The 175,418-nt window shown below is 65.2% G+C and carries 154 protein-coding genes, 2 tRNA genes, 4 pseudogenes and 1 riboswitch; of the genes and pseudogenes, 95 read left to right on the top strand and 65 right to left on the bottom strand.

Annotated elements, in window-relative coordinates; genetic code table 11:
- Positions 1–53: 53 nt before the first annotated feature.
- Together QZM67_RS26940 and QZM67_RS26935 are read right to left on the bottom strand one after the other, a co-directional pair.
- Positions 54–494: a hypothetical protein gene (locus QZM67_RS26940; RefSeq protein ID WP_301808052.1), complete on the bottom strand. Its 441-nt coding sequence runs from the start codon at positions 492–494 to the stop codon at positions 54–56.
- Between the two features lie 68 nt (positions 495–562).
- The gene (locus QZM67_RS26935) at positions 563–745 is read right to left on the bottom strand and encodes a hypothetical protein (protein WP_301808050.1); all 183 of its coding nucleotides are present in this window, start codon (positions 743–745) and stop codon (positions 563–565) included.
- 1,108 nt (positions 746–1,853) lie between these two features.
- On the opposite strand from QZM67_RS26935, the gene QZM67_RS26930 reads away from it, so the two are divergent.
- The 7 genes from QZM67_RS26930 to QZM67_RS26905 all read left to right on the top strand — a co-directional run bounded on the left by QZM67_RS26930 (position 1,854) and on the right by QZM67_RS26905 (position 12,518).
- The gene (locus tag QZM67_RS26930; RefSeq protein WP_301808046.1) at positions 1,854–2,201 is read left to right on the top strand and encodes a hypothetical protein; all 348 of its coding nucleotides are present in this window, start codon (positions 1,854–1,856) and stop codon (positions 2,199–2,201) included.
- Positions 2,202–2,662: 461 nt separating this feature from the next.
- On the top strand, positions 2,663–3,541 hold the full coding sequence (locus tag QZM67_RS26925) for a hypothetical protein (protein ID WP_301808044.1): 879 nt from the start codon (positions 2,663–2,665) through the stop codon (positions 3,539–3,541).
- Between the two features lie 211 nt (positions 3,542–3,752).
- Positions 3,753–4,571 carry a heteromeric transposase endonuclease subunit TnsA gene (locus QZM67_RS26920; RefSeq protein ID WP_042974418.1) on the top strand — a complete coding sequence of 273 codons (819 nt, stop codon included), beginning with the start codon at positions 3,753–3,755 and terminating at the stop codon, positions 4,569–4,571.
- Between the two features lie 53 nt (positions 4,572–4,624).
- Positions 4,625–7,096, top strand: a complete 2,472-nt coding sequence (locus QZM67_RS26915; RefSeq protein WP_021158885.1) for a DDE-type integrase/transposase/recombinase — start codon at positions 4,625–4,627, stop codon at positions 7,094–7,096.
- A 235-nt stretch (positions 7,097–7,331) separates the two neighbouring features.
- Complete coding sequence (locus QZM67_RS26910) at positions 7,332–8,876, top strand: ATP-binding protein (protein ID WP_021158884.1); 1,545 nt, start codon at positions 7,332–7,334, stop codon at positions 8,874–8,876.
- Positions 8,877–8,954: 78 nt separating this feature from the next.
- Positions 8,955–10,649, top strand: coding sequence for a TnsD family Tn7-like transposition protein (locus tag QZM67_RS39955; RefSeq protein ID WP_021158883.1), 1,695 nt, complete (start codon positions 8,955–8,957; stop codon positions 10,647–10,649).
- A 66-nt stretch (positions 10,650–10,715) separates the two neighbouring features.
- Complete coding sequence (locus tag QZM67_RS26905) at positions 10,716–12,518, top strand: TniQ family protein (protein WP_301808037.1); 1,803 nt, start codon at positions 10,716–10,718, stop codon at positions 12,516–12,518.
- Positions 12,519–12,603: 85 nt separating this feature from the next.
- On the opposite strand, the pseudogene QZM67_RS26900 reads toward QZM67_RS26905, so the two are convergent.
- The 4 genes and pseudogenes from QZM67_RS26900 to QZM67_RS26885 all read right to left on the bottom strand — a co-directional run.
- Positions 12,604–12,793 (bottom strand): annotated as a pseudogene (locus QZM67_RS26900) (AbiEi antitoxin N-terminal domain-containing protein); the annotation flags it as partial.
- Between the two features lie 798 nt (positions 12,794–13,591).
- Positions 13,592–15,556: a PhoX family phosphatase gene (locus tag QZM67_RS26895; RefSeq protein ID WP_301808034.1), complete on the bottom strand. Its 1,965-nt coding sequence runs from the start codon at positions 15,554–15,556 to the stop codon at positions 13,592–13,594.
- A 159-nt stretch (positions 15,557–15,715) separates the two neighbouring features.
- Positions 15,716–16,909 carry an ammonium transporter gene (locus QZM67_RS26890; protein WP_301808032.1) on the bottom strand — a complete coding sequence of 398 codons (1,194 nt, stop codon included), beginning with the start codon at positions 16,907–16,909 and terminating at the stop codon, positions 15,716–15,718.
- A gap of 264 nt (positions 16,910–17,173) precedes the next feature.
- Positions 17,174–17,509, bottom strand: a complete 336-nt coding sequence (locus QZM67_RS26885; RefSeq protein ID WP_301808029.1) for a hypothetical protein — start codon at positions 17,507–17,509, stop codon at positions 17,174–17,176.
- 191 nt (positions 17,510–17,700) lie between these two features.
- Between QZM67_RS26885 and QZM67_RS26880 the strand changes: the two genes are divergently transcribed.
- The 4 genes from QZM67_RS26880 (at position 17,701) to QZM67_RS26865 (ending at position 20,164) form a co-directional block, all read left to right on the top strand.
- Positions 17,701–18,129 carry a hypothetical protein gene (locus QZM67_RS26880; RefSeq protein ID WP_301808027.1) on the top strand — a complete coding sequence of 143 codons (429 nt, stop codon included), beginning with the start codon at positions 17,701–17,703 and terminating at the stop codon, positions 18,127–18,129.
- Between the two features lie 90 nt (positions 18,130–18,219).
- Positions 18,220–18,675: an Rrf2 family transcriptional regulator gene (locus QZM67_RS26875; protein WP_043182110.1), complete on the top strand. Its 456-nt coding sequence runs from the start codon at positions 18,220–18,222 to the stop codon at positions 18,673–18,675.
- Between the two features lie 129 nt (positions 18,676–18,804).
- Complete coding sequence (locus QZM67_RS26870) at positions 18,805–19,446, top strand: NAD(P)-dependent oxidoreductase (protein ID WP_301808024.1); 642 nt, start codon at positions 18,805–18,807, stop codon at positions 19,444–19,446.
- Between the two features lie 247 nt (positions 19,447–19,693).
- Positions 19,694–20,164, top strand: coding sequence for an Lrp/AsnC family transcriptional regulator (locus tag QZM67_RS26865; protein ID WP_011351482.1), 471 nt, complete (start codon positions 19,694–19,696; stop codon positions 20,162–20,164).
- A 55-nt stretch (positions 20,165–20,219) separates the two neighbouring features.
- On the opposite strand, the gene QZM67_RS26860 is transcribed toward QZM67_RS26865, so the two are convergent.
- The 3 genes from QZM67_RS26860 to QZM67_RS26850 are packed head-to-tail and all read right to left on the bottom strand — an operon-like array spanning position 20,220 to position 23,719.
- Complete coding sequence (locus QZM67_RS26860; RefSeq protein ID WP_301808020.1) at positions 20,220–20,993, bottom strand: ABC transporter ATP-binding protein; 774 nt, start codon at positions 20,991–20,993, stop codon at positions 20,220–20,222.
- Between the two features lie 4 nt (positions 20,994–20,997).
- Complete coding sequence (locus QZM67_RS26855) at positions 20,998–22,632, bottom strand: iron ABC transporter permease (RefSeq protein WP_301808060.1); 1,635 nt, start codon at positions 22,630–22,632, stop codon at positions 20,998–21,000.
- A 43-nt stretch (positions 22,633–22,675) separates the two neighbouring features.
- On the bottom strand, positions 22,676–23,719 hold the full coding sequence (locus tag QZM67_RS26850; protein WP_301808018.1) for a Fe(3+) ABC transporter substrate-binding protein: 1,044 nt from the start codon (positions 23,717–23,719) through the stop codon (positions 22,676–22,678).
- Positions 23,720–23,961: 242 nt separating this feature from the next.
- On the opposite strand from QZM67_RS26850, the gene QZM67_RS26845 reads away from it, so the two are divergent.
- Positions 23,962–24,237, top strand: coding sequence for a hypothetical protein (locus QZM67_RS26845; RefSeq protein WP_301808063.1), 276 nt, complete (start codon positions 23,962–23,964; stop codon positions 24,235–24,237).
- A 33-nt stretch (positions 24,238–24,270) separates the two neighbouring features.
- Here the strand turns inward: QZM67_RS26845 and QZM67_RS26840 are convergent, their stop codons facing one another.
- Positions 24,271–25,638: an amino acid permease gene (locus QZM67_RS26840; RefSeq protein ID WP_175024389.1), complete on the bottom strand. Its 1,368-nt coding sequence runs from the start codon at positions 25,636–25,638 to the stop codon at positions 24,271–24,273.
- A gap of 291 nt (positions 25,639–25,929) precedes the next feature.
- Positions 25,930–28,221 carry an FUSC family membrane protein gene (locus QZM67_RS26835; protein WP_175024388.1) on the bottom strand — a complete coding sequence of 764 codons (2,292 nt, stop codon included), beginning with the start codon at positions 28,219–28,221 and terminating at the stop codon, positions 25,930–25,932.
- A 182-nt stretch (positions 28,222–28,403) separates the two neighbouring features.
- Here QZM67_RS26835 and recC point away from each other — a divergent pair, with 182 nt between their 5' ends.
- The 4 genes from recC to arfB are packed head-to-tail and all read left to right on the top strand — an operon-like array spanning position 28,404 to position 38,141.
- A complete protein-coding gene (gene recC, locus QZM67_RS26830; RefSeq protein ID WP_301808011.1) occupies positions 28,404–31,742 on the top strand; it encodes an exodeoxyribonuclease V subunit gamma in 3,339 nt (1,112 codons plus the stop codon).
- Positions 31,739–35,449, top strand: coding sequence for an exodeoxyribonuclease V subunit beta (gene recB, locus QZM67_RS26825; protein WP_301808009.1), 3,711 nt, complete (start codon positions 31,739–31,741; stop codon positions 35,447–35,449). Before recC ends, recB begins: the two co-directional genes overlap by 4 nt.
- Positions 35,446–37,740, top strand: coding sequence for an AAA family ATPase (locus QZM67_RS26820; protein WP_301808007.1), 2,295 nt, complete (start codon positions 35,446–35,448; stop codon positions 37,738–37,740). The genes recB and QZM67_RS26820 overlap by 4 nt, the downstream gene beginning before the upstream one ends.
- Positions 37,737–38,141: an alternative ribosome rescue aminoacyl-tRNA hydrolase ArfB gene (gene arfB, locus QZM67_RS26815; protein WP_043182134.1), complete on the top strand. Its 405-nt coding sequence runs from the start codon at positions 37,737–37,739 to the stop codon at positions 38,139–38,141. The genes QZM67_RS26820 and arfB overlap by 4 nt, the downstream gene beginning before the upstream one ends.
- A 58-nt stretch (positions 38,142–38,199) precedes the next feature.
- Here the strand turns inward: arfB and QZM67_RS26810 are convergent, their stop codons facing one another.
- From QZM67_RS26810 to thiC, 5 genes are all read right to left on the bottom strand, one after another.
- Positions 38,200–39,480 carry an EAL domain-containing protein gene (locus QZM67_RS26810; protein ID WP_301808003.1) on the bottom strand — a complete coding sequence of 427 codons (1,281 nt, stop codon included), beginning with the start codon at positions 39,478–39,480 and terminating at the stop codon, positions 38,200–38,202.
- Positions 39,481–39,909: 429 nt separating this feature from the next.
- Positions 39,910–40,836 carry a DMT family transporter gene (locus tag QZM67_RS26805; protein WP_301808000.1) on the bottom strand — a complete coding sequence of 309 codons (927 nt, stop codon included), beginning with the start codon at positions 40,834–40,836 and terminating at the stop codon, positions 39,910–39,912.
- 143 nt (positions 40,837–40,979) lie between these two features.
- Positions 40,980–41,228: a hypothetical protein gene (locus tag QZM67_RS26800; RefSeq protein WP_043182136.1), complete on the bottom strand. Its 249-nt coding sequence runs from the start codon at positions 41,226–41,228 to the stop codon at positions 40,980–40,982.
- A 191-nt stretch (positions 41,229–41,419) separates the two neighbouring features.
- Entirely contained in the window at positions 41,420–41,632 is a 213-nt protein-coding gene (locus tag QZM67_RS26795; protein WP_043182137.1) for a glycine zipper 2TM domain-containing protein, read from the bottom strand.
- Positions 41,633–41,890: 258 nt separating this feature from the next.
- Complete coding sequence (gene thiC / locus QZM67_RS26790) at positions 41,891–43,822, bottom strand: phosphomethylpyrimidine synthase ThiC (RefSeq protein ID WP_301807997.1); 1,932 nt, start codon at positions 43,820–43,822, stop codon at positions 41,891–41,893.
- A 124-nt stretch (positions 43,823–43,946) separates the two neighbouring features.
- Positions 43,947–44,063, bottom strand: a riboswitch (TPP riboswitch).
- A 98-nt stretch (positions 44,064–44,161) separates the two neighbouring features.
- On the opposite strand from thiC, the gene QZM67_RS26785 reads away from it, so the two are divergent.
- From QZM67_RS26785 to QZM67_RS26770, 4 genes are all read left to right on the top strand, one after another.
- Positions 44,162–44,308, top strand: a complete 147-nt coding sequence (locus QZM67_RS26785) for a hypothetical protein (RefSeq protein WP_301807994.1) — start codon at positions 44,162–44,164, stop codon at positions 44,306–44,308.
- Between the two features lie 22 nt (positions 44,309–44,330).
- Entirely contained in the window at positions 44,331–44,606 is a 276-nt protein-coding gene (locus QZM67_RS26780) for a pentapeptide MXKDX repeat protein (RefSeq protein WP_301807991.1), read from the top strand.
- A gap of 91 nt (positions 44,607–44,697) precedes the next feature.
- Positions 44,698–45,330, top strand: a complete 633-nt coding sequence (locus QZM67_RS26775; RefSeq protein WP_175024382.1) for a cytochrome b/b6 domain-containing protein — start codon at positions 44,698–44,700, stop codon at positions 45,328–45,330.
- Positions 45,331–45,359: 29 nt separating this feature from the next.
- A complete protein-coding gene (locus QZM67_RS26770; protein WP_301807987.1) occupies positions 45,360–46,148 on the top strand; it encodes a molybdopterin-dependent oxidoreductase in 789 nt (262 codons plus the stop codon).
- A gap of 67 nt (positions 46,149–46,215) precedes the next feature.
- On the opposite strand, the gene QZM67_RS26765 is transcribed toward QZM67_RS26770, so the two are convergent.
- Complete coding sequence (locus tag QZM67_RS26765) at positions 46,216–46,497, bottom strand: helix-turn-helix domain-containing protein (protein WP_043182145.1); 282 nt, start codon at positions 46,495–46,497, stop codon at positions 46,216–46,218.
- A complete protein-coding gene (locus tag QZM67_RS26760; protein WP_226216034.1) occupies positions 46,494–46,847 on the bottom strand; it encodes a type II toxin-antitoxin system RelE/ParE family toxin in 354 nt (117 codons plus the stop codon). The genes QZM67_RS26765 and QZM67_RS26760 overlap by 4 nt, the downstream gene beginning before the upstream one ends.
- Before the next feature lie 503 nt (positions 46,848–47,350).
- Here QZM67_RS26760 and QZM67_RS26755 point away from each other — a divergent pair.
- Entirely contained in the window at positions 47,351–48,532 is a 1,182-nt protein-coding gene (locus QZM67_RS26755; RefSeq protein WP_175024381.1) for an EamA family transporter, read from the top strand.
- 21 nt (positions 48,533–48,553) lie between these two features.
- Here the strand turns inward: QZM67_RS26755 and QZM67_RS26750 are convergent, their stop codons facing one another.
- The 8 genes from QZM67_RS26750 to QZM67_RS26715 form a co-directional block, all read right to left on the bottom strand.
- Positions 48,554–49,753 (bottom strand): MFS transporter, encoded by a 1,200-nt coding sequence (locus QZM67_RS26750; protein ID WP_301807984.1) that lies wholly within the window; start codon positions 49,751–49,753, stop codon positions 48,554–48,556.
- Positions 49,754–49,945: 192 nt separating this feature from the next.
- Positions 49,946–50,770, bottom strand: a complete 825-nt coding sequence (locus QZM67_RS26745; protein ID WP_301807982.1) for a phosphodiesterase — start codon at positions 50,768–50,770, stop codon at positions 49,946–49,948.
- Between the two features lie 87 nt (positions 50,771–50,857).
- Complete coding sequence (locus QZM67_RS26740; protein WP_301807979.1) at positions 50,858–51,889, bottom strand: ABC transporter ATP-binding protein; 1,032 nt, start codon at positions 51,887–51,889, stop codon at positions 50,858–50,860.
- 13 nt (positions 51,890–51,902) lie between these two features.
- On the bottom strand, positions 51,903–52,805 hold the full coding sequence (locus QZM67_RS26735) for an ABC transporter permease (protein ID WP_043182157.1): 903 nt from the start codon (positions 52,803–52,805) through the stop codon (positions 51,903–51,905).
- A gap of 10 nt (positions 52,806–52,815) precedes the next feature.
- Complete coding sequence (locus QZM67_RS26730) at positions 52,816–53,640, bottom strand: ABC transporter permease (protein ID WP_089445290.1); 825 nt, start codon at positions 53,638–53,640, stop codon at positions 52,816–52,818.
- Between the two features lie 17 nt (positions 53,641–53,657).
- The gene (locus tag QZM67_RS26725) at positions 53,658–54,686 is read right to left on the bottom strand and encodes an ABC transporter substrate-binding protein (protein ID WP_043182161.1); all 1,029 of its coding nucleotides are present in this window, start codon (positions 54,684–54,686) and stop codon (positions 53,658–53,660) included.
- A 67-nt stretch (positions 54,687–54,753) separates the two neighbouring features.
- Positions 54,754–55,779 (bottom strand): substrate-binding domain-containing protein, encoded by a 1,026-nt coding sequence (locus tag QZM67_RS26720; protein ID WP_175024375.1) that lies wholly within the window; start codon positions 55,777–55,779, stop codon positions 54,754–54,756.
- A 322-nt stretch (positions 55,780–56,101) separates the two neighbouring features.
- Positions 56,102–57,214 carry a hypothetical protein gene (locus QZM67_RS26715; protein ID WP_301807975.1) on the bottom strand — a complete coding sequence of 371 codons (1,113 nt, stop codon included), beginning with the start codon at positions 57,212–57,214 and terminating at the stop codon, positions 56,102–56,104.
- 1,402 nt (positions 57,215–58,616) lie between these two features.
- On the opposite strand from QZM67_RS26715, the gene QZM67_RS26710 reads away from it, so the two are divergent.
- Complete coding sequence (locus QZM67_RS26710; RefSeq protein WP_260865376.1) at positions 58,617–58,748, top strand: hypothetical protein; 132 nt, start codon at positions 58,617–58,619, stop codon at positions 58,746–58,748.
- A 41-nt stretch (positions 58,749–58,789) separates the two neighbouring features.
- Here the strand turns inward: QZM67_RS26710 and QZM67_RS26705 are convergent, their stop codons facing one another.
- Entirely contained in the window at positions 58,790–60,262 is a 1,473-nt protein-coding gene (locus QZM67_RS26705) for an HD domain-containing phosphohydrolase (protein WP_301807971.1), read from the bottom strand.
- A gap of 247 nt (positions 60,263–60,509) precedes the next feature.
- Here QZM67_RS26705 and QZM67_RS26700 point away from each other — a divergent pair, with 247 nt between their 5' ends.
- Entirely contained in the window at positions 60,510–61,004 is a 495-nt protein-coding gene (locus QZM67_RS26700) for a hypothetical protein (protein ID WP_301807969.1), read from the top strand.
- A 28-nt stretch (positions 61,005–61,032) separates the two neighbouring features.
- Here QZM67_RS26700 and QZM67_RS26695 read toward each other — a convergent pair whose 3' ends face one another.
- Positions 61,033–61,986 (bottom strand): LysR family transcriptional regulator, encoded by a 954-nt coding sequence (locus QZM67_RS26695; RefSeq protein ID WP_175024371.1) that lies wholly within the window; start codon positions 61,984–61,986, stop codon positions 61,033–61,035.
- A gap of 84 nt (positions 61,987–62,070) precedes the next feature.
- On the opposite strand from QZM67_RS26695, the gene QZM67_RS26690 reads away from it, so the two are divergent.
- From QZM67_RS26690 to lpdA, 5 genes are all read left to right on the top strand, one after another.
- Entirely contained in the window at positions 62,071–63,102 is a 1,032-nt protein-coding gene (locus tag QZM67_RS26690; RefSeq protein ID WP_301807965.1) for an alcohol dehydrogenase catalytic domain-containing protein, read from the top strand.
- Positions 63,103–63,597: 495 nt separating this feature from the next.
- On the top strand, positions 63,598–64,830 hold the full coding sequence (locus QZM67_RS26685) for a 3-methyl-2-oxobutanoate dehydrogenase (2-methylpropanoyl-transferring) subunit alpha (protein ID WP_043182179.1): 1,233 nt from the start codon (positions 63,598–63,600) through the stop codon (positions 64,828–64,830).
- Positions 64,831–64,832: 2 nt separating this feature from the next.
- On the top strand, positions 64,833–65,873 hold the full coding sequence (locus QZM67_RS26680) for an alpha-ketoacid dehydrogenase subunit beta (RefSeq protein WP_043182180.1): 1,041 nt from the start codon (positions 64,833–64,835) through the stop codon (positions 65,871–65,873).
- Between the two features lies 1 nt (position 65,874).
- Entirely contained in the window at positions 65,875–67,203 is a 1,329-nt protein-coding gene (locus QZM67_RS26675) for a dihydrolipoamide acetyltransferase family protein (protein WP_175024369.1), read from the top strand.
- Positions 67,204–67,210: 7 nt separating this feature from the next.
- Positions 67,211–68,602 (top strand): dihydrolipoyl dehydrogenase, encoded by a 1,392-nt coding sequence (gene lpdA / locus QZM67_RS26670; RefSeq protein WP_301807961.1) that lies wholly within the window; start codon positions 67,211–67,213, stop codon positions 68,600–68,602.
- A 99-nt stretch (positions 68,603–68,701) separates the two neighbouring features.
- On the opposite strand, the gene QZM67_RS26665 is transcribed toward lpdA, so the two are convergent.
- Positions 68,702–69,676 carry an alpha/beta fold hydrolase gene (locus QZM67_RS26665; protein WP_301807959.1) on the bottom strand — a complete coding sequence of 325 codons (975 nt, stop codon included), beginning with the start codon at positions 69,674–69,676 and terminating at the stop codon, positions 68,702–68,704.
- A gap of 246 nt (positions 69,677–69,922) precedes the next feature.
- On the opposite strand from QZM67_RS26665, the gene QZM67_RS26660 reads away from it, so the two are divergent.
- Positions 69,923–70,942, top strand: coding sequence for an AraC family transcriptional regulator (locus QZM67_RS26660; RefSeq protein ID WP_301807957.1), 1,020 nt, complete (start codon positions 69,923–69,925; stop codon positions 70,940–70,942).
- 146 nt (positions 70,943–71,088) lie between these two features.
- Entirely contained in the window at positions 71,089–71,718 is a 630-nt protein-coding gene (locus tag QZM67_RS26655; protein ID WP_175024365.1) for an NAD(P)H-binding protein, read from the top strand.
- 24 nt (positions 71,719–71,742) lie between these two features.
- Here QZM67_RS26655 and QZM67_RS26650 read toward each other — a convergent pair whose 3' ends face one another.
- Positions 71,743–72,660, bottom strand: a complete 918-nt coding sequence (locus tag QZM67_RS26650) for a LysR family transcriptional regulator (RefSeq protein ID WP_301807955.1) — start codon at positions 72,658–72,660, stop codon at positions 71,743–71,745.
- 127 nt (positions 72,661–72,787) lie between these two features.
- Here QZM67_RS26650 and speB point away from each other — a divergent pair, with 127 nt between their 5' ends.
- The 5 genes from speB (at position 72,788) to QZM67_RS26625 (ending at position 77,985) form a co-directional block, all read left to right on the top strand.
- On the top strand, positions 72,788–73,756 hold the full coding sequence (gene speB / locus QZM67_RS26645; RefSeq protein ID WP_301807953.1) for an agmatinase: 969 nt from the start codon (positions 72,788–72,790) through the stop codon (positions 73,754–73,756).
- Positions 73,749–74,213, top strand: coding sequence for a GNAT family N-acetyltransferase (locus QZM67_RS26640; protein ID WP_301807951.1), 465 nt, complete (start codon positions 73,749–73,751; stop codon positions 74,211–74,213). The genes speB and QZM67_RS26640 overlap by 8 nt, the downstream gene beginning before the upstream one ends.
- A gap of 129 nt (positions 74,214–74,342) precedes the next feature.
- The gene (locus QZM67_RS26635) at positions 74,343–75,020 is read left to right on the top strand and encodes an SOS response-associated peptidase family protein (protein WP_301807948.1); all 678 of its coding nucleotides are present in this window, start codon (positions 74,343–74,345) and stop codon (positions 75,018–75,020) included.
- A 303-nt stretch (positions 75,021–75,323) separates the two neighbouring features.
- Complete coding sequence (locus tag QZM67_RS26630; RefSeq protein ID WP_301807945.1) at positions 75,324–76,754, top strand: cytosine permease; 1,431 nt, start codon at positions 75,324–75,326, stop codon at positions 76,752–76,754.
- Between the two features lie 160 nt (positions 76,755–76,914).
- Entirely contained in the window at positions 76,915–77,985 is a 1,071-nt protein-coding gene (locus QZM67_RS26625) for a porin (protein WP_301807943.1), read from the top strand.
- 58 nt (positions 77,986–78,043) lie between these two features.
- Here the strand turns inward: QZM67_RS26625 and QZM67_RS26620 are convergent, their stop codons facing one another.
- Positions 78,044–79,000: a LysR family transcriptional regulator gene (locus QZM67_RS26620; protein WP_301807941.1), complete on the bottom strand. Its 957-nt coding sequence runs from the start codon at positions 78,998–79,000 to the stop codon at positions 78,044–78,046.
- A 191-nt stretch (positions 79,001–79,191) separates the two neighbouring features.
- On the opposite strand from QZM67_RS26620, the gene QZM67_RS26615 reads away from it, so the two are divergent.
- Genes QZM67_RS26615 through QZM67_RS26605 form a run of 3 tightly spaced genes read left to right on the top strand, consistent with a single transcriptional unit; the run spans position 79,192 to position 82,877 of the window.
- The gene (locus QZM67_RS26615) at positions 79,192–80,502 is read left to right on the top strand and encodes an MFS transporter (RefSeq protein ID WP_089450222.1); all 1,311 of its coding nucleotides are present in this window, start codon (positions 79,192–79,194) and stop codon (positions 80,500–80,502) included.
- Between the two features lie 31 nt (positions 80,503–80,533).
- Positions 80,534–81,805 (top strand): Zn-dependent hydrolase, encoded by a 1,272-nt coding sequence (locus QZM67_RS26610; RefSeq protein ID WP_301807935.1) that lies wholly within the window; start codon positions 80,534–80,536, stop codon positions 81,803–81,805.
- Positions 81,806–81,854: 49 nt separating this feature from the next.
- Positions 81,855–82,877 carry a histone deacetylase family protein gene (locus QZM67_RS26605; RefSeq protein ID WP_301807931.1) on the top strand — a complete coding sequence of 341 codons (1,023 nt, stop codon included), beginning with the start codon at positions 81,855–81,857 and terminating at the stop codon, positions 82,875–82,877.
- A gap of 563 nt (positions 82,878–83,440) precedes the next feature.
- Here QZM67_RS26605 and QZM67_RS26600 read toward each other — a convergent pair.
- Both QZM67_RS26600 and QZM67_RS26595 read right to left on the bottom strand, forming a co-directional pair.
- Complete coding sequence (locus QZM67_RS26600) at positions 83,441–84,646, bottom strand: MFS transporter (protein WP_301807929.1); 1,206 nt, start codon at positions 84,644–84,646, stop codon at positions 83,441–83,443.
- Positions 84,647–85,373: 727 nt separating this feature from the next.
- On the bottom strand, positions 85,374–86,285 hold the full coding sequence (locus QZM67_RS26595; protein WP_175024354.1) for a LysR family transcriptional regulator: 912 nt from the start codon (positions 86,283–86,285) through the stop codon (positions 85,374–85,376).
- A 156-nt stretch (positions 86,286–86,441) separates the two neighbouring features.
- On the opposite strand from QZM67_RS26595, the gene QZM67_RS26590 reads away from it, so the two are divergent.
- Both QZM67_RS26590 and QZM67_RS26585 read left to right on the top strand, forming a co-directional pair.
- Positions 86,442–87,362 (top strand): pyridoxal-phosphate dependent enzyme, encoded by a 921-nt coding sequence (locus tag QZM67_RS26590; protein ID WP_301807926.1) that lies wholly within the window; start codon positions 86,442–86,444, stop codon positions 87,360–87,362.
- Between the two features lie 50 nt (positions 87,363–87,412).
- Positions 87,413–87,583 (top strand): hypothetical protein, encoded by a 171-nt coding sequence (locus QZM67_RS26585; protein WP_301807922.1) that lies wholly within the window; start codon positions 87,413–87,415, stop codon positions 87,581–87,583.
- 101 nt (positions 87,584–87,684) lie between these two features.
- Here QZM67_RS26585 and QZM67_RS26580 read toward each other — a convergent pair whose 3' ends face one another.
- Positions 87,685–88,821 carry a DUF2242 domain-containing protein gene (locus QZM67_RS26580; protein ID WP_301807919.1) on the bottom strand — a complete coding sequence of 379 codons (1,137 nt, stop codon included), beginning with the start codon at positions 88,819–88,821 and terminating at the stop codon, positions 87,685–87,687.
- A 115-nt stretch (positions 88,822–88,936) separates the two neighbouring features.
- A complete protein-coding gene (locus QZM67_RS26575) occupies positions 88,937–89,830 on the bottom strand; it encodes a LysR family transcriptional regulator (RefSeq protein ID WP_301807916.1) in 894 nt (297 codons plus the stop codon).
- A 108-nt stretch (positions 89,831–89,938) separates the two neighbouring features.
- Between QZM67_RS26575 and QZM67_RS26570 the strand changes: the two genes are divergently transcribed.
- Complete coding sequence (locus tag QZM67_RS26570) at positions 89,939–90,694, top strand: TerC family protein (protein WP_301807912.1); 756 nt, start codon at positions 89,939–89,941, stop codon at positions 90,692–90,694.
- A 91-nt stretch (positions 90,695–90,785) separates the two neighbouring features.
- Positions 90,786–91,121: a zf-TFIIB domain-containing protein gene (locus QZM67_RS26565; RefSeq protein ID WP_175024349.1), complete on the top strand. Its 336-nt coding sequence runs from the start codon at positions 90,786–90,788 to the stop codon at positions 91,119–91,121.
- A gap of 86 nt (positions 91,122–91,207) precedes the next feature.
- Here QZM67_RS26565 and QZM67_RS26560 read toward each other — a convergent pair whose 3' ends face one another.
- Both QZM67_RS26560 and QZM67_RS26555 read right to left on the bottom strand, forming a co-directional pair.
- Positions 91,208–91,618, bottom strand: a complete 411-nt coding sequence (locus tag QZM67_RS26560; RefSeq protein WP_043182225.1) for an Hsp20/alpha crystallin family protein — start codon at positions 91,616–91,618, stop codon at positions 91,208–91,210.
- 16 nt (positions 91,619–91,634) lie between these two features.
- Complete coding sequence (locus QZM67_RS26555) at positions 91,635–92,075, bottom strand: Hsp20/alpha crystallin family protein (RefSeq protein WP_301807906.1); 441 nt, start codon at positions 92,073–92,075, stop codon at positions 91,635–91,637.
- Positions 92,076–92,322: 247 nt separating this feature from the next.
- Here QZM67_RS26555 and QZM67_RS26550 point away from each other — a divergent pair, with 247 nt between their 5' ends.
- A complete protein-coding gene (locus QZM67_RS26550) occupies positions 92,323–93,240 on the top strand; it encodes a 3-hydroxyacyl-CoA dehydrogenase NAD-binding domain-containing protein (protein ID WP_043182228.1) in 918 nt (305 codons plus the stop codon).
- A gap of 34 nt (positions 93,241–93,274) precedes the next feature.
- Here QZM67_RS26550 and QZM67_RS26545 read toward each other — a convergent pair whose 3' ends face one another.
- Together QZM67_RS26545 and QZM67_RS26540 are read right to left on the bottom strand one after the other, a co-directional pair.
- Entirely contained in the window at positions 93,275–93,556 is a 282-nt protein-coding gene (locus tag QZM67_RS26545; protein WP_175024346.1) for a DUF4148 domain-containing protein, read from the bottom strand.
- Positions 93,557–93,736: 180 nt separating this feature from the next.
- Entirely contained in the window at positions 93,737–94,585 is an 849-nt protein-coding gene (locus QZM67_RS26540) for a LysR substrate-binding domain-containing protein (protein WP_043182232.1), read from the bottom strand.
- 327 nt (positions 94,586–94,912) lie between these two features.
- Between QZM67_RS26540 and madL the strand changes: the two genes are divergently transcribed.
- The 11 genes from madL (at position 94,913) to QZM67_RS26485 (ending at position 103,684) form a co-directional block, all read left to right on the top strand.
- Positions 94,913–95,308, top strand: coding sequence for a malonate transporter subunit MadL (madL, locus tag QZM67_RS26535; RefSeq protein ID WP_034186756.1), 396 nt, complete (start codon positions 94,913–94,915; stop codon positions 95,306–95,308).
- 11 nt (positions 95,309–95,319) lie between these two features.
- On the top strand, positions 95,320–96,087 hold the full coding sequence (madM, locus tag QZM67_RS26530; RefSeq protein ID WP_175024344.1) for a malonate transporter subunit MadM: 768 nt from the start codon (positions 95,320–95,322) through the stop codon (positions 96,085–96,087).
- A gap of 134 nt (positions 96,088–96,221) precedes the next feature.
- Positions 96,222–97,868: a malonate decarboxylase subunit alpha gene (gene mdcA / locus QZM67_RS26525; protein WP_043182239.1), complete on the top strand. Its 1,647-nt coding sequence runs from the start codon at positions 96,222–96,224 to the stop codon at positions 97,866–97,868.
- Between the two features lie 10 nt (positions 97,869–97,878).
- Positions 97,879–98,193, top strand: coding sequence for a malonate decarboxylase acyl carrier protein (mdcC, locus tag QZM67_RS26520; protein ID WP_301807899.1), 315 nt, complete (start codon positions 97,879–97,881; stop codon positions 98,191–98,193).
- Positions 98,190–99,134, top strand: coding sequence for a biotin-independent malonate decarboxylase subunit beta (locus QZM67_RS26515; RefSeq protein WP_301807897.1), 945 nt, complete (start codon positions 98,190–98,192; stop codon positions 99,132–99,134). The genes mdcC and QZM67_RS26515 overlap by 4 nt, the downstream gene beginning before the upstream one ends.
- Positions 99,121–99,828, top strand: coding sequence for a biotin-independent malonate decarboxylase subunit gamma (gene mdcE / locus QZM67_RS26510; protein WP_301807893.1), 708 nt, complete (start codon positions 99,121–99,123; stop codon positions 99,826–99,828). The genes QZM67_RS26515 and mdcE overlap by 14 nt, the downstream gene beginning before the upstream one ends.
- On the top strand, positions 99,815–100,483 hold the full coding sequence (mdcG, locus tag QZM67_RS26505) for a malonate decarboxylase holo-[acyl-carrier-protein] synthase (protein ID WP_301807891.1): 669 nt from the start codon (positions 99,815–99,817) through the stop codon (positions 100,481–100,483). The genes mdcE and mdcG overlap by 14 nt, the downstream gene beginning before the upstream one ends.
- Entirely contained in the window at positions 100,480–101,346 is an 867-nt protein-coding gene (gene mdcB, locus QZM67_RS26500) for a triphosphoribosyl-dephospho-CoA synthase MdcB (RefSeq protein ID WP_301807888.1), read from the top strand. The genes mdcG and mdcB overlap by 4 nt, the downstream gene beginning before the upstream one ends.
- Positions 101,343–102,275, top strand: coding sequence for a malonate decarboxylase subunit epsilon (mdcH, locus tag QZM67_RS26495; RefSeq protein WP_301807885.1), 933 nt, complete (start codon positions 101,343–101,345; stop codon positions 102,273–102,275). The genes mdcB and mdcH overlap by 4 nt, the downstream gene beginning before the upstream one ends.
- 117 nt (positions 102,276–102,392) lie before the next feature.
- On the top strand, positions 102,393–102,914 hold the full coding sequence (locus QZM67_RS26490) for a phospholipase D-like domain-containing protein (RefSeq protein WP_043182250.1): 522 nt from the start codon (positions 102,393–102,395) through the stop codon (positions 102,912–102,914).
- Between the two features lie 125 nt (positions 102,915–103,039).
- On the top strand, positions 103,040–103,684 hold the full coding sequence (locus QZM67_RS26485; protein WP_301807882.1) for a phosphoribosyltransferase: 645 nt from the start codon (positions 103,040–103,042) through the stop codon (positions 103,682–103,684).
- 7 nt (positions 103,685–103,691) lie between these two features.
- Here QZM67_RS26485 and QZM67_RS26480 read toward each other — a convergent pair whose 3' ends face one another.
- The gene (locus QZM67_RS26480; RefSeq protein ID WP_301807879.1) at positions 103,692–104,909 is read right to left on the bottom strand and encodes a polyhydroxyalkanoate depolymerase; all 1,218 of its coding nucleotides are present in this window, start codon (positions 104,907–104,909) and stop codon (positions 103,692–103,694) included.
- A gap of 172 nt (positions 104,910–105,081) precedes the next feature.
- Here QZM67_RS26480 and QZM67_RS26475 point away from each other — a divergent pair, with 172 nt between their 5' ends.
- Entirely contained in the window at positions 105,082–105,711 is a 630-nt protein-coding gene (locus QZM67_RS26475) for a glutathione S-transferase family protein (protein WP_301807874.1), read from the top strand.
- A gap of 173 nt (positions 105,712–105,884) precedes the next feature.
- Positions 105,885–106,091 carry a hypothetical protein gene (locus QZM67_RS26470; RefSeq protein ID WP_174957200.1) on the top strand — a complete coding sequence of 69 codons (207 nt, stop codon included), beginning with the start codon at positions 105,885–105,887 and terminating at the stop codon, positions 106,089–106,091.
- A gap of 109 nt (positions 106,092–106,200) precedes the next feature.
- On the opposite strand, the gene proP is transcribed toward QZM67_RS26470, so the two are convergent.
- Positions 106,201–107,688, bottom strand: coding sequence for a glycine betaine/L-proline transporter ProP (gene proP / locus QZM67_RS26465; protein ID WP_301807868.1), 1,488 nt, complete (start codon positions 107,686–107,688; stop codon positions 106,201–106,203).
- A gap of 539 nt (positions 107,689–108,227) precedes the next feature.
- On the opposite strand from proP, the gene QZM67_RS26460 reads away from it, so the two are divergent.
- Positions 108,228–108,560, top strand: coding sequence for a YnfA family protein (locus QZM67_RS26460; protein ID WP_301807865.1), 333 nt, complete (start codon positions 108,228–108,230; stop codon positions 108,558–108,560).
- 34 nt (positions 108,561–108,594) lie between these two features.
- Here the strand turns inward: QZM67_RS26460 and dnaQ are convergent, their stop codons facing one another.
- The 3 genes from dnaQ to QZM67_RS26445 are packed head-to-tail and all read right to left on the bottom strand — an operon-like array spanning position 108,595 to position 110,619.
- A complete protein-coding gene (gene dnaQ, locus QZM67_RS26455; protein WP_301807862.1) occupies positions 108,595–109,329 on the bottom strand; it encodes a DNA polymerase III subunit epsilon in 735 nt (244 codons plus the stop codon).
- 37 nt (positions 109,330–109,366) lie between these two features.
- On the bottom strand, positions 109,367–109,810 hold the full coding sequence (gene rnhA / locus QZM67_RS26450) for a ribonuclease HI (protein ID WP_039347704.1): 444 nt from the start codon (positions 109,808–109,810) through the stop codon (positions 109,367–109,369).
- Positions 109,807–110,619 carry a class I SAM-dependent methyltransferase gene (locus tag QZM67_RS26445; protein WP_186248481.1) on the bottom strand — a complete coding sequence of 271 codons (813 nt, stop codon included), beginning with the start codon at positions 110,617–110,619 and terminating at the stop codon, positions 109,807–109,809. The genes rnhA and QZM67_RS26445 overlap by 4 nt, the downstream gene beginning before the upstream one ends.
- A gap of 18 nt (positions 110,620–110,637) precedes the next feature.
- Between QZM67_RS26445 and gloB the strand changes: the two genes are divergently transcribed.
- From gloB to QZM67_RS26405, 8 genes are all read left to right on the top strand, one after another.
- A complete protein-coding gene (gloB, locus tag QZM67_RS26440) occupies positions 110,638–111,444 on the top strand; it encodes a hydroxyacylglutathione hydrolase (RefSeq protein ID WP_089450242.1) in 807 nt (268 codons plus the stop codon).
- A gap of 151 nt (positions 111,445–111,595) precedes the next feature.
- The gene (locus QZM67_RS26435) at positions 111,596–113,155 is read left to right on the top strand and encodes a transglycosylase SLT domain-containing protein (RefSeq protein ID WP_301807856.1); all 1,560 of its coding nucleotides are present in this window, start codon (positions 111,596–111,598) and stop codon (positions 113,153–113,155) included.
- A gap of 159 nt (positions 113,156–113,314) precedes the next feature.
- Positions 113,315–114,532 carry a nitrate/nitrite transporter gene (locus QZM67_RS26430; RefSeq protein ID WP_301807854.1) on the top strand — a complete coding sequence of 406 codons (1,218 nt, stop codon included), beginning with the start codon at positions 113,315–113,317 and terminating at the stop codon, positions 114,530–114,532.
- A 365-nt stretch (positions 114,533–114,897) separates the two neighbouring features.
- Entirely contained in the window at positions 114,898–116,043 is a 1,146-nt protein-coding gene (carA, locus tag QZM67_RS26425) for a glutamine-hydrolyzing carbamoyl-phosphate synthase small subunit (protein ID WP_043182271.1), read from the top strand.
- Between the two features lie 37 nt (positions 116,044–116,080).
- A complete protein-coding gene (leuE, locus tag QZM67_RS26420) occupies positions 116,081–116,740 on the top strand; it encodes a leucine efflux protein LeuE (RefSeq protein WP_089450244.1) in 660 nt (219 codons plus the stop codon).
- Between the two features lie 49 nt (positions 116,741–116,789).
- On the top strand, positions 116,790–120,044 hold the full coding sequence (gene carB / locus QZM67_RS26415; RefSeq protein ID WP_301807850.1) for a carbamoyl-phosphate synthase large subunit: 3,255 nt from the start codon (positions 116,790–116,792) through the stop codon (positions 120,042–120,044).
- A 118-nt stretch (positions 120,045–120,162) separates the two neighbouring features.
- Positions 120,163–120,639: a transcription elongation factor GreA gene (gene greA / locus QZM67_RS26410; RefSeq protein WP_043182276.1), complete on the top strand. Its 477-nt coding sequence runs from the start codon at positions 120,163–120,165 to the stop codon at positions 120,637–120,639.
- A 14-nt stretch (positions 120,640–120,653) separates the two neighbouring features.
- Positions 120,654–121,112, top strand: a complete 459-nt coding sequence (locus QZM67_RS26405; RefSeq protein WP_021163361.1) for a DUF4149 domain-containing protein — start codon at positions 120,654–120,656, stop codon at positions 121,110–121,112.
- Positions 121,113–121,190: 78 nt separating this feature from the next.
- On the opposite strand, the gene QZM67_RS26400 is transcribed toward QZM67_RS26405, so the two are convergent.
- Entirely contained in the window at positions 121,191–121,718 is a 528-nt protein-coding gene (locus QZM67_RS26400) for a YhbY family RNA-binding protein (RefSeq protein WP_043182278.1), read from the bottom strand.
- A 193-nt stretch (positions 121,719–121,911) separates the two neighbouring features.
- Between QZM67_RS26400 and QZM67_RS26395 the strand changes: the two genes are divergently transcribed.
- From QZM67_RS26395 to phoR, 11 genes are all read left to right on the top strand, one after another.
- On the top strand, positions 121,912–122,574 hold the full coding sequence (locus tag QZM67_RS26395) for an RlmE family RNA methyltransferase (protein WP_043182280.1): 663 nt from the start codon (positions 121,912–121,914) through the stop codon (positions 122,572–122,574).
- Between the two features lie 166 nt (positions 122,575–122,740).
- A complete protein-coding gene (gene ftsH / locus QZM67_RS26390; RefSeq protein ID WP_069247647.1) occupies positions 122,741–124,639 on the top strand; it encodes an ATP-dependent zinc metalloprotease FtsH in 1,899 nt (632 codons plus the stop codon).
- 36 nt (positions 124,640–124,675) lie between these two features.
- Positions 124,676–125,617 carry a dihydropteroate synthase gene (gene folP / locus QZM67_RS26385; protein WP_301807846.1) on the top strand — a complete coding sequence of 314 codons (942 nt, stop codon included), beginning with the start codon at positions 124,676–124,678 and terminating at the stop codon, positions 125,615–125,617.
- Positions 125,618–125,644: 27 nt separating this feature from the next.
- The gene (gene glmM, locus QZM67_RS26380; RefSeq protein ID WP_301807843.1) at positions 125,645–127,000 is read left to right on the top strand and encodes a phosphoglucosamine mutase; all 1,356 of its coding nucleotides are present in this window, start codon (positions 125,645–125,647) and stop codon (positions 126,998–127,000) included.
- Positions 127,001–127,454: 454 nt separating this feature from the next.
- Entirely contained in the window at positions 127,455–128,489 is a 1,035-nt protein-coding gene (gene pstS / locus QZM67_RS26375) for a phosphate ABC transporter substrate-binding protein PstS (protein WP_043182286.1), read from the top strand.
- Between the two features lie 94 nt (positions 128,490–128,583).
- Complete coding sequence (gene pstC, locus QZM67_RS26370) at positions 128,584–129,570, top strand: phosphate ABC transporter permease PstC (protein ID WP_301807838.1); 987 nt, start codon at positions 128,584–128,586, stop codon at positions 129,568–129,570.
- Positions 129,567–130,460, top strand: coding sequence for a phosphate ABC transporter permease PstA (pstA, locus tag QZM67_RS26365; RefSeq protein ID WP_175024002.1), 894 nt, complete (start codon positions 129,567–129,569; stop codon positions 130,458–130,460). Before pstC ends, pstA begins: the two co-directional genes overlap by 4 nt.
- 15 nt (positions 130,461–130,475) lie before the next feature.
- Positions 130,476–131,324: a phosphate ABC transporter ATP-binding protein PstB gene (gene pstB, locus QZM67_RS26360; protein ID WP_043182291.1), complete on the top strand. Its 849-nt coding sequence runs from the start codon at positions 130,476–130,478 to the stop codon at positions 131,322–131,324.
- Positions 131,325–131,342: 18 nt separating this feature from the next.
- Positions 131,343–132,047 (top strand): phosphate signaling complex protein PhoU, encoded by a 705-nt coding sequence (gene phoU, locus QZM67_RS26355; protein ID WP_175024001.1) that lies wholly within the window; start codon positions 131,343–131,345, stop codon positions 132,045–132,047.
- Positions 132,048–132,079: 32 nt separating this feature from the next.
- The gene (gene phoB / locus QZM67_RS26350; protein WP_043182296.1) at positions 132,080–132,781 is read left to right on the top strand and encodes a phosphate regulon transcriptional regulator PhoB; all 702 of its coding nucleotides are present in this window, start codon (positions 132,080–132,082) and stop codon (positions 132,779–132,781) included.
- A 57-nt stretch (positions 132,782–132,838) separates the two neighbouring features.
- A complete protein-coding gene (gene phoR / locus QZM67_RS26345) occupies positions 132,839–134,158 on the top strand; it encodes a phosphate regulon sensor histidine kinase PhoR (protein WP_175024000.1) in 1,320 nt (439 codons plus the stop codon).
- 131 nt (positions 134,159–134,289) lie between these two features.
- Here phoR and ppk1 read toward each other — a convergent pair whose 3' ends face one another.
- Positions 134,290–136,353, bottom strand: a complete 2,064-nt coding sequence (gene ppk1 / locus QZM67_RS26340) for a polyphosphate kinase 1 (RefSeq protein WP_301807832.1) — start codon at positions 136,351–136,353, stop codon at positions 134,290–134,292.
- A 279-nt stretch (positions 136,354–136,632) separates the two neighbouring features.
- Between ppk1 and ppx the strand changes: the two genes are divergently transcribed.
- The gene (ppx, locus tag QZM67_RS26335; RefSeq protein ID WP_043182302.1) at positions 136,633–138,147 is read left to right on the top strand and encodes an exopolyphosphatase; all 1,515 of its coding nucleotides are present in this window, start codon (positions 136,633–136,635) and stop codon (positions 138,145–138,147) included.
- A 60-nt stretch (positions 138,148–138,207) separates the two neighbouring features.
- On the opposite strand, the gene QZM67_RS26330 is transcribed toward ppx, so the two are convergent.
- Positions 138,208–138,642: a hypothetical protein gene (locus QZM67_RS26330; RefSeq protein ID WP_043183119.1), complete on the bottom strand. Its 435-nt coding sequence runs from the start codon at positions 138,640–138,642 to the stop codon at positions 138,208–138,210.
- Positions 138,643–138,832: 190 nt separating this feature from the next.
- Between QZM67_RS26330 and QZM67_RS26325 the strand changes: the two genes are divergently transcribed.
- Complete coding sequence (locus QZM67_RS26325; protein WP_301807829.1) at positions 138,833–139,255, top strand: hypothetical protein; 423 nt, start codon at positions 138,833–138,835, stop codon at positions 139,253–139,255.
- 155 nt (positions 139,256–139,410) lie between these two features.
- Here the strand turns inward: QZM67_RS26325 and QZM67_RS26320 are convergent.
- Positions 139,411–139,487, bottom strand: a tRNA-Pro gene (locus QZM67_RS26320).
- A gap of 160 nt (positions 139,488–139,647) precedes the next feature.
- Here QZM67_RS26320 and sixA point away from each other — a divergent pair.
- Positions 139,648–140,109, top strand: a complete 462-nt coding sequence (gene sixA / locus QZM67_RS26315; RefSeq protein WP_301807828.1) for a phosphohistidine phosphatase SixA — start codon at positions 139,648–139,650, stop codon at positions 140,107–140,109.
- 170 nt (positions 140,110–140,279) lie between these two features.
- Complete coding sequence (locus tag QZM67_RS26310) at positions 140,280–141,086, top strand: GNAT family N-acetyltransferase (RefSeq protein ID WP_011351620.1); 807 nt, start codon at positions 140,280–140,282, stop codon at positions 141,084–141,086.
- Positions 141,087–141,286: 200 nt separating this feature from the next.
- On the opposite strand, the gene QZM67_RS26305 is transcribed toward QZM67_RS26310, so the two are convergent.
- Positions 141,287–141,457, bottom strand: a complete 171-nt coding sequence (locus QZM67_RS26305) for a hypothetical protein (RefSeq protein ID WP_175023996.1) — start codon at positions 141,455–141,457, stop codon at positions 141,287–141,289.
- A 136-nt stretch (positions 141,458–141,593) separates the two neighbouring features.
- Between QZM67_RS26305 and QZM67_RS26300 the strand changes: the two genes are divergently transcribed.
- The gene (locus tag QZM67_RS26300; RefSeq protein ID WP_175023995.1) at positions 141,594–141,770 is read left to right on the top strand and encodes a hypothetical protein; all 177 of its coding nucleotides are present in this window, start codon (positions 141,594–141,596) and stop codon (positions 141,768–141,770) included.
- Between the two features lie 19 nt (positions 141,771–141,789).
- On the opposite strand, the gene QZM67_RS26295 is transcribed toward QZM67_RS26300, so the two are convergent.
- From QZM67_RS26295 to QZM67_RS26285, 3 genes are all read right to left on the bottom strand, one after another.
- The gene (locus QZM67_RS26295; RefSeq protein WP_301807824.1) at positions 141,790–143,160 is read right to left on the bottom strand and encodes an MATE family efflux transporter; all 1,371 of its coding nucleotides are present in this window, start codon (positions 143,158–143,160) and stop codon (positions 141,790–141,792) included.
- A gap of 10 nt (positions 143,161–143,170) precedes the next feature.
- Entirely contained in the window at positions 143,171–143,494 is a 324-nt protein-coding gene (locus QZM67_RS26290) for a DUF2288 domain-containing protein (RefSeq protein ID WP_043182308.1), read from the bottom strand.
- Between the two features lie 76 nt (positions 143,495–143,570).
- On the bottom strand, positions 143,571–145,190 hold the full coding sequence (locus QZM67_RS26285; protein ID WP_301807821.1) for an acyl-CoA synthetase: 1,620 nt from the start codon (positions 145,188–145,190) through the stop codon (positions 143,571–143,573).
- A 141-nt stretch (positions 145,191–145,331) separates the two neighbouring features.
- Here QZM67_RS26285 and QZM67_RS26280 point away from each other — a divergent pair, with 141 nt between their 5' ends.
- Positions 145,332–145,487 carry a hypothetical protein gene (locus QZM67_RS26280; protein WP_155291875.1) on the top strand — a complete coding sequence of 52 codons (156 nt, stop codon included), beginning with the start codon at positions 145,332–145,334 and terminating at the stop codon, positions 145,485–145,487.
- Positions 145,488–145,558: 71 nt separating this feature from the next.
- On the opposite strand, the gene QZM67_RS26275 is transcribed toward QZM67_RS26280, so the two are convergent.
- On the bottom strand, positions 145,559–146,260 hold the full coding sequence (locus tag QZM67_RS26275; protein ID WP_301807818.1) for a peptidoglycan DD-metalloendopeptidase family protein: 702 nt from the start codon (positions 146,258–146,260) through the stop codon (positions 145,559–145,561).
- 152 nt (positions 146,261–146,412) lie between these two features.
- Positions 146,413–147,324, bottom strand: a complete 912-nt coding sequence (locus QZM67_RS26270; RefSeq protein WP_301807815.1) for an aldose epimerase — start codon at positions 147,322–147,324, stop codon at positions 146,413–146,415.
- Between the two features lie 478 nt (positions 147,325–147,802).
- On the opposite strand from QZM67_RS26270, the gene QZM67_RS26265 reads away from it, so the two are divergent.
- Both QZM67_RS26265 and QZM67_RS26260 read left to right on the top strand, forming a co-directional pair.
- Positions 147,803–148,633 carry an undecaprenyl-diphosphate phosphatase gene (locus QZM67_RS26265; RefSeq protein WP_043182315.1) on the top strand — a complete coding sequence of 277 codons (831 nt, stop codon included), beginning with the start codon at positions 147,803–147,805 and terminating at the stop codon, positions 148,631–148,633.
- A gap of 168 nt (positions 148,634–148,801) precedes the next feature.
- A tRNA-Arg gene (locus QZM67_RS26260) sits at positions 148,802–148,878 on the top strand.
- Positions 148,879–149,561: 683 nt separating this feature from the next.
- Here QZM67_RS26260 and QZM67_RS26255 read toward each other — a convergent pair.
- From QZM67_RS26255 to QZM67_RS26245, 3 genes are read right to left on the bottom strand one after another with little or no spacing between them, the layout of a single operon-like run.
- On the bottom strand, positions 149,562–151,412 hold the full coding sequence (locus QZM67_RS26255; RefSeq protein WP_301807810.1) for a DUF3732 domain-containing protein: 1,851 nt from the start codon (positions 151,410–151,412) through the stop codon (positions 149,562–149,564).
- Complete coding sequence (locus tag QZM67_RS26250; protein WP_124674258.1) at positions 151,409–151,864, bottom strand: three component ABC system middle component; 456 nt, start codon at positions 151,862–151,864, stop codon at positions 151,409–151,411. Before QZM67_RS26250 ends, QZM67_RS26255 begins: the two co-directional genes overlap by 4 nt.
- On the bottom strand, positions 151,861–153,057 hold the full coding sequence (locus tag QZM67_RS26245) for a hypothetical protein (RefSeq protein ID WP_301807805.1): 1,197 nt from the start codon (positions 153,055–153,057) through the stop codon (positions 151,861–151,863). The genes QZM67_RS26250 and QZM67_RS26245 overlap by 4 nt, the downstream gene beginning before the upstream one ends.
- A 461-nt stretch (positions 153,058–153,518) precedes the next feature.
- Between QZM67_RS26245 and QZM67_RS26240 the strand changes: the two genes are divergently transcribed.
- A complete protein-coding gene (locus tag QZM67_RS26240) occupies positions 153,519–155,138 on the top strand; it encodes a methyl-accepting chemotaxis protein (protein WP_301807802.1) in 1,620 nt (539 codons plus the stop codon).
- A 268-nt stretch (positions 155,139–155,406) separates the two neighbouring features.
- Here the strand turns inward: QZM67_RS26240 and QZM67_RS26235 are convergent, their stop codons facing one another.
- The 3 genes from QZM67_RS26235 to QZM67_RS26225 form a co-directional block, all read right to left on the bottom strand.
- Positions 155,407–157,137 (bottom strand): P-loop NTPase fold protein, encoded by a 1,731-nt coding sequence (locus QZM67_RS26235; RefSeq protein WP_301807799.1) that lies wholly within the window; start codon positions 157,135–157,137, stop codon positions 155,407–155,409.
- A 595-nt stretch (positions 157,138–157,732) separates the two neighbouring features.
- The gene (locus tag QZM67_RS26230; protein WP_301807797.1) at positions 157,733–158,197 is read right to left on the bottom strand and encodes a hypothetical protein; all 465 of its coding nucleotides are present in this window, start codon (positions 158,195–158,197) and stop codon (positions 157,733–157,735) included.
- 68 nt (positions 158,198–158,265) lie between these two features.
- Positions 158,266–158,661 (bottom strand): hypothetical protein, encoded by a 396-nt coding sequence (locus tag QZM67_RS26225; RefSeq protein WP_301807795.1) that lies wholly within the window; start codon positions 158,659–158,661, stop codon positions 158,266–158,268.
- Between the two features lie 138 nt (positions 158,662–158,799).
- Between QZM67_RS26225 and QZM67_RS26220 the strand changes: the two genes are divergently transcribed.
- From QZM67_RS26220 to QZM67_RS26205, 4 genes are all read left to right on the top strand, one after another.
- Positions 158,800–159,120, top strand: a complete 321-nt coding sequence (locus tag QZM67_RS26220) for a helix-turn-helix domain-containing protein (protein ID WP_124674252.1) — start codon at positions 158,800–158,802, stop codon at positions 159,118–159,120.
- 1,054 nt (positions 159,121–160,174) lie between these two features.
- Positions 160,175–160,636: a hypothetical protein gene (locus tag QZM67_RS26215; RefSeq protein WP_301807789.1), complete on the top strand. Its 462-nt coding sequence runs from the start codon at positions 160,175–160,177 to the stop codon at positions 160,634–160,636.
- 9 nt (positions 160,637–160,645) lie between these two features.
- On the top strand, positions 160,646–161,353 hold the full coding sequence (locus tag QZM67_RS26210) for a protein mobD (RefSeq protein ID WP_301807786.1): 708 nt from the start codon (positions 160,646–160,648) through the stop codon (positions 161,351–161,353).
- Positions 161,343–162,074 (top strand): hypothetical protein, encoded by a 732-nt coding sequence (locus tag QZM67_RS26205; protein WP_301807785.1) that lies wholly within the window; start codon positions 161,343–161,345, stop codon positions 162,072–162,074. The genes QZM67_RS26210 and QZM67_RS26205 overlap by 11 nt, the downstream gene beginning before the upstream one ends.
- A gap of 45 nt (positions 162,075–162,119) precedes the next feature.
- Here QZM67_RS26205 and QZM67_RS26200 read toward each other — a convergent pair whose 3' ends face one another.
- Positions 162,120–164,309 (bottom strand): ParB/Srx family N-terminal domain-containing protein, encoded by a 2,190-nt coding sequence (locus QZM67_RS26200; protein WP_301807781.1) that lies wholly within the window; start codon positions 164,307–164,309, stop codon positions 162,120–162,122.
- 129 nt (positions 164,310–164,438) lie between these two features.
- Entirely contained in the window at positions 164,439–165,272 is an 834-nt protein-coding gene (locus QZM67_RS26195) for a DUF932 domain-containing protein (protein ID WP_301807779.1), read from the bottom strand.
- A 511-nt stretch (positions 165,273–165,783) separates the two neighbouring features.
- Between QZM67_RS26195 and QZM67_RS26190 the strand changes: the two are divergent.
- Positions 165,784–166,534: pseudogene (locus QZM67_RS26190) on the top strand (IS5 family transposase).
- Between the two features lie 185 nt (positions 166,535–166,719).
- Here the strand turns inward: QZM67_RS26190 and QZM67_RS26185 are convergent.
- Together QZM67_RS26185 and QZM67_RS26180 are read right to left on the bottom strand one after the other, a co-directional pair.
- On the bottom strand, positions 166,720–167,448 hold the full coding sequence (locus QZM67_RS26185; protein ID WP_301807776.1) for an OmpW family protein: 729 nt from the start codon (positions 167,446–167,448) through the stop codon (positions 166,720–166,722).
- A gap of 1,710 nt (positions 167,449–169,158) precedes the next feature.
- A complete protein-coding gene (locus QZM67_RS26180; RefSeq protein ID WP_301807773.1) occupies positions 169,159–169,818 on the bottom strand; it encodes a winged helix-turn-helix transcriptional regulator in 660 nt (219 codons plus the stop codon).
- A 793-nt stretch (positions 169,819–170,611) separates the two neighbouring features.
- Here QZM67_RS26180 and QZM67_RS26175 point away from each other — a divergent pair.
- From QZM67_RS26175 to QZM67_RS26160, 4 genes and pseudogenes are all read left to right on the top strand, one after another.
- Positions 170,612–172,264 carry a GMC family oxidoreductase gene (locus QZM67_RS26175; protein WP_301807770.1) on the top strand — a complete coding sequence of 551 codons (1,653 nt, stop codon included), beginning with the start codon at positions 170,612–170,614 and terminating at the stop codon, positions 172,262–172,264.
- Positions 172,242–172,417 (top strand): annotated as a pseudogene (locus QZM67_RS26170) (NADH oxidase); the annotation flags it as partial. The gene QZM67_RS26175 and the pseudogene QZM67_RS26170, both read left to right, overlap by 23 nt.
- Positions 172,418–172,482: 65 nt before the next feature.
- Positions 172,483–173,472: an alpha/beta fold hydrolase gene (locus tag QZM67_RS26165; RefSeq protein ID WP_301807767.1), complete on the top strand. Its 990-nt coding sequence runs from the start codon at positions 172,483–172,485 to the stop codon at positions 173,470–173,472.
- A 161-nt stretch (positions 173,473–173,633) separates the two neighbouring features.
- Positions 173,634–173,810 carry a hypothetical protein gene (locus QZM67_RS26160; RefSeq protein WP_301807764.1) on the top strand — a complete coding sequence of 59 codons (177 nt, stop codon included), beginning with the start codon at positions 173,634–173,636 and terminating at the stop codon, positions 173,808–173,810.
- A gap of 85 nt (positions 173,811–173,895) precedes the next feature.
- On the opposite strand, the gene QZM67_RS26155 is transcribed toward QZM67_RS26160, so the two are convergent.
- Positions 173,896–174,525, bottom strand: a complete 630-nt coding sequence (locus QZM67_RS26155; protein ID WP_124597593.1) for a TetR/AcrR family transcriptional regulator — start codon at positions 174,523–174,525, stop codon at positions 173,896–173,898.
- A gap of 132 nt (positions 174,526–174,657) precedes the next feature.
- Between QZM67_RS26155 and QZM67_RS26150 the strand changes: the two are divergent.
- Positions 174,658–175,293, top strand: a pseudogene (locus tag QZM67_RS26150) (alkene reductase); the annotation flags it as partial.
- Positions 175,294–175,418: the final 125 nt, after the last annotated feature.

The raw sequence follows: 175,418 nt of genomic DNA, 5'->3' as shown, positions 1-175,418 counted from the left end.
TCGTCATTCGTCGCTCGGCTTTGTTTCTCCGGAGCAGTTCCTTCGGGACTGGATCAAAGCTCAGCAGACCAAGGATGCGGCTGCATAACTCGGGACCGTTGGAAGGCGAAAAACCGAGGGAAGCTCAGGTCATCCCGGTCATCCAACACGTGCTTTGCCAGCAAGTCGCGAACACGCTTCATGATCCAGGCGATCTCGGCCGAGGAAATATCCCACTGTCCCGAAGAGACCTTCTTGGTCATGTCGGTTTCGACGTGGGAAAGCGAATCGGACAGTGACTGCAACGGGTCCTTGGTGAGTTTCCTGCGGGTGTAGGTCGCGAGCTGTCTGGCGAGATCTTCACAAGCATCGTATCGCGTGAATAGTTCTTCGTCAGTCGGCCGTGAGATAAGCTGGCCGCCGGCACGCCGGAGTAAGAGTTTCGGTCGATACCCGCCAATGGCACCTTGGGGGGACTCCCGAGGAAAGTCTTCAGGAATGGTTGGGTAGCTCATCGTTGTGATCCTCTCGACGGCGCTTCGGATTATTCATGTAAGTACACGGAGGTGCGATTTGGTAGGGATCAGATTCGATGCCGGTAGCGCCGGTGGCACCACCAATCGGTAGCAATCTGCTTTATCAGAACAATGAACTGCCACGCGAACACCACCGCGAATATCAAAATCGAGGCGAGTCCGATGGAGCGCGGCAGGACCCACGGCGTGACGAAATCTGCAATTGCCGCGGCAATGCAGGCGATAAACACGTCTACGTCGGACCAGCTTCTCTCGTTTGTGCTGGTCGATTGTCTGGGTGTCGCTTGCTAATACGAGGCCATCGGAGCCTTGGGTTATTGCTTTGTCACCCCCACCAGTTCCGATCGGGTGTGTTCCCGGGTAGGTGGGGAAAGCTCGCCCTTCCGGTCGATCGCAATGTATTAGGCGCCCGACAATCTGACGATGACGTTCTTGCACAGGGAACAAGCGGTTCGGACGGATGCCCGGATGTTTCGGCCTAGATTTTATTTGCTGCCGGTCCTTCTCATCTCGCCATCATGGAATCGCTCCACCGTGAGGTGCTGTGACCCCTGGAATGTCTTCCGTGCCGGCCTCGCTGCGATGTAGAACAACTGAAGTCATCCCGGTGTGGGGCGACCTCGGGGAGGTAGCGTATTTTGTAGTTACTTAAAAATATGGTGTGGAGCAAAAATTCCATCTTGAGGGGTTTTTGCAGTGCAGCAACGCGAAAGTACGATTCTCCCCGGCGATTGATATTCGATTCTGGAGTACGCATCATATGGTCATCGTTTGCCTTGATGCGAAGCCTAGGCGAGACCCCGCGCGATCATGAAATGATCGCGACGGGGAGGCCTTCATCATAGTTCTATGAATATTGATGCGCATGCATATCCGCGACATCGCTGTCGCCGCCTTCGGCGCCAGTTTTATACTTTGAGGCATCGACTGCATTTCACGGTGGTTTGCCGATCACGTCGTACCGAAACCAAGACGATGAAAGAGAATTTCAAGGAATTGGTGGTGGCGGGAAAAATAAAATTCGGCCCCGTGTAATCCGGGTAGCGTAACGTGGCATTAAACCCGGTGAAGCGATCTCTGTAAAATTTTGAATTTTACTGGGTGGGTGGCCGAGAAAATCATGATGTGCCGCATAAATAAAAATATGGTTTTATAATTGGCTGGATATTTTAAAGATTTTATGCTGAATGCTTCTTAATAAGAAGTAAAAATGGTTACACACCGGAAGTACAGGAGTGTATTCGGGCGCTTAAACGATGCCCTCATCGCATCGATCAGAGTACCCGGCGGGCACACAGTGATTCCAGCCAAGAAGTGGCTAAGGAAGGGAGCTTGCAAGTGGCGCGGAAGCTGCCTGGTGCGCAGCTATGGCGTGCGCCGAATTTTGGCGGCGGTATGGTCGACTGCTTGATTCACACGCTCAAAAAACAATGCGCGCATTGTCCTCACATTGGAAATGCCATTGCATGCAAATTGCGCAATCACGCACGCAATCAGTTCCATCGCATTCACGTTTCAATGGGCGAGAACGCCGGCCGACGCATTGCTTTGGGCAACAGGACCTATGCGTTTCTTGGCGGGCTGACACGTTCCAGCTATGGTCAGCAGTTGGTGCGCGTAGCGATGCATTGGCGCAATTGTGTAGGGAAGCTTTATGAAGTGAATTTCGAACTGGACCGTAGTTAAATGCCATGCACGGCGGCCTAAACATCATCCGAAGAAGCCAGCTGCATTCTCAAATAATGAGTTCTCTAGTCGGTCGGACTGAACAAGCTCTTTGAATTAAGGTGCGCATCACCCGTCAACATCTCTCACGCCGGTGCAGCAACTTTTTCGCCTTGAAATGCGGATAGATGTACATAGACTCCGACCGGTGGAAAAGGTATACGGTCCACGTCTGGAGTCTCACGGTCGCATCTCGACCAGCTGTTTTTTGCTGCTGATCCAGCAGAGGAGGCACCAACTATGAGTCAGGGCCGTGAGAAACGGCTGCGAAAATTGATTGCTTGAAACTAAACGGGCTCCCGGTCTGCAAACCGGGAGCCCGTTCGTCTCGGCCTGATCGGCGGAGCACGTGAACTCACTTCCTATGAGTCATGCTCTGCCTAATCGGCCCGGTTGTCAAGAGCCAAAGAGTGGAGGCAGGTATGAACACGTCTATGCATTCTGTGAGCGATGAAGTATCGGCGACACGCCAAACGATCTGCGCCAAGTTCGGCGGGTATGTCCGCGCGGAAGTGGTGTCAGATGTCACGCGATCGTCGATCATGCGGCTACCAAGTCCCGTAAGCACTCCATTTCCGAAAGCGCCAAAGCAGGTGTTGCCCGATGACGGCGCACCTGACGATCAAGGCCTTCCGCCCACGGGAACGCACGTGGCGTGCAGCGACTCTGAGCCGCGATTTGTTCGATTCATCACGGGACCCGACTTGCCTATACGACGGGAACGGCTCCAACTTCGCTTGGCCGAACTTGCAACCGGATGTCGTCACACGCTTCTGATGCTCCGCAAGCCGGACGACCTGGGCGCCCAGCTTCGCGCCGCGATCTGGACCGCAACGCTGCGCGCTCAGTTTCCAGAGCGATCGATCTTTATCGGTATTGACGGAATCGACCAGCGACTCACATCACCGCATTCCGTTGCGGCTCAACTGGCAACGTTAGTGAATATCGGAGCGACAATCATCTGCGCCGTCGATGGTCGATATAGCGATGCTCAATTGCTGACGTTTCATCTCCGCATCCTTGGTATCACAGTGGTTCGGGAAGGGCAGTGCTCCTCTTCCGTAAAGGAAATTGGTGCAACTCCGCGGCGGTTTCCCACTGTCCACACGCCGGCGCTGACCACATACGCGTATCGAAAGCACATCGAATCATTTACGCAGATCGACGTCGCCGACGGCACAGTGCCTGACAAGAGGCCGAAATCGAAGCGATGCCGGCTCGATGAATGTGCGGCGCGTTTCGCTGCGGCCTACCGCAATCCCTTTGCGATCAGCCGCCTTCTTGCAGAGAGGAAGTGGTAGTTGGGTCTGCCCGTTACGGCACGGAATGTGACGGGCTGCTTGCGCAGCCGTGACAAATTGCAGTCCCACGATCCACGGTTTCAACGTTGAGCTCATTCGGCGCGAGGACGAAACAAGTCGATTGCGTGAAGGTCGACGGCACGGCCCGCTGCTGTCGGGCCGCGGCTAATGGAAGTCTGGCCGTCGCCGAATGATATGAAGGAGGCTGGTCATGACTAGCAGAACCGTTCGCATGCGTCGGACCACGATGGAGCGCAAATTGAAGGAGCAGGAGACTGCGAAGAGGGAGGGGAGGCACGAGCGCTGGATTGGGACGCGGGATATGCCGGGCGTCGGTATGAAAACGCGATTGACTTCTTCGAAAACCGGCCTGCGAGCAATTCATCTGCTATCGGATGGAGAGAAGGCTTGTTTCCTTGAGCTCTGGTGGGATCGACGCATATTGACCGTATACGATCAGGTAATGCTTGAGCCAGAAAAGACATTGCGGGCAGCTGCGCGTGCCGGCGTGGATCATCCGCGGTATCCGGATACGGGCGATCCAGTTGTACTCAGCACGGACCTTGTAGCGATAGGTGAACGGAACGGTCGGCTCTACAAGCGTGCTATTTCGGTCAAATCCTCAGAGAGGTTCGGTACGACTGACAAGACGCCCAAGCAAAAAATAGAAGAGCAATATTGGCTAGGTGAGGGGGCGCGGTTTGAGATCTTCAAAGCCCATGGGATGCATGCAGCACGACACAAGAATCTCGGCTGGTTACTGAAAGCCGAGAATGACATGCTGGGGCGGGAACTGTCGGAAACCGAAGAGACCGCGCAACGGGAGCTATTGCGACGTCTGCGAAAGTGTATAGACGCTCGTGTTGTCGACGCCTGCGAGGCGGTAGAACGCCAGTTTTCACTGCAGAGCGGTGCCTGTGCGCAAGCGTTTCGTCAACTGGCGGCAAAGAGAATTGTCAGTTTTGACCTTGAATCGAAAAATCCCGTGCTCGTCATTGTTAAAGATTTGCGTGTGAACGTTCGATTGTAAATGTGCAGTAATCCAAAGTAATGCGGAATAGATAGATTGAAAAGGAGGTTGCTATGCTGAAAAAGGCGACCTGTCCGTCGTCCATTGCAATGGGAGATGTACTGAAGGAGCGCAATGGAGACACGATTTATATCGTCTTGAAAACGGGCGATGGACAGAGATGGACGCACCTGATTGATATCGAGCATGGGAAGCCGGAAAGTAGGCATCGTGCTAGCCCATTCAAACTGAAAACCGACGAGGTGCTCAGACGACTGTCGTTCAACGTCGAAGACGACGATGCACTTGACATCATTTCGAAGTTGCCAGTGAGCGTTGCGGAGCGGCGTCGAGCCGCGACATACGTCCCGAACCGGCGGTCGAAGGAAAGCCTCGAATGCGTCGAGGAACCTGAGAGGTATCGGGGGTGGGTACTCATCCGACGGTTGCTTACGTTCGACAGACATACCGACGGCGAGCTGCCACCAGAGCCGTCGCTCCATGGTGATGAGTATGAGGCGTTGCTTGAGCGGTCGACTCGCGCGAAGCGGATTCACCGTTTTATCGCGATGTATCAATATTCTGAGGCTACGGTACGACGCGTGTTGCGGCGCTTCTGGCAGCGCGGTATGACGCCTGCCGCCGCCGGGGACGACTATGACCGATGTGGAGGGAAGGGACAAGTAAAGAACTTCGAATCGAAACCCGGCCGGAAGTCACGCGACAAAAGCTTGAGCGGTCCCCCACGTAATGTGGAGACTCGAAAGATACTGGCAATAGCAGCCGACTACCATTTTACTGCTGAGTACAGGAGGGGGCCTCGAGCGTCTAAGACGATGGCGGCGTCAGTCCGTTGGGTCATGACCTTGTTTGCGCGTCGAAAAGTCTTTGATGCAGACGGCAGGCTGGTGGACATGGAGTTTGTCGAAGGGGCCTGCATAACGCCAAGGCAACTGCAGTACTACATTGCGCAAAATTATTCGTACAAGGACCGTCGGGTGCGCAAGGTGGGAATCCGACGCTATCTGCTGCATGAGCGGCCGCTGACTGGTCGACTCTCGGACACGCGGGGACCCGGTCAACGATTCCATATTGATGCGACGATCATCGACGTATATCCCGTTTCTCGCATCATGCGCAGCATCGCGCTTCGCAGGCCGACGTTGTATCTGGTTGTCGACGACTATTCCCGCATGATTGTGGGCGTGCATCTGACGTTTGACCCTCCGTGCTGGAACGGGGCAATGATGGCTCTCGTCAACGCTATTAGTTCCAAGGTCGAGTTCTGTAAAAGGCTCGGACTCGACATCACAGAAGGCCAGTGGCCTTCGGAGATCCTCTGCGAGGAACTGTATGGTGACCAGGGTGAGATCAGTAGCGTGCACAAGGCGCAGCCACTCCATCGAGACTATCGGGTGGAGATATTGAATCCGGCTGCGTATCGACCCGACCTGCGTGGTGTCATGGAAGTGCGATTTCACGTTCTGCCGGCGACGTGGATGTCTTTGGTTCCGGGCGCAGTCGAAAAAGACTCGTTTGAAAGAGGCCGGGTACACCCGGCTCTCGACGCGGCGCTGGACATCAGGCAACTGCTTCTGATTGTGGTGATGGCGATACTTAGTTACAACAGCCGAGCGGTGACAGGCTATCCGACTCCGCCCGAGATGGTCGAAGCGGGCGAAGCGGCGACCCCACTGAACCTCTGGAAATACGGTATTAAAGTCAACGGGCGTGGGCGTAAGGTCGATGTCGCGGAGTTCCGCTCGAAGGTCATAGCCCCCGAGAAGGCGGTCATCGTAGCCAACGGCATTAAGTTCAAGCGCGTCATGTACGCGTGCCCCCTGTCCTTGATAGAGAGGCAGGCCATGTTTCGCGCGGAGGGGAAGGAAACGGTCGTTGACGTCACTCCCGATTCCTCCGACGTCAGCAATATCCACCTGCTCGGTCTTGGGGAGCCGATCGCATGCTCTCTGCAAGAATCTGAGCCAGACTGGGTGGCAGGATTAACTTACCACGAACTTGAAGTCTATCGATCTGTCAATGCAGCGAACATTGGGTGCCACGAAGCCGAAGTGCAGAAGAGTCTCGCGATAACCGAATACAACATCGCAGCTACAGCCAAACAGTCGGTGAAGCAGACGAAAGCGGCATTGGAAGCCGCCGGCCTCAGGCATCCAGATATAAATAATCTGGATAACGAAACGTTACGTGAACGCGCGGATGAGCGAACTGAACGTGAGATGGGCGAACGTAGCGGAGCACAGGACCCTGCATTAGGCGCGGTGGGCATTCGACAAGCAGATGCCGTCATGAGTGGCAAGGATCGTAATAGCTCAATAGTCGAAAAGCGTAGCAAGCCATTCCGGCGTGTGACTGGGGGCCTTACCCGTTCGGCGCGCCCTCAGGCGGAGGATCATCGTGGCATTGATCCTCAGAGTGCAGGCGCCGACACCACTGACTCGTCGGAAGGTAGAGATAGCTCGGATTTCGGGGCTATTTCAGAGCAGATTGAGGCTGGCATGCGCGACCTGTTCGATAAGGTTTGACTCGTAGACGAAGTGCTTGAAGTTGCAGCCGAAATGGACGTTGCTGTTTGGAGCGATGCATGAGCGAGCGCGGCGCGTCCTGGCTTGATTCGAAATAATCGCGCTGTATGCATTCGCTATGTCGTTGAGAAGATGTCCGATTTTATTAAAGGAGGGGCGGCCGGTAGTCTCTGAATATTTTTGATTGGACGGTTTATGGCGATGTCGCATCAACATGCCTTTAACGGAGGTTGCCATGGTAAAGCGTACCGAAGCAAACGTGAACGAGGTTCAGGTGAAGCCTCAGCCGGTAAAGCAATGTATCGAAGCAGTCGAGGCTCAATACTATGAGGGTGATCTACTTCCTGAGCATGCGAGCAACCCCTTGATCTCTGCGCTAGGGCCATACTGGCGCATCGAAGATATCGTCCGCGAGTTGAGCGTTCCAATACCATTCTCTGAGGAGGAGAGGTGCAGGTCAAAAGAGTACCGGACAAATGCGGTTGCGCGGTTGGGAAATTTGATCGTGGGGTTGCCGTCTCAGGTTGAAGTGGTTTCAACGGTGCATTTACTCATCAGGCAGCACTACTCTCAGCAGTCTATTCATAATAATGGAATTGACGGGATCAAGGAACGTTATGGAGTCTCGGCGGACGGCCAACTGACGGCAGTCTATCCCCACGAGAGAAGCCATGCGTACTGCGCAGGGCTCTTTGGTATATCCGGCTCAGGAAAAACTACCGTTCTGCATTCTGCGCTCAGGCTTCTGCCGAAGGTTATTCACCACTCGAGATACGGCATCACGCAGGTCGTCCGTATCAAGATTGACTGTCCAAGAAGCGCCAGCCTGAAGGACACGCTCCGGCTTCTGCTCGCAACCTACGATGACCTTCTCGGAACGCACTATGAGAAAGAAGTTGGCAGTCGCGCAACGGTTGCCGATTTCGCCAACAAGGTCCATCGCGTTGCGCGAAGACATTTTACGGGACTGATCGTACTCGACGAAATCCAGAACGCACTCTATGCAGTGGCATCGCACGACCCGCTCTTCGATTTCTTCGTCAACTTCACAAACGTTGTTCAGGTTCCGGTCCTTGTCGCAGGGACACCCCGCGCGGAGCGTCTTTTCCGTCGGACACTACGATTGGCGCGGCGAGCAAGCAGCGGGGGGGTAATCAATTGGAAGGGGATTACCAATGAGCGGGATTGGGATCGGTTCTGTAAGGAGCTGTCGAAATATCAATGGCTATCTAAAGCGGCGCCGCTATCCGCAGCCGAGCGAAAATGCCTGTGGGGACTGACTCAGGGGCTCGCGGGATTGGCAGTTCCGCTGTTCCAGCTTGCGCAATATGCAGCCATTGCGTCCGGCGAGGAACGCCTCTCGGCACGCATGTTTGTGCGGGTGTTTGACGAGAAAATGTCTTCCCTGAAACCGATCATACGCGCCATTCGCTCGGGCAAGAAAGTGGCAATGATGAAATATGACGATGTGTTGGGCGATACGTTGAAAGATGTCGTTGCCGAGATGAAGACAGAAATGCAGCATAACCTGTTCTACGATGAGTCAATTCGACATGACAGGTTGGAGACTAGCCTCGATGCAGTTTCGTCCCTGATGCTTATCGGCATTCCCAGGGAGACGGCATCGTCGATGACTGCGCTTGTGCAAAAACACCACCCGAATGCATCTCGCGAACAATTAATCCACGAAGTTTGCGTCAAGTACTACGGCACGAAGTCTTCAACGTTGTCACGCAAGTCGTCCAGCACGTCGGATGAGGAATCATCGGTTATTGGCTGAGGGTGGTGGGGGGACGGACGTCGGGAGCAGTGTTTATCTACCTGATCTCAGTACCCCTTGTCGATCGGAGAGGCGGCTATGGCTATCGCATTGAGAAGGCCACGAGAAGATGAGCTTCTCGTCAGTGTCTTTGCGGAGTATGTCAGCGACGAACGCGTTGCGCACCGGGACGCCTTTTTGCGTCGTGTGCTGGGCTATTGTGCCACTTCCCTGTTCGATATGGCTGGCGGACTGGACAGGCTTGCGGAGGAGACCGCCGACTATTGGCGACTGAGCTCCGACGAGATTACGCGCTGCCACACAAACTATCCCTATCACACGGCAAGTTGCTCGGCGAAGGTGGCGGAAGAGGTGCGCTCAGCGATGAAAAGCCGGGTCGCAGGGGTGAGGAACAGAAGAGGTCTGGGCTTCGGGAGGTTCAACCGGCTGGACGCTTTCCGGTACTGCCGTAAGTGTGCATCGGATGATGTGGCGGCGGGCTATCGTCCATTTTTTCGAAGGTCACAACAACTGCCCGGTGTCGCATATTGCGCCCGTCATCAGGTCCCCCTGTTGATATCTCGAGTCGCGGCGAGTTCGCCCTTCGACGAAGCGAAACATTTCAATGACTATTTCGAGGGAGGGCGGTCGATCGATATTGATGTGCCTGACGTCGAGACGATGAGGCGCCTCGTTCGAGTCGCCGAGTTTTCGGAGGAGATATTGCGCGGACGCGTCGGTGAGGCTGGTTTTTTTCAAAGACAGGATATGTACAGGGAGCGGCTCAGGGCGCTGGGCTATTCGTGGAGAGGTGCATCTGTACATATCAACCGGCTCTCTCAAGATTTGGTCGAGTTTTATGGAGCCAGCTACCTCGGGTGGGTCGGGCTGTTTCGCGAGGGGCAAAAAACGCGCGATTGGGTAGTTCCACTGGTGTGTGCGGGGCAAGCCGTTCCGCCTACAGTTGCTCATGTGCTCCTGGAGGTATTCCTTCAGTCCGCGGAGCGGACAGAACGCAGTGCATTGAACAGTGTAGTCGTGCGATGCCCGGCTAGGTTCGGCAAGCATGCGGATTCTAGCTTCGAAGGGCGCGTTCAATTCGACGCAGACCTCAGAACGGGACGGGCTGTGTGTGTCTGCGGAACGAAATTTACGTTTGACGTACGAGATCGGCACGCGGCCGTGCGTCGCATTTCTAGCTATGGGGAGTCATATCGCAGCGAAGCCAGAGCGCTACTCGAACTGGGCGAATCTCATCGGACAGTCGCAGAGCGACTAGGTGTCAGCATCATGACCGCAAGGCGTTTGACGTCGCACACTCCGGCCGGGGAAGACTGCGCTTCATATGACGATATTCGAGCGTGGCGGACTGAATGGATGATTGCCCTCGCCGGCACGCCAGGCTCTGTTGCCGCGGTGTGCAGGAAGCGGCATCGACCACTTTACCGACGACTTCTGCAACATGACCGAAAGTGGGTGCAGCAGAGTTGCCTGAATCAGTGCACGACCAGATCGAGACGTATCAACTGGTCAGCTCGTGATGCTGCGTATGTGATTTCAATGAGGAAAGCATGGGAGACGCTCAGAGCAACAGAGCCTCCGAGATGGGTAAGCAAAATCAGTATCTTGATGCTATCCGGTGTTCCTCAAGGCACGAGAAATCAGCTTTTCAAGCTGCCGACCTGCAGCAGCTTCCTCAAGGCTCATACGGAGTGTCGCGGAGACTATTTGCGTCGTCTAGGTCAATGGAGCACCGGGCATCATTATGGAGATCGTGCAAATACTCGCACCTAAACACTACACGGATCGGGGGCGAGGGAAACCTGGCAAGCTATGTTGAAAATTTGAAGATTGTCGCTCGTGTCCGAGAAGGAGGATGTCATGGCGGTGGCTTTGAAGCCTTTTCTTGAGGGCGAGACAATTTTTAGCAATATTAGTCGGTACGCAGACGAAGTGGGATTGCGAGCGTTAAATACTATCTTGCCCATTCTGTTCGGTTCGCCTTGCAGAGCGATTAAAATTCTTCCCGTAGGGCTTCAATATTTTTCAGAGGAGACGTCAGAATACATAGGTCTGGATGGGGAGAAGATTGCTCGCCAACATACTCCTTATAACTATCTCATGGCGTTGGCAAACGAAGATGCGCGTGAGGCGACTATGAAAAAGATGCTGTCGCGGTACGTTGGCACGCCGACGGGGATTCGCGGGCCCGAGATGACGAGAAAGGAAATAAAGGGGCTGCGATATTGCGATGAATGTGTGGCCGAGTGTCGTGAGACCGCAGTCGAACTGTACTATCGCGTTGATCAACAATTGCCGGGTGTATATGTTTGCCCGAAGCATACCCGGCTGCTGCGTGTGGTAGTCGGTACGGAAACGATGGATTTTTCTCATTCAGGTAGCCTGGCAACATTGGCGTCCCGGAATGATGGGACAACGCTTGAAGGACTGAAGCCGCTTGAATTGCAAGCGATGGCCGACGTCGCTAGGCGCAGTGCGCACGTGCTTGTCGCGGCTGATTTAAACCTCGGGAGATTCCCATATCGAGAGATGCTGAAAGAGGCTGGTTTTCTTTCGAAAGGAGGTGATGTTCGGCACAATGCTTTAAGCGAGGCACGTGCCAGTTACTTTGGCACTCAGTTTTGTTGGATAACTGGTTTTGACGACGATGACATGGTCCGGATATTACTTCCGTCGTTTCAATGCGCATCGATTCGTCACCCGTTCAAATCCATAGCTTTCCAGTCCATGCTGGCGTATCTAGCGTCTGGTGAAGGAACTTTCCGTCCGCGGGTCGAAGCGCACTCGGCTACATTGAATGAACATCTGATTTGCTCGGGAAAGCTGCACCGTGACGCAGACAAATTCAGCGAGTTGCGGTTTGTAAAGGCGAGCGGGCGATACGTTACAGATTGCACGTGCGGTGTGTCGGTAAGCTTGAGAGTTGACGGCGACGGGAACGTTATCGATCGGCAGACGGTTGGATATGGGCGTCGGTATAAAGCGGCTTTTAGAGAGCTCGTTAGCGGAGGGATGAATGCGCCAGCGGCCGGACGAGAAATCGGAATCAAGAAAGACATTGCGTGGTTCTGGAAGCAGGAAGTTTTACCGGGAGCATCCCAGCTTTCCAAGTCCTGCCGAGCCTCCCTTCGGGCGAAATGGCGTGCTTGTGTCGAATCAGCGCCGACAGAGCGCAGATTGACCGTTGCTCGCAAGCTTGAACCCAACCTGTGGCTAAAGTTGCAAACTTACGACAGGCAATGGTTCTTGCTTTTCAATTCTCGACATAGGGATTCGAGGCGGCGTGGCGATGGGCACCTCTTGGAAATCTTCGCGAGACTTGATGACGCTCGCAAACTTATTGCGGGCAGACTTCCACCAGAGCATGTCACGCGAAAAGCGCTAGTTGCTGTTGCGCGTGCCGAACTGAACGGTCGATTGCCAGGATGCCATGATGTTGCGATAAAGCGACACCTGTCGACATTGGCTGAGGGGAGGATTGTATTCATTGACCGCCTGATTGACTACTGGCTTGAACGATTGGCCGAAGAGCGAGTTGTCTCAGTGGCGCAGTTTTCCGAGCTGGGCGGGTTTTCTCGCAAGAGACTGACTGCGGCACAGAAGGCTCGCATCGCAAACTGGCTTTCAGATGACTCCCGATAAGGGAAGCCCGCATGTCGGTTCGAAAGACACTGGGCACCAGGATCGCTAGGCGGTGGACCTTACAGATGCCGCGGATGATCACCGTGATCGTGCCGTCTCTGGATGGCGTGTCGCCGGTCAAAAGGTAGACCCCCTGCGAGAGCCGCTGCAGCCAGCCAGACTTGACCATATGCGCCAGCGCGGCGCTTACCCCCCATGTCCCCGAGCATATCGGAGTCAATAGGGTGGCCACGCCGGCTTTCCCGCAGGAGCCGCTGGACTTTCTTGTTGCTCATCTGGGAAAGAATGTCTGCGTTGTCTGGATGCAGAATATGCAGATAATGTTTGATTAACTGCAATTAATTAACGCGTCGCCCCCAATCGGGCCTGGCATGACTTTCCTGTGCGAGGCAGTTTTCTCGCTGGGTCGTATCGCTATTCGAATTTGCCCTACGTCTCCGAACACCGCCTCACACTTGAGTTGATGAATCGGTCCTGCGCCTGAACTCCCGTTGCGAGCGGTACTTCAGCGCGCTATGAGTGTGCTGCCGGTTGTAATGCTAGAACGCGACGGCGAGATTGTGCGCTGCGCCGAGTTCATGATTCGACGCTTTTATTCTGTGCTGCTGGAATGCCCGCCTGCGCCGGAGGCCGCAGACTTTGTGTACGGGAAATCTGACGCTTAGCGTGGCTCGCGAGAAATTCCAGCGGACTTTGTTTTTTCCGCGGCGCTGATTGTGGCGGTGGACGTTACATCGCAGCCGTTATTTCCCGCACACTTTGATGTTCGCCAATACCCGTCTTTCCGCGCGTCCGCCCGGACGCGTCAGGCCCGTATTATCCCCCGATCGCCGAAAACCCCCGTTCGAACCCGTGCGGCGTCTGCTTGCGCCTGTTTGCGCGTACGCTTCGCGCGATGCGCGTGCGCAAAAAAAAGCGCGATGCCCGCATGGGGTATCGCGCATCAAACGGCGTGGAGCGCCGACGAATGATCGGTGATGAAGAAAGGGGCGCCCGGCTAAGGGGCGCGCGGCCAGGGACGCCCGGTTAGGCGCGCTCCTGGCGAGCGGGCCGGCCCGCCTCGCGTGGTCCGGTCAGGCCTTCGCGAGCTTGATGCTGGTCGGCTCGGCGGTCAGGTAGCCGACGCTGGCGCCGAAGCGGTCCTTGAAGTTCGCGCGCACGAGCGGATCGAGCGTCGGCTTGACCTTGTCGTGCAGCGGCGATTCCCAGTCGCCCGCGTGCTGGAAGTTGCTCATGATGTACGTCCAGCCGTTGATCTCGTCGACCGCGTGCAGGCCCGTCGATTCGGCGCCGGCCGGGCACGACAGCACGCGCACGAGCGACTTCGTGTCGACGTTGTAGGCCCACAGGAAGTTGTTCACGTGCATGCCCGAATCTTCGCCGATGAAGAGCGTGCGCAACTTTTCGGAGAACTTCAGGTTGTCCGGGTTCGCGATCTTGTCCGGGTTCGCGAGGTTGCCGAGTCCGTCGGCCGCGGCGAGATCCTCGCCGACGAGCGCGGCCGGCGCGCCCATGTCGACCGGCACCCATTCGCTGTCGATCGCACTGCCCGTCGTGTCGCGCTGGCTGCCCTTCAGGTTCAGCGCATAGACGGCGCCCGCGGCGATCTTCTTGTCGACCGCGACGTCGCGCGACACCGCATTGCCCTTGACCATCGACGTTTCGATCCGCGACATCGCCGTGTAGACGATCTTGTCCTTCGCGTTCACGGTCGTGCCTTCGAGTTTCGTGAAGGCCATGCTGCCGCCGAGCAGTGCCGCGTAACGGTGCGTCTCGAGGAACGCGGCTGCCTTTTCCATCCCCGGCTTCACGCGCATCCAGTTGAACTTGCCGCCGAAGTGGATCTTCGCGTAGCTCGGATCGTTCGGGTCGGTGGTCGTCAGGTCCATGATGTCCGACGCCTTCAGCGTGTTCGCGAGCGCTTCGATCTCGCTGCTGGTCGCGTGGCCGATCTTGATCCACGTGAGCGTCGCCGTGCCCGCGCCGGCGGACGACGTCTGCGTCCACTTCGCGACGTACAGCGTGCCGGCCGACAGGTCGGCCGCCTTGTCGGCGACGAACATGAACAGGCCGCCGTTGGTGGCGTCGTCACCCATCATCACGGTGCGCTGGTCCGGCATCACCTGGATCAGCTCGTGCGAGATGCGGCCGAGGCAGTAGTGCTTCTTCACGGTGCCCGTGCCGTCCGGATTCACGGTGATCTCGGGAAGGTGGCCGTAGTGGTAGGGATTCGCCTTCGTCTCGTCGCCGAACGTGTTCTTGCTGAACGCCTTGAACTGCGCGTCGGTCGCGATCTTCGTCGCGTCCGGCTCGTACTCTTCGCTCGACAGGTGCGTGCCCCACGGCGACAGGCTCGCGCCGCACGTGATCCACAGGCCGTGCGCCTTCGACGTGTCGACGTTGTGGTACTTGACGACCTTCAGCGCGCCATTGGCCGGATCCTGGTCGAGCGTCACCACCGCGATCGGCGACGGCAACTGGCCGTACTGCGATGCGCTGGCCTGGTCGCGCGTCGTGTATTCGAACTGCACGACGGCGAACACCGTGTTGCCCTTCACGCCGGGCACGCTCGCGTTCTTCAGCGTCAGCAACGAGCTGCCGTCCGGGCAGTCGGAATAGAACTGGCGCTCCTTGCCGGCCACCGAGCGGTCGATGATCGGCTGGTTGTTGATGTCGTAGTAGCCGCCCGCGAGCGTCGTGCCGCCTTTGCCGTCCGGCACCATGTCGCCCGTCACGAAGAACGGCCGGTACGCCAGCTTGAAGTTGCGCGCCGAGCCGTCCGAGAACGACACCGACAGCGTCGAGCCGACCGTCGTCGTGGACATCGCGGCCGCGTTGTCGAGCGAGGGCGCGGCCATTGCCGAGAACGTGGCCGACGTGTACGCGGCAGCGACTGGGGCCGGCGTCGATGCCGGATTGTCGTCGCCGCCGCAACCCGTCAGCAGGGCCGGCAGCGCGAGGCCGGAAAGGGGCAGCATCGGCGCGCCGGCGAGGATCTTCAGGGCCTGACGACGGGAAGTATTGGGCAACGCGGGCATGTGGAGTCCAGTTTCAGTTGTTGGAAGAATGGCCTTCGCGAAGCAGGCGGTCGGCAAGCTTGGCGAAGGCAAATTGAAAACTGGACGGAAGTGTAAGGATGCTCGATGAAAGTTTTTTGAATTGAAAACGTAATGATGTGTCGGGCGTTCGTCAGGCGCTCAATCGCGTTCGGGCGTCGCCGAGATGCGGTGGATCGACAGGTCCGCGCCGTCGAACTCGGCTTCGCGGTCGAGGCGCAGCCCGACGGTCGCTTTCAGTGCGCCGTAGACGAGTGTGCCGCCCGCGGTCGCGATCGCGATGCCACCGAACGTGCCGATCAGCTGCGACATGAACGACACGCCGCCGAGCCCGCCGAGCGCGGGCAGGCCGAACACGCCGGCCGCGAGGCCGCCGAGCGCGCCGCACATGCCGTGCAGCGGCCACACGCCGAGCACGTCGTCGATGCGCCACTTGTTCTGTACGCAGGTGAACATCGCGACGAACAGCGCGCCTGCGACGGCGCCGGTGACGAGCGCGCCGATCGGATGCATCACGTCGGAGCCCGCGCACACCGCGACGAGGCCGGCGAGCGGCCCGTTGTAGGTGAAGCCCGGGTCGTTGCGGCCGGCCATCCACGCGGCGAGCGTGCCGCCGACCATCGCCATCAGCGAGTTCACGGCGACGAGGCCGCTGATCTTGTCGAGCGTCTGCGCGCTCATCACGTTGAAGCCGAACCAGCCGACCGCGAGCACCCACGCGCCGAGCGCGAGGAACGGGATGTTCGACGGCGGGTGCGCGGCGATCCGGCCGTCCTTCGCGTAGCGGCCGTGGCGCGCGCCGAGCAGCAGCACGGCCGGCAGCGCGACCCAGCCGCCGAATGCGTGCACGACGACGGAGCCCGCGAAATCGTGGAACGGCGCACCGAACGCGTGCGTGAGCCAGGCCTGCACGCCGAAACGTTCGTTCCATGCGATCCCTTCGAAGAACGGATAGATGAAGCCGACGATGATCAGTGTCGCGACGAGCTGCGGATTGAACTTCGCGCGCTCGGCGATGCCGCCGGACACGATCGCGGGGATCGCCGCCGCGAAGGTCAGCAGGAAGAAGAAGCGCACGAGCGCGTAGCCGCTGTGCTGCGACAGCGTGCCAATGTCGTCGAAGAACTCGACGCCGTACGCGATCGTGTAGCCGATGAAGAAATACGCGAGCGTCGACACCGAGAAATCGACCAGGATCTTTACGAGCGCGTTGACCTGGTTTTTCTTGCGGACCGTGCCGAGTTCGAGAAATGCAAAGCCCGCGTGCATCGCGAGCACCATGACGGCGCCGATCAACAGGAACAGTGTGTCGACGCCGGATTTCAGACCATCCATGCCGTGGCTTCCTTGCGCAAAAAACGGGCAAGGAACGCAAGTATCGAGCCAACTTGGTGAACGGCTGCGTGGAGTTGGTGCTCGAACACCGTGTGGTGCGGCATTCCGGTGAATCATGCACGGGAAGGGGGCGCGGCCGGCACGGGACCGGTGTGATGCCGGGTGCACGCGTGTGGTGCGGCGGGTGCGGAACTGGTGCGTGTGACGTGCCGATTGGTGCGGCGTGGTGCGCGATGGTGCGTCGCTGCGCACCGTTCCGGCGCGTCAGCGGCGCGTGAACAGCGTGGGCGGCCGGCGCAGCCGCAGCGCGCACACCGACCAGTAGGCGGCGACGGTTGTGAGTCCGAGCGCGGCAAACGCGAGCGCCGCGAAGCCCGCAAGCGACTGGCCGTCGCCGTCGGGGCCGAGGATGCCTCGCACGACGATCAGCGCGGCCGTCCAGAAGCCGATCACGGCCTGCGTGAGCAGGCGCGCGGACGCGACGCGGCGCGGGCGCCCGGAATCGGCAAGACGGCGCGCCGACCACGGGCGCAAGCACAGGAACAGGGTGGCGGCGAGCAGTACGGCCAGGGCGATGAGCCAGTCGACGAGAAAATCCATGAAAAAGGGGGCACTTCCGTAGCAGGTTGAGGCCTGCCCACTTTAGTGTTCTCGCGTGTGCGATTGAATCAGACGAGTCCTAAATTGAAAGCTATTTTTAATGGCGGGGCGTGATTGGCCGTGTTCCACAGGCGGTATCATCGACGTCGGTCCAACCATGAGGCCGCGCGACGCGCGGCCGGAGATTGCAGATGAACATGAAGACATCGCGGGCGCGTGGCGTGCCCGGGTCCGTCCTGGCGGCCGTGGCCGCCGGTGCGCTGTTGTTGCTCGCGGGCTGCGAGAAGTCCGGTGCGCCGGTCACGCAACCCGATACAGCCGCGAGCGCGGCCGCCGATGCCGCGAACAATGCGGCCAAGGCGCTCGACCAGGTGGCGAGCACGGTCAACCAGCAGATCAATGCCGCGAAGGCCGGCATCGCGTCCGCGGCGTCGGCCGTGCCGCCGCTGTCCGCGAGCGGTCTCGCTTCCGCTGCGCAGGCGCAGATCGATGCGGCCGCTTCCGCGGTCGTCGCGCATGCGGCTTCCGAAGCCGGCGCGCAGATCGCGCAAGCCGGCAAGAAGCTCCAGCAGTGGAGCCAGCAGAACGCGTCGGGCGCCAAGCCTGCGAGCGGAGAGTGACGCGGGCTTGCATGATCCGCAAAATGTAATTATGATGGTTACACATGTCGCCGGCTGCGGGATGGGCCGGCGTCGTCAAGTGAGTGAGGAATGAATACCAGCAGCCGGTTCGCGTTTGCCGTCCACGTGCTTGCCTTGCTGTCGATGCAGGAAGGCGCGCCGCTGTCGTCCGACATCATCGCGGGCAGCGTGAACACGAATCCGGCGTTGATTCGCCGGTTGCTGTCGATGCTGGCGGCCGCCGGGCTGACCACGTCGCAACTGGGCGCGGGCGGCGGTGCGCTGCTGGCGCGCGAGCCCGGCGCGATCACGCTGCTCGACGTGTATCGGGCGGTCGACGATGCGCAACTGTTCGCGCTGCACCGCGAGGCGCCGAATCCCGCGTGTCTCGTCGGGCGGCACATCCAGGGCGCGCTGATCGACTACATCGGCGACGCGCAGCGGGCGATGGAAGCATCGCTTGGCACGCGCACGCTGGCCGACGTCACGGCCGACGTGCTGGATCTGGAGCAGCGCACGCAACAGGCGGCGCGTGCCGGCGGGTGACCGGCGGCAGGGCAGGAAGCCGGGCGGCGCGACAGGCGCGGCGGCCGGTGCAACGGGGGCTATGCCCCGTTTTTTTCGGTCTTATCTGTAATTAACTGTGTTACATATTTTTCTGACTGGAGAATCGATATGACGCAACGTACTTTGAATATCGCGCTGTTTGGCGCCACTGGCACGATCGGCTCGCGCATCGCTGCAGAAGCCGCACGACGCGGCCATCGCGTGACCGCGCTGTCGCGCCATCCCGGTGCGGCCGGCGACGGCATCACCGCGAAGGCGGCCGACCTGTTCGACGCCGCCAGCATCGCGGCCGCGCTGCCGGGCCATGACGTCGTCGCGAGCGCGTACGGTCCGAAGCAGGACGATGCGGCGAAGGTCGTCGCGGCCGCGAAGGCGCTGGTCGCCGGCACGCGGCAGGCGGGGCTGAAGCGGCTCGTGGTGGTGGGCGGCGCCGGTTCGCTCGAAGTCGCGCCCGGCAAGCAGCTCGTCGACAGCGAAGGTTTCCCGGAAGCGTACAAGGCGGTCGCGCTCGCGCACCGCGATGCATTCGACTACCTGCAGACGGTCGGCGATCTCGACTGGACGTTCTTCGCGCCCGCTGCGCTGATCGCCCCGGGTGAGCGGACGGGTACGTTCCGCACGGGTGCCGGCAAGCTGATCGCGGACGCGCAAGGCAACAGCAAGATCTCGGCGGAAGACTATGCGGTCGCGTTCGTCGACGCGCTCGAGCAAGGCAGCTTCGTGCGCGAGATCGCGACGGTCGCGTATTGAGCGGCGTGCCGGCCGGCGGCGCGTGCGCGCCGGGCCGGCCGTGACAGGCAGGAACGCCAGGCGATTCCACCCTGATGGGCGGGATCGCCTGTTTCATTTGGCGCGTGCCGCGTGCCGGCGGATCCGTTCATGCGATGCGCGTACCGGATCGGTATTTATACCGGTCGACGCGGCGCAGCGGTTTTCATATTGTTCCCCGTTGGGCAGGATGCATAGAATAAATTTCTATCTACGAGGGACTGGAGAAATGGACGCCATCGATCGCAAGCTGCTGGAGCTCTTGCAGGCGGATGCCACGCTACCGATCGCGGAACTGGCGCAGCGCGTGAACTTGTCGCAGACGCCGTGCTGGAAGCGCGTGCAGCGGCTCAAGGAAACCGGCGCGATTCGCGCGCAGGTTGCGCTATGCGATCCGCGCAAGCTCGGGGTCGGCACGACCGTGTTCGTCGCGATCCGCACGAACCAGCACACCGAGGAATGGGCGCAGCGTTTCACGCAGGCCGTGCGCGACATGCCGGAAGTGGTCGAGGTGTACCGGATGAGCGGCGAGACCGACTATCTGCTGCGCGTCGTGGTGGCCGGCATCGACGATTACGACCGCGTCTACAAGCAGCTGATTCGCGCTGTGCCGCTGTTCGACGTCAGCTCGTCGTTCGCGATGGAGCAGATCAAGTATTCGACCGCGCTGCCCGTGCGTGATCTTGCCGAGCCGGCATAACGCGGCAAGGAAACGCGGCAATGAAGCGACGCGGGCGCACATCGCACCCGCGGGTTCAGCGGCCGCGCGCCAGTGCGCGCGCGCGTTCGTCGGCCAGTGCGTCGCGGCGCACGAAATCCGCGACGAACGGGCTGGCCGGATGGTGATGCAGTGCGTACGGCGTATCCCATTGCGCGAGCTGGCCGTCCTTCATCACGCCGATCCGGTCGGCGATCGCAAACGCTTCGGCCTGGTTGTGCGTGACGAGGATCGCGGTGTGGCCCGTGCGTTTCAGGATGTCGCGCAGCTCGAACGCAAGCCGCTCGCGCGTATCGACATCGAGATTCGAGAACGGCTCGTCGAGCAGCAGCAGTTCCGGCGACGGCGCGAGCGCTCGCGCGAGTGCGACGCGCTGTTGCTGGCCGCCCGACAGTTCGTGCGGATACGCGCCGCCGGAATCGGCGAGGCCGACGAGTTCGAGCATTTCCGCGACGCGCATGCGACGTTCGGCCTTCGGCATGCGCCGCAGGCCGAACGCGACGTTGTCCGCCGCGCTCAGGTGCGGGAACAGCGCGTAGTCCTGGAACATCATGCCGATGCGGCGCCGCTCGGGCGGCACGTCGAGCGACGGCGCCGCGACGGGCGTGCCGTCCAGCACGATGCGTCCCATGCGCACCGGTTCGAAGCCGGCGATCGCGCGCAGCACGGTGGTCTTGCCGCAGCCCGACGCGCCGAGCAGGCAGCCGATGTCGCCGCGCGGCAGCGCGAGGCTCAGCCCGTCGACCACGGTGCGGCGACCGTGCGGCGTGTCGTAGGCGAGGCAGAGGTCATCGAGTTCGAGCAGGTTCACGGTGTCAGGCTCCGATCTTGTGGCGGGTGCGGGCGAGCAGGATCACGGGCACGAGCCCGGCCAGTACGATCGCGAGCGCGGCGACCGCGCCTTCCTCATAGGTGCCGCGCGCGGCTTCCGCATACAGCCAGGTCGCGAGCGTGTCGAAGTTCAGCGGACGCAGCAGCAGCGTCGCCGGCAATTCCTTCATCGCGTCGACGAACACCAGCAGCGCGCTCGTCGTGAGCGCGGGCCGCAGCAGCGGCAGGTGCACGCGGCGCAGCGTGCCGCCGGCCGTCTCGCCGAGCGAGCGCGCCGCCTGTTCGAGCGACGGCGGGATCCGCGCGAGGCCGGCCTCGATGCTGCCCGCCGGGATCGCGAGAAAGCGCACGGTATAGGCGATCACGAGCGCGGCCGCCGAGCCCATCAGCAACAGCCCGTCACGGCCGAGCGCCGCGCCGAACAGCCGGTCGGCCGCCGCGAACGGGATCAGCAGGCCGATCGCGAGCACAGTGCCCGGCACCGCATAGCCGAGGCTCGCGATGCTTGCGCACACGCGGGCCGGGCCGGCGCGGGCGCTGTCGCGTTGCGCGCGTGCGGCCCACGCGACGATGAGCCCGCACGCGACAGTCGCGACGGTGGCGGCGGTGGCGATCGCCAGCGTGTTCGCGAGCCCCGTCATCAGTTGCGCGGACACGCCGCCGACGAGGTGCAGCCGCTTGGCCGTCTCGACCGCGAGATACGCGGCCGGCGCGCCGAAGCCGAGCAGCACGGGCAGCCAGCCCAGCACGGCGGCGCCGAATGCAGCCGCGCCCGTCAGGCGGCGCGGCGCGATCGGCCGCATGCGCCGGCCATGCGCGTAGCGCTGGCGGCGCCGCCCGTAGCGTTCGAGCACGATCATGCCGACGACGATCGCGAGCATCGCGAGCGCGATCTGGGCGGCGCCGGCAAGATCGGAGCGCGTGATCCAGGTCGTATAGACGGACACGGTCAGCGTTTGCACGCCGAGGAATTCCGATGCGCCGATATCGTTCAGCGTTTCGAGCAGCGCGAGGCTCACGCCGACCGCGATCGCGGGCCGCGCGAGCGGCACGACGACGCGCCAGAACGTGGCGATCCGTCCCGCGCCGAGCGTGCGCGCGGCTTCGAGCAGGCTCGCGGACTGCGTGACGAACATCGCGCGCGTACTCAAGTAAACATAGGGATACAGCACGAAGCCGAGCACGAAGATCGCGCCGGGCAGCGAGCGCAGGTCGGGCAGGCGGAACTGGCGCGGGCTGTCGAAGCCGAGCAGCCAGCGGATCGCGCCTTGTACCGGGCCGATCGGGTGCAGCAGGTCGAGATACGCGAACGCGACGATATAGGTGGGCACCGCGAGCGGCAGCAGCAGTGCCCACGTCAGCATCCGGCGGCCGGGAAAGTCGTACGCGGTGACGAGCCACGCGCAGCCGGTGCCGATGATCGACACGATCGCGCCGACCCCGGCGAGCAGCAGCAGCGTATTGACGAGCGCCTGCGGCAGCACGAATTCGGCGAGATGCCGCCAGTGTGCGAGATCGGCGTCGAACGCAGCCGCCACGAGCACCGCAAGCGGCGCCGCGACCGCCGCGGCGATCGCCAGCGCCGCGCTCAGCCACCGGCTGCCCGCGCGCGGCAGCAGGCGCGGCTGGCGTGACGCGCGGCGCGCGCCGGCGGTCGTGGTGTCAGTTGTCAAAACCGACCTTGTCGACGAGCTGGCTCGCCTGCTTGCGATGCTTCGCGATGTCCGCCAGCGGCAGCGGGTCGATTTTCAGCGTGCCGAAGCTGGCGATCACCGGGTCCAGCTTCACGTTCGCGCGCACCGGGTATTCGTAGTTCGCCTGAGCATACAGCGCCTGCGCTTCCGGCGACACGAGGTATTCGAGCAGCTTCACCGCGTTGGCCTTGTGCGGCGCGTGCTTCGCGACCGTCGCGCCGCTGATGTTGACGTGCGTGCCGCCGCTCTTCGCGTTCGCGAACGTCGGCCGCACGACCTTGATCGCGTCGCCCCACTTGCGCGCGTCGCTGCCGGGCTCCGCGTTCTTCATGTGACCGACGTAGTACGCGTTCGCGAGGCCGACGTCGCAGATGCCGCCGAGGATGTCGCGTGCGACGTCGCGGTCGCCGCCCGTCGCCTTGCGCGCGAGGTTCGCCTTCACGCCGCGCAGCCACTTCTCGGTCGCCGCTTCGCCGTCGTGCGCGATCATCGCCGCGACGAGCGCCGTGTTGTACGGATGCTGGCCCGAACGGATGCAGACCTTGCCCTTCCATTTCGGATCGGCGAGATCCTCGTAGCGGAACGTATCGACCTTCAGGTCCTTCTCGACGTACAGCACGCGGTCGCGCAGCGACAGCGCGTACCAGTCGCCGTTCGCGCCGCGCAGGTTCGCGGGAATCGCGTCGTCGAGCGCCTTCGAGCGCACCGGCTGCGTGAGCCCGCCGTCGACGAGATCGAGCAGGTTGCCGACGTCGACCGTCATCAGCACGTCGGCCGGCGACTGCACGCCTTCCGCCTTCACGCGCTCGAGCAGGCCGTCCTTCACGAACACCGTGTTGACCTTGACGCCGCTCTGCTTCGTGAACGCGTCGATGAGCGGCTGGATCAGCTTCGGTTCGCGGGTGGTGTACAGGCTCACTTCCTCGGCGGCCTGGGCCAGCGGCGCGAAAGCGGCGGCGGCAAGGGCGAGGGCGCCGGCAAGCGGCAGCAGGCGGGTGCGCGGATTCGACATGGAGACTCCGGAGGGGCAGGTGGACGAAGGGAGCGTTCCGGGGCGCGCCTGCCGCCCGAGCGACCCGAAACATTACAAAGTGAAAGACTCGGAATTCTAGATCGAAATGGGAACGATTATCAAATGAAAGCTTGCGGCAGGCGGGGAGAGGCGGGGGATGGGGATAGGCAACGGCGCGTCGCAGCGGGCGCGCAAGCGCGTAGAATGCCCGCTTCGATGAATTTGACGGAGTCGCCCCGACCATGAACGATCAGCGCAAGAAGAACCCTGTCCGCAACGTGAGCATCCTGATCGTCGTGGCCGTGCTGCTCGTGATCGGGACGATCCTGTACAACGCGATTTCGCAGAAGCACGCGTACGACGAGGCCCATCCGGCCGAGGCCGGCGAGCGCGGCGTCGCACTGACGTGCCGATGTGCGGCCCGCGGGCCGCGCACGTGTGGGGATGTGAAGGGGATGAATCCCCGGCTGTTGCGGCGGCGGATGCCGCGCGGAGCCGGGGAAGAAGCGGGCGCCTGAATGGGCGCACCGCGTATGCAGGTCAGTCGTGCGTCAGCGTGACGCAGGTGCGAATTTCGGGCGGATCCGTGCGTAGAACACGACCGCGAGCAGCACGAGCCAGGCCGCGCCGACATACAGCGCGACGCGCGTGTCTTCGAACCAGCCGAGCATCACGATCACGAAGCCCATGAACGCGATCGTCAGGGCCGGCGCGACCGGCCACAAGGGCACCTTGAACTTCAGCGCCGCGACTTCGGCGTTCGACAGCCGGCGGCGCATCGCGACCTGCGACAGCAGGATCATCAGCCACACCCACACGGTGGCGAACGTCGCGATCGCCGCGACCATCAGGAACACGTCCTTCGGCATCAGGTAGTTGAGCAGCACGCCGACGAGCAGCGCGGCTGCCATCACGACCACCGTGACCCAGGGCACGCCTTGCCGCGACGTCGTCATCAGCACGCGCGGCGCCTGGCCCTGGCGCGCCATCCCGAACATCATCCGGCCCGCGCCGAAGATGTCGCTGTTGATCGCGGAGATCGCCGCGCTGATCACGACGAGGTTGAGGATCGTTGCAGCCGACTTCACGCCGAGCGCCGAGAAGATCTGCACGAACGGGCTGCCGTCGCCGCCGACACCCGTCCACGGGCTGATCGACATCAGCACGACCATCGTCAGCACGTAGAACAGCAGGATGCGCGCGGGCACCGCGTTGATCGCGCGCGGAATCACGCGTTCCGGATCCTTCGCCTCGCCGGCGCTCATCCCGATCACCTCGATCCCGCCGTACGCGAAGATCACGACCGACAGCGACGCGATCAGCCCGCCGACGCCGTTCGGCAGGAAGCCGCCGTGGTTCCACAGGTTCGCGAACGTCGGCACGTCGGCCGAGTGGCCGAAGTGCATGCCGGTCAGCAGGATCGCGACGCCGCCGCCGATCATCGCGACGATCGCACCGACCTTGATGATCGACAGCCAGAACTCGAGTTCGCCGAACACCTTCACGTGGCACAGGTTCAGCCCGCAGATGATCGTGACGACGCCGAGCACCCAGATCCATTGCGGGACACCGGGAAACCAGAAGCCCATGTAGATGCCGAACGCGGTGATGTCGGCGATCGCGACGATCACCATTTCGAGCGTGTAGGTCCAGCCGGTGACGAATCCGGCGAACGGGCCGAGGTTCTCGGTCGCGTAGTGGCCGAACGAGCCGGCGACGGGTTCGCGCACGGCCATCTCGCCGAGCGCGCGCATCACCATGTAGACGGCCGCGCCGCCCAGGATGTACGCCAGGATCACGGCCGGGCCCGCGAGCTGGATCGCGGACGCCGAACCGTAGAACAGGCCCGTGCCGATCGCCGAACCCAGCGCGAGAAAGCGGATATGCCGCGCGCTCAGGTGGCGCTGCAAGTTTTTCATCGAGTCTCCGATATCGTTATGCGACGGACCGGGCAAGCGGGGCCGATCCGATTGGCTCAAGTTGTCTATACAACTTGAATGTGAACGAATGATAACAAGCCGGGCCGGGTGACCGGAATCGGGTATTCCCTGACTGGCGCGACGGGCGCAATAGGGGGCTGGGCGGTCGCGCAGCGAGGGCGCAGGCCGCGTGGAGCGGGCGGGTCATGCTTTCGGGGATCGCTGAATCGGGGAGCGCCGGGGCCGATCCGCGGCGTGCGCGGGTCGGCCACCGGCGGGGTAACGCCGCGGTCAGGCGGGCAGGCGGATCACGCTCGCATCCTTGCGGATCAGCAGCGAAGATGCAAGCATCTGCTTGCATTGGTGCGCGAGCACCTTCAGGTCGTGCGTGAGCTCGGCACCCACCGCATCGGATTTCTCCGCGGACACGACCATCGCATCGAGGTCGCGCGTGATCTGCTTCGACGCGTCGAGCTGATCGGCGGGCGGCGGCTCGCCGGCCTCGGCCTTCTCGAGATTGTCGAGCACCGCGGCGAGGCCGCGATGCAGCGCATCGTCGTGGAGGATGCTGCCGTCGGCTGCGCAGGCCGTGCGGATCAGCGGCGCGGCGGCCGTGATCTGCGCGCCGAGCACGTGGGTCTGCACGAGCAGGTCGTTCAGTTCGGGCACGAAGCGCTGGTGCGCCTTCGGCTCGATCATCATCCGCTGGAATGCCTGCCCGAGATTCGCGAACGCGATGTGCACATCCTTGCGCGCGAGGCGGTAGCGGTAGTCGTCGTCGAGCGTCGTGGCGGGTGTCTCGATGGCCGCGGCGACGACCGGCACCACGGCCGCGCCGTCGGCGGCCGGCACCGGCGGCGGCGACATGCCGCGCCCGGCGCGCCACACGGCTTCGAAATACTTGCGGGTGGCGGTGAGCATGTCGGCGACCTGCTTGCCCATCAGCCGGTATTCCCAGTACGGGAACAGCCGGCTCGCGGCGATCGCGATCATGCAGCCGACCACGGTGTCGATCGCGCGCTCGCCGATGATCCGCATGCTGCCCGGCGCGAGCAGGTGGAACATCAACAGCACGTACGACGACGTGAACACGACGCTCGCCGCGTAGTTGAACAGCAGCAGGCTGTAGCTCATCACCATCGACCCGAACATGATCGCGATCAGCAGGTGCGGCTCCTTCACCGTGTAGATCAGCGCGATGCTCGCCGCGCAGCCGATCAGCGTGCCGATGATCCGCTGCGCGTTGCGCTGCTTGGTGAGCGAGTAGCCGGGCTTCAGGATGATGATGGTCGTCATCACGATCCAGTACGCGTTCGTGAGCGGCAGCAGGCGGCCGAGCCAGAACCCGACCGCCACCGCGATCGTCACGCGCAGTGCGTGGCGAAAGCTCGGCGAGCGCATGTTCAGGTTCGAGAAGATCAGCAGCGGCGACATCCGGCGGCGTTGCAGGAAGCGCGTGAGCGCCTTGTCGATCTTCAGTTCGGTTTGCTGCGGATCGGCGTGGCCCGACAGGTTGCGGCGCATCCGGTCGATCAGGCGCGTCGCGCTCCAGATGCGCCGAAACGTGGCGAGCACGGCCGCATACGCCTCCGCGTTGGTGGCCGCGAAGTTCTTCTTGCGCATCAGCTCGATCTCGTACTCGATCGCGCGCAGTTCGGCCTTCACGCTGATCCGCGAATGCGGCGCGCGGTTCTCGAGCACCGCGAGGCCGATCTCCTCGAGATCGGCGGCTGCCTTGCAGATCAGGTCGCGGTAGAAAATGATCAGGTCGGACCCGCCGAACGTATTGCGCACCAGCGGGTAGTCGGTGTGCGCACCGACGAACAGCTCGTGCAGGTCGACGCTGTTGATGAACAGGTTGTACATCGTCGTGCGGCCGGGGTCGAGCTTGCCGCGCCGCAGTTTCGGCAGGTTGCGCAGCACGATGTCGCGCGCGGTTTCCTGCGTTTCGACCGCGGTGATCTGCCGGGCGACGAGATTGCGGTAGCACTCGTCGAGATCGGCATCGAGATCGTAGAACTGCGCGCGCGCGAGCAGGTAGTCCGCGCAGGCGAACAGGCTCTCGGCGAGTGCCTGCTGCTCGATCCGGCGCGCCTGCCATTGCGACACGAGCGTGGCCCAGTACGTGTACCAGAGGCCGCCGGCGAGAATCCAGCCGGCGTTGATGAACGCCTGCAGCGGCGTGAACTTCTCCTCGAGCGTCATCACCATCATGAACAGCGTCGCGAAGCTGATCTGCGGCCAGCGGTTGCCGTACACGACGATCAGCGACAGCACGAAGGTGAGCGGCACGATGGTGAGCCACAGCACGAAGATGTTCGGTGTCGCGAGGCCGGTCGCGAGCGCGGCCAGAAAACCGATCACGCTGCAAGCGAGCATTTCGTTGTGCTTGTACTTGAGCGGGCCCGGCATGTCGACGACGCAGGCGCCGAGCGCGCCCGTCGAGATCGTGAAGCCGAGCTCCCGGTTGTGAAACACGATCAGGCACAGCACGGCCGGCAGCGAGACGCCGACCGCGATCCGCAGGCCGCCGAAAAAGTACTGACTGTAGAAAAACTTTCTGATTTCGACCGAATAGCGCATCGATGGGCTGAATGGCAGACGAAGACGCCCGGGGGCGGCATCTTGACTGGCGACGAGTCTATCGTATTTCGCGGTCCGCAAAACCTGGCTTTCCGGACGAGGTCCGCTGCGACGGTCCATTTGCTATCCTTGGTGATCCTGTTCGCCCGGCTGGCCCGGCGCGACGTACCGACTCCCGCTTCATGCTCCATCTCTTCTATTCGAACCGTCACGAAACGCTGGCTGACGCGCTGCTCGAGGATCTGGCCGCGTTCCCGGCCAGCAATGGCCCGTGGGCGCAGCAACAGGTCATCGTGCCGAGCGCGGCGCTGCGCCGCCGTCTCGAGCTCGATATCGCCGCGCGCAACGGCGTGTGCGCGAACGTCGAGTTCACGTATCTCGCGCAATGGCTGTGGGCACAGATCGGCCGCGTGCTGACGGTGCCCGCGCGTTCGCCGTTCGCACCCGACCGCCTCGTATGGCGCTGCTACCGGCTGTTTGCGCAGGCGTCCGACGGTGCGCCGTGGCTCGCGTCGCCGCGGCTGGCCGCATATTTGTCCGCGTCCGACGATGCGATGCGTTACGAGCTTGCGCACCGCGTCGCGGCCGTGCTCGATCATTACCTGACCTATCGCCCCGAATGGCTGGCTGCGTGGCAGGCCGGCGAATCCGTGCTCGCGGGCGACGGTGCGCCGCGCGGCGTCAGCGACGCCGCACGCGACGACGAGCGCTGGCAGGCCGCGCTGTGGCGCGCGCTGCTCGCCGAGCTGAGCGACAGCGGCACGCCGCCCGCGCACCGCTTCCTCGTCGAAGCGCGCCATCTCGATGCCGACGCGGTTGCGCGCGCCGACTGGCCCGAATCGGTCAGCGTGTTCGCGCTGCCGACGATGCCGCCGCTGCATGTCGCGCTGCTGCGCGAGCTGTCGCGCTGGATCGACGTGCGCGTCTATGCGTTGAACCCGTGCCGCGAATTCTGGTTCGACATCGTGACCGCCGCGCATGCCGAGGCGCTCGATGCGGCCGGGCGGCTCGACTACCAGGAAGTCGGCCATCCGCTGCTCGCGGAATGGGGCAGGCAGACCCAGGCGCAGCTGCACATGCTGCACGAACTGACTGAAAGCGCCGCGTCGGGCGACGCGTCGCGATTCGTCGAGAATCCCGCGCCAACATGGCTCGCGCGCGTGCAGAACGCGATCCTCGACCTGCAGCCGGAGGCCGAAGCCGGCGATGCACCGGCCGAGCGCGGGATCGAGGTGCACGTGTGCCACAGCCTTGCTCGCCAGCTCGAGGTGCTGCACGACCGGCTGCTCGCGTGGTTCGACGCCGACGCGAGCCTGCAGCCGTCCGACGTGCTCGTCGCGGTGGCCGATCTCGCGGCGGCCGGGCCGTTGATCGACGCCGTGTTCGGCACGGCCGGCGCCGGCGGCGCGCGTGTGCCTTACCGGATTACCGGCCTGCCGCCGTCGCAGGCGAACCCGGTCGCGCGTGTGCTGCTCGACTGGCTCGCGTTGCCGGAGCGGCAGGTCGGCGCGCCCGAACTGGTCGAATGGCTGCGCGTCGACGCGGTGGCGGCACGCTATGGCATCGATGCGGCGGCGCTGGAGACGGTGCAGACCTGGCTCGCGGCCGCCGGCGCGCGGCGTGGGCTGTCGCCGCTCGCGAGCGACGACGCGGCCGTGCCGTCGCCGCGCCATACGTTCTCCGATGCGCTCGCGCGGCTCTTTCTCGGTTATGCGATGCCGGAAGGCGCGGCGCCGGTCGGCGCGTGGCTGCCGATCGAGGCGGCCACCGGCAGCGAGGCCGAACTGCTCGGCCGGCTCGCGCGCTTCACCGACGATCTCGACGGCTTCGCGCGGCGGCTGGCCGAGTCGCATACGCCGCAAGGATGGAGCGAACTGTTCGCCGACACGCTCGCACGTTTCTTCGATTCGGGCGCCGCGTATGCGGACGCGCTCGCGGGCGTGCGCGATGCGCTCGACGCGATGCTGGCCGCGATGACGGAGGGGGCGCCCGACGAAGCGTTGCCGGCGGCCGTCGTCCGGGCCGGGCTGGCCGCCGCGCTCGACGATCCGGCGCGCGGCGGGGTGCCGTGGGGCGGCGTCACGTTCTCGTCGCTGACGAGCCTGCGCGGCTTGCCGTATCGCGTCGTCTGCCTGCTCGGGATGGACGATGGCGTGCTGCCGAGTCTCGCGCGCGCGGACGAATTCGACCTGATGGCCGTGTTGCCGAAGCTCGGCGACCGCCAGCGCCGCGACGACGAGCGCAACCTGTTTCTCGACCTGCTGCTCGCCGCGCGCGACCGGTTGCTGGTTGCCTATACGGGCCGCAGCATTCGCGACAACGCACCGTTGCCGCCTGCGGCACTCGTCGACGAACTGCTCGACCATCTCGCGCTCGTCACGGCCGGGCCCGACGCCGCACCGGACGCGGTCGAGGCCGCGCGGCGTGCATTCGTCGTCGAGCATCCGCTGCAACCGTTCGCGGCTGCGTATTTCCAGCCCGGCAGCGAACTCGTTTCCTATGACGCCGAGCGTGCGACGCTCGCGACGCTGCTGGCCGCCGAGGCGTCGCGCGACGGGCCGCGCGAGCGGCCGTTCTTTGCGCAGCCGCTGCCGGCCGAACCGGTCGAGCCGGTTGCATTCACCGAATTCGAACGTTTCTGGCGGCATCCCGCGCGTGCGCTGCTGCGCGCGCGGCTCGGCATCGTGCTCGCCGACGCGCAGGCCGAACTGCTCGACACCGAGCCGTTCGCGCTCGACTTCGCCGGCAGCGATGCGCTCGCCGAGCGCGTGCTGCCGCTGCTGATCGAATCGGACGAGGGCGGCGTGCACGATCATGCGCTGCGCATTGCGGACGCGAGCCCCGAACTGCCGGGCGGCGCGACGGGCGCCGTGTGGCGCGACCAGGCGCTCGGCTCGATGACGCAGCTTGCGTCGAACGTGCGCCGCGCGCTGGCCGACGGGATGGAGCGGCGGCCGTTCTCGCTCACCGTGGTGCCCGCCTGGCCCGACACGGAGCAGGCGCTGTTCGGCGCCGACGACGCGCTGTTGTCGGGCGACGCGGTGAGTGCGCCGCTCGAACTGCACGGCACGCTGAACCGGCTCACGCCAGCCGGGCAGATCATCTACCGCTATGCGCGGCCGAGCGCGCGCGACTACCTGTCCGCGTGGCTCGCGCACCTCGTCTACTGCGCGATCGAGCCGGGCGGCCCGCGCCGCACGCTGTGGTTCGGTAGCGGCGGCGCATTCGAGCTGACGCCCGTCGCGGCGCCGCTGGAGCGGCTCGCGCCGCTTGCCGCGCTGTTTCGCGCGGGGCGGCGCATGCCGCTGCGGTTTTTCCCGCGCAGCGCGTGGGCGAGGGTGTCCGACGGCGAAGCCAAGGCCGCGAGCGTGTGGATCAACGAGCGCGTCGTGAGCGAGGCCGACGATCCGGCCATCGCGATCGCGTGGCGCGGTGCGCATGCGTCGCTCGACGAGCCGTTCGGCACGCTCGCGCGGCTCGTGTTCGATCCGCTCGTCGAACATCTGAAGGAGGTCGCATGAGCGCCGTATCTCAGCCGAAGCAGGCGCTCGAACTCGACGTGTTCGCGTGTCCGCTCGACGGCGTCAACCAGATCGAGGCGTCGGCCGGCACCGGCAAGACGTGGAACATCTGCGCGCTGTACGTGCGCCTGCTGCTCGAAAAGGATCTCGGCGCGGACGAAATCCTCGTCGTGACCTTCACGAAAGCGGCGACCGCCGAGTTGCACGAGCGCATTCGCGGCCGGCTCGCGCAGCTCGCGCATGCGCTCGACACGGGTGACAGCGGTGGCGATCCGTTCATCGAACGCCTGCTCGAAACCACCCTCGGCGAAGGCGGCACGCTCGAGCCGGAAACGGCCGCGAAGCGGATCCGGCGCGCACTGCGCGCGTTCGACCAGGCCGCGATTCATACGATCCACGCGTTCTGCCAGCGTGCGCTGCAGGAAGCGCCGTTTGCGGCCGCGATGCCGTTCGCGTTCGACATGGAGGCCGACGACGCATCGCTGCGCTTCGAACTGGCCGCGGATTTCTGGCGCACGCGCGTCGAGCCGGCGGCCGCGCGCTGGCCGGGCTTCGCGACCTGGCTCGTCGAATCGGGCGCCGGCCCGGCCGCGCTCGATGCGCAGCTCGCGCGCCGGCTGAAGAAGCCGCTCGCCGCGCTGCGCTGGGACGGCGTGACCGAGCCGGACGAATCGGCCGAGGCCGCCGCGGTCGAATGCTTCGCCGAGGCCGCGCGGATGTGGGCCGCCGAGCGCGAAGCGATCGATGCGTTGCTGCGCGTCGCGCAGCCTGCGCTCAACCAGCGCTCGCACAAACCCGAGGCGGTAGCCGATGCGCTGGCTGCATGGGCCGCGCATTTCGCGCAGGGCGACGCGACGGCCGCGCTGCCGAAGGCCGCGCTGAAGCTCACGCGCACCGCGCTCGTGAAGGCCACGAAAAAAGGCGGCGTGACACCCGAACATGCATTCTTCGACGTGGCCGACGCGCTCGAAGCGGCCGTGGCGGCGGCCGAGGCCGCGCAGCGCGCGCGCTGGCTCGCGCTGATCGCCGAATGGCTCGACATGGCGCCGGGCGAGCTGGCCGAGCGCAAGCGCACGCGGCGCGTCGTCTCGTTCGACGATCTGCTCGCGAACCTGTACCACGCACTGCATGCGCATCCGTGGCTGGCCGAGACGTTGCGCGCGCGCTATCCCGCCGCGCTGATCGACGAGTTCCAGGATACCGACCCGCTGCAGTTCGCGATCTTCGACCGGATCTTCGCGCCGGGCGGCCCGCTGTTTCTCGTCGGCGATCCGAAGCAGGCGATCTACAGCTTTCGCGCGGCCGATCTGCATACCTATCTTGCCGCGCGCGCACGGGCGAGCGCGTGCTACACGCTCGCGGTCAACCAGCGCTCGACGCCCGCGATCGTCGATGCGTGCAACCGCTTCTTCATGTCGAATCCGCGCGCATTCGTGCTCGACGGGCTCAACTACTACGCGGTGCGTGCCGGCACGCGCGTGCGTGCGCCGTTCGTCGACGCAACCGATCCGGGCCCGGCCGGCGATTTCCGGGTGTGGGCGTTGCCGGGCGGAGAAGGCACGCTGCTCAAGCGCGACGCTCAGGCGCAGGCTGCCCAGGCCTGCGCGGCCGAGATCGCGCGGCTGATGCGCGGCGCGCGCGAAGGGCGCGTGCGGCTCGGCGAGACGCCGCTGTCGCCAGGCGACATCGCGGTGCTCGTGCAGACGCACCGGCAGGGCAGTCTCGTGAAGCGCGTGCTGGCCACGTGGGGTATCGGCAGCGTCGAATTGGCACAGGCCTCGGTGTTCTCGACCGGCGACGCCGAGCAGCTCGAACGCGTGCTGGCGGCGATCGACGCGCCGGGCGACCTGCGGCGTCTGCGTGCGGCACTCGCATCCGACTGGTTCGGCCTCGACGCCGGCGCGCTGTGGCGGATGGAGCAAGGCGACGGCGATGCGCAACGTGAAGCATCAGCGGCCGACAGCACCGACGCGATGAGCTGGGTCGAGCGCTTCTCGCGGTACCGGCTGTTGTGGCGCGAACGCGGCTTCGCGGTGATGTGGCGCACGTTCACGCGCGAGCTGCGGATTGCCGAGCGGCTGATGGCCGGTGCGGACGGCGAGCGTCGCGTGACCGACATCAACCATCTGGCCGAACTGACGCAGGCACGCGCGTCCGCACAGCCGGGCATCGCACCGACGCTGCGCTGGCTCGCCGCGCAACGGCTCGACGGTGGCGGCGAGGAAGCGCAGCTGCGGCTCGAATCCGACCGCAACCTCGTGCAGATCGTCACCGTGCACAAGTCGAAAGGCCTCGAATACGCGATCGTGTTCTGTCCGTTCCTGAACGACGGCGGATTGCGCGAGCCACCCGCGTCCGCGCTGCCCGATGCGCGCGAATATCACGACGACGCGGGCGACGCGGTGCTGCATTACGGGTGCGACGACGAGGCGGCCGCGCACGCGGCGCGGCAGGCGTTGCGCGAGCAGGCCGCGGAACGCGCGCGGCTCGTCTACGTGGCGCTGACGCGCGCGGTCTATCGCTGCTACGTCGTCGCCGGGCCGTATCTGTCGTCGCGCTCGACGCGCGAAGCGCGGCGCAGCGTGCTCAACTGGCTCGTCGCGGGCGCCAGCCAGTCGTTCGATGCCTGGCTCGACGAGCCGCCCGACGAAGCCGCGCTCGATACGGCGTGGCACGCGTTGGCGGGCGGCCCCGTGAGCGTCGCGCCGCTGCCGGCGCCGGCACGACCCGAGCGTCTCGCGGCCGGGCACGACGCGTCGCAGACGCTCGCGGCGCGCCATGCGACGCGCGTGCTGCGCGATGCGTGGCGGATGGCCAGCTTCAGCTCGCTGACCGCGTCGATGGCGCGCGAGGAGGCGGGCGTCGCGGCCGTGCCCGACGACGAACTGCGGCCCGATCACGATGCGCTCGCCGCGGTGGCGCCGGATGGCGAGTGGCTATTGGCCGATACGTTCGCACCCGAACCGCCCGACGACGACATCCTCGTGTTCCCGCGCGGCGCGGCGGCCGGCGAGTGCCTGCACCGCCTGTTCGAACTCAGCCGCTTCACGGAGCCCGAGTCGTGGCCCAGGGCCGCGCTCGGCGCGCTGCACGACCGGCCGGTCGAGGCCGAGCCCGAACTCGCGACGCGCCTGCCGGCGATGATGGTGCAGCTGGTCGACGATGTCGTCAGCACCGAGCTCGTGCCGGGCATGCGGCTCGCCGATCTCGATCCGGCGAAGCGGCTCGACGAAATGGGTTTCCTGTTCCCGGCGCCGTCGCTCGACCTGATGGCGCTGCGTCGCCTGCTGGTCGCGCACGGCTACCCGGACGTTGCACTGGAGGCGGGCCTGCTCGCCGGTTTCATCAAGGGTTTCATCGACATGATCGTCGAACACGACGGCCGCTTCTGGATCGTCGACTGGAAGTCGAACCATCTCGGCACGACGCCGGACGCCTACGGCCCGCGCGCGCTCGACGTCGCGATGGCCGATCACGCGTATCACCTGCAGGCGCTGCTCTATACGGTCGCACTGCATCGCTATTTGCGCGGGCGGTTGCCCGATTACGACTACGACACGCATATCGCGGGCTACCTGTACCTGTTCGTGCGCGGCGTGCGGCCCGGTTGGCGCAGCAGCGGCGAGCCGGCCGGCGTGCATGCGCGGCGGCCCGCGCGTGCGCTCGTCGACGCACTCGACCGGATGATGGAAGGGGGCCGCTCATGAACGCATCCGACGATACGCTCGAATTTACCGGCGGCCTCGTCGCGCGGCTGCCCGAACCCGCCGATTTCGGCATCGCGCTCGCGGAAGGCTTTGCGCGCCGTATCGGCGACCTTTCCCGCCGTGCCGGTGCGCCGGCCGTGGCCGCGCGCTGGGCGGCGCGCGCCGCGTTCGCGACGAGCCGTGCTACCGCGGGCGGCCACGTGTGCGTCGCGCTCGGCGCGCTCGCGCAGCGCTACGAAGCGCCGCTCGACGAAGTCCGCGCGGCGCTTGCTGCGAGCGGCGTGGTCGCGTTCGGCACGCTCGCGCGCGGCGACGAGCGGCCGCTGATCGTCGACCGCCACGACCACCTGTACCTGTCGCGCTATTTCGACTACGAACGGCGGCTTGCCGATGCGCTCGTCGCGCAGGCCGGTGTGGCGGCGCCGGACGAAGGTCTTGCGCCTGACCGGTTGCGCGACAGCCTCGCGCGTTATTTCGGGCCGGCAACCGGCGAAGTCGACTGGCAGCGGGTCGCGGCGATCGTCGCGCTGACGGGCCGCGTGACGATCGTCAGCGGCGGCCCGGGCACCGGCAAGACGACGACGGTCGTCGGCGTGCTGGCCTGTCTGCTCGATGCGCACCCGGGGCTGCGCGTCGCGCTGGCCGCGCCGACCGGCAAGGCCGCGCAGCGGATGCAGGAAGCGCTGCATGCACGGGCCGGCGACTTGCCGCCGGAACTTGCGGCGCGCCTGCCGGATACGTCGTACACGCTGCACCGGCTGTTGGGTGGCGGTGGGGCGGCCGGTTTCCGGCATCATCGCGACAACCCGCTGCCGTACGACCTGATCGTCGTCGACGAGGCGTCGATGATCGACGTCGCGCTCGCCGCGCATCTGCTCGACGCGCTCGCGCCGGGCGCACGGCTCGTGCTGCTCGGTGACAAGGACCAACTGGCCGCGGTCGAGGCGGGCGCCGTGTTCGCAGAGTTGAGCGCGCGGCCGGCATTTACCGCTGCGGCGCGCACCCGCATCGCGCGGGCGCTCGGCATCGACGAGGCAGCATTCGTCGCGGCGTTGCCGGTGCCGGACGAAGTCGCGACCGCAGCCGTTCCCGCCGCGCATCCGGTTTCCGCCGCGGCACGAGCCCCGGCGCCGCCATCGGCGCCTGCGGCTGCTGCGATACGCAAACCCGCGTCGCGACGGAAAGCCGATGAACGACAGGCATCGCTCTTCGACGACGAACCGCAGGCTGACGAAGTTGCGCCGACCAACGTCGCGCCGCCGCCGGCCGCAGCGCCGGTGCTGACCGAAACCGGTGAAGCGGGCGAAGCAGGCGAGGCCTCCGCGTGGATCGAGGTCGACGAACTCGCGTGGCTCGACGCCGTCGAATTGCCGCCGTTCGACGCAGGCGACGCCGCGCTTGCGTCGGTCACGTCGATACCGCCGGGCGAAACCGCCGCCGCGCTCGCACCGGCACCGCTCGCCGACTGCGTGGTCTGGCTCGAACGCAATTACCGCTTCGGCCTCGATTCGCCGATCGGGCGGCTGTCGCTCGCGATCCGCAGCGGCGACGTGCAGGCCGCGCTCGACGCGCTGCCCGCCGACGATTCGGCCGCCGCGTCGTTCCACGATGATGCGGGCGAGTCGCTCGCGTCGTCGACGGTCGAGCGGCTCGCGCGGCGCTTCGGTGCTTACCTCGACGCATTGTGCGACGCGCTGGCGGCGCCGGTACCCGATCCGCTGCCGCTGTTCGACGCGCTCAACCGGTTCCGGATCCTGTGCGCGACCCGCAGCGGCTTGCGCGGCGCGGAGCACGTCAATGCGCTCGTGGCCGCGCACGTGCGCCACGCGGCGCGCGTGCCGCTCGCGGTCGGCGCGCACTGGTTCACGGGGCGGCCGATCATGGTGACGCGCAACGACTATGCGCTCGGGTTGTTCAACGGCGATATCGGCATTGCGCTGCCCGACGCGCACGGCGTGCTGCGCGTGTGGTTCAGGCGCGCGGACGGCACCGCGCGGGCGGTGTCGCCGGCCGCACTGCCGCCGCACGAAACGGCGTTCGCGCTGACGGTCCACAAATCGCAGGGCTCGGAATTCGACGAGGCGGCGCTCGTGCTGCCGGCATCGTTCGGCCGCGTGCTCACGCGCGAACTCGTCTATACGGCCGTCACGCGTGCGCGCACGCGCGTGCAGGTGATCGGGCCGCGGCGCGTGCTGGCGCAGGCGGTCGCGACGCGCACGCAGCGCGATTCGGGGCTCGCGGCACGCGTCGACGAGGCGCTTGCACGGCGCAGCAGGGAGACTTCGCGATGATGATCCGCTATACGCTCGATCCGGCCGAAGTCGAATGGACGGCCATGCGCGCGCAGGGCGCGGGCGGGCAGAACGTGAACAAGGTGTCGAGCGCGATCCACCTGCGCTTCGATATCCGGGCGTCGTCGTTGCCGCCCGTCATCAAGGAGCGGCTGCTCGCGCTGTCCGACCAGCGCATCACGCGCGACGGCATCGTCGTGATCAAGTCGCAGGAATACCGTACCCAGGAGAAGAACCGCGAGGCCGCGCTGGCGCGCCTCGATGCGTTGATCGGTGGCGTCGCGTACACGCCGCGCGCACGGGTCGCCACGCGGCCGACGCGTGCGTCGAAGGAGCGGCGGCTCGAGCACAAGTCGCGCCGCAGCGTGGTGAAGTCGGGAAGAGGGAAGGTGATCGACTGACGAATCGATGAGCGAACGAACGATGCGTGCGACAGCCGATCGCCCGCCGTCGCGCCCGTTATCGCATGACGGTTCCTGCGCTGTCGAGCACGAAATCGACGCAGAACACGACGAGCCGGCTCTGCGCGCGGATCGCGACGGCGGCCGTATAGCAGTCGCGGCCTTCCGTCAGCGAGAAGTGCGGGCCCATCAGCGCGACGCGTCCGGGTGCGGCGATCGCACGCTGGAAATACGGGCGCCGCGACCAGTTGCTGTGCGTTTCCGGGAAGAGCGGTGCGAGGCGGGTGGCGCCCGCCTGGCCGTCGTCGGTGCGCGCGCCGATCGACGGCAGGAACTGCTCGCCGGTCTCGTCGGTGACGAACACGCGGCGCGCGGCCGGCACCGCGAACACGCGTTGCGCGGCGTCCTGCAGGTTGCCGCTCGCGGAAAACGCGGCCGCGCCCGTGAGCACGAGCCGTTCGATCGCGTCGAAGCCCGGCTGCTCGGCGACGACCGGCGTATGCCGGCGGGCGATGAAGCGCTGCCACGCGGCGTCGAGCATGGCGGGTGCCGCCGCGCTGGCATGTGCGATCGATGCATCGGGCTGGCCGAACTGGAAACCCTGTACGAAATCGATGTCGGCGTCCATCAGCGCCTGCAGCGAGTCGTCGTTCTCGACGCCCTCGGCAAGCACCATCGCGCCGGCCTGGTGCAGCATCGACACGAGGTGATGCAGGATGCGGCGATCATCGGCCGATCCGGTCGAGCGCACGATGAGCGAGCGATCGAGCTTGACGATGTCGGGGCGCGCGCGCCACACGCGGTCGAAGTTCGAGAATCCTGTGCCGAAATCGTCGATCGCGATCAGGAAGTCGCGATGCTGGATCATGTCGATCGTGCGGGCGAGCGCGGCTTCGTCACGCGCGGGCTGTTCGACGACTTCCAGCACGATGCGGTTCGGCGGCAGCGCGAAATGCCGGCACAGCGCCTCGACGAATTCGCGCTGCACGAGGCCCGTGTCGAGCACGCGCGGCGTGACGTTCAGGAACAGCCAGCCGTCGCCGATGCCCTGCGCGACGAAGTTGGCCGTGTGCAGGCAGCGCGCGAGCCGGTCGAGCAGCAGCGCGTCGGCGTCGGCGCGCGTCTTGTCAAACAGCGCGGTGGGCGAGATCAGCGCGCCGTTCGCGTCGACGACGCGCAGCAGCGCCTCGTAACCGACGACCCGCTTGTGCGTGATCGACAGCACGGGCTGGAACACGCTGCGCAGCGTCGTGGTGCGATAGGTGGCGAGCCAGCCGCCGGGCGTCGGCGTGAGGCGTTCGAGCAGGGAGTCGAGCGAGAGATCGCGGGCGGGCTTCATGTCAACGGTGCCCGGGGTCGAGCGGAGGAGCGGCAGCGCGCCGCCATGCTGAAGCAGTCGCACGCGCGGGCGGACGCGAAAGGACGTGGGACATCGAGGCCGCCTTCTGCGGGTAAGTGTTTGGAGTGTAACGGGAATGGGGCCGCTCGCGTATCAGGGAAACTCCAGACGCACACGGGTATGCGGCTGGCGCCGCTCGCATGCGCGCGACGCGTGACCACCGCGAAGTGAAAGAGGGCATCGCCGCCGCACATGGCAATCCAGCGGCATGGGGTGCGCGGTGACGTGCGAACGTGGCGAGCGAATGTCGCCGTCAGAGGAATACCGGCCGCGCCGCGGCACCATTCGCAGCGTGGCGGAAAACGGTTGGCGCCCGGTCGTCAGGCATCGCGGCCCGACCGACGGCGGTGCGTGCGCCCGAATGAATCGTCAGGTCGCTTCGCCGCTGCGCGGCCGGATCCCGGGAATCCGCTTGATCGCGCCGGTCGCGAGCGCGGTGCCGACGAGCACGATCGCGCAGCCCTCGATCATCACGGCCGTCACGTGTTCGCCGAGGAACAGCGCACCCCACAACAGGCCGAACACGGGGATCACGAACGTCACGGTAATCGCGCGGGCGGGGCCGACATGCGCGATCAGGTAGAAGTAGATGAAATACGCGATGCCCGTGCAGGCCACGCCGAGGGCGAGCACCGAGCCCCATGCGTGTGCGCCGACCGGTGCGGCCGGCCAGGTGGCGATCGCGAACGGCAGCAGCAGGATGGTTGAGCCGATCATGCTGCCGGTCGCGTTGACGAGCGGATCGACGCCGGTCAACTTGCGCTTCGCGTAATTGGCTGCGATGCCGTACAGCAGCGTCGCACCGAGCGCCGCGGCGGCGGCGAGCGCGGTCGCGGTCGCGCCCGTTTCGCCGTGCGCACTCGCGATCTGGTTCCACACGAGCGTGAGCACGCCGGCGAAACCGATCACGAGGCCAAGCACGCGCGGCAGCGACAGCTTGTCCTTCAACCACAGATAGGCCACGAGCGCGCCCCACAGCGGCGTCGTCGCGTTGATCACCGACGTCACGCCGGCCGACAGCGTCAATTCGGCGAACGCGAACAGGCAGAACGGGATGCCCGAGTTCAGCGCACCGACGACGAACAACGGCCATGCGTGACGGCGCAGCCGGGTGCCGAGATCGGCGGGCTTGAAGCGCGTCAGCGCGAAGCCCGCGAGAAACAGCGCGCCGATACCCACGCGCAACGCCATCAACGGCGCGACGCCCAGATCGACGACGCCGATCCGGATAAACAGGAACGACGCACCCCACAGGGCAGCGAGCACGGTCAGCAGAAGGGCGTTCTTGGGGGACATCGATCGTGAAGCGCGGGGAACGGATGCGGAGAATCTTACACCCCGTTACCACCCCGTCGTTTCACGATTCGATGAAATGGCAAGAAACGGGAGTGTCGCCGGTTGCCGGCGCGGGGCGGCCGCCAGCCGGCGGTCGCGCCCGTTCAATGATGGCGCCAGCCGCCGCGTCCGCCGAAGCCGAAATTGAGCGACAGCGCCGGGCCCCAATAGCCGCCCCACGCAGGTGCATAGGCCGGTGCCGGATAGTAATAGGCGGGGCCCGGATCGACGTAGACGGGGGCCGGCTGCACCGGTGCAGCCGTGTAATAGCCGCCAGGATAATAGCCGTACGGGTAGTAGCAGCCGGCGAGCGTCACGCAGGCGAGCGCCGCGGCGACGAGGGTCCTGTTCATGATGTCTCTCCGGCGGAGCCGGCAATCGGCAGATGCTTAAGCTTAGGCCGCGCGCCGATGACACGGTGTGCAAAACGGTAACGGATCATTTCCGTGCAGGCTGCCGGTCACGTTGCGGCGCCGCATGCGAAAACGGCGCTTCCGCACCGCGAAAACGCCGTCTGGTTGACTGTCGCGGCGCGCGTCGCCGCTTACTTGCCGACCTGGTTGCCGATGATGCCGCCGGCCGCCGCGCCGCCCAGCGTCGACAGCGCGCTGCCGCCGATCGCCGCGCCGGCGACGCCGCCGACACCTGCACCGATTGCCGTGTCGCGCTGGCGTCTCGTCATCGAGTCACAGGCCGACAGGCTGGCCACGGTCGCGACGAGCAGCGCGCATACCCCAATACGCCGTATCGAATTCATGATCGTTGTCCTTGCGGTTGTGAACGGAGGACACGCGACCGGCCGGCGGCCGCGCATGAACCCAATCTACGCGCCGCCCCCCGACGCTGCTGTAAGGACTTGTTAAGGCTCGCGCGGTTTCGTAATGAATTGTTTCCGGTGGTTTCCCGGTGCGCAGGCAGGCTTGCGACATGCGCAAAAAAGCCCGCTCGAAAGCGGGCTTCGTACATCGCGAATCGCGAGATGATCCGGCGAGGATCGCCGGATCACCGCGTGCGCTTACTGACGGTGATAGATTTCGGCGCCGGTCTTCACGAACTCGACTGCCTTCACTTCCATCCCTTTCTTCAGCGCTTCGGTTTCCGACACACCCTGCTGCGCCGCGAACTCGCGCACGTCCTGCGTGATCTTCATCGAGCAGAAGTGCGGGCCGCACATCGAGCAGAAGTGTGCAACCTTCGCCGAATCCTTCGGCAGCGTTTCGTCGTGGAATTCGCGCGCCTTGTCCGGATCGAGGCCGATGTTGAACTGGTCTTCCCAGCGGAACTCGAAGCGCGCCTTCGACAGCGCGTTGTCACGCACCTGCGCGCCCGGGTGGCCCTTCGCGAGATCGGCGGCGTGCGCGGCGAGCTTGTACGTGATGATGCCTTCCTTCACGTCGTCCTTGTTCGGCAGGCCGAGGTGTTCCTTCGGCGTCACGTAGCACAGCATCGCAGTGCCGAACCAGCCGATCATCGCGGCGCCGATGCCGGACGTGATGTGGTCGTAGCCCGGCGCGATGTCGGTGGTCAGCGGCCCGAGCGTGTAGAACGGCGCTTCCTTGCACCAGTCGAGCTGGAGATCCATGTTCTCCTTGATCAGCTGCATCGGCACGTGGCCGGGGCCTTCGATCATCACCTGCACGTCGTGCTTCCATGCGATCTGCGTGAGTTCGCCGAGCGTCTTCAGCTCGCCGAGCTGCGCTTCGTCGTTCGCGTCGTAGATCGAGCCGGGACGCAGGCCGTCGCCGAGCGAGAAGCTCACGTCGTACGCCCTCATGATCTCGCAGATCTCTTCGAAGTGTTCGTACAGGAAGCTTTCCTTGTGATGCGCGAGGCACCACTTCGCCATGATCGAGCCGCCGCGCGACACGATGCCGGTCATCCGGTTCGCGGTGAGCGGCACGTACTGCAGGCGCACGCCCGCATGGATCGTGAAGTAGTCGACGCCTTGCTCGGCCTGTTCGATCAGCGTGTCGCGGAAGATTTCCCAGGTCAGATCTTCAGCTTTGCCGTTGACCTTTTCGAGCGCCTGGTAGATCGGCACCGTGCCGATCGGCACCGGGCTGTTGCGGATGATCCACTCGCGCGTTTCATGGATGTGCTTGCCGGTCGACAGGTCCATCACCGTGTCGCCGCCCCAGCGGATCGCCCACGTCATCTTGTCGACTTCCTCGCCGATCGACGACGTGACGGCCGAGTTGCCGATGTTCGCGTTGATCTTCACGAGGAAGTTGCGGCCGATGATCATCGGCTCGGATTCCGGGTGGTTGATGTTCGCGGGGATGATCGCGCGGCCGCACGCCACTTCCGAGCGCACGAATTCCGGCGTGATCTCGGCCGGTGCGTTCGCGCCGAAGGCCGCTGCGCCGAACGCCTGGCCCGGGTGCTGGCGACCCATCATCGCGGCGAGCTTCGCGCCGTTCGGGCCGCTTGCCTTCAGGCTCTCGAGGTACTCGGCGCGGCGCTGGTTCTCGCGGATCGCGATGTATTCCATTTCCGGCGTGATGATGCCCTGGCGCGCATAGTGCATCTGCGTGACGTTCTTGCCGGCCTGGGCGCGGCGCGGGTTGCGGTGCAGGCCCGGGAACCGCAGGTCGGCGGTGGCCGGATCGGCCGCGCGCTCGAGGCCGTACTGGCTCGACAGGCCGCCTAGCACTTCGGTGTCGCCGCGTGCCTCGATCCAGCCCTGACGCAGCGCGGCCAGGCCTGCGCGGATGTCGATCTTCGCGTCCGGATCGGTGTAGGGGCCCGACGTGTCGTACACGTAGATCGGCGGATTCTTTTCGCCGCCGAAACCGGTCGGCGTGTCGGCCTGCGTGATTTCACGCATCGGCACGCGGATGTCGGGCTGCGAGCCGGTGACATAAACCTTGCGGGAATTCGGCAGCGGGGCGACGGCCGCGGCATCGACATGAGCGTCGGCGGACAGAAACTTCGGATTGGCGTTCATGCAATCTCCTGTGTGAGCGCCGGACAGGCGCTTCGGCGCTTGCCCGGAGCCCTTGACGTATGTGGGGCTCGAGCTAAGCAGGAGACGAGGCTTGGTGAGGCGGCGGATTTCGTCAGAAGGATGGCGGCGAAATCCGTACGCTTCCCTGCGCTGGCATTATCCAGATCAGGTTCAAAGGGTATTTCTCACCCGCAATGCCGGTTGTTTGACCGAACGCATTGCAGGACCCCCGCGTTAGCAGGGCACACGATACACTGGCTTGGCGGCGGTTTCAACCGGGAGAGGATCGGCTGCCCCGGTGCGGCCGCAGCATGGCGGGCGGTACGATGGCCCGTCGAAATGGCAGCGCGCGTCGCCGCCGCATGGCCTCCCGGCCTGGCCGGCAACGGCGAAGCGGTGCAGCATGACGCGCTTTCGCGCAACCTTAAAAAAATTTCGCAGCGGCTGTCATTTCCCGCGACGTCGTCCGTCTATTCGGCTCCTTAAACCCATGTTTTGGAGAGATGTCATGAAAAAAGGTCTGATTGCCGCTTGCGTCGCCGCTTTCGCCACGATCACCACGGGCGCGTATGCGCAAAACGACGCGATGTCGCAGCCGGGCTCGTCGATGTCGAAGGACGCGATGGGCCACGACGCGATGGCCAAGGATGCAATGGGCCACGACGCGATGAAGAAGGACGGCATGAAGAAGCATGCGATGAAGAAAGACGCGATGAAGAAGGGCGCGATGTCGCACGACGAGATGGGCAAGCCGTCGGGCGACAAGATGGCGCCGTCGAACTGACGGAGGCGGACGCGGCGCGGCCGGCGCGTGCGTCGCACGGCGGCCGCCCGCCCGCATCGTGTTTCGTCGACCCATTCCGGGAGACTTCATCATGCAAACCGTTCCTGCCACCGGCCGTGCGGCCGCCACGCCGCCTGCGCGCCCGATCCATCCGCTGTGGGTGCGCGCGAGCCACTGGCTCAACGCGCTCGCGGCGATCCTGATGGTGCTGTCCGGCTGGCGCATCTACGACGCGTCGCCGATCTATCCGCCGTTCACGTTTCCGCATGGCATCACGCTGGGCGGCTGGCTCGGCGGTGCGCTGCAATGGCATTTCGCGGCGATGTGGCTGCTCGTCTTCAACGGGCTGTTCTACCTGACGATGTCGATCGCGACGGGGCGCCTCGCGCGCAAGATGCTGCCCGTCACGCCGGCGTCGATCTGGCGCGACATCCGTGCCGCGCTGGGCGGGCGGCTGTCGCACGACGACCTGAGCGTCTACAACGCGGTGCAGCGTGCCGCCTACCTGACCGCGATCGTCGATCTCGTCGTGCTGGTGCTGTCCGGACTCACGATCTGGAAATCCGTGCAATTTCCGCTGCTGCGCGAATTGTTCGGCGGCTACGACAACGCGCGTGTCGTGCACTTCTGGGCGATGTCGCTGCTCGTCGCATTCTTTGTCGTTCACGTCGCGATGGCACTGCTGGTGCCGCGCTCGCTGCTCGCGATGCTGCGCGGGCGCTGACCCGTCAACTTCGGGTGAAGGAAATCATCATGTCGGAATCCGAATACAAGCGCGACGGTTCGCGCTGGACGCTCGACCGGAAGTCGCTCGAACTCGACGTGCGCCGCGAGCTCGAGATGCCGTCGCGGCGGCTGTTCAACCGTCGCGTGCTGACGATCGGCGGCCTGACGATGCTGACCGGCTGCACGCTGAAGGACGACGCGTCGGTCAACACGTTCCTCGAGAAGGTGTCGCGCATGAACGACCGCGTGCAGGCGTGGCTGTTCAGCGGCGAGCGGCTCGCGCCGACCTACACCGAAGCCGATATCACGCGACCGTTCCCGTTCAACGCGTACTACGGAATCGACGACGTGCCGCACGTCGATGCGTCGACCTATCGGCTCGTGCTGTCCGGACGCGTGACGGGCAAGCGCGTGTGGACGCTCGACGAACTGTATGCGCTGCCGCATGCGGAACAGATCACGCGGCATATCTGCGTGGAAGGGTGGAGCGCGATCGGCCGCTGGGGCGGCACGCCGTTCGGCGCGTTTCTCGCGCGCGCCGGTGCCGATACGCGGGCGAAGTACGTCGGCTTCAAGTGTGCGGACGATTACTACGAGAGCATCGACATGCCAACCGCGCTGCATCCGCAGACGCTGCTCGCGTTCGACTACGACGGCCATCGGTTGCCGCCGGAATTCGGCTTCCCGATGAAGCTGCGGATGCCGACCAAGCTTGGCTACAAGAACCCGAAGCACATCGTGGAGATCTTCGTGACCGATACGTTTCCGGGCGGCTACTGGGTCGACCAGGGGTACAACTGGTTCGGCGGATCGTGAGCGGTGCGTGGCACGCGGTGGCGGCGCATGCGCGTGCCGAGATGCATCGGGCATCGCATGTGACGCGTCACGCGGATTCGCGTACCTGGAGGTCGACGCGCAGGCCGACAGCCGCCGCCATGTTCACGAGCGCGTCGAGCCCGAACAGGTTGATCTTGCCGCGCATCAGGTCGGAGACGCGCGGCTGCGTGACACCCAGCTGTTTCGCGGCCTGGGCCTGACTGAGCTCGAGCTGCGCGATGCGCTGCTTGAGCGCGATCATCAGTTCGGATCGCAGCTTCATGTTCTCGGCTTCGGCCGGCTGGCCCTCGATTGCGTCCCAGACGCTTGAATAACGTTCGTTGGTCATCGTTTCCTCTCCATCGTCAGCGCGCGGTAGCGCCGGGCGGCCAGTTCGATATCGGCCCGGGTCGTGCGCGCCGATTGCTTCCGGAAGCAGTGCAGCACGTAGACGGTGTCGGCGAATGTCGCGACGTAAATGATCCGGAACGCACCGCTCGCATCGCGCAGGCGAATTTCCCGCACGCCGACGCCGACGGTGCGCATCGGCTTCCAGTCGTCGGGGGCCAGCCCGCGTTGCACCTGGTCGATCTGGTGGCCGGCTTCGCGTCGCGCGGGCAGCGGAAAGCCGCGAAGATCGGCTAGCGCGCTGCCGACGAAAACGACAGGCTTCGGCGGAAGAATGGTTGGATTATACAAAATTTTGTATGGGTCGTGCGGGTTTCGAAGGAAGGCCGCGCAGGGCGGGAGGCGCGTGGGTCGACCGTCACGATAAGGGGGAAGCGCTGGCCGGCGTGCAGGACTGGCCGTTCGGCCGATGCCTGGCTCGATCGCGACGAACTGCCCTGGATGGCGGGGCGAAGCGGAATCGGCAACGCATGCGCGACGCGTATCCGGCCCCGATTTCACCGGTCCGCCGGCCGGAAAATGTCGCGCGGAAACATCATTCGTGATCCTTTCAGACAGGTCCGACGATGCTTTCGAATCCTTGATGCCATAATGCCGAGCGTGCGCAGCCGAAGCGGTTGCGCGCGTTTTTTTTGTCCCTCTGCCGCCGCTTGCCGGTTCTTTTTCGTCGCCGTTCGCACTGTCATGTCGTTCCGCACGTTCGCTCTGCCTTCCCGGTCCCGCCAGGGCCGTTTGCCGGCATCGCCGGCGTCTTTCAGCGGAGCACGCGGCGTGACGTGCGGGCAGGCCGCACGATGACGCCGCTCGACCGTCTCCTCGATTTCTTCGCCCGCTTCTCGTTCCGGATCCGCCTGCCGCAAAGCCGCGGCGGCCGCGTGGCGCTGGCGCTCGTCTTCATCTATTTCGTCTGGGGTTCGACCTACAGCGGCCTGCATTTCGCGCTGCAGTCGTTCCCGCCGCTGCTGCTGTCTGGGCTACGCAACCTGCTCGGCGGGATCGGCCTGTTCATCTTCGCGCTGCGGCGCAAGCCCGAATGGCCGACGCTGCTCGAAATCCGCAACGCAGGGATCGTCGGCACGATGCTCGTCGCGCTGTCGTCCGGCACGATCGCGCTCGGGATCAGTCTGGTCAGCAGCGGCTCGGCCGCGGTGATGGTGGCCACGGTGCCGCTGTTCGCGACCGTGATCGCGGCGGTTGCCGGGCGGCCGGTCACGAAAGGCGAATGGTCGGCCGTCGCGCTCGGGATGGTCGGCATCGTCGTGCTGAATTCGGGCGGTGCCGCCGCGCAGAATTCAGCGCTCGGCACGATCTGCGTGCTGGCCGGCGCACTGTTCTGGGCCGGCGGCGCGCATCTCGCGACGCGGCTCAAGCTGCCGTCCGACCTGTTTTTGTCGACGTCGCTGCAGATCGGCCTTGGCGGCATGATCTCGACGCTCGTCGCGTGGCTGGTCGGCGAGCGTATCGAGCACCTGATGGTGGGGCCGGTGTTCGCGTTCCTGTACCTGATGGTGTTCTGCACGATGGCCGCGTACGTCGCGTACGGCTACCTGATCCGCCACACGAGCCCGATCATCGCGAGCAGCTGCATGTACGTGAACCCGATCGTCGCGGTTGCGCTCGGTGCGCTGCTGCTCGGCGAACCCGTGACGATGGCGACGGTGGTCGCGACCGTCGCGATCCTCGGCAGTGTCGGATTGTCGTTCGTGTTCGATCCGGCGCGCCGGCCCGCGGCGGCCGCCGCGGCTGTGAGTTCGTCGGCAGCGGCTACCGAGCCGGCGGCGACGGCGGGTGCGTCGTCCGCCGCACCCGAGCAGATCGCAATGCCGGAGGCGGCGCCCATTCTCGCGCCCTCCGCCGTTCCGCTGGCCGTGCCGGCACCGGGCGCCGTGGTGGATCCCGCTGCCGTGATCGACCCGCCACCGGCGTTCGCGCAGCCGCAGGTCGACGAACCGGCCGCGCCCCGCGCCGACGCGTGACCTTGCCGTGGCCGGCGGCGCTCAGTCGCGCTGGCCGCCGCGGTAGTGGAACCAGCCGGCGAGCGCGGTGAACAGCAGCCCGACCGCGCACGTACCGAGCCAGCCGAACCCGCGCCACGCGGCGACGCCGGCCGACGAGCCGAGCGCGCCGCCGATGAAATAGCACACCATGTACACCGTGTTCACGCGGCTGCGTGCCTCGGGCTTCAGCGCGTAGATGCGCGACTGGTTCGAGATCTGCGCGGCCTGCACGCCGACGTCGAGCACGATCACGCCGATCACGAGCCCGACGAGGCTCGTGCCCGACAACGCGAAGATCACGTAAGACAGCGCGAGCAGCGTGATCGCGAGCGAGATGATCGTGCGCGGGCCGCGCTTGTCCGCGAAGCGGCCCGCGTACGGTGCCGCGAGCGCACCCGCCGCACCGACGATCCCGAACAGGCCGGCTGCCTGCGGGCCGAGATGGAACGGCGCGCTGGCGAGCAGCAGCGTCAGTACCGGCCAGAACGCGCTGAACGCCGCGAACAGCGCGGCGCCCGTCAGCGACGCCTCGCGCAATCCGCGCAGTTCGACCGCCAGATGCCACATCGAGCCGAGCAGCTTGCCGTACGGCAGCGTCGACGTCGGCGAGCTGCGCGGCAGCCGCAGCACGATCACGGCGGCGAGCGCGACGAGCGCCGCGACCGATGCGGCGAACACCGCGCGCCAGCCGAAATACTCGGCGACGAAGCCGGCGGCCGTCCGCGCGAGCAGGATGCCGAGCAGCAAGCCGCTCATCACGGTGCCGACCGCATGCCCGCGCTGGGCGGGCGGCGCGATCTCGGCGGCGAACGGCACGGCCTGTTGCGCGATCGTCGCGAGCACGCCGATCGCGAGGCTCGCGATGGCGAGCACGGCCAGCGACGGCGCGGTGGCCGCGACGATCAGCGCGATCGACAGGCCGGCGATCTGCATCAGGATCAGCCCGCGGCGGTCGAAGCGGTCGCCGAGCGGCGCGAGCAGGAACATGCCGGCCGCATAGCCGAGCTGCGTCGCGGTGGGTATCACGCCGATCCAGGACGCGCCGTCGGGAAACGCCGAGCGGAAGCTGTCGAGCAGCGGCTGGTTGTAATAGATGTTCGCGACGGACACACCCGCGATCGTCGCGAGCAGCAACAGCAGGCTGCGCGAATAGTGGGGCGAGGCGGCGTCGGTCGGACGGTCGGTGGAGGCGGTGGACATGGCTGCGCGGACAGAGTGGGACGGCGCAGCGCGCGGCGCACGCGTCGGGTGCGCAGGCGGGCAGGGCGCCGGTCAAGGCTGCCGATCATACCGGAGCGACGTGAATCCTGCCGGACGGGGGCAAATCGGCCAGGCCGGCCCAACCAGCGCACCCGGCCGGCCGCCGCCCGTCATCGTGCGCGCTTCATCGCGTCAGTCGACCAGCTCCCCCGTCGGTTCGTAAAACGGATAAGGCCCGGCGCCTTCATCGACGTACACGTGATGCGACGTCATCCCCGTATCGGGCGCATGGCAATGGATCGCGAACGCCGGCGGTTCGAGCCGGAATGCGGATGGCGCATCGGTTCGCAGGTCGAATGCGACCTGATGCGCCGGCGACGGCACCGCGGACGCGAGCGTGCCGCCGAAGCGCGTGAACATCGTGCGATGCACGTGGCCGCACAGCACGCGCTCGACGTTCGGATGACCGCGCAGCAGCGCGTCGAGTTTCGCAGAAGCGGCGGGCGCGAGGCGCAGCTTGTCCATGTGGCCGATCCCCGACACGAACGGCGGGTGATGCAGCGCGACGATCACCGGCCGGTCGCGCGCGGCGTCGAGCTGTGTGGCGAGCCAGGCGAGCCGTGCGTCGCACAGGTCGCCGTAGCTGGCGCCGGGAACCTGCGAATCGAGCGCGAGCACGCGCACCGCGCCGACGTCGAGCGCGTACTGCACGAATTCACCGCCCTGCAGTTCGGCGCGATCGGCAAACGCGCGGCGCAACCCGGCGCGGTCGTCGTGATTGCCGATCATCAGGTAGTACGGAATCTCGAGCGTCGCGAGCAGCCCGCGCAGGTTGCCGTACTCTTCATCGTGACCGAAGTCGGTCAGGTCGCCGGTGACGAGCACGGCGTCGGGGCGCGGCACGAGCGCGTTCAGCCTGGCGATGCAGCGCGCGAGCGCGGCCGCCGTGTCGACGCGCCGGTATGCGAGCTGGCCCGGACGCTTGATGTGGAGATCGCTGATTTGAGCAAGCAGCATCGTCGTTCCTCGGAATCGTCTGATTGTTGTCGCGGCGGCGTCGCGCGCCGCGGTGGGGTGCTGCATGAATGATGCCCGAATGACGGGTTACGCACCGAGTGCGATCAGCCCTTCCGGTGCGATCGTGAGGCCGACAGCCGTACCGCGTGCGAGTGCGATGCGGCCCGGCACGTCGATCACGAGCGCGTCGGGTGCCGCGTGCTCGATCGTGAGCCGCGTGCGCTCGCCGAGGAACGCGCACGCACTGACCGCGCCGCGCAGCGGCGCATGCGCGGGATCGGCGAGCTGCGCATCCTCGGGGCGGAAGAACCACTCGTCGGCGGCGTGCGGCGTCGCGATCGCGCCGCCCGCGGTCACCAGCGTGCCGTCGCGCCATTGCCCGGCAAGCCGGTTCAGCGTGCCGATGAATTGCGCGACCGTGCGATTAGCCGGGTGGTAGTAAATGTCGCGCGGCGTGCCGATCTGCTCGATGCGGCCCGCGCCCATCACGACGATCCGGTCGCCGAGCTCCATCGCCTCGGCCTGGTCGTGCGTCACGTAGACCGTCGTCACGCCGAGTTCGCGCAGCAGCGCATTCATTTCGCGCCGCAGCGTGTCGCGCAGCTTTGCGTCGAGCGCGGTCAGCGGTTCGTCGAGCAGCAGCACGCGCGGCCGTACCGCCAGCGCGCGGGCCAGCGCGACGCGCTGGCGCTGGCCGCCCGACAGCTGGTCGATCGGCTTGTCCGCATGCGCGTCGAGCCGCATCATCGCGAGCAGCTCGTCGACGCGCTCGCGCAGCGCGCGCGGCTCGGTCTTGCGGATCTTCAGCCCGTAGCCGACGTTGCCGCGCACCGTCAGGTTCGGAAACAGCGCGTAGTTCTGGAACACCATGCCGACCTGCCGGCGCTCGATCGGCAGCGGCGTCACGTCGTCATTGCCGAACGCGATCGTGCCGCCGGCGTCCGGCGTGTCGAGGCCCGCGATCAGGCGCAGCGTCGTCGTCTTGCCGCAGCCGGACGGCCCGAGCAGCACGAGCGTTTCGCCCGCGCCGATCGACAGGTCGAGCGGTTCGAGCACGCGTGTGCCGCGGAACGTCTTCGCGCAGCGGGTCAGGGTGATGGGAGTGGAATCGAGTTTCATGTCTGCGGAAAAATCAGCGCGGGCGCTTCTTGAGCGCGCGCGTGCCGGACGGATCGACGCCGAGCCACTGCATCGCGACGAGCAGCGGCAGCGTCATCAGCAGGAACAGGATCGTGTACGCGCTGCCGACTTCGAGGCGCAGCGACGCATACGTATCGGCGAGCCCGACGGGCAGTGTCTTGGTGTCGGGCGTATGCAGCATCCACGTGAGGTTGAATTCGCCGATCGACAGCGTGAGCACCGCGAGCGCACCCGCGACGATGCCGGGGCGCAGGTTCGGCAGCACGATCGTGACGAAGCGCGTGACGAACGACGCACCGAGGCTCGCCGCACCTTCCTCGAGCGTGCGCAGGTCGGCACCGGCTGCGACTGCCGCGACCGCGCGCACCATGAACGGCAGCGTGAACACGACGTGGCCGACGACGATGAACCACAGGCTCATCCGGAACGCGGTGAAGCCGCCGTACACGACCAGCAGCGCGAGCGCCGACGCGAGGCCGGGCAACGCGACCGGCAGCACGAGCGCTTCCTCGATCGCGCGCGCGACGCGGCTCTTGCTGCGCGCGAGCGCATAGCCGGCCGGCACGCCGACGACGAGCACGATCGCGAGCGTCGCGAACGCGACGTAAAGCGACAGCGCGACCGAGCCGTGATATTGCTGCCACACCTGTTCGAGCCAGCGCAGCGTGAGGCCGCTCGACAGGCCTCGGAAGTAGTTGACGGTGAGGCCCGCGAGCACCGACATCACGACAGGCACGATCAGGAACGCGCACAGCAGCAGGGTGACGCCCCATTGCAGCGCGGCGATCGCGCGCGCGCCCGTGACGCGCGGCGCGCGGCGCGCGACGCCGTTCGCCTGGGCGGGAGCGGGTGCCGGTGAAGGCGACGGCGCGGAAGAGCCGGAAAGCGATTGCATGCGGGAATCCTCAGGCCGCGGCGGCGGCGGTGTGGCCGGTGAAGCGGCGCGCGAGCGCGAGCACGGCCCAGGTGACGATGCCGAGCACGATCGACAGGCCGGCCGCCGTCGCGATGTTCGCGTTCAGCGTGAACTCGGTATAGATCGTCATCGGCAGCACGTTCAGGTCGGTGGCGAGCGTGAACGCGGTGCCGAACGCACCCATCGCGGTCGCGAAGCAGATCGCGCCGGCCGCGATCAGGCCCGGTGCGAGCGCGGGCAGCACGATGTCGACGAAGATGCGCCACGGCGATGCGCCGAGCGAGCGCGCGGCTTCCTCGAGCGACGCGTCGAGCTTCGACGCGGCCGCGATCACGGTGACGATCACGCGCGGAATCGAAAAGTACAGGTAGCCGATGAACAGGCCCGCGACCGAGTACGCGAATACCCACTTGTCACCGGTCAGCTTCGCGGACAGCATGCCGATCAGTCCCTGCCGGCCGGCGAGCATGATGACCATGAAGCCGACGACGACACCCGGGAACGCAAGCGGAAACGTCAGCAGCGCGAGCAGCACGCGCTTGCCCGCGAATTCGCGGCGCGCGAGCAGGAGGCCCGAGATCGTCGACAGCACGAGCGTCGCGAGCGTGACGCCCGCGGACAGTGCGACGGTCTCGCCGAGGCTCTTCATGTAGCGCGCATTGCCGAGCAGCGCCGCGTAGTGCGAGAAGAACGCGCCGTCGGCGGACACCTGCACGAGCGCCGCCATCGGCAGCAGCCAGAACGCGGCGAACACCGCGAGCGCCGGCGCGACGAGCGCGACGCGCCAGCGCAGCGGGAAAGTCAGGTCGAGCATCGGTTGCGTCCTGCCGCTTACTGCATCACCTGCAGGTACTGCTGGCCGAATGCCTGCTGGCCGGCCGCCATCTTGCCGAAGTCGACCGATTTCGCGCGGGCATATTCGCTCGCCGGCAGGAATTTCGACGCGATGTCGGCGCCGAGCGTCTGTGCGCGTACCGGACGCAGGTATGCGTTGGCCCACAGCTTCTGGCCTTCGTCGGACAGCACGAAGTCGAGCACCTTCTTGCCGTTCGCGTCGTGCGGCGCGCCCTTCACGAGACTCATCACGTACGGCACCGCGATCGTGCCTTCCTTCGGAATCACGAATTCGACGTTGGCGTTGTCCTTGTACTTCGCGCGATACGCGTCGAAGTCATAGTCGAGCAGGATCGGAATCTCGCCCGACAGTACGCGCGCATACGCGGTCTGCTTCGGCACGATCGGCGCGTTCGCTTTCAGCTTCCTGAACCAGTCGAGCGCCGGCTTGAAGTTGTCGAGGCTGCCGCCGAGAGCCTGGTTCACGGCGACCGCGCCCGCATAGCCGACGAACGCGCTCGACGGATCGAGATAACCGACCATGCCCTTGTATTCAGGCTTCAGCAGATCGGCCCACGAGCGCGGCACCGGCTTGCCGTCGAGCGCGTCCTTGTTCACGAAGAAGCCCAGCGTGCCCGAGTGGATCGCGAACCAGTAACCTTGCGGGTCCTTCAGGTTCGCGGGAATGTCGTTCCAGTGCGCGGGCTTGTACGGCGCGATCACGCCCTTGTCCTTCGCCTGGAAGGCCGACGATACGCCGAGATAGACGACGTCGGCGACCGGGCTCTTCTGCTCGGCGATCAGCTGCGCGATCGACTGGCCCGAGTTCTTGTTGTCGAACGGCACGCGGATGCCGGTCTTCTGCTTGATCGCCGCGATCTGCGCGGCCCAGTCGGCCCATTCGGGCGGGCAGTTGTAGCAGATCGCCGTTTCGTCGGCATGGGCGGCGGGCGCGCCGGCGATGAGCGCGGCGCAGGCGAGCGGCGCGGCAAGCGCACGCAGCAGCGAGGTCAGGCGAAAGGACACGGTTGGTCTCCGGGCGAGGGTGAGGCGCTGGGGTGGTGGTGTGTACGGGGCGGTGAGGCGCCCGGGTTCAGGCCTGGCGCAATTGCAGGTCGGTGGCCGGCGGGGCGACCGTCGCGCCGTCGCGCACCACGTGCGGCAGGATCAGCGACGTGCGTTCGATGGCTGCGCCGCCGATGCATTCGACGAGACGCTGCCACGCGTGGCGGCCGATGTCGCGGTTCGGCGTCGCGACGCTCGCGAGCGGCGGCGCGAGCAGTTCGCCGATCGCGATGCCGTCGAAGCCGAGCACCGACAGGTCGTCCGGGATCGAGAAACCCGCGCGGCGCAGGCCGCGCATCACGACCATCGCGAGCAGGTCGTTGCTGCAGAAGAGGGCGGTCGGACGCGTCGCGTGCGCGGTGAGATGCGCAAGCACCGCGTCGGGCAATTCGGGCGCGTTGAAGTCGACTTCGACCGGCGGCAGCGTGGCGACGCCGCTTTCCTCGAGCGCCTGCGCATAACCGAGATGACGCTGGCGCGCCCGATCCGACGCGGCGAGCGAGCCGGCCAGCATCAGCACGCGACGATGACCGCGCGCGGTCAGCAGCCGCACGCCGTCGTAGGCGGCGCTGCGGTTGTCGACCGATACCGACGGGCGGCGCTGCGTGTCGTTGTGCATCAGCACGTAGTGCGGGCCGTCGCGGTCGAGCATGTCAAGCAGCGGGTGCGTGTCCGCGTCGGCGACGGTGAGGATCAGCCCTTCGACGCGCTGCTCGCGCAGCGTCTCGATCGCATGACGCTCGCGTGCCGCATCGTATTCGGTCGTCATCAGGATCAGCTTGAAGCCGGCCGCGGTCGCGAGTTCGTCGATGCCTTGCAGGCAGTCGGCGAACACGGGGTTCGACAACGTCGGCACGACGACGCCGACGAGCCGCGTGCGTTCGCCGCGCAGTTGCCGGCCGAGCGGGCTCGGGCGAAATTGCAGCGTGTCGATCGCGGTGCGGATCGTTTGCAGCGTGGCGGGACTGACGGTATGCGGCGCGTTGATCGCACGCGAAACGGTGGCGATCGAGAAGCCCGCGAGGGCAGCGACGTCCTTGATGGTCGAGGTCATGTGGTAGCGCGATGTAAACGTTTTCGGCCGGAAAATTATCGAAAACGTTTGTGACCTGCCGATGACGCGTGAAGGGGGCACATCGGACAGCGCGCGCGGGCTCGTATGACGAAAGCGCTCGCGAAACCAAGCGTGGATTGTAGCGGCGGAACGGCGGGTCGTGGGGGCGTGTGAGGCGGTTTGTGGCGAAGGATCGATGCAGGCGTGTCTGTCGGCGCGATAGCGGGGTGGGCGCGCGCGAAGAACGGCGACGCCCGAATCGCGTGGCCCGCGTACCGTCCGTCGACCCGGGCGGCGGACGGTACGCAAGGACCGACGGACGTTACAGCGCGACGAACAGCATGCCGTGCGGATCCTGAAGCGCCGACGCGTTGCCGACGCTCGTTGCGATCGGCGTCAGGTGACCGGTCTTCGGATCGAGCTTCATCACCTGGCCCTGGCCGGCGCTGTATGCGTCGCCCTGGCTGAATGCGGCATCGACGCGGTACGTGGTGTTGTTTGCGTCGGTGAACAACATGAAGGTCTTGTTTTGCGGCCCGGGTGCCGGCACCCAGCGGGTATCGTCGACCGGATACACGGGGCCGTCCTTGTCGTTGAAGAGCGTGAGCGTCAGCACGCTGACACTCTGGCTTGCGCCCGGATTGTGGATGAACACCAGCTTGCCGTCGGCCTGGCTGTCGAGGACGAGGTTGCCGGCCGTATCGATCGCTTCGGAATCCGGGTCCGTCAGGGCCAGCGTGACCGGCTGGTTGTAGGTCGGATTCGGCGAACCGCAGACCGACGGCGTCAGGTCGGTCGCCTGCGCGTTGCCGGCCAGTACGGGGGCGACGTCGAACGTCGTGCCGTTGGCGTTCAGCGTGAGCTGGACGACCGTCGGCGCGGCGCCCGGCGTCGCCGGGTTCGACGCGCTCACGTAGACGTTGCCGTTGAGCAGTTGCATGTCGTCGTAGCCGCCGCCGTGCGCGGTCGGATTGACGGTCGGCGCGTAGGTCTTCTGCGTGCCGGCCTTGAGGTCGATGATCGTCAGCTCGGGATTGCCGTCTTCGTTGGCCATCGCCCAGAGCGTGTTGGTATCGGCGCGCGCCATCAGGCCGTCGACGTGCCCCGGCACCGAGTAAGTCTTGAGCGCGTTGCCGCCCAGGTCGTACTGCACGACATCGTTGGTCAGCCCCGGGACCGAGCCGTCCTTGACGTCCCCGGCCTTCTGGTAGCCGATGAAGACGGTGTCGTTGAACTGGACGATCGAGTCGGGCTTGTCGGTGGAGACCGGCGCTTTCGCGAACACGGACAGCGCGTAGCCGGACGCGGTGGCCGTGTTCGGCACGGCCGCCGTGTTGGCCGGTGCGATACCGGGGGTCGAGGTTGCATCGTCTCCACCGCATGCCGCAAGAAAGACCGATGCCGACATCGCAATGAACAGAGGCTTTCTAAACATTTCGTTTTCCTGAACGAATGATTCGTGCCGACCGAATCGGGTTGATCTATTACCGCTGGTTACATGGGCGCGGGTCAGGCTAAGGCGCACATATTTCGTTTCGGTGAAAAAATCACGAACGTGCGGCGTGCCGTTCGCAACGCCGGAATCGGCTATCACGGCGTTGCTTAAGGCGGGCTTAACGCAATGTGGCGAATCGCCTGCGTCTCGAAATTCCGTCGGAAATCGGAGCATCGGCTGCGTCGGTCGCGCATGCGTCTGTCAGGCGAAATCGAAGCCTTTCATTTTCCGGATGTAAGGCGTATGCGATCGAACGCGCGGCCGATCGTGCCGGCAGGCATCGGTACCGTTGCGTGGGGCGATGATTCACCGGACCGGATCGGTCTCGGGACGTTGCCGTGGCAGCGCGTCGCCGGTCGGGCAATCAACGACGGAACAAATGAAGAAGGGGGGCGCGAGCAATGGTAGAATCGCGTCCGCCCTCTTGCCGGGGTGATGAAATTGGTAAACATAGCGGACTTAAACGATTGAGTGCCCGGTCGGAAACGGTCGGTGCAGAACCCTTCAAATTCGGTGAAACCCCTGATGCGCGCATCGAGGCAACGCCGAGCCAAGCCTCGCGGTATCCGCGAGGAAGGTGTAGAGACTAGACGGGGGGCGCCTAAGGCGCACGGGCAGCAGTTATGCCCGCGCGTGACGGTGAAGGCATAGTCCAGCGCACGAACGGCATCGCGCACGCGACGCCGGCTTTGAAAGAAGCAGTGTGACGAAAATCCGCCGCCTTAACTGGCTTGCCGGTTCGAGTCCGGTCCCCGGCACCACGATCGCTTTCACGGCGATGCGACGAAAGGTCGAAAGCCCGCGAGAAGCCTAGCGCTCGCGGGTTTTTTGTTTTTTGTGGCGTTGAGTCGGATGCGATTGCCAATCGAAGCATGCATCTTCCACATGCGCTGCGTGCTCGATACTTGTAACGATGGTCTTCAGGCGGGTCGGTCATTCGACCGATGTCGTCGAGGCCCGTTGCAGGCCACGATCATCACTCAACGAGCGGCGCTGAAGTCCTGGCAACTGAATTCAGGCTCACACCGACGCACGGGAACTCCTGGGGGATGATTGCAATGTCGGCTCGTCAATGCATCATCGTTGCGATTGCGGGCTGGCTGCCCCGAGCATTGGGAATCTTCCATTCTGTCGGGAGCCATTCGGTTCGGTCATGCCATTCGCCGCGGGAAGGCGGGCGGTGCGCGATGGGGAACGCTCTCCAGCGCCGCACGATCCGCCCTGGTGGGGGCGTTGCTTTCCAGCGAGGCGATGGGCGCCGTCTACTTTCTGATGACGGGATGGTGGTGGTTCGCCTGCGAGTCGAAGGGCAACCCGCAGTCGATCTGCACGGGAGAATAGGATGGACAACAGGGAGATTCCGCTTGCCAATGACCCGGTGCAGTACAGGACTCTGCTGCACGACGAGATCTGCACGGTATTGCAAACGACGATTCAGTCGGGCGGCGTACCGGACATCGTGCCGGGCGAATAGTTTCGTCGAGGTAAACCGCGGGCCGGCGCAACCACGTTTCTTCAGATCAGGCCCATTGCCGATGCCTTGAGCGTCGCTGCCGCGCGCGTCGAACAGCCAAGCTTGCGAAACACACTTTCGATGTGCGTGCGCACCGTGCTCGGACTGATGGTCAATTCCCGCGCGGCCTCCTTGTTGCTCGCGCCGCGCGAAATGACGCGCAGCACGTCGATCTCTCGCGCGGACAGGCCGGCACCGGACGGTGCACTTCTGGATGCGCGTCTGGCGACGGGGATGCCTGCCGACGTCAGCACACCGACCGCTTCGCCGCATAGCCGGCCGTGCGAGGCCTCGTCCCTCAGCAGACGGGCGGCCGCGTCGTCGGTCAGCGCGGCGCGCCAGGGGCGTGGCGATCGCAATGCGACCCACGCGACGGATGCTGCCAGCACGCGAGCCTCCAGTGACAGCGCAGACGTGTGTGCGCCGCGAAAATACCCCGAACCGTCCAGCCGTTCGTAAGCGTGCGATGCAAGGAGGGCGGCGTGGCACAGCGCGCCGGACTGTTTGCCGGCGCGTTCCGTCCAGTACGGTACCAGCCGCACCTTCTCCCACGCGCTTGCCGGCAACGCCGTGGGCAGGTTCCATACGTCGTTGGGTACGGCTGCCTTGCCGATACCGTGAATCAGTCCGGCCTGGTAGACCAGCGAACGCCCGGCGTCATCCGGTTTGAGCCGCGCATGACACCCGGCCGCCGTCACGGCGACCGCACGCGAAAAGCCCGTCATCCACGGCAATTTCAGGTCGACGATGTCGGCGATCAGTTCAGCGGATGTCATCCGTTGCATATCGGAGGTCGCCAGTGCGATGTCGAACTCGGCCGGCGACGTGCGTTCCAGTTCCGTCAGCCAGGCTTGCGCGTGACGTATCGTCGTCGCGACGAGGTGCGACGGATACCGCGAGTCGGCACGCTGCCCGATGAGTCCCAGTGCCCGCTCGACGCCATACGTGCGACTCAGTACTTCCAGATCGCCGGCAAGCGCGACGACCGGCACGGCTGCAGGTACGTGTTCGCGTGCGAGCTGTGCAGGGAACCCGCTGCCGTCCCAGGCCTCGAAAATGTGACGCAGCGCCGTTTCGGTCGCCATTGAAAGCCCGAGTATTCGCGCGACCTCGCCAGCTACTTCGCAGTGAATCTGCGCGAGTTGGGTCATCGATGCAGCGGCGTTTCCGATTGCCTCGGCCATGCCGGGCCTGTTCTCGAGCATCGCCGTGCGGATCGCGATGTCGTCACCGAACACGTGCGCGAAACCTGCTGCGTTCGCCGTACAACCCGACCAGCGAAGCAGCGACACCTCGCGAACCGTATCGCACGCCGATGCGCCCAGTCCGGCCGCGTCTGCGAGTCGTATACCCAGCCACGCGGTGCGAAGCGAATGGTCGGTCGGCTGTCCCATGCTCAGATCGCCGATGAAGGCGATGGCCCTCACGGAATCGAATATGCGCAGTGCGGCGTGGCTGGCTTCGGCGTCGAACATCAGGCTCGGCTCGGAAAATCGCAGGGACGAGCGAACGATCATACGCGACGCGGGCGCGTGCGCCCCGTTGCGTGACGCTGTCCGGGGTCGGTCATTTGACCGATCCCGGACGGTTCGAACGATCGGGACAATCTGGCTGCACGCGGGGCAAGCGAAATGCAACGCCGCATGAATGCTTCCTTGCGCCGTCGGTGTCGCCGGAGTGGCGGCGACCGGGGCCAACATTGTCAGAAGGAGTCGTCGTCTTATGCCTCATCCCATTTCCGCTTTGGGTGCCGGTCACACCCTCGTCAGCCTGGTGACGATTGCCGCCGGCCTCTACAGCTTCGCCCGGTATCGGAAGATCGACAACGCGACCCGGTCCGCCAGGATTTACGTCACAGGCATGGCGATATCCGTGCTCACGTCGTTCGGCTTGTCCAGTACCGGCGGCTTCAATGCCGGGCATGCACTCGGCATCCTGGCGCTGATCGCGATATCGGGCGGGCTCCTCGTTCCGCGCATCGAAGCGCTGGGGCGTGCACGGCCGTACCTGGCCCAGTTCGCATTCTCGTTCAGCTTCTTTCTGTTGCTGGTTCCCGGGATCAACGAGACGCTGACGCGGCTGCCGATCGGTCACCCGCTTGCGAATGGCCCGGCATCCCCGGTCGTGCGCGGATCGCTCGCCGCGTGGCTGGGCATCTTCGTGCTTGGATCGGTGTTGCAGCTTGTGCGGCTTCGGTCGTACCGCAGCCGCATCTGAACGTGCGGAAAGCGGGCGCCGTGTCGCATCATCGCTCGGCGTGCCCGGCCGTGCCGCTTTCCGGGGCGGCATCTGCCGGCCGAACCCGCACCATGTCGATCAGCGCACGCAACCCGCCCGAAACATGGCGATGACCGGAGTAATACAGGCACAGCCCCGGCATGACCGGACACCAGTCGGCCAACACGCGTTCGAGACGCCCGTCGGCCAGCGCATTGCAGACGAGATGGTCGGGCACGAATGCGATCCCGATTCCGTCGATCGCGGCGTCGACCATCAATGGCTGGTCGGTCAGCGTGAGCGGGCCGCGGACGTTCACCGTTTCGACGACACCGCGGCGCTCGAACTCCCAGCGGTAGATCGCACCGCTATCGAAGCGGAAGCGGATGCAGTCATGCCGGTCCAGATCCTGCGGCACGTCGGGGCGGCCGCGCGCGGCGAAATAGGCCGGCGACGCGACGGCGGCGAATCGCACCGGATCGGACACGCGCACCGCGATCATGTCTTGCGGCACGGCTTCGGCCAACCGGATCCCCGCGTCGAATCCGCCGGCGACGATGTCGCCGAGCTTGCCGTCCGTCACGATGTCGAGGTGGACCTGCGGGTAGTCGCGCAGGAAGCGTGCGAGCACCGGTTTCAGCACGAGGCGGATCGCCCCTTCGCTGGCGTTGATGCGCACGGTGCCGCTGGGTGTGTCGCGCATCTCGTCGACTGCGAGCATCGCCTCCGCAACCGACGAGATCGCCGGGCGGAGCTTGTCGACGAGCCGCTCGCCGGCGTCTGTCAGCGACACGCTGCGCGTGGTGCGATTGAACAGGCGTACCCCCAGGCGCTGCTCGAGGCTCTTGATCGAATGACTGATCGCCGACGGCGTGACGTCGAGCTCGACCGATGCCGTGCGGAAGCTGAGGTGAGTCGCCGCGGCGAGGAACACATTGAGCGAGAAGAGATCGCCGCTTTTCAATTGATGAGCTGATTTCATCGTGACATAAAGATTGGCGAGATTGTCATGATAATGCGCCTTTTCTAGACTAGGCCCTGCGTTCGGTTGAACAAGGAGCGGGCAATGAAGATGAAGGCGATCGTGATGACGGGGGCCAACCGGCCCTGGGAAGTGCAGGAAGTGCCGGCGCCGGAAGCCGGTCCCGGGCAGGTGCTGGTGAAGGTGCATGCGTCCGGGATGTGCTACACGGACGTGTGGGCAACGCAGGGCTACGGCGGGGACATCTACCCGCAGACACCGGGCCACGAGGTGGTCGGCGAAATCGTCGAAGTGGGCGCGGGCGTGCATGCGCGCCGGGTGGGCGACCGGATCGGCACGACGTGGGTGCAATCCGCATGCGGGCGCTGCCCGTACTGTCGCGAACATCGCCCGCTTTCCGGCCGGACGGCCGTGAATTGTGATGCGCCGCGGACCACCGGGTTCGCATCGCAGGGCGGACATGCGGAGTACATCGCCGTGGCGGCCGAGGGCACGGTGCTGTTGCCCGACGGGCTGGCCTATGTCGATGCCGCGCCGATGATGTGCGCGGGCTACACGACATGGAGCGGCTTGCGCGATGCGGCGCCGCAACCGCACGAGAAGGTGGCCGTGCTCGGCATCGGCGGACTGGGGCACGTGGCGCTGCAGCTGTCCCGCGCGTGCGGCTTCGAGACCATCGCGATCACGCATTCGGCTGACAAGCGCGACCTCGCCATCGGGCTGGGTGCGGACCGGGTCGTCGCAAACGGCGCGGAGCTTCGCGACCTGGGCGGCGCGGATGTCCTGCTGGTCACGACCAACGAGTTCAGTACTGCAGAGGAAGCGATGACGGGCGTGCGGGTCGACGGCCGGGTGATCCTCTGCGGGCTCGACTTCAGCAAGCCGTTCTCGATCGCGTCGCAGCGCAAGCCGTTCCACATGATGCGCCAGCAGGTCATCGGCTCCACGCATGGCGGCTTGCGCTACCTGAGCGAAGTGCTGGACCTTGCCGCCAAAGGCAAGGTCCAGCCGATCGTCGAGACATTCTCGCTGGACCAGGCGACCGAAGCCTATGACCGCCTCGCGTCCGGGAAGATGCGCTTTCGCGGCGTGTTCACACCTGCGCAAAGCCACTGACGCTCGAAGGTGCCCGGGGGATGCGGGGACGTATCTCCCGGCAAGCGCGCGTGGCCGACTCGCCGCGCTCCGCATCCGCGCGGTGATCGAATGGGTCACACCGATCGGTGGCGTTCGTCCGCGATCGACATTCTCCTGATATCGACTGCCGCCCGATTGGGCGCGGCATGCCGGCACCGTCCGGCACATCCGGACCCCGCCCGGCATTGGTCGCAGCGGCATCCGCGATTTCCCGTCAGGCCCCGGTTCGTACCGGCACGGCGACGCCGGAGCGCCGGCCGGTGCCCGCCCGCCGGCCCGCCCGCCGGCCCTCCCGCACCCGGCATGGCAAATTTGCTCACCGCAGTCGAGCGGGTTGGTCATCGACGGCTGGCCCCATATTGCCTAAATTAAAAAGATTGACGTGCCTATCCGCACGCCAGTCAGCGTGCAGGCCGGCAACCGGCCGCGCGTTCCTAATCAGCGTGAGACACAATCGAGCGTGGAGACGACACGATGAGCCTGTCAGAGCCATTGCGTCTGCATGTGCCGGAGCCCACCGGGCGCCCGGGCTGCAAGACGGACTTTTCCTATCTGCATCTATCGCCGGCCGGTGCGGTTCGCCGCCCGCCGATCGACGTTGCCGCGGCGGACACCGCCGATCTCGCCCGCAGCCTCGTGCGCGTGCTCGACGACAGCGGCAAGGCCGTCGGCCCGTGGGCACCGGATCTCGACGATGCGCGGCTGATCGCCGGCCTGCGCGCGATGCTCAAGACCCGAATTTTCGACGCGCGCATGATGATCGCCCAGCGTCAGAAGAAAATCTCCTTCTACATGTTGAGCCTCGGCGAAGAGGCGATCGGCACCGCGCACGCGATGGCGCTGCGCGACGGCGACATGTGCTTCCCGACCTACCGCCAGCAGAGCATCCTGATCGCGCGCGACGTGCCGCTCGAGCGCATGATCTGCCAGCTGATGTCGAACGAAGGCGACCCGCTGAAAGGCCGCCAGCTCCCCGTGATGTATTCGGATCGCGACGCGGGCTTCTTCTCGATTTCCGGCAACCTCGCGACCCAGTTCATCCAGGCGGTCGGCTGGGCGATGGCGTCGGCGATCAAGGGCGACACGAAGATCTCGTCCGCGTGGATCGGCGACGGCGCGACGGCCGAATCCGATTTCCACACCGCGCTCACGTTCGCGCACGTGTACCGGGCGCCGGTCGTGCTGAACGTCGTCAACAACCAGTGGGCGATCTCGACGTTCCAGGCGATCGCGGGCGGCGAAGGCACGACGTTCGCGGGGCGCGGCGTCGGCTGCGGGATCGCGTCGCTGCGCGTCGACGGCAACGACTTCCTCGCGATCTACGCGGCGTCGAGCTGGGCGGCCGAACGCGCGCGCCGCAATCTCGGCCCGACGCTGATCGAGTGGGTGACCTACCGTGCGGGCGCGCATTCGACGTCGGACGATCCGACCAAGTACCGGCCGAGCGACGACTGGTCCCATTTCCCGCTCGGCGATCCGATCGAGCGCTTCAAGCGCCACCTGATCGTCAAGGGCATCTGGTCGGACAGCGCGCATGAAGCGTTGACGGCCGAGCTCGAGGCCGAGGTGATCGCCGCGCAGAAGGAAGCGGAGAAATACGGCACGCTGGCCGACGACCGGATTCCGTCGCCGGCTTCGATGTTCGACGACGTGTACAAGGAGCTGCCCGCGCACCTGCGCCGTCAGCGCCAGGAACTGGGAGCGTGATCATGGCGCAACAAGAGACAGGCACGGCAACGCAGCCGATGACGATGATCCAGGCGCTGCGCTCGGCGATGGACGTGATGCTCGGGCGCGACAGCGACGTGGTCGTGTTCGGGCAGGACGTCGGCTATTTCGGCGGCGTGTTCCGCTGTACCGAAGGACTGCAGAACAAATACGGCAAGTCGCGCGTGTTCGATGCGCCGATCTCCGAAAGCGGGATCGTCGGCGCGGCGGTGGGGATGGGCGCGTACGGGCTGCGCCCGGTGTGCGAGATTCAGTTTGCCGATTATTTCTACCCGGCATCCGACCAGATCGTGTCGGAAGGCGCGCGGCTGCGCTATCGGTCGGCCGGCCAGTTCATCGCACCGATGACGATCCGCATGCCCTGCGGCGGCGGCATCTACGGCGGCCAGACGCACAGCCAGAGCCCGGAGGCGATGTTCACGCAGGTGTGCGGGCTGCGCACGGTGATGCCGTCGAATCCGTACGACGCGAAAGGGCTCTTGATCGCATCGATCGAGAACGACGATCCGGTGATCTTCCTCGAGCCGAAGCGGCTGTACAACGGGCCGTTCGACGGCCATCACGATCGGCCCGTCACGTCGTGGCTCAAGCATCCGGCCAGCGCGGTGCCCGAGGGCTACTACACGGTGCCGCTCGATACGGCCGCCGTGGTGCGGCCTGGCAACGACGTGACCGTGCTGACCTACGGCACCACGGTGCACGTGTCGCTTGCCGCAGCCGAGGAGACGGGCATCGACGCGGAGGTGATCGACCTGCGCACGCTGTGGCCGCTCGACCTCGACACGATCGTCGCGTCGGTGCGCAAGACCGGACGCTGCGTCGTGGTGCACGAGGCGACGCGTACCTGCGGTTACGGTGCGGAACTGGTGTCGCTGGTCCAGGAACATTGCTTCTACCACCTCGAGGCGCCGGTCGAGCGCACGACGGGCTGGGATACGCCGTATCCGCATGCGCAGGAGTGGGCGTACTTTCCGGGCCCGGCCCGGGTCGGTGAAGCGTTGCGACGCGTGATGGAGGCCTGAGATGGGGATTCATGTCATCAAGATGCCGGATATCGGCGAAGGGATTGCCGAGGTCGAGCTGGTGGCCTGGCACGTGGAAGTCGGGCAGACGATCAAGGAAGACCAGCCGCTCGCCGATGTGATGACCGACAAGGCGGCGGTCGAGATTCCGTCGCCGGTGACGGGCAAGGTGCTCGAACTCGGCGGCCGGATCGGCGAGATGATGGCGGTCGGCAGCGAGCTGATTCGCCTCGAGGTCGAAGGCGACGGCAACCTGAAGGCCGGCGCACCGGTGCGAGAATCAAAGGTAGAAACCGCACCGGTCGCGGCTGCGCCGTCGAAGGCCGTGGCCGACGCGCCGGCGGAATCGCTCGCCAAGCCGGCGGCGAAGCACGCACCCGCGGAGCCACGTCGCGCGAAACACGCCGAGCGCACGGAGCACGTTGTGCCGCCGCGCGCGGCGCTCGCGCCGGGCGAACGGCCGCTCGCGTCGCCGGCCGTGCGTCAGCGCGCATGGGACATGGGCGTCGAGCTGCGCTATGTGCGCGGCACCGGTGAAGCCGGGCGGATCCTGCACGCGGACCTCGATGCGTATGCGGGCACCGGCAGCGGTGCGGTGCGCGGATCGCACGCGCATGGCTATGGCGAACGCAACGACGAGACCGACGTACCGGTGATCGGCCTGCGGCGCGCGATCGCGCGCAAGATGCAGGAAGCGAAGCGCCGCATTCCGCACTTCAGCTACGTCGAGGAGATCGACGTCACCGAGCTCGAATCGTTGCGTACGGAACTGAATCGCCGCCACGGCGACGCGCGCGGCAAGCTCACGCCGCTGCCGCTGCTGATCCGGGCGATGGTGATCGCGTTGCGCGACTTCCCGCAGATCAACGCGCGCTTCGACGACGAAGCGGGTGTCGTCACGCGCTACGGTGCGGTGCACATGGGCGTCGCAACCCAGACGGACGGCGGCCTGACCGTGCCCGTGCTGCGTCATGCCGAAGCGCGCGACGTGTGGTCGATCTCCGCCGAAATCGCGCGGCTCGCGGACGCCGTGCGCACGAACCGCGCGCAGCGCGACGAGTTGAGCGGTTCGACGATCACGATTTCGAGCCTCGGCGCGCTCGGCGGCATCGTGTCGACGCCGGTCATCAATCATCCCGAGGTCGGCATCGTCGGCGTGAACCGGATCGTCGAGCGGCCGATGATCCGCGACGGCGCAGTGGTCGCGCGCAAGATGATGAATCTGTCGTCGTCGTTCGACCATCGCGTCGTCGACGGCGCGGACGCGGCCGAATTCATCCAGGCCGTGCGCGCGGTGCTCGAGCGCCCCGCACTGCTGTTCGTGGAGTGATAACGCAATGAAGAACGAACACACCACGCTGCTCGTGATCGGCGGCGGCCCGGGCGGTTACGTCGCCGCGATTCGCGCCGGCCAGCTCGGCATTCCGACCGTGCTCGTCGAGCGCGACCGGCTCGGCGGCACCTGCCTGAACATCGGCTGCATTCCGTCGAAGGCGCTGATCCACGTGGCCGACGCATTCGAACAGGCCCGCGGCCACGCGGGCGAGGGCGCGCTCGGGATCCGCGTGCGCACGCCCGAGATCGACATCGCGAAAAGCGTTGCATGGAAGGACGGCATCGTCGACCGGCTGACGCGCGGTGTCGGCGCACTGCTCAAGAAGAACGGCGTGCGCGTGCTGCACGGCGATGCGCAGGTGGTCGACGGCAAGACCGTCGACGTCGTCGGCGGCGGCCACACGACGCGAATCAGCTGCGAGCACCTGTTGCTCGCGACCGGTTCCGAACCGGTCGCGCTGCCGTCGATGCCGTTCGGCGGGCATGTCGTGTCGTCCACCGAAGCGCTGTCGCCCGAGACGTTGCCGAAGCGGCTGGTCGTCGTCGGAGCCGGGTATATCGGGCTCGAACTCGGGATCGTCTATCGCAAGCTCGGCGTCGACGTGAGCGTCGTCGAGGCGGCGGAGCGCGTGTTGCCCGCATACGATGCCGAACTCGCGCGGCCGGTTGCCGATTCGCTCGCGCGGCTGGGCGTGCGGCTGTTGCTCGGTCACAAGGTGCTCGGGCTCGCGGAACACGGCGCGGTGCGCGTGCAGGCCGCCGACGGCGCGGAGCAGACGCTGCAGGCCGATCGCGTGCTGGTCGCGGTGGGCCGCCGGCCGCGCGTCGACGGCTTCGGGCTCGAGTCGCTGCCGCTCGATCGCAATGGTCGCGCGCTGTGGATCGACGACGAATGCCGGACGTCGATGCGCAACGTCTGGGCGATCGGCGATGTCGCCGGCGAGCCGATGCTCGCGCATCGTGCGATGGCGCAGGGCGAAATGGTGGCCGAGCTGATCGCCGGCAAGCGGCGCAAGTTCATGCCCGCGTCGATCCCGGCCGTGTGCTTCACCGATCCGGAGATCGTCACGGCCGGCTGGTCGCCGGACGACGCGCGTGCGGCCGATGTCGATTGCGTGAGCGCGTCGTTCCCGTTCGCGGCGAACGGGCGCGCGATGACGCTGCAGGCGACCGACGGCTTCGTGCGCGTCGTCGCACGGCGCGACAACCATCTGATCGTCGGCTGGCAGGCGGTCGGGCGCGGCGTGTCGGAGCTGGCCGCGGCGTTCTCGCAGTCGCTGGAGATGGGCGCGCGGCTGGAGGACATCGGCGGCACGATCCATGCGCACCCGACGCTCGGCGAAGCGCTGCAGGAAGCCGCGCTGCGCGCGCTGGGGCACGCGTTGCACGTCTGACGCGTATCGCGCGTGACACGAAGCCGCCGATGCGCAACGTGCGCATCGGCGGCTTTCCTTTTGCCGTGCCGGCTTTCGCGCCGGCGCGTGCACGATTCGTCAGGACGGCGCGCGGAGGTCGACGCGTTGCGCCGTCACCTCGCGATAGAACGCATCGATCGCCTCGACCATCTGCGCCAGCCCCGGTTGCTCGAGCGGATAGTGGCCCGCGTTGTCCAGCATGACGACCTTCACCGGCACCTTCCGCACGCGTTGCAGGAACGGTTCGCTCAGGTGCAGCGGCGTCCAGCGGTCCGCGGCCGGTTGCGTGAGCAGGATCGGGCACACGGCAAAATCCTCCGGCTCGACCGCCGGCCGGTACGACATGTAGGAATCGAGAAACGCGATCGTCGTCGCGTTGCCGGCGGAGGTGCGATCGGACAGCCACACCTTCAGCGCATCCGGGTCGTTGACGAGCGCGGACATCTTGCTGGCGAGCGTCATCGGCACGCGCATCGATTTCAGCGGCGTCATCGCGGTGAGATGCATCATCGTGCCGCCGACGCGGCTCATGAACACGTTGCGCGCGGTTTCGTCGCGCACTTGCTGCAGGTGCTGGTCGAGGAAGGTCATGCCGACGATGCCCGCGACCTTGCCGTTCAGCGCGGCCACGTGATACGTGAGCATGCCGCCCGCGCTCAGCCCGTAGAGCACGATCGGCCGGTCGTCCTTCGCGCGCTCCGCGTCGATCAGATCGCTGCCGGCGCGCACCCAGTCGTCATAGCGAACCAGCGCGCCCCTGGCGACCTCGGTCATTCCGTATTCGGGCATGTCGACCGCGATCGTTTCGTAGCCGCGGCGCGCCAGTTGCTCGCCGAGGATCATCGACATCTGCCGGCCGTTGGTGCCCACGCCGTGAAACAGGATCACCTTCACCCGAGCTTGCGGGTTGCGGTACGTGTCGAGATGCATGCGATGGCCGTGCCACGACCACCATTCTTCCGTCGGTTGCTGGCCGTCTTTCCACTGGAAATCGGTCGGAAGGAATTTCTGCATGTCGCGCCAGACGGGCTGGTCTGCGTAGGTCTTGGGCATGGTGGCGGACTCCGGTGGAATGGGCGAAACGGCATCGTCGGCCCGCGCCGGTGCGAGCGGTGCGCCCGTCAGGCCGGCGGCCAGCAATAACGTGCAGGCCGGGCGAAAGAGTGAAGAGCGCTTCATGGTGATTGACGCCGTGGGGGTTGCGATGTCGTTCATCATCGGCGCGCGGGCTCGTGCGATCCATGCTGGGGCAGGCCAACCGCTTTAGAATCTAGGCCAACCCACGTCGAGAGGCGTCTGATGAATGTCTGGAACTTTGCCCGCAGTCCGGCTTCCGTCCTGCTGATGATCGAATTCGGGCGCGACCGCAAGATCGCGCCGCAGGCGTTGCTCAAGGGGGCGCAGCTCACCCTGAAGCAGCTCGCCGACCCGGATTTCACGGTGCTGGCCGCGCAGGAGCTGGCCGTTGCGTCGAACCTGCTCGATTTGACCGCCGGCGAGGCCGGCGTCGGCCTCAAGGTCGGCCTGTCGTACCAGCTTTCGGCGTACGGGCTGCTCGGGTACGGGCTCCTGAGCAGCGCGACCGGCATGGACGCGGTCGCGCTCGCGGGCCGCTACCTGGCGTTGACCTATACGTTCGTCGGGATGACGTTCCGCCGGGTCGGGCCGCACGACGCGATTCGGTTCGACGCATCGCCGGAGCTCGCCGCGGACGTGCAGCGCTTTTTCGTCGAGCGTGCGATGGGCGCGACGTGCCGCGTGCTGCGCGACGTGATCGGCAGCGCGTTCGAGCTCGCGACGTTCGACCTCGCGTATGGCCCCGGCCCTGACCCGACGCAGCCGGTGCTGGGCGCGAGGATCCGGCACGGCCAGCCCGCCAGCACGCTCACGTTCGAGCATGCGCATCTCGAGCGGCCGTTGCCGCAGGCGAATGCCGCGACCGCGGCGATGTGCGAGCGCATGTGTGCCGAGCTGGTCACGCGCCGGCGGACGCGCGTCGACCTCGTATCGTTCCTCAACGAATACCTGGCCACGCGCCCGTTCGACCGGCCGCCGCAGTTGAAGGACATCGCGACGCTGCTCAACACGAGCGAGCGCACGTTGAAGCGCCGGCTGCAGGAAGAGGGCGCGTGCTTTCGGGATATTTCGAGCACGGTGCGCAAGACCCGCGCGCAGGCGTTGATTGCCGAAGGGCGGCTGTCGATCAAGGAAATCGCGCAGGAACTGGGATTCAGCGACATGTCGTCATTCTCGCAGGCGTACAAGCGCTGGACGGGTGTCGCGCCGAGCCTGTCGCGCCAGGAGACGGCACGGTCGTAGCGGGCTGCGCACCGAAACAAGCGTGTCCTGTAACTTTTGGAGATGTTGAAAGGTTGCCGGCGCCGAGGTGGCCGACGATCATGCAGGAAGCTGGAAAGCGGGCCGTTCGCGCCCGCCGGCCCAGGCTCCACAGGGAAGAACCGGATATGAAATTGCTGCTCGTCGGCGCGACCGGGCTCGTCGGGCGCCACGTCCTCGAAGTCGCGCTCGCCGATGCGCGGGTCGATCAGGTAATCGTCCTCGCGCGCCGCCCGTTGTCGCCGCACCCGAAGATGCGCGCGCTCGAGGTCGATTTCGATCATCTGCCCAATGCGGCCGACTGGTGGCACGCCGATGCCGTGATCTGCACGCTCGGCACCACGATGCGGGCGGCCGGCTCGAAGGCGGCATTCCAGCGCGTCGACCACGACTATCCGCTCGCGGTCGCGCGGCTCGCGCATCGCCACGGCACGCCGGCTTACGTGCTGAACTCCGCACTCGGCGCGGATCCGGCGTCGCGCATCTTCTACAACCGCGTGAAAGGCGAGGTCGAGCAGGCGCTTGCCGGCGTCGGGTTCGCGTCGCTCACGTATGTGCGGCCCGGCCTGATCGGCGGCAGCCGCGACGAATTCAGGTTCGGCGAGCGGCTGCTGGTGGTCGCGTTGAACCTGGCCCGACCCGTGTTGCCGGCGAAGTGGCGCGTGAATCCCGCGTCGCGGATCGCCCGCGCGATGCTCGACGCGGCAATCGATGCGCGGCCGGGCGTGCAGGTCATCGCGTCGGACCAGCTCGCCTGACGTAAAACGGATGGCCCGCGCCGGTCACTGACCCGCGAAACCGTCGAGCCCACCGAACTGTTCGGCGAGCGCTGCCGCGAACGCCTCCAGCGCTTCGCTGCCGTCGCAGTTCCTCGGTGTCGCGAGCTGGAATTCGACCGTATGGCTCAGCTTGCTCGCGAGCAGCCGGCGCATCTTCCCCGTGGCAACCCACGGCGCCGCGACGTGGTCGGGCAGGAAGCCGACGTGCGCGCCGGACAAGATGAAGATCACGTCGGCATCGACGTTTTCGGAGAACGCGGTCGGCTGCGCGTTGCGCGGCGCCGCACCCGACGCGTTCGTCTTGTAGAGCCGCGCGACGTTGCTCGCGCTGGCGATGTCGTTGATCGACACGGTTTTCTTCGCAAACAGCGGATGCCGGGCACCGCAGTGCAGCGACTGGTGCTCGACGAACAGCGGCGTGTAGTGCAGGCCGGCCTGGTGGCCGGAAAAGTAGCCGATCGCGAGTTGCAGTTCGCCTTTCAGCAGCCTGCGCTCCAGTTCGTCGGGCGGGTTCGCGACCATTTCGATCAGCACGTCCGGCGCCCGTTCGCGGAAGCCGCCGACGGCCGCCGCGATCGATTCGACGATGTCCGGTGCGAGCCGCTCGGACAGCCCGATGCGCAGTTCGCCGAGCAACGTGCCCGACACGTGCTGCGTATCGCGCGTGAACACGTCCATCGCGTGCAGGAGCCGCCGCGTCGACTGCAGCACGCGTTCGCCCTTCGGCGTCAGCCGGAAGCCGCTCTTGCCGCGATCGCACACCCGGAACCCGAGACGCGTCTCGAGCTTGGCCATCTGCGTGCTGATCGTCGAAGGCGCCATCCCGAGCGTGCCCTGCGCGGCGCTGAAGCCGCCGCTTTCGACGATCGTCAGAAAGAGCCGCAGCAGTTGCAAATCCATGTCTCTCAATCGGGTCAGCATGGCGATACATCGCATTTCGTGAAGTCGGCTTATGTTAGTTCATATTTTTCGTCGGATGCCGTCGCGGCAGAATCGGGCACGAGGTCGCCAGCTGTGCGGCCGTTCCCCTTCAGACAGGAATCCGACGATGAGCCAGAACGATTTCGCCTTCACGCGCGACAGCCTCTACGGCACGCAGGCCGAACCGACCTTCGCGGGCGCGACGAGCTTCATGCGGCGGCGTTTCAGCCGCGACCTCGCAGGGGTCGACCTCGCGATCACCGGCGTGCCGTTCGATTCCGCCGCGTCGCACCGGCCCGGCACGCGCTTCGGCCCGCGCGGGCTGCGGATCGCATCCACGGGCATCGCGTGGGAGCGCCCGTGGCCGTGGTCGTTCGATCCGTTCGACGTGCTGGCCGCGGTCGACTACGGCGATTGCGCGTTCGATCTCGGGCAGCCCGAATCGGTGCCGGGCGCGATCGAGCGGCATGCCGATGCGATCCTCGCGCGCGGCTGCGCGATGCTGACGCTCGGCGGCGATCACTTCATCACGTATCCGCTGCTGAAGGCGCATGCGAAAGTGCACGGGCCGCTGTCGCTCGTGCATTTCGATGCCCATACCGACACGTGGCCCGACCGCGACGTCAAGCGCATCGATCACGGCACGATGTTCTATCACGCGGCGCGGGAAGGGTGGGTCGTGCCCGAACGGTCGGCGCAGATCGGGATCCGGACGACCAACGACGAGCCGATGGGCTTCGATATCCAGGATGCGCGCCAGGTGCATGCGTCGACGCCCGCGGCGGTGGCCGCGCGCATTCGCGAGCGGGTCGGCGACCATCCCGTGTACCTGACGTTCGACATCGACTGCCTCGATCCGGCATTCGCGCCGGGCACGGGTACGCCGGTCTCGGGCGGGCTGTCGAGCCATCAGGCGTTCGAGATCCTGCGTCACCTGGAAGGCATCAACCTGGTCGGCATGGATGTGGTCGAAGTGTCGCCGCCGTATGATCATGCGGAAATCACGTCGCTGGCCGGCGCGACGATCGCGCTGGAGCTGATCTGCCTGTATGCGTCGCGCCGGCGGCGGATCCTGGAAAAATCGAACGATGACTGAACTCACCTGGCGCGAGGCCGTTCCCGACGATGCGGCCGCGTGCATCGCACTGCGCGGCAAGACGCGCGAGAACGCGTTCACCGAAGCGCAGTTGCGCGACCTCGGCATCACCGTCGAAAGCTGGGGCGATGGGATTCGGGATGGCCTGTTCTCGGGCCATGTCTGCTGCGCGAACGGGCGCATGGTCGGCTACTTCTTCGGCGACACCGGCTCGGGCGAGATCGTCGTGCTCGCGATCCTGCCCGAGTACGAGGGGGCGGGGATCGGCAAGCGGCTGCTGCGGCAGGTGATCGACGCATTCGCGGCGACCGGTTTCACGTCATTGTTCCTGGGGTGCTCGACCGATCCGGCATCGCGCTCGCACGGGTTCTACCGGCATCTGGGCTGGACGCCGACGGGGACGCTCGACGACGCGGGCGACGAAATCCTGACGCTGCGGATCGGGCTGCACGCGTAACGGTTGGCGCCGGATCGCTCCCGGCGCGTCATCAGGTCGTAAAACTGTTTCGTCATACCAAACAATGACCCGACCGGGGAACCGGCGCTGACCTACGATGAAACCATTGCTTCCATCGTCCGTCGAGCCGTGTGCACCCACTACCGCGCCCCCGATGAAGACCCGGGCATCAGCGAGCTGAAGATCGGCATCGGCGATCTGTTCCGCCGCGACCCGTGGGCACCCGACGTGTATCCCGACTACGCGGCGCCGGTCGCGCGCGCCGATGGCGACGGCCTCGAGGTCGTCGCGGCCGTGTTCGGCTTCTGGCCGAAATTCATGCAGCCCGAGCGGGTCGACGAGCACGGCCGCAAGAAAAAGAAACTCGATACGGTGAACGCGCGGGCGGAAACGGTCGGCTCGTCGCGGCTCTACGGCAACGCGTGGCGCACCGGCCAGCGCTGTCTGATTCCGGTGCGCTGGATCTTCGAGCCGTGCTACGAAACCGGTCGCAACGTGTGGCACCGGATCGGCGTCGACGGCTGGCAACCGAGCTGCGTCGCCGGCATCTGGCGGCGCTACGAAGGCGCCGACGGCCGCGAACGTGCGGGCATGGCGATGCTCACGGTCAATGCGGACACGCACCCGCTGTTCGCGCGGATGCATCGGCCCGGCGAAGAGAAGCGGGGCGTCGTGATCCTGCGCCGCGACGACTACGACGAATGGCTGCACGTGCGCGACATCGAGGCCGCGCGGCGCATGCTGAACCTGCTTCCCGCCGCCGACATGACGGCCGAGCCCGAGCAGGTCCCGCCCGCGAGCGGCTGACCTTTCATTTTCAAGACACCTTGCTTTCAGTCGGTCATGTCGAACGCATCCCGATTGTTCGGACAATTACGAATATCGGCCGATACCGGGTAATCACCGATATCTGGCAAGTTGTATATACAAGATCATCCGCAGGCAATGTCGGCACACGTCGTGCCGCTTGCGCGCCAGTGCGCAGACCGTGCGTGCGTGGCGCATGCCGGCGATCCACGGCGCCCCGCACCCGCAGAGCCGAAAGGGCGGCTCGCAGATTCCAGTCTCGTTCAAACAATTTGTGATCCTGAGTATTTTGGAGATTTCCCCGTGTCAACGAATCCCAGTGGAAAAGCCGGCGGCCTGATCGAGGTACGTTCGATCGACTTCATCCCCGACGCCGAGCGCCACGGCGGCTTGCTGAGCCAGTTCACCCTGTGGCTGTCGGCCAACATGCAGATCACGGCCATCGTCACGGGCGCGCTCGCGGTCGTGCTCGGCGGCGACGTGTTCTGGTCGCTGGTCGCGCTGCTGCTCGGCCAGTTCATCGGCGGCGCGGTGATGGCGCTGCATGGCGCGCAGGGGCCGCAGCTCGGGCTGCCGCAGATGATCTCGAGCCGCGTGCAGTTCGGCGTCTATGGCGCGATGATCCCGATCGTGCTCGTGTGCCTGATGTACATCGGCTTTTCCGCAAGCGGCTCGGTGCTGGCCGGGCAGGCTGTCGCGCAGTTGCTGCACGTCGACGACGCGGCCGGCATCCTGCTGTTCGCGGCCGTGATCGTCGTGCTGACCGTGTTCGGCTATCGCGCGATCCATGCCGTCGGCCGGATCGCAAGCGTGGTCGGCATCATCGCGTTCGTCTACATGTTCACGCAGCTGTTCGCGAACCACGACATCGGCGCGCTGCTCGCGAACAAGCATTTCTCGCTCGCGAACTTTCTGCTGGCGATGTCGCTGTCCGCGTCGTGGCAGATCGCGTTCGGCCCGTACGTCGCGGACTATTCGCGCTACCTGCCGCGCTCGACGTCGTCGGTCGCGACGTTCGTCGCGGTCGGCCTCGGCTCGGTGATCGGCGCGCAGGCGGCGATGGTGTTCGGCGTGTTCGCGGCCGCGCTGGCGGGTAGCCAGTTCGCGCACCATGAAGTGTCGTATATCGTCGGCCTCGGCTCGGCGGGCGCCGTGGCCGCGTTGCTGTACTTCAGCATCGCGTTCGGCAAGGTGACGGTGACGGCGCTCAACGCCTACGGCAGCTTCATGTCGATGGCGACGATCATCAGCGGCTTTCGCGGCAAGGGCGCCGTGTCGTCGAAGAGCCGCCTCGTCTACATCTTCGGGATGATCTGCGTATCGACGCTCATCGCGCTCGCGGGCCGCCATTCGTTCCTGAAGGAATTCACCGCGTTCATCCTGTTCCTGCTCGCGTTCTTCACGCCGTGGAGCGCGATCAACCTGGTCGACTACTACTGCTTCACGCGCTCGCGCTACGACGTGCCGGCACTGTCCGATCCGGACGGCCGCTACGGCCGCTGGAACGTGATGGCGATCACGATCTACGTGGTCGGCATCCTCGTGCAGTTGCCGTTCATGTCGACGCACATCTACACGGGCCCGCTCGTCGACGCGCTCGGCGGCACCGACATCTCGTGGATCCTCGGTCTGGTCGTGCCGGGCGTGCTGTATTACATCGGCGCACGTGCATCGCGCCGCAGCATTCCCGAACGCCTGATCCTGCCGCTCGAACGCGGCGAAGTTCACCACTGACGACACGTCACGCGCATCGGGCCGGCCAGCTGCCGGCCTGAATGCCGCGCGAGCCGGGCGCTGTCTGCGCCGGGTTCCTCCCCACGTTTCCTTTCCCGCGATGCCGGTGCGGCGCGACTGCCGTGCGCGGTGTCGTTTCATTCTCGGACAATTTAATAGTATGACTAAGCAAATGGCAGGCTGCGGGAGCAATTCCCGGGCGCGGATGGTGCACGCCGGCATTCGGATGACGGTGGCGGCGGCGTGCGTTGCCGGATCGGGGGCCGCGCTCGCGCAGGACGGCGTCACGCTGTATGGCGTGATCGACGAATTCGCGCAGTACGTGAATACGGGCAACGGCTACACGGCGGCGATCGGTTCGGGCGGCCAGTGGGGCAGCCGGTTCGGACTGAAGGGCGGCGAGGATATCGGCGGCGGGCAGAAGATCGAGTTCGCGTTGGAGAACGGCTTCAACCCGAACGACGGTTCGCTCGCGAGTTCGGGCAGCCTGTTCAACCGGCAGGCGTGGGTCGGCATCGCAGGGCAGTGGGGCAAGGTGCGCGCGGGCCGCCAGAATTCGCCGCTGTTCAACGACCAGGGCGGACAGGATGCGTTCGGTGGCGTCACGCAGGCGTCCGGCATGGACAACCTGACCGTGTTCGCGTTCCGCACCAGCAATACGCTGTCGTATCAGAGCCCGGAGATCGCGGGCTTCCAGGGCGGCGTGTACTTCGGGTTCGGCGATGCGGGCGGCGTGCGCTCGGCAGGCGCCAGCCAGCAGGTCGACCTGACCTACGAACACGGGCCGTTCGGGGCATTCGTCGCGGGCCAGTGGCTGAAGAACGCGACGGCGACCACCACCGATCGCACGATCATGGCCGGCGCGTCGTACGAGATCGGCAAGGCAACCGTGTACGGCGGCTTCTCGGCGGTGAAGTGGGCCGATCTCGGCATCGATTCGCGCGTGTACGGGCTGTCGGTCAAGTACCAGTTCAATCCGGCGAACTACGTGGCGCTCGGCTACGCGTATCTGCACGATCAGTCGTCGCAGGGCAACAATGCGGACCAGCTCGGGCTGATGTACGAGTACGACCTGTCGAAGCGCACGAGCTTCTATGGCGCGCTGTCGTACCTGCGCAACCGCAACCAGGCCGGCTATACGCTCGCCGGTGCGGCGAACCCTGGCTTGCCGCTCGCGTATCCGGGGGCGAATGCGCGCGGCGTGCAACTCGGCATCGTGCATCGGTTCTGACGAGGCCGACGCGCCGGGCCGTGTGCGCCCGGCGCTTTCCGCAGGCGCGTTCGCGCCGTCATTTTCCCAGCCGCTCCGCGAGCGAAAAGCGCTGCATGCAGCGCTCCATCGCGTCGAGAAACGCGTGCTCGGCCGCGTTCATCTTGCGATCGCGATGCCACAGCAGGAACACGTCGACATCGACGAGCCCTTCGTCGGGCGGCAGCCGCCACAGCCGCTGTTGCGCGATGTCGTCGCGCACGATGTGCTCGGGCAGGCAGCCGATCCCATAGCCGGCGAAGATCAGCCGCCGCACTTCATCGAGGCTCGGCGACGACGCGACGATGCGTCCCGTGAAGCCCCGCTGGTCGCGAAACACGGTAAGCGGCGACAGGCTGTCACCGATCTGGTCGCTCGTGAACGACACGAAATTCTCGGTGAGCAGATCGTCCATCCGCAGTTGCGTCTGCCCGAACAGCCGATGATGGCGGCCGCAGTAGATCGCATAGCGCTGGCGCAGGAAGCAGCGCATCTCCAGCTTGTCGTGAGGCGTGCGGCACAGGCCGAGCCCGGCCGTGGCCGTCTTCTGCAGCAGCGAAGACAGGATGTCCGACGAGCGCATCACCTCGATCTGCAGGTCGATGCGCGGATACGCACGATGAAATTCCGCGAGGAATTCATCGTAGACGGGCGACTCGATGCGGCTCACCGTCAGCAACCGGATCGACCCGGTGAGGTCGGCCGTGCTGTCGTCGATTTCGGTTTCGAGGCGCGAGATGCCGCCGTAGATGTCGCTCGCGATCCGATAGACGGCTTCGCCGGCTGGTGTCGGCGCGAAGTGCGTGCCGCGCCGCTCGATCAGCTTGCGTTCGAGCGTGTCCTCGAGCCGCCGCAATGCCTGGCTCACGGCCGGCTGCGTCACGTGCAGGCGCGCGGCTGCGCGGCTCACGCTGCGCTCCTGGATGATCACCAGGTAGGTGCGCAACAGGTTCCAGTCGAGACGGTCGTTCAGGAACGGGGCGAGGTCGGGGCGCATCGGGTCTCCGGGCGAGGCGTCAGGTCGGGCATTAGTTGAATTTATACGGCGAATAATAACTTGAAATTTGACTAATGATTTGCGGTCGCCGATAAAGGAGGGGCTGCCGCAACGTGCGGCGCAAGGCCGCGACAGACGGCCGTCACACGATATTGCGCGTCGCCCCGCGGTGGCGCGCGTCAGGAGCCCGCATGACCCAGTCCCTTCCTTCCGCCCGCCAGCCGGGACGCGCCGCGACGGCCGCGTTCATCGGCACGATGATCGAGTGGTACGACTTCTACATCTACGCGACGGCCGCCGCGCTCGTGTTCGGCGACCTCTATTTCCCGTCGCATGACCGCTTCGTCAGTACGATGGCGTCGTTCGCGACGTTCGCGGTCGGCTTCTTCGCGCGGCCGCTCGGCGGCATCATCTTCGGCCATCTCGGCGATCGCATCGGCCGCAAGAAGGCGTTGATGACGACGCTGATGATGATGGGCGTCGCGACCGTGTGCGTCGGGCTGCTGCCCGACTATTCGAAGGTCGGCATGCTCGCGCCGGTGCTGCTCGTCGCGCTGCGCGTGGTGCAGGGGATCGCGGTCGGCGGCGAGTGGGGCGGCGCGGTGCTGATGGCGGGCGAGCATGCGCCGCAGGGGCGCCGCACGTTCTTCGCGTCGTTCGCGCAGCTCGGCAGCCCGGCCGGGCTGATCCTGTCGCTGATCGCGTTTCGCGCGGTCACGTCGATGGACAAGGCCGACTTCCTCGCATGGGGCTGGCGCCTGCCGTTTCTCGCGAGTTCGGTGCTGCTCGTGGTCGGCATCCTGATCCGGCTCGGCGTGAACGAGTCGCCGGAATTCGCGCGCGTGAAGGAAACCAACCGCACCGTGAAGCTGCCGGTCGCGGAAGTGTTCCGCTCCGCATCGGGGCTCGTGGCGCTCTGCATCGGCGCGAACACGATCGGCATCGCGGGCGTCTATTTCACCAATACGTTCATGATCGCGTACACGACGCAGTACGTCGGCGTCTCGCGTTCGCTGATCCTCGACAGCCTGTTCGCGGTCGCGATCATCCAGTTCTTCGCGCAGCCGATCGCCGCGTGGATCGCCGAGCGCATCGGCGGCGCGCGCTTCCTGAAGCTCGCGGCGCTGCTCGCGATGCTGTCGCCGTATCCGATGTTCATGCTCGTGCAGGGCGGCACGTCCGCATCGCTGATCGCCGGCATCGCGCTCGCGGTCGTCTGCATGGCCGGCTTCTATTCGGTAATCGCGGGTTTCGTGAGCGAGGTGTTCCCCGCGCACGTGCGCTATTCGGCGATCTCGCTCGCCTACCAGATCTGCGGCGCACTCGCGGGCGGGCTGACGCCGCTCGTCGGCACGTGGCTCGCGCATCGCTTCGCGGGCCAGTGGTGGCCGCTCGCGGTGTTCTACACGTGTCTCGCCGGCATCTCGCTGCTGTGCATCGTCGCGCTCGATGCGCGCCGCGCGGCGCGGCCGGCCACTGCCGAAGCGTTCGGCTCGCAGTGACCTTCAACGTACGAATTCATCCGGAGTGCACATGAAAGACCTGCTGGAAATCGACGGCGCCCGTTTGTGGCAGAGCCTGGCGGACATGGCGCGCATCGGCGCGACGCCGCGCGGCGGCGTGCGGCGCCTCGCGCTCACCGACGACGATCGTCGCGGGCGCGACCTGTTCGCGCAGTGGTGCCGCGACGCGGGGATGACGGTGAGCGTCGACGCAGTCGGCAACCTGTTTGCGCGGCGCGGTGGCGTCGATGCGCAGGCCGCGCCGGTGCTGATCGGCAGCCATCTCGATACGCAGCCCGAAGGCGGCCGCTTCGACGGCGTCTACGGCGTGCTCGCCGCGCTCGAACTCGTGCGCACGCTGAACGACGCGGGCATCTCGACCGACAAGCCGCTGGAAATCGTGTCGTGGACCAACGAGGAGGGCGCGCGCTTCGCACCGGCGATGCTCGGTTCGGCCGTCTTCACTGGCGCGTTGCCGCTCGACGATGCGCTGACCAAGCAGGACGCCGACGGCGTCACGCTCGGCGCGGCCCTCGACGCATGCGGCTATCGCGGCACGCGCGCGATGGGCGGTGCGGTCGATGCGTACTTCGAAGCACATATCGAACAAGGCCCCGTACTCGAGGCGAACGGCACGACGATCGGCGTCGTCACGGGTGGGCAGGCGATCCGCTGGCTCGACGTGACCGTGACGGGCGTGGCGGCGCATGCGGGCACGACGCCGATGCCGTATCGCAAGGACGCGTATTTCGCCAGCGCGCAGATGGCGCTCGAACTCGAACGGATCGTCGCCGGTCATGCGCCGCGCGGGCTCGCGACGATCGGGCAGGTCGGCATTCGCAACGCGTCGCGCAACACCATTGCCGGCAATGTGACGTTCACGGTCGACCTGCGCCATCACGACGATGCGCAAGTCGACGCGATGGCGCGCGAATTGCGCGATGCGTGCGCACGCGTCGCCGCGGCGCGTGGCGTACAGGTCGCGATCGACACCTGCTGGCGCAGCCCGGCGACACCGTTCGATCGCGACTGCGTCGAGCGGGTCGCGCAGGCGGCCGCCGCGTTCGGCTATACGAACGAGCGGATCGTCAGCGGCGCCGGGCACGACGCGATCCTGCTCGCGCGTTGCGTTCCGACTGCGATGGTGTTCATCCCGTGTGTCGACGGCCTGTCGCACAACGAAGCCGAGGATGCACTGCCCGCCGACGTGACGCGCGGCACGAACGTGCTGCTTCATGCGGTGCTCGCGCGCGCCGGCGTTGCGGCGCGCGTTGCCGTGGCGGCCGCGATGCAGGATGCGTGACGCGGCAAACCGATCAACCGACAAATCGAAAAACCGACGAGGGCGAACGATGAAAACCTATTTCCATCCCGAGCAGTTGCTGCACCATCCGCGCAGCTACCTGTCGCGCGGCCAGATGCGTGAACCGCAGGAAGTGCCCGAGCGCGCGGCGCGGCTCGTCGCGGCCGTCCGGTCGCTCGACTTCGACGTGCGCGAGCCGGCCGACCGCGGCACCGCGCCGATCGCGGCCGTGCACGACATGAACTACCTGCGCTTTCTGGAAGAAGCGCACCGCGACTGGAAGCAGATGCCCGACGACTGGGGCGACGAAGTGATGTCGAACGTGTTCGTACGCGATCCGAACCCGCTGCGCGGCGTGCTCGCGAAAGCCGCGCGCTACCTCGCCGACGGCAGTTGCCCGGTCGGTGCGAACACGTGGCGCGCTGCGTACTGGTCCGCGCAGGGCGCGCTGGCGGCCGCGGCCGACGTCAACGACGGCGCGCGCGAGGCGTACGCATTGTGCCGGCCGCCCGGTCACCACGCACGCCGCGACGCGGCCGGTGGTTTCTGCTACCTGAACAATGCGGCGATCGCCGCGCAGTCGCTGCTTGGCCGCCATCGTCGGGTCGCGATCCTCGACACCGACATGCATCACGGGCAGGGCGTGCAGGAGATCTTCTACGGCCGCGACGACGTGCTGTACGTGTCGATCCACGGCGACCCGACCAACTTCTACCCGGTCGTCGCGGGCTACGAGGAGGAGACGGGCGCGGGGGCCGGCGACGGTTTCAACCTGAACCTGCCGATGCCGCACGGCGCGCCGGAGTCGGCGTTTTTCGAGCGGCTCGACGACGCGCTGCGCGCGCTCGCCCGGTTCCAGCCCGATGCGCTCGTGCTCGCGCTCGGCTTCGATATCTACAAGGACGATCCGCAGTCGCAGGTGGCCGTCACGACCGACGGTTTCGGGCGGCTCGGCAGTGCGATCGGCGCACTCGGGTTGCCGACGGTGATCGTGCAGGAAGGCGGCTATCACCTCGACAGCCTCGACGCGAACGCGCGTGCGTTTTTCGGCGGATTCGGCGCCGCGCGCTGACCGGCACGGCGGGGGGGCTGAGCCGTTTTTCATTGAATTTATGCCGCGCTTCGCATGCCGCGGCATGGCGAACGCTGATACGAATTGCCGGGTCTTTCAATCTTGATGGCCTGGCTGTTTCATTTTGTTCCAGTCGAATTGGGAGTCGATTGAATAAGCCAGGAAAACATTACGGTTCTGGATTCTTTCGCGCACGGGGTGGACGAAAGATTTTCATACGATGTGGCAATCAATCCGTGGTTTTCGCGGGGTGCAATACGATTTTTCCGATTGATATCACGAGCAGAATCGGCTCGAACGGAATGAATGACTAACGTATCCGGTGAAATTCAATGCGACGGCGATGAGTCATTCTGGCGGATTGAATCGCTTTCACTCAGCCGTTAATGGATTGAATTTTTATCGAAGCGAAATGCGCCGATATTCCGGTTTCGTCCGGTTGAAGAATCGGTGCAATGGAATTGACGGTTGAAAACGAAAACGGCCGCATCAAGCGGCCGTCGGGGTGTTTGCCGCGAGGGGCGGCGGGCCGTCGCGCATCGTCTGCGCGCGACGGCCCGCGATTACGAATTCGCGGCAGCCGGCGCGCGGCGCTGCTGCGCGATTTGCAGCACGACGAGCGCGAGTCCGGCCGCGGCGATCAGCCCGCCGACGAGCGGCACGGCCGCGTATCCGAAGCCGGCCGAGATCGCCGCGCCGCCGGCGGCCGCGCCGAGCGCGTTGCCGAGGTTGAACGCGCCGATGTTCACGGCCGACGCGAGGCCCGGCGCTTCGTGGGCCGCCCGCATCACGCGCATCTGCAGCGGCGGCACGACCGCAAACGTCGCGATACCCCACACGAGCAGCGTGACGGCGGCGCCGACATGCGTGCTGGCGAGCAGCGGGAACGCGGCCATCGTGGCGATCAGCAGCAGCAGGAATCCGATTAGCGTGCCGTCGAGCGCGCGGTCGGCGAGGCGCCCGCCCGCGATGTTGCCGATCGAGAAGCCGACGCCGATCAGCACCAGCATCGCGGTCACGAAGCCGGGCGTCGCGCCGGTCAGGTGTTCGAGCGTCGGCGTGACATACGTGTAGAGCGTGAACATCGCGCCGGCGCCGAGCACGGTCGTCCCGAGCGCGCCGAGCACGACCGGGCGCGTCAGCACCGAGAGTTCGGCGCGCAGGTCGGGCATCTTGCCGGCTTCGCCTTTCGGCAGCGCAACGAGCAGCCCGGCGATCGCAACCAGGCCGAGGCCCGCGGTCGCCGCGAACGACATGCGCCAGCCGATGATCTGGCCGAGCCAGGTTGCGGCCGGCACGCCGCCGACGTTCGCGATCGTGAGGCCCATGAACATCGTCGCGACCGCGCTGGCCTGCTTGTCGCGCGGCACGAGGCTGGCCGCGACCACCGAGCCGAGCCCGAAGAACGCACCGTGGTTGAGGCTAGTCACGAGGCGGGCGAGCAGCAGCGTCGTGTAGCCCGGCGCGAGCGCCGACAGCAGGTTGCCGATCGTGAAGATCGACATCAGCGCGATCAGCGCCGAGCGGCGCGACCAGCGCGCGAGCAGCAGCGTCATCAGCGGTGCGCCGACCATCACGCCGATCGCATAGGCACTGATCAGCATGCCGGCTTGCGGAATCGACACGTGCACGCCGTCGGCGATCACGGGCAGCAGGCCCATCGGCGAGAACTCGGTCGTGCCGATGCCGAACGCACCGGCGGCGAGTGCCAGCAGCGGCACCGCGGCGCTCCCGGCCGGGCGGGAAGGAGAGGAAGGGGTGGGGTTCACGCGATGAGCTCCTGTAGTCGAGGAACAACGGCACGGGGCCGGTGAGGACAGGGTGAAGTGTGCCTGCATGACTTTTGCGGAAAAAGCCGCATACGGACGAAATTATCTTGATTTCATTTCAACAATGCGGCGTGCGCACGAAGCGCGCTGGCGGAGCTGGCGAACGAGGGACGCAGTATTTTGTCATGAGAAAGGCACGGCTTTCGGCCGGGAGATCGCGATCCATCGGCGGTTCGACGCGGACTGCGGTCGCTCCGCGTGGTGCTCCGGCAGTCGTCCGCCGGCTGTCCGGCGGCGCGCGGCCGTGCGGATCCGGCGGGCCGTTCGGGGCACGGCCATCCCCTCGCGCGCGCGTCGCATCATCGCCGATCACCCTTTGCAGACAAGGCGTGCGGGCAAAAAAAGCCCCGGCCACAGGGGGACCGTGACCGGGGCAGAAAGGCATCCTCTCTTTGGCACGAGGGTTGGATGCGCGCGAAGTATATTTCGACGCATGACAATTCGAACCGGCGTTAAACGGCCGTTTTGGGTGTCAATTTAAAAATGCCGGCGCTGCGGCGCCACCCGTCAGTGTGATGAAAGATTGTTCGCGGACGCGATGCCGGTGTTTAGCGCGCCACGGCAGCTAAGCCGACGGTTTGACGGAGGGTGATGTCGGGGCGTCGATCGACGGGGCGAATCGTGCCGCTCGATCGCGTGCCGGACGTGTCGGACGAGCCGCGTCCCGTCAGCCCGCTTCGCCGACCGCATCGCGCACGGCCTCGAGAAACCGCGCGACGACGGGCGAAGGGGGCACGGCCGCGCCGTCGAACACGAACTCGATGTCGAAGCGGCTCGCGAGCTCGTCGAGCGCGACGAGCCGGACCGTGTGCGGGCAGGTCGGCGACGCGCTTTCCGGCACGAACGCACAGCCCATCCCGGCTGCGACGAGGCCGATCAACGTCGGAATGTCGCTGCCGACCTGCGCGATACGCGGCGTGAAGCCGGCCTGCTGGCACTGCGCCATCAGGAACTGGTGGTGCGCGGCCGAGCGCTGCGCGTCGAACCAGACGAATGGCTCGTTCGCGACGTCGGCCAGCGTGCGCGGCGCGGAGAAGCGTCTGCCGGGCGGCGCGGGCATCGCGAGCACGAAGCGGTCGCTCAGCAGCCGCACGCCCGACAGGTGCGGCGCCTCGTCGCGACGCCACGCCATGATCCCGCCGTCGAGCTGGCCGCGCACCAGCGCGCTCGCCTGTTCGGCCGACAGCATCGGCGCGATCGACAGCTTCACGTCCGGGCACGTGTCGCGAAACGCCTTGAGGACGTTCGCGACGACGGGCAACGGCAGGCAGTTCGGCAACGCACCGAGCCGCAGTTCGCCCAGTTGGCCCGCCGCGCAGCGCAACGCGCGCTCACGGCTGTCCTGCAGCGTCGCGAGCAGGCCGGTCGCGTCCTGCAGGAAGCTTGCGCCGGCCGCCGTGAGCGTGACGCCCGTTGCGCGGCGCACCAGCAGCGGCGTGCCGATCGCGTCCTCGAGTTCGCGGATCTGTCGCGACAGCGCGGGCTGGACGATGCCGGCCGCGCGGGCGCCGGCCATCACGCTGCCGGCTTGTGCGACGGCCACGAAGTAGCGCAGGTGACGCAATTCGATCTGGCGCATGCGGTATCAGCTCTCGTTCGTCGATATACCTGTGAAGCATAGCAAACGCCATTCGATGGTATTGGAAAGCATGGGGAGCGTGCCGTACGATGACCGTCATTGCCGCTCGCGCTTGCGAGTCGCGCGCGTTTCCTCCGTTCTCATTGGTCCCGTCCCATGCCGCTTCATATCCCGACCCCTTATATCCGCTCGCAGATCGCGTCCCGCCGGCTCGGCAGGACCCTCCGGCTGAAGCTCGATGCGCTGCAGCCGTCGGGCTCGTTCAAGCTGCGCGGCATCGGTGCCGTCTGCGAAGCACGCCATGCGGCCGGCGCGCGGCGCTTCGTGTCGTCGTCGGGCGGCAACGCGGGCATCGCGGTCGCGTATTGCGGCCGCGAACTCGGCGTGCCGGTGCTCGTCGTCGTGCCGGAAAGCGCGTCGGCCCGTGCGCGCGAGCTGATCCGTGTGGAGGGCGCGGAGCTTGTCGTGCACGGTGCGAGCTGGGCCGAGGCGAACGCGTTTGCGCAGTCGGCGCTCGGCGAGCACGACGCGTTCGTGCATCCGTTCGACGACCGCGTGCTGTGGCAGGGCCACGCGACGATGATCGACGAGATGGCGGCGGCCGGCCCGAAGCCCGACGCGGTCGTGCTCGCGGTCGGTGGCGGAGGTTTGCTGTGTGGTGTGCTCGAAGGGCTGGCGCGCAACGGCTGGCATGACGTACCGGTGGTCGCGGCCGAAACGGAGGGCGCCGACTGCTATGCGCGCTCGCTCGCGCAGGGGCACCCGATCGAATTGCCGGCGATCGCGAGCATCGCAACGTCGCTCGGCGCGAAGCGGCCGTGCGATGCGGCGGTCGAATGGGCCGCGCGGCACGAGATCCATCCGGTCGTCGTGTCCGATGCCGACGCGGTGGCCGCGTCGCTGCGCTTCCTCGACGAGCACCGGATCGTCGTCGAGCCCGCGTGCGGTGCCGCGCTGGCCGCGCTCGAGCGGCCGGTGCCCGTGCTCGCGTCGGCGACGGAGATTGCCGTGATCGTCTGCGGCGGTGTGACTGCGACCGTCGAGCAGTTGCAGACGTTGCACGCGACGTTGCGGTAGGCGGAGCCGCAGGTGCAAGCCTGCCTGTCGGGTGACGGCCGGAAATCACGGTGATCGTCCGCGGCGGCGTGACGGCGACCGTTGCGCAGATGCAGACGCAGCGCGCGACGTTGCGGCAGGTGGAGCGGTCGGTGCAAGCCTGCCTGTCGGGTAATCGCCGAATAGCTGCCGATCCCGGCGAACCTGGACATCGGCAGCGCATGCCCGCCGCGAAGCGCTGACGCTGCCCGCGGCGCGGAAATTCCTGTGAGGAAAGACGGGGAAGGGGGCGTATCGTCGCGCTGCGCCAGGTGTGGCCGCGCGCGACGATACGGGCGGCCGGTCAGTTTGCGGCTGGTGCGCTCGCGCCGGACGGTGCGGACGATGCGACGGGATTGGCGGCGGCAGGGGCGGGCGATGTGCTCGACGGTGCCGATGCCGATACGGGCGCCGATGCGGCGGACATGGGGGCTGGCGCGGCCGGTGCCTGCGTCGCAGCGGCGTGCGCCGATGCCGCTGCGGCAGGTTGCGATGCCGAACTGGAAGCAGGCGCAGGCGCGGAAACCGGCACGGGAGCCGGCGCCGAGGCGGATGCCGATCCGGACGCCGGTGCAGGCGCGATAGCCGGTGCGGGCGTCGACGAGGCGGCCGGAGCAGGTGCCGCACCCGTAGCCGGTACCGACCCCGAACCCGACGCTGCCACCGGCGCAGCGGCGCGCATCGCCGCCGGCGCGACCACGGCCGACGCGGCGGCCGGCACGGCGTTCGCGCCCGACTCGGGCGCGACGACCGGCAGCGAAAGCGGCACCGGCGCCGCGGGCGGCGTCGGCACGATCGGCGTCGTCATCTTCATCGGTTCGCCCTGCGGCGTCGGCGCGGGTTCCGGCAGCGGCGTGACGGGTTCCTTCTCGGCGGCCTTGACGGTCGCGCGGTCGCGGCGGGCCGGGTCGATCTTCAGGAAATGCTCGACGAGATTGAAGAAGCGCTCATAGAACACGCCGGCGGGAATCGTCTCGCTGGCGGTCTTGACGAGCGCGTCGTCGCTCGACCCGATCGGCAGCGACAGCGAGCCGAACACGCTGAGGCCGACGCTGGCCGACGTATTCGACTTCTTCAGCGTGTAGCGATCCTGCACCGCGTTCACGTACGCGATGCTCGACGAGCCGTCCGCGTTCGCGTCCGCGCACACGACGTGAAACTCGATCACGACGTGCATGTCGTTGTTCGGCTGGAAATTCTTGCTGCCGTCGACCGCATCGTTGCGCGACGACGACACCACATAGCCCTGGCTCAGCAGCGCGCGCCGCGCGGCCTCGCAGGCCGCGTCGGACTTCGAGTGGAACGTATGCGCATACGGGCTGCTGGTCGCGTCGAACTGTTCCTGCTGGTAGATCGGCTTGGGCGGCGACGAGCACGCCGCCAGCACGGTCGCGGCCGCGAGCGCGCACGAAACGGAAAACAGGCGAAATCGGTTGTGCATGGCGTCTTTCAGAAGGCTTGGCGAGAGGTCGCGCAACGGCAGTGCCTGGATGAAGCGCGCGGCAATCTCGTAAGGCCGGGGCGCCATTATAGTTTCGTTTGATGTCGCGCTCGCTTCAGTCGGCCGGCGCGCCGCGTGCCGCAGCCAGCAATTGCGACGTCAGCGGATGGTGTTCGCCGCGCCGCGAGCGGATCGCGTGGATCTCCTCGGTCACGTCGCCCGCGCGCCCGAGCCGCCGCAATCCGCGCAGCAGCGACGCGTCGTTCGCGCCGAGTTCGCTCAGCGGAAACACGCCGAGGCCGCGCGCCGCGAATACGGCCATCAGCGCGCTGTCCTCGAATTCCCCGGCCACGCGCGGCACGATCCGTTCGCCTTCCAGCCACCGATCGAGGCGCGCGCGCAGCGCCGAATGCGCGGTCGGCAGCAGCACGGGCAGGTCGGCGAGGCACTGCGGAAAGTACTGCCGCGCGGCCGGCGTGACGAGCGCCGCGGGGCCATACCAGTCGACCGGTGAAGCGACCAGCCGCTCGCTCGTCACGCGCAGGTTCGAACCCGACGGCGCGCCCTGGCCGGCCAGCACCAGATCGAGATGATGCAGCGCCAGCTCCGCGAGCAGCGCGTCGTGCTCGCCTTCGTGGCACAGCAGCCGCAGCGTGGGCGTATCAAGCACGGGTGCGAGGATCGTGTGCGCGGCGAGCTTGGAGATGCCATCGGCGAGGCCGACCGCGAGGCGTACGGTCGGCTGGCTGGCTGCGGCGCGCACTTCGTCGGGAATCAGCCGCCCCATCTCGAAGATCGCCTCCGCGCGCGCAAACGCGGCCTGGCCGGCGTCGGTCATCGCGACGCCGCGCCCGGCCGGGCGCAGCAACTGGTGCCCGAGCGCTTTCTCGAGCTCGCGCACCTGCGCGCTGATCGTCTGCACGGCCATGTCGAGGCGCGCGGCGGCGCGGGCGAAGCCGCCTTCCTTCACGACGACCCAGAAATAGTACAGATGTCGGAAATTGAGCATCGGATCGTAATTTCGGAAAAACCGAACTAAAAGTCAGATTCTCGCTGATTTTTCCGAAGTCCGGGGTGACCTATCATCGGGCTTTCCACTTTCATATCGGCCCATTTCATGGACTACCTGCTGACGCTTGCCGTTGACCCCGCCGTCTGGGCGGCGCTTCTGACGCTCGTCGTGATGGAAGTCGTGCTCGGCATCGACAACCTGATCTTCATCTCGATCCTCAGCAACAAGCTGCCCGAAGCGCAGCGTGCCCGTACGCAGCGCCTCGGCATCGCGCTCGCGCTGGTGATGCGCCTCGCGCTGCTCGGCAGCGTCGCGTGGATCGCGAGCCTCACCGAACCGGTATTCACGCTGTTCGACCATGCGTTCTCGTGGCGCGACCTGATCCTGCTGTCGGGCGGCCTGTTCCTCGTCTGGAAGGCGACCACCGAGATCCATCACCACGTGTCGCATGACGGTGAAGGCGCGGGCGGTACCAGTGGCGCGGTTGGCCTGACGATGTGGGCCGCGATCGGCCAGATCGTGATGCTCGACATCGTGTTCTCGATCGACAGCATCGTGACCGCGATCGGCATGACCGAACACGTGCCGATCATGTTCGTCGCGGTGATCGTCGCCGTCGCCGTGATGCTGTTCGCAGCACAGCCGCTCGCACGCTTCATCGACCGCAACCCGACCATCGTGATGCTCGCGCTGTCGTTCCTGGTCGTGATCGGCATGACGCTGATCGCCGAAGGTTTCGGTTCGCATGTGCCGAAGGGTTACATCTACGCGGCGATGGCGTTCTCGGCTTTCGTCGAGGGCATGAACATGCTGGCGCGGCGCGCGAAGGCGAAACGCGCGGCACGGACGGAAGGCCACTGAGCCGCCGCGCGTGACGTCGGCCGCCGCGGCGGCCGGCCTCGCGTGCCTCATACGGAATCCAGATGAAATTCGCACGGAAAGGAGAAGCGCGATGAAATGCCCAGTCTGCAAGACGCCCGACCTGCTGATGGCCGAGCGCCAGTCGATTGAAATCGACTACTGTCCGACCTGCCGCGGCGTGTGGCTCGATCGCGGCGAACTCGACAAGCTGATCGCACGCGAGACCGGCGACGCGCCGGTGCGTCGCGACGAGACCCCCGCGCGGCACGATGCGCAAGCGCCGCGCAGCCACGACGGCGGGTGGGGGCGTGATGCTCGCGCTTACGACGACCGTGACCGGCACGATGGCCGCTCGCATGACGATCGCTACAAGCACGACGGTCAGCGTCGCAAGAAATCGGTGTTCGACCTGTTCGACTTCGACTGATTGCGCGGCACGTCGTAAAAAGGCCCGCCGGGTGCGTACCCGGCGGGCCTTTTTCATGCGTGCGGGATGACGGCACGCACCGATGCTTACGCGTTGCCGGCCGTCACGTCGATGCGGCGCGGCCGCGTTTCCTCGCGGCGCGGAATCGTCAGCGTCAGCACGCCGTCGCGCAGGTTCGCGTCGATCCTCGACGTGTCGAGGTCGGGGCTCAGCACGAAGCTGCGCGCGTAGCGCGTCGCGCGGATCTCGGCATGCCGCACGCGCAGGTCGGCCGGCGTGTCGAGGTGCGTGTCGGCTTCGATCGTCAGCGTGTTGTCGTGCACCTTCACGTCGAGGTTCTCGCGCGGCACGCCGGGCAGGTCGGCCCGCAGCGTGACGCCGAGATGATTCTCGACGATGTCGACGGCCGGCGTGATCGCGGGCCGGCGGGCCGCTTCGGCGGCAGCGGGGTGAACGGTGTTGGTCTGACGCTCGGCCAGGGTCGGGTTCGCATTCATGTCGGTATCCTGAATATTATTGAACGGTGATCGCACGCGGCTTCGATGCCTCGCGCCGGCCGACGCGAATCAGCAGACAGCCGTTTTCATAGCGGGCGCTGACCTGGTCGGGATCCGCATCCCGTGGCAGCTCGACGACACGGCGGAACGCACCGTGAAAGCGCTCCTGCGCATAGGTGCGCAAATCGTCGCCTTCGCTGCGCGGCGCCGGCTTGCGTTCGCCGCTGATCGTCAGCAGGTCCTTGTCGATCGATACGTCGAAGTCGGCCGAGGCCATGCCGGGCGCGAACGCGACGATCTCGATCGCGCCGTCGGTCGCGCCGACGTTGAGCGCGGGAAACGCGCCGGGACGCACCGCGCGAATGCCGGACGGACGTTCGCCGAGCAGGTTCGCTACTTGCCGCTGCACGCGGGCGAATTCGTCGAACAGGTCGCTGCCGAAATGGATACCGCTCATGTTGGTCCTCCTGAACAGGGAACGCGGGAGACGTGACGGCGCGACGCCTGCGGCGGGCGCGACGCGGGAACTCCACTGGGTCGAAACGGGGGCGGTGTGTTGCATGGTGCACTGCCCGACGACGTGTAATTAGTGACTGCCGCAGCGCATTTCAAGAGGGAATCTGCAATCTGCATCAATGCAGGCCCGTGCGATTCGATGCGACAATCGCCGCGATCTATCTGTAGACCAACGACACGGGACAAACATGGACATTCGACGCATCGCGATCGTCGGCGCCGGCGTGATCGGCGCGAGCTGGGCCGCCTTCTATCTGACGCAGGGTTTCGACGTCGTCGCGACCGATCCGGCGCCGCAAGCCGACACGCGGCTGCGCGACGCGCTGGCCGCGTTTCTCGGCGATCGGGCCGCCGAGCTTTCCGCGCGGCTGTCGTTCGACGCCGATCTCGTGCGTGCGCTCGACGGCGTCGATTTCGTGCAGGAGAACGGCCCGGAACGGCTCGACCTGAAGCGCGAGTTGTACCGGCAGATGGACGATGTGCTGCCCGCGCACGTGCCGATCGCGTCGAGTTCGTCCGGCCTGAAAATGTCGGACATCCAGACCGCATGCGACAAGCATCCGGAGCGTTGCCTGATCGCGCATCCGTTCAATCCGCCGCACCTGATTCCACTCGTCGAGCTGGTCGGCGGCGATGCGACCAGCCAGGACGTGATCGCGCGCGTGAAGGATTTCTACGATGCGCTCGGCAAGCAGACGATCGTTCTCAACAAGGAGATGACCGGCCACGTCGCGAACCGGCTCGCGGCCGCGCTGTTCCGCGAGGTGTATCACCTCGTCGGCGAAGGCGTCGTGAGCGTTGCCGACGCGGACAAGGCCGTCGCCTGGGGCCCCGGCCTGCGCTGGGGGCTGATGGGGCAGTGCCTGACCTATCACCTCGGCGGCGGCGCGGGCGGGATCGCGCATTTTCTCGAACACCTGTCGGGGCCGATCACGAGCTGGTGGGACGACCTCGGCACGCCTTCATTCGATCCGGACGTCGATCGCAAGCTGAACGACGAATTGCGCGCGATCCAGGGCGAGCGCTCGATGCAGGAACTAGCGGCCGAACGCGACCGCCTGCTCGTCGAACTGATCGACGCGCGGCGCCGCAGTTTCCTGCCGTGATCGCGCTACGACGCCGCGTACGGGCCGACGCCGGCTACTGCTGCGCGGCGGTTTGCGGTGCCTGCGGCGTCTGCGCGAGCCAGGCCGGGCTCGCGGCCTGCACCAGTTCGCGGTTGCGCGCGCGTGTCGCGGCGTTCGGCGGGTAGTTGCCGTCGTTCGTCGGCAGTTCGCCGTCGAGATAGGCCTGCTTGAGTTGCGCGATCACGTCCGCGCGGGTCAGCCCCTGCGCGGGCGCCGCGGCGTCGGTCGTCTGGGCGAAGGCGGGGGATAGCAGGGCGGCGGTGGCGGTCGCGACGGCGAATCGCAAGACATTCATGGCGTGCTCCGATCAAGGGGACGGGACACCGGATGCGCGCGGCGGCTGGCCGTGCGTTCCGATGGGTCCCATTGTCGCGAGCGGGTGCTGCGCGGACGATGACGCGTTCCGGGCAAAGCTGTCAGTTGCCGGCGCGGGCACCGGGCGCGATCGCCTCTGCGTGGGTCGGGCCCGGTGCGGTTACAACTCCGACGCCGCCGCGATCAGTGTGGCTTCGAGTGCGAGCGTCGAACGCGACGCGGCCGCCGGCCGGTCGATCACGTATTCGAGTTCGCCGAGTTCGGGCAGCCCCGCGTCGAGCCGCGCGAGCCCGGCCGGAATCACATAGCCGGCGAACGCGCTGACGCCGAGCCCCGCACTCGCCGCGGCACGCAGCACCGCGACGCTGCTGCTCACGACCGCGATCCGGTACGGCCGTCCGACGGCCTCGAGCGATTCGAGCACGCGGCGGCGCGATACGCTCGGCTCCGGATGCATCGCGAGCGGCAGGACGGTCTCGTGGCCGGTGATCCGCGAATCGGGGCCCGTGCACCAGTACAGCGGCTCGCTGCGGATCACGCGGCCGCGCCGGCTGCCCGCGATGCGCTTCGCGAACACGAGATCGTGCCGCCCTTCGTCGAGCGCGTCGAACAGGTCGCCCGACAGCCCGGTCGAGATCGCGAGCTCGACGTCCGGATTGCGCTGCACGAAGCTTGCGAGCGCGGCCGTCAGGTGCGCCGACGCGAAATCCTCCGACATCGCGAGCCGCACCTTGCCCGACAGCGGTGGCCCGCACACCGACGTGACGGCCTCGTCCATCAGTTCGAGGATGCGCACCGCGTAGCGGAACAACGCGTCGCCGTGCTGCGACAGGTGCACGTTGCGCGTGTCGCGTTCGAACAGCGGCCGATCGAGCAGCTCCTCGAGGCGGCGGATGTGCTGGCTGACGGTCGACTGCGACAGGTTCACGCGCTCGGACGCGGCGGTGAAGCTGCCGGACTGGGCGACGGCGACGAAGCTGCGCAGCAGCTCGGGCGGTAACGGACGCATTGCTAAATCCACTGAATCGGTTTCGACAACTTCATAAATGGCCGGATTGTGCGGCGCTAGTATCGGATCACGCGCCGGTGCGGCCCCCAACGGGGCACACCAGGCGCGTAGCCCGCGTCGTGCCGGCGGCTGCCTCATTCAGTCTACGGCATCCGGCGTCCGGCCCGAAACCGCATCATCCCATCGACCGCCCGAGAACGCGCCCGCAAGACGGGCCGCCGGGCCGCGGCGCACCGCCGCAGGAGACGAGTCCGCGCACGGGATCGGCGTGCGGGGCCGGTTCCTGCATGCGTCCGGCGCCCGTCACGAAGAGACTGGAGACGACTCATGATCATCTACGGAACCGCGCTGCTGGCGTTCTGCCACCTGGCCGGACTGTTCCTCGGCGACCTGCTCGGCAGCGCGATCGGCGTGAAGACCAACGTCGGCGGCGTCGGCATCGCGATGCTGCTGCTGATCTGCCTGCGCCTGTGGCTGCACCGCCGCGGCTGGCTGCCGAAGGAGACCGAAGCCGGCGTCGGTTTCTGGGGGGCGATGTACATCCCCGTGGTCGTCGCGATGGCCGCGAACCAGAACGTCGTCGCCGCGCTGAAGGGCGGCCCGGTCGCGTTGCTGGCCGCCGTCGGCGCGGTCGCGATCTGCGCATGCTGCATCGCGGTACTCGTGCGCACCGGGCGCGACGACACAGCCTTCGCGGGCGTGCCGCAATTCGAAGAACAGTGACGGAGGCCGCCATGCTGCAGATGCTCGAAAAAACCGTCGCCCACAACGGGCTCGTCGCGTCGTTCGCGCTGGTCGGCCTGATCATGTGGCTGTCGTCGATCGCGTCGCGCAAGCTCACGTTCGGCCGCGTGCACGGCTCCGCGATCGCGATCGTGATCGGTCTTGCGCTGGCTTACGTCGGCGGCGCCTTCACCGGCGGCGAGAAGGGGCTCGCCGACGTGCGGCTGTTCGCGGGCGTCGGCCTGATGGGCGGCGCGATGCTGCGCGATTTCGCGATCGTCGCGACCGCGTTCGAAGTGCAGCCGACCGAGGCGCGCAAGGCCGGGCTCGTCGGCGTCGTGTCGTTGCTGCTCGGCACCGTGCTGCCGTTCATCGTCGGCGCGTGCATCGCGCGCGCGTTCGGCTACACCGACGCGGTCAGCATGACGACCATCGGCGCGGGCGCCGTCACCTACATCGTCGGGCCCGTGACGGGCGCGGCGATCGGCGCAAGCTCCGACGTGATCGCGCTCAGCATCGCGACGGGGCTCGTGAAGGCGATCATCGTGATGGTCGGCACGCCGGTCGCGGCCAACTTCATGGGCCTGAAGACGCCGCGTTCCGCGATGATCTTCGGCGGCCTGGCCGGCACCGTCAGCGGCGTGAGCGCGGGGCTCGCGGCGACCGACCGCCGGCTCGTCCCGTACGGCGCGCTGGTGGCGACGTTCCATACGGGCGTCGGCTGCCTGCTCGGGCCGTCGCTGCTGTTCTTCACGACGCGCGCGCTGGTCGGCGGGTAGGCCCGGACGATGGGCGGCCCGTGCGCGGGTCGCATCCATCGCGGCGTCCTCTGAGTCGCATTCGTCAACATCATCAATCGGCGGCGGCGCCAGGCTTAGAATGCCGCTGAACCATCGAAGCGGGAGAACTGTTCATGACGGGATGGAATCACGCGCGGCAGGCGCGCGATGCACGCCTCGCGGCCGGTGCGCGTTTCGCGCAGGGCAAGCGGGTCGATGCGCGCGACACCGTGGCGTTGCTCGAAGCGGTGCTGCGGCCAGGCGACCGCGTCTGCCTCGAAGGCGACAACCAGAAGCAGGCCGACCTGCTCGCGACGGCGCTTGCCGACGTCGACAGTGCAAAGGTGCACGACCTGCACATGGTGCAGTCGGGCGTCGTGTTGCCCGAGCACCTCGACGTGTTCGAGCGCGGCATCGCGAAGCGCCTCGACTTCGCGTATTCGGGCCCGCAGTCGCAGCGCATCGCGAAGCTGCTGTTCGGCGGCAAGATCGCGCTCGGTGCGGTACACACCTATCTCGAGCTGTTTGCACGCTACTTCATCGACCTCACGCCGCACGTCGCGCTGATTGCCGCGGTCAGCGCCGATCGCGACGGCAACCTGTACACCGGCCCGAACACCGAAGATACGCCGACCGTCGTCGAGGCCACCGCCTTCAAGGACGGCATCGTGATCGCGCAGGTCGACCGCATCGTCGACAAGGTGCCGCGCGTCGACATTCCGGGCGACCGCGTGCATTTCGTCGTCGAGGCCGGCCGGCCGTTCTACGTCGAGCCGCTGTTCACGCGCGATCCGGCCGCGATCACCGAAACGCAGATCCTCACCGCGATGCTTGCGATCAAGGGCATCTACGAGCCGTACGGCATCAAGCGCCTGAACCACGGGATCGGCTTCAACACGGCCGCGATCGAGCTGCTGCTGCCGACCTACGGCGAGAAGCTCGGGCTGAAGGGCAAGATCTGCTCGCACTGGGCGCTCAATCCGCATCCGACGCTGATTCCCGCAATCGAGTCGGGCTGGGTCGAGCAGATCCACTGCTTCGGCTCGGAAGTCGGGATGGACGACTACATCCGCGCGCGCTCCGACATCTGGTTCACGGGCCCCGACGGGTCGCTGCGCTCGAACCGCGCGTTCTGCCAGACGGCCGGGCTCTATGCGTGCGACATGTTCATCGGCTCGACGCTGCAGATCGATCTGTCCGGCCATTCGTCGACGGTCACGGCTGAGCGCATTGCCGGTTTCGGCGGCGCACCGAACATGGGCAGCGACGCGCGCGGCCGGCGTCATCCGAGCGAGCCGTGGCTGAAGGCCGGCGCGGAAGCCGACCCCGACACGCCAGCGGCGCTCAGGCGCGGCCGCAAGCTCGTCGTGCAGATCGGCGAGACTTTCGGCGACAAGAACGTGCCGATGTTCGTCGAGAAGCTCGACGCGCTGAAGCTCGCCGACAAGCTGCAGCTCGACCTCGCGCCGATCATGGTTTATGGCGACGACGTCACGCACATCGTCACCGAGGAAGGGATCGCGAACCTGCTGATGTGCCGCGACAAGGACGAACGCGAGCATGCGATCCGCGGCGTCGCCGGCTATACGGAGATCGGCCGCGGCCGCGACCGGAAGATGGTCGAGCGGCTGCGCGAACGCGGCGTGATCCGTCGTCCGGAGGATCTCGGCATCGATCCGCTCGACGCCGATCGCCGCTGGCTCGCCGCGCGTTCGATCAAGGATCTCGTGCACTGGTCGGGCGGCCTCTATGCGCCGCCGGCCCGGTTCCGCAACTGGTGAGGAAGAGGGCATGGAACAGTTGAACTACCGCTTCACCGCGCGCGAGCGCGCGAATGGCGAGCAGGCCGCGGCGCTCGTCGGCGTGGTGGCATCCGGGAATCTCGAAGTGCTCGTCGAGCGCGTGCTGCCGGGCAACGAATGCGAGATCGACATCCGCACCGCGGCGGTCGGTTTCGGCGCGGTGTGGCAGGCCGTCGTCACGGATTTCGTCGAGCGGCGCACGCCGGGCGGCCTGAAGCTGTCGATCAACGACGGCGGCGCGCGGCCCGACATGGTGTCGCTGCGGCTCGCGCAGGCGGTGCGGGCAATCGAGGGGGACGCATGATGAACGACGCGATCCACGATACGCGCGATACGCCCGCGTTCGTCGCGAATGGCGCGAGCTGGTACGAAGCATCGGCGCGGCAGCGCATCGACGGGCTGCTCGACGCGGGCAGCTTCAGCGAATTCCTCGGCCCGGCCGAGCGCGTGACGAGCCCGCACTTGCCGCTGTTCGACCTGCCGCAGCAGTTCGACGACGGGATGGTGGTCGGCCACGGCCGGCTCGACGGCCAGCCGGTGTTCGTCGCCGCGCAGGAAGGCCGCTTCATGGGCGGCGCATTCGGCGAAGTGCACGGCGCGAAGCTCACGGGGCTGCTGCGTGCGGCGCGCGAAACCGGCAAGCCGGTGCTGATCCTGTTCGATACGGGCGGCGTGCGGCTGCAGGAGGCGAATGCCGGCGAACTCGCGATCGCGGAGATCATGCGCGCGCTCGTCGAAGCGCGTGCGGCCGGCGTACCGGTGATCGGGCTGATCGGCGGGCGCGCGGGCTGCTATGGCGGCGGCGGGTTGCTCGCCGCGTGCTGCTCGGCGCTCGCGGTGTCGGAGCAGGGCCGCATCAGCGTGTCGGGCCCCGAAGTGATCGAGACCAATCGTGGCGTCGAGGAATTCGATGCGAAGGACCGCGCGCTGATCTGGCGCACGATGGGCGGCAAGCACCGGCGGCTGATCGGCGGCGCGGATCGCTACGTGGCCGACACACCCGATGCATTCCGTGCGGCGGCGCTGGCGCTGATCGGCCGCGCGCCGACGTTCGATGCGGCGATGCTGCGCGCGGAACAGGCGCGCCTCGAAGCGCGCGTCGAGCGGTTCGGTGCGTGCAAGGATGCGCTCGACGTGTGGCGTGCGCTGGGCGCATCGGCGCCCGAAGCGATTCCGGGATTGCCGGACGATGCCTTCGCCGCGCTCGCGGACCAACTGCAGGAGAGCCCGCATGACGCTCGATGAGGTACTGAATTCACTGTTCCCGCAAGGGCATTCGATCGTCCGTCACGGTGGCCTGCTGACCGGCCACGCGGAACTGGCCGGCACACGCGTCGACGTGATCGGCGTCGCCGAGCGTTTGCCGTTCGGCATCGACGAGGCGCTGACGCTCGCGGCGCGGGTGCTCGATACGATCGCGCGCGGCGGCGACACGCCGATCGTCGTGCTGGTCGACAGCGACAGCCAGCGGATGAGCAAGCGCGACGAACTGCTCGGCCTGAACGAAGGACTGTCGCATCTTGCGAAGTGCCTGATGCATGCGGATCTCGCCGGGCACCGGACCATCGGCGTGCTGTACGGCCACACGGCCGCTGGCGCGTTCATCGCAACCGCGCTCGCCACGCGCACGCTGCTTGCGGTGCCGGGCGCCGAGCCGGAGGTGATGGACCTGCCGTCGATGTCGCGCGTGACCAAGCTGCCGATCGACGTGCTGAAGGAGATGTCGCGTTCGACGCCGGTGTTCGCGCCGGGGCTCGACAACCTCGTGAAGATGGGCGCCGTCGACGCCGTGCTCGATCCGGCCCGCGCACTCGATGCGCAGGTCGGTGAATGGCTCGGCAAACCGGCCGACCGCGTCGACCGGCGCGCCACGCGCGGCCGGCCGGTTGCCGCCGATGTCGCCCAGCGCGTCGAGGCACTCGCGCGTGCCGCACGCTGAGCTGCCGCTGCGCCGCCACACGCTCGTCACGCTGACGGCGGCGGGGTGGGGCGCGGCATTCGCGCGCGATCCGGCGCTCGCGGCCGATCCGCTCGTGCAGGCATGGGCCGCGCGCGGCTGGCCGCTGATCGTGCGCCGCGCGTCGCCCGACGAGGCCGATGCCGGCCGCGTGCCGCTCGGCCTGCCGCTGCCGCCTTCCGCGGGCAAGCGGCGCATCGCGCTGAACGCGGCCGCTGACGCGCTCGCAACGGTCGGCCCGCTCCCCGCGTTGTCCGACGTGCTCGCTGCCGCGCCCGACGCATGGCGCACGGCGTTGCGCGAGCTCGATGCGCTCGGCGCGCGTTGCGGCGTGCAGGGCCGCGTGTTCGGCAGCCTCGCATGGCAGGCGCTGACGGGCGAGCCTTACCTGGGCGCGTCGTCCGATCTCGATATCGTGTTCCCGCTGCCGGAGGCCGCATCGATCGCGCCGCTGCTCGACGGCCTGGCGGCGATCGACGCGCGCGCGCCGATGCGCATCGACGGCGAACTGCTGCGCGACGACGGCGCGGGCGTCAACTGGCGCGAACTGCACGCGCGGCAGCCTGAAGTCGCCGTCAAGACGGCGATCGCCGTCGAATTGATGCCGGCCGACGGATTCACCGGAGGCGCACGATGAGCGCATGGGCTGCCTGCTGCGTAGCGGCGCCATCCGAAGCCGAGCGCATCGCCGAACTGGCCGAGCGCAGCCTCGTGCTCGAGATCGAGACCTATCCGAAGCCGGGGCTCGTCAGTCATGTCGACACCGGCAGTCATTCGGACATGGATGCCGCGACGTTTGCCCGCAGCGCCGCGGTGCTGCGGCCGTACTTCGCCGAATTGGCCGACGCGGGCGCGCGCGATGCGGACATGGCCGTGCTGCGCAAGATCGGCCTGCGTGCCGAGCACGCGATGCTCGCGGCGACCGGCGGTGTCAATACGCATCGCGGCGCGATCTTCGGGCTTGGGCTGCTGTGTGCGGCCGCGGGCCGGCGTGCGATGCCGGGGGCCGTGCGGGATGGAATGACGCTCGGCGCGTTCGTCTCCCGTCGCTGGGGCGCCGATATCCTTGGCGGCCCGCGTTTGCCCGACAGCCACGGCGAACGCGCGAGCCGCCGCTACGGCGTCGGCGGCGCGCGCCGCGAGGCGGCCGACGGGTTCACGACCGTCTATGCGGTCGGGCTGCCCGCGCTGCGTCGCGCGCAGCGCGACCTGCCTGACGACCTGGAAGCCGCGCGCGTCGATGCGTGCTTCGCGCTGATCGCCGCGCTCGACGATACGAACCTGCTGCACCGGGGCGGGCAGGCCGGCCTCGAGTTCGCGCGGGCGACCGCACGCGCGTTCGTGGCGCGCGGCGGCGTGCGCGCGCGCGACTGGCGGCTGCGCGCGGCCGCCGCGCATCGTGCATTCGTCGCGCGGCGGCTGAGCCCGGGCGGCGCGGCCGACCTGCTCGCAATGAGCGTTTTCGTCGATGCGCTCGAAGCCGACGGGGAGGCGCGATGACGCTGGCCATCCTCTGTTCGGGGCAGGGCGCGCAGCGCGCGGACATGTTCGATCTCACCGGCACCGCGCCGCAGGCCGACGCGCTGTTCGCGCACGCCGGCCGGCTCCTCGGCGACGATCCGCGAACGTGGGTCCGCCAGGCCGGGCCGGACGCACTGCGCGAAAACCGTGCCGCGCAGATCCTCTGCACCGTCCAGGCGCTCGCGGCCGCCGCGCTGCTCGATGCGGTGTGGCCGCGCCGGCGCTGCGTCGCCGGCTACAGCGTCGGCGAAGTTGCGTCGTGGAGCGTGGCGGGGATGATCGAACCGGAAGCCGCGCTCGACCTGGCCGATGCGCGTGCGCGTGCGATGGATGACGCGAGCGGCGGCGACGAGCGAATGGTGTTCGTGCGCGGCCTGACGCGCGCGCAGCTCGCGCGGTTGTGCGACGGCCGCGACGCGGCGATCGCGATCGCGAACCCCGGCGACGCGTTCGTGGTCGCGGGGCGGCAGGCCGATGTCGATGCGCTGGCCGATGACGCGTCGCGCGCCGGCGCGCTGCGCGTCGCACCCGTCTGCGTGCGGATCGCGTCGCACACGCGCCGGCTCGCCGCGGCCGTGCCGGTGTTTCGCGCGTCGCTCGCCGCGACGCAGGTACGGCGGCCGCTGCCGGGCACGCGGCTGTTTTCGGGGATCGACGGTGCATCGGTGCTCGACGTCGACGCGGGCCTCGACAAGCTTGCGCGGCAGATCGCGGAGCCGGTCGAGTGGGCAGCCTGTCTTGCCGCCTGCGTGGAGGCCGGTGCGACCGCGTTCCTCGAGCTCGGCCCCGGCCGCGCGCTGGCCGAGATGGCCGGTGGCGCGTATCCGGCGCTGCCGGCGCGCAGCCTCGCGGATTTCCGTTCCGTCGACGGCGTGGCGAGCTGGCTCGCACGCGTCGCGGCGGGCTGATCGGCGGCGTGAAAAAGGGCCTGTAACCCGTTCGCCGGGCACCGGTTTTGCGCTGTGTGTTGCGCCGGCGCAGCAGCATCGCAACCGGCGCTTGCCACCCGAATTGGCGTCGCTACAATGGCGCCCGCCATGAGACCCGCCGCCTTCCTTCTCGCCGCGCTTTGCTGCGCGCCGAGCGCCCACGCCGCCCAGATTCCGTCCGATGCCGCAGCGGTCGGCACATACTTTTCGTATGACAATGCCGCGGCCGACGCGACCGTCGACCTGATCGGGCAGGCGCAGCGCCGCGTGCTGCTGGCCGGCTATACGCACGTGCCGCCGGCGGTCGCGAGCGCGCTGCGCGCGGCCCGCTCGCGCGGGATCGAGGTGCGCGTCGTGCTCGTGCGCTCGCCGCGCGCGGGCAGGTACAGCGGCGCGGGCTATCTGAAATCGTCGGGTATCGACGTGGCGATCGATTCGCGGCACGGCGACCCTGCGCCGCGCTTCGTGATCGTCGACGACAGCGTCGCGCTGACGACGCTGTCCGAAGGCGCAACCGCGCATGCGGAAACGGTGAACGTGTTCCAGCGTGCGCCCGAGCTTGCGCAATCCTATGCACAGTCGTTCTGGCGGCTGTACCGGCAGGCCGGCGGCCTCTGACCCTTTCCTTCGGCGCCGCGCGCGCCGGTGTGACCCTGCTTGCATCGGCGCGGCCGATGAACCATGCTCGTTGACAGGCGCCGACGCGGGTTTCGCGCATCCGGCGCAACGGCAGGGAGCCGATCGTGTTCGAGTGTTTTGCCGATCGCGCCGACGCGGGCTGCCAGCTGGCCGGCGCATTGCGCGATTACGCGGGGCATGGCGATGTCGTCGTGCTTGCATTGCCGCGCGGCGGCGTGCCCGTCGCGTATCCGGTTGCGTGCGCGCTGCATGCGCCGCTCGACGTGCTGGTCGTGCGCAAGCTCGGCGTGCCGTACGATCCCGAGCTCGCGATGGGCGCGATCGCGACGGGTGGCGCGATTCATCTGCAGCGTTCGGTGCTCCGCTCGATGAACGTGTCCAGCGAGCAGCTCGCCGATGTGATCGCGCGCGAGACGGCCGAACTGCATCGCCGCGAAGCGCTGTATCGCGGTGCCGCGGCGCCGCTGCCGGTCGAAGGGCGCATCGCGATCGTCATCGACGATGGTGTCGCGACCGGCGCGTCGATGCGTGTCGCGCTGCAGGCGTTGCGCGAGCGTCATCCGGCGCGGATCGTCGCGGCTGCCCCGGTCGCGCCGGCGGGCACACGGCATGCGTTCGACGATCTGGCCGACGCGTTCGTCACGGTGACGCTGCCGCTGTCGTTCTTCGGGATCAGCCAGTTCTACGCGCGCTTCGAGCAGACGAGCGACGACGAGGTGCGCGCATTACTCGACGCCGCCCGGCTCTGACGCGGTATCACGTCCGCCTGAGGCGGCGTGGGCGAGGGCGGCGGGTTTCGGCCCACGCGAACACGCGCTGCAGCATCGGATGGACGTCCCCGTGCCAGCGCGCTCCCGTAAACAGCCCGTAGTGATCGCAGTCGTCGATGTCGATGCGGTAGCGCTCGTCGGCGGCGAGGCCGCTGCACAGGTCGAGCGCCGCATGCGTCTGGCCGGCGCCCGTGACCTTGTCGCATGCGCCTTCGACGGTCAGCAGCGCGATGCCGCGCAGCGCGGCCGGCTCGACGCGCTGGCCGCCCACGTCCCACGTGCCGTGCGCGAGGCTCATGCGCTGGAACACGATGTCGACCGTATCGAGGAAATACTCGGCCGGCATGTCGAGCAGCGCCGTGTATTCGAGCAGCGCCCGCCGCGCACCGGCGAGCCCGGCCATGTCGAAGCGCGACGCGGCCAGCGCGTAGGCCTCGATCAGCGTCAGGAAGCGCTGCGGGTACACGAGCGCGATCTCACCCTGCTGCAGATAGGTCGGAAATACGCGGCGGCCGTGCCCTGCGAAGCCAGGCGGCACGATGTCGATCAGGTGGCGGTGGCACCAGTCGAGCGAGTGGGCGGCGGCGGCGCTGCCGAGCGCACTCGGATTCCGGCGCGCGTCGAGCGGGCCGCCGATCAGCGTGACGCTCGCGGGCGGTGCGAGGCCGCGAGCGGCGCGCAGGGCGAGCGCGCCGAGCACCGGCACGGTCGCCTGGCACACGGCGACGACGTGCAGCGGCCGGTCGTCGTGCGCGAGCCCTTCGACGAAGCCGTCGAGCATCGCGACGTACTCGTCGAGCCCGAAGCGGCCCGATGCGAGCGGCACGTCGCGTGCATTGCGCCAGTCGGTCACGCAGACGTCGCCGTCCGCGAGCAGCGTCTCGACGGTTTCCCGCATCATCACGGCCGCGTGCCCGGCGAGCGGCGCGCACAGCAGCACCGTGCGTCGCGGATCGGCGCGCGTGAAGCGCCGCAGGTCGCAGAACGGCGTGCGCGCGACGACGTGCTCGCCGACGGACGGCCAGTCGATGTCGAAGCGCGGGGGGCCGTCCGGCGGCCCGAGCAGCGGCTCGAACAGGTCGTCGTAGCATGACGACGCGGCATGCGGCAGCGTGGCCGCGGGCCACGCGTCGAACGCGTGCCGCGTCGCCGCGCGCCAGGCGCGCATCCATTCCCGCTGCTGCTCGACGAGGGCATACCACATGGCGAACCTTGGGGCGGAAGGGGCGTGAACTTGCATTATGGTCACTGTGGCCGGACAACGTGAGCCCCGCGCGCGGTCGGCCGATGCGTATCAAGCGCACGGGCGCGCTAGGCGAAGCCACACGACGCTGCTACAGTCGTCGATCCCATTCCCCTCAAGCGGAGCGTTTGCGATGAAGCTGATCGGCATGCTGGATTCCCCGTTCGTGCGTCGTGTCGCCATTTCGGCGAAGCTGCTCGACCTCCCGTTCGAACACGAGTCGCTCTCGGTGTTCCGTCATTTCGAGCAGTTCCGGGCGATCAACCCGGTCGTCAAGGCGCCGACGCTCGTGACCGGCGACGGTGCGACGCTGATCGACTCGTCGCTGATCGTCGACTATCTCGATCACCTGGTCGCGCCCGAGCGGCGCCTGCTGCCCGATGCCGCCGATGCGCGGCTGCGCGCGCTCGTGCCGGCCGGCTTTGCGCTGGCGGCCGCCGAGAAGACCGTGCAGGTGGTCTACGAGCAGGCGTTGCGTCCGGCCGACAAGCAGCACGCGCCGTGGCTCGAGCGCGTGCTGAGCCAGATCGAGGGCGCATACGGCGCACTGGAACCGCTCGTCGCGGCCGCGAACGGCTGGTTCGGCGGTGCGCGCCTGCTGCAGTCCGACGTGACGGTCGCGGTGGCATGGCGCTTCACGCAGTTCATGGCGGCCGACTACCCGGTGCTCGCGCGGATCGATCCGGCCCGTTATCCGGCACTGGCCGCGCATTCGGCGCGGGCGGAAGCGCTGCCGGCGTTCGTCGAAACGCCGCTCGTCTAGGCGTCACGGCGGCGCGCGACGCGGCCCCGTGCCGTTGCCCGCCGCCTGCTCAGCCTTGCCAGGCAAGCCTTTGCCGATTGTTCGCAGCGGCCGACAAGTGACTTCGCATTCGTGCTGTTTATCCGGAAGCGGCCGGTCCCTAGAATCCACTCCATCGAATCACGCATTGCCTGATGGAGCCGATGATGAAAGCCCTGATCGAATCGAGCCTGTACCACCCGTCCGTCGTGTTGCCGCTTGCCGCGCTGACGCAGTTGATGGTCGAGCGCGATTTCAATCTCAGTCAGGTCGGGCTGATCGTCGCGGCGCGTGGCGCGCAGGCAGCCGTGTCGCGCTCGCGCGCACTGATTTTCTGCCGCCACTGCGAAGCGCAGGCATGATGGCGCGCGCAGCGCACAGATGAAAAAAAGCCCGGCCGGCGCAAGCCGGTCGGGCGGATCGGGTTCGATCGGGCCCCGGCTTCGGCCGGGGCTTTTTCATGGGCGACGCTCAGGCGCGTGCCGGCGACACGACACCGTACATGTCCGATTCGTCGTCCTCGCGCATCTGGCGCACGAGCTGGTGGGCTTCGCGGCGCGTCGCGACGGCCGGCGGCGAGCCCTTCAGCGGCTGGCGTGCGGTTTCGGCGAGCGCGACGACCGACACGATACCGATCACGGCGGCGCCCATCATGTAGTACGCGGGCATCATCAGGTTGTGCGTGACCTCGACGAGCCACGCGGTGACGAGCGGCGTCGTGCCGCCGAACAGCGACACCGACACGTTGAAGCCGATCGCGAGCGCGCCGTAGCGGATCTCGGTCGGAAACAGCGCCGGCAGCGCCGACGGCATCACGCCGGTAAAGCACGACAGCAGCACGCCGAGGATCAGCAGGCCGCCGAACACCGACGCGGTGGTGCCCGCATGGATCAGCATCATCGACGGGATCGACAGCGCGAGCAGCCCGACACAGCCGGCGAGCATCACCGGCTTGCGGCCGATCCGGTCGGACAGGCGGCCGGCGGCGAGCGTCAGCGGCATCATCAGCACCATCACGATCAGCACGAGCACGAGGCTGTGCGATTCGTCGAAGTGCAGCGTCGACGACATGAAACTCGGCAGGTACGACAGCACCATGTAGTCGGTCACATTGAAGATCAGCACGAGGCCGACGCACAGCAGCAGGGCACGCCAGTTGCGCATCAGCGTTTCGCGGAAGCGCGCCTTCGGCACGGCCTTGTCCTGCGCTTCGCGCTCTTCGGCCTGGCGCTTGAACGCGGGCGTTTCCTCGAGCTTCATCCGGATGTAGAGACCGATCAGGCCGAGCGGGCCGGCGATCAGGAACGGCACGCGCCAGCCCCACGACAGCAGCGCTTCCTGCGACAGCGACGCGGTGAGCAGCGCGACGACGCCGGCCCCCATCACGTAACCGATCAGCGTACCGAACTCGAGGAAGCTGCCCATGAAGCCGCGGCGCTTGTCGGTCGAGAATTCGGCGATGAAGGTGGCCGCGCCGCCGTATTCGCCGCCGGTCGAGAAGCCCTGCACGAGCCGCGCGACGAGCAGCAGCACGGGGGCCATGATGCCGATCGACGCGTAGCTGGGGATCAGGCCGATCGCAAAGGTGCCGACGGCCATCATGATCATCGTGGCGGCGAGCACGCGCTGGCGGCCGATGCGGTCGCCGAGCGGGCCGAACACCATGCCGCCGAGCGGGCGCACGAGGAACGCGGCCGCGAACGTGCCGAAGGTCGCGAGCAGCTGCGCGGACGGGCTGCTGGACGGGAAGAACACCTTGCCGAGCGTGACGGCGATGTAGCTGTAGACGCCGAAGTCGAACCATTCCATCGCGTTGCCGATGGCCATCGCGCTGACGGCGCGCTTGAGGAGGCTCTGGTCGACGACGGTTATGTCGTCCGCGACGAGCGGAGCTTCGCCGGACGACGAAGCGGAGGAGGAAGCAGCGGTCGGGCTGACGTGTGTTGCGGTCAAGGTCATGCACTCCTTTGACTGCGCCGAACGGGCGGGCCGTCCGACACGGTTTGCCGGCGAGCGCGGTGTCGTGTGCTGCGCGTCGGGGCAAACCTTTAAGCACTTACTGCACAACAGGCGGTAAAGGGCCGAAAGGGGCTGCTTCGACGCGGGCCCGATGGGCCGTCGCGACAGTGCGCTCATGAAGAATGGGCCGCGTGATGCTGGCGGCAGATGCCGGTGCGGACGATGTCCGGCGTTCCGGCAAGCGCCCCGAAGGGGCAACGAAACGAGAAAAGCGGGCCTGTCGGGCGGGCTTTCCTGTGGATGCAATTTCGGTCGAAGGGCCGGCCCGCAACGCGCGGACGGACTTCTCTCGAAATCGAATAGACAGAGATTGAATGTTGAAACAGGCGACATGATAGCACGATGACGGATGATCGTGCAAATTGCCGGGAAACGCCCGTCTGGCGGGGGATCCGGCTAGGGCGGCTCGGGTATGATCGGCGGCGCGCGGCGGGGCCGTGCAGCCCCCGGTGACGGGGGCCGAATTCACGAGGAACCGGATGACCGAACTGATGAGGATCGCGGCGCTGTTCGCCGCCACCGCGCTGGCCGAAATCGTCGGCTGTTACCTGCCGTGGCTCGTGCTGAAGGTGGGCCGGCCGGTGTGGCTGCTGGTGCCGGCCGCGCTGTCGCTCGCGCTGTTCGCGTGGCTGCTGACGCTGCACCCGAGTGCGGCGGGGCGCACCTATGCCGCGTACGGCGGCGTGTATATCGCGGTGGCGCTGGTCTGGCTGCGGGTGGTCGACGGCGTCGCGCTGACCCGCTGGGACGTGGCCGGCGCGGCGCTCGCGCTTGGCGGCATGGCGGTCATCGCGCTGCAGCCGCGCGCGTGAGCGCGGCCGCGGCGCGTGCCGCGTGCCGTGTGGGTCAAGTCGTTTCGGCGGCGCCCGCGTCGGCGGACTTGCGCCATATGCAGGTACCCTTGACCGACTTGTCGAGTTCGTCGAGTTGTGTCTGGTGCGCGGCGAGCTCGTCGTCGCTGGCCGCCACCACCGGCAGGTCGAGCGACGCCAGCGCGACACGCTGACCGTTGCCGGCGCCGCCGTGGGCCGCTTCGTCGTCGAGCATGTCGATCACGAGGCTGTCCTGGCCGCGCGTCATCGCGAGGTACACCTCGGCGAGCAGCTCCGAGTCGAGCAGTGCGCCGTGGAGCGTACGGTGCGCATTGCTGATGCCGAAGCGGTCGCACAGCGCGTCGAGCGAGTTGCGCTTGCCGGGGAACATCTGCTTGGCCTGCACCAGCGTGTCGATCACGCCGCCGCACTGCTCGGTGAACGGCGGCAGGTCGAGCCGCGCGAATTCGGCGTCGAGGAAGCCAAGGTCGAACGGCGCGTTGTGGATGATCAGCTCGGCATCCTTCACGAAGTCGCGGATCTGGTCGGCGACTTCCGCGAATTTCGGCTTGTCGCTGAGGAATTCGGTCGTGAGCCCGTGCACCGCCAGCGCGCCCGGATCGCTGTCGCGCTCGGGGTTCACGTAGAAGTGCAGGTTGTTGCCGGTGAGCCGCCGGTTCAGCAGCTCGACGCAGCCGATTTCGATGAGGCGGTCGCCCGTGCGGGCGTTCAGGCCGGTGGTTTCGGTATCGAGAATGATCTGGCGCATGTCGGGAAAAACGTAAAAAACAGGGGGCGGCCCGCGTTCAGGCCGTGAGCGATTCGACGCCGCGATTCGCGAGCGCATCCGCGCGCTCGTTTTCGGGATGGCCCGCGTGGCCCTTGACCCAGCGCCACTCGACCTCGTGCTGCGCGACAAGCGCGTCGAGCCGCTTCCACAGGTCGGCGTTCTTCACGGGCGTCTTCGCCGCGGTGACCCAGCCTTTCTTCTTCCAGCCGTGGATCCACTCGCTGATGCCTTTCTGCACATATTGCGAGTCGGTATGCACGATTACCTGGCACGGCCGCTTCAGCGCTTCGAGCGCGGCGATCACGCCCATCAGCTCCATGCGGTTGTTGGTCGTGTTCGGCTCGCCGCCGAACAGCTCCTTCTCCTTGTCGCCGTAGCGCATCAGTGCGCCCCAGCCGCCGGGGCCGGGGTTGCCCTTGCAGGCGCCGTCGGTATAGATGTCGATGGTATCGGTAGTCATGAATGTTCTTGATGAGTGGTCGGGGAGGCCGCCGGCGTCAGGCCCGGTGCGAGCACGGGCTTCTTCATCCGGATCTGGCCGACGAGGCGCATGCCGCGCACGCGCTTGACGGCCGTCACCATGTAGACGGCGCCGAAGATCGGCCACCAGCGGTCGCCGGCGGCCTCCATGAAGCCGTAGCGGGCCAGCCACTTGTCGGTGACGAGCGGCGGCCGGTAGCAGCCGAAGCGGCCGCGTTCGAGGTCGAAGCCGAGCAGCTTGATCCAGTCCTTGAGCCGGATGAACGCGATCTGGTCGCGCGTGGCCGGCACGAACGGACGGTTCGCCATGCGCCCGAACGATTGCCGCATGCCCCACAGGCTGAGCGAATTGAAGCCGGTGATCACGAGCTGGCCTTCCGGCATCAGCACGCGCTCGGCCTCGCGCAGCAGGCGGTGCGGGTCGGACGTGAATTCTAGCGTGTGCGGCATCACGATCAGGTCGACGCTCTGCGACTCGAACGGCAGGTCGAGCAGGTCGCACCAGGTCGTGCTGCGGTCGGCGGGCGCGTGCTCGGGCGCATGCGCTTCGCGCGCCCACGGATACTGGTACGGCGCGCTCGCGCCGCTCGCCGGATCGAGCACGAGGCCGCGATACGGCATGCGGTTCTCGCGCAGCGCGTCGAGCTGCGGCAGGCCGAGCTGCAGCGCGTGGAACCCGAAGACGTCGGACACGATCCGGTCGAGCTGCGCCTGTTCCCAGCCCAGCACGTAGCGGCCGGGCGGTGAGTCGGTCCAGGCGGGCCAGTCTATAATTTGACGGTCAGACATAACGATGATTGCGCGCCCATGAACGAGCTGGAATACGTGCCGGTTCCGGCATTCGATGACAACTATATCTGGCTCGTCTCGGACGGCCGCGATGCGATCGCCGTCGATCCGGGTGAAGCCGCGCCGGTGCGCCGGGTTCTTGCCGAACGAGGCTGGCGGTTGACCGCTATTTTACTCACGCACCATCACGCCGACCACGTCGGCGGTGTCGCGGCGCTGCGCGATAGCCAACCGGACGATGTGCCGCTGCCCGTTTACGGCCCGGCCGCCGAGGCGATCGGCGTGGTCACGCAGCCGCTCGAAGGCGGCGCGCGCGTAACGCTCGACGCGCCCGCCGCGACGTTCGACGTGCTCGACGTGCCGGGCCATACGCGCGGCCACATCGCGTATTTCCAGGCGGCCGGGCAGGGCAACGCGGCGCCGCACGTGTTCTGCGGCGACACGCTGTTTTCCTGCGGCTGCGGCCGTCTGTTCGAAGGCACGCCCGCGCAGATGCTCGCGTCGCTCGACGCGCTCGCGGCACTGCCGGGCGACACGCACGTGCATTGCGCACACGAATACACGCTGTCGAACATCCGCTTCGCGCTCGCATGCGAGCCCGGCAATGCGGCGCTCGCCGCGTGGCGCGACGACGCGCAGGCGCGGCGTGCGCGCGGCGTGCCGACCCTGCCCACTACGATCGCGCATGAGCGTGCCGTTAACCCGTTCATGCGTGCGGACAGCGATGCGATCCGCGCGACGCTCGAGGCCGAACTGCACGAAACGGTGCCGGATCGTCTGACGGCGTTCACGCTGATGCGCGAGTGGAAAAACCGGTTCCGATGACGATTTTCGGAGGACTCCAAAGCTCAAGCGGTATCTGTAAAAATTGCTCCAAATGTAGGATTTCGCTGAGTTTTCGGTGTTTTTATTGACGTGAAGCACGCACTTCCGTAGTATCGCCTGCAATTTCCAGCCGTCGGAAGCAGAGATTTTCATGCGACTTATATTGAGTGCGATGGTGGTTCTGCTGCTCGCCGCTTGTGCGAGCCAGGCCCCTGTCGCCAACAACGCCGCCGATTCGCAGGCGACGTCCAACTACCTCCGTAAATCAGCCACCGCCAAAGAAACTGTCGACGTCGACAAGCAATCCGTCGGCGACCTGACCAGTGCAGACTCCGATCTCTGGGGTCGCATCCGCCGCGGTTTCCAGATGCCCGACCTGCAGACCGACCTCGTCGACATGCAGACCACGTGGTACACGCAGCGCCCGGATTACGTGCAGCGCATGACCGAGCGCTCGCAGAAGTACCTGTACCACATCGTCGAGGAGCTCGAAGCGCGTCACATGCCGACCGAGCTCGCGCTGCTGCCGTTCATCGAGTCCGCGTACAACCCGCAGGCGCTGTCGGTCGCGAAGGCGGCCGGCATGTGGCAGTTCATGCCCGGCACGGGCCGCACGTACAACCTGAAACGCAACATGTGGCAGGACGAGCGCCGCGACGTGCTCGCGTCGACGAGCGCCGCGCTCGACTACCTGTCGCGCCTGCATGACATGTTCGGCGACTGGTATCTCGCGCTGGCCGCGTACAACTGGGGCGAGGGCAACGTGCAGCGCGCGATCGCGCGCAACCAGGCGGCCGGCCTGCCGACCGACTACCTGAGCCTGCGGATGCCGAACGAGACGCGCAACTACGTGCCGAAGCTGCAGGCGGTGAAGAACATCATCGCGAATCCGCAGCAGTATGGCCTGACGCTGCCGGACATCCCGAACCACCCGTATTTCGTGACGGTCACGACGTCGCGCGACATCGACGTGGCGGTGGCCGCGAAGCTCGCGAACCTGTCGCTCGACGAATTCCGCTCGCTGAACCCGTCGTTCTCGAAGCCGGTGATCCTTGGCGCGACCGAGCCGCAGATCCTGCTGCCGTTCGACAACGCGTCTGCGTTCGAGAAGAACCTGAAGGCCTACAACGGTCAGCTTTCGTCGTGGACCACCTATACGGTCAGCGAGCGTGCGCGTCCGGCCGCGATCGCCGAGAAGATCGGTGTGGACGCCGATACGCTGATGTCGATCAACAAGATCCCGGCCGGCATGCGCCTGAAGCCGGGCTCGACGATCGTCGTGCCGCGCGGCGATGACGACGACGAAGACATCAGCGCGGACGTCGCCGAAAACGGCGCGCTCGCGATGGAACCCGACGTACCCGATACGCGCAAGATGCTGATCCGCGTGCGCCGCAAGCAGTCGATGGCGGCGATCGCCGGCCGCTACGGCGTGTCGGTCGGCCAGCTCAAGGCGTGGAACCGCACGCACCGCGATCTCGTGATGCCGGGCCAGGCGCTTGTGCTGCACGTGCCGGTCGGCCGTTCGGTGCCGGCGGAACCCGGCCCGGAGCGGATCGCGACGTCGGCCGCCGGTGCGCACATTGAGCGCGCGAGCCTGGCGGTAGGCGGCAAGTCGCACGGCGCGAAGCGCGGCGCGGCGAAGCCGACGGCCAAATCGGCGAAGGCGGCCCCGGCCAAGGCCGCTGCGCACAAGGGCAAGAAGAAGTAACGCAGCCGCGAACGCATCGTGCGGCCGGCCTGGTTCGCACGATTGCGCTATCATCCGACGAAATGCGACGAAACGCCGTCACCGAGGTGACGGCGTTTTTGTTTGTGCGCGGCGCGGGGGGGTGCTGCTTCGAATGTCTTCATATAACGAGGGGAAGCGATGTCGTCGGTGCAGGTGAGGGTGCTCGCGCTGTTTTCGGTCGGGTATTTCGTGTCGTATGTGTTTCGCGGCGTCAATCTGGGTTTCGCGCCGTTCGTCACGCACGAGCTCGGGTTGTCGGCCGCCGATCTCGGGTTGCTCACCAGTCTCTATTTCCTCGGCTTCGCGGGCGCGCAGATCCCGGCCGGCGTGATGCTCGACCACTTCGGCTCGCGCCGCGTGACGGCCGGCATGCTGCTGTTCGCGGCCGCTGGCGCGGCCGTGTTCGGCGCCGCGCACAACCTCGGCACGATGATGGTCGGCCGGCTGCTGATCGGCGTCGGCGTATCGGTGTGCCTCGGCGCGGCGTTCAAGGCGCTCGCGCAGCATTTCCCGGTCGGCCGGCTGCCGCTCGTCAACGGCCTCGTGATGGCCGTTGGCGGCCTCGGCGGCGTGATGGTCGGCTCGCCGCTGACCTGGCTGCTCGGCTGGACGAGCTGGCGCGCGATCTGTTTCGGTCTCGCGGTGCTGACGGTGATCGTCGCGGCATCGATCGGCCTGGGCGCGCCGGAAGCGAAGCAGGTGCGCCATCAGGGCGGGCTCGTGAGCCAGTTCAAGGGCACGTGGCATATTCTGAGCAGCCGCGCGTTCTGGAAGATCTCGTCGTTCTCCGTCGTCACGCAGGGCGTGTTCTACGCGATGCAGTCGCTGTGGGTCGGGCCGTACCTGCGCGATGTCGCGGGGTTCGATGCGCCGCATGCCGCGCGCCTCGTGTCGGTGCTCGGCTTCGCGATGATGGCCGGCTGCGTCGGCTTCGGCGCCGCGGCGCGGGTGCTCGAGCGGCGCGGCGTGTCCGTGTACGCATTCTGCGGCGTCGGCATGGCGCTGTTCGTCGCGACGCAGGCCGCGATCGTCGCCGGCGTGCCGTTGCCGCCGGCCGTGCTGTGGGCGGCATACGGAATGTTCGGCGGTGTCGGCATCCTGACCTACGCGGTGATGGCCGGGCATTTCCCCGCTCATCTGATCGGCCGCGCGAACACGACGCTCACGCTCGTGATCTTCCTGCTGATCTTTGCGTTCCAGATCGGCGTCGGCGCGGTGCTGTCGCACTGGCCCGCGGTCGACGGCCGCTATCCGGCCGCCGCGCACTTCACCGCGTGGGGCGTGCTGCTCGCGCTGCAGCTCGCGAGCGCGGTCTGGTACGTCTGGCCCGCGCGCGGCGCTGGTCAAGCACACTGATCCGGCGGTACGCTGGCGGGTAGGGCGGCCGCGGAAACGGGGCCGCAGCGCGTTGCGTCGTGCCGCCGGGCATGGCGAGCGCACGATCGGACGGCCAAATCGATTGAAGATAGGGCCATTTTCAGGCTATAATTTGAAAGTTTGTGCTGATCAACCTCGCACCCTAGCGCCTACCTCATTCATCCCGTTCATCCGCCGCACGCCGCCAGCCGGGCGATGCCGCGAAGCCTCGTGCGCCATGCGCCGGGTTCGCGTCTCGACAAAGCAGGCCGCGTCCAGCAAGCGACCGCGCGCGCCCACGCAGCGCGGCGCTCGCGCGGCAGGGTAAACAGGTCGGCAGCAGGGTGTTCCCCAAGGAGCCTCCCGTGTTGCCGTCTTTTACTCCCGCCTTGCTTGCACTCGCCGACGGCACGGTCTTTCGTGGTTATTCGATCGGGGCCGAAGGCCACACGATCGGCGAAGTCGTGTTCAATACCGCGATCACCGGCTATCAGGAAATCCTGACTGATCCGAGCTACTCGCGCCAGATCGTCACGCTCACCTACCCGCATATCGGCAACGTCGGCGTCAACGCCGAAGACGTCGAAGCCACGAAAGTCCATGCCGCCGGCCTGATCATCCGCGATCTGCCCGCGCTCGCCTCGAACTTCCGCATGGATCGCACGCTCGGCGACTACCTGCGCGACGAAGGCGTCGTCGCGATCGCCGGCATCGATACCCGCAAGCTGACCCGCATCCTGCGCGACAAGGGCGCGCAGAACGGCTGCATCCTGACGGGCTCGGACGACGAAGCGAAGGCGATCGAGCTCGCGCGTTCGTTCCCGGGTCTCGCAGGCATGGATCTCGCGAAGGTCGTGTCGACCACCAAGCCGTTCGAGTGGAAGCAGACCGAGTGGAAGCTCGGCAGCGGCTACGGGATGCAGGAAGCGCCGAAGTACCGCGTCGTCGCGTACGATTTCGGCGTCAAATACAACATCCTGCGCATGCTCGCGGAACGCGGCTGCCACGTGACGGTGCTGCCGGCGCAGGCGAGCGCGGAAGATGCGCTCGCGCTGAATCCGGACGGCATCTTCCTGTCGAACGGCCCTGGCGATCCGGAGCCGTGCGACTACGCGATCGCGGCCACGAAGCAGTTCATCGAGCGCGGCGTGCCGACCTTCGGCATCTGCCTCGGCCACCAGATCATGGGCCTCGCGGTCGGCGCGAAGACGCTGAAGATGAAGACGGGCCACCACGGCGCGAACCACCCGGTGAAGGATCTCGGCGACGGTCGCGTGGTGATCACGTCGCAGAACCACGGCTTCGCGGTCGATGCGGATTCGCTGCCGGCCAACGCGCGCGTCACGCACGTGTCGCTGTTCGACGGCACGCTGCAGGGCTTCGAGCTAACCGACAAGCCGGCATTCTGCTTCCAGGGCCACCCGGAAGCGTCGCCCGGCCCGCACGACATCGGCTATCTGTTCGACCGTTTCACCGCGCTGATGGACGCGGCGAAGCAGCGCAACGCTTAACGTCACCGACGCAACTGAAGGACGGGAGATTCACATCATGTTCGGCCACGCACTCGGCATCACGGATATCTGGACCTACGTGTTCGGCGTGATCTTCATCATCCTGCTGCCGGGGCCGAACTCGATGTACGTGCTGTCGCTCGCGGCGCAGCGCGGCGTGAAGGCCGGCTATCGCGCGGCCTGCGGCGTGTTCGTCGGCGACACGGTGCTGATGGTGCTGTCCGCCGCCGGCGTCGCGTCGCTGCTGAAGGCGAACCCGCTGCTGTTCTCCGTCGTCAAGTACGGTGGCGCCGCGTATCTGCTCTACATCGGCACCGGCATGCTGCGCAGCGCGTGGCGGAAGCTGCGCGCGCCGGCGAATGCGCCGGCCGATGCGCCGCCCGCGGTGGACGGCGAGCGGCCGTTCCGCAAGGCGCTGATCGTGAGCCTGCTGAATCCGAAGGCGATCCTGTTCTTCATCTCGTTCTTCATCCAGTTCGTCGACCCGGCATTCCCGCATCCTGCGCTGTCGTTCGTCGTGCTCGGGGCGATCGCGCAATGCGCGAGCTTCCTGTACCTGAGCACGCTGATCTTCGCGGGTGCGCGGCTTGCCGAGCACTTCCGCCGCCGCCGCAAGCTTGCAGCAGGCGCGGCGAGCAGCGTGGGCGGCCTGTTCATCGGTTTCTCGGTGAAGCTTGCGCTCGCCACGATGAGCTGAGCGCAGCCGGCCGACCCACGACAACGATTACTTATTGAATTCACCAGCCATGCCAAAACGCACAGACATCAAGAGCATCCTCATCATCGGCGCCGGCCCGATCATCATCGGCCAGGCGTGCGAGTTCGACTATTCGGGCGCGCAGGCTTGCAAGGCGTTGCGTGAGGAGGGCTACAAGGTCGTTCTCGTCAACAGCAACCCGGCGACGATCATGACCGACCCGAACACGGCCGACGTGACCTACATCGAGCCGATCACGTGGGAAGTCGTCGCGCGCATCATCGAGAAGGAGCGCCCGGACGCGATCCTGCCGACGATGGGCGGCCAGACCGCGCTGAACTGCGCGCTCGACCTGCACCACCACGGCGTGCTCGAGAAGTTCGGCGTCGAACTGATCGGTGCGTCGCCGGAAGCGATCGACAAGGCGGAAGATCGCCAGAAGTTCAAGGACGCGATGACCAAGATCGGTCTCGGTTCCGCGAAGTCGGGCGTCGCGCACTCGATGGAAGAGGCGACCCAGGTGCACGCCGAGATCATGGCGCTCACCGGCGGCAGCGGCTACCCGGTCGTGATCCGTCCGTCATTCACGCTCGGCGGCTCGGGCGGCGGCATTGCATACAACCGCGAAGAGTTCGAAGAGATCTGCAGGCGCGGCCTGGATCTGTCGCCCACGCGCGAGCTGCTGATCGAAGAGTCGCTGCTCGGCTGGAAGGAATACGAGATGGAAGTCGTGCGCGACCGCGCCGACAACTGCATCATCGTCTGCTCGATCGAGAACCTCGACCCGATGGGCGTGCACACCGGTGACTCGATCACGGTCGCACCGGCACAGACGCTCACCGACAAGGAATACCAGATCCTGCGTAACGCATCGCTCGCGGTGCTGCGCGAGATCGGCGTCGACACGGGCGGTTCGAACGTGCAGTTCTCGATCAACCCGAAGGACGGCCGCATGGTCGTCATCGAAATGAACCCGCGCGTGTCGCGTTCGTCGGCGCTTGCATCGAAGGCCACCGGCTTCCCGATCGCGAAGGTCGCGGCGAAGCTGGCCGTCGGCTACACGCTCGACGAGCTGAAGAACGAAATCACCGGCGGCCAGACGCCGGCATCGTTCGAGCCGACGATCGACTACGTCGTCACGAAGATCCCGCGCTTCGCATTCGAGAAATTCCGCGAAGCCGATTCGCGCCTGACCACGCAGATGAAGTCGGTCGGCGAAGTGATGGCGATCGGCCGCACGTTCCAGGAATCGTTCCAGAAGGCGCTGCGCGGCCTCGAAGTCGGTGTCGACGGTCTCGACGAGAAGTCGACCAACCGCGACGAGATCGCGATCGAGATCCACGAGCCGGGCCCGGACCGTATCTGGTATGTCGGCGATGCGTTCCGTATCGGCATGACGGCCGAGGAAATCTTCGCGGAAACCGCGATCGATCCGTGGTTCCTCGAGCAGATCGAGCAGATCGTCCTGAAGGAAAAGGCGCTCGGCGGCCGCACGCTCGCATCGCTGACGTTCGACGAGCTGCGCTACCTGAAGCAGAGCGGCTTCTCCGACCGCCGCCTCGCGAAGCTGCTGGGCGCGACGCCGGAAGACGTCCGCAAGCGCCGCGTCGAACTGAACGTGCGCCCGGTCTACAAGCGCGTCGACACCTGTGCGGCCGAGTTCGCGACGAAAACCGCGTACATGTACTCGACCTACGAGGACGAGTGCGAGGCGCAGCCGACCACCAACAAGAAGATCATGGTGCTGGGCGGCGGCCCGAACCGGATCGGCCAGGGCATCGAGTTCGACTACTGCTGCGTGCACGCGGCGCTCGCGATGCGCGAGGACGGCTACGAAACGATCATGGTCAACTGCAACCCGGAAACGGTGTCGACCGACTATGACACGTCCGACCGCCTGTACTTCGAGCCGCTGACGCTGGAAGACGTGCTCGAGATCGTCGACAAGGAAAAGCCGGTCGGCGTGATCGTCCAGTACGGCGGCCAGACGCCGCTGAAGCTCGCACTCGACCTCGAGGCGCACGGTGTGCCGATCGTCGGCACGTCGCCGGACATGATCGACGCGGCCGAAGACCGCGAACGCTTCCAGAAGCTGCTGCAGGACCTCGGCCTGCGCCAACCGCCGAACCGCACCGCACGCGCCGAAGACGAAGCGCTCGCGCTCGCGGAAGAGATCGGCTATCCGCTGGTCGTGCGCCCGTCGTACGTGCTGGGTGGCCGCGCGATGGAAATCGTCCACGAGCCGCGCGACCTCGAGCGCTACATGCGCGAGGCCGTGAAGGTGTCGAACGATTCGCCGGTGCTGCTCGACCGCTTCCTGAACGACGCGATCGAGTGCGACGTCGACTGCATCTGCGACGGCGAAGCCGTGTTCATCGGCGGCGTGATGGAGCACATCGAGCAGGCGGGCGTCCACTCGGGCGACTCGGCATGCTCGCTGCCGCCGTACTCGCTGTCGAAGGAAACCGTGGCCGAGCTGAAGCGCCAGACGGGCGCGATGGCGAAGGCGCTGAACGTGGTCGGCCTGATGAACGTGCAGTTCGCGATCCAGCAGGTGCCGCAGGCAGACGGTTCGAAGCAGGACGTCATCTACGTGCTGGAAGTGAACCCGCGCGCATCGCGCACGGTGCCGTACGTGTCGAAGGCAACCAGCCTGCCGCTCGCGAAGATCGCGGCGCGCGCGATGGTCGGCCAGAAGCTCGCGCAGCAGGGCGTGACGAAGGAAGTCGAGCCGCCGTACTTCAGCGTGAAGGAAGCGGTGTTCCCGTTCGTCAAGTTCCCGACCGTCGATCCGGTCCTCGGGCCTGAAATGCGTTCGACCGGCGAAGTGATGGGTGTCGGCCAGACGTTCGGCGAAGCGCTGTTCAAGTCGCAGCTCGCGGCCGGTTCGCGCTTGCCGGAATCGGGCACGGTGCTGCTGACCGTGATGGACGCCGACAAGCCGAAGGCCGTCGAAGTCGCGCGCATGCTGCACGACCTCGGCTACCCGATCGTTGCAACCAAGGGCACGGCTGCCGCGATCGAAGCGGCCGGCGTGCCGGTGAAGGTCGTGAACAAGGTGAAGGACGGCCGTCCGCACATCGTCGACATGATCAAGAACGGCGAGATCGCGCTCGTGTTCACGACGGTCGACGAAACGCGCCAGGCGATCGCCGATTCGCGTTCGATCCGCATGAGCGCGCAGGCGCACAAGGTCACGTACTACACGACGATGTCGGGCGCGCGCGCGGCGGTTGAAGGCTTGCGCTACCTGAAGGATCTGGAAGTCTATGATTTACAAGGTCTTCACGCTCGCCTAAACTAAGCAGTCAGTTACCTGTCGAAGCAACACGTGCCGCGATTAGGCGGTGTTTCCAGTGCATCGGAAACGCGCTTAATCGCGGTGATTTTTTTTATAGCCGTTTTTAGCGATTGAGCCGTTTATGAGCACCATTCCGTTGACAAAGCGTGGCGCAGTGCAACTGCGCGATGAATTGCAGCGCCTCAAGTCGGTCGAGCGGCCGGCCGTGATCAACGCGATCGCGGAGGCCCGCGCACAGGGCGACCTGTCCGAAAACGCCGAATACGATGCCGCGAAGGAAAAGCAGGGCTTCATCGAGGGTCGTATCGCGGAACTCGAATCGAAGCTGTCGGCCGCGCAGGTCATCGATCCCGCCGGGCTCGACGCCGACGGCCGAGTGGTCTTTGCCGCAACGGTTGAACTCGAGGATCTCGAGTCGGGCGACACCGTCAAGTACCAGATCGTCGGTGACGACGAAGCCGATATCGATCACGGCCTGATCTCGGTCAGCTCGCCGATCGCTCGCGCGCTGATCGGCAAGTCCGAAGGCGACGTCGCGGCCGTGCAGGCACCGAGCGGCGTGCGCGAGTACGAAATCATCTCGGTCAGCTACATCTGAAGCGGGGCGACGTGATGCCGCATCGCGTGTTCCGTCTGCTGTCGGCCGTGTGGGTCGGCAGCCTGCTGACGATCGGGTATGCGGTCGCGCCCGTGCTGTTCAAGACGCTGGAGCGGATGACGGCCGGTTCGGTCGCCGCCCAGCTGTTCCGTATCGAGGCGATCCTCGGTGTCGTGTGCGGCGTGCTGCTGCTCGCCTTGTCGAACCAGCAGGTGCGGCGCGGCAGCAGCGAATATCGCCGCGTGCGCTGGGTCGTCGCCGCGATGGTCGTGTGTGTGCTGGTCGGGTATTTCGCGCTGCAGCCGTTCATGAACGCGCTGCGGGTGGCCGCGATGGATGCGGGCACCGATATCGCGAACTCGCCGTATGCGAGCCGCTTCGGGATGCTGCACGGCGTCTCGAGCGTGTTCTATCTCGTCGAGAGCGTGCTGGGGCTGATGCTGATCTGGCGTCTGCCGGCGCGCGACGCCTGACGCGAGTGCCGCGCAGGCCCGGTCGATGCCGGGCCCGCGGGCAGGGCGGTGGCACGGGCAGCCGTGCCGCGCCGATGCTTACTTGTCCTGGAACGGACGCTTCGTGCTGGCCTGGCGCTTCTTGGCGCGCTTCACGTTACCGCCTGCCGTCACGCGCTCGTTGCCGCGCACGACGACCTTCGTCGGCTTCGGGCGACGCACGGGGCTTGCGTTCGGCGACACCTTGACGACCTTGACGGTGCGCGGCGCACGGCCCTTCTTGTCGTCGACGGCTTCGGCCGCGCTCGGCAGCGTGCCGGCACGACGGCCGCGGGCCGGGGCCGCTGCGGCGGCTTCGGGCTTCCAGATCACCAGCAGCTTGCCGATGTGCTGGATCGGCGCCGCGCTCAGGCGATCGCAGATCTCGTCGTAGATCGCGATACGCTCGTCGCGCTCGTCGCCGAACACGCGGATCTTGATCAGCTGGTGCGCGTCGAGGTGCACCTTGATTTCCTTCAGCACGGCGTCGGTCAGCCCTTCGGCGCCGATCAACACGACGGGCTTGAGCGCATGGGCCTGGGAGCGCAGCGCGGAGCGCTCGGCGGGAGAAAGCGAAAGGGCGGGCATGGAAATGTCGAAATCTAAATAAGGGCGCGCTGACTGAATAGCGATCGCGGGAAGTTACCGCGTCAGCCGTGCGCCGAAACCACGTAAAATCGCGGCGTGGGCCCGAAAAGGGGCCGCAGCCGCGCGAAGAAGACGCGTATTATCCGCTAAAAGCGCGGCTTCACGAAGCAATTGGCAGCAATCTCTCTCTCGAATGGCAAAAAACCGCTTCAACCAGCACTGGCTGCACGACCACATCAACGACCCCTACGTCAAAATGGCGCAGCGGGAGGGCTATCGCGCGCGCGCCGCGTACAAGCTGAAGGAAATCGACGAGCAGGACAAGCTGATCCGTCCGGGCCAGGTGATCGTCGACCTCGGCGCGACGCCGGGCAGCTGGAGCCAGTATGCCCGCAACAAGCTCGCGCAGGGCAAGAAGCGTGACGCGGAACGCGAAGGCGGCATCGACGGCACGATCGTGGCGCTCGACATCCTGCCGATGGAGCCGATCGCCGACGTCCACTTCCTGCAGGGCGACTTCCGCGAGGACGAAGTCCTTCACCAGCTCGAGGAAGTGCTCGAAGGGCGCGACGTAGACCTTGTTATTTCCGACATGGCCCCCAACCTCTCTGGCGTGGCCTCGGCGGACGCGGCGCGCATCGAGCATCTGTGCGATCTGGCGCTCGAATTCGCGCAGAATCATCTGAAGCCGGACGGTGCGCTGCTCGTGAAATGCTTTCACGGCAGCGGCTACAGCCAGATCGTCGAGAAATTCAAACAGCAGTTTAAGACCGTCGCGCCGCGCAAGCCGAAGGCGTCCCGCGACAAATCGTCCGAAACGTTCATTTTGGGTCGGCATCTGAAACGTCCGCGCTGATGCGCAACGGGGTGCCGCAAACGGGCTCCGGCCCTTGCCAGACAAGCGAAGCGCTATCGCGGCGGTTGTCAATGCTTATGGCGAGGGTGGTCGGACTGGATTAGAATGACCGAGGGGCGCCGCAAGGAAAATGTAGGCGCTCGTCTACGAGTGAAGGAGTGGTGCTTTGAACAACAATATGTTTTCGAAGGCAGCGGTGTGGCTGGTGATCGCACTGGTGCTGTTTACGGTGTTCAAGCAGTTCGACAAGCCCCGCGTCCAGGAAGGCGTGTCCTATTCGCAGTTCATGGACGACGCCAAGAACGGCAAGGTCAAGAACGTCATCGTTCAGGGGCGCAACCTCACCGTCACTCCGGCTGATGGCCAGAAATACCAGATCGTGTCGCCCGGCGACATCTGGATGGTTGGCGATCTGATGAAGTACGGCGTGCAGGTCAGCGGCAAGGCCGATGACGAGCCGAACGCGCTGATGTCCGCGCTGTACTACCTCGGGCCGACGATCCTGATCATCGTGTTCTGGTTCTACATGATGCGGCAGATGCAGGGAGGCGGCAAAGGCGGCGCATTCTCGTTCGGCAAATCGCGAGCGCGGCTGATCGACGAGAACAACAACGCGGTGAACTTCTCCGACGTCGCGGGCTGCGACGAAGCAAAGGAAGAAGTGTCCGAGCTCGTCGACTTCCTGCGCGATCCGCAGAAATTCCAGAAGCTGGGCGGTCGCATTCCGCGCGGCGTGCTGCTCGTCGGCCCTCCGGGTACCGGCAAGACGCTGCTGGCCCGTGCGATCGCGGGTGAAGCGAAGGTGCCGTTCTTCAGCATCTCCGGTTCGGACTTCGTCGAAATGTTCGTCGGTGTCGGCGCGGCTCGTGTGCGCGACATGTTCGAGCAGGCGAAGAAGCATGCACCGTGCATCGTGTTCATCGACGAAATCGACGCGGTCGGTCGCCATCGCGGCGCCGGCATGGGCGGCGGTAACGACGAACGCGAACAGACGCTGAACCAGATGCTCGTCGAGATGGACGGCTTCGAGGCGAACTCGGGCGTGATCGTGATCGCGGCAACCAACCGTTCCGACGTGCTCGACAAGGCGCTGCTGCGTCCGGGCCGTTTCGACCGCCAGGTCTACGTCGGTCTGCCGGATATCCGCGGCCGCGAACAGATCATGCGCGTGCACCTGCGCAAGGTACCGATCGCGAACGACGTCGATGCGGCAGTCATCGCGCGCGGCACGCCGGGCTTCTCGGGCGCCGATCTCGCGAACCTCGTGAACGAGGCCGCACTGTTCGCCGCACGCCGTGGCAAGCGTATCGTCGAGATGCAGGATTTCGAAGACGCGAAGGACAAGATCTTCATGGGTCCGGAGCGCAAGTCGGCCGTGATTCGCGAGGAAGCGAAGCGTGCGACCGCTTATCACGAGTCGGGCCACGCGGTGATCGCGAAGCTGCTGCCGAAGGCCGACCCGGTGCACAAGGTCACGATCATCCCGCGCGGTCGCGCGCTGGGTGTCACGTGGCAGCTGCCGGAGCATGACAACGAAACGTACTCGAAGGACTACCTGATGGACCGCCTCGCGATCCTGTTCGGTGGCCGGGTGGCGGAAGAGCTGTTCATGAACCTCGTCAGCACTGGCGCATCGGACGACTTCAACAAGGCAACGCAGACGGCACGCGCGATGGTGGCCCGTTTCGGCATGACCGACGCCCTCGGGCCGATGGTCTACGTCGACGACGAGAACGATGCATCGCCGTTCGGCCGTGGCTTCACGCGCACGATCTCGGAAGCGACGCAGCAGAAGGTCGATTCGGAAATCCGTCGCGTGCTCGACGAACAGTACGGCCTTGCGCGCCGCCTGCTCGAAGAGAACCGCGACAAGGTCGAAGCGATGACCGCCGCGCTGATGGAGTGGGAGACGATCGATGCCGATCAGATCAACGACATCATGGAGGGCCGTCCGCCGCGCTCCCCGAAGAGCTCGCCGGCTGTCGGCGGCGATTCGTCGGGCGGTGGCAGCAGCGCCGAGGTGAAGCCCGGCAACGCGCCGGCACCTGCTTCGCCGGCGGCATAATCTCCGCTTTAGCGCTTTAGCGCCGTTCACGGGCTGGTGTGGCTTCACACCGGCCCGTTTTGCATTCATTCACGCCAGTTGCTCGTGTCCGATTCCGCTGTTTCCCCGTTCACTCCTGCGCCACTCCAGTGCGGCCGCTTCGAACTGACGTTCGAACGCCCGCTCGTGATGGGCATCCTCAACGCCACGCCTGATTCATTCTCCGACGGCGGCCGCTTCCTCGCGCGCGACGATGCGCTGCGCCAGGCCGAGCGGATGATTGCTGAAGGCGTCGACCTCCTCGATATCGGCGGCGAATCGACGCGCCCCGGCGCGCCGCCCGTGCCGCTCGACGAGGAACTCGCGCGCGTGATCCCGCTCGTCGAAGCGCTGCGGCCGCTGAACGTGCCGCTGTCGATCGATACCTACAAGCCGGCGGTGATGCGCGCGGCGCTTGCCGCCGGCGCCGACCTGGTCAACGACATCTGGGGGTTCCGCCAGCCAGGGGCGATCGACGCGGTGCGCGAGGGCAACTGCGGGTTGTGTGCGATGCATATGCTGGGCGAGCCACAGACGATGCAGGTCGGTGAACCCGATTACGGCAACGTCGTGGCCGACGTGCGCGATTTTCTCGCCGCGCGCGCGCAGGCGCTGCGCGACGCGGGGATTGCGCCGGAGCGGATCTGCGTCGATCCTGGGTTCGGGTTCGGCAAGGCGGTCGTCGACGACAACTATGCGCTGCTGGCCGCGTTGCCGGACACGGCGCCCGCGCGGCCCGACGGGCGCGCGTATCCGATCCTCGCGGGCATGTCGCGCAAGTCGATGCTCGGCGCGGTGATCGGCGGCAAGCCGCCGATGGAGCGCGTCGCGGCGAGCGTGGCGGCTGCATTGTGCGCGGTCGAGCGCGGGGCGGCGATCGTGCGCGTGCACGACGTCGCGGCGACGGTCGATGCGCTGAAAATCTGGAATACCGTGCGCGAAGTCGCACGGCAACGATAAGTCAGAAAACGAAGGAGGAAGGACCCCATGGGACGTCGATATTTCGGCACGGACGGCATTCGCGGCACGGTGGGCGACGCACCCATCACACCGGATTTCGTGTTGCGTCTCGGCTACGCGGCCGGCAAGGTACTGGCCAGCTCGGCCGAGGTCGCGGCAGGCTCGCGCCCGACCGTGCTGATCGGCAAGGACACGCGCGTGTCGGGCTACATGCTCGAAGCCGCGCTCGAGGCCGGGTTCTCGGCGGCGGGCGTCGACGTGATGCTGGCCGGCCCGATGCCGACGCCGGGCGTCGCGTACCTGACGCGCGCGCTGCGCTTGTCGGCGGGCGTGGTGATCAGCGCATCGCACAACCCGTATCACGACAACGGGATCAAGTTTTTCTCCGCCGACGGCAACAAGCTGCCGGACGACACCGAAGCCGCGATCGAAGCGTGGCTCGACAAGCCGCTCGAATGCGCGTCGTCCGACGGTCTTGGCAAGGCGCGCCGCCTTGACGATGCGGCCGGCCGCTACATCGAGTTCTGCAAGAGCACGTTCCCGGCCGCGTTCAACCTGCGCGGGCTGAAGCTCGTGATCGACTGCGCGCACGGTGCCGCGTACCAGATCGCGCCGCACGTGTTCCACGAACTCGGCGCGGACGTGATCCCGATCGGCGTCGCGCCGAACGGTTTCAACATCAACGACGGTGTCGGTGCGACCGCGCCGGACGCGCTGGTGCGCGCGGTGCGCGCGAACCACGCCGATCTCGGCATTGCGCTCGACGGCGATGCGGATCGCCTGCAGGTCGTCGACGCGACCGGCCGCCTGTACAACGGCGACGAACTGCTCTACGTGCTGGTGAAGGACCGGATCGCAACCGACGGCAAGGTCGAAGGCGCGGTCGGCACGCTGATGACGAATCTCGCCGTCGAAGTCGCGCTGCAGCGCGAGGGCGTGAAGTTCGTCCGTGCGGCGGTCGGAGATCGCTACGTGCTCGAGCAGTTGCGCGAGCATGGCTGGCAGCTCGGTGCGGAAGGTTCGGGCCACATCCTGTCGCTCGACCGGCACTCGACCGGCGACGGCATCGTGTCGGCGCTGCTCGTGCTGGCCGCGCTCAAGCGCAGCGGCGAGACGCTCGCGCAGATGCTCGACGGCGTCACGCTGTTCCCGCAGAAGCTGATCAACGTGCGGATGAAGCCGGACGCTGACTGGAAGGGCAGCACGTCGATTCGCGCCGCGATCGATGCAGCCGAAGCTGCGCTGGCCGGCAGCGGCCGCGTGCTGATCCGTGCATCGGGCACGGAGCCCGTGTTGCGCGTGATGGTCGAAGCGCAGCAGGCGGCCGATGCGGTCCGCCATGCGGAGGCGATTGCCGACGCGGTGCGTGCTGCGACAACCTGACGCAGCGGCCCGGCGCGGGGGCGGTCAAGCGCCCGCGCCGGGCAAACCGGCGAACCTGTATGCGGCGCCTTCGGGGCGCCGCGATTTCTTCAGACGCAAAGGTTTGCGATACCTATAAGAAGGGGGCCTCGACCACCGCACGCCGCGGTCGAAAAATCGTCGGACCCCTGGTATCGGGCGAGCCGCGAGCGGAGGCTTTCCGTCCCGCGGATGCTGCGCTACCATCCGCTCGCCCCCATGCGAAACGGGCCGTCATCCCGTCCCTTCCTGGCCGGCAATTCTTGCCGCCAGCGCCGCTCCGGCGCCGTCCGGGCGCCGCGCGCGCCGCACCTGCTACTCCCTTTCAACCAGTCATGTTACTGTCACGCCAGTTTCATCGATTGTCACATTACCGTCATGAGGAGCCCCTAACCTTCGCGGTGCCGTAGTCATCCGCTCACACACTGGAGGTCTCATGAAATTGATGCAAACCGCGATTGCCGGCCTGGCTGGCGCGCTTTTCGCCGTCGCCGCTCACGCTGCCGACATCACGGGCGCAGGCAGCACGTTCGCGATGCCGATCTATACGAAATGGGCTGCTGACTACCAGCAGACCGGCGGCGCGAAGGTCAACTACCAAGGTATCGGTTCGTCGGGCGGCCTGAAGCAGATCGTCGCGAAGACGGTCGATTTTGCCGGTTCGGACGCTCCGCTGAAGGATGACGAGCTCGCAAAGGAAGGCCTGTTCCAGTTCCCGACGGTGGTCGGCGGCGTGGTGCCGGTCGTCAACGTGCCGGGCGTGAAGGCTGGCGAACTGACGCTGTCGGGCCCGGTGCTCGGCGACATCTACCTCGGCAAGATCAAGAAGTGGAACGACCCGGCGATCGCCGCACTGAACCCGAAGGTCAAGCTGCCGGACACGGACATCGCCGTGGTTCGCCGCGCTGACGGTTCGGGCACCAGCTTCATCTGGACGAACTACCTGTCGAAGGTCAACGACGAGTGGAAGTCGAAGGTCGGCGAAGGCACGACGGTCAACTGGCCGACGGGCACGGGCGGCAAGGGCAACGACGGCGTCGCAGCGTTCGTGCAACGTCTGCCGGGCGCAGTCGGCTACGTCGAATGGGCGTACGCGAAGAAGAACAACATGGTCTACACGGCCCTGAAGAACTCGACGGGCGCAGTGGTCGAGCCGAAGACGGAAACGTTCAAGGCCGCTGCTGCAGGTGCGAACTGGTCGAAGTCGTTCTACCAGATCCTGACGAACCAGCCGGGCAAGGAAGCATGGCCGGTCGTCGGCGCGACGTTCGTGCTGCTGCACGCAAAGCAGGACAAGCCGGAGCAGGGCGCGGAAACGCTGAAGTTCTTCAGCTGGGCGTTCAAGAACGGCGAGAAGGCTGCTGACAGCCTCGACTACATCTCGCTGCCGCCGGCGGTCGAGACGGAAATCCGCAAGCAGTGGAAGGCCAAGGTGACGGACGCTTCGGGCAAGTCGGTCGCCGCCGAGTAAGCATTGCAGCGGTTCGCTGCCCGGCCGTGCCGGTCGGGCAGTGTGTGCGGTAAAGCCGGACGTTACGGCGTCCGGCAATCAAAAGCAGGCACCCATGTCTGATATTTCCTATACGTCCTCACGGTCCGCCGACGTTGGTCAGCAACGCGCGCCGAGCCGCCTCGGGGATGTCGTATTCGGCGGTCTTGCACGGCTGGCCGCCATCGTGACCCTGCTGCTGCTCGGCGGGATCATCGTTTCCCTGATCATTGCGTCGATGCCGACCATCGAGAAGTTCGGCCTCGGCTTCCTGTGGCAATCCGAGTGGGATCCCAACTCGGACGTCTACGGCGCGCTCGTGCCGATCTACGGCACGATCGTGACGTCGATCATCGCGCTCGTCATCGCGGTGCCGGTCAGCTTCGGCATCGCACTGTTCCTCACCGAGCTGTCGCCCGTGTGGCTGCGCCGCCCGCTCGGCATCGCGATCGAGCTGCTCGCCGCGATTCCGTCGATCGTCTACGGCATGTGGGGCCTGCTCGTATTCGCGCCGATCTTCGCGGAGTATTTCCAGAAGCCGATCGGCCGCCTGTTCAAGGACGTGTGGATTCTCGGCCCGCTGACCGCCGGCCCGCCGATCGGTATCGGCATCCTCGCCGCGGGCGTGATCCTCGCGATCATGATCATCCCGTACATCGCGTCGGTGATGCGTGACGTGTTCGAAGTCACGCCCGTGCTGCTGAAGGAATCGGCGTACGGCATCGGCTGCACGACCTGGGAAGTGATGTGGAAGGTCGTGCTGCCTTATACGAAGACCGGCGTGATCGGCGGCGTGATGCTCGGCCTCGGCCGCGCGCTGGGCGAGACGATGGCCGTGACCTTCGTGATCGGCAACACGAACCTGCTCGACAGCGTGTCGCTGTTCGCGCCGGGCAACAGCATCACGTCGGCGCTCGCGAACGAATTCGCGGAAGCGCAGCCGGGCCTGCATACGTCCGCGCTGATGGAACTGGGCCTGATCCTGTTCGTGATCACGTTCATCGTGCTGACCATCTCCAAACTGCTGCTGCTTCGTCTCGAGAAGGGAGAGGGCAAGAAATGAGCGAGCCCATCATGAATTTCCCGGGGCCGGACGGCGCCGTGCTCGACGCGATGCGCAACCGCCTGCAGCGCAAGCGCAAGGCCGTCAACGCAATCGCGCTGACCGCGTCGCTCGGCGCGATGGCTTTCGGCCTGCTGTGGCTCGTGTGGATTCTCTACACGACGGTGCATCTCGGCATCGGTGGCCTGTCGTTGCAGCTGTTCACGGAATCGACGCCGGCCCCGAACACGGAAGGCGGTGGTCTCGCGAACGCAATCGTCGGCAGCCTGCTGCTGTGCGGCTTCGGCACGCTGGTCGGCACGCCGATCGGTATCCTCGCGGGTGTCTATCTCGCCGAATACGGCCAGAAGAACCTGCTGGCGAGCACGATCCGCTTCATCAACGACATCCTGCTGTCCGCGCCGTCGATCGTTATCGGCCTGTTCGTGTACGCGATCGTCGTCGCGAAGTCGGGGCGCTTCTCGGGCTGGGCCGGCGTGATCGCGCTCGCGCTGCTGCAGATTCCGATCGTGATCCGCACGACCGAGAACATGCTGAAGCTCGTGCCGAATGCGCTGCGCGAAGCGGCCTTCGCGCTCGGCACGCCGAAGTGGCGCATGGTGCTGAAGATCACGCTGCGCGCGTCGGTCGGCGGGATCATCACGGGCGTGCTGCTCGCAGTCGCGCGGATCGCCGGCGAAACGGCGCCGCTGCTGTTCACCGCGCTGTCGAACCAGTTCTTCTCGTGGGACATGAGCCAGCCGATGGCGAACCTGCCCGTCACGATCTACAAGTTCGCGATGAGCCCGTTCGCCGAATGGCAGTCGCTCGCATGGGCGGGCGTGTTCCTGATTACGCTCGGGGTGCTCGGACTCAACGTCCTGGCGCGTTCGATCTTCTCGAAAAAGTAACGGCGGAGCAATCCGATGAATATGGCAGAAAGCCACCTGAATCCCGTCGAGCGCACCGCTGCGCCCGCCGGCACGCACGACGCGGCACACGGCCGTCCGCTCGAGCCGCTGAACGCGAAGATCGAGGTCAACAACCTCAACTTCTTCTACAACAAGTTCCATGCGCTGAAGAACATCAACCTGAGCATTCCCGAAGGGAAGGTGACGGCGTTCATCGGTCCGTCGGGCTGCGGCAAGTCGACACTGCTGCGCACGTTCAACAAGATGTTCGCGCTCTATCCGGAGCAGCGCGCCGAAGGCGAAATCCTGATGGACGGCGAGAACCTGCTGACGACGAAGCGCGACATCTCGCTGCTGCGTGCGCGGATCGGCATGGTGTTCCAGAAGCCGACCCCGTTCCCGATGTCGATCTACGACAACATCGCGTTCGGCGTGAAGATGTTCGAAAAGCTCACACGCTCGGAAATGGACGACCGCGTCGAGTGGGCGCTCACGAAGGCCGCGCTGTGGAACGAAGTGAAGGACAAGCTGAACCAGAGCGGCTACGGCCTCTCGGGCGGCCAGCAGCAGCGTCTGTGCATCGCGCGCGGCATCGCGATCCGCCCGGAAGTGCTGCTGCTCGACGAGCCGTGCTCGGCGCTCGACCCGATCTCGACCGGCCGCATCGAGGAGCTGATCGCGGAGTTGAAGAGCGACTACACGGTCGTGATCGTCACGCACAACATGCAGCAGGCCGCACGCTGCTCGGATTTCACGGCCTACATGTACCTGGGCGAGCTGATCGAATTCGGCGAGACCGAAAAGATCTTCATCAAGCCGGTGCGCAAGGAAACGGAAGACTACATCACCGGCCGCTTCGGCTGATGACGGAGAACAACAGCCATGTCGGATAAACATTTGTCGAGCCAGTTCGACGCGGACCTGAATGCCGTGTCGTCGAAGGTGCTGGAAATGGGCGGGCTCGTCGAGTCGCAGATCGTCGGCGCGATGCACGCACTGAACGAATTCGATCGCGATGCGGCCGAGAAGGTGATCACGAACGAAGAAGTCCTGAACGCGATGGAAGTCGACATCGACCAGGAATGCGGCAACATCATCGCGCGGAGGCAGCCTGCCGCGCGTGACCTGCGTCTTTTGATGTCGATTTCGAAAACGATTACGAACCTCGAGCGCGCAGGCGACGAGGCCGAGAAGATCGCGAAGCGCGTGCGCCGCCTGGTTGACGAGCCGGCCGCGCGTACGGTCAACATCGCCGAGATCAAGGTGTCGGGCGAAATGGCCGTGACGATCCTGCGCCGCGCGCTCGATGCGTTTGCGCGTCTCGATACGGTGGCCGCCGCGCAGATCGTCAAGGACGACAAGGAAATCGACCTGGAATTCCGTGCATTCGTGCGCAAGCTCGTGTCGTACATGCAGGAAGATCCGCGTACGATCTCGGTCGGCCTCGAATACCTGTTCATCGCGAAGGCGATCGAGCGGATCGGCGACCACGCGAAGAACATCGCCGAGTTCATCATCTACATCGTGAAGGGCACGGACGTGCGGCACCAGCCGCGCGACACGCTCGATCGCGAAGCCAACAGTTAATCGACTCCGTACAGGGGAAAAAAGAGGTGCCGATGCCCAGCAACATTCTCGTCGTTGAAGATGAGCCCGCGATTTCCGAACTGATCTCGGTGAATCTCCAGCACGCCGGTCACTGCCCGATTCGGGCGTACAACGCCGAACAGGCGCAGAACCTGATCAGCGACGTGCTGCCCGATCTCGTGCTGCTCGACTGGATGCTGCCGGGCAAGTCCGGTATCGCGTTTGCGCGCGACCTGCGCAACAACGAACGGACCAAGCACATCCCGATCATCATGCTAACTGCACGCGGCGACGAGCAGGACAAGGTGCTCGGCCTCGAGATCGGCGCGGACGACTACGTGACGAAGCCGTTTTCGCCGAAGGAACTGATGGCGCGGATCAAGGCCGTGCTGCGCCGCCGCGCGCCGCAGCTGACCGAGGACGTCGTGTCGATCAACGGCCTGCGCCTCGACCCGGCCACGCATCGCGTCGCCGCGCACGGGGAAGGCAACGAGATCAAGCTCGATCTCGGTCCGACCGAGTTCCGCCTGCTGCATTTCTTCATGACGCATCCGGAGCGCGTGCACAGCCGCACGCAATTGCTCGACCAGGTGTGGGGCGACCACGTGTTCGTCGAGGAGCGCACCGTCGACGTGCACATCAAACGATTGCGCGCGGCCTTGAAACCGGCCGGCTGCGATGCGATGATCGAGACCGTGCGCGGCAGCGGCTACCGGCTCGCCAAGCACGCGTAACGACTCCACGCATGCTGTGTGCCACGGCATGCCGTTCATTCTTTCGGGCGCTGAATCATGAACATCATCTGGGCGCGCTTTCTGGTGTCGCTCGTGCTGCTCGTGCTGATCGGCGTATTGGTCGGCGTTTTCGCCGGCCCGACCGCGGGCCTCGTGTTCGTCGTCGTGATGCTGGTCGCGCAGGGCTTTTTCAGCACCTTTCATACGCAGCGTCTGTGGCGCCTGCTCGATGCACCGGTCTATGGCGAGGTGCCGAGCGCGCCGGGCATCTGGGGCGAGATCTACTATCGTCTGCACAAACTCGCGAAGCAGTGGCACGCGCAGGTGCGGCAGGTCGAGCAGCAGCATTCGCGGTTCATCCAGGCGATCCAAGCGTCGCCGAACGGGGTCGCGATGCTCGACGACCATGACCAGATCGAGTGGTGCAATGCGATCGCCGAGGTTCATTTTGGCCTCGACGCGAAGCGCGACCTGCGCCAGCACATCACCAACCTGGTACGCCATCCCGATTTCGTCCGCTATCTGAACGCGCAGCATTACGACGAGACACTCGTGATGCACGGCATGGGCGACGCGCGGCAGAACGTGCTCGCCGTGCAGGTGTTTCCGTACGGCGAGAATCGCAAGCTGCTGCTCACGCAGGACATCACGGAGCTCGAGCGTACCGATGCAATGCGGCGTGACTTCGTCGCGAACGTGTCGCACGAGTTGAAGACGCCGCTCACCGTGCTGTCGGGTTTCCTCGAGACGATGCGCGAGCTGCCGCTGAACGAGGAAGACCGTGCGCGCTATCTCGAGATGATGGAGCAGCAGGCATCGCGGATGCGGCACATCGTCACCGACCTGCTGGTGCTCGCGAAGCTCGAGGGCGAGAGCAAGCCGCCGCTCGATCGCGCGATCGACATGCGCGCCGTGTTCGACCATCTGAAGGAGGACGCGCAGACGCTGTCGAACGGGCATCACGACATCGTGTTCTCGATCGACGAGACGCTCGGTGTCACCGGTGCGCAGACGGAACTGTTCAGCGCGTTCGCGAATCTCGTCACCAACGCGATCCGCTATACGCCGGACGGCGGCAAGATCGTCGCGACGTGGCGGCGCGAAGGCGCGCAGGGCGTGTTTTCCGTCACGGACAGCGGCTTCGGCATCCCGGCCGCCGACCTGCCGCGGCTTACCGAGCGTTTCTACCGCGTCGACCGCAGCCGTTCGCGCGACACGGGCGGAACGGGGCTCGGGCTTGCGATCGTCAAGCACGTGCTGCAGCGGCACGACGCGCACCTGTACGTGCAGAGCGAGGAAGGGCGCGGCAGCACGTTCACCGCGCGGTTCCCGGGCTCGCGCATCATCGCGATCCGGCCGGCCGCGTACGAGGCATGAGCGCGTAACGGTATCCGGTATCCATCGCTCGTTCGGCGAGCGGCGGCCTGTCGGCTCCACCATAAAAACGCAGCCCGCGGGCTGCGTTTTTTCATGGCGGTGCGGCGCGCGACTCGCGTCGCGCTGCGGGTTCAGGAGCAGAACTTCCCGAGCAACCCGAGTTGCGCGTTGCGGATCGTCTTGCCGGCGCGGCGGCGGCGGTAGTGGCCGTCGCTGTGCATCAGCCACGCCGACTGGTTGTCGCCGAGGCATACCGACAGGCCTTCGGCGATCACGCGCCGCTTGAGCTTCCGATCGCGAATCGGGAACGCGACTTCGACGCGGCGGAACAGGTTGCGGTCCATCCAGTCGGCGCTCGACAGATAGACGTCCTCGGCGCCGTTCGCGTGGAAATAGTAGATCCGGTGGTGCTCGAGGAAGCGGCCGACGATCGAGCGCACGGTGATGTTTTCCGACAGCCCCGGTACGCCGGGCTTCAGCGCGCAGACACCGCGTACGATCAGGTCGACCTTGACGCCGGCCTGCGACGCTTCGTACAGCGCGGCGATCACCGTCGGCTCCAGCAGCGCGTTCATCTTTGCGACGACGCGCGCGCGTTTGCCAGCGCGTGCATTGTCGATCTCCGCGCGGATCGCGTCGATGATGCGCGGATGCAGCGTGAACGGCGACTGCCACAGCTCGTGCAGCGTGAGTTCGCCGCCGATGCCGGTCAGTTGCTGGAAGACGTGATGGACGTCCTCGCAGATCTTCTGGTCGGCCGTCATCAGCCCGAAGTCGGTGTAGAGGCGTGCCGTGCGCGGGTGGTAGTTGCCGGTGCCGAGGTGCACGTAGCGGCGCAGCGACGCCTTGCCGGCCTGCACGACGCGTCGCACGATCAGCATCATCTTCGCGTGGCACTTGTGGCCGACCACGCCGTACACGACATGCGCGCCGACGGCTTCGAGCTGCGACGCCCAGTTGATGTTGGTTTCCTCGTCGAAGCGCGCGAGCAACTCGACGACGACGGTCACTTCCTTCCCGTTGCGCGCGGCTTCCATCAGCGCGTCCATCAGCGGCGAATCGGTGCCGGTGCGGTAGATCGTCTGCTTGATCGCGACGACGCTCGGATCCTTCGCGGCCTGCTGCAGCAGTTCGAGCACCGGCTGGAAGCTCTCGTACGGGTGGTGCAGCAGGATGTCGCCGTTGTCGATCGCGTCGAACATCGTCGGCGCGTTCGTGATCGCAGACGGGGTCGATGCAGTGAACGGCGTGAACTTCAGGTCGGGGCGGTCGACGAGATCGGGAATCTGCATCAGTCGCACGAGGTTCACCGATCCGGCCACGCGATAGCAGTCCTTCTCGCCGAGTTCGCTTTCCACAAGCAGGCGTCGCGCGATGTGCGGCGGCGTGTCGGCCGACACCTCGAGGCGCACCGCGTTGCCGAGGTGGCGCGCGGGCAGTTCGCCCTGCAGCGCGACGCGCAGGTTCGTGATTTCGTCTTCGTCGACGAACAGCTCGCTGTTGCGCGTGATGCGGAACTGGTTGCAGCTCTTCACGACGAGTTGCGGGAAGAGTTCGCCGACGAAGCGCTGCATGAACGAGCTGAGCAGCACGAAGCCGTGCTCGAAGCCCGACAGCGCGTGCGGCATGCGCACGACGCGCGGCAGCGCGCGCGGTGCCTGCACGATGCCCATCACGGCCTGGCGGCCGAATGCGTCGCGGCCTTCGAGCTCGACGACGAAGTTCAGGCTCTTGTTCAGCACGCGCGGGAACGGGTGGGCGGGATCGAGGCCGATCGGCGTCAGCACGGGCAGCAGCTCGTCGAGGAAGTAGCGCCGCGCCCATTCGAGCTGCTCGTCGTTCCACGTGTCGCTCGCATGGAAGTAGATGCCTTCCTGTTCGAGCGCGGGCAGCACGGTTTCGTGCAGCATCGTGTACTGTCGGTGGACGAGCCGCTGCGCGCGTTCGACGACGAGATCGTAAGCATGTTGTAACGACATGCCGTCGGGCGTCAGCGCGCCGGGGTTGTCGCGGATCTGCTCCTGCAGGCCGGCCATCCGGACTTCGAAGAATTCGTCGAGGTTGCTGCTGGTGATGCAGATGAAGCGGAGGCGCTCGAGCAGCGGGACTTGAGGATCAGCTGCCTGGGCCAGCACGCGCTCGTTGAAGCCGAGGATGCCGAGTTCACGATTGAGAAGCGGGTAACGGACGGACATCGGCAGAGTAGGGGGTGATTCGGGCGATGATTCGAAAGGACGCTCGGAAACTCTCACGGTACGATGACGTGCTGATGACGGTAGTGTATTTATATCGGGAAATTCTACGCTGTAACCGTTTCGTCTCATAAATGTTTCGACGATATGCAAACGAGCAGTGTGCATGCCCGTGAAGCGTGGCAATGGCAAGCGTTCCACGCTTAAAATGTCGCCTTTGATTGATCGCCCATGGCTGTCGCACCGGCCGCCGTGGGAGAACGCGCACGGAGCCCCCTTCTGATGGTTACAACCCCCCACTTGCTGGCTGCCGTGGATCTCGGCTCGAACAGCTTCCGGCTGATCGTCGGTCGCGTCGAGGAAACGTCGGCGGGCAGCCAGATCTATCCCGTCGACGCGCTGCGCGAGCCCGTCCGGCTGGCCGCCGGCCTGTCGAGCGACAAGATGCTCGATCGGGCGTCGCAGGAGCGTGGCTGGGAGGCGCTCAAGCGGTTCGGCGAGCGCCTGCGCGATTTCCATCCCGACCATGTGCGCGCGGTGGCGACCAACACGCTGCGTGTCGCGAAGAACGCGGGCGAATTTCTCGGCGAGGCCGAAGCAGCGCTCGGTTTCCCGATCGAAGTGATTGCGGGCCGCGAAGAAGCGCGCCTGATCTATGCGGGCGCCGCGCACTCGGTGCCGGCGAGCGCCGGCAAGCGGCTCGTCGTCGACATCGGCGGCGGCTCGACCGAATTCATCATCGGCTCGCACTACACGCCGATCGTGATGGAGAGTCTCTATATCGGCTGCGTGAGCCACAGCCGCACCTTCTTCCCGGCCGGCAACGTCGACGAATACACGATGCGGCAGGCCGAACTCGCGGCCAAGCGCGAGATCCAGATCATCTCGAGCGAGTACAAGAAGGCCGGGTGGGATCAGGCGATCGGCTCGTCCGGCACCGCGCGCGCGCTCGCGGAGCTGGTCGAGGCAAACGGCTTCAACGATCCGGGCATTACGCACGGCATTTCGCGCGGCGGTCTTGAGCGCCTCAAGCGTGCGCTGATCAAGTCGGAGAACGTCAACCGGCTGAAGCTGATCGCACTGAAACCCGACCGCGTGCCGGTGCTCGCGGGTGGCCTCGCGATCATGCTAGCGGTGTTCGAGGAGCTCGGTGTCGATTACGTCGATACGACCGACGGCGCGTTGCGCCTCGGTGTGCTGTACGACCTGCTCGGCCGGACGCAGCACGAGGACATGCGGGCGGTGACCGTCGAGGGCTTTACGCGCCGCTACGGTGTCGATCGCGCGCAGGCCGAGCGGATCGGCGCGCTGGCGGTGCGTTTCTACGACGAGCTCGAGGAAGCCGACGACGAAGCGCGCGAGGAAGGGCGGATGTTCCTCGGCTGGTCGGCCGCGTTGCACGAGATCGGCCTGTCGATCTCGCACAGCGCGTATCACAAGCACTCGTCCTATATCGCGAGCAATGCGGACATGCCGGGTTTTTCGCGCACCGACCAGGCGCGCCTCGCCGCGCTCGTGCTCGGTCATGCAGGCAAGCTCGGCAAGCTGTCGCAGGCGCGCGAGGTCGAGTGGCCGCTGCTGTTCTGCCTGCGGCTCGCTGCGCTGCTGTGCCGGCGCCGAACCGATGCAGGGCTGCCGGACATTTCCGTTTCGCAGATGAAGAAGGGCGGCTATGAAGTGCGCCTGCCGAGCGCGTGGGTCGAGCAGAACCCGCTGACCGACTACAGCCTCAGCCAGGAGGCGGCCGAGTGGGAGAAGGTCGGTATCCCGTATCGCGTGGTGTATACCGGCGCGTAAAAGGTCGAGAGCGGGGCCGGGTGCCCCACCGGATAGCCGCTCGATCGTCCTGGCGGCCGCTCAGTCCGACGAGCAGACGATCGCGGTCAGGAACGGAAACGCCTGCCTGACGGTCGCGTCGCTGCCTGCCTTGCGCACGGCTTCCTCCACCGCGCTCTTCGTGCCGCGCACCACGACACCGTAGGCCCAGTCGCCGATCGGCGTGCCGTCGCCCGTGCGGAAGATCGGGTCGTTCGCCTGGTAACCGAGTACGACATACACGCCGAAGCCGTACGCGGTCAGCGAATGGCTCGTGCGGAATGCATTGACCGAGTTCGATTCGACGTGCATCGGCTCCGACTGGATGTCGCCGGCGGCGAGCAGCGGCGCGACGAACTTGTGGCCGGTCGAATGGCAGTCGAGCGCGTCGTCGAGCGCCTTGGCCGACGCGGAGCCGCAGGTTGCCAGTGCGAGCAGCGATGCGCAGAGGGCGGTCTTGAGAATGTTGTTTTTCATGCGCGGATGCAGGTTGTCCACGCGCATTATCGCGTGTTCCGGTGAGCGCCGTGTGCGAGCTGCGGGTGGCTCGTTGGCCGTATGCCGTCGGCAAACCGACGGGCCGACCAGGCGGGCGCTCGATGATTTCCAACCTGTCTTTCCACGAACCTGACCGACGATGAAGTTATCCCGACTTGCCGCATGCGCATTGATCCTGGCCATGACCTCGGTGACTGCGGCGCATGCGCGAGATCTCGACAAGCGTGACCCCGACCGCGCGCAGATCCTGGCAGCCGTCCATCGGCTGAACGACCGCGATCCGAACCTGAAGGAGTATCGCTATGTCGTCGTCGATCTGCTGAAAGACCGTGACGCCGCGTTCTTGTGCGTTGCATTGGCGGAAAAGGACGGCGGCTTGATATTGACGGACGACCAGGCCGGGATCATGACGTTCGCGCTGGAAAACCGTCACCCGCAATGGGCGGCGATCAATCTTGGCGGTGTCGGATTTGCTGCCGGCGCGAGGCCCGTGCAATCGGATTGCGTGGTGGACGGCCGTACCGTGAATACGCGGGCCGATATCAATGCCGCATTGAAAGCGAAAGGCCGCAAGCCGTTTGCTTCGCGCTGACCGTCGAAAAGTGTTCGCCGAAGGGGGTGTTGTAGCGTCGACGCCCCAATGGATCCCTACAATGGATTGAGGCGAGGCGGGAATCCCGATCGGCGTTTCAAGGGCCCGGAAATGGAAAAGGGGCTACGGCGTTAACCGTAACCCCTTGATTCCTTTGGTCGGAGCGATAGGATTCGAACCTACGACCCTCTGATCCCAAATCAGATGCGCTACCAGGCTGCGCTACGCTCCGACGAGCCAAAGAGTATAGCGTTGAATGAATGATCAGGTCAATCCCGATATGCGGGTAAATGCCGCGGCGGCGAACCGGCCGAATTTGCGACAATTCGCCCGGTAATCGGCCGGCCCGGACGCATGGGCGCGGGGCCGCTCGCCGAAGCAAGGAGAACATCATGATGAACCTGATCCTGTGGCGCCACGCCGAAGCCGAAGACTACGCGACGAGCGATCTCGCGCGCCAGTTGACCGTTCGTGGCCGCAAGGACGCGCAGGCGATGGCCAAATGGCTGCGTGGCCGGCTCGAGGCGAATACCGTGATCCTCGCGAGCCCGGCGGCCCGCACCGTGCAGACCGTCGAGGCACTGACCGACCAGTACCGGACGGTCGACGCGCTCGCGCCGGGCGGCAGTGTCGACGACGTGCTGGCGGCGGCCGGCTGGCCGGAAGGCATCGCGCCGACGGTCGTGATCGTCGGGCATCAGCCGACGCTCGGCAGCGTCGCCGCGCAACTGATCGCCGGCGGCGACGACAGCTGGAGCGTCAAGAAGGGCGGAATCGTGTGGCTCGCGAGCCGCACGCGCGACGGCAGCCGGCAGGCCGTGCTGCGGGCGGTATTGACGCCCGATCTGGTGTGAGGCCCGCCTGAAGCGCTTTGTAGGGATTCATCATACGGTTTCGCAAGCTTTCTGCTAAAGTCAATTCGGCGACACGTCATTGAAAGGACATGGTCGTGCCACATAACGGTCACGGCCGATTACTACATTGGCGGGCATGTCGTCCTATTCCTTACGACCAGGAAAGCCTAATGCGAGAACTGCCGACGCCTACGCTCCCTTTTGCCTCGCTGCCCCTCGACACGTCGCGGCGCCACCTGCCGCGCGCTGCTGAAACCGTCACATCGGAGTATCGCCTGCGCGCCGCGTGGGCGCGTACGGAAGACGAATTGCGCGAAGCCCAGCGCCTGCGTTACAGCGTGTTCGCCGAAGAGATGGGCGCGCAGGTCAGCGGCCCCTCCGGTCTCGACGTCGATCCGTTCGATGCGTACTGCGACCACCTGCTGGTTCGCGATCTCGACACGTTGAAAGTCGTCGGCACGTACCGCGTGCTGCCGCCGCATCAGGCCGCGCGGGTTGGCCGCCTGTACGCCGAAGGCGAATTCGACCTGTCGCGCCTCACGCACCTGCGCGGCAAGATGGTCGAGGTCGGCCGCTCGTGCGTGCACAGCGACTACCGCAGCGGCGCCGTCATCATGGCGCTGTGGGGCGGCCTTGGCGCATACATGATGCAGAACGGCTACGAGACGATGCTCGGCTGCGCGAGCGTGTCGATGGCCGACGGCGGCCACTATGCGGCGAATCTGTACCAGTCGCTGTCGGCAGGCTCGCTGACGGCGCCCGAGTATCGCGCGTTCCCGCACACGGCCCTGCCGGTCGACGAACTGCAGACGGGCACCGTCGTGGCGCCGCCGCCGCTGATCAAGGGTTACCTGCGTCTCGGCGCGAAGATCTGCGGTGCACCGGCCTGGGATCCCGATTTCAACTGCGCGGATTTCCTGACGCTGTTCCGACTCTCCGACATCAACGCGCGCTACGCCCGCCACTTCCTGGGCTGAGCCGTCCGAACCGCATCGCGCCCGTCCGGGCGCGCGCAAGCGAACGCCGTCGCGTGGCACGAGCCGCGCGGCGGCGTTCGTCCATCTGATCGATGTGTGTGAGTCAGACCCTGTTAATTTCGGCGATACGCGATCACCGGCGTGCCGCGAAAGGCACGTTCGCGAACGGCCCGGAGTAGGGCCGGACGGCAGCGGCGCGCTTAGTGCTTGCGCCGCCAGTCGAGCAGGTGGTGTTCGGCCATCCAGTGGTGGATCATCCCTTCGCCGTCATGGCTGCGCTTGTATTCGCGCGACTCGAAGAACGACAGGGCGACGAGCACCATCAGACCGACGAACAGGCCGATCAGGCCGGCAATTTCTTCAGACGACATGGCAGCCTCCTTTCCACGGCACAGCGCCATGCGTACATAGTAGGACATGCGCGGCACGACTCCGAAGCAGGATTTCCGCTAGACTCGGCGCGGTCCCGGCGTGCGATGGGCACGCCGCTTTCCGGAGCCCTACCCGATGACCCGTTTCATGCTGGCCGTGCTGGCCGCATCTTTCCTCGCCGCCTGTACCAGCGATCCGCATCAGGCCCGTCGCGGCCATCCGCCGGAAGATCCGGCCGACTACCATGGCGTGCCGACCGACATGACGCCGCCGTCGATGCTCGACGCGCCGCCGCCGAAACCCGTGCAGTAACGGCCGGTTCGGCCCGCTGTCAGGCGCGGACCGCGGGCGCGTCGGTGCCGATGTGCCGCAACAGCCCCGGCAGGTAGCGCGCCAGCGTTGCGCCGCGTGCGGCCATGAACAGCAGCAGCGCGAACCAGAGGCCGTGATTGCCGAATGTGCCGACGGCGGCGAGTGTGGCCACGACGAAGATCGAGAATGACGCGACCATGGCGCGCATCAGCGATTGCGTCTGCGTGGCGCCGATGAAGACGCCGTCGAGCAGGAAGCCCCAGACCGACACGATCGGCGAAATCGCGGCCCACGGCAGGTAGCGCAGCGCAACGTCGCGGATCTCGGTCTGGTCGGTCAGGCGCGCGATGATCCAGCCGCCGGCGGCCCAGTACACGAGCGCGAACAGCAGCGCGCCGAGCGCCGACCAGAACAGCGTGACGCGCACGGCCTGCCGGAAGGCGCGGCGGTCGCGCGCGCCGGCCGCCGCACCGACGAGCGCCTCGGCCGCATGCGCGAAGCCGTCGAGGCCGTACGCCATGAACGTCTGGAAATTCAGTAGCAGCGCGTTTGCCGCGAGCGTTGCATCGCCCTGTTTTGCACCGAGGTGCGCGAACCAGCCGAATGCGCCGAGCAGGCACAGCGTGCGCAGGAAGATGTCGCGATTGAGCGCGATCAGCCGCTTGAGCGCGACGCGGTCGGCGAGCGCATGCGCGACGATCGGGGCGAGGCCGCGCGGCCGCAACCGCCACAGGATCCATGCACCGAGCGCGAAGCCGCATGCGTCCGCGGTGGCGGTCGCCGCGCCGATGCCGGCGATGCCCCAGCCGAAGCCGTAGACGTAGAGCAGCACGGCGCCGATGTTCACTGCGTTGATGAACACCTGCGCGACGAGCGCGAGCCGCACGCGCTGCATGCCGAGCAGGTAGCCGAGCACGACGTAGTTCGCGAGCGCGAACGGCGCGCTCCAGATCCGCGCGTGACTGTAGGCAAGCGCCGTCGCGCGGACGGCATCGCTGCCGCCGAGCGCGGACAGCGCAATTGACAGCAGCGGCACCTGCAGCGCAAGCACCGCGACGCCGAGCGCGAATGCGACGATCAACGCGCGCAGCAGGTTCAGGCGGATCCCGGCGGCATCGCCGGCACCGTGCGCCTGCGCGACGAGGCCGGTCGTCCCCATCCGCAGGAAACCGAACCCCCAGAACACGAAATTGAAGAACAGCCCGCCGAGCGCAACGCCGCCGAGGTATTGCGCGCCGTCGAGGTGGCCGGCGACGGCCGTGTCGACGGCACCGAGGATCGGCTGGGTCAGGTTCGCGAGGACGATCGGGAACGCGAGTGCGAGGACGCGCCGGTGCGTGACGGTGGCCGAGCCTGTGCCGGCGCCGTGCGGTAACGCGGATTCGGACATGGCGGACGCGTCAGGCGCGTTCCTGCACGCAGACCCACGGCGAGACGACGACCGCCCACAGCTCCGGATTGCGCGCCGCATAGTCGGCGGCGGTTTCGGCCGGCATGCGCGCGACGAGGCCCGACGACAGCCAGCGCGTGACCTGTTCGGCATCGTCGTCGGCAACCGCTTCCGCGACGCTGACGAGATCGAGGTCGCGTGCAACGGACAGCAGCTTGCCCTGCGCGAAGAAGCGTTCGAGATCGCACCAGTCGATCTTGGCGGTTTCGCCGAGGAGTTTGGCGTAGAGCGGGCTGTGCGACGCGCCCGCGTCGGAGTGGTGATCAGAGGACATCGTTTTCTTGGAAAGACTGCGTGGTGGCGCCACTATAAACCATCCGGCCGGGCGGGCGGCGCGGGTGGCGGCCGGCTTACGCGTCGCGCAGCGCGCGGCGCACGATCTTGCCGGTTGCGGTCATCGGCAGGCTGTCGACGAACGCGATCGCACGCGGATACTCGTGCGCGGCGAGGCGCGTGCGCACGTGCGCCTGCAGCGCCTGCACGAGCGCATCGTCGCCGGTGTGGCCGGGATTCAGCACGACGAATGCCTTGACGATCTCGGTGCGCGTCGCGTCGGGCACGCCGATGACGGCCGCCATCCGCACCGCCGGATGCGTGAGCAGGCAGTCCTCGATCGGGCCCGGGCCGATCCGGTAGCCGGCGCTCGTGATCACGTCGTCGTCGCGGCCGACGAAGCGCACGAAACCGTCGGCGTCGATCATGCCCGTATCGCCGGTGAGCAGGTAGTCGCCCGCGAACTTGTCGCGCGTCGCGTCGGCGTTGCGCCAGTATTCGAGGAACATCACCGGGTCGGGGCGGCGCACCGCGATGCGCCCTTCGACGCCGGGCGGCAGCGGCGTGCCGTCCGCGTCGACGATCGCGACCGCATGGCCGGGCACGGCCTTGCCGATGGCGCCCGGCTGCGCATCGAACAGCGCCGCGCACGACGACAGCACCATGTTGCACTCGGTTTGCCCGTAGAACTCGTTGATCGTCACGCCGAGTGCGTCGCGCCCCCAGGCCGTCAGTTCGGTGCCGAGCGACTCGCCGCCGCTCGCGACCGATTTCAGCGACAGCGCGTAGCGTTCGCGCGGTGCCGGGACGGTGCGCATTAGCTTCAGCGCGGTGGGCGGCAGGAACGCGTGGGTGACGCCGTGCCGTGCCATCAGTGCGAAGGCCGCGTCGCCATCGAATTTCTCGAAGCGGCGGGCGAGCACGGGCACGCCGTGATGCCATGACGGCAGCAACACGTCGAGCAGGCCGCCGATCCACGCCCAGTCGGCGGGTGTCCAGAACAGGCGCGCATCGCGCGGGAAGCACTGCTGCGACATCTCGACGCCCGGCAGGTGGCCCAGCAGCACACGATGCGCGTGCAGCGCGCCTTTCGGCTTGCCCGTCGTGCCGGACGTATAGATGATGACCGCGGGATCGTCGGCAGCCGTATCGGCCGGCACGAAGTCGGGCGTTTCGGCGGCGAGCGCCGTGTCGTAGCGCAGCACGCCTGGCGTGTCGGGCGCATCGTCGCCGATGCAGTAGACGGCATGCAATGTCGGCAGCTGTGCGCGCAGCGGCGCGATTTTCGCGTAGCCGGCCGCGTCGGTGACGAGCGCGGCCGCCTCGCTGTTCGCGAGCCGGTATTCGAGCGCATCGACGCCGAATAACGTGAAGAGTGGCACCGCGATCGCGCCGAGCTTGTAGGCGGCGAGGTGCGCGATGGCCGTTTCGGGCCCCTGCGCGAGAAAGATGCCGATGCGGTCGCCATGTCGCAGGCCGGCGCGCACAAAGCTGTTTGCGAGCCGGTTAGAAGCATTCCTCAGGTCGTCGAACGTGAGGCGGGAAACGTCGCCTTGCGCCGTTTCGTGGATCAGCGCGAGGCGTCCGCTGCCGTCGGCCCATTTGTCGCAGACGTCCACGCCGATGTTGTAGCGCGCCGGAACGTCCCATGCGAAGCGGGAGAGCAGGTCGTCGTAGCGGTCGGTGGCGGGCAGCATCGCGTTGTCTCCTGTGCGGCGAGCGTGGTGTCGGGCGGAAGGCTTACATCAGGGTTTCACGCAGGCGAATCCACAATGACGTCTGAGGGCATGGAATCTTCGTACTCGTCCAGTAGCCTTGGCTCAGTGCACGATTCCACAATGACGCATAAGATCACGAAAAAACAGTGTGTGACCATGGATTTGCTTCTGATAGCTGCGGGGTTCAGCCTGATCGGGATCGGCCTGCTGGTAGCGTTTGCGCGTCACGTCGATCCGTTGTCCGGCCGTTTCACCGGACGTCTGCGTAAGCGCTGACACCATCTTTCCCGATGTTTGCCGCGACGGCACGCGATGCGCGCCGGCATCGCGTGTCGCCTATCGGGCGCTCAGCGCGCCGGCAGGTAGCGTGACGGGTCGATCGATCGGCCGCCGTAGCGCACCTCGAAATGCAGCGCGACGCGATCGCTGTCGCTGTTGCCCATCTCGGCGATCGACTGCCCCTGCGTGACCGACTGGCCTTCCTTCACCAGCAGCGCGCGGTTGTGCGCGTAGGCGGTCAGGTAATCGGCGTTGTGCTTGAGGATGATCAGGTTGCCGTAGCCGCGCAGCCCGTTACCCGCATAGACCACCACGCCCGGCGCCGCCGCGATCACCGGCGTGCCCGGCGAGTTCGCGATGTCGATGCCCTTCGATTTCGAGCCGTCGAACGTGCGAACCACGTTGCCGGCTGCCGGCCAGATCAGCGCGATGCTCGTGGCCGGCTTGACGGCCGACTCAACCGGCGCGGAAGGCGCGGGGCGGGCCCGGCCGGCGCTGCCGGTACCGGTGGTCGACGGTGTCGATGCGGTGGTCGTGCCGGGCGCCGGCGCGACGCGCAGCACCTGGCCGACTTCGATCGCATCGGGGTTCGTCATCTGGTTCCAGCGCACGATGTTCGATACCGACGTGCGGTTGTCGCGCGCGATCTTGTAGAGCGTGTCGCCGCGCTCGACGCGATAGAACCCGGGGCCGACAGGCGCGGAGCCGCACGCGACGAGCAGGGCGGCGCAGGCGGCTGCGAAGAGTCGCTTCGTTGTTGTTCCGAACATTGAACCTCGCAAAACCCTGCCGCTCGTGACGCGGCAGGCAACACAAAACGTCCGATTTTAACGGGTTCGACCCGCGCACCGCAGTTTGGGCCGTTGCCGGGGCCGTCGCGCGCCGGTTCGGCGCGCTGCGTATTGACGTCTCGGCGGGCGTATCAGCCGGCGAGCGGGAGGACGCGAATCCTCAGCGTGGCCGTTTCGGTCGCGCCCGGCGCGAGCATGCGCAGCCCGAGGCCGTTGTGGATCGCATCCGGCAGCCCGAGCCACGGTTCGACACAATAGAAGTCCGAATCCGGCTTTTCGGTCCAGGTCGTGACCGCGTACCACGGGATCGAGCCCGGCACGTCGAGCGCGATCTCGATCGTGCGGCGGCGGCCCGGCATCACGATGCGCACCGGCGTGGCCGGCGCGCCGTCGAGGCAGTGGAAGCGGTCGAGAATGTCCGGGTTGTCGAGGCGATAGCGGGCTTCGCCCGGTTCGGGCGTACTGATCGAACCGTCCGGGAGCTGCGCGCAACGATGCGTCGGCGGCAGTTCGAGCGTGGTTTCGGTGCGCTCGCCGTGCGGCAGCGCGAAATAGAAATGGTGGCCGGCGTAGTAGGGCAGCGGCGTGTCGCCGCGATTGGTTGTCGTCAGGGCGACTTCGAGCGTGTGCGAGTCGGCCAGACGGTAGGTCGTTTCGAACCGGAAATCGAACGGGTAGCTCGCCCGCAGCGCGTCGGTCGCGTCGAGCGCCATCGACACCGCGGCGCCATCGGCCGACGGTTGCGCGGCGAACGGCAGGTCGCGCGCAAAGCCGTGCATCGGCAGGTCGCGCACCACGCCGGCGGCGTCGCGCCAGCGGCCGAGTTCGCCGTCGACGCGGTGACGGCCGAGGAACGGGAACAGCAGCGGGTTGCCGCCGCGCACGCGCGCAAGGTTGCTCCAGTCGGCCGTTTCCGGCCAGAAGATCACCGGTTCGCCGTCGACATGCCAGGACAGCAGGCGGCCGCCGAATTGCGGAGCGACCCTGACGAGCGACGGGCCGGCGTGAAGTTCGTGAATCTCGTGTTGCTGGAAGGTCGGCATGGCGAATCGGGGTGGGCGGGTGGACGGGAACGGCGCGCTCCATTATCGGGCCGTGGCGGCTCGGGGAAAACCCTTCTCGGGAAATCGCGAGTTTTTAAGACTGTCAACGGTCGGGATAATGCCTCTAAACCGGTGAGGTTGCCGGGTCATGACACTTCGTGGAGGGGGCCATGGATCTGGCAATGGCAATGGGTATCGCACTGTTCGGCATGTTCACCGGCAGCACGGTATTATTTTTCTATCAGCTCGGCCGCTGACGGCAATTCCTGCCGAAGTCGAAAGGCCCGCCATGCAAATGGCGGGCTTTTTGCTTTCTGTGTGCTTACAAATTGCAAGCGTTTGTGTGCATGGCCGCAATACCCTGCCAAATGCCTTGGCGCGGTAATCCTGGCTCGGCATAATCGGGGCGCGTTTTTTCGGACGCGCATCGCGTCGTCCGCTTTTCTCCCCGCTTAATCTTCACTAAAAGGATCGACGCGTGAGTCTCTGGTTTCTGGTATTCCTGAGCGTCCTGCAGGGCGTCACCGAACTCTTTCCCGTCAGCAGCCTTGGTCATACGCTGCTCGTGCCGGCACTGTTCGGTATGCACATCGACAAGCACGCACCGCAACTGCTGCCGTTCCTCGTCGCGCTGCACCTTGGCACCGCACTGGCGCTGCTGTGGTATTTCCGCGCGCGCTGGATCGCGCTGATCAGTGGTTTCTTCGCGCAGCTCGGCGGCCGCAAGAACGACGACGGGCACCTGATGTGGGCGCTCATCATCGGTACGATCCCGACCGGCATCGTCGGGCTGCTCCTCGAGAAGCGCATCGAACGCGTGTTCCACGACCTGCGGATCGTCGCGATCGCGCTGATCGTGAACGGCGTGTTGCTGTGGCTCGGCGATCGCATCCAGCGCAGCCGCGCGCATCAGGCGCCCGAGAAGATGACGTTCAAGCAGGCGTTCTTCGTGGGTCTCGCGCAGATCGGCGCGCTGATTCCGGGTTTCTCGCGCAGCGGGCTGACGATGATCGCCGGCAATGCCGCGGGGCTGACGGCGGAGAAGGCCGCGGAATTCTCGTTCCTGCTCGGTACGCCGATCATTTTCGCGGCGGGGGTGCTCGAGCTGCCGAAGCTGTTCCATGCACGCGACCAGCTCGCCGATGCGCTGCTCGGCGGCGTGCTGACGGCGATCGCCGCGTACCTGAGCGTGCGGTTCCTGATGCGCTATTTCGAAGGGCGTGGCCGGCTGGCTTCGTTCGGCGTGTATTGCGTGATCGCCGGCGTGTTCTGCCTCGGCTGGTTCATGATGCATCCGCAGCCGGTTTGATGTCGCGGCGGTCCGTCTCGCGTGATGTGACGCGATGATCGGGTATAATTTTGGGCTCGGCTTCATGCCGGGCCCGTTTTGTTTCGGGGCTTCGAGGTGGGTGGTTCTGCTGCCGCTTGAAGTCTTGTGTCAAATTCGGCCCGCGCCGGCCGTGTCTTTTCTCCCCGACCGCCCTTAGCTCAGTTGGATAGAGCAACGGCCTTCTAAGCCGTAGGTCACACGTTCGAATCGTGTAGGGCGGGCCAGTAAAATCAATGGGTTACATGTTTTTTTGTATGTGCCCGGCATCCCTCTGTCTCGCTAGGTCTACACTAGGTCTACACAATTCATATCCCGGTCTGGGGCGGTGAGTCGGCACCATATGTGTATGGCGAGGCACGCGAGCAGCCCCGCGATAGCCATTGGCGGCGACTGCGAACGCAACTTCACGGCGTGTGGCTGGCCGTTGCCGACCCGAAGCGGTCCTTTGAAGCTGCGGTTTCCGAACGACTGTTCGCTGGCCGGATCCGAACGTCGACAATCCGTGCTTCCGACCGCCAGCACCCACCCTCGAAGCCTCTACCGCACTGGGTTGCTGGACGAAGCAATCGAAGCGGAGCGTGCGAACCGTCTCACAGGCAAAACTGCGACGATCGCGCATTGGATGCAGCAACCGCGTCGGCATTCAGTTCTATCACGACGACATCGATACCTCGAAGTGGCCGTATCGCCAGTCAGGCCCGGCCGGCACCAACATGCTGGTCGCACTGGAGACGCGCCACACGGTTCTCGCACCCGATAGGTGTCCCAGTGGTCGGGAAAGCAGGTGCATACTTAGTTAAGCGCGCGGCTAACCATGATCAGGTCGCTTCGGGATATTGCGCCACGAAGAGGTCGGTCGCATTCGTAGTGAGCGGTTTGGCGCCGCTCACCGGCTTGACCACGACAACTATTCCTTCGCTGGAGAGGCGGGCCCGCGGAGGATCAATCCATAATCCTCGCGCAGCTCACGATCAACTAGGTGGAATCGTTCCAACCCGAGGCTGGTCCAATGAGTCTCTTCGATATGTTCCAGCACGATGATTTGAAAGCCTCCATGCGCGTCCATTTCCTTGACGAAACCGTTGAGTTCGCTTAGCACGACGTCAAGGCTAAGGATATCGTCGGTGGGCTTCCCGTCGGTCCAATACGGCGTACTGGGTTGGTCCAGCACCAAGAACGATGGCATCCAGGGGACACGCTGAAGTTTAGCGATCTCGTGCAGTGCCAGAAAATAGGCGACATGCAGGTAGAGGTAGTTCGACGCACTGCCAATGTCCGGCATTTTCTCTGTCTGCGAGAGATCCGGGGAGTACAGGGTGATCAGGCGGTCCCGCTCGGCAAGATGCGCGGAAAAGCCCTCGTAACCCTTGAGTTTCAGCCGCGTTAACCGTGCATTGATGCGTCGGTTGAGTTCTTCCTTGGTGTGGGCGGTCTTCTGCCGGTTAGCGTCGACTGCTTCCTGCAGTTCTCGGATGGGCGCATCGAGGTCGTCGTTGATAACCGGTTGGCGCAGGTCGTCGCGTCTGGCATAGAGTTCAAGCTTCGACTCGATCCGGCCAAGATACCGATGGTAGGTCTGCGGACTCAGGCGCATCGCCTGACTGTGCTGTAATTCCGCCTGTCTAGCACGTAGATCGACGATGCGCCTTTCGTTATCATCGATCAGCGTTTGTACCTCCTTGAGAAAGGGGAAGGTGTCGCGGCTGCGGATGGCTCGCTGAATATCGTCCAGTTCCATCTTGAGGCGCGAAACCACCTGATGGGCCAGGAACGACGGAAACACCTGCTCTAAATCGGCGTCGAATATGCTGGCCGGTTTAAGTGCATCGGCCATGTTCCGGAGCGCACCTTTATGGTGGTCTCCGTTTTCGACGAAAGCCACCAACCGGCGGTTCTTCGTGCGTAGCTCAAAAATCTCGGCTTCGATTCGATCTGCCTCATCGAGCTGTGCTGGCAAGATATCGGCCATGTCGAGCGCTAGCCGGAGTGCAGTAATCTGTTCCGTAGGCGTATCCGGGAAGTTGTCGACCAGGCCGAAAGACATGGCTTCCCGGCCGAGCTGCTCAAGCTCGTCGGAGAACGCGTGGACCGCCTTGTCATAAACCCCCTGCTTTCTCGCTTGCGCGGCCTTCTTGCGTTCGAGGTCGGCCAGTTGACTGCGCGCGAGCGCTGTCTTGACGTTCTCTGCACCGATGGCCATGCGAAAAGTCCGTTCGATCCCCTCCTGGTATCGTCCATCACTTGGACGGATGTACAGATAATCCGGGGCGATGATGGTCGTCTGATCCTGGTAGCAATGCGCCAGGAAGTTGCGAAACGAGACCTTTTGACCAGCCTGGATGAACTTGCCACCGTAAGGAACCTTCAACTCGGGATCGATACCGAAAGCCTTGTTGAGGACCCGCTTGAGGTTATCGATACGGATATTCGGTGTCGGCCGTTCTGGGATGATTCCATCCTCACTGAAGTAGGCGCGCTCGCTGTCCTGTTGCGCCTCCGAAGGGCGGGCAATGACCAGCTCCTTGCCGTCGATGGTCAGCCTGATGCCATACCAGTCGACCTTGGAATCGATATTGGTCTTGGATATACCCTTGGTTTCACTGGCCAGCAGGCAATAATCGATGATGAACAGGATGGACGATTTTCCCTTGCCCGCGTCGCCGGTAATTACGTTGACGTGGTTGTGTCGAAATTCCAGATTCCTGAGCTGCTGGTCTTTCTGCCAAAGGAGAATGTTCGATATCTGAATGTTGCTCACAGCGCTATCCGAAAGGTTTGATACAGATCAACGGCTGGCTCACGCAGTAGTGTGGCCAGGTGCGGACCGGCGCCCATGATGTCGCTGGCTGTCTTACCGACGCGTGCCGGCTTGCTATCGTCGAACAAGACTTTCTCAAGCACAACGTCACTGTTAACCAGCTGGGTCATGCCCATCTCGCAGGCAAGCAAGATAGTGTTGAGTGAGGTCAGAGACAGATCGCTGAAGCGTGCGCTGACGGTGGTGAAAGCTTCGGGGCGCGACAGGATCAGATCCTTGCAACTCACGATAACGGTGCGCTGATCCTTGAGCGTTTTGCGAATGCTGCGGTCGAACAGGAGAGGCAAGACGAGGAACGCTTTGGAGAGCGGGAGTCGCCAGTCCGGTGCGTGCTGCAGGGCTGTCTGCAGCGCAACTGTACCGAGCAATTCGTTGGTGGACAGGGCACTCATGATTTGAATTTCGCCTCCCAGTCCTTCGTCCAGCCGATTCTCGGCTGATCCGACAGGCTGATGAATTTGCCACGGCTCATGGCGATCGGCAGCGAATTCTTGTTGGCAGTCAGCGACTCCCTGATGGTTTGCTTGTAGCAGGCATAAGCCGCTTTGCGGTGTGCTGCCTCGTCGGCATGCGCCTCGCGGTGAGTATCCCGATGGATCTCTGTCCAGATACCGTGCGCGCTGTTTTCCAGCCGGAGATTTTCAACTTGCCCGAAAAGTCCGCGGTCGCGCAGTTCCTCGATGAAGTCTTCGGCGACCTTCATCTCAATGCCGCGATCGATGATTTCGTCGGGTGCGACATCGAGCTCGGCAAGCTGCGCCTGGAACTTACTGTTTAAGAAGGACAATTCTTGCGGACGGCGATAAGAATAATGGCGATCCACAAACTCTTCAAAATTTGCTTCGTCAGTCCTCGCGGCCGTCAGAATCAGCCCGAATCCCATCCGTTTGCGGAAATCATCGAAGGAAATGCTGACCTTCTCCTTCGCACAGATGGTCTTGAACTTGTGCTCCTTGAAAGCCCCAATCAAGGCTTGGCGGGTCGCTAGGAGTCGGCTATCCGGCACTGAGAGGTAAGTCAGGAGCGAGTCGATTCGCGCGAGGATCCCGTTGTTGTCCGCATGGAACTCGAAGCGTTCAAAAAGAAAGCGCAGGTCGACATCGGATGCTTGCGCCAGCGCCCCGGCGTAGCCCGCGATCGGATTGGGAGATGCCTCGGGGGCTTTCTTCGCGTCTGTAGCAGCGATGTCATGGTGCGTCTCACGAATATGCGTGACGATCGCATCGATGTCTTTCTTGGGGGCCTTGAGCAGACTGATAAGTGTCTGGCTGTTCAGTGCCTTATTCGTATACAGTCGAAAACCGACCTCGCCGTGCTGCGGTAGTTCGGGTAACGCTTTAAGCCAGTTGGCGAGCGTTTTCCACAGGTCGCAGTCACGATCCGTGATGTTGCCTCCGGACAGGCTATGCTTGACCTGATACAGGAGGAACTTGCTCGATATCGTCTCGAGGTGGATGTCGTCAAAGACTTCGAGCCCGAGTGATTCGCCAGGCTTGAGTTCCAGGAGTTTTTCGATAAACACCAGATCCTGGAATTCAAAGCCGAGCGAGGTTTTGTCTGCCGAAACTGCGTCTAGATGGCCCATGTTTGTTATATCGTTGTACGGCGATTTTAATGAATGGCGCCCACGCTGCGAACGCAGGCACAATATCGCGCGCTCGATCATAACGTCCGGATCGACGCGTGGCTATGCCTGACGACCACAGGTACAGTCCAGGCGTGCATTAGCCCCCTCAGTGTCCGCTCCCCGTTGCGGAGCCGCCGCCCGGATGAGCAGTTAGCGATGGTGTCAATCGGCCGCTTCTGGCCGGCTAGTGCCTGATGACGCTTGGTGGGAGCCGACGCACAAGAGCCCTCCGATACGCCTTGGCAAGGTGGTAGCCGAGGGTTTCACAGGACAAAACTTTCACTCGCATCAGCCGATAACGCGAAGAGAAACCACCTGGACGGTCGCCGGACAGCCAGCAGGCCCCATTCGATGCGCCCATTCACCTGCCACTTCGCATGGGCCTGCGCGGTTTCCACTCGTTTGCTCAAGGACTCGGGATGCACAAGCTCAGTTTTAAGCAGAAGCTGTGGTTGCCGCTGATCATCAGCCTCGTCGCGTTGCTCGCTGTGTCCGTATCGGCGGCGTGGCAGTCGCGCGAGACGCGGATCGAGGAACGTAAGCACGACCTCACGAACATCGCGCACGTCGGGCTCGGCATCGTGACGGAGTATGCGGTGCTGGCCCAAAGCGGCGCGCTGCCCGAGGCCGATGCCCGCAAGCAGGCACTCGAACGACTGCGCGGCGTCCGCTACGGCGAAGACGGCTATTTCCTCGTGATCAACTCGAAGCCGCAGATGGTGATGCATCCGATCAAGCCGGCGCTCGAAGGCAAAGATCTTTCAGGCAGCGCGGATGCCGACGGTCGTCACCACTACGCGGCGTTCGCGTCGGCTGCACAGGCGCCGGACGGCGGCTTCGTCGACTACGTGTTCCCGCATCCGGGCGCGGTGTCGGCGCAGGCGGTCGGCAAGATCGGCTACGTGGTGCGCTATGCGCCTTGGGACTGGATCATTGCAACCGGCGCCTATGTCGATGACATCGACGCTGCGTTCATGGCGTCGCTGTGGCTGATCGGCGGGATCTTCCTAGCAGTGTCAGCAGTACTCGTGACGCTCGTCGCGGTGACGAACCGTAGTATCGCATGTACGGTCGGCGGCGATCCGGCCTATGCGGCGAATGTGGCGGAAGCGATCGCATTGGGCGACCTGACCGTTACGATCCATACGCGCGACGGCGACACGTCGAGCCTGCTGCACGTGATGCGGCGAATGCGTGACGCGCTGACCAGCACTATCTGTCAGATCAAGCATGCTTCCGACAACGTCGCGTGCGGCGCGAACGAGATCGCGAACGGCAATGCGGACCTGTCGTCGCGCACCGAGAGCCAGGCGGCGTCATTGCAGGAAACTGCGTCGAGTATGGAGCAGATGACGGCGATGGTCCGTCAGACTGCGGACAACGCGCGCACCGCCAGCGAGCTTGCGGCCGGCGCCACGAAAATCGCGAATCGCGGCGGCGACATGATCACGCAGGCCATCGCGGCGATGAAGGGTATCTCGAACGAATCGGGCCGCATGGTCGAGATCATCGCGACGATCGAGGGTATTGCGTTTCAGACCAACATCCTCGCGCTGAATGCGGCGGTCGAAGCGGCGCGCGCGGGCGAGCAGGGCCGCGGCTTCGCTGTCGTCGCGAGCGAGGTGCGCAGCCTCGCTCAGCGTAGCGCGACCGCGGCGAAGGAAATTCGCGAGCTGATCGGTCATGCGGTGGGCAGCGTCGGCAGTGGTGCGACGCTGGTCGAAAACACCGGCTCGACGATCGACGAAGCGCGCGACGCGATCATGCGTGTGACAGGTGTCCTGCAGGAGATCGCGGCGGCCGCTGCGGAACAGAGCGCCGGCATCGATCAGGTGAATCTCACGGTCACGCAGATGGACAGCATGACGCAGCAGAACGCGGCGCTCGTCGAGCAGGCGGCAGTAGCGGCGCAATCGCTGAAGGAGCAGGCGATGAGCCTGCAACGCTCGGCTGCGGCGTTTCAGGTAAACGACGTCGACGCTAACGGCGGTGCACCGCTCGCGCCGGCTTCGGCGCAACACCGCGCAGTGTTTGCGTAAGGACCGGCGCCGCAATCTCGCGGCGAATCTCGCGGTCTATGGCACGTCCGTGCGGCTTTTGGGACTGTCACCTTGCGACCCATACCCGACATCGGCAGTACGGGTTTGGGCGCCCAGAAGCTGACGCTCGTACAGTCGAGCAACGAAGAAGATGTCGCCGCAGGCCCGTGCTCTCGATGGAGGTTGGCTGCCCCTTAGAGGGCCGGGGACAGTCGCCCTGGTACCGCTGCATTGCAGTCGACCGCTATCTACCTGTCTACATCTGGGGCTAGGCTTCAATTCCGCCCTCGGCCAAAAGCGCTGGAACTTTGCTCTCCGCGAACAATGTTCGCAGCAACCGTCCGAAACGGTTCTCTTTCTCGGCTCTGACGATGCGCAGGCATGCTTCCAAGAAATTCATTCCAGCCTGGCCGAAGTGTTTCTCGTACATTTCGTGCTGCTCGAGAATGTCCAAACTCTTGAGTACGAAAAGCTTGAAATCACGACCTTTCAACGTGCGCATCGCAGTCTCGAAATCGTCGATCGTAGCCGCTCTCATCGCCGCTTCTTCCCGATGGCCCCATCCGTCATTCTCAAGAAGGTGCTTGATGGCATCGACGACAGTCGCACTGTGAATTCGAGCATCGCGCGCATCGTCGATTGCTGCCTTAAGTTTTGGGTGCAGCGACTGACGGAACGGTGATTCGCCGAATTCGGCCTTGTCGGCGATGGTCGCGAAGTGAGCCAACCAACCATCAATCAAAGCTTCTTCAAGTTTGGCACCGTCAGGTAGATCGGCCATTTGTTTTCCGAGCGCCGTGACAGTGTAGGCATCAAGGTCGGCGACTCTGTCGATGAGCTTGACCGCATCAGCTACGAGATCGTCGTCGCAGTCTGTGACGTCCCAATTGAAACGTTCAGTGAATGCATACGCGAGATTTCTAGATTCGGTGCGATTCTCGTTGTGTTGGTAGCCTTGGACGATGGCCTCGATCGCCTTTGCGTCGTGCCTTCCGTCGCAAACGAAGGCGACAACCAGTTCTTCAAATTCGTCCGAAGAATTGATCCCTAGCTTTGACAGCAGAACTTTCCATGCGGCTGGCGTTGAGTCCTCGGTTTTCTCCTTTGACGCATCGCCTTCCCGCCCGAGGTAGCGGCTAATAAAGTCGCTAGGACCTCGGTTGTAGCCGGCGACATACTCCAGAGTTGGCCCGTCCTTGATGGCTTTGTTTGCAAGAGCAGATATGAGCACAATCGAGGGAACAGTTCGTGCCTGTATCGCGAGAGGCATGTCCCCAGTCGCACCGAGGAGCCGAGCCACAAGACGGTAAGCCTGGCGGATGACCCGGATATTGGTGATCCCGCACGCATCCACCGCAGTCCTGGCCGTCGCACGGTAAGGGCTATTCAAGTCCGGAACCGCGATGTCAAACGCCTCCCCAGGTGTCGGCGTGAAACGAAGTTCTTCTTCGATCACCTTCTCTCGGAACGCCGCCCAGAGCGCGCTATCGGTCGGCGCGGAGAACTGGTCCGAGTTGAGAATCAAGAGGAATCGCGTACCAAAATTCTGAGAGTATTCGTCGACGAAGCCCAGGACCTCGTCAACTGACAACGAGGCGTGCTTGCGCTCGATGTCGTCGACGACTACGAATCGGTTGCGCAAGGCGACAGGAACCGCTACCAGCGCAAGCTCGTCGAGCGCCGAAAACCCCTCGTGGACCTTCTTCAAGGCGTCGACGCTGATCTTCCAAGTCTTCATCAGACCTTCTGTCAACGAGCTGCTCTCACCGCCTACAGGGAGCGCGCTTTGGACCACCTTGAGCTTGAGCTGATTGATATCTTTCAAGCCGAAGAGGGACACGTAGCGCGCGCCTTCGACAATCGGGTCCTGCGACTCTTTGCGAATCTCGTTCCAGAGGTGGGTTTTGCCGGTGCCCCATGCGCCTGTCAGCGCGATGACTTTTAGGTCGGCGTTGTCGATGAGCGAGATCAACTGCGTTTTAGATTGTTCGATCGTCATTTGCCTTATTCGATGCTGAATCCAGCAGGCGGTCCCGTCAGTACGACGTTTGGGTTGCATCACTGGCGCACTCGACCAGCCAGCTCCTGTGAAGATTGTTCGAGATTCGAGGAGAACGCGTCGTCATATCGCAATTCTAAGTCAGCACCGGGCCACCGCGAGTTTATGGGCCGCTCCGAAGCTGCCGCTCTCGACCGGCAGCAAATGGCCGTGCGACGCCGTTGTGATCGGGTAAAGCCCCACACAGCATTCGTTGCGTCGCTCTGGAACGCCGCATCGTCGTATCAGTGACGTTTCGGCCCGAAAGCAACCCGAAGAACCGGAGCTTTCCGGCTGAAGGCGCTTAACCGGTTAAGGGGCAAATGGTGACGGGCGGTCTCAGGATAAACGGCCGCTATGTTTCGAGACAGGCACGGGGGCTCTGTGCGGCCGAGATCCGGTTGAGTCATTCACGCATGCGCTCACGCTGAAAAAGAAGAGTGCGCAGTGTGCTGGCGGTCCGTTGAAGACGGCGGCGATTCAACAGTCGAACGTTGCACGACCGAGGCGAGATGCGGCGTATGAATGCGAGATAAACGCAGTAACGTCAGGTCGACTATCGTCTCGCCAGCTTGTCTTCAATGTCGATGGAGACGCACATTAGCGGGGTGCCGCGAGCGGTAGAGTCAGGCGGTTCGAGTCGCAGCAGAAAGTCGAAATATCGTTCCGTGAGCCTCGCAAGTTGTTCCTGTACCGCGCCAAGCCGGATCAGGCATTGGGCGTCCCAGTTCATGCCCACAACCAGTTCGCTCGTCTCGCCGTTCCACTCGCTTACGAGAATTGTGGCGGCGCGGGCGTTTTCCTCGGCGAATCGTTCGACGCGCTGCTCAATGTAGCGCACGTCGTCGCGCATTAGCATGCCGGAAACGCGAAGCGAAACGGCATGCGCGACCTCGTCGTGCCGGAGGTAAACGGAGGCGATGCCTCCCAAATGGCGAGATACCCTATCGAGTTGCTCGTCCTCAAAATCGTCTTGCACGGCGAGCGCGCCGCTCAGGACGTACAGGGCTGGTTCTTCCATTTTGAAACTCCGGGGATTGGATTTGTCCAGCACGATGGATAGCGCTGGGATGTCAGTGCTCCCGCCCTCTAGCTCGCCACCGGTCGAAATTTCTCGAGAATCCGCGCCTGACGTTGGAGAAAGGCCTCCAACTGGACGTGCTCATCGGCGAGTTCGTTGAGCAACTCCACGTGCAGGGCGAGGCCGAGTGGCACACACGACTGCTCTCCGTAGCGCACTCGTCTGAAGATACTGCCGGTCCGTGCCCATTTCTGGGAGAATTCCCCAAGTGCGTTCTCGACGATCTCCGCTTCGTCGTCGTTCAGTACGCCGCGAATGCGGATCACGAGCGAATGCGTGACGGCATCTGTCGCGAAGTAAATGTCGGCAGGGTCGGCAATCGTTTGGGCGAACTGCTGCGCATGGTAGTGCCGGAAGTTGTCCAGGACGGACAAGGCACCGCAGATTTCATAGGTGAATGACATATAGCCTCCGCATCAAGGAATCGCGGTCAGCGAGGGACAGGCGTATGTCCCCGCCGAGGTGCGATACGCTAGCAATCGGATACCTCTGAAGCTCAGTTTAGAGTCGTTTGATATATTGTCAAGGGGAAAGAATATCAAATGGATGATTTCGAGGCACGCTTGAAAAGGGAACGATTGCGTTTGGGACTGAATCAGACCGAGCTGGCAACGCTCGGTGGGGTCCAGAAACACGCGCAATTTCAGTACGAAAAAGGGATGAGGCGACCCAACTCCGATTACCTGAGTGCGATCGCTGCTGCGGGCGTGGACATTTGTTATGTTCTGACCGGCGAGGAAGGCGCGCGCCTAGAGAGTCCCGACGAGCAGCGGATCGTATCTGGGTTTCGGGCGCTCGACGCGCGCAGACGAGAGGCGATTTTGACGCTGATCGAGGCCATTGCTGAGTCTCCGCCACAATAGGAGTGCCACTGAGTTTTTCCTCAGGGACACTAACGTCTCGGGAATGTATTCCGCCGACGCCACGCTTCCCCTTGTCGTTTGATTGCATCAAGTCGCGCGATCGAAACGCACTATCGTCGAGAAGTAGTCGTAGAGTTCGTCGCGGCGAAGTAGTGCGTGATCCCGACGTCATCGGTGTGTGAGCTGTCGGCTGATCGCTGCCTACTACACTCGTTGCGTAGACATGACGCGCGTGCAGCGTACGGCGGTTTCCCATCGCCCGACATGTTCAGTCGCGTTTTGCATCAGCCGCTTATGTCCTCTGGTCGGGCCTCGTGTTACGTCTCGCAAGATCCCGCTCACGCTTCGCAACCACCAGGTCGTTCTGCCGTATTGCCGATGTACCGCGCGATTGCGGACACGGCGCCCAAAACCGGCGCAAGCCTATCCTGCAGTTTCGTTTCTTTCGTGCTTTTATCTCGTCGTTCGTCAATTGCAGCGCGCGATCTAGTAAGTTCATGCAGAAAGATGGAGCTGCGGTTGCAAAAAGACGCGTTCGTAGCACACCGGAAGGGTGCACGTCTCGCGCAACAAGACGATCCGGATGTAACCAAATAAGCAACGGACGACACGGGCTGCGTCATGTCAATCGAGCGACCACGTGACGTAGGAAAACCAAGTGCTACGAGCAAGAAGAACGATCGTGTCATTTGCAGACGACGCAACAAAACCGACGGACACAACACGTGACTGAATCAGTCGGAATGCAAACTCGACGAGTACGCATCGGCGCGAAAGCAGGGAAAATAGCATCTGCCAAATACGCCGGTTTGTTCGTCGACCGTCGCTCAGGTGATCAGATACGTTCGACTCCGACCGGCAGTTTGCTGCTTGAGGCATGGTCGATCACGAGTTCGCGTTGGCTCAGCGCGACGACGAAAAATATTTCGTTATGCCGTGCAATTCCGCCCCGTTCCCATGCGGCCCGATACGCAAGGCTCGGCTAGCTTTCGGGCATTGACGGCCATCATTGCTATCAGCAAGATGGCAACAAGGCAGTGTATCGAGGCGGATTATGCCGATCGTAAAACACTTTACCCAAGCGCAATGGGACGCGGTTGCTCGCCGTCTCGACGCGTTGCCATTGAAGCCTGCGAACGAGCATCACGTCACTGTGCGTGACGCGGTAAGCGCGATGCGGCCGCATATCAATGGCGCGCAACAGAAGGGCTACACGTTCGAAGAAATCGTTCGGCAACTGGCGGAAGAGGGCGTCGACATCAGCGCCAGCACATTGCGCTACGCGATGCGACGGGTTGCGAAAGATCAGAAGGCCGGGCGTGCGGAAAGGGCCGTCCCGGCGGGCCAGCCTACTGCGTCACTGCAAGTCAGGAAGCCGAAGCGAGCGAAATCGAGCGTTGACCACGTAGAGAATCGCGATCGCCAGGATAACAGGCGAGCGACAACGAAACCGGGGTCCATGGTGATTCAGGACGCGTTCTCATTCACGGTCGCGCCGGACACCGAGAACCTGTAGAGGACGCATATGGCGACGACATACCCGATCTATCTGGTGGGCGGCAGTAAGGGCGGTGTCGGCAAGAGCTTTATTTCGCTCGCGCTGGCCGACTACCTTCAGCGCCGCGATCACCCGATCGCGCTCGTGGAAACCGATACATCCAATCCCGACGTGATGAAAGCGATTCAGGATGAGGTACCGTGCATTGCCTATAGTCTGGACGAAGCAGAAGGCTGGATCGGCCTGGTCAATTTCTGCGACGAGCGCCGGGACGCGGCGATCGTCGTCAACACGGCGGCGCGCAGCCAGACGGGTGTCGTGCGGTTTGGCGCGACACTGGCCAGTACGCTCGGCGAACTGCGGCGCGAACTCGTCGTACTCTGGGTGATCAATCGGCAGCGCGACAGTCTCGAACTGCTGCGCGCGTTCAGTCCGACATTTCCCGATGCAACGATCCATGTCGTGCGAAACGGCCATTTCGGTACGCCGGACAAGTTCGCGCTGTATCAGGCTTCGCAGCTTCGCAAAACGGTTGAATCACGCGGATGCACCCTCGACTTCCCGGATCTGGCGGATCGCGTCGCGGATGAGCTGCGCAGTCAGCGGATGTCGATTCGTGCCGCGTCGGAAACGATGCACATCGGCGAACGGGCGGAGTTGCTGCGCTGGCGAGCGTTATGCGACACGATGTTCTCGACGATGATGGACAACGCCGGAACGGGCGATGAGCCGTAGACGGCCAGTCGAGCCACTGATCCGGCTGTTCCAGGAGGTGTTCGGCGAGGTTCCGGACGAGGCGAGCCTGGCCCGTATGCGCCGGGTTGCGGGTGCCCTGAATCTGCAGGACAACGATGCGCTCTGGTCGATTATCGCGGTGCTCGAGTACTACGCGCGCCTGTACGAGGCGATGCCGGAGCGCATTCGATGGGCGAGCGAGGGTAGTCTCGAAGCGACTCGGCGGGAAGTCGGCGGCGCAAATGATGCGTTGATGCAGCAGCACCGCGACGCGCTGGAGCGGTGCAAGGCGACAATCACGTTGGCTGAAAAGCTGATACAGGAACATGAAGCACGGTACCGGGAAGCGCTGGCAAACCTCAATGAGGCGTTCCTCACGACGCTCAGCGCACGGCTGACCGCTCAGGTTGCACACTCGGCGGGCAATCGGCTCATTGGTGCAGTGGCAGTTTCGGGGCGCGATCAGCAGAAACGGCTGGACGAGGTGGTCGACAGATTCGGGCGTGCAGTGGACGTAGCGGCGGCGCGGGTGGAGGAGATGTCGACGGCGATGGAGCGACGTTTTGCGCGTGCCATGCGCGGCCTATGGCTGTCCGGCGCAGTCGTCCTCTGCTTGATCGTGCTCGTCGCGGGCGGTTGGATGGACGGACGGTGGGGGCGCCACCCGTCGGGTGTGGTGGGTCAAGCGGTGCAGGGCAGGTCGGTAGACGGCAGGTCGTGAGCGCACTGCCGTCTACGGTGTCGCGTCCGTGGACAGGATCGGTCGTTACGCAACGTCCGGGCCAGTTTGGGCAGCGGCTACCGACTCGGTAGTTGGGAAGGGCCACGGCGGCGGTTCGGTGGTTCCGGCGGACGGCTCGGCATCGGGCGACGTATGGTTGATGCGGTTGCCGTCATTCTCGGGGTCCTCATCAGCCTCAGCGTCCTCGTCATCGTTGTCGTCACGGACGGCCCGTGAGGGTGACGCCGGAACTTCGCGGGCGGTGAGGATTTCCGGCAGCCATGCGATCTTCGTGAGGCGCAGTTCCGCGGCGGCCGCGGCGTCACCTTTTTTCATCTTGCCGAGATCGGCCGCGACCTTGGGAGAGACCGCGCCGGACACGACTTCCGCGATGCGTGCCTTGCTGACATGGTCGAAGTACGCCGTGCTCGTTGGCGTCCAATAGCGGGCCATGTCGAGATTCACTGCGTCGGCCAGCGCGTTGATTGCATGTGGCGCCTCTGATGGCGCGATCCCGTCGAGCAGGGTACCGGTGCAGAACGCGAGGAGGTCGAGCAGCGTTGAATGCGCATCCTGCCCAAGCAACCACGGCAGCAGATCGGTTCGGTTCGTCGGCAACTCGCCAATCCAGCGCGTTCGCTGCGTCTCGATGGTGTTCCACGCCGGGCTGACCGGTAGGTCGTCCGCCGCGCGCAGAAGACTATCGCGATTGTTGTTTCCCGAGAGCGTCAGATAGCGCGGCGCGCAGGCGTGGCCGCAATGCTCGGGTAGCGCTTGCGGAATCAAATGTTGCAACAGGGCCGCGAGTGCCACGGTGGGCTGTGCGACCAGTTCCGCGTGGATGGCGGCGGTGCGATGTGCGGTCAGCCGCTGGCACAGCGTTGCACTATGAACGGGTTTGGCCTTGGCCGAAGCCTCTTTGGTATCCGGGCCATCGGCTTCGGGGGTACCGGTCACAGTTGCGCCAGCCGCATCGAGCGCCGCGCTGTTCTCGCGTCGAACGAGGTCGCGTTCGATGACGAGTGCGCCCTGCGGGCCGACGATCACGAACGCACCGGCTTCCGCCATCTGCGGCGCGTCCCACGCGACGGTGCGATTCTCGAACGCGTGGATCGCGGCTTCCACCTCGTCGATTTCAGCGTCGAGGCGTTCTGCTTCCTCGTAGGCGCCTTCGTCGTCCTCCGATAGCGCGTCGAGCTTGTCGGTCAGTTCGCCGTGCTGTGCAGTGAGCGTATCGAGTTCGCGCTGCTCGTCGTCGGTATACAGGCGCTGACTCGGACGCAGTCGGCCGTAACGGTTCAGTTCAAGCATGTCGCGCTCGATGCGCGTTTCGACCCAGCCCCAGCCTTCGGCGCGCACCGTGTCTGCGGCTGTATCGAGTTTCTGCGCGGCGAGGCGCTGTAGCAGTTCGGCATCGGCAATATAGCCCGCGTGCTCGTCGTCGCTGAACAGGTCGCGACGCACATAGCCGCCCGCTGCCTCGTACGCGTCAAGGCCGACGAAGCACACGAGGCGGCTGCGACTCGCATCGATCTCGGCATGCGTGATCGCCTGCCGCAGATAATGCGGCTGACGCTGCCACTCGTTGGCGTCGAACCACAGGTGTTCCTGCGCGTCGTGATCGTCCGCCAGCGCAAGCGCGGCAAGCTGGTCGAGCGTGATGGCATCTTCGCGCAGCAGTGCCAGCAGCTTGGGCGACACATTGGCGAGCTTCATGCGCCGTTTGATGGTGAGTGGCGAGGCGGAAAAAAGAGCCGCAATGTAGTCGATGCTGCGGCCTTCCTCAGCCAGCATCCGATAGGCACGCAGCACGTCGAACGGATCGAGTCCTTCGCGTTCGCTGTTCTCGATCAGCGAAATGGCGAGCGCTTCACCTTCGCTGACGATGCGCACCGGGACCGGATAGTCGGCGGCGATGTGCCTCTGCTCGAACAATAGATCGAGCGCGGCTTCGCGCCGCTGGCCCGCGCAGACGCCGTATTTTCGGTGCTTCCCGCGTGCCCCCTTGATCTCATGGACCACGAGGTTTTGCAGCAACCCTTTGGCGCGGACGTTGGCCGCGAGTCCGGCGATGCCGGATGGCGGCTTCGTGCGCACGTTCAGCGGCGAGCGTTGCAGGCTGGCATACGGCACGGTCACGATCGGTCGTTCGTTGCCGAAGTTTGTTTCGAGCATTGCGGATAATTCCGTAGCGCCAACGGCGGCGATGGAGGTTTCAACAGATTGGGCTTGCATGATCGACTCCTGAGAGTAGGAAAGAAGATGCCGGGCCAGTAAGGGGCGGATGCGTCAGGACGTGACCCGACGGGCGTCATGGCGCAAAGCCGGACAGCAGGGCGACGCAAGTGCGCCGCCCCGAAGCCGTTACACCTTCAACTGGCGCATGGCATCCGCGAGCATCCACAGTGCGCGGTTGAGCTTCACGTTCTGGTCGATGCCGGTGATTGGGCGTGTAGACATCGTGCGGCCCGAGCGGGACCGGCCGTGCAGGCCACCCTTGGTCAGGTTCTCCTGCACACGGTTAAAGACGGTCCAGAGGTCGTCGCGGCGGTCCTCGAAACGGCGCGGGGCGAGCAACTGGCTTTCGCTGACGGGTGCCGGTGCGTCGGCATCGGTCTGGTCGTAGCGGAGCGCGAGTGCGGAGCGGGCGAACGCATGCTGTTCGTCGCGGTCGAGCGTTACAGAGCGCATGCCGTCTTTCTGTTCGCGGATCAGATCGAAACCGTCGAGTACGTCGAACGCGCCATTGATCACGTTTTGCACCACGTTGCCTTTGTGCGGCACGCGGATATCGGCGATGTTCTCGCCGGCGACCATGCCGTTCTGACAGACAAAGCGGAATGTGCCGGCAAGCATCTGATAGCTGCTGGTGCCGTCGTGCGAGTTCAACAGCACGATTTCGTCGGCTTCCTCGCCGGTGATCTGGTCGGCATGGCGTAGTCGGAGCATGTGCTTGGTGAATTCGCGCTTGCCAGAGTCACGTACGCGGGTCTGACAGATCATGAACGGCTGAAAGCCTTCGTTCCGAAGGCCGCGCAGCACGTCGATGGTGGGAATGTAGGTGTAGCGTTCCGAACGGCTTTCGTGCTTGCCGTCTGCGAAGATCGACGGGGCGACGCGGCGAATCTGATCGTCCGACAGCGGAGCATCCGCGCGCAGCATCGGGGCGCTGTAGTGGAATGAGGAAGCGAGTTGCATGGCGTTCTCCAGTCAAGGTTGAGGACCTGAACCGGGCGAGAAGGTGTGCCTTGCCGTTGCGGCTGGATACCTTCCGGTGGAACTCGGGGTTGGCTTTGCTGCCGCCAGGCTCCCGGGTTCCCGCCCGTGCGACTGGAGGAGCCGATCGCGGGCAGGTGTCAAGGAAAAAAGCGAGGGAGGGGTGCGGGCAACACGGTCCCGCGCCCCTTGATGCCTGCCCGCGATCGGCTACGGTCGCGGGTCAAGGGCGGGAAGCCGGGAGTCGCGTGCATGCCATGCCACGAGTTGACCGGGTTCTGAGGAGCGGCGTACGAGAGATATCGCTCAAAGAATGTTCAGCAGGCACAGCCGAGGCGCACGCAGCGATAACTTTGGCTATGCGTGCTCGATTTGCCGGGTGTGGCCTAGAAGCTCTAACAAAATGAATTGCGGGGGCTGCAAGCCCATCGCGTGCTTCGCTAACCGTTTCTCTGACGAGAAGACCATGGCAAAACCGATACTCGGTGACTAACTGTGGTCACTGATCCAACCGCTGTTGCCGCCACCGAAGCCGCGCCGGACACGATACCCCGAACGCAAGCCGCTCGACGATCGGCCGTGCTGACCGGCATCCTATTCGTACTGCAGTCCGGTACTCCCTGGGAGATGCTTCCGCAGGAGATGGGCTGTGGCTCGCATGAGCTGTTGGCGCAGACTGCGCGACTGGCAACCGGTCGGCTGGGACCGGCTGCAGCAGGTACTGCTGGCCAAGCTTCGAGCAGCCGATCGTATCGACGGGTCCTGTATAGTCATCGATTCGTCCTCCATTCGTGCAGCGGGATCGGGTCAAAAGCAGGACCCAATTTCACCAATCGGGCACGACCCGGTTCCAAGCACCACCTCGTGACCGAAGCGCAGGGCATCCCGCTCGCGCTGATCCTTACGGGCGCCAACCGCAACGACGTCCGCAACTGCTGCCCCTCGTCGAGGCCATATCGCACATTCGCGGCAAGCGGGGGCGGCCACTGTCAAAGCCTGCGGTCATCCAGGCCGATTGCGGCTACGATCGCGACGAATATCGCAAGCCGCTGCATGCCGTCGGCATCGCTACGCAGATCGCCCGTCGAGGCGAGACGCATGGCAGTGGCCTCGGAAAAACCCGCTGGGTCGTCGAGCGCACCTTTGCATGGCTGCACAACTTCAGCCACTTGCGCATCCGATTCGAACGCCTCGCGGCTATACACGAGGCATTCATGAAAATCGCCGCTTGCATCATCTACTAGCGGTACCTTCAAAGTCATTCTGTTAGCGTTTCTTAGAACGCCGTCCGGATGCTCTTGCCTGCCAAAGTCAGTCCGCCGAGGAAGAAACCGCCAAAGCTGCCTAGGTTTAACGCCGTCGCCATGACATTGCGGCCGGCGGCCGCACCGACGGCCTGAACATATGCTTCAGATTGATAGAGCGAGCGTTAGAATCTGTATCCAACAGATACGAACGAAATTATGGGATTGACTTTTAGCTTTGCATTGCTGGTTACGATGCCTACTTTCGACTGTGTTGTCAGCGTTGCCCGGACGGACAACCACATATACGAAAGCGAGGCATCAATCGACCAGTGTTGGTTGATGTTGTAGGTCAAGCCTGCATTAACTATGGGCGCGAGCGAGCGGCTCAACTTGACGGTGGTCGGTCCCTCAAGCGCAGCTCCGAGCCTCGGGGAGTATAAAAGTGCGCCACTAGATGCCACGGGCTCAAGTTTCACGTCACTAAACCAGACATAGGCGGCTCCTCCCGCAAGGTACGGTCGAAGGTTGCTCGTGGCATCGTTGAAGTAGTATTTCAACAATATTGTCGGGCTCCATTCATACGCCGCCCCTGCGCGCCCGAGAGCGCTGAGCGACCCGGTGCCGCTTAGCCGAAATTTTGGCGGAATACCGCCTACGGCCGCAGCCGCGATGTGGTCGGTAATGAAGTATGTAGTGGCGAATCCGAGCGTATCAGCGTTATCAACCGACGTGCCAGTGCCCGCTGCAGTAATGCTGGTTCCGAGAGCATGGACTTTCAGTGGGTCACTGGAGTCCAGTGGTGCGAGATGGAACCAACCTAAGTTCGCAACGAGATCTCCGGCTTTTTGTGCCTGGGCTGCCGTGCACGTTAGCAACGCGGCAGCAACCGCCAAAACTTGTTTCTTCAACATCCTGTCTCCTCCGACTGTACGGTCAAGGTGATAAAGTGAAGCGGTAAATCAACTGGATACGGGCCGTGATTACGCTGCTGAACGAATTCCGTCACGTTGCGATCTTCAGAAATAGATCGATCGAAGGTCGGCCTAGCGTAAATTTCGCAATTTATATTTATTAATTAATAAAATAGGAATCCGAATTATTTATATTGGTTGGCGGCACGGTGTCGATATGCATATGAAATTTAGAGAGGGATTTGCAAGTACGTTTTCTACCGATTTAGCAATTGGTGTGGTCGCCGCTCGCGTTTATGCAACTATTTTACGCACTGAATAATTGAGTATCTATACTGGCTTCTTTGAAAATCAAATCGCGCGACGCGCCAAAAAACTTTCTGGGTCGTTGTCGCGACAGAAAGGCACATCCACATAGCCGCGCAGCGTGGGCAGCTATAGGCGCGGCCTCAATCTCGGCCGTAACCGTTTTGTGTGGCGCGTAGAGGTACATGGACATGCAGTCACTCCTCCGAATTTCAGAAGGAGAGGGACCACCGGGGCTCAGGCAAACCGACGACTGCTTGTCACCATGAGCGGACTGCCTCTGGAGTACCGCACGCTGACTGGCAATCGCAACCCGATGTCATCCTACTAGGAGGTCCGCTTCATTCTCGATCGACCCTTTGCTACGTGTGCCCGCAGCACGTTGGTTGGATATCTCGCTCCGCGTGACAGGTAATCCCACACCCGATCTCGACCAACGCCGAAACTGTTGGAGGCGTATCAGTGCTGTGTGGTAGTCGTGGGTGCTCAGCGCCGTATTCATTAGCGCCTTACGGACCCAGATTCGGAGCGCGCTACCGCCCGTCCGGCGCAGACGCTGAACCGACGTGACTTTCCCGAGCAAGGCTAGGGTACGCATGGTGCATACTCAGAAGTTGGATGAATGGAGGGCACCTCCTTGGCAGTGTCGGATCCACATGATGTTCCCATGTGTGCGGCGTATCGGTGCTCGTCTGATAACACTGGCAACCTCCATGAGTATATGATTCGTATAGTATTTGAACTATATAAAATGTATAGTTGGTGAAAACCACAACTGTCCGGCTCGAGGCGGAACGCTCGAAAGAGTGACGCAGTCAATCCGGCCGGATAGATTGTCGCCGAGTCTCCTGATTCTGATGATCAAGACGGCTGCCGAACGCACTGCGTGCCAGCGCCAGATGCCCAGGGTTGTTGACGTCCTGAGCGAGGCTGACTCGGCTCCGTGAACGTGCAATTCTTGCGATTGCGTAGCACCATCCATGACGCCCATCGACCGTGCTGTTCCGCGGTACGACTGGGGAGGTCCTGACCTGAGACGGATCGTGACTGAGACTGAGGGCGGGACTCATGCCTCCGATTATCGAGGCGTGAGGGTATTAGTGGGGCCGAGCGCTCGCCGAGAAGCGACGGAACCAGTCGGGATGCGTCGCAGTTCGGTCGACTTTCGCGGGAGCATCGACTGTAAGCAGATACTGGTCGGCCAGGGAACTCGTTTGAACCCAAAGATTTCTGGGCCGTTGCCTTCATGGCGCGTCTTCTCGCATCGGTTGCCAACCAAGCTTGCTTACATGGCAAGCCAGGTTCGTTGCGCGATGATGCAGGCAGCGCAAATGGTGCGGCCGGGGTTTATAGGTATCTGAAGTTTTGGATATTTGTGAGTCTCAGCCGAACTTCGGCAAGACATCAGGGCTTGTATTCGAGAATCTTGAATACCTGTGTGAACGCCTGCTTGCTTCCTTGCAGGAGGGATACGCGCCCTTCGCGGAGTGCGTGCGTAGGAGTGACTTCGCGCAAAGCCAGAGCCATGAATGTCCCCATGTCGCACTGTATCTTGACGTCGGGAGGCTCTGTGCTGGGGCCGGAACGGATCAGCACCTTTCCGTGGTTCACCGGGACATGGAAAATCTCCGCGCCCACATGGAACTCATACAAAGTTTGTAAGCCGGCGCTCGCGGCGGGATCGCTCGACCCCGTCAAGCACAGTGCGATGAGTTCCGCACGGGCCGTGGACGGATCGATGCGCTCATCGAGCGGCAGGCGCAGACCCCAGAGCCCGAGTGCAATCACAGGCTTGCGCAGTTGTTCGCCCATTTCCGTCAGTTCATAAGCTGGCGTAGCGGCGGATGTTGGCAACGTGGTCGGTTGGATGACATCGTTCTCTACCAGCATGGCCAAGCGCTCGGACAGCCGGTTTGCACCCATGGCCGGTAAGATCGCTAGCAGATCCTTGAACCGCTTCGGGCCCAGCAAGAGTTCGCGGATCACGAGAAGCGTCCAACGATCGCCGAGGACGTCTAATGCCCGGGCCATTGGGCAAAGTTGACCGTAGGTTTTGTTTGGCATGTCACATTGTACAAGGCCCTGCTTAAGCAAAGCCGGTTGGAAGGTGATGGTCACGGCTCAGACGGGAAATTGACGGACGGCCTTGCGGACACCAGCATCCGTAGGGAAAATTTTCCAGACAAGGCGTGCCTTGCCATCGCAAATCTGCCGCTGCGTTGGGTATCCGTTGAGTCACGTCCTGAATCTCCTCGGGGCAACACACCCGGCGCACACGTCGGGTCGTCCCAGAAGGCGATGACTGGCCGCGCGATCGCTGCCGCAGCAAAAGGGGTATTCGTTGTCGCGCCTTCTCGCGCAGAGACGCCATGGCACGCGGGGCGGTCTGATCGAACGGCAGCGCGACCTTGAGGTCTCGCGATGTCTGCGTCGTAACCGGACCCATGCGTTTTCTCCAGTCTCGGGGTTCTGAGCGCGCACTACACATTCTACTATATTGTTTGTATAGTCACTGTGCTATACCAAGCGTATAGTGTTGTCGGTGGTCGTAACGTCGGTCCCGAATTTGTGCCTTTCGCCCCGGTCGGCGGCGGTCCGATACTGCGCCCAAGCTAACGCGGTGTGACGGTTGGCGGACTGAACGGGGTCTTCTCTTATCGGTACGGATACCTGAATGACGGGAGACGCTGAATTCATTCGTGCGGATCTATCCCCACGAGATCGTTTTGGATCGCGGTCCTTCGTCGACTACGCTGCTGAAGACTACTAGAACCAGGAAACGGAGACAAACCATGAACGTGCTATTCGCCAATATGGGTGTAGAGAGCCGGACTAGAGAAGGCTCGAGGTGCTCCAGATGAGTACTTCATATGATTTTGACTATATCGTCATCGGTTCAGGGTTCGGTGGTAGCGTGTCCGCCTGCCGTCTCACTGAAAAGGGCTATTCGGTTGGTGTGATGGAGATGGGGCGGCGTTGGACAGCTGAAGATTTTCCTAAGACCAACTGGGACGCGAGGCGCTGGATGTGGCGACCTGGTCTGAAGATGTTCGGCTTCTACAACATGCGGCTGTTCCGCCACGTCATGGTCTTGAGCGGAAACGCAGTCGGTGGTGGTTCCATCACATACGCGAACGCCTTACTGGTACCGCCCGAAAGAGTGTGGGACGAGGGTTCGTGGGCGGGCCTGAAGGACTGGAAGGGTGTCATGCCCCAGTACTACGCCATGGCTGAACGAATGCTCGGGGTGACCGAGAACCGAATTCTGGGCGAGGCCGATTTTCGGCTCAAGAAGATGGCGGAATTGCAGGGCGTAGGCGATACGTTTCACAACGGCCGTGTGGCAACTTTCTTTGCACCAAACGGTGAGGCTGGCGGCAAAACCTATGCCGATCCCTACTTCGGCGGCGAAGGTCCGGAGCGCGGGACATGTGTCGGTTGCGGTGGCTGTATGGTGGGTTGTAAGCACAACGCCAAGAATACGCTTGACAAAAATTATCTCTATTTTGCCGAAAAGCGTGGGGCGCGGGTTTTTGCCGAAACCAGGGTGGTGGACGTGCGCCCACTCGACGGTAAGGAAGACGGGAGCAACGGCTACGAAGTCTTCACTGAGTGCTCGACCACATGGTTCAATAAGCAACGACGCAGTTTCCGCTGCCGCGGGGTGATATTTGCCGCGTCCTCATTGGGCACGATGGAATTGTTGTTCCGCCTTAAGCAGAGCGGCTCCCTGCCGCGCATCAGTGATGACCTCGGCAAGCGCGTGCGCACAAATGCCGAGTCTCTCGTCGGTGTGCGCTTTCCGGCCAAAGACAAGAGCATGTCGCCCGGCGTAGCCGGTGGTGCCGGCGTCTATATCGACGAACGGACGCACATCGGCGCGGTGCGTTATCCGGAAGGTTCGGACGCTACAGGTCTGATGATGACCTTACTATCTGGCGGGCGTGCCGGGTGGACGCGGATTTTTACCTGGCTATGGACGCTGGCAACACATCCGGTGAAAGCAATACGTGTGCACAACCCCTTCGGATTTGCACGCCAGACAATACTGTTCGTTGTAATGCAGACGGTGGACGCCTTTATCAACATGCAGTTCAAGCGTCGCTGGTATTGGCCGTTTGGCAAGCAGTTGTGCACTGAAGGTGGCCCGATCCCTACCTTCATCCCTGAAGCCAACAACTTTGTTGAAAAGGGGGCGAGGGCCCTGGGCGGCATCCCAACGACGTTGCTGACGGAAATTCTATTCAACATTCCAACGACGGCGCATTGTATGGGCGGATGCGCAATGGCGGACTCGCCCGAGCGCGGGGTGATGGACGCTCAGAACCGCGTCTTCGGTTATCAAAATTTTCTGATCTGTGACGGCTCGATGCTCAGTGCCAACCTTGGTGTGAATCCGAGTCTCACTATCACGGCGCTGACCGAGCACGCGATGTCCCACATTCCTGCGAAGTCGTCGCACGTTCCCCATCTTTCGAGTGTCTCCTATGGCCAGTCCGCTTACAACTAACGGCATCCCGTTGAACCGGCCCTTGAGCCTGCCCAATGGCAGCGTGTACAGCAACCGGCTCACCAAGTTGCCCTAAGTGAGGCACTGGGTAGGTACGACAACCATGTGACGCCCAGACTCGCCGAACTGTACCGGCGCTGGGCAGCTTCAGGTGTCGCACTAAGTACAAGCGGGCTTGACCGCTGACACGATTTTTCCACTATTAGCGTCGTCGAAGAATGATCATGGAGATCAATGCAATGCGCCATCTACTGAAGTCAGGTGTCATCGGACTAGCCCTGGCCGCAACTCTCATTTCCTCGCCAGTTCGGGCAGGTGAGGTATCGTCAGATAGCGAGAAGATCAGCATACCGATACAAAAACAGGAACTCGATGTCAATTGGAAGGACGTGCCGACGCAGACCATCACTGCAGGAGGTGTGGACTTCGCGTATCGGGAGCTCGGGAAGGAACATGGTGGTACACCGGTGATCTTCCTTACTCACTTGGCTGCCGTGCTAGACAATTGGGACCCTCGAGTGGTGGACGGCCTCGCTGCGGAGCATCATGTGGTCACGTTCGACAATCGTGGTGTCGGAGCCTCCAGTGGCTCGCCATCCGATTCGATTGATCAGATGGCTGATGATGCCATTAGCTTTATCAAGGCCATGGGGTACAAGAAGGTAGATCTTTTTGGCTTTTCGATGGGCGGCATGGTTGCACAGGAACTCGTGTTGAAGCAGCCCGAACTCGTCCGAAAAATTATTCTCGCGGGAACGGGGCCTGCCGGCGGGGAGGGCATCAGTGCAGTGACCAGCGTTACCCTCTACGACATGCTTCGAGGGTTCCTCACTGGCCAGGATCCGAAGCAGTACTTATTCTTCACCCGGACACCAAATGGTATCGAAGCAGGAAAGGCGTTTCTGGCGCGTTTGAAGGAGCGTTCGGAAAACCGAGACAAAAAAATCTCCCTGACCGCTTTTGGGGCTCAATTGAAGGCGATTCGCGCATGGGGGCAGAAAGAGCCACAGAACCTCTCGGTTGTGCAGAACCCAGTGTTAGTTGTCAACGGCGATAGCGATCGGATGGTTCCAAGCAAGAACTCCGAGGATTTGGCGCGGCGCCTGCCGAACAGCACGCTCATCATCTACCCTGATTCGGGCCATGGTGGTGTGTTTCAGTTCTACGCGGACTTCGTGCCAAAAGCGCTCGCGTTCCTTGGCGAATAAGTTTGAAGGTGGCGCCCGCAAGGGCGCTCGATCCTCCTAAGCAGGCTTGCGTAGTGGGAAGAACGGCAAGTTTGACGCAGCAGACGGCTAGTTTCCCGATTCGCGCCGAGCATGGTGTCAGTCTGTCATTTTCGAACATCAAGAATCATAAGGATTCCATCATGACCGATACTTTTCGTAGTAGCACGTCTGCCGTGGGGCAGGCCGATATATTCAAAAAATGGGTTCAATATTTCGGTGCGACCGATCCCAGGGATCTCGACCTCGGAACGTTAACGGCTATCCATGCGTGGGTCATGGACGGTTTGGAGCCGAATGATCAAAGACAAGAACGGTAGTCGGCCCCGCACGTGTATCGGTGGTTGAAAGTCCCCATTCCTTGAAATGCAACACCGTCCAGTAAGGGGCCATCGGTGCCCCATGTCACTTTTGCTTAGCTGAGCTGTCGTTACCATGATCGTGCGCCGGTTCGCATGCTGCCGCCGACGGCCCCAGGGTCGCTAGGATCTTGTCGCGGCATACCGTTAGGATTTCGTCGGCCAGTCGGGAATCATCCGGGCACGCGCGCGACAACACAATGGCGCCGACCGCATGCGCCATGATGTCGAGGCAGTTGGCTCGCGCCTCCGCCGAGGCTGCACCGTCCGACGAACCACGCTCTTGGCACAGCGCCGCCAGCAGTCTTTCGATGCCGTCCGCGAATGTGGCGCGGACTGCTTCGGATTGACGCGCGGCATCTCCGCCCAGCGCAGCCATCGTGCAGCCGGTTCCGCGCGAGTCCCGGTGCTCGCGCGCGAGATACAGTCGCACAAACTCCGATGTGTCGACCCCAGCCGATAGCGCAACGGTCTGCGCCATGCCGCAGGCTGCCGACTCCGCGATCAGATCGGCCTTCGAGCGGAATTGCTTGTAGAAGCCGCCGTGGGTAAAACCAGCTGCACCCATCAGATCGGCTACTCCGACCCCATCATAGCCGCGCTCCCTGAATAGGGTGGACGCAGTTTCAACAACGTGGGCCCGATTGGCCTGGGCCTGTGCCTTAGTGACCTTCACTTTTCCTCTTCCGTGGACGAGTTTCTGTATGAAGTCCGACTATACATTGATGTCGGTCGTCATCAAAGTCTTGACATGTTGGATTATGACCATCATCATTGAGTCATTCCCAACACCGAACGCTGGAACAACATGTCAGAGAAATCGCTTTTCGAGCCGTACGCCCTCGGTAGCCTGACGCTCACCAATCGCATCGTCATGGCACCGCTGACCCGCAATCGTGCAGGAGCCGGGTTGGTGCCCAGCGAGCATGCCGCGACCTACTACGCCCAGCGCGCCTCGGCCGGGCTGATCATCACCGAAGCCACCCAGGTTTCGGCTCAGGCCCAGGGCTATCAGGACACCCCCGGCCTGTACACGCCCGAGCAGATCTCTGGCTGGCGTAAGGTCACGGATGCCGTACATGCCAAGGGTGGACGCATCTTCGTACAGCTTTGGCATGTAGGCCGCGTCTCGCACACTGACTTGCAACCTGGCGGTACGGCGCCGGTCGCACCTTCCGCTATCCGCGCCGAGACGAAGACTTTCGTCAACAACGGATTTGCCGACGTGTCCGAACCACGCGCCCTGGAACTCGCCGAGCTGCCGGGCATCGTGAACGATTTTCGACAGGCTGCCGCCAACGCTATTACCGCTGGTTTCGACGGAGTGGAAATTCACGGCGCCAACGGATATCTGCTGGAGCAGTTCATCAAGGACGGGGCCAACCATCGCACCGACGACTACGGCGGTTCGATCGAAAACCGTGCGCGCCTGCTGCTCGAGGTGAGCGTGAGCACGTAAATCGATGGGAATTCGGGGCGTTTTGAGCAGCTTGCGTGATGTAGCGGTGGGGGTCTCCCTCAGGCATCTTGCACAAACGACGCCCAAGGGAGAGTCTCGTGTCTGCCAAG

This window comes from Burkholderia sp. AU45251 (assembly GCF_030482905.1).
GTDB lineage: Bacteria > Pseudomonadota > Gammaproteobacteria > Burkholderiales > Burkholderiaceae > Burkholderia > Burkholderia aenigmatica.
Note: the sequence above shows the minus strand (reverse complement) of the source record. Positions and strands in the feature narration are given on the sequence as shown.

What these genes read in the sequence shown, in the direction of transcription:
- QZM67_RS26515 (WP_301807897.1), top strand. Translation starts at nt 98,190, where the DNA reads ATGATGAACGACGCGATCCACGATACGCGCGATACGCCCGCGTTCGTC.
- glmM (WP_301807843.1), top strand. Translation starts at nt 125,645, where the DNA reads ATGGGACGTCGATATTTCGGCACGGACGGCATTCGCGGCACGGTGGGC.
- QZM67_RS26280 (WP_155291875.1), top strand. Translation starts at nt 145,332, where the DNA reads ATGACGCATAAGATCACGAAAAAACAGTGTGTGACCATGGATTTGCTT.
- ppx (WP_043182302.1), top strand. Translation starts at nt 136,633, where the DNA reads ATGGTTACAACCCCCCACTTGCTGGCTGCCGTGGATCTCGGCTCGAAC.
- QZM67_RS26575 (WP_301807916.1), bottom strand. Translation starts at nt 89,830, where the DNA reads ATGCTCAATTTCCGACATCTGTACTATTTCTGGGTCGTCGTGAAGGAA.
- QZM67_RS26470 (WP_174957200.1), top strand. Translation starts at nt 105,885, where the DNA reads ATGGAGCCGATGATGAAAGCCCTGATCGAATCGAGCCTGTACCACCCG.
- QZM67_RS26565 (WP_175024349.1), top strand. Translation starts at nt 90,786, where the DNA reads ATGAAATGCCCAGTCTGCAAGACGCCCGACCTGCTGATGGCCGAGCGC.
- QZM67_RS26750 (WP_301807984.1), bottom strand. Translation starts at nt 49,753, where the DNA reads ATGTCCACCGCCTCCACCGACCGTCCGACCGACGCCGCCTCGCCCCAC.
- QZM67_RS26175 (WP_301807770.1), top strand. Translation starts at nt 170,612, where the DNA reads ATGAGTACTTCATATGATTTTGACTATATCGTCATCGGTTCAGGGTTC.
- madL (WP_034186756.1), top strand. Translation starts at nt 94,913, where the DNA reads ATGATCATCTACGGAACCGCGCTGCTGGCGTTCTGCCACCTGGCCGGA.
- QZM67_RS26735 (WP_043182157.1), bottom strand. Translation starts at nt 52,805, where the DNA reads ATGCAATCGCTTTCCGGCTCTTCCGCGCCGTCGCCTTCACCGGCACCC.
- QZM67_RS26550 (WP_043182228.1), top strand. Translation starts at nt 92,323, where the DNA reads ATGGACATTCGACGCATCGCGATCGTCGGCGCCGGCGTGATCGGCGCG.
- QZM67_RS26675 (WP_175024369.1), top strand. Translation starts at nt 65,875, where the DNA reads ATGGGGATTCATGTCATCAAGATGCCGGATATCGGCGAAGGGATTGCC.
- ppk1 (WP_301807832.1), bottom strand. Translation starts at nt 136,353, where the DNA reads ATGTCCGTCCGTTACCCGCTTCTCAATCGTGAACTCGGCATCCTCGGC.
- QZM67_RS26245 (WP_301807805.1), bottom strand. Translation starts at nt 153,057, where the DNA reads ATGGGCCATCTAGACGCAGTTTCGGCAGACAAAACCTCGCTCGGCTTT.
- QZM67_RS26650 (WP_301807955.1), bottom strand. Translation starts at nt 72,660, where the DNA reads ATGCTGACCCGATTGAGAGACATGGATTTGCAACTGCTGCGGCTCTTT.
- QZM67_RS26605 (WP_301807931.1), top strand. Translation starts at nt 81,855, where the DNA reads ATGAAAACCTATTTCCATCCCGAGCAGTTGCTGCACCATCCGCGCAGC.
- mdcC (WP_301807899.1), top strand. Translation starts at nt 97,879, where the DNA reads ATGGAACAGTTGAACTACCGCTTCACCGCGCGCGAGCGCGCGAATGGC.
- QZM67_RS26275 (WP_301807818.1), bottom strand. Translation starts at nt 146,260, where the DNA reads ATGTTCGGAACAACAACGAAGCGACTCTTCGCAGCCGCCTGCGCCGCC.
- QZM67_RS26270 (WP_301807815.1), bottom strand. Translation starts at nt 147,324, where the DNA reads ATGCCGACCTTCCAGCAACACGAGATTCACGAACTTCACGCCGGCCCG.
- QZM67_RS26655 (WP_175024365.1), top strand. Translation starts at nt 71,089, where the DNA reads ATGAAATTGCTGCTCGTCGGCGCGACCGGGCTCGTCGGGCGCCACGTC.
- mdcA (WP_043182239.1), top strand. Translation starts at nt 96,222, where the DNA reads ATGACGGGATGGAATCACGCGCGGCAGGCGCGCGATGCACGCCTCGCG.
- QZM67_RS39955 (WP_021158883.1), top strand. Translation starts at nt 8,955, where the DNA reads ATGGCTATCGCATTGAGAAGGCCACGAGAAGATGAGCTTCTCGTCAGT.
- QZM67_RS26595 (WP_175024354.1), bottom strand. Translation starts at nt 86,285, where the DNA reads ATGCGCCAGATCGAATTGCGTCACCTGCGCTACTTCGTGGCCGTCGCA.
- QZM67_RS26885 (WP_301808029.1), bottom strand. Translation starts at nt 17,509, where the DNA reads ATGGATTTTCTCGTCGACTGGCTCATCGCCCTGGCCGTACTGCTCGCC.
- QZM67_RS26800 (WP_043182136.1), bottom strand. Translation starts at nt 41,228, where the DNA reads ATGAACAGGACCCTCGTCGCCGCGGCGCTCGCCTGCGTGACGCTCGCC.
- QZM67_RS26700 (WP_301807969.1), top strand. Translation starts at nt 60,510, where the DNA reads ATGCCTCATCCCATTTCCGCTTTGGGTGCCGGTCACACCCTCGTCAGC.
- QZM67_RS26185 (WP_301807776.1), bottom strand. Translation starts at nt 167,448, where the DNA reads ATGTTGAAGAAACAAGTTTTGGCGGTTGCTGCCGCGTTGCTAACGTGC.
- QZM67_RS26810 (WP_301808003.1), bottom strand. Translation starts at nt 39,480, where the DNA reads ATGAAGCCCGCCCGCGATCTCTCGCTCGACTCCCTGCTCGAACGCCTC.
- QZM67_RS26660 (WP_301807957.1), top strand. Translation starts at nt 69,923, where the DNA reads ATGAATGTCTGGAACTTTGCCCGCAGTCCGGCTTCCGTCCTGCTGATG.
- QZM67_RS26490 (WP_043182250.1), top strand. Translation starts at nt 102,393, where the DNA reads ATGGCGCCCGCCATGAGACCCGCCGCCTTCCTTCTCGCCGCGCTTTGC.
- thiC (WP_301807997.1), bottom strand. Translation starts at nt 43,822, where the DNA reads ATGAACGCCAATCCGAAGTTTCTGTCCGCCGACGCTCATGTCGATGCC.
- QZM67_RS26210 (WP_301807786.1), top strand. Translation starts at nt 160,646, where the DNA reads ATGGCGACGACATACCCGATCTATCTGGTGGGCGGCAGTAAGGGCGGT.
- QZM67_RS26215 (WP_301807789.1), top strand. Translation starts at nt 160,175, where the DNA reads ATGCCGATCGTAAAACACTTTACCCAAGCGCAATGGGACGCGGTTGCT.
- QZM67_RS26730 (WP_089445290.1), bottom strand. Translation starts at nt 53,640, where the DNA reads ATGCTCGACCTGACTTTCCCGCTGCGCTGGCGCGTCGCGCTCGTCGCG.
- QZM67_RS26785 (WP_301807994.1), top strand. Translation starts at nt 44,162, where the DNA reads ATGGCAGCGCGCGTCGCCGCCGCATGGCCTCCCGGCCTGGCCGGCAAC.
- QZM67_RS26460 (WP_301807865.1), top strand. Translation starts at nt 108,228, where the DNA reads ATGACCGAACTGATGAGGATCGCGGCGCTGTTCGCCGCCACCGCGCTG.
- QZM67_RS26845 (WP_301808063.1), top strand. Translation starts at nt 23,962, where the DNA reads ATGAACGATCAGCGCAAGAAGAACCCTGTCCGCAACGTGAGCATCCTG.
- sixA (WP_301807828.1), top strand. Translation starts at nt 139,648, where the DNA reads ATGATGAACCTGATCCTGTGGCGCCACGCCGAAGCCGAAGACTACGCG.
- QZM67_RS26480 (WP_301807879.1), bottom strand. Translation starts at nt 104,909, where the DNA reads ATGTGGTATGCCCTCGTCGAGCAGCAGCGGGAATGGATGCGCGCCTGG.
- QZM67_RS26640 (WP_301807951.1), top strand. Translation starts at nt 73,749, where the DNA reads ATGACTGAACTCACCTGGCGCGAGGCCGTTCCCGACGATGCGGCCGCG.
- QZM67_RS26205 (WP_301807785.1), top strand. Translation starts at nt 161,343, where the DNA reads ATGAGCCGTAGACGGCCAGTCGAGCCACTGATCCGGCTGTTCCAGGAG.
- QZM67_RS26805 (WP_301808000.1), bottom strand. Translation starts at nt 40,836, where the DNA reads ATGTCCCCCAAGAACGCCCTTCTGCTGACCGTGCTCGCTGCCCTGTGG.
- rnhA (WP_039347704.1), bottom strand. Translation starts at nt 109,810, where the DNA reads ATGACTACCGATACCATCGACATCTATACCGACGGCGCCTGCAAGGGC.
- QZM67_RS26775 (WP_175024382.1), top strand. Translation starts at nt 44,698, where the DNA reads ATGCAAACCGTTCCTGCCACCGGCCGTGCGGCCGCCACGCCGCCTGCG.
- QZM67_RS26405 (WP_021163361.1), top strand. Translation starts at nt 120,654, where the DNA reads ATGCCGCATCGCGTGTTCCGTCTGCTGTCGGCCGTGTGGGTCGGCAGC.
- QZM67_RS26540 (WP_043182232.1), bottom strand. Translation starts at nt 94,585, where the DNA reads ATGCGTCCGTTACCGCCCGAGCTGCTGCGCAGCTTCGTCGCCGTCGCC.
- lpdA (WP_301807961.1), top strand. Translation starts at nt 67,211, where the DNA reads ATGAAGAACGAACACACCACGCTGCTCGTGATCGGCGGCGGCCCGGGC.
- QZM67_RS26430 (WP_301807854.1), top strand. Translation starts at nt 113,315, where the DNA reads ATGTCGTCGGTGCAGGTGAGGGTGCTCGCGCTGTTTTCGGTCGGGTAT.
- pstB (WP_043182291.1), top strand. Translation starts at nt 130,476, where the DNA reads ATGAATATGGCAGAAAGCCACCTGAATCCCGTCGAGCGCACCGCTGCG.
- QZM67_RS26710 (WP_260865376.1), top strand. Translation starts at nt 58,617, where the DNA reads ATGGACAACAGGGAGATTCCGCTTGCCAATGACCCGGTGCAGTACAGG.
- QZM67_RS26795 (WP_043182137.1), bottom strand. Translation starts at nt 41,632, where the DNA reads ATGAATTCGATACGGCGTATTGGGGTATGCGCGCTGCTCGTCGCGACC.
- QZM67_RS26880 (WP_301808027.1), top strand. Translation starts at nt 17,701, where the DNA reads ATGAACATGAAGACATCGCGGGCGCGTGGCGTGCCCGGGTCCGTCCTG.
- QZM67_RS26250 (WP_124674258.1), bottom strand. Translation starts at nt 151,864, where the DNA reads ATGAGTGCCCTGTCCACCAACGAATTGCTCGGTACAGTTGCGCTGCAG.
- QZM67_RS26165 (WP_301807767.1), top strand. Translation starts at nt 172,483, where the DNA reads ATGATCATGGAGATCAATGCAATGCGCCATCTACTGAAGTCAGGTGTC.
- QZM67_RS26220 (WP_124674252.1), top strand. Translation starts at nt 158,800, where the DNA reads ATGGATGATTTCGAGGCACGCTTGAAAAGGGAACGATTGCGTTTGGGA.
- QZM67_RS26740 (WP_301807979.1), bottom strand. Translation starts at nt 51,889, where the DNA reads ATGAAACTCGATTCCACTCCCATCACCCTGACCCGCTGCGCGAAGACG.
- proP (WP_301807868.1), bottom strand. Translation starts at nt 107,688, where the DNA reads ATGACCTTGACCGCAACACACGTCAGCCCGACCGCTGCTTCCTCCTCC.
- speB (WP_301807953.1), top strand. Translation starts at nt 72,788, where the DNA reads ATGAGCCAGAACGATTTCGCCTTCACGCGCGACAGCCTCTACGGCACG.
- QZM67_RS26625 (WP_301807943.1), top strand. Translation starts at nt 76,915, where the DNA reads ATGACTAAGCAAATGGCAGGCTGCGGGAGCAATTCCCGGGCGCGGATG.
- QZM67_RS26720 (WP_175024375.1), bottom strand. Translation starts at nt 55,779, where the DNA reads ATGACCTCGACCATCAAGGACGTCGCTGCCCTCGCGGGCTTCTCGATC.
- QZM67_RS26230 (WP_301807797.1), bottom strand. Translation starts at nt 158,197, where the DNA reads ATGGAAGAACCAGCCCTGTACGTCCTGAGCGGCGCGCTCGCCGTGCAA.
- QZM67_RS26895 (WP_301808034.1), bottom strand. Translation starts at nt 15,556, where the DNA reads ATGCCCGCGTTGCCCAATACTTCCCGTCGTCAGGCCCTGAAGATCCTC.
- QZM67_RS26695 (WP_175024371.1), bottom strand. Translation starts at nt 61,986, where the DNA reads ATGAAATCAGCTCATCAATTGAAAAGCGGCGATCTCTTCTCGCTCAAT.
- leuE (WP_089450244.1), top strand. Translation starts at nt 116,081, where the DNA reads ATGTTCGGCCACGCACTCGGCATCACGGATATCTGGACCTACGTGTTC.
- phoR (WP_175024000.1), top strand. Translation starts at nt 132,839, where the DNA reads ATGAACATCATCTGGGCGCGCTTTCTGGTGTCGCTCGTGCTGCTCGTG.
- QZM67_RS26570 (WP_301807912.1), top strand. Translation starts at nt 89,939, where the DNA reads ATGGACTACCTGCTGACGCTTGCCGTTGACCCCGCCGTCTGGGCGGCG.
- QZM67_RS26875 (WP_043182110.1), top strand. Translation starts at nt 18,220, where the DNA reads ATGAATACCAGCAGCCGGTTCGCGTTTGCCGTCCACGTGCTTGCCTTG.
- phoU (WP_175024001.1), top strand. Translation starts at nt 131,343, where the DNA reads ATGTCGGATAAACATTTGTCGAGCCAGTTCGACGCGGACCTGAATGCC.
- greA (WP_043182276.1), top strand. Translation starts at nt 120,163, where the DNA reads ATGAGCACCATTCCGTTGACAAAGCGTGGCGCAGTGCAACTGCGCGAT.
- recB (WP_301808009.1), top strand. Translation starts at nt 31,739, where the DNA reads ATGAGCGCCGTATCTCAGCCGAAGCAGGCGCTCGAACTCGACGTGTTC.
- QZM67_RS26755 (WP_175024381.1), top strand. Translation starts at nt 47,351, where the DNA reads ATGACGCCGCTCGACCGTCTCCTCGATTTCTTCGCCCGCTTCTCGTTC.
- madM (WP_175024344.1), top strand. Translation starts at nt 95,320, where the DNA reads ATGCTGCAGATGCTCGAAAAAACCGTCGCCCACAACGGGCTCGTCGCG.
- QZM67_RS26285 (WP_301807821.1), bottom strand. Translation starts at nt 145,190, where the DNA reads ATGCTGCCCGCCACCGACCGCTACGACGACCTGCTCTCCCGCTTCGCA.
- QZM67_RS26705 (WP_301807971.1), bottom strand. Translation starts at nt 60,262, where the DNA reads ATGTTCGACGCCGAAGCCAGCCACGCCGCACTGCGCATATTCGATTCC.
- QZM67_RS26395 (WP_043182280.1), top strand. Translation starts at nt 121,912, where the DNA reads ATGGCAAAAAACCGCTTCAACCAGCACTGGCTGCACGACCACATCAAC.
- QZM67_RS26180 (WP_301807773.1), bottom strand. Translation starts at nt 169,818, where the DNA reads ATGCCAAACAAAACCTACGGTCAACTTTGCCCAATGGCCCGGGCATTA.
- QZM67_RS26195 (WP_301807779.1), bottom strand. Translation starts at nt 165,272, where the DNA reads ATGCAACTCGCTTCCTCATTCCACTACAGCGCCCCGATGCTGCGCGCG.
- QZM67_RS26445 (WP_186248481.1), bottom strand. Translation starts at nt 110,619, where the DNA reads ATGTCTGACCGTCAAATTATAGACTGGCCCGCCTGGACCGACTCACCG.
- QZM67_RS26560 (WP_043182225.1), bottom strand. Translation starts at nt 91,618, where the DNA reads ATGAATGCGAACCCGACCCTGGCCGAGCGTCAGACCAACACCGTTCAC.
- QZM67_RS26435 (WP_301807856.1), top strand. Translation starts at nt 111,596, where the DNA reads ATGCGACTTATATTGAGTGCGATGGTGGTTCTGCTGCTCGCCGCTTGT.
- QZM67_RS26615 (WP_089450222.1), top strand. Translation starts at nt 79,192, where the DNA reads ATGACCCAGTCCCTTCCTTCCGCCCGCCAGCCGGGACGCGCCGCGACG.
- pstA (WP_175024002.1), top strand. Translation starts at nt 129,567, where the DNA reads ATGAGCGAGCCCATCATGAATTTCCCGGGGCCGGACGGCGCCGTGCTC.
- QZM67_RS26620 (WP_301807941.1), bottom strand. Translation starts at nt 79,000, where the DNA reads ATGCGCCCCGACCTCGCCCCGTTCCTGAACGACCGTCTCGACTGGAAC.
- recC (WP_301808011.1), top strand. Translation starts at nt 28,404, where the DNA reads ATGCTCCATCTCTTCTATTCGAACCGTCACGAAACGCTGGCTGACGCG.
- phoB (WP_043182296.1), top strand. Translation starts at nt 132,080, where the DNA reads ATGCCCAGCAACATTCTCGTCGTTGAAGATGAGCCCGCGATTTCCGAA.
- QZM67_RS26915 (WP_021158885.1), top strand. Translation starts at nt 4,625, where the DNA reads ATGCTGAAAAAGGCGACCTGTCCGTCGTCCATTGCAATGGGAGATGTA.
- QZM67_RS26840 (WP_175024389.1), bottom strand. Translation starts at nt 25,638, where the DNA reads ATGAAAAACTTGCAGCGCCACCTGAGCGCGCGGCATATCCGCTTTCTC.
- QZM67_RS26555 (WP_301807906.1), bottom strand. Translation starts at nt 92,075, where the DNA reads ATGAGCGGTATCCATTTCGGCAGCGACCTGTTCGACGAATTCGCCCGC.
- QZM67_RS26235 (WP_301807799.1), bottom strand. Translation starts at nt 157,137, where the DNA reads ATGACGATCGAACAATCTAAAACGCAGTTGATCTCGCTCATCGACAAC.
- QZM67_RS26745 (WP_301807982.1), bottom strand. Translation starts at nt 50,770, where the DNA reads ATGCTGCTTGCTCAAATCAGCGATCTCCACATCAAGCGTCCGGGCCAG.
- QZM67_RS26865 (WP_011351482.1), top strand. Translation starts at nt 19,694, where the DNA reads ATGGACGCCATCGATCGCAAGCTGCTGGAGCTCTTGCAGGCGGATGCC.
- QZM67_RS26330 (WP_043183119.1), bottom strand. Translation starts at nt 138,642, where the DNA reads ATGAAAAACAACATTCTCAAGACCGCCCTCTGCGCATCGCTGCTCGCA.
- QZM67_RS26920 (WP_042974418.1), top strand. Translation starts at nt 3,753, where the DNA reads ATGACTAGCAGAACCGTTCGCATGCGTCGGACCACGATGGAGCGCAAA.
- QZM67_RS26690 (WP_301807965.1), top strand. Translation starts at nt 62,071, where the DNA reads ATGAAGATGAAGGCGATCGTGATGACGGGGGCCAACCGGCCCTGGGAA.
- QZM67_RS26475 (WP_301807874.1), top strand. Translation starts at nt 105,082, where the DNA reads ATGAAGCTGATCGGCATGCTGGATTCCCCGTTCGTGCGTCGTGTCGCC.
- QZM67_RS26890 (WP_301808032.1), bottom strand. Translation starts at nt 16,909, where the DNA reads ATGGATGGTCTGAAATCCGGCGTCGACACACTGTTCCTGTTGATCGGC.
- QZM67_RS26240 (WP_301807802.1), top strand. Translation starts at nt 153,519, where the DNA reads ATGCACAAGCTCAGTTTTAAGCAGAAGCTGTGGTTGCCGCTGATCATC.
- mdcB (WP_301807888.1), top strand. Translation starts at nt 100,480, where the DNA reads ATGAGCGCATGGGCTGCCTGCTGCGTAGCGGCGCCATCCGAAGCCGAG.
- QZM67_RS26590 (WP_301807926.1), top strand. Translation starts at nt 86,442, where the DNA reads ATGCCGCTTCATATCCCGACCCCTTATATCCGCTCGCAGATCGCGTCC.
- QZM67_RS26295 (WP_301807824.1), bottom strand. Translation starts at nt 143,160, where the DNA reads ATGTCCGAATCCGCGTTACCGCACGGCGCCGGCACAGGCTCGGCCACC.
- QZM67_RS26290 (WP_043182308.1), bottom strand. Translation starts at nt 143,494, where the DNA reads ATGTCCTCTGATCACCACTCCGACGCGGGCGCGTCGCACAGCCCGCTC.
- QZM67_RS26545 (WP_175024346.1), bottom strand. Translation starts at nt 93,556, where the DNA reads ATGAATGTCTTGCGATTCGCCGTCGCGACCGCCACCGCCGCCCTGCTA.
- QZM67_RS26310 (WP_011351620.1), top strand. Translation starts at nt 140,280, where the DNA reads ATGCGAGAACTGCCGACGCCTACGCTCCCTTTTGCCTCGCTGCCCCTC.
- mdcH (WP_301807885.1), top strand. Translation starts at nt 101,343, where the DNA reads ATGACGCTGGCCATCCTCTGTTCGGGGCAGGGCGCGCAGCGCGCGGAC.
- QZM67_RS26225 (WP_301807795.1), bottom strand. Translation starts at nt 158,661, where the DNA reads ATGTCATTCACCTATGAAATCTGCGGTGCCTTGTCCGTCCTGGACAAC.
- QZM67_RS26400 (WP_043182278.1), bottom strand. Translation starts at nt 121,718, where the DNA reads ATGCCCGCCCTTTCGCTTTCTCCCGCCGAGCGCTCCGCGCTGCGCTCC.
- QZM67_RS26665 (WP_301807959.1), bottom strand. Translation starts at nt 69,676, where the DNA reads ATGCCCAAGACCTACGCAGACCAGCCCGTCTGGCGCGACATGCAGAAA.
- QZM67_RS26160 (WP_301807764.1), top strand. Translation starts at nt 173,634, where the DNA reads ATGACCGATACTTTTCGTAGTAGCACGTCTGCCGTGGGGCAGGCCGAT.
- pstC (WP_301807838.1), top strand. Translation starts at nt 128,584, where the DNA reads ATGTCTGATATTTCCTATACGTCCTCACGGTCCGCCGACGTTGGTCAG.
- carB (WP_301807850.1), top strand. Translation starts at nt 116,790, where the DNA reads ATGCCAAAACGCACAGACATCAAGAGCATCCTCATCATCGGCGCCGGC.
- QZM67_RS26200 (WP_301807781.1), bottom strand. Translation starts at nt 164,309, where the DNA reads ATGCAAGCCCAATCTGTTGAAACCTCCATCGCCGCCGTTGGCGCTACG.
- QZM67_RS26925 (WP_301808044.1), top strand. Translation starts at nt 2,663, where the DNA reads ATGAACACGTCTATGCATTCTGTGAGCGATGAAGTATCGGCGACACGC.
- QZM67_RS26770 (WP_301807987.1), top strand. Translation starts at nt 45,360, where the DNA reads ATGTCGGAATCCGAATACAAGCGCGACGGTTCGCGCTGGACGCTCGAC.
- QZM67_RS26580 (WP_301807919.1), bottom strand. Translation starts at nt 88,821, where the DNA reads ATGCACAACCGATTTCGCCTGTTTTCCGTTTCGTGCGCGCTCGCGGCC.
- QZM67_RS26910 (WP_021158884.1), top strand. Translation starts at nt 7,332, where the DNA reads ATGGTAAAGCGTACCGAAGCAAACGTGAACGAGGTTCAGGTGAAGCCT.
- QZM67_RS26870 (WP_301808024.1), top strand. Translation starts at nt 18,805, where the DNA reads ATGACGCAACGTACTTTGAATATCGCGCTGTTTGGCGCCACTGGCACG.
- dnaQ (WP_301807862.1), bottom strand. Translation starts at nt 109,329, where the DNA reads ATGCGCCAGATCATTCTCGATACCGAAACCACCGGCCTGAACGCCCGC.
- QZM67_RS26780 (WP_301807991.1), top strand. Translation starts at nt 44,331, where the DNA reads ATGAAAAAAGGTCTGATTGCCGCTTGCGTCGCCGCTTTCGCCACGATC.
- QZM67_RS26835 (WP_175024388.1), bottom strand. Translation starts at nt 28,221, where the DNA reads ATGCGCTATTCGGTCGAAATCAGAAAGTTTTTCTACAGTCAGTACTTT.
- QZM67_RS26820 (WP_301808007.1), top strand. Translation starts at nt 35,446, where the DNA reads ATGAACGCATCCGACGATACGCTCGAATTTACCGGCGGCCTCGTCGCG.
- QZM67_RS26610 (WP_301807935.1), top strand. Translation starts at nt 80,534, where the DNA reads ATGAAAGACCTGCTGGAAATCGACGGCGCCCGTTTGTGGCAGAGCCTG.
- QZM67_RS26765 (WP_043182145.1), bottom strand. Translation starts at nt 46,497, where the DNA reads ATGACCAACGAACGTTATTCAAGCGTCTGGGACGCAATCGAGGGCCAG.
- mdcE (WP_301807893.1), top strand. Translation starts at nt 99,121, where the DNA reads ATGACGCTCGATGAGGTACTGAATTCACTGTTCCCGCAAGGGCATTCG.
- QZM67_RS26685 (WP_043182179.1), top strand. Translation starts at nt 63,598, where the DNA reads ATGAGCCTGTCAGAGCCATTGCGTCTGCATGTGCCGGAGCCCACCGGG.
- QZM67_RS26305 (WP_175023996.1), bottom strand. Translation starts at nt 141,457, where the DNA reads ATGTCGTCTGAAGAAATTGCCGGCCTGATCGGCCTGTTCGTCGGTCTG.
- QZM67_RS26850 (WP_301808018.1), bottom strand. Translation starts at nt 23,719, where the DNA reads ATGTCGAATCCGCGCACCCGCCTGCTGCCGCTTGCCGGCGCCCTCGCC.
- QZM67_RS26680 (WP_043182180.1), top strand. Translation starts at nt 64,833, where the DNA reads ATGGCGCAACAAGAGACAGGCACGGCAACGCAGCCGATGACGATGATC.
- QZM67_RS26940 (WP_301808052.1), bottom strand. Translation starts at nt 494, where the DNA reads ATGAGCTACCCAACCATTCCTGAAGACTTTCCTCGGGAGTCCCCCCAA.
- pstS (WP_043182286.1), top strand. Translation starts at nt 127,455, where the DNA reads ATGAAATTGATGCAAACCGCGATTGCCGGCCTGGCTGGCGCGCTTTTC.
- QZM67_RS26300 (WP_175023995.1), top strand. Translation starts at nt 141,594, where the DNA reads ATGACCCGTTTCATGCTGGCCGTGCTGGCCGCATCTTTCCTCGCCGCC.
- arfB (WP_043182134.1), top strand. Translation starts at nt 37,737, where the DNA reads ATGATGATCCGCTATACGCTCGATCCGGCCGAAGTCGAATGGACGGCC.
- QZM67_RS26715 (WP_301807975.1), bottom strand. Translation starts at nt 57,214, where the DNA reads ATGTTTAGAAAGCCTCTGTTCATTGCGATGTCGGCATCGGTCTTTCTT.
- gloB (WP_089450242.1), top strand. Translation starts at nt 110,638, where the DNA reads ATGAACGAGCTGGAATACGTGCCGGTTCCGGCATTCGATGACAACTAT.